This window comes from Sulfurospirillum diekertiae (assembly GCF_002309535.1).
In the GTDB taxonomy this organism is placed as follows: domain Bacteria; phylum Campylobacterota; class Campylobacteria; order Campylobacterales; family Sulfurospirillaceae; genus Sulfurospirillum; species Sulfurospirillum diekertiae.
Genome location: NZ_CP023275.1, coordinates 1,957,509 through 2,188,194 on the forward strand (window position 1 = coordinate 1,957,509; position 230,686 = coordinate 2,188,194).

Annotated in this window: 231 protein-coding genes, 5 tRNA genes, 3 rRNA genes and 1 pseudogene (2 of these 240 only partly in view); 85 read left to right on the top strand and 155 right to left on the bottom strand. The window is 38.9% G+C overall.

Annotated elements, in window-relative coordinates:
- Positions 1–623 carry the 5' portion of an ATP-dependent helicase gene (locus tag SJPD1_RS10040; RefSeq protein WP_096047049.1) on the bottom strand. 1,423 nt of this gene lie to the left of the window's left edge, so only the first 623 of its 2,046 coding nucleotides appear in the window; it begins with the start codon at positions 621–623; the stop codon falls past the left edge of the window.
- 212 nt (positions 624–835) lie between these two features.
- On the opposite strand from SJPD1_RS10040, the gene SJPD1_RS10045 reads away from it, so the two are divergent.
- Positions 836–1,741: a LysR family transcriptional regulator gene (locus SJPD1_RS10045; protein ID WP_096047050.1), complete on the top strand. Its 906-nt coding sequence runs from the start codon at positions 836–838 to the stop codon at positions 1,739–1,741.
- Positions 1,742–1,743: 2 nt separating this feature from the next.
- Here the strand turns inward: SJPD1_RS10045 and SJPD1_RS10050 are convergent, their stop codons facing one another.
- The 5 genes from SJPD1_RS10050 to SJPD1_RS10070 are packed head-to-tail and all read right to left on the bottom strand — an operon-like array spanning position 1,744 to position 6,296.
- Entirely contained in the window at positions 1,744–2,196 is a 453-nt protein-coding gene (locus tag SJPD1_RS10050) for a hypothetical protein (protein ID WP_096047051.1), read from the bottom strand.
- Positions 2,189–3,910: a M3 family oligoendopeptidase gene (locus SJPD1_RS10055; protein ID WP_096047052.1), complete on the bottom strand. Its 1,722-nt coding sequence runs from the start codon at positions 3,908–3,910 to the stop codon at positions 2,189–2,191. Before SJPD1_RS10055 ends, SJPD1_RS10050 begins: the two co-directional genes overlap by 8 nt.
- A 2-nt stretch (positions 3,911–3,912) precedes the next feature.
- Entirely contained in the window at positions 3,913–4,509 is a 597-nt protein-coding gene (locus SJPD1_RS10060) for an aminotransferase class IV (protein WP_096047053.1), read from the bottom strand.
- Positions 4,472–5,434: an aminodeoxychorismate synthase component I gene (locus SJPD1_RS10065; RefSeq protein ID WP_210394357.1), complete on the bottom strand. Its 963-nt coding sequence runs from the start codon at positions 5,432–5,434 to the stop codon at positions 4,472–4,474. The genes SJPD1_RS10060 and SJPD1_RS10065 overlap by 38 nt, the downstream gene beginning before the upstream one ends.
- Positions 5,424–6,296: an aspartate carbamoyltransferase catalytic subunit gene (locus SJPD1_RS10070; protein WP_210394358.1), complete on the bottom strand. Its 873-nt coding sequence runs from the start codon at positions 6,294–6,296 to the stop codon at positions 5,424–5,426. Before SJPD1_RS10070 ends, SJPD1_RS10065 begins: the two co-directional genes overlap by 11 nt.
- Before the next feature lie 108 nt (positions 6,297–6,404).
- Between SJPD1_RS10070 and SJPD1_RS10075 the strand changes: the two genes are divergently transcribed.
- The gene (locus SJPD1_RS10075) at positions 6,405–6,929 is read left to right on the top strand and encodes a glycine zipper 2TM domain-containing protein (RefSeq protein ID WP_210394359.1); all 525 of its coding nucleotides are present in this window, start codon (positions 6,405–6,407) and stop codon (positions 6,927–6,929) included.
- On the opposite strand, the gene bioD is transcribed toward SJPD1_RS10075, so the two are convergent.
- From bioD to SJPD1_RS10090, 3 genes are all read right to left on the bottom strand, one after another.
- The gene (gene bioD, locus SJPD1_RS10080; RefSeq protein WP_096047054.1) at positions 6,891–7,565 is read right to left on the bottom strand and encodes a dethiobiotin synthase; all 675 of its coding nucleotides are present in this window, start codon (positions 7,563–7,565) and stop codon (positions 6,891–6,893) included. The genes SJPD1_RS10075 and bioD overlap by 39 nt on opposite strands.
- Positions 7,566–7,637: 72 nt before the next feature.
- Entirely contained in the window at positions 7,638–8,060 is a 423-nt protein-coding gene (locus tag SJPD1_RS10085) for a hypothetical protein (RefSeq protein ID WP_096047055.1), read from the bottom strand.
- Between the two features lie 94 nt (positions 8,061–8,154).
- Positions 8,155–9,018: an AraC family transcriptional regulator gene (locus SJPD1_RS10090; protein ID WP_096047056.1), complete on the bottom strand. Its 864-nt coding sequence runs from the start codon at positions 9,016–9,018 to the stop codon at positions 8,155–8,157.
- A 104-nt stretch (positions 9,019–9,122) separates the two neighbouring features.
- Between SJPD1_RS10090 and SJPD1_RS10095 the strand changes: the two genes are divergently transcribed.
- Entirely contained in the window at positions 9,123–10,286 is a 1,164-nt protein-coding gene (locus SJPD1_RS10095) for an aminotransferase-like domain-containing protein (protein ID WP_096047057.1), read from the top strand.
- On the opposite strand, the gene SJPD1_RS10100 is transcribed toward SJPD1_RS10095, so the two are convergent.
- The 16 genes from SJPD1_RS10100 to SJPD1_RS10170 all read right to left on the bottom strand — a co-directional run bounded on the left by SJPD1_RS10100 (position 10,283) and on the right by SJPD1_RS10170 (position 22,121).
- Positions 10,283–11,143 carry a damage-control phosphatase ARMT1 family protein gene (locus SJPD1_RS10100; protein ID WP_096047058.1) on the bottom strand — a complete coding sequence of 287 codons (861 nt, stop codon included), beginning with the start codon at positions 11,141–11,143 and terminating at the stop codon, positions 10,283–10,285. The genes SJPD1_RS10095 and SJPD1_RS10100 overlap by 4 nt on opposite strands.
- Positions 11,144–11,224: 81 nt before the next feature.
- Positions 11,225–11,581 (bottom strand): 50S ribosomal protein L19, encoded by a 357-nt coding sequence (rplS, locus tag SJPD1_RS14580; RefSeq protein WP_191342044.1) that lies wholly within the window; start codon positions 11,579–11,581, stop codon positions 11,225–11,227.
- 21 nt (positions 11,582–11,602) lie between these two features.
- Complete coding sequence (trmD, locus tag SJPD1_RS14585) at positions 11,603–12,295, bottom strand: tRNA (guanosine(37)-N1)-methyltransferase TrmD (RefSeq protein WP_191342045.1); 693 nt, start codon at positions 12,293–12,295, stop codon at positions 11,603–11,605.
- On the bottom strand, positions 12,295–12,834 hold the full coding sequence (gene rimM / locus SJPD1_RS10110) for a ribosome maturation factor RimM (protein ID WP_096047059.1): 540 nt from the start codon (positions 12,832–12,834) through the stop codon (positions 12,295–12,297). Before rimM ends, trmD begins: the two co-directional genes overlap by 1 nt.
- A complete protein-coding gene (locus SJPD1_RS10115; protein WP_037959462.1) occupies positions 12,827–13,072 on the bottom strand; it encodes a KH domain-containing protein in 246 nt (81 codons plus the stop codon). The genes rimM and SJPD1_RS10115 overlap by 8 nt, the downstream gene beginning before the upstream one ends.
- A gap of 2 nt (positions 13,073–13,074) precedes the next feature.
- Positions 13,075–13,305 (bottom strand): 30S ribosomal protein S16, encoded by a 231-nt coding sequence (gene rpsP / locus SJPD1_RS10120; RefSeq protein WP_025345392.1) that lies wholly within the window; start codon positions 13,303–13,305, stop codon positions 13,075–13,077.
- A gap of 77 nt (positions 13,306–13,382) precedes the next feature.
- Positions 13,383–14,723 (bottom strand): signal recognition particle protein, encoded by a 1,341-nt coding sequence (ffh, locus tag SJPD1_RS10125; RefSeq protein ID WP_096047060.1) that lies wholly within the window; start codon positions 14,721–14,723, stop codon positions 13,383–13,385.
- A gap of 173 nt (positions 14,724–14,896) precedes the next feature.
- On the bottom strand, positions 14,897–15,625 hold the full coding sequence (locus SJPD1_RS10130) for an RluA family pseudouridine synthase (RefSeq protein WP_096047061.1): 729 nt from the start codon (positions 15,623–15,625) through the stop codon (positions 14,897–14,899).
- A gap of 1 nt (position 15,626) precedes the next feature.
- Complete coding sequence (waaA, locus tag SJPD1_RS10135; protein ID WP_096047062.1) at positions 15,627–16,778, bottom strand: lipid IV(A) 3-deoxy-D-manno-octulosonic acid transferase; 1,152 nt, start codon at positions 16,776–16,778, stop codon at positions 15,627–15,629.
- Between the two features lie 3 nt (positions 16,779–16,781).
- Positions 16,782–17,501 carry a zinc ribbon domain-containing protein gene (locus SJPD1_RS10140; protein WP_096047063.1) on the bottom strand — a complete coding sequence of 240 codons (720 nt, stop codon included), beginning with the start codon at positions 17,499–17,501 and terminating at the stop codon, positions 16,782–16,784.
- A gap of 14 nt (positions 17,502–17,515) precedes the next feature.
- Positions 17,516–18,235 carry a Nif3-like dinuclear metal center hexameric protein gene (locus tag SJPD1_RS10145; RefSeq protein WP_096047064.1) on the bottom strand — a complete coding sequence of 240 codons (720 nt, stop codon included), beginning with the start codon at positions 18,233–18,235 and terminating at the stop codon, positions 17,516–17,518.
- Positions 18,235–19,092: a glycine--tRNA ligase subunit alpha gene (gene glyQ, locus SJPD1_RS10150; RefSeq protein WP_096047065.1), complete on the bottom strand. Its 858-nt coding sequence runs from the start codon at positions 19,090–19,092 to the stop codon at positions 18,235–18,237. Before glyQ ends, SJPD1_RS10145 begins: the two co-directional genes overlap by 1 nt.
- Positions 19,093–19,128: 36 nt before the next feature.
- A complete protein-coding gene (locus SJPD1_RS10155; protein ID WP_096047066.1) occupies positions 19,129–19,617 on the bottom strand; it encodes a DUF3972 domain-containing protein in 489 nt (162 codons plus the stop codon).
- Positions 19,618–19,628: 11 nt separating this feature from the next.
- Positions 19,629–20,123, bottom strand: a complete 495-nt coding sequence (gene purE / locus SJPD1_RS10160) for a 5-(carboxyamino)imidazole ribonucleotide mutase (protein ID WP_096047067.1) — start codon at positions 20,121–20,123, stop codon at positions 19,629–19,631.
- A gap of 3 nt (positions 20,124–20,126) precedes the next feature.
- Positions 20,127–21,392 carry a peptidase U32 family protein gene (locus tag SJPD1_RS10165; RefSeq protein WP_096047068.1) on the bottom strand — a complete coding sequence of 422 codons (1,266 nt, stop codon included), beginning with the start codon at positions 21,390–21,392 and terminating at the stop codon, positions 20,127–20,129.
- A complete protein-coding gene (locus SJPD1_RS10170; protein WP_087439064.1) occupies positions 21,393–22,121 on the bottom strand; it encodes a chemotaxis protein in 729 nt (242 codons plus the stop codon).
- Between the two features lie 91 nt (positions 22,122–22,212).
- On the opposite strand from SJPD1_RS10170, the gene SJPD1_RS10175 reads away from it, so the two are divergent.
- Positions 22,213–22,992: a histidinol-phosphatase gene (locus SJPD1_RS10175; protein ID WP_096047069.1), complete on the top strand. Its 780-nt coding sequence runs from the start codon at positions 22,213–22,215 to the stop codon at positions 22,990–22,992.
- 72 nt (positions 22,993–23,064) lie between these two features.
- A complete protein-coding gene (gene glnA / locus SJPD1_RS10180) occupies positions 23,065–24,495 on the top strand; it encodes a type I glutamate--ammonia ligase (RefSeq protein WP_096047070.1) in 1,431 nt (476 codons plus the stop codon).
- A gap of 229 nt (positions 24,496–24,724) precedes the next feature.
- On the opposite strand, the pseudogene SJPD1_RS10185 reads toward glnA, so the two are convergent.
- From SJPD1_RS10185 to SJPD1_RS10215, 7 genes and pseudogenes are all read right to left on the bottom strand, one after another.
- Positions 24,725–26,625, bottom strand: a pseudogene (locus SJPD1_RS10185) (transglycosylase domain-containing protein).
- Positions 26,626–26,648: 23 nt separating this feature from the next.
- Positions 26,649–27,344, bottom strand: coding sequence for an ATP-binding cassette domain-containing protein (locus SJPD1_RS10190; protein WP_096047071.1), 696 nt, complete (start codon positions 27,342–27,344; stop codon positions 26,649–26,651).
- A complete protein-coding gene (locus SJPD1_RS10195) occupies positions 27,341–28,432 on the bottom strand; it encodes an aminotransferase class I/II-fold pyridoxal phosphate-dependent enzyme (RefSeq protein WP_338055369.1) in 1,092 nt (363 codons plus the stop codon). Before SJPD1_RS10195 ends, SJPD1_RS10190 begins: the two co-directional genes overlap by 4 nt.
- A 2-nt stretch (positions 28,433–28,434) precedes the next feature.
- Positions 28,435–28,989 carry a septum formation inhibitor Maf gene (gene maf / locus SJPD1_RS10200; protein WP_096047073.1) on the bottom strand — a complete coding sequence of 185 codons (555 nt, stop codon included), beginning with the start codon at positions 28,987–28,989 and terminating at the stop codon, positions 28,435–28,437.
- 1 nt (position 28,990) lies between these two features.
- Positions 28,991–29,488 (bottom strand): hypothetical protein, encoded by a 498-nt coding sequence (locus SJPD1_RS10205; RefSeq protein WP_096047074.1) that lies wholly within the window; start codon positions 29,486–29,488, stop codon positions 28,991–28,993.
- Between the two features lie 3 nt (positions 29,489–29,491).
- Positions 29,492–32,038 (bottom strand): alanine--tRNA ligase, encoded by a 2,547-nt coding sequence (gene alaS / locus SJPD1_RS10210; RefSeq protein ID WP_096047075.1) that lies wholly within the window; start codon positions 32,036–32,038, stop codon positions 29,492–29,494.
- Positions 32,039–32,133: 95 nt separating this feature from the next.
- Positions 32,134–34,086 (bottom strand): glycoside hydrolase family 17 protein, encoded by a 1,953-nt coding sequence (locus SJPD1_RS10215; RefSeq protein WP_096047076.1) that lies wholly within the window; start codon positions 34,084–34,086, stop codon positions 32,134–32,136.
- A 155-nt stretch (positions 34,087–34,241) separates the two neighbouring features.
- Between SJPD1_RS10215 and SJPD1_RS10220 the strand changes: the two genes are divergently transcribed.
- Both SJPD1_RS10220 and SJPD1_RS10225 read left to right on the top strand, forming a co-directional pair.
- On the top strand, positions 34,242–34,841 hold the full coding sequence (locus SJPD1_RS10220; RefSeq protein WP_096047077.1) for a hypothetical protein: 600 nt from the start codon (positions 34,242–34,244) through the stop codon (positions 34,839–34,841).
- A 135-nt stretch (positions 34,842–34,976) separates the two neighbouring features.
- On the top strand, positions 34,977–35,537 hold the full coding sequence (locus SJPD1_RS10225; protein ID WP_096047078.1) for a hypothetical protein: 561 nt from the start codon (positions 34,977–34,979) through the stop codon (positions 35,535–35,537).
- Between the two features lie 71 nt (positions 35,538–35,608).
- On the opposite strand, the gene SJPD1_RS10230 is transcribed toward SJPD1_RS10225, so the two are convergent.
- Together SJPD1_RS10230 and SJPD1_RS10235 are read right to left on the bottom strand one after the other, a co-directional pair.
- Entirely contained in the window at positions 35,609–36,091 is a 483-nt protein-coding gene (locus SJPD1_RS10230) for an Lcl C-terminal domain-containing protein (protein ID WP_096047079.1), read from the bottom strand.
- Complete coding sequence (locus SJPD1_RS10235) at positions 36,088–36,774, bottom strand: SDR family NAD(P)-dependent oxidoreductase (RefSeq protein WP_096047080.1); 687 nt, start codon at positions 36,772–36,774, stop codon at positions 36,088–36,090. The genes SJPD1_RS10230 and SJPD1_RS10235 overlap by 4 nt, the downstream gene beginning before the upstream one ends.
- A gap of 106 nt (positions 36,775–36,880) precedes the next feature.
- Here SJPD1_RS10235 and SJPD1_RS10240 point away from each other — a divergent pair, with 106 nt between their 5' ends.
- Genes SJPD1_RS10240 through hemH form a run of 3 tightly spaced genes read left to right on the top strand, consistent with a single transcriptional unit; the run spans position 36,881 to position 39,814 of the window.
- Positions 36,881–37,972 (top strand): DegT/DnrJ/EryC1/StrS family aminotransferase, encoded by a 1,092-nt coding sequence (locus tag SJPD1_RS10240; protein ID WP_096047081.1) that lies wholly within the window; start codon positions 36,881–36,883, stop codon positions 37,970–37,972.
- A 3-nt stretch (positions 37,973–37,975) separates the two neighbouring features.
- The gene (locus tag SJPD1_RS10245; protein WP_096047837.1) at positions 37,976–38,875 is read left to right on the top strand and encodes a Gfo/Idh/MocA family protein; all 900 of its coding nucleotides are present in this window, start codon (positions 37,976–37,978) and stop codon (positions 38,873–38,875) included.
- On the top strand, positions 38,876–39,814 hold the full coding sequence (hemH, locus tag SJPD1_RS10250) for a ferrochelatase (protein WP_096047082.1): 939 nt from the start codon (positions 38,876–38,878) through the stop codon (positions 39,812–39,814).
- Here the strand turns inward: hemH and SJPD1_RS10255 are convergent.
- The 4 genes from SJPD1_RS10255 to flgB are packed head-to-tail and all read right to left on the bottom strand — an operon-like array spanning position 39,804 to position 42,853.
- A complete protein-coding gene (locus SJPD1_RS10255; protein ID WP_096047083.1) occupies positions 39,804–41,600 on the bottom strand; it encodes a peptidoglycan D,D-transpeptidase FtsI family protein in 1,797 nt (598 codons plus the stop codon). The genes hemH and SJPD1_RS10255 overlap by 11 nt on opposite strands.
- Positions 41,601–41,612: 12 nt before the next feature.
- Positions 41,613–41,909 carry a flagellar hook-basal body complex protein FliE gene (gene fliE, locus SJPD1_RS10260; protein WP_096047084.1) on the bottom strand — a complete coding sequence of 99 codons (297 nt, stop codon included), beginning with the start codon at positions 41,907–41,909 and terminating at the stop codon, positions 41,613–41,615.
- Between the two features lie 5 nt (positions 41,910–41,914).
- Positions 41,915–42,409: a flagellar basal body rod protein FlgC gene (gene flgC, locus SJPD1_RS10265; RefSeq protein ID WP_096047085.1), complete on the bottom strand. Its 495-nt coding sequence runs from the start codon at positions 42,407–42,409 to the stop codon at positions 41,915–41,917.
- Between the two features lie 9 nt (positions 42,410–42,418).
- Entirely contained in the window at positions 42,419–42,853 is a 435-nt protein-coding gene (flgB, locus tag SJPD1_RS10270; protein ID WP_087439081.1) for a flagellar basal body rod protein FlgB, read from the bottom strand.
- 120 nt (positions 42,854–42,973) lie between these two features.
- Here flgB and SJPD1_RS10275 point away from each other — a divergent pair, with 120 nt between their 5' ends.
- Genes SJPD1_RS10275 through SJPD1_RS10285 form a run of 3 tightly spaced genes read left to right on the top strand, consistent with a single transcriptional unit; the run spans position 42,974 to position 45,618 of the window.
- Positions 42,974–44,134: an FtsW/RodA/SpoVE family cell cycle protein gene (locus SJPD1_RS10275; protein WP_087439082.1), complete on the top strand. Its 1,161-nt coding sequence runs from the start codon at positions 42,974–42,976 to the stop codon at positions 44,132–44,134.
- Positions 44,131–45,150: an undecaprenyldiphospho-muramoylpentapeptide beta-N-acetylglucosaminyltransferase gene (gene murG / locus SJPD1_RS10280; RefSeq protein ID WP_096047086.1), complete on the top strand. Its 1,020-nt coding sequence runs from the start codon at positions 44,131–44,133 to the stop codon at positions 45,148–45,150. Before SJPD1_RS10275 ends, murG begins: the two co-directional genes overlap by 4 nt.
- 9 nt (positions 45,151–45,159) lie before the next feature.
- A complete protein-coding gene (locus SJPD1_RS10285; protein ID WP_096047087.1) occupies positions 45,160–45,618 on the top strand; it encodes a GNAT family N-acetyltransferase in 459 nt (152 codons plus the stop codon).
- Positions 45,619–45,624: 6 nt separating this feature from the next.
- On the opposite strand, the gene SJPD1_RS10290 is transcribed toward SJPD1_RS10285, so the two are convergent.
- Positions 45,625–45,701: transfer RNA gene (locus tag SJPD1_RS10290), tRNA-Arg, on the bottom strand.
- A 67-nt stretch (positions 45,702–45,768) separates the two neighbouring features.
- On the opposite strand from SJPD1_RS10290, the gene SJPD1_RS10295 reads away from it, so the two are divergent.
- Positions 45,769–46,647 carry a nucleoside recognition domain-containing protein gene (locus tag SJPD1_RS10295; protein ID WP_096047088.1) on the top strand — a complete coding sequence of 293 codons (879 nt, stop codon included), beginning with the start codon at positions 45,769–45,771 and terminating at the stop codon, positions 46,645–46,647.
- On the opposite strand, the gene SJPD1_RS10300 is transcribed toward SJPD1_RS10295, so the two are convergent.
- From SJPD1_RS10300 to SJPD1_RS10350, 11 genes are all read right to left on the bottom strand, one after another.
- A complete protein-coding gene (locus tag SJPD1_RS10300) occupies positions 46,640–47,032 on the bottom strand; it encodes a thioredoxin fold domain-containing protein (RefSeq protein WP_096047089.1) in 393 nt (130 codons plus the stop codon). The genes SJPD1_RS10295 and SJPD1_RS10300 overlap by 8 nt on opposite strands.
- The gene (locus tag SJPD1_RS10305) at positions 47,029–47,919 is read right to left on the bottom strand and encodes a DMT family transporter (RefSeq protein ID WP_096047090.1); all 891 of its coding nucleotides are present in this window, start codon (positions 47,917–47,919) and stop codon (positions 47,029–47,031) included. The genes SJPD1_RS10300 and SJPD1_RS10305 overlap by 4 nt, the downstream gene beginning before the upstream one ends.
- Before the next feature lie 59 nt (positions 47,920–47,978).
- Positions 47,979–48,094: ribosomal RNA gene (gene rrf / locus SJPD1_RS10310) — 5S ribosomal RNA — on the bottom strand.
- Positions 48,095–48,229: 135 nt separating this feature from the next.
- Positions 48,230–51,142: ribosomal RNA gene (locus SJPD1_RS10315) — 23S ribosomal RNA — on the bottom strand.
- A gap of 318 nt (positions 51,143–51,460) precedes the next feature.
- Positions 51,461–51,536: transfer RNA gene (locus SJPD1_RS10320), tRNA-Ala, on the bottom strand.
- Between the two features lies 1 nt (position 51,537).
- A tRNA-Ile gene (locus tag SJPD1_RS10325) sits at positions 51,538–51,614 on the bottom strand.
- An 88-nt stretch (positions 51,615–51,702) separates the two neighbouring features.
- Positions 51,703–53,211: ribosomal RNA gene (locus SJPD1_RS10330) — 16S ribosomal RNA — on the bottom strand.
- Together the 16S, 23S and 5S rRNA genes with 2 tRNA genes alongside form the textbook arrangement of a ribosomal RNA operon.
- Before the next feature lie 262 nt (positions 53,212–53,473).
- Positions 53,474–54,127 carry a pilus assembly FimT family protein gene (locus SJPD1_RS10335; RefSeq protein ID WP_096047091.1) on the bottom strand — a complete coding sequence of 218 codons (654 nt, stop codon included), beginning with the start codon at positions 54,125–54,127 and terminating at the stop codon, positions 53,474–53,476.
- 12 nt (positions 54,128–54,139) lie between these two features.
- Complete coding sequence (locus tag SJPD1_RS10340; RefSeq protein WP_096047092.1) at positions 54,140–55,330, bottom strand: ArnT family glycosyltransferase; 1,191 nt, start codon at positions 55,328–55,330, stop codon at positions 54,140–54,142.
- The gene (locus SJPD1_RS10345; RefSeq protein WP_096047093.1) at positions 55,327–55,896 is read right to left on the bottom strand and encodes an aminodeoxychorismate/anthranilate synthase component II; all 570 of its coding nucleotides are present in this window, start codon (positions 55,894–55,896) and stop codon (positions 55,327–55,329) included. The genes SJPD1_RS10340 and SJPD1_RS10345 overlap by 4 nt, the downstream gene beginning before the upstream one ends.
- A gap of 197 nt (positions 55,897–56,093) precedes the next feature.
- Positions 56,094–56,318 carry a helix-turn-helix transcriptional regulator gene (locus tag SJPD1_RS10350; RefSeq protein WP_096047094.1) on the bottom strand — a complete coding sequence of 75 codons (225 nt, stop codon included), beginning with the start codon at positions 56,316–56,318 and terminating at the stop codon, positions 56,094–56,096.
- Positions 56,319–57,216: 898 nt separating this feature from the next.
- Between SJPD1_RS10350 and SJPD1_RS10355 the strand changes: the two genes are divergently transcribed.
- From SJPD1_RS10355 to SJPD1_RS10425, 15 genes are all read left to right on the top strand, one after another.
- Positions 57,217–58,221 carry an aldo/keto reductase gene (locus SJPD1_RS10355; protein WP_096047095.1) on the top strand — a complete coding sequence of 335 codons (1,005 nt, stop codon included), beginning with the start codon at positions 57,217–57,219 and terminating at the stop codon, positions 58,219–58,221.
- Between the two features lie 12 nt (positions 58,222–58,233).
- The gene (locus tag SJPD1_RS10360; protein ID WP_096047096.1) at positions 58,234–58,698 is read left to right on the top strand and encodes a (R)-mandelonitrile lyase; all 465 of its coding nucleotides are present in this window, start codon (positions 58,234–58,236) and stop codon (positions 58,696–58,698) included.
- Positions 58,699–58,708: 10 nt separating this feature from the next.
- Positions 58,709–59,764 carry an alpha/beta hydrolase gene (locus SJPD1_RS10365; protein WP_168171355.1) on the top strand — a complete coding sequence of 352 codons (1,056 nt, stop codon included), beginning with the start codon at positions 58,709–58,711 and terminating at the stop codon, positions 59,762–59,764.
- Positions 59,765–59,777: 13 nt separating this feature from the next.
- Positions 59,778–60,869, top strand: coding sequence for an alpha/beta hydrolase (locus SJPD1_RS10370; protein ID WP_096047098.1), 1,092 nt, complete (start codon positions 59,778–59,780; stop codon positions 60,867–60,869).
- Positions 60,870–60,889: 20 nt separating this feature from the next.
- Positions 60,890–61,735, top strand: coding sequence for an aldo/keto reductase (locus SJPD1_RS10375; protein ID WP_096047099.1), 846 nt, complete (start codon positions 60,890–60,892; stop codon positions 61,733–61,735).
- A gap of 22 nt (positions 61,736–61,757) precedes the next feature.
- A complete protein-coding gene (locus tag SJPD1_RS10380; RefSeq protein WP_096047100.1) occupies positions 61,758–62,402 on the top strand; it encodes an NAD-dependent epimerase/dehydratase family protein in 645 nt (214 codons plus the stop codon).
- 19 nt (positions 62,403–62,421) lie between these two features.
- Complete coding sequence (locus tag SJPD1_RS10385) at positions 62,422–63,144, top strand: carboxymuconolactone decarboxylase family protein (protein WP_096047101.1); 723 nt, start codon at positions 62,422–62,424, stop codon at positions 63,142–63,144.
- A gap of 12 nt (positions 63,145–63,156) precedes the next feature.
- On the top strand, positions 63,157–63,693 hold the full coding sequence (locus tag SJPD1_RS10390) for a flavodoxin family protein (protein WP_096047102.1): 537 nt from the start codon (positions 63,157–63,159) through the stop codon (positions 63,691–63,693).
- Between the two features lie 3 nt (positions 63,694–63,696).
- Complete coding sequence (locus tag SJPD1_RS10395) at positions 63,697–64,860, top strand: MFS transporter (protein ID WP_096047103.1); 1,164 nt, start codon at positions 63,697–63,699, stop codon at positions 64,858–64,860.
- Between the two features lie 22 nt (positions 64,861–64,882).
- A complete protein-coding gene (locus tag SJPD1_RS10400; protein ID WP_096047104.1) occupies positions 64,883–65,797 on the top strand; it encodes an AraC family transcriptional regulator in 915 nt (304 codons plus the stop codon).
- A 160-nt stretch (positions 65,798–65,957) separates the two neighbouring features.
- A complete protein-coding gene (locus SJPD1_RS10405; protein WP_096047105.1) occupies positions 65,958–66,557 on the top strand; it encodes a flavodoxin in 600 nt (199 codons plus the stop codon).
- A gap of 278 nt (positions 66,558–66,835) precedes the next feature.
- Positions 66,836–67,285 carry a DUF4405 domain-containing protein gene (locus SJPD1_RS14990; protein WP_245391470.1) on the top strand — a complete coding sequence of 150 codons (450 nt, stop codon included), beginning with the start codon at positions 66,836–66,838 and terminating at the stop codon, positions 67,283–67,285.
- Between the two features lie 108 nt (positions 67,286–67,393).
- Entirely contained in the window at positions 67,394–68,059 is a 666-nt protein-coding gene (locus tag SJPD1_RS10415) for a flavodoxin family protein (RefSeq protein WP_096047107.1), read from the top strand.
- A 35-nt stretch (positions 68,060–68,094) separates the two neighbouring features.
- Entirely contained in the window at positions 68,095–69,243 is a 1,149-nt protein-coding gene (locus SJPD1_RS10420) for an iron-containing alcohol dehydrogenase (RefSeq protein ID WP_096047108.1), read from the top strand.
- A gap of 64 nt (positions 69,244–69,307) precedes the next feature.
- Positions 69,308–70,267, top strand: coding sequence for an MBL fold metallo-hydrolase (locus SJPD1_RS10425; protein ID WP_096047109.1), 960 nt, complete (start codon positions 69,308–69,310; stop codon positions 70,265–70,267).
- Between the two features lie 37 nt (positions 70,268–70,304).
- Here SJPD1_RS10425 and SJPD1_RS10430 read toward each other — a convergent pair whose 3' ends face one another.
- The 10 genes from SJPD1_RS10430 to SJPD1_RS10475 all read right to left on the bottom strand — a co-directional run bounded on the left by SJPD1_RS10430 (position 70,305) and on the right by SJPD1_RS10475 (position 83,380).
- Positions 70,305–70,892, bottom strand: coding sequence for a YkgJ family cysteine cluster protein (locus SJPD1_RS10430; protein ID WP_096047110.1), 588 nt, complete (start codon positions 70,890–70,892; stop codon positions 70,305–70,307).
- Positions 70,893–71,353: 461 nt separating this feature from the next.
- Positions 71,354–72,835 carry a cation:proton antiporter gene (locus SJPD1_RS10435; RefSeq protein WP_210394361.1) on the bottom strand — a complete coding sequence of 494 codons (1,482 nt, stop codon included), beginning with the start codon at positions 72,833–72,835 and terminating at the stop codon, positions 71,354–71,356.
- Between the two features lie 82 nt (positions 72,836–72,917).
- Positions 72,918–73,325 (bottom strand): cupin domain-containing protein, encoded by a 408-nt coding sequence (locus SJPD1_RS10440; RefSeq protein WP_096047112.1) that lies wholly within the window; start codon positions 73,323–73,325, stop codon positions 72,918–72,920.
- An 18-nt stretch (positions 73,326–73,343) separates the two neighbouring features.
- Positions 73,344–74,186, bottom strand: a complete 843-nt coding sequence (locus tag SJPD1_RS10445; RefSeq protein WP_096047113.1) for an SDR family oxidoreductase — start codon at positions 74,184–74,186, stop codon at positions 73,344–73,346.
- A gap of 39 nt (positions 74,187–74,225) precedes the next feature.
- Positions 74,226–74,999, bottom strand: a complete 774-nt coding sequence (locus SJPD1_RS10450) for a carboxymuconolactone decarboxylase family protein (RefSeq protein WP_096047114.1) — start codon at positions 74,997–74,999, stop codon at positions 74,226–74,228.
- A gap of 178 nt (positions 75,000–75,177) precedes the next feature.
- Positions 75,178–76,413 carry an NAD(P)-dependent alcohol dehydrogenase gene (locus SJPD1_RS10455; protein WP_210394362.1) on the bottom strand — a complete coding sequence of 412 codons (1,236 nt, stop codon included), beginning with the start codon at positions 76,411–76,413 and terminating at the stop codon, positions 75,178–75,180.
- Positions 76,414–76,544: 131 nt separating this feature from the next.
- On the bottom strand, positions 76,545–77,528 hold the full coding sequence (locus tag SJPD1_RS10460) for an aldo/keto reductase (RefSeq protein ID WP_096047115.1): 984 nt from the start codon (positions 77,526–77,528) through the stop codon (positions 76,545–76,547).
- A 148-nt stretch (positions 77,529–77,676) separates the two neighbouring features.
- Positions 77,677–79,101: an efflux transporter outer membrane subunit gene (locus tag SJPD1_RS10465; RefSeq protein ID WP_096047116.1), complete on the bottom strand. Its 1,425-nt coding sequence runs from the start codon at positions 79,099–79,101 to the stop codon at positions 77,677–77,679.
- The gene (locus SJPD1_RS10470; protein ID WP_096047117.1) at positions 79,091–82,219 is read right to left on the bottom strand and encodes an efflux RND transporter permease subunit; all 3,129 of its coding nucleotides are present in this window, start codon (positions 82,217–82,219) and stop codon (positions 79,091–79,093) included. The genes SJPD1_RS10465 and SJPD1_RS10470 overlap by 11 nt, the downstream gene beginning before the upstream one ends.
- A gap of 3 nt (positions 82,220–82,222) precedes the next feature.
- Complete coding sequence (locus SJPD1_RS10475; protein WP_096047118.1) at positions 82,223–83,380, bottom strand: efflux RND transporter periplasmic adaptor subunit; 1,158 nt, start codon at positions 83,378–83,380, stop codon at positions 82,223–82,225.
- 575 nt (positions 83,381–83,955) lie between these two features.
- On the opposite strand from SJPD1_RS10475, the gene SJPD1_RS14995 reads away from it, so the two are divergent.
- Entirely contained in the window at positions 83,956–84,081 is a 126-nt protein-coding gene (locus tag SJPD1_RS14995) for a helix-turn-helix domain-containing protein (RefSeq protein ID WP_226372301.1), read from the top strand.
- Between the two features lie 7 nt (positions 84,082–84,088).
- Entirely contained in the window at positions 84,089–84,331 is a 243-nt protein-coding gene (locus SJPD1_RS10485) for a hypothetical protein (RefSeq protein WP_096047120.1), read from the top strand.
- 671 nt (positions 84,332–85,002) lie between these two features.
- Here the strand turns inward: SJPD1_RS10485 and SJPD1_RS10490 are convergent.
- From SJPD1_RS10490 to SJPD1_RS10575, 19 genes are all read right to left on the bottom strand, one after another.
- A complete protein-coding gene (locus SJPD1_RS10490; RefSeq protein WP_096047121.1) occupies positions 85,003–86,265 on the bottom strand; it encodes an MFS transporter in 1,263 nt (420 codons plus the stop codon).
- Positions 86,262–88,397 carry a bifunctional acyl-ACP--phospholipid O-acyltransferase/long-chain-fatty-acid--ACP ligase gene (gene aas, locus SJPD1_RS10495; RefSeq protein ID WP_096047122.1) on the bottom strand — a complete coding sequence of 712 codons (2,136 nt, stop codon included), beginning with the start codon at positions 88,395–88,397 and terminating at the stop codon, positions 86,262–86,264. The genes SJPD1_RS10490 and aas overlap by 4 nt, the downstream gene beginning before the upstream one ends.
- Position 88,398: 1 nt before the next feature.
- Entirely contained in the window at positions 88,399–88,707 is a 309-nt protein-coding gene (locus SJPD1_RS10500) for an ArsR/SmtB family transcription factor (RefSeq protein ID WP_096047123.1), read from the bottom strand.
- A gap of 60 nt (positions 88,708–88,767) precedes the next feature.
- The gene (locus SJPD1_RS10505; protein WP_096047124.1) at positions 88,768–89,793 is read right to left on the bottom strand and encodes an amidohydrolase family protein; all 1,026 of its coding nucleotides are present in this window, start codon (positions 89,791–89,793) and stop codon (positions 88,768–88,770) included.
- Between the two features lie 283 nt (positions 89,794–90,076).
- Complete coding sequence (locus SJPD1_RS14860; protein ID WP_256376028.1) at positions 90,077–90,211, bottom strand: hypothetical protein; 135 nt, start codon at positions 90,209–90,211, stop codon at positions 90,077–90,079.
- A gap of 1 nt (position 90,212) precedes the next feature.
- A complete protein-coding gene (locus SJPD1_RS10510) occupies positions 90,213–90,950 on the bottom strand; it encodes a hypothetical protein (RefSeq protein WP_096047125.1) in 738 nt (245 codons plus the stop codon).
- A gap of 156 nt (positions 90,951–91,106) precedes the next feature.
- A complete protein-coding gene (locus SJPD1_RS10515; RefSeq protein ID WP_096047126.1) occupies positions 91,107–91,682 on the bottom strand; it encodes a glycosyltransferase family 2 protein in 576 nt (191 codons plus the stop codon).
- A 495-nt stretch (positions 91,683–92,177) separates the two neighbouring features.
- Positions 92,178–93,524 carry a triphosphoribosyl-dephospho-CoA synthase CitG gene (gene citG, locus SJPD1_RS10520; protein WP_096047127.1) on the bottom strand — a complete coding sequence of 449 codons (1,347 nt, stop codon included), beginning with the start codon at positions 93,522–93,524 and terminating at the stop codon, positions 92,178–92,180.
- A complete protein-coding gene (gene citF / locus SJPD1_RS10525) occupies positions 93,525–95,024 on the bottom strand; it encodes a citrate lyase subunit alpha (RefSeq protein ID WP_096047128.1) in 1,500 nt (499 codons plus the stop codon). It abuts the gene before it with no gap.
- The gene (locus SJPD1_RS10530; RefSeq protein WP_226372186.1) at positions 95,021–95,908 is read right to left on the bottom strand and encodes an aldolase/citrate lyase family protein; all 888 of its coding nucleotides are present in this window, start codon (positions 95,906–95,908) and stop codon (positions 95,021–95,023) included. The genes citF and SJPD1_RS10530 overlap by 4 nt, the downstream gene beginning before the upstream one ends.
- The gene (citD, locus tag SJPD1_RS10535) at positions 95,905–96,204 is read right to left on the bottom strand and encodes a citrate lyase acyl carrier protein (RefSeq protein WP_087439097.1); all 300 of its coding nucleotides are present in this window, start codon (positions 96,202–96,204) and stop codon (positions 95,905–95,907) included. The genes SJPD1_RS10530 and citD overlap by 4 nt, the downstream gene beginning before the upstream one ends.
- Positions 96,201–97,220: a [citrate (pro-3S)-lyase] ligase gene (gene citC / locus SJPD1_RS10540; RefSeq protein WP_096047129.1), complete on the bottom strand. Its 1,020-nt coding sequence runs from the start codon at positions 97,218–97,220 to the stop codon at positions 96,201–96,203. The genes citD and citC overlap by 4 nt, the downstream gene beginning before the upstream one ends.
- Positions 97,217–98,272, bottom strand: coding sequence for an AbrB family transcriptional regulator (locus SJPD1_RS10545; RefSeq protein WP_168171356.1), 1,056 nt, complete (start codon positions 98,270–98,272; stop codon positions 97,217–97,219). The genes citC and SJPD1_RS10545 overlap by 4 nt, the downstream gene beginning before the upstream one ends.
- A gap of 181 nt (positions 98,273–98,453) precedes the next feature.
- Positions 98,454–99,647 (bottom strand): MFS transporter, encoded by a 1,194-nt coding sequence (locus SJPD1_RS10550; protein WP_226372187.1) that lies wholly within the window; start codon positions 99,645–99,647, stop codon positions 98,454–98,456.
- Complete coding sequence (locus tag SJPD1_RS10555) at positions 99,631–100,080, bottom strand: phosphoribosyltransferase (protein WP_096047131.1); 450 nt, start codon at positions 100,078–100,080, stop codon at positions 99,631–99,633. The genes SJPD1_RS10550 and SJPD1_RS10555 overlap by 17 nt, the downstream gene beginning before the upstream one ends.
- A 1-nt stretch (position 100,081) precedes the next feature.
- Positions 100,082–101,371 (bottom strand): NCS2 family permease, encoded by a 1,290-nt coding sequence (locus tag SJPD1_RS10560; RefSeq protein ID WP_096047841.1) that lies wholly within the window; start codon positions 101,369–101,371, stop codon positions 100,082–100,084.
- A 26-nt stretch (positions 101,372–101,397) separates the two neighbouring features.
- The gene (mqnE, locus tag SJPD1_RS10565) at positions 101,398–102,462 is read right to left on the bottom strand and encodes an aminofutalosine synthase MqnE (protein WP_096047132.1); all 1,065 of its coding nucleotides are present in this window, start codon (positions 102,460–102,462) and stop codon (positions 101,398–101,400) included.
- A gap of 130 nt (positions 102,463–102,592) precedes the next feature.
- Positions 102,593–103,801: a tryptophan synthase subunit beta gene (gene trpB, locus SJPD1_RS10570; protein WP_096047133.1), complete on the bottom strand. Its 1,209-nt coding sequence runs from the start codon at positions 103,799–103,801 to the stop codon at positions 102,593–102,595.
- Between the two features lie 90 nt (positions 103,802–103,891).
- Positions 103,892–103,967: transfer RNA gene (locus SJPD1_RS10575), tRNA-Lys, on the bottom strand.
- Positions 103,968–104,126: 159 nt separating this feature from the next.
- Between SJPD1_RS10575 and SJPD1_RS10580 the strand changes: the two genes are divergently transcribed.
- The 10 genes from SJPD1_RS10580 (at position 104,127) to SJPD1_RS10625 (ending at position 116,942) form a co-directional block, all read left to right on the top strand.
- On the top strand, positions 104,127–106,652 hold the full coding sequence (locus SJPD1_RS10580; RefSeq protein ID WP_096047134.1) for a [protein-PII] uridylyltransferase family protein: 2,526 nt from the start codon (positions 104,127–104,129) through the stop codon (positions 106,650–106,652).
- 13 nt (positions 106,653–106,665) lie between these two features.
- The gene (gene glmS, locus SJPD1_RS10585) at positions 106,666–108,477 is read left to right on the top strand and encodes a glutamine--fructose-6-phosphate transaminase (isomerizing) (protein WP_096047135.1); all 1,812 of its coding nucleotides are present in this window, start codon (positions 106,666–106,668) and stop codon (positions 108,475–108,477) included.
- Positions 108,478–108,500: 23 nt separating this feature from the next.
- Positions 108,501–110,330 carry a GGDEF domain-containing protein gene (locus SJPD1_RS10590; RefSeq protein ID WP_096047136.1) on the top strand — a complete coding sequence of 610 codons (1,830 nt, stop codon included), beginning with the start codon at positions 108,501–108,503 and terminating at the stop codon, positions 110,328–110,330.
- A gap of 8 nt (positions 110,331–110,338) precedes the next feature.
- Positions 110,339–111,211, top strand: coding sequence for a radical SAM/SPASM domain-containing protein (locus SJPD1_RS10595; RefSeq protein WP_096047137.1), 873 nt, complete (start codon positions 110,339–110,341; stop codon positions 111,209–111,211).
- Entirely contained in the window at positions 111,211–111,582 is a 372-nt protein-coding gene (locus SJPD1_RS10600) for an HIT family protein (protein ID WP_096047138.1), read from the top strand. The genes SJPD1_RS10595 and SJPD1_RS10600 overlap by 1 nt, the downstream gene beginning before the upstream one ends.
- Positions 111,583–111,661: 79 nt before the next feature.
- Positions 111,662–112,978 (top strand): M99 family carboxypeptidase catalytic domain-containing protein, encoded by a 1,317-nt coding sequence (locus tag SJPD1_RS10605; protein WP_096047139.1) that lies wholly within the window; start codon positions 111,662–111,664, stop codon positions 112,976–112,978.
- A 177-nt stretch (positions 112,979–113,155) separates the two neighbouring features.
- Positions 113,156–114,385 (top strand): EAL and HDOD domain-containing protein, encoded by a 1,230-nt coding sequence (locus SJPD1_RS10610; RefSeq protein WP_096047140.1) that lies wholly within the window; start codon positions 113,156–113,158, stop codon positions 114,383–114,385.
- A 55-nt stretch (positions 114,386–114,440) separates the two neighbouring features.
- Positions 114,441–114,647, top strand: a complete 207-nt coding sequence (locus tag SJPD1_RS10615) for an Rdx family protein (RefSeq protein ID WP_096047141.1) — start codon at positions 114,441–114,443, stop codon at positions 114,645–114,647.
- Between the two features lie 43 nt (positions 114,648–114,690).
- A complete protein-coding gene (locus SJPD1_RS10620) occupies positions 114,691–116,250 on the top strand; it encodes a potassium channel protein (RefSeq protein ID WP_096047142.1) in 1,560 nt (519 codons plus the stop codon).
- A complete protein-coding gene (locus SJPD1_RS10625; protein ID WP_096047143.1) occupies positions 116,247–116,942 on the top strand; it encodes a potassium channel family protein in 696 nt (231 codons plus the stop codon). The genes SJPD1_RS10620 and SJPD1_RS10625 overlap by 4 nt, the downstream gene beginning before the upstream one ends.
- On the opposite strand, the gene SJPD1_RS10630 is transcribed toward SJPD1_RS10625, so the two are convergent.
- The 3 genes from SJPD1_RS10630 to SJPD1_RS10640 are packed head-to-tail and all read right to left on the bottom strand — an operon-like array spanning position 116,937 to position 119,774.
- Positions 116,937–117,848, bottom strand: coding sequence for an AEC family transporter (locus SJPD1_RS10630; protein WP_096047144.1), 912 nt, complete (start codon positions 117,846–117,848; stop codon positions 116,937–116,939). The two genes, SJPD1_RS10625 and SJPD1_RS10630, sit on opposite strands and share 6 nt — an antisense overlap.
- Positions 117,849–117,850: 2 nt before the next feature.
- A complete protein-coding gene (locus SJPD1_RS10635) occupies positions 117,851–118,189 on the bottom strand; it encodes an SUI1 family translation initiation factor (protein WP_226372188.1) in 339 nt (112 codons plus the stop codon).
- A complete protein-coding gene (locus tag SJPD1_RS10640; RefSeq protein WP_096047146.1) occupies positions 118,179–119,774 on the bottom strand; it encodes an ABC-F family ATP-binding cassette domain-containing protein in 1,596 nt (531 codons plus the stop codon). The genes SJPD1_RS10635 and SJPD1_RS10640 overlap by 11 nt, the downstream gene beginning before the upstream one ends.
- Before the next feature lie 477 nt (positions 119,775–120,251).
- Between SJPD1_RS10640 and SJPD1_RS10645 the strand changes: the two genes are divergently transcribed.
- The 13 genes from SJPD1_RS10645 to SJPD1_RS10705 all read left to right on the top strand — a co-directional run bounded on the left by SJPD1_RS10645 (position 120,252) and on the right by SJPD1_RS10705 (position 134,699).
- A complete protein-coding gene (locus SJPD1_RS10645; RefSeq protein ID WP_096047147.1) occupies positions 120,252–120,902 on the top strand; it encodes a 4Fe-4S dicluster domain-containing protein in 651 nt (216 codons plus the stop codon).
- Positions 120,902–122,842: a proton-conducting transporter transmembrane domain-containing protein gene (locus SJPD1_RS10650; RefSeq protein WP_096047148.1), complete on the top strand. Its 1,941-nt coding sequence runs from the start codon at positions 120,902–120,904 to the stop codon at positions 122,840–122,842. The genes SJPD1_RS10645 and SJPD1_RS10650 overlap by 1 nt, the downstream gene beginning before the upstream one ends.
- A gap of 7 nt (positions 122,843–122,849) precedes the next feature.
- Complete coding sequence (locus SJPD1_RS10655; RefSeq protein ID WP_096047149.1) at positions 122,850–123,773, top strand: respiratory chain complex I subunit 1 family protein; 924 nt, start codon at positions 122,850–122,852, stop codon at positions 123,771–123,773.
- 1 nt (position 123,774) lies between these two features.
- Positions 123,775–124,422: a hydrogenase 4 membrane subunit gene (gene hyfE / locus SJPD1_RS10660; RefSeq protein ID WP_096047150.1), complete on the top strand. Its 648-nt coding sequence runs from the start codon at positions 123,775–123,777 to the stop codon at positions 124,420–124,422.
- A 1-nt stretch (position 124,423) separates the two neighbouring features.
- Positions 124,424–125,893, top strand: a complete 1,470-nt coding sequence (locus SJPD1_RS10665; RefSeq protein ID WP_096047151.1) for a proton-conducting transporter transmembrane domain-containing protein — start codon at positions 124,424–124,426, stop codon at positions 125,891–125,893.
- Between the two features lie 8 nt (positions 125,894–125,901).
- Positions 125,902–127,641 (top strand): hydrogenase large subunit, encoded by a 1,740-nt coding sequence (locus SJPD1_RS10670; protein WP_096047152.1) that lies wholly within the window; start codon positions 125,902–125,904, stop codon positions 127,639–127,641.
- Entirely contained in the window at positions 127,638–128,177 is a 540-nt protein-coding gene (locus SJPD1_RS10675) for a formate hydrogenlyase complex iron-sulfur subunit (protein ID WP_096047153.1), read from the top strand. Before SJPD1_RS10670 ends, SJPD1_RS10675 begins: the two co-directional genes overlap by 4 nt.
- Positions 128,174–128,995: an NADH-quinone oxidoreductase subunit B family protein gene (locus SJPD1_RS10680; protein WP_087439120.1), complete on the top strand. Its 822-nt coding sequence runs from the start codon at positions 128,174–128,176 to the stop codon at positions 128,993–128,995. Before SJPD1_RS10675 ends, SJPD1_RS10680 begins: the two co-directional genes overlap by 4 nt.
- Positions 128,995–129,348: a formate hydrogenlyase maturation HycH family protein gene (locus SJPD1_RS10685; protein ID WP_096047154.1), complete on the top strand. Its 354-nt coding sequence runs from the start codon at positions 128,995–128,997 to the stop codon at positions 129,346–129,348. Before SJPD1_RS10680 ends, SJPD1_RS10685 begins: the two co-directional genes overlap by 1 nt.
- Before the next feature lie 17 nt (positions 129,349–129,365).
- Positions 129,366–129,812 (top strand): hydrogenase 3 maturation endopeptidase HyCI, encoded by a 447-nt coding sequence (locus tag SJPD1_RS10690; protein ID WP_096047155.1) that lies wholly within the window; start codon positions 129,366–129,368, stop codon positions 129,810–129,812.
- Positions 129,813–130,045: 233 nt separating this feature from the next.
- Complete coding sequence (locus SJPD1_RS10695) at positions 130,046–132,589, top strand: glycosyltransferase family 2 protein (protein ID WP_096047156.1); 2,544 nt, start codon at positions 130,046–130,048, stop codon at positions 132,587–132,589.
- Between the two features lie 146 nt (positions 132,590–132,735).
- Positions 132,736–134,472 carry an aldehyde ferredoxin oxidoreductase C-terminal domain-containing protein gene (locus SJPD1_RS10700; RefSeq protein ID WP_096047157.1) on the top strand — a complete coding sequence of 579 codons (1,737 nt, stop codon included), beginning with the start codon at positions 132,736–132,738 and terminating at the stop codon, positions 134,470–134,472.
- Positions 134,472–134,699, top strand: a complete 228-nt coding sequence (locus tag SJPD1_RS10705) for a MoaD/ThiS family protein (protein ID WP_096047158.1) — start codon at positions 134,472–134,474, stop codon at positions 134,697–134,699. Before SJPD1_RS10700 ends, SJPD1_RS10705 begins: the two co-directional genes overlap by 1 nt.
- On the opposite strand, the gene SJPD1_RS10710 is transcribed toward SJPD1_RS10705, so the two are convergent.
- Entirely contained in the window at positions 134,696–134,971 is a 276-nt protein-coding gene (locus SJPD1_RS10710) for a MoaD/ThiS family protein (RefSeq protein ID WP_096047159.1), read from the bottom strand. The genes SJPD1_RS10705 and SJPD1_RS10710 overlap by 4 nt on opposite strands.
- 42 nt (positions 134,972–135,013) lie before the next feature.
- On the opposite strand from SJPD1_RS10710, the gene SJPD1_RS10715 reads away from it, so the two are divergent.
- The 3 genes from SJPD1_RS10715 (at position 135,014) to SJPD1_RS10725 (ending at position 137,325) form a co-directional block, all read left to right on the top strand.
- Positions 135,014–135,799, top strand: a complete 786-nt coding sequence (locus SJPD1_RS10715) for a HesA/MoeB/ThiF family protein (protein ID WP_096047160.1) — start codon at positions 135,014–135,016, stop codon at positions 135,797–135,799.
- Positions 135,800–135,822: 23 nt separating this feature from the next.
- The gene (locus SJPD1_RS10720) at positions 135,823–137,040 is read left to right on the top strand and encodes a GGDEF domain-containing protein (RefSeq protein WP_096047161.1); all 1,218 of its coding nucleotides are present in this window, start codon (positions 135,823–135,825) and stop codon (positions 137,038–137,040) included.
- Between the two features lie 66 nt (positions 137,041–137,106).
- Positions 137,107–137,325 carry a hypothetical protein gene (locus tag SJPD1_RS10725; protein WP_096047162.1) on the top strand — a complete coding sequence of 73 codons (219 nt, stop codon included), beginning with the start codon at positions 137,107–137,109 and terminating at the stop codon, positions 137,323–137,325.
- A 19-nt stretch (positions 137,326–137,344) separates the two neighbouring features.
- On the opposite strand, the gene SJPD1_RS10730 is transcribed toward SJPD1_RS10725, so the two are convergent.
- Together SJPD1_RS10730 and SJPD1_RS10735 are read right to left on the bottom strand one after the other, a co-directional pair.
- Positions 137,345–138,562: a tetrahydrodipicolinate N-succinyltransferase N-terminal domain-containing protein gene (locus SJPD1_RS10730; protein ID WP_096047163.1), complete on the bottom strand. Its 1,218-nt coding sequence runs from the start codon at positions 138,560–138,562 to the stop codon at positions 137,345–137,347.
- 17 nt (positions 138,563–138,579) lie between these two features.
- On the bottom strand, positions 138,580–139,710 hold the full coding sequence (locus tag SJPD1_RS10735; protein ID WP_096047164.1) for an Mrp/NBP35 family ATP-binding protein: 1,131 nt from the start codon (positions 139,708–139,710) through the stop codon (positions 138,580–138,582).
- A 106-nt stretch (positions 139,711–139,816) separates the two neighbouring features.
- On the opposite strand from SJPD1_RS10735, the gene SJPD1_RS10740 reads away from it, so the two are divergent.
- From SJPD1_RS10740 to SJPD1_RS10760, 5 genes are all read left to right on the top strand, one after another.
- Complete coding sequence (locus SJPD1_RS10740) at positions 139,817–140,941, top strand: bifunctional 2-C-methyl-D-erythritol 4-phosphate cytidylyltransferase/2-C-methyl-D-erythritol 2,4-cyclodiphosphate synthase (protein ID WP_096047842.1); 1,125 nt, start codon at positions 139,817–139,819, stop codon at positions 140,939–140,941.
- Entirely contained in the window at positions 140,938–141,825 is an 888-nt protein-coding gene (locus SJPD1_RS10745; protein WP_096047165.1) for a response regulator, read from the top strand. Before SJPD1_RS10740 ends, SJPD1_RS10745 begins: the two co-directional genes overlap by 4 nt.
- Positions 141,803–142,996 (top strand): sulfate adenylyltransferase, encoded by a 1,194-nt coding sequence (locus tag SJPD1_RS10750; protein ID WP_096047166.1) that lies wholly within the window; start codon positions 141,803–141,805, stop codon positions 142,994–142,996. The genes SJPD1_RS10745 and SJPD1_RS10750 overlap by 23 nt, the downstream gene beginning before the upstream one ends.
- Before the next feature lie 8 nt (positions 142,997–143,004).
- The gene (locus SJPD1_RS10755) at positions 143,005–143,475 is read left to right on the top strand and encodes a phosphatidylglycerophosphatase A family protein (protein WP_096047167.1); all 471 of its coding nucleotides are present in this window, start codon (positions 143,005–143,007) and stop codon (positions 143,473–143,475) included.
- Positions 143,476–143,553: 78 nt separating this feature from the next.
- Entirely contained in the window at positions 143,554–144,120 is a 567-nt protein-coding gene (locus SJPD1_RS10760; RefSeq protein WP_096047168.1) for a YceI family protein, read from the top strand.
- On the opposite strand, the gene SJPD1_RS10765 is transcribed toward SJPD1_RS10760, so the two are convergent.
- Genes SJPD1_RS10765 through SJPD1_RS10805 form a run of 9 tightly spaced genes read right to left on the bottom strand, consistent with a single transcriptional unit; the run spans position 144,115 to position 150,443 of the window.
- Positions 144,115–144,702 (bottom strand): IMPACT family protein, encoded by a 588-nt coding sequence (locus SJPD1_RS10765; RefSeq protein ID WP_096047169.1) that lies wholly within the window; start codon positions 144,700–144,702, stop codon positions 144,115–144,117. The genes SJPD1_RS10760 and SJPD1_RS10765 overlap by 6 nt on opposite strands.
- Positions 144,702–145,523: a ModD protein gene (gene modD, locus SJPD1_RS10770; RefSeq protein ID WP_096047170.1), complete on the bottom strand. Its 822-nt coding sequence runs from the start codon at positions 145,521–145,523 to the stop codon at positions 144,702–144,704. The genes SJPD1_RS10765 and modD overlap by 1 nt, the downstream gene beginning before the upstream one ends.
- 43 nt (positions 145,524–145,566) lie before the next feature.
- Positions 145,567–146,232, bottom strand: coding sequence for a molybdate ABC transporter permease subunit (gene modB / locus SJPD1_RS10775; protein WP_226372189.1), 666 nt, complete (start codon positions 146,230–146,232; stop codon positions 145,567–145,569).
- A 1-nt stretch (position 146,233) separates the two neighbouring features.
- Positions 146,234–146,944, bottom strand: coding sequence for a molybdate ABC transporter substrate-binding protein (gene modA / locus SJPD1_RS10780; RefSeq protein WP_096047171.1), 711 nt, complete (start codon positions 146,942–146,944; stop codon positions 146,234–146,236).
- 9 nt (positions 146,945–146,953) lie between these two features.
- Positions 146,954–147,811, bottom strand: coding sequence for an ABC transporter ATP-binding protein (locus tag SJPD1_RS10785; RefSeq protein ID WP_096047172.1), 858 nt, complete (start codon positions 147,809–147,811; stop codon positions 146,954–146,956).
- Positions 147,808–148,491 (bottom strand): molybdate ABC transporter permease subunit, encoded by a 684-nt coding sequence (gene modB / locus SJPD1_RS10790; RefSeq protein WP_210394437.1) that lies wholly within the window; start codon positions 148,489–148,491, stop codon positions 147,808–147,810. The genes SJPD1_RS10785 and modB (SJPD1_RS10790) overlap by 4 nt, the downstream gene beginning before the upstream one ends.
- A 7-nt stretch (positions 148,492–148,498) precedes the next feature.
- Entirely contained in the window at positions 148,499–148,900 is a 402-nt protein-coding gene (locus SJPD1_RS10795; RefSeq protein WP_096047174.1) for a TOBE domain-containing protein, read from the bottom strand.
- Positions 148,893–149,642 (bottom strand): molybdate ABC transporter substrate-binding protein, encoded by a 750-nt coding sequence (gene modA, locus SJPD1_RS10800; protein ID WP_096047175.1) that lies wholly within the window; start codon positions 149,640–149,642, stop codon positions 148,893–148,895. The genes SJPD1_RS10795 and modA (SJPD1_RS10800) overlap by 8 nt, the downstream gene beginning before the upstream one ends.
- 21 nt (positions 149,643–149,663) lie before the next feature.
- On the bottom strand, positions 149,664–150,443 hold the full coding sequence (locus tag SJPD1_RS10805) for a TOBE domain-containing protein (protein ID WP_087439141.1): 780 nt from the start codon (positions 150,441–150,443) through the stop codon (positions 149,664–149,666).
- 208 nt (positions 150,444–150,651) lie between these two features.
- Between SJPD1_RS10805 and SJPD1_RS10810 the strand changes: the two genes are divergently transcribed.
- Positions 150,652–151,575: a D-alanyl-D-alanine carboxypeptidase family protein gene (locus SJPD1_RS10810; RefSeq protein ID WP_096047176.1), complete on the top strand. Its 924-nt coding sequence runs from the start codon at positions 150,652–150,654 to the stop codon at positions 151,573–151,575.
- A gap of 33 nt (positions 151,576–151,608) precedes the next feature.
- Here SJPD1_RS10810 and proC read toward each other — a convergent pair whose 3' ends face one another.
- Genes proC through SJPD1_RS10835 form a run of 5 tightly spaced genes read right to left on the bottom strand, consistent with a single transcriptional unit; the run spans position 151,609 to position 156,860 of the window.
- Positions 151,609–152,355 (bottom strand): pyrroline-5-carboxylate reductase, encoded by a 747-nt coding sequence (proC, locus tag SJPD1_RS10815; protein ID WP_096047177.1) that lies wholly within the window; start codon positions 152,353–152,355, stop codon positions 151,609–151,611.
- Positions 152,356–152,393: 38 nt separating this feature from the next.
- Positions 152,394–153,614, bottom strand: coding sequence for an ABC transporter permease (locus SJPD1_RS10820; protein ID WP_096047178.1), 1,221 nt, complete (start codon positions 153,612–153,614; stop codon positions 152,394–152,396).
- Positions 153,611–154,321: an ABC transporter ATP-binding protein gene (locus SJPD1_RS10825; protein ID WP_096047179.1), complete on the bottom strand. Its 711-nt coding sequence runs from the start codon at positions 154,319–154,321 to the stop codon at positions 153,611–153,613. The genes SJPD1_RS10820 and SJPD1_RS10825 overlap by 4 nt, the downstream gene beginning before the upstream one ends.
- Entirely contained in the window at positions 154,321–155,505 is a 1,185-nt protein-coding gene (locus SJPD1_RS10830) for an efflux RND transporter periplasmic adaptor subunit (protein ID WP_096047180.1), read from the bottom strand. Before SJPD1_RS10830 ends, SJPD1_RS10825 begins: the two co-directional genes overlap by 1 nt.
- Positions 155,502–156,860 (bottom strand): TolC family protein, encoded by a 1,359-nt coding sequence (locus SJPD1_RS10835; RefSeq protein ID WP_096047181.1) that lies wholly within the window; start codon positions 156,858–156,860, stop codon positions 155,502–155,504. Before SJPD1_RS10835 ends, SJPD1_RS10830 begins: the two co-directional genes overlap by 4 nt.
- Positions 156,861–157,004: 144 nt before the next feature.
- Here SJPD1_RS10835 and SJPD1_RS10840 point away from each other — a divergent pair, with 144 nt between their 5' ends.
- Positions 157,005–157,796: an RMD1 family protein gene (locus SJPD1_RS10840; protein WP_096047182.1), complete on the top strand. Its 792-nt coding sequence runs from the start codon at positions 157,005–157,007 to the stop codon at positions 157,794–157,796.
- 75 nt (positions 157,797–157,871) lie between these two features.
- On the opposite strand, the gene SJPD1_RS10845 is transcribed toward SJPD1_RS10840, so the two are convergent.
- Complete coding sequence (locus SJPD1_RS10845) at positions 157,872–158,699, bottom strand: mechanosensitive ion channel family protein (protein WP_096047183.1); 828 nt, start codon at positions 158,697–158,699, stop codon at positions 157,872–157,874.
- A 137-nt stretch (positions 158,700–158,836) separates the two neighbouring features.
- Here SJPD1_RS10845 and SJPD1_RS10850 point away from each other — a divergent pair, with 137 nt between their 5' ends.
- Positions 158,837–161,608, top strand: a complete 2,772-nt coding sequence (locus SJPD1_RS10850; RefSeq protein ID WP_096047184.1) for a sensor domain-containing phosphodiesterase — start codon at positions 158,837–158,839, stop codon at positions 161,606–161,608.
- Between the two features lie 25 nt (positions 161,609–161,633).
- Here the strand turns inward: SJPD1_RS10850 and SJPD1_RS10855 are convergent, their stop codons facing one another.
- Positions 161,634–162,035 carry a cupin domain-containing protein gene (locus SJPD1_RS10855; RefSeq protein WP_096047185.1) on the bottom strand — a complete coding sequence of 134 codons (402 nt, stop codon included), beginning with the start codon at positions 162,033–162,035 and terminating at the stop codon, positions 161,634–161,636.
- 86 nt (positions 162,036–162,121) lie between these two features.
- Positions 162,122–163,234 carry a hypothetical protein gene (locus SJPD1_RS10860; RefSeq protein ID WP_096047186.1) on the bottom strand — a complete coding sequence of 371 codons (1,113 nt, stop codon included), beginning with the start codon at positions 163,232–163,234 and terminating at the stop codon, positions 162,122–162,124.
- A gap of 183 nt (positions 163,235–163,417) precedes the next feature.
- Between SJPD1_RS10860 and SJPD1_RS10865 the strand changes: the two genes are divergently transcribed.
- The gene (locus SJPD1_RS10865; protein WP_096047187.1) at positions 163,418–163,873 is read left to right on the top strand and encodes an SRPBCC family protein; all 456 of its coding nucleotides are present in this window, start codon (positions 163,418–163,420) and stop codon (positions 163,871–163,873) included.
- A 65-nt stretch (positions 163,874–163,938) separates the two neighbouring features.
- On the opposite strand, the gene SJPD1_RS10870 is transcribed toward SJPD1_RS10865, so the two are convergent.
- A complete protein-coding gene (locus tag SJPD1_RS10870; RefSeq protein WP_096047188.1) occupies positions 163,939–164,628 on the bottom strand; it encodes a tetratricopeptide repeat protein in 690 nt (229 codons plus the stop codon).
- A gap of 46 nt (positions 164,629–164,674) precedes the next feature.
- Here SJPD1_RS10870 and SJPD1_RS10875 point away from each other — a divergent pair, with 46 nt between their 5' ends.
- On the top strand, positions 164,675–165,484 hold the full coding sequence (locus SJPD1_RS10875) for an AraC family transcriptional regulator (protein WP_168171357.1): 810 nt from the start codon (positions 164,675–164,677) through the stop codon (positions 165,482–165,484).
- Between the two features lie 44 nt (positions 165,485–165,528).
- Complete coding sequence (locus tag SJPD1_RS10880; RefSeq protein ID WP_096047190.1) at positions 165,529–166,155, top strand: LysE family translocator; 627 nt, start codon at positions 165,529–165,531, stop codon at positions 166,153–166,155.
- Here the strand turns inward: SJPD1_RS10880 and SJPD1_RS10885 are convergent.
- The 4 genes from SJPD1_RS10885 to SJPD1_RS10900 form a co-directional block, all read right to left on the bottom strand.
- Positions 166,120–166,476 (bottom strand): bacteriohemerythrin, encoded by a 357-nt coding sequence (locus tag SJPD1_RS10885; protein WP_096047191.1) that lies wholly within the window; start codon positions 166,474–166,476, stop codon positions 166,120–166,122. The genes SJPD1_RS10880 and SJPD1_RS10885 overlap by 36 nt on opposite strands.
- 203 nt (positions 166,477–166,679) lie before the next feature.
- A complete protein-coding gene (locus SJPD1_RS10890) occupies positions 166,680–167,015 on the bottom strand; it encodes a hypothetical protein (RefSeq protein ID WP_096047192.1) in 336 nt (111 codons plus the stop codon).
- Entirely contained in the window at positions 167,012–167,494 is a 483-nt protein-coding gene (locus SJPD1_RS10895) for a hypothetical protein (protein WP_096047193.1), read from the bottom strand. Before SJPD1_RS10895 ends, SJPD1_RS10890 begins: the two co-directional genes overlap by 4 nt.
- A gap of 21 nt (positions 167,495–167,515) precedes the next feature.
- Positions 167,516–167,830, bottom strand: a complete 315-nt coding sequence (locus tag SJPD1_RS10900) for a hypothetical protein (RefSeq protein WP_096047194.1) — start codon at positions 167,828–167,830, stop codon at positions 167,516–167,518.
- 326 nt (positions 167,831–168,156) lie between these two features.
- Here SJPD1_RS10900 and SJPD1_RS10905 point away from each other — a divergent pair, with 326 nt between their 5' ends.
- Both SJPD1_RS10905 and SJPD1_RS10910 read left to right on the top strand, forming a co-directional pair.
- Positions 168,157–168,624, top strand: coding sequence for a hypothetical protein (locus SJPD1_RS10905; RefSeq protein WP_138070110.1), 468 nt, complete (start codon positions 168,157–168,159; stop codon positions 168,622–168,624).
- 67 nt (positions 168,625–168,691) lie between these two features.
- Entirely contained in the window at positions 168,692–169,555 is an 864-nt protein-coding gene (locus SJPD1_RS10910) for a tyrosine-type recombinase/integrase (protein ID WP_096047196.1), read from the top strand.
- A gap of 908 nt (positions 169,556–170,463) precedes the next feature.
- On the opposite strand, the gene SJPD1_RS10915 is transcribed toward SJPD1_RS10910, so the two are convergent.
- The 12 genes from SJPD1_RS10915 to SJPD1_RS10965 all read right to left on the bottom strand — a co-directional run bounded on the left by SJPD1_RS10915 (position 170,464) and on the right by SJPD1_RS10965 (position 180,050).
- Positions 170,464–170,736, bottom strand: coding sequence for a hypothetical protein (locus SJPD1_RS10915; protein ID WP_096047197.1), 273 nt, complete (start codon positions 170,734–170,736; stop codon positions 170,464–170,466).
- A gap of 180 nt (positions 170,737–170,916) precedes the next feature.
- Positions 170,917–172,023, bottom strand: a complete 1,107-nt coding sequence (locus SJPD1_RS10920; RefSeq protein ID WP_096047198.1) for a hypothetical protein — start codon at positions 172,021–172,023, stop codon at positions 170,917–170,919.
- A 162-nt stretch (positions 172,024–172,185) separates the two neighbouring features.
- On the bottom strand, positions 172,186–172,614 hold the full coding sequence (locus SJPD1_RS10925; protein WP_096047199.1) for a hypothetical protein: 429 nt from the start codon (positions 172,612–172,614) through the stop codon (positions 172,186–172,188).
- 212 nt (positions 172,615–172,826) lie between these two features.
- Positions 172,827–172,916: transfer RNA gene (locus SJPD1_RS10930), tRNA-Ser, on the bottom strand.
- Between the two features lie 77 nt (positions 172,917–172,993).
- Positions 172,994–173,137, bottom strand: coding sequence for a hypothetical protein (locus SJPD1_RS14550; protein ID WP_167749418.1), 144 nt, complete (start codon positions 173,135–173,137; stop codon positions 172,994–172,996).
- A gap of 45 nt (positions 173,138–173,182) precedes the next feature.
- The gene (locus tag SJPD1_RS10935) at positions 173,183–174,676 is read right to left on the bottom strand and encodes an AsmA family protein (RefSeq protein WP_096047200.1); all 1,494 of its coding nucleotides are present in this window, start codon (positions 174,674–174,676) and stop codon (positions 173,183–173,185) included.
- Positions 174,677–174,692: 16 nt separating this feature from the next.
- On the bottom strand, positions 174,693–175,376 hold the full coding sequence (gene pyrF, locus SJPD1_RS10940; RefSeq protein ID WP_096047201.1) for an orotidine-5'-phosphate decarboxylase: 684 nt from the start codon (positions 175,374–175,376) through the stop codon (positions 174,693–174,695).
- Complete coding sequence (gene nusB / locus SJPD1_RS10945) at positions 175,377–175,784, bottom strand: transcription antitermination factor NusB (protein WP_096047202.1); 408 nt, start codon at positions 175,782–175,784, stop codon at positions 175,377–175,379.
- A 9-nt stretch (positions 175,785–175,793) separates the two neighbouring features.
- Positions 175,794–176,258, bottom strand: coding sequence for a 6,7-dimethyl-8-ribityllumazine synthase (gene ribH, locus SJPD1_RS10950; RefSeq protein ID WP_087439182.1), 465 nt, complete (start codon positions 176,256–176,258; stop codon positions 175,794–175,796).
- Positions 176,259–176,309: 51 nt separating this feature from the next.
- Positions 176,310–178,400 (bottom strand): 5-histidylcysteine sulfoxide synthase, encoded by a 2,091-nt coding sequence (ovoA, locus tag SJPD1_RS10955; RefSeq protein WP_096047203.1) that lies wholly within the window; start codon positions 178,398–178,400, stop codon positions 176,310–176,312.
- A 1-nt stretch (position 178,401) separates the two neighbouring features.
- Positions 178,402–179,202: a 3-deoxy-8-phosphooctulonate synthase gene (gene kdsA, locus SJPD1_RS10960; RefSeq protein WP_096047204.1), complete on the bottom strand. Its 801-nt coding sequence runs from the start codon at positions 179,200–179,202 to the stop codon at positions 178,402–178,404.
- The gene (locus tag SJPD1_RS10965) at positions 179,199–180,050 is read right to left on the bottom strand and encodes a DMT family transporter (RefSeq protein WP_096047205.1); all 852 of its coding nucleotides are present in this window, start codon (positions 180,048–180,050) and stop codon (positions 179,199–179,201) included. The genes kdsA and SJPD1_RS10965 overlap by 4 nt, the downstream gene beginning before the upstream one ends.
- 132 nt (positions 180,051–180,182) lie before the next feature.
- Here SJPD1_RS10965 and SJPD1_RS10970 point away from each other — a divergent pair, with 132 nt between their 5' ends.
- From SJPD1_RS10970 to SJPD1_RS10995, 6 genes are read left to right on the top strand one after another with little or no spacing between them, the layout of a single operon-like run.
- Positions 180,183–181,253 (top strand): mechanosensitive ion channel family protein, encoded by a 1,071-nt coding sequence (locus SJPD1_RS10970; RefSeq protein WP_096047206.1) that lies wholly within the window; start codon positions 180,183–180,185, stop codon positions 181,251–181,253.
- A 47-nt stretch (positions 181,254–181,300) separates the two neighbouring features.
- Positions 181,301–182,758: a ribosome biogenesis GTPase Der gene (der, locus tag SJPD1_RS10975; RefSeq protein ID WP_096047207.1), complete on the top strand. Its 1,458-nt coding sequence runs from the start codon at positions 181,301–181,303 to the stop codon at positions 182,756–182,758.
- Positions 182,748–183,290, top strand: coding sequence for a shikimate kinase (locus tag SJPD1_RS10980; RefSeq protein ID WP_226372302.1), 543 nt, complete (start codon positions 182,748–182,750; stop codon positions 183,288–183,290). Before der ends, SJPD1_RS10980 begins: the two co-directional genes overlap by 11 nt.
- A gap of 9 nt (positions 183,291–183,299) precedes the next feature.
- On the top strand, positions 183,300–184,265 hold the full coding sequence (trpS, locus tag SJPD1_RS10985) for a tryptophan--tRNA ligase (protein WP_096047208.1): 966 nt from the start codon (positions 183,300–183,302) through the stop codon (positions 184,263–184,265).
- Between the two features lie 8 nt (positions 184,266–184,273).
- Positions 184,274–185,518: a serine--tRNA ligase gene (gene serS, locus SJPD1_RS10990; RefSeq protein ID WP_096047209.1), complete on the top strand. Its 1,245-nt coding sequence runs from the start codon at positions 184,274–184,276 to the stop codon at positions 185,516–185,518.
- 1 nt (position 185,519) lies between these two features.
- Positions 185,520–187,862 (top strand): tetratricopeptide repeat protein, encoded by a 2,343-nt coding sequence (locus SJPD1_RS10995; protein WP_096047210.1) that lies wholly within the window; start codon positions 185,520–185,522, stop codon positions 187,860–187,862.
- 47 nt (positions 187,863–187,909) lie between these two features.
- On the opposite strand, the gene SJPD1_RS11000 is transcribed toward SJPD1_RS10995, so the two are convergent.
- The 29 genes from SJPD1_RS11000 to SJPD1_RS11140 all read right to left on the bottom strand — a co-directional run bounded on the left by SJPD1_RS11000 (position 187,910) and on the right by SJPD1_RS11140 (position 217,100).
- A complete protein-coding gene (locus tag SJPD1_RS11000) occupies positions 187,910–189,469 on the bottom strand; it encodes a 2-isopropylmalate synthase (RefSeq protein ID WP_096047211.1) in 1,560 nt (519 codons plus the stop codon).
- A 207-nt stretch (positions 189,470–189,676) separates the two neighbouring features.
- Complete coding sequence (gene pssA, locus SJPD1_RS11005; protein WP_096047212.1) at positions 189,677–190,417, bottom strand: CDP-diacylglycerol--serine O-phosphatidyltransferase; 741 nt, start codon at positions 190,415–190,417, stop codon at positions 189,677–189,679.
- Positions 190,407–191,066, bottom strand: coding sequence for a phosphatidylserine decarboxylase (locus SJPD1_RS11010; protein ID WP_096047213.1), 660 nt, complete (start codon positions 191,064–191,066; stop codon positions 190,407–190,409). The genes pssA and SJPD1_RS11010 overlap by 11 nt, the downstream gene beginning before the upstream one ends.
- Complete coding sequence (gene ftsH, locus SJPD1_RS11015) at positions 191,059–193,023, bottom strand: ATP-dependent zinc metalloprotease FtsH (RefSeq protein ID WP_096047214.1); 1,965 nt, start codon at positions 193,021–193,023, stop codon at positions 191,059–191,061. The genes SJPD1_RS11010 and ftsH overlap by 8 nt, the downstream gene beginning before the upstream one ends.
- Positions 193,024–193,851, bottom strand: a complete 828-nt coding sequence (locus SJPD1_RS11020) for a 50S ribosomal protein L11 methyltransferase (RefSeq protein WP_096047215.1) — start codon at positions 193,849–193,851, stop codon at positions 193,024–193,026.
- Positions 193,852–193,856: 5 nt separating this feature from the next.
- A complete protein-coding gene (locus SJPD1_RS11025; protein ID WP_096047216.1) occupies positions 193,857–194,222 on the bottom strand; it encodes a chemotaxis response regulator CheY in 366 nt (121 codons plus the stop codon).
- 69 nt (positions 194,223–194,291) lie between these two features.
- The gene (hisA, locus tag SJPD1_RS11030) at positions 194,292–195,014 is read right to left on the bottom strand and encodes a 1-(5-phosphoribosyl)-5-[(5-phosphoribosylamino)methylideneamino]imidazole-4-carboxamide isomerase (protein ID WP_096047217.1); all 723 of its coding nucleotides are present in this window, start codon (positions 195,012–195,014) and stop codon (positions 194,292–194,294) included.
- Positions 195,014–195,625, bottom strand: coding sequence for an imidazole glycerol phosphate synthase subunit HisH (gene hisH / locus SJPD1_RS11035; RefSeq protein ID WP_096047218.1), 612 nt, complete (start codon positions 195,623–195,625; stop codon positions 195,014–195,016). Before hisH ends, hisA begins: the two co-directional genes overlap by 1 nt.
- Positions 195,622–196,527, bottom strand: coding sequence for a PDC sensor domain-containing protein (locus SJPD1_RS11040; RefSeq protein ID WP_087439197.1), 906 nt, complete (start codon positions 196,525–196,527; stop codon positions 195,622–195,624). Before SJPD1_RS11040 ends, hisH begins: the two co-directional genes overlap by 4 nt.
- A gap of 29 nt (positions 196,528–196,556) precedes the next feature.
- Positions 196,557–198,710 (bottom strand): STT3 domain-containing protein, encoded by a 2,154-nt coding sequence (locus SJPD1_RS11045; RefSeq protein ID WP_096047219.1) that lies wholly within the window; start codon positions 198,708–198,710, stop codon positions 196,557–196,559.
- Positions 198,707–198,892: a sugar transferase gene (locus tag SJPD1_RS15000; RefSeq protein WP_202819554.1), complete on the bottom strand. Its 186-nt coding sequence runs from the start codon at positions 198,890–198,892 to the stop codon at positions 198,707–198,709. The genes SJPD1_RS11045 and SJPD1_RS15000 overlap by 4 nt, the downstream gene beginning before the upstream one ends.
- A 57-nt stretch (positions 198,893–198,949) precedes the next feature.
- Entirely contained in the window at positions 198,950–199,954 is a 1,005-nt protein-coding gene (locus tag SJPD1_RS11055) for a glycosyltransferase family 4 protein (RefSeq protein ID WP_226372190.1), read from the bottom strand.
- Between the two features lie 123 nt (positions 199,955–200,077).
- Positions 200,078–201,016 carry a glycosyltransferase gene (locus tag SJPD1_RS11060; protein WP_087439199.1) on the bottom strand — a complete coding sequence of 313 codons (939 nt, stop codon included), beginning with the start codon at positions 201,014–201,016 and terminating at the stop codon, positions 200,078–200,080.
- A complete protein-coding gene (locus SJPD1_RS11065) occupies positions 201,013–201,768 on the bottom strand; it encodes a glycosyltransferase family 2 protein (protein ID WP_087439200.1) in 756 nt (251 codons plus the stop codon). Before SJPD1_RS11065 ends, SJPD1_RS11060 begins: the two co-directional genes overlap by 4 nt.
- Positions 201,746–202,606 carry a glycosyltransferase family 2 protein gene (locus tag SJPD1_RS11070; protein ID WP_087439201.1) on the bottom strand — a complete coding sequence of 287 codons (861 nt, stop codon included), beginning with the start codon at positions 202,604–202,606 and terminating at the stop codon, positions 201,746–201,748. The genes SJPD1_RS11065 and SJPD1_RS11070 overlap by 23 nt, the downstream gene beginning before the upstream one ends.
- Before the next feature lies 1 nt (position 202,607).
- Positions 202,608–203,570, bottom strand: a complete 963-nt coding sequence (locus tag SJPD1_RS11075; protein ID WP_088437449.1) for a glycosyltransferase family 2 protein — start codon at positions 203,568–203,570, stop codon at positions 202,608–202,610.
- On the bottom strand, positions 203,567–204,874 hold the full coding sequence (locus SJPD1_RS11080) for an MATE family efflux transporter (protein ID WP_087439203.1): 1,308 nt from the start codon (positions 204,872–204,874) through the stop codon (positions 203,567–203,569). The genes SJPD1_RS11075 and SJPD1_RS11080 overlap by 4 nt, the downstream gene beginning before the upstream one ends.
- Entirely contained in the window at positions 204,868–206,214 is a 1,347-nt protein-coding gene (rfbH, locus tag SJPD1_RS11085) for a lipopolysaccharide biosynthesis protein RfbH (protein WP_087439204.1), read from the bottom strand. Before rfbH ends, SJPD1_RS11080 begins: the two co-directional genes overlap by 7 nt.
- Positions 206,214–207,134, bottom strand: coding sequence for an NAD-dependent epimerase/dehydratase family protein (locus SJPD1_RS11090; RefSeq protein ID WP_096047220.1), 921 nt, complete (start codon positions 207,132–207,134; stop codon positions 206,214–206,216). Before SJPD1_RS11090 ends, rfbH begins: the two co-directional genes overlap by 1 nt.
- A 3-nt stretch (positions 207,135–207,137) precedes the next feature.
- On the bottom strand, positions 207,138–208,886 hold the full coding sequence (locus SJPD1_RS11095; RefSeq protein WP_096047221.1) for a thiamine pyrophosphate-binding protein: 1,749 nt from the start codon (positions 208,884–208,886) through the stop codon (positions 207,138–207,140).
- The gene (gene rfbG / locus SJPD1_RS11100) at positions 208,883–209,995 is read right to left on the bottom strand and encodes a CDP-glucose 4,6-dehydratase (RefSeq protein ID WP_226372191.1); all 1,113 of its coding nucleotides are present in this window, start codon (positions 209,993–209,995) and stop codon (positions 208,883–208,885) included. The genes SJPD1_RS11095 and rfbG overlap by 4 nt, the downstream gene beginning before the upstream one ends.
- Positions 209,980–210,753 (bottom strand): glucose-1-phosphate cytidylyltransferase, encoded by a 774-nt coding sequence (rfbF, locus tag SJPD1_RS11105; protein ID WP_096047222.1) that lies wholly within the window; start codon positions 210,751–210,753, stop codon positions 209,980–209,982. Before rfbF ends, rfbG begins: the two co-directional genes overlap by 16 nt.
- 18 nt (positions 210,754–210,771) lie before the next feature.
- On the bottom strand, positions 210,772–211,641 hold the full coding sequence (gene rfbD / locus SJPD1_RS11110; protein WP_096047223.1) for a dTDP-4-dehydrorhamnose reductase: 870 nt from the start codon (positions 211,639–211,641) through the stop codon (positions 210,772–210,774).
- A complete protein-coding gene (gene rfbC, locus SJPD1_RS11115; protein WP_096047224.1) occupies positions 211,634–212,209 on the bottom strand; it encodes a dTDP-4-dehydrorhamnose 3,5-epimerase in 576 nt (191 codons plus the stop codon). Before rfbC ends, rfbD begins: the two co-directional genes overlap by 8 nt.
- Before the next feature lie 32 nt (positions 212,210–212,241).
- Complete coding sequence (locus SJPD1_RS11120; RefSeq protein WP_245391471.1) at positions 212,242–212,994, bottom strand: DNA ligase; 753 nt, start codon at positions 212,992–212,994, stop codon at positions 212,242–212,244.
- 66 nt (positions 212,995–213,060) lie between these two features.
- Positions 213,061–214,083: a dTDP-glucose 4,6-dehydratase gene (gene rfbB / locus SJPD1_RS11125; RefSeq protein WP_096047226.1), complete on the bottom strand. Its 1,023-nt coding sequence runs from the start codon at positions 214,081–214,083 to the stop codon at positions 213,061–213,063.
- The gene (rfbA, locus tag SJPD1_RS11130) at positions 214,080–214,943 is read right to left on the bottom strand and encodes a glucose-1-phosphate thymidylyltransferase RfbA (protein WP_096047227.1); all 864 of its coding nucleotides are present in this window, start codon (positions 214,941–214,943) and stop codon (positions 214,080–214,082) included. The genes rfbB and rfbA overlap by 4 nt, the downstream gene beginning before the upstream one ends.
- Before the next feature lies 1 nt (position 214,944).
- Entirely contained in the window at positions 214,945–216,315 is a 1,371-nt protein-coding gene (locus tag SJPD1_RS11135) for a phosphomannomutase/phosphoglucomutase (protein ID WP_096047228.1), read from the bottom strand.
- Complete coding sequence (locus SJPD1_RS11140) at positions 216,312–217,100, bottom strand: 3'-5' exonuclease (protein ID WP_096047229.1); 789 nt, start codon at positions 217,098–217,100, stop codon at positions 216,312–216,314. The genes SJPD1_RS11135 and SJPD1_RS11140 overlap by 4 nt, the downstream gene beginning before the upstream one ends.
- Before the next feature lie 67 nt (positions 217,101–217,167).
- On the opposite strand from SJPD1_RS11140, the gene waaC reads away from it, so the two are divergent.
- From waaC to waaF, 8 genes are read left to right on the top strand one after another with little or no spacing between them, the layout of a single operon-like run.
- Entirely contained in the window at positions 217,168–218,130 is a 963-nt protein-coding gene (waaC, locus tag SJPD1_RS11145) for a lipopolysaccharide heptosyltransferase I (RefSeq protein WP_096047230.1), read from the top strand.
- Positions 218,124–219,014 (top strand): lipid A biosynthesis lauroyl acyltransferase, encoded by an 891-nt coding sequence (locus SJPD1_RS11150; RefSeq protein ID WP_168171358.1) that lies wholly within the window; start codon positions 218,124–218,126, stop codon positions 219,012–219,014. The genes waaC and SJPD1_RS11150 overlap by 7 nt, the downstream gene beginning before the upstream one ends.
- Positions 219,011–220,231 carry an O-antigen ligase family protein gene (locus SJPD1_RS11155; protein WP_210394365.1) on the top strand — a complete coding sequence of 407 codons (1,221 nt, stop codon included), beginning with the start codon at positions 219,011–219,013 and terminating at the stop codon, positions 220,229–220,231. Before SJPD1_RS11150 ends, SJPD1_RS11155 begins: the two co-directional genes overlap by 4 nt.
- The gene (locus SJPD1_RS11160) at positions 220,218–221,297 is read left to right on the top strand and encodes a glycosyltransferase family 9 protein (RefSeq protein ID WP_096047233.1); all 1,080 of its coding nucleotides are present in this window, start codon (positions 220,218–220,220) and stop codon (positions 221,295–221,297) included. Before SJPD1_RS11155 ends, SJPD1_RS11160 begins: the two co-directional genes overlap by 14 nt.
- Positions 221,285–222,028, top strand: a complete 744-nt coding sequence (locus tag SJPD1_RS14555; protein ID WP_168171359.1) for a glycosyltransferase family 2 protein — start codon at positions 221,285–221,287, stop codon at positions 222,026–222,028. The genes SJPD1_RS11160 and SJPD1_RS14555 overlap by 13 nt, the downstream gene beginning before the upstream one ends.
- Positions 222,025–222,834: a glycosyltransferase family 2 protein gene (locus SJPD1_RS14560; RefSeq protein ID WP_168171360.1), complete on the top strand. Its 810-nt coding sequence runs from the start codon at positions 222,025–222,027 to the stop codon at positions 222,832–222,834. Before SJPD1_RS14555 ends, SJPD1_RS14560 begins: the two co-directional genes overlap by 4 nt.
- Positions 222,824–223,684 (top strand): glycosyltransferase, encoded by an 861-nt coding sequence (locus tag SJPD1_RS11170; protein WP_096047234.1) that lies wholly within the window; start codon positions 222,824–222,826, stop codon positions 223,682–223,684. The genes SJPD1_RS14560 and SJPD1_RS11170 overlap by 11 nt, the downstream gene beginning before the upstream one ends.
- Complete coding sequence (waaF, locus tag SJPD1_RS11175) at positions 223,681–224,625, top strand: lipopolysaccharide heptosyltransferase II (RefSeq protein WP_096047235.1); 945 nt, start codon at positions 223,681–223,683, stop codon at positions 224,623–224,625. The genes SJPD1_RS11170 and waaF overlap by 4 nt, the downstream gene beginning before the upstream one ends.
- Here waaF and gmhA read toward each other — a convergent pair.
- From gmhA to SJPD1_RS11200, 5 genes are read right to left on the bottom strand one after another with little or no spacing between them, the layout of a single operon-like run.
- On the bottom strand, positions 224,585–225,157 hold the full coding sequence (gene gmhA / locus SJPD1_RS11180; protein ID WP_096047236.1) for a D-sedoheptulose 7-phosphate isomerase: 573 nt from the start codon (positions 225,155–225,157) through the stop codon (positions 224,585–224,587). The two genes, waaF and gmhA, sit on opposite strands and share 41 nt — an antisense overlap.
- Positions 225,154–226,572 (bottom strand): D-glycero-beta-D-manno-heptose-7-phosphate kinase, encoded by a 1,419-nt coding sequence (rfaE1, locus tag SJPD1_RS11185; protein WP_096047237.1) that lies wholly within the window; start codon positions 226,570–226,572, stop codon positions 225,154–225,156. Before rfaE1 ends, gmhA begins: the two co-directional genes overlap by 4 nt.
- On the bottom strand, positions 226,565–227,575 hold the full coding sequence (gene rfaD / locus SJPD1_RS11190; protein ID WP_096047238.1) for an ADP-glyceromanno-heptose 6-epimerase: 1,011 nt from the start codon (positions 227,573–227,575) through the stop codon (positions 226,565–226,567). Before rfaD ends, rfaE1 begins: the two co-directional genes overlap by 8 nt.
- An 8-nt stretch (positions 227,576–227,583) precedes the next feature.
- Positions 227,584–228,096 (bottom strand): D-glycero-beta-D-manno-heptose 1,7-bisphosphate 7-phosphatase, encoded by a 513-nt coding sequence (gene gmhB, locus SJPD1_RS11195; protein WP_096047239.1) that lies wholly within the window; start codon positions 228,094–228,096, stop codon positions 227,584–227,586.
- Positions 228,097–228,801, bottom strand: coding sequence for a tetratricopeptide repeat protein (locus SJPD1_RS11200; protein ID WP_096047240.1), 705 nt, complete (start codon positions 228,799–228,801; stop codon positions 228,097–228,099). It lies immediately after the preceding gene.
- Between the two features lie 151 nt (positions 228,802–228,952).
- Here SJPD1_RS11200 and SJPD1_RS11205 point away from each other — a divergent pair, with 151 nt between their 5' ends.
- Complete coding sequence (locus SJPD1_RS11205) at positions 228,953–229,252, top strand: c-type cytochrome (protein WP_096047241.1); 300 nt, start codon at positions 228,953–228,955, stop codon at positions 229,250–229,252.
- A 109-nt stretch (positions 229,253–229,361) separates the two neighbouring features.
- Here the strand turns inward: SJPD1_RS11205 and ccoS are convergent, their stop codons facing one another.
- Together ccoS and SJPD1_RS11215 are read right to left on the bottom strand one after the other, a co-directional pair.
- Positions 229,362–229,601, bottom strand: coding sequence for a cbb3-type cytochrome oxidase assembly protein CcoS (gene ccoS, locus SJPD1_RS11210; RefSeq protein ID WP_096047242.1), 240 nt, complete (start codon positions 229,599–229,601; stop codon positions 229,362–229,364).
- Positions 229,602–229,603: 2 nt separating this feature from the next.
- Positions 229,604–230,686 carry the final stretch of a heavy metal translocating P-type ATPase gene (locus SJPD1_RS11215; protein ID WP_096047243.1) on the bottom strand. The gene runs 1,338 nt beyond the window's last position, so only the last 1,083 of its 2,421 coding nucleotides appear in the window; its start codon lies beyond the right edge, outside the window; it ends in the stop codon at positions 229,604–229,606.

The following is a 230,686-nucleotide window of genomic DNA, read 5'->3' on the forward strand; positions in this document are numbered from 1 at the left end:
TACTGATAGCGATGACTCACCTCTTCACACAAAGCATCATCACTTTCTAAAATTTTATAAGGAAGCACTAAAAGATCATCGAAATCAACCAAGTTATTGGACTCCAAATAGTCTTCATACTGCTCATAAATTTTAGCGATGACTTGGTAGCTTTTTTGCTCTGCTTTCTCCCATGCCACTTTTGGATCAATCAAGGAAGTTTTATAGCGTGAAATCTCACTGGCAATCATTCCCGTTGGAAGTTCAGTACTGGTACTAAAGCTCTTTAAAATGCGCTTTTTATCATCGGTATCAATGACCACAAAGCTATTTTTACGCCCTATTTTTTCGATGTGAAACTTTAAAAAAAGCAGACCAAATTTATGAAACGTACATAAAAGCGGTGGATACGTATGCTCCTCTATCATCGCCATAGCACGCTCTCGCATCTCACAAGCAGCTTTGTTCGTAAAGGTGAGCGTCAAGGTATTGGCAGGTGGAATCCCTAAGGAGAGTAAATAAGCCAAGCGCGACGTGATCGTTTTGGTTTTTCCACTTCCCGCACCGGCTAAGATGAGTACAGGGCCATCTACACATTTTACCGCATCTTGTTGTGACTCGTTTAACATCGTTAAATCTTGCATACGTTCATCTACTTTTTTATGATATAAATTGTATTTATTATAGCAAAAAAACTTTAAGCAAAACTCTACAGATTTTTTTCATCATTGAAACGCTACGATAAACAAAAGTTTTGATCAAAAAAGTGTAGCATTATCCATTGTTTTTGTTATTATTTTTTGTTATAATATTTCAAGTGTTATCAAAAATATTTATAAAATAAAAGGATTATTTCATGCTGAAAGATTTCTCAAAAGTGGAAACCTTTTTGACCGTTGTACGAGAAAAAAGCTTTTCTAAAGCTTCTAAAAAACTTGGCATCAGCCAACCTGCTGTCACACAACAGATAAAACTTCTTGAAGAATACTTAGATATTCAAATTGTGGATCGTAAAAAGAATGGTATCAAACTCACCACCGCAGGTGAAGAACTTTTCAAGGTAGCTATCAAGCTTGAAAAACACCTTTTAGCGGCAGAGAGAGAGATGCTGCGTCTTGTGAATAAAGAGGTTATTTTTGTGCTTGGAGCTTCACCAATGATTGGTAACTATATTCTGCCAAATTTTTTGAATGACATACAAGAAGCCATTAAAAATAATGTCATGCTCAAAGTGGAAGATGCTGCAGAAATTACGGAAAAACTGCTTGATAAAAAAGTGGACTTAGCACTCATTGAAGCACCTATCTTTCAAGAGGGAATTATTTACCGCGAATGGTTAGAAGATGAACTCGTAATTACCAGTCGCTCACCTCTGCCTAAACTGGTTAAAAAAGAAGATTTACTCTCTTATAATTGGATCTGTCGCGAAGAAGAGTCCAATACACGCAAGATTATTCATGAAACATTTGAGAAGATGGATGTGGATTGTAAAAGTTTTAAAGTTAAAAGTATTGTCACGAGTTCGACCGCAGTCAAACATACCCTGATGAAAGCAAATATCGAAGATACACCAACTGTTTCCATTATCTCAAAACATATTATTGCTGATGAGTTAGAAAATGGGCTGCTGTATACCACAAAGATGAAAGGCTTGAAATTGACACGTATGCTCTATCTTTGCTACATCAAAGATCGTAAACATGATGCGCTGATTGACAATGTTATCAACTACATTATGAGCAAACAAGAGATTAAAGCTTAGTGCTACTTTTTAATAAGCTTTTGATTATTAGGATTGGACATAAGCGCTTCCATTGAGCGTTTTAGTCCAGTCTCTTTAGGCACTTTTACGTGAGATTTTGGAGGTGTACTTAAGTTAATAAATACAGGAATCTCTTCAATAATAATCTGTAAAATTGCTTCAATCGGTAAACTAACCAAAGAGCCAAAATTATCGCTACCAAACCCTGCTTCAAAGCTAATTCTTCCATTGTAAACTTGGGTACTCTCAAAGGTATACCCTGCTAAAAAGAACATCGTAATCGGCTTAAAGTTCTGTCTGATTTCAGAAGGCAACTCAGGATCAAAGGTAACATCAGAGATATTTGTTAAAATTGAAAAATTTACCCCACGCTTAAGCAACAACTCCAACACCTCTTTGGTGTGCCTTTTCATTAATCCATAAAACTCTTCACTCCCAAGTAACGCTTCAAGCATCGCACATTCCTTTAAATTCTGCTAAGAGGGATTCTATTTCGCTAATACCTAATTGCCAAAAATGCTCATCTTCAATGTCAAACCCAAATTTTTTAATCAACTCTTTTGGACTTTGACTTCCACCTGCACTCAAAAAGCTTGTGTAATTTTGAACAAAGACTGCTTTATCACTTTTTTTATACAGTCCGTAAAGTGCTAAAACCAGTAATTGCCCATAACTGTAGGCATAACAGTAAAAAGGTGAGTGAATAAAATGAGGAATATAGCTCCACCAAAGCGCGTAATCTTTTGTGAGTGTAATACTCTTGCCAAACATTTTTTGACTCTCTTGCATCCAATACTGGTTAAATGTCTCAAGATCCAACTCGCCTTCGTGCGCATGTACTTTACGCTCAAACGTTGTGAAATTGATTTGTCGGTAAAGGGTAGAAAAAATATCTTCAATTTTACTGGCATATAAAGAGCGTTTTTCACTCACGCTCAAATTATCTTTAATAGCATCAAAGGCAAGCATTTCCGCAAAGACAGACGCTGTTTCAGACGTCGTTAAAGGTGTATCACTGCCAAGATAGCCGACATCGCGTGAGAGATACTGATGAATTGCATGCCCTAGTTCATGCGCCAAAGTAAAGAGGTCACGTCTCGTATCGGTATGGTTTAAAAGCACATAGGGATGTGTACTCGGCGTTGCTGGATGAGAAAATGCTCCACCCCTTTTTTTATCTTTAGGGAATACGTCAATCCACCCTTTTTCAAAAGCCATAGAGGCAATTTCATAAAATTTAGGATTGAACTTTTTAAAGGCATCAAGCACTATTTTCTTCGATGTTTGAAAATCAAATTTTTCCGTGGATTCTTCCAATGGGGCATAACGATCGTACTCATAAAGCTCAGTGAGTCCTAAAAGTTTTGCTTTAGCAACGTAATAATCTTGTACCAAATGAAAACTACTTTCAGCACTTTTAATCAAAGCGTCGACACTTTTTTGTGTAATTTTATTATCCATATGGCGTGACTGTTCCGCATTTTTGTAACCACGAAGTTCACATTCGCTTGCGAGATCCGTTTTAATCATATTGAAGATGTATGCCAAAAGGGGTTGATGCGGTTTAAGTCCTTTTGTAAAAGCACTGGCTACTTTTTGACGCACTTCACGATTGGAGTCTTGAAGTTTGCTGAGTATCTCCTCTTCGGAGAGCTTTTCACCCTCATAAGAAAACTTCAAGCGGCTAAAATGCTCATCGAAAAGTCTGCTAAATGCCGAAGCTGAAGTCATCTCTTTTTTAAGAAGAATACGCTCTTCTTTTTGACTAAGCTGATAAGGCTTCTCTTCCATCAGTGATTCTAAATAATATTTATAGGTGGGAGCCGCTGCGATCAACTCTTCTTGTTTTGGTTTAGAAAGCTTGTTAAATTCAAGTTCAAAAAAGAGAAGATCTTCAGCGATAGTGCTATGGGCTTGCTGGTATTTGGCATAAAATCCGCCATTGTCGCTATTGGTTGCAAACTTTAAAAAAGCATACGTCATAATACGACCCAAGGTCTCATTGATCGATTCATACTCTCTAATTGATTCTAAAAACTCATTAACATGTAACTCTTTAAGTTTACCTTTGCAAACAGATGCAAAACTTTTTGCACGTGATGCGGCATCTTTTAAATCCGCTTCTAATACGGTTTCATTTTCATAGAGTGCTGAAAGATCCCAATTCAAATTTATTCCTTTATCCATAATACGTTATCAATGATTTTAAATCCTATAAGTGCATTCATTATAGCAAATTTCTGAGCTTTTTGAAGGCTTTTCATGTCCAAAACTTCAGCTTTGAGTGCACCACTTTTAAGCAATCGCTCTCGTGTCGTTCCCTTTAAAAGTGGATGAAGTGGCGTTTTCCATTCACCATCAATTAAAAGCGCAATATTTGCGATACTCGTATCTTGAAGCTTCCCTTTACATGTAAAGATAACATCATCACTATTTCCTTGTAAATGGGCATTTAAAGCCTCTCGATTACAATATTTATATGCGTAATCTATTTCAGTCTCGACGAATGCAAATGTTTGAAGTGTGCGTAGAGCGCAAGGAATATACTCAATTTTCTGAAGCACTTCAGCATATTCAACACGTACTCGATAAATACCCTCTTTAGGAGGAGACAAATGCTCTGAGAGAACGATTTTAGACATTGAGCCGTAAAGCGCTTGACGCGTTTGATCAAACCGTGCCTGATGAAAGGCAAGGTGGAAAATTTTGCCATCTACCGCTTTAAGCGTCTCAAAACAGGGAGATGTAGACTTTATCACACAACTCATCGTACTCCTTTTCTGCCTCACTCAAAAGCGTAATACCGCCACCACTTTTAAACACATAACCTTCTTTTGTCTTTTCCAAAAAGCGAATCATCACAGCGCTGTCTAAAGTTTTTCCATCATAGACACCAAAGATGCCCGTAAAAAAGCCCCTATCGTAACCTTCTAGACGTTTTATAACCTCCACGCTACTGCGTTTGGGTGTGCCACTGATAGAACCAGCAGGCAATAATGTTGCAAGGATCGTGCCAACAGTATTATGCCAATTTTCATCCAACATCCCTGTGATCTTAGAGCTAACCTGTAAAAGCTCTTTGTCGCCTGCTTGAATCTTTTCTACGTAGCGAAACTGCTCCACACACACGTCTTTTGACACCATAGAGAGGTCATTGCGTAAAAGATCAACCACCATCACGTGCTCCGCTTTTTCTTTCTCATCGTTTAAGATCATCTCCTTAGCATTAGGAATGCTCGCATCAATCGTACCTTTCATCGGATAGGTGCTGATGCGATTGTTCCTTATTTCTACAAAACGCTCGGGTGAAAAACAGACAAATGCTTCATGATAACAGAGTTTAAATGGAGCATTGGCGGTATAAAAAAGATTTTCGAGTGAACACGAGAGCTCAATTCGTGTAGGAGATGTCAGGTTAAGCAAATAGGTATTGCCTGCTTTTATCTCTTCAATAACCGCTTCCATCTGAGCACGATACTGCTCTTTTGAAGGAGGTGTTTTCGACCAAGAAAAATCTTTACATGTAAAAGTATTAGAGGCATTACTTTGGGTTTCTAATTGGTATAAAACACCATGAGGAATGGCATCAAGAACAAATGCCTCAAACTGTTTTTCCGCATAATCAATCATAAAGAAGAAAGGTGTTTTCTCCTTACCAAAGGCATTGAGTTTCGAGGCAAACTCAATGTTCAATCAGCTTCTCCAAAACCGCCATTCTCACGGCTACACCATTTTTCACTTGCTCTAAAATTTTAGAGCGTGGATCTTTCATCATGAAATCATCGACATCGACATTACGGTGTACAGGGCCTGGATGAAGAATGATGATGTCACGATCTCCCATGAGTTTTGACGTGATGCAAAAATCAGCACCATAATCTTTTAGTGAAGCATAAATTTGATTTGCGTGGCGCTCCGTTTGAGCACGTAAACTCATAATCACATCGACTTCATCAATCACTTCTTCAATAGTGTGGTATACGCGAAGGTCTGTTTGAGGCAAGAAATGTGGCGGTCCTACTAAAATGACTTCAACGCCTACTCGCGCTAGAAGCTCAATGTTGCTGTTCGCAACTCTGGAGTTTTTGATATCTCCCACAATGGCCACTTTTTTACCACGAACATCACCAAAATGGCGTTTCATGGTAAACAGATCGAGCAAGGCTTGCGTCGGGTGTGCGTGAGCGCCATCACCACCATTGACAATTGGGCAGTTAACATAGTTAGCTAAGATATGTGGTACTCCTGAGCTTTTATGACGTACCACGATAGCATCAGGTCCCATGGCATCAAGATTTGCCGCGGTATCAAAAAGTGTTTCACCTTTGCTAGAAGAGCTACGTGAGACATCAAGACTAACAACCATTGCACCAAGGCGTTTGGCTGCAATTTCAAAACTACTTCGTGTTCTAGTAGAGTTTTCAAAAAAGATGGTAATGACCGTTTTATTTTTTAAAATTTCTCGTGGTTTTTCATCCAAAAACTCTGTTGCCCTCTCAAGCAACTTCTCAATCTCTTCCAACGAAAAATCCCGTGTATTAATCAAATGGTTCACGCACCGCTCCTTCATGATTTTGCGAAAATAATAACAAAATTTGACTGTAAGTTTCGTTAACACTTCATTCAATTCTCTGTGGTACAATTCCGCGAAAAAGGAGGTAACATGAAAAAAATCTTTTACGCCCCGCTTCTGTTTGTGAGTTCTCTCCTTTATGCGGAGACCATGCATATGGCAGAAGAGGTACGCGTGATCACCAGTAAACCCGAGTACCGAATGGTCACATCGCGGGTACCGTACCAAGAGTGTTGGGATGAACAAGTCGCCGTACAATACGCTCCTCCACCGCCTAGCGAAGGAAGCGGCGTTGCAGGAGCACTCATCGGCGGTGTCGCAGGTGGCGTTTTAGGACACCAAATCGGTAGTGGCAAGGGTAATACAGCCGCAACTGTGGGTGGAGCCATCGTAGGAACCCTCGTGGGTAAAAATATCGGCGAACAAAGTGCTAGCAGTACACCACCACCTCCCGGTTATCGTATGGAGCGACGTTGTACCACACGCTATGAAGAAAAAAGTTCCGAGCAGTTTATGGGGTACCGCAATACCGCCAATTACAAAGGTCAAACGATCGTGAAGTATTCGGACAAACCCTTAGAGTTTATCCACCTCGACGTCATGGTAACTTACTAAACTTTTGATGATTTCATCGCAATCGTCTTGAAGCGAAAGCACTCTGCCAAACAGTTTTTTAAAAAATGGCAGAGTGATTTCATCGAAACGGGTACGATCACCTCTAAAATTGATGCACCATTCATAATCATCTACCCCTAGACCATCTAAAAGATGAAGATTAAGCAAAATGTCGTTAATACATCCTAGTTGGTCATGCCCAACCAAGAGTGTTTTGGCATGAAAGAGACGAATAAAATCGTACATGTAGAGATCTTCTTCAATCGGAACTAGAAGTCCGCCTGCTCCTTCAATGAGGACAATATCACACAATGCTTCGATCTTTGCGTAAGCACTTTCCAATAACTCTAAACTAATTTTCTTACGCCCTTTTGCAACATAAGGAGCAGCTGGAAGTTCAAATTGATATGGCGTAATATCCCTCATCTTTAGGACTTCAAGTGCAGGATTTAAACGTTTTGCATTTTCAAACAACACTGTAGCGTCTAAAGGATGCGTGATAACACCTGTCTCAATAGGTTTCATAACACCAACCTTGAGTCCTTTTGCGCTGAGTGCTTCAAGAAGCTTAAGAGTGGTATAGGTTTTCCCAATATCCGTATTGGTAGCAGTAATAAAAATTGGAGGGTATTTCATAGAGACTCTTTTTTGCATATTATAACAAAAAAGGCTTAGAAGAAACGGACGCCAAATAGCGTCCTTGTAATTTTAGCCGATGATATAGCGTGTTAAAAATGCAAGCGATGAGGCTACAATATGTGGTGCCCCATACAAAAATGTGGCAAATACTTGTATTAAAATGCTTTTTTTCAGTTTCATTCCAAAAATAATGATTGTCCCAATAAATGTTGTTGCAAAAATATAAGAGAGTGCATGGGTTAACCCATAGCTTGGATTATACGTGATGCTTGCTAGGGCTAATGAAATCACATAAGAAGCTATAAAAAAACCAATTACATTAAAGAGTGTTTCATAGCGCTGAAACTTCTCATAAAAATCTTCTACACTCGGAGCGGGTAAGCCTTTAGACTCTTTAAGTTTCTTAGCAGCAATGGCTCTTTTCTCAAAAAAGAAAAAGACAAACAGCGTTGAAGCAACCCCAATCGGAACAATTAAGAACAGTGCATCCATAACAAACTCCTTGTGTCATTTTTGTGATCTTTGAAGATTGTAACCTTGGTTTGTTTGGTGGTTGCTTAAAAGGATGAATTAATGATAATTTTATTTATTTAAATCGTACGGGAACACAAAAGTCCAGATCAAACGTCTCATTGGCATTGATAAAATGATTTTTTCGATATACCGCAAAAGAGGGAAGCGATGCCTTTTCGTAATTACTTTTGGGGAGCCATTCATGGTAAATGACATCCATAAATTTTTTAAGATCACCATACACACCTTGCAATGAAAAAACGGCACAAAAGGTTTGAGGGATCCGCATTACGCCAACTTCTGCACTTCGATAATATTTTTTACCCAAGGGAAGTTCTAAACATGCCACATAATGACACAAAGAGGACTCTACAAAGCGTGGATTACTATGATGTAACCCAATCATTGTTTGTTCAGAAAAGTCGATACCTTGACGTAATGCCCACTCTTGAAGCTTCAACCACGCCATCTTAATGCTGCGATCATACCCTTTATGCCTCACATAGGCCACATCAAAACTAGGCATCGTACCAATCTTTACATGTAAAGGTTTATCCACAAACGTATAGTCTCTATTTTCATTGGCTTTGTCCACTTCGCGCCATTTGGTTGGCGTTACACCAAAATTCTCTTTAAAGGCTTGCGAGAAGGAAGCATTGGAGATAAAACCCACTTCATGCATAATGTGCGTTATCGTAGCCTCTGGGTTAAAAAGTAAAAGATTAGCCGCATGTTCAAGCTTAACACGCTTAATGTAAGCGTGCAGACTTTCACTTGTCACTTCTTTAAAAATACGATTGAAATGAAACGGAGACATTGCCACCAAAGAGGAGAGCTCATCCACGCCAAAATTCTTTGCAATATCTCCATGGATATAAAAAAGCACTTCATTGACGCGCTCAATATGATCATTTTTTGTGATTTGTTTCTGTTTCATGAAACAATTATAGCACAAATGGACAAAACTAATCCCTCATTTCATGTGGCTAATCCAAAGAAGAAGCGCTATAATTTCGATACATTTTTAATAAAGGCTAGGCAATGCAAACCAAATTTGCAAAACGTGTTACCACCGCATCACGTTCATTTACGCGAACAATCTTAGACTTAACGGCACAAAGCTCCATTATCTCTTTTGCTGGCGGACTTCCTGATGCCGCTCTTTTCCCAAGAGACAGCATTGAAAAACATGCCAAAAAACTTTTTGAGACAGAAGATAATCGTCTGTTCCAATACAGCAATGCTTCCGGTGTTGAGGCGCTCAAAGTTGAGATTGCTAAAAAATATGTGGGCACGACATCAGCAGAAATTATGTTGACCAACGGTTCACAACAAGGGCTTGATTTAGTCTGTAAAACCTTTTTGGATGAAAAAGATTGTATTATCGTTGAAGATCCAAGCTACCTTGCAGCACTGGGACTTTTCCATATGTACAATGCAACGATCAAAGCAGCGCCACTCAACGCAAACGGTGTTGATACGGTTGCGCTTGAAGCGTTATTTCGCGATTATTCACCTAAATTTTTCTATACGATACCCATTTTTCAAAACCCAACAGGTTATTCGTATACCCTTGAAACCCGCAAAGAAGTGGTACGAATTGCTAAAAAATACAACGTTATTTTACTTGAAGATAGTCCTTACGAAGCTCTACGATATGACGGTGTTCAAACGACAGCCTTTGCTGATTTATTGCCTGAACTCACCATCGCGCTGGGAACATTTTCAAAAACTTTAGCACCCGATTTTCGCATCGGTTGGATGAGAGCACCTAAAGAGATTATCAGTGCATTAACACTCAGTAAAGAGAGTACGGATTTGCAAAATTCTAAGTTTTTCCAACACATTTGTGCAAAGATGATGCAAAGTGGTGAATTACAAGAGCATACCAAAACGTTGATCCAATATTACCGTCCCAAACGAGATGCCATGGTAAAAGCACTCCACACCTATTTTAAAGAGAGCATTGAGTTCGTCGTACCTGAGGGTGGTATGTTTATTTGGGTTAATTTTAAAAAATGTGATGATAGTATGAAACTGTTTGATGTCGCCATCAAAAAAGGGGTTGCCTTTGTGCCGGGAAGTGTTTTCTTTGCCGATAAACGTGTCAGCTCTTACGGACGCCTCAACTACACAAACTCAAGTCTAGAACAGATTGAAGATGGTGTGAAAAAACTCCATGATGCCTATATAGAGCTTAGTTAAATTCCTCGTTTACAGATAATATTACCAAGCTGTGCTCCCACAGCTTGGGCTACCACATTGCATTTCACTTTAAAGAGGAAAAAAATCGGTAACCCTTCGGTTTCGCCTAAACATTCATAGTTTCCCATCCCTTTGGAGATAATACAGTCTGCTTTTTCAAAAATAACACGTGCTTTTTCATTCATATGCTCTATGACAAGACCAGGAGTGGGAACACCACTATCAACAATTACGGCGACTTCATTCATCCCAGAAGCTAGTGCGTCTTTACATGTAAGATCATTGATGATAGGACGACCTCTTACAAAATAGTAAACTTCAATATCTGGATAGAGTTCTGTGATAGTTTGAATGTAGAGTTTATCAAAAATCTCTTCCCCTGCATTGTCTGCTAAGTAAACTAATATTTTTGTCTTTGCCAGTTGAGCCTCAAGGGCATTAAAATCATCAATGGCAAATGGGGTATGGTAAATCTTCTCTAGTTCTTCTTCCAGATCATATAACATCACAGCTGCAAGGTCAATCACATTGCCTGCAACAGCCGTTTTGGTTGCTTCAAAAAGTTTATTGGAACTTGCATTGATTTTTGCTTCGCACAATGGAAGAAAAGCTTTGGCTTTTTGGGAGGAGGCTTTTTTAAAATCAGCATAAAGATCGTCAAGCTTTAAAAGCTCTGCCATTGCTTCATACAAAGGAGCCGCATTCAGTGGAGGGTTTTGGTTTTTATCAAATAATAGAATCTGATTTTGGGCCAGAGTATCAATGGACTTTGCTTGCTCATCATTTACATGTAGGAGTTCACACACACGTTTTGTTTGGTCATAAATACAGGTTAAACAAGGTTCTTGTAAGTTCATGTAATTCTTTTAAACTGGGGTGAAAGGAGAGGAGAAAGAAGGGAAGGCAGTAACACTCTTTGTATTACTGCCAAAAAAGTATTATTTTCTAAGTTCTCTAATTTTTGCAGCTTTACCACGTCTATCTCTAAGATAAAAGAGTTTAGCACGTCTAACAACACCACGTCTAAGAACAACGATTTCTTCAATACTGTCAGAATAGATTGGGAAGATTCTCTCAACACCAACACTGTTTGCACCGATTTTTCTGACCATAAAAGTCTCACCTGTACCCGTACCGCGTCTTGCAATACAAACACCTTCAAAATTTTGAACACGTTGTTTATCGCCTTCAATAATTTTAACAGCAACTCTTAGGGTGTCACCTGCTCTGAATTGTGGAACATTTTTCTCAGAAATCTGTCCTGCTTCAAAAGCTTCAATATATTTATTTCTCATCTATTATCCTTTTTGTTCATTCTAATGCTTCGCGCTAAAGCGAGAAAACAGATCGGGTCTGAAGTATTTTGTTTTAGATTCAGACATTTTATTTTTTAAGCTTGAGATTTTAGCGTGGTTTCCCTTTAAAAACTCTGAGGGCACTGATTTATTTTCATAAATCGGCGGTTTTGAGAAACACGGTGCCTCTAATAATGGGCTCTCAAAACTTTCCATACTTAGAGAATCCTCATTGCCAAGAACTCCTTTAATATTACGACTGATCGCATCACTCATCACAAGACTTGGAAGTTCACCACCCGTTAAAACATAGTCACCTATGCAAAAAAGCTCATCGGCAAATGTCTCAATCACTCTCTCATCAATTCCCTCATAACGCCCACTCACAAAAACCAAATGTTTTTTATGTGCCAGTCGTTTGGCATCGTTTTGCGTAAACAGTTTTCCAGAAGGTGTCGGGAAAATAATATATGCTTCACGTGATGCTTGTTTGATAGAACGTAAAAGATCAAACAAAGGTTGAGGGAACAGTACAAGTCCTGCGCCACCGCTGGCTTGATAATCATCGACTTTGCCATGTTTATTGAGTGTATAGTCCCTTGGATTCAAAAACTCAACACTTAAAAGCTCTTTTGCAATGGCACGTTTTAAAATTGAGTCTTCAAAATAAGAAGCGATCAACCCCTCAAAAAGTGTCACATACGAAAATCGCATTAGGAGTTCTCCAGAATTCCTAAACCATCTTTGCTAAGCACCTCTTTTTTGGCTTTATCAAACATGATGATATAACGCTCAATGTAGGGTAAATAAAAGGTTTTAGCAAGCCCTTTTTTGACTAATGCTTCATCAGTTTTGATAACCAAATAGTCTGTTACAGCAATGCGTTCTATCTCATCTACACTACCCAACACTGTTCCATCTTCGTCGATAACGCGTGCATCAATCAAATCAAACCAAAAAAATTCACCCTCTTTAAGAGCACATTCATTGATCGAATTTTCTTGTGTTGTAAATAACAATGTATTAACAAGCTTTGCAGCTTCTTCTCTACTTTGATACCCAACAAAAGAGATTAACTCACGTGAAAGATTGAAAGAAAAGACTTCAAGTTCTTCACCTTTTTGGGTTTTAAACTTTTTACCTTTTTTAAACTGCTCAGGGAAATCACATTGAAGGTGAAGTTTAAGCTCACCTTTTAAGCCCACGAGTCGCCCAATTTGAGCGACTTCAATGAGTGAAGATTGATTATTCATCGTTAGCTTTGACAGTCACTCTGTAAGATATACCGTCTTTTGCTTTACAACCAGAGATAAGCGTCTTGAGTGAATTGATCATTTTGCCATCTTTACCAATCAACTTACCGGTATCAATTTTATCTGCATAGATGACAACTTCGCAAAATGTTCCATCAACATCGCTTCGCTCAACGCGTACACCTGCTGGATTGTCTACCAAAAGCTTGGCAAACTCTTCGAGAAATTTGTCAATCATGATTATTTACCCGTGATTTTAGCAACCCTGTCACTCATCTTCGCGCCAACGCTTTTCCAGTAAGCAAGTCTCTCAGCATCAAATTTGATAACTTGTGGTTCTGTTAATGGATTGTAATAACCGATTGTCTCGATTGATCCACCATCACGTTTTTTTCTACTGTCTGTTACGACGATTCTGTAAAATGGAGTTTTATTTCTACCCATTCGTGTTAATCTTACAACTGTTGCCATTTTTATGGTCTCCTTAAATTTTGTCTACGACTTAGATTTACATGTAAAGTTTACATGCAAGTATAAACCGTCACATCTTAACGAAGATGTGCGTGTTTACTCTGCGAAAGCATATTTTGAAGATCTTGCATTCCCTTTTTACCGGAGAACTTCTTCGCCATTTTTGCGGCATTTGCAAATTGCTTTAGAAAACGATTCACTTCTACTTGAGAAAGTCCTGAACCTTCAGCAATTCTTCTTTTTCGACTGTTATTCAGTAATTCTGGATCTTCACGCTCTTTTTTCGTCATTGAACCGATCATCGCACGGATTCGCTTCATCTCAACCGAATTTTCCATATCAACATCTTTGAGTTGTCCTGCCATCTGAGAAAGTCCTGGAATCATTCCGATTAAAGACTTCATGCTTCCCAACTTTTTCATCTGTTCCATCTGCTCTAAAAAGTCGTTGAAGTTAAATTCACCTTTTTTAATCTTCTTCGTCAGTGCTTTGGCTTGCTTCTCATCAATAATTGAACTGGTTTTTTCCGCTAAGGTTTCAAGATCGCCCTCACCCATCAAACGGCTCACAATACGTTCAGGTATAAAATGCTCTAAATCCGCAACTTTTTCACCCACACCGATAAAGCGAAGTGGCACATTCGTTTGCTCAGCAATTCCTAGAGCAACACCACCCTTACCATCACCATCAAACTTACTTAAAATGACACCACTGAGCGTAATTTTTTCATGAAACGTTACCGCACTTTTGACCGCATCTTGACCTGTCATAGAGTCAGCTACGTAAAAGATTTCATCCGGTGTGACTTCTTTTTTAATGGCTTCTAGCTGATCCATCAATTCGGCATCAATGGCTAGACGGCCTGCTGTATCGATTAAAATGACATCATACAAACCCTCTTTTGCTTTTTTCATTGCATTTTTTGCAATGGCAACAGGATTGGCATTTGCCTCTTCAGAGTAAAGATCAATCTCATTAGCAGAACAGAGTTGGCGTAACTGCTCAACTGCCGCTAAACGTTGTAAGTCACAGGCAACGACTAAAACTTTTTTTTGTTTTATTTTGAGATAATTGGCTAATTTGACTGTTGTTGTTGTTTTACCACTTCCTTGCAAACCCACCATCAATACAGTGGTTGGAGGCTTGGATGCAAAAACAAATCCTTGTCTACCAGGAACGGTTAAGATCGTCGTTAAATTTGTTTTTAAAGAGCGTAAAAAATTGACTTGGCCAATTCCTTTTGCTTTCGTTTCCAGTTCAACTTGGCGCACTAAATCACGTACAATTTTATGATGAACATCGGCTTTGAGAAGCGCTTTTTTAAGGTTCTCTAATGCACTTTTTAAAGACTTTTCATCATCACTGAAACGTATTTTATTTATCGCTGATCGAAACGAATCGGTTAAAACCTCTAGCACAAACTATCCTTTTAATCTATTCACACATACCTGCTTTTGGCAAAGGAATGCAATTTTACACAACAAATACTTTAAACTAAATTAAACCTTAAAACTCATTTGACAATTTAGAACTTTAGAATGCTTTCTAAAGTCTATTTTTAGGGCTTTTTATGGAATAAATTCTTTTTTTATCAAATGCTAAATTTAATAAAATCTTCAGGTTCTTTCGTTTGAAAAATATAGCCTAAGAGCATGATTTTAGAAGCGTGTAACATCAAACGTTTATACGGACGTCCACCGTATTCAGTATCTCCCAAGATAGAAGCGCCAATACTTTTAAGATGCACCCTAATTTGATGGGTTCGACCTGTTTCAATACGTACTTTAATTTTAGAGCGTTTTCCCTCAATCATCAAAGGCTCAACGTGACTGATTGCATCTCTACCTTCATCACTGATTTTACTGTAAGCCGTATTACCTTTTTTAATAGTCAAGATAGGAGCATTAATGTCTACGGCTTCAACAATCTTGGCTTCAACAATGGCTAAATACTCTTTTTGAACTTCACGCTTTTTAAACGCATTGACTGCTTTTATACGGAACTCATCATCTTTGGTTAATAGTAAAACGCCACTGGTCTCTCGATCCAATCGGTGCAATAATGGTAATTTTTTAATCTCCGCGACCTCTTCTGAGGTCATGAAGGCAGGTTTGTCTACCGCCATAATAAATTCATCTTCAAAAATAACTTTGATAGGTGCAATTTTTTCAACTTTAAATTTAGTGTTTTCAAGTAACTCTCCACGTGCAACACTCACTTTTTTGCCCGCGGAATATACAACACCACGATCGATGAGATCTTTGGCGGCACGGTTGGAGATGCCTTCTTGTAGAGCTAACAATTTATATGCTTTTTCCATTTTATTTTCCTAATATTTGTTCTAATAGTGGCTCTATATCGCCATGATGAACGATAGTACTTTTGGGATAAGTATCAATACTATCAAAAACGTTTTTTATCTCTTCAGCTTTACATGTAAAGGCATTTGTCACCGCATCAAAAAGCACTTTTTGGTTAAAAATAAACTCACCGCTGATAAGTTTTGTCCCAAAAAATGCAGGTTCTAGTGGATTGTGCCCACCGACACCATCCACAAAAGAACCGCCCAAGAACACAACATCAGCAATGGCGTACAGATTAATAAGTTCACCCATTTTATCGCATAAAATGATATCGGCATCCAACGTAGTGTGCCCAGATAAACACATGAAACTTTTACCTACTTTGTCAGCATATGCACTTAAAAGTTTACTTACTTTTGCAAATCGCTCAGGGTGCCTTGGCACGACAATGAGCTGATCATTGGGAAGCAATTTAAGATGCGATAAAATCAACTCTTCTTCACCCTCATGGGTACTGGCAAGAACAACCACTCTTTTATGAGGTTGCTTTGGATACACACGGCTTACTTCATACCGACTAAACGCCTTAATATTGCCACATACCTGCACGACTTTAGCACCAAGCGTTTTCAATCTCTGCTCATCCTCAGTACTTTGTGCAAAAATCAGATCTATTGAGTTAAAAATCCAACGATACAACCAAGCAAAACGAACATAGGAAGCATAAGAATTATCGGATATTCGGGCATTGAGTAAAACTGTTTTCATTCCCTTTGCTTTGGCGACAATAAAGAGAAGTGGCCAAAGTTCGGCTTCCATAACGATCAATACTTTTTGTTTTCGTATCCAAAACGGTAGGAATATTTCAAATGGCAAATAGCGTACTTGCGCTAATGGATATTTGGAAGCTTCTTTAAATCCCGTTTGAGTTATGACACTAATACGTACACTTGAAGGCTCAATTTTTTCAATAAAAGGACTTAGTGACCGAACTTCTCCAAATGAACATGCATGAAACCAAACACCTTCCTCTGCAAAGCGAGAATTGTTTTTCAAAAAAAAACGTGCGGGAATTGAATCGTAATATTTTGGCTTAAAACGAAGGTAAATAAGTATTGGCAACGCTAAAAGATAGAGTAGCGTTGCCAATACATAATAAAAAAAAATCAAAGCTTACGCCTTAATTTCCTCAATCTCTTTGTATAAAATACGACCACAATGTGGACAGGTAATAATATCATCTTGCTTTAATACGCTAGCATATGTTTTATCATTCATTCGCATAAAACAGCCATAACATGCTTGTTTTTTAACAGGTACAACCGTACTGTTTTGAGCCCATTTTCTAATTTTTTGATAAAAAGTCAAGATTTTTTGGCTCATTTGTAAAACCAATTCCTCTTTTGCTTGATAAACATTTTTACGTTCTTCTTCAATCGTTTTAATTTGTGAATCAATCGAAGTTTTAATCTCTTCTGCCTCTTTGACAGCCTCTGCAATTTTTTCTTGTAATGCCGCAATATTGGCTTGTTTTAAATCAACAATTTTATCTAGGCGATTAATTTCATCATTGGCAAAATCACACTGCTCTTTTGAAATTTCTTCTTCGAGTTGAAGTGCTTTCACTTCTTTGGCTGTTTTGACCAAAGCGCTTTTTTTCGTAATATCTTTAAGTTTAGCGGAAAGTTCTGCTAAATGTGATTCATTTTTTGCTTTTTTAAGTTTAGCGTCTGCAATGTCCGCTTGGAAAGACTCTGCTTGGAGTTTTAAATCTCTCTCTTTATCTAAAGAAAGTTTCAACATTTTCTCAACTTTGGCAATACGTGGACCAAAATCGTCGATCTCTTTGTCTAACCTGGAAAGCTCAATTAACTGTTCTAAATACTTATTCATATGTTATGTGTCCTCTATTTGTACTCAAACGGATTTTTAGAATTTGATATTATAGCCTTTAATGGCAAATTTTTCAAATAATTGCCCAAACACTCTGGGAAATAGCGCTCGGACTCAAAGTGACCTATGTCCATTAATGAGAGATTATTTTCTTTTGCTTCCATCGCTTGATGATACTTTAGATCACCACTTAAGAAGCAATCGGCTTCAATTTGAGTAATCAAATCGCCCCCAGATCCTGTCGTGATTGCGCAACGCCCAATCCACTCACGTGCTCGCACGATTCGTAAATGTTCAATACCCAAAACGTGTTTTACATGTAAAGCCAAATCATCCAAACTTTGGTTCACCTCGCAGTAGGCAACAAACTCTTTGGTTTCACTGACTTCAAAGCCTAGTTTTGAAGCAACATAAGCATTTAAATGGGAGAGATCAAAGTTGGTGTGCATGGCAATCAAACTGATCTTTTTTTGTACCATAATTTGAATTAAATTGGAAGGATATTTTGCGAAATCGAGCTGTTTTAAACCATTAAAAATAAGGGGATGATGCGTGATGATAAGCGAATTTGGCGTTACTTGTTCTAAGAGTGAACCATCGACATCAAGACTAAGGTAGATTTGCTCTACCTCATCATCCAAACTCCCAATCAATAAACCACTGTTGTCCCAACGTGCCTGCGTAGCAAAGGGACTCAGTGTATCTAAAAAATCATAAAGTGCGCCAAGCGTCATTAACCCACCACTTCTTTGTATTTGACAGCGCATCCTTTGGCAAGTTCTCGAATTTTAAGGATGTAGTTTTGGCGTTGTGTCACCGAAATTGCTTTACGTGCATCAAGGACGTTAAACGTATGCGAAGCCATCAAGCAGTAATCATACGCTGGTAATGGTAAATTCTCTTCAAGGCAGCGTTTACATTCCACTTGCGCATTTTCAAATTGATCAAAGAGCATAGAGACATTGGCAATTTCAAAGTTGTATTTGCTAAATTCGTACTCGCTCTGTTTATGCACATCACCGTAGGTTGTTACACCAAATTTATTTTCATTCCAAATCAAATCAAACACAGACTCTTTTTCTTGCAAATACATTGCCAAACGCTCAACACCGTAGGTAATCTCAACAGGCACAGGGCTGCATGGAATACCACCTACTTGTTGAAAATAAGTAAACTGTGTCACTTCCATACCATCCAACCACACTTCCCAACCAAGACCCCACGCACCCAGCGTTGGAGATTCCCAGTTGTCTTCAACAAAGCGAATATCGTGTTTTTTAATGTCAAGACCCAGCATTTCAAGACTTTTAAGGTAAAGCTCTTGAATGTTGTCAGGACTAGGCTTAATGAGCACTTGAAACTGATAGTAACTTCCCAAACGGTTTGGATTTTCACCATACCTTCCATCTGTTGGACGACGACTTGGCGCAACATACGCCGTTGCCCACGGTTTGCTACTTAAGCTTCGCAAAAAGGTTGCATTGTGAAATGTTCCAGCACCCGCAGGCATATCGTAAGGCTGGACAATGGTACAGCCTTGATCTTGCCAAAAAGTTTGGAGGTTTAAAAGCATTTGACTAAATGTAAGCACTATTTCTTTCCTTCTTCATTTGTTTACATGTAAAGATTATTTTGTTGGCGGGGTATAACTTTCCACCGCTTTGTTCCACATCATTTTATATTTTCGCTTGGTAAAGTCAAGCTCATCTTGTAACAGTTCAAGCTGTTTAGTAAGTGTCTCAATGACTTTACGATCTTCGTCACACAGCTCTTGCATCGAAAAAAGTGCCTCTTTTAAAAAGCGGTTTTCACCTTTGAGTGCATCAAGTGTCTCTTCTTTGGCATCCAACACTTTTTCATGCAGACTTAAAATGGCGCCAACCGTTTTTTCAACAAACTCAGAGCTCATTGAGATAGAGGAGCCTTCATAAGTGCTATCAAGAACAATCCCTTTGGTGGCAGGAATCAGTGCTTGTGCGCTACGACTTACCTCAACAAAGCATTTGCCCTCTTCATTCTTCGTGATGAGTTTCCCCTCATCAATCAATGACTGAATGGCAGAAATATCCAAATTCACTAATGTGCTAAACTCTTCAATTCCCATCCAACTGTTCATTGTTTCACCCTTTATAAGATAACTTCAATACCCATAGAATCTGTTTCAACTTTTTTTGCTTTTAAAATACGATCTTCTTTGAGTTTCGCCGCCAATTCTTCATCAGCAAGGGCTAGAATTTCCATCGCTAAATAGGCACTGTTAATAGCGCCTGCTGAGCCAATCGCTACTGTTCCTACAGGCATTCCACCTGGCATCTGAACGGTACTTAAAAGTGCGTCCATACCTTCCATAACGCCACCTTTCATTGGAACACCAATGACGGGTTTGGTCGTAAGAGAGGCTACCACACCTGCTAAATGTGCTGCCATACCTGCTGCGGCAATAAAGACTTTTGCCCCTTTAGCTTCCGCATTTTTGACATACTCATGGGTTCGCTCTGGACTTCGGTGTGCGGAAGAGACGATAATCTCATACAATACGCCAAATTTTTCCAGTGTTTTTGCACACTCTTCCATCACAGTAAAATCACTTTTGCTTCCCATTATAATAGAAACGAACTTCACGTTTTATCCTTTTATCTTTACTCTTAAAAATGTGAACCCTGGAAGGGTTGTGGGCAAGACAATCGCATTGACATTGCCGCTGTGTATCTCATCAAACAGTTTGCCACTAGGCGTTTGAAGTTTTTTAAAGCTTATTTTCCAAGAACCATCCTCTTCAAAAATAGTACCGATGTCATTCTCCATCGCTTCAATTTTGAGATGGGTTGGCATGACCAAATCATAGTTTACATGTAAAGATAAAACATCCTTACAAAGACACGTTGCACCATCTTCGTCCACTTGCGCAACCACTTGGTGCGTGCCTTCGCTGATCGAGTGCGCTAAATTTTGCGTGTCATTTTTTTCAAACGGACGGTTTACTAAATAACCATCGCTAAACCCTCTGTTTTTGGTGGTATCGAGCTCTGCCGTGTATTTGCTTGCATCAAATTGACCGGCATAATAATCCTCAATCGCTTGACGATACGTTTTAGTCGTAATTCCTACGTAATACGAACTCTTCGTTCGACCTTCGATTTTCAATGAATCAATGACACCTGAGTCTAAGATTTCTTTGACATGCGCGCTTAGATTGAGGTCTTTTGCATTCATAATGTGCGTGCCCTCAACGCTTTCTTCAATACGAAACAGCGTTCCACTCTCTTCGTTGTGTGCGTAAAGGGTGTACGGGAAACGACAGTCATTCGCACAGCTTCCACGGTTGGAGACACGTCCACTTTGCACCGAACTGATCAAACAGCGACCACTATAGGCAAAACACATTGAACCATGAACAAACACTTCCAGTTCCAAATGCGGCAGATGCTTTTTGATCTGTTCCAAATCTTTCAAACTCACTTCACGTGCCGCGATAATACGCTTCACTCCCATATCAGAATACACTTCAGCATCGAGGTAACTTAAAACATTCGCTTGGGTTGAAAGATGGATAGGAATCTGAGGCGCAATTTTACGTGCCAGTTTAATCACACCAGGAGCGGCCACAATAAACGCATCGGGTTTCATCGCTGCCACACGCTCAATGTGCTTTTCAAGAAGAGGAATTTGCGCGTTGAAAGGAAAGCCATTGATGGTAGCATGCAAATGTTTTCCTCGTGCATGCGTATAATTGATCGCCTCTTCAAAGCTCTCATAGGTAAACTCTTTGCCAGACCTTATGCGAAGGGAGAAGTGACTCACCCCTGCATACACGGCATCCGCGCCATACGCCAGCGCTATTTTTAACTTTTCAAAATTTCCAGCAGGAGAAAGCAGTTCGACGTTTGACACCTATTTTTTTCCTAAACTAGCGATCAACGCTTCAATATCTTCATTGCTCACAACATCTTCTGTTGTTGTGTCACCATGAATATGTACGGCGGAACTAACACGATTGGTATCATCTTTAGAGCCTTCAAACAATGCACTCATGTATTTTGAAAGCGCACGCATTACATTGATAACACGTTCAATTTTTTGGCGGTGAATATCTTGGTATTGCATAATGTCCATCGTCATCATAATCTCATCTTCAGCCATTTGGGCATTCATTAAAAGATCTTCAACACGTTCTTTCATCCCTTTGTTGTCATCCAATGCTTTTTGGAATTGATCAATTTTAGGAAATTTTGATACCAATGTTTCAAAAAGCGTGATATTAGACTCAATAAGTTTAATGACCTCTTTCGCATTATCTTCTGCACTCAGCATAAAATTATTGACGATTTCAAGTTTATCAAATACCTGAGTTGCTTTAATTTCAGAGTCTTTGGTCACATCATCCAGTTGATGTACCATTTTGTGATCATCTGTTGGTGGTGGTGGTGGCCAAGACATTGTGGATGATGTTCTATATTCATTCATCATTTGGGTCGTAGCTTTATCATGCTCTTCTTGTTCATTTAAAGCATTACTCCCCTCTGTCTCTTCTTCTTGGGCGATGCTCTCCTCTTGGGGTGCAGTTTCGTCCATTTCGTCTAAATCGCCCGCCATCAAAGCATCAAGTTCCTCTTGCGTCATAAGCTTTCTCCTCAAAGTGACAAATTATGGTCTATTATAGTGAACTTTTTATATAATTTAACTTTAAGACCCTGATTGAAGGATGCCTACAATGATGATTGATCTTCACAACCATACCCCTTTGTGTCACCATGCGGAAGGGAGTATAGAAGAGTTCGTGCAAGCGGCTCTGCTTCAAAAAATAGATGTTTTTGGCTTTTCAGATCATGCTCCCATGAACTTTGATGAAGACTACAGAATGAGCTTTTCACAAATGGCAGATTATGAGCGTGATGTTTTACATGTAAAAGAAAAGTACCAAGACCAAATCAAAATTCTACTGGCCTATGAAGTCGATTTTCTGCAAGGCTACATTGATGAGCGTGTGCTCAAGCGTAGCGTTGATTATTTTATAGGCTCTGTGCATTATCTAGGTTCATGGGGGTTTGACAATCCCGAATTTATTGGAGAGTACCGCACTAAAAATATTGATGAAGTGTGGGAGCGTTATTTTGAGGCGATTACGGCTATGGCAAAAAGTGGCTTATTTGATATCGTTGGCCATTTAGATCTCATAAAAGTCTTTAATTATTTACCCAAAAAAGATGTGAGGATGATTGCAAAAGAGGCCATTAAGGCTATCAAAGGCGCCAATATGGCAATCGAACTCAACGCTGCTGGCTTTCGTAAACCAGTGGGAGAGCAATACCCAAGTCATCCACTATTAGAGTTGATTGCCGAACACGATATTCCAATCACTTTTGGCTCAGATGCCCATGCAATCGATCATATTGGTTTTTTACAAGATGACCTTAGAGCGATTGCAAAAAATTATGGGTATAAAAAATGTGCAACTTTTGAAAGTAGAGATCGAATATTGGTTAATTTTTAAGCACTCTTTTCGACCTTATTTTCAGCTCAATCTGATAAAATTACTGAAATTTAAAATCTTAGGAGTTACAACATGGGTAAATTCGTTAACAGTGTTGAAGAGTTTTTCAAATACACTACTGACAATGAAGTTGAATTTGTCGATTTTCGTTTCACTGATATGAAAGGAACATGGCATCACCTTACATACACTATTGAATCCATTAGTGCTGAATCTTTCACAAATGGTATCCCTTTCGATGGCTCATCCATTGATGCTTGGCAACCAATTAATAAATCTGACATGCTCCTTAAACCTGAGGCTGAAACAGCATTTTTAGATCCATTTACAGCTGATTCTACCGTTGTTGTTTTCTGTGATGTTTTTGACATCTATAAAGGTGAACTCTACGAGAAATGTCCAAGAAGTATTTCTAAAAAAACATTAAAATACCTTGCTGAAACAGGTTTGGGTGATGTCGCTTACTTTGGTCCAGAAAATGAATTTTTCGTATTTGATGATGTTAAAATCAGAGACGACATTAACTGTTCATACTATGAAGTAGACTCTGAAGAAGGTACTTGGAATAGCGCAAAAAGTTTCACTGATGGCTATAACACAGGTCACCGCCCCGGTACAAAAGGTGGATATTTTCCTGTTCAACCCATCGACTCTATGGTAGATTTACGTGCTGAAATGGTACAAACCCTTAAACAAATTGGTCTTGAAGTCTTCGTTGTACATCATGAAGTTGCTCAAGCACAAGGAGAAATCGGCGTTAAATTTGGTTCTCTTGTTGAAGCAGCCGATAACGTTCAAAAATACAAATATGTTGTTAAAATGGTAGCTCACCTCAATGGCAAAACAGCAACCTTTATGCCTAAACCACTTTACGGTGACAATGGTAACGGTATGCACGTTCACCAATCTATCTGGAAAAATGGTAAAAACATGTTCTTTAAAGCGGGAGAATATGCCAACCTTAGCGATATGGCACGTTGGTACATCGGCGGTATCTTGAAACATGCACGAAGCGTTGCCGCTTTTACTAACCCATCAACCAACTCATACAAAAGACTTATCCCAGGATTTGAAGCACCTTCAATCCTTACGTACTCTATGCAAAACCGTTCAGCATCTTGCCGTATCCCTTACGGTGCAGGTGAAAAATCTGTTCGTGTTGAGATGCGTTTCCCAGATTCAACTTCATGCCCATACCTTGCATTTGCTTCTATGCTTCTTGCAGGCATTGACGGTATCAAAACCAAAGCTGAGCCTGTTGGTCCAATGGATGAAGACTTGTTTGAGCTTACACTCGATGAAATTAGAGAAAAAGGTATCAACCAAATGCCTCATACCTTAAGAGGTTCACTTGAAGCGTTAATTCGTGACAATGACTATCTTAAACCTGTTATGACTCCAGAATTTTTGGATACCTACCAACACTATAAATTTGAAACTCAAGTTTGGCCAGATGAGGCTAGACCTACAGCGTTCGAATTTAAAACAATGTACTCTTGCTAGTATTTTAATAGCTATCAGGGAGTGGGAAGCTTTTTTGGCTTCTTGCTCCCTTTTTTTATTCCTATACGCTTTCCAAGCTGAGCTTGAAAAACTACGTTACACTGGGTACTAAAGCTTACCTCTATGAGGCAGAGTTAAATCTTACGCTAAATTACTTCTTAGTTTGGCTTGAAAAGCTACGTTGAAGTAGCTTTCTAAAACTTCTTCTCTCTTGGCAATCCATCATCCACTAGAACATCAACCCACTATCTTCTTTGAGTTGTTTGACATTATTGGTTTTTGGGAAAGGTGAGACGTCGGTAAAGAACTCTGTTGTTCCATCAATTTTACGAGACTCAACGCCTTCTGGTATTTTAAATTCACGTGTTGTTTCTGGATGAAGTTCCACATATTTTGTCATAAAGTATTTAAAGGCTGGCGCAGCTGAGCGACCACCTGTTTCACCCTTTTTGAGTGGGGAGTTATTGTCATTTCCAAACCAAGTGATCACTTCAATATCAGGAGAAAAACCACAGAACCAGGCATCCACACTGCTGTTGGTTGTTCCTGTTTTACCTGCAATTTCAATACCAGGCACTTGTGCATTTCTACCCGTTCCTCGTTTGACAACCTCTTTCATCATATCAATCATCAAATAGCTCTGCTTTGGAGAAGTCATTGTTTGTGTTTTGGTTTCATAAACTTTTTCTACACCTTGACGATTAATGATTTTTTTAACCAACATTGGCTCTGTTCTTACACCATAATTTGCAAACATTGAATAAAAACCACTGTACTCTAGGGGAGAGATTCCAAAACTTCCTAGCGCTAAAGAGAGGTCCATGGAGAGATTTTTAAAACCATCTTTTTTGAGTTCTTTATACACACTATCCAATCCCAAAAGCGATAAAAGGTTGATGGTTGCAAGGTTGCGTGAATGAACCAATGCCTCTTTAAGGGTTATCAGTCCTTCAAAATCATTTTCATAGTTTTTAGGTTTCCACTCTTCATCGGTTTCGCTATTGACATAGGTTCGTGAAATATCTGGAATTTCAGACAGAGGAGAGTATCCCCAATCCAACGCTTTTTGGTACAAGAACGGTTTAAAACTTGAACCGGGTTGGCGTTTACTTTGGGTGGCACGGTTAAAACTGCTTTTCGCATAATCAATCCCCCCACAAGGGCTAGGATATTGCCCGTACCATTTTCCATAACCACCATCGCACCGTTAAGATCCGAAGCATTGGCATCTTTACCCATTCGTGAAACCATGCCATTGTAACCTACTTTGAGCGACTCATGCGCTAAATGCTGAAGTTTTAAGTCAATCGTCAAATAAATTTGATAACCACCTTTTTTAATATCATCATACTCTGTACTTAAGCTTTTAATAACTTCATCCACAACATAAGGCGCACGATTTCGTGTGAGTGTCTCATCATACACCATTGGATGCTCTAGTGTTGATTTCGTATACTCAGCCTCACTGATCCAACCTAAGGCATACATACGATTGACAACCTGATTGGCACGGCTCAACGAAAGATCCATATGTTTTGTCGGATCGTAAGAGCTAGGAGCTTTAGGAAGTCCTACAAGAATGGCGATTTCTTTAAGGGTAAGAGCATCAAGAGTTTTATTGAAATAACCATGTGCCGCTGTTTTAACACCATAGTAGCCATGCCCAAAATAAACATGATTAAAGTAACGCTCCAAAATCTGCTCTTTGGTTAAAGAAGATTCTACGGTATATGCCAAAATAGCTTCATTGACTTTTCGCGTTAACGTCTTTTGACGACTGAGAACCGTATTTTTAATCAACTGTTGTGTAATGGTACTTGCACCTTCGACCATTTTCATGGCATGAATATCTTTTACAAGTGCTCTAAAAATAGCCTCAAGATTAATACCACTGTGCTCAAAAAATGAGGTATCTTCGGTGGCAACTAATGCTTCGATCAAACGTGGAGGAATATTTTTATAGTCCACATATAACCTATTTTCATCATCAAAAAGATTGGCAATGAGTTCACCATTTCTATCATAAATCTGTGTGGTTAATTTTGGTGCATAATCAATAATTTTATAGGCATCAAACCTGATTTGTGCGTATAAAAAAATAAGTGCCATCAAAGCTGCAAATGCAATCATCGTCAAAATTGTTATAATATATTTCACGTTCTAAAACTCCTTTGTCTAAATCCAGACTCTAAAAGTTGCTTCGTATACGCCTCTTTTGGGTCCTGTAAAATATTTTTGGTCAAACCGCTCTCAACGATTTTCCCTTGCTGAATAATGCCAACATTATCGCATAAATGCTCAATGGTACTAATATCGTGCGTTACAAACAGTAGATCAAATTCACACTCTTTTTGAAGCCTTGAAATCAGCTCCAAAACCGTTGTTTTACTCTCTTCATCCAGCGCCGTTGTCGGCTCATCCAAGAGTAAAAGTCTAGGTTTTAGCGACAGCGCCATCGCAATAATAAGACGTTGTAACTGTCCACCGCTCAGTTCAGAGGGAAAACGATCTAAAAAGGCAATATCTAGTTCTACCATTTTCAGGTATTTCTCTGCAATTTCTTCGCTTACCATAAACTGTTGACTAATTTTTGTCAAAGGAGAGAGTGCCGTAAAAGGATTTTGCGGTACAAAAGCGATGCTTTCACCTCGATGCAGTTCATATGAAGCATTATACTCAAGCGATGCATCCAATTCTTGAGGTAACATCCCTAAGAGCGCTTTGAGTGTCAAACTTTTTCCACTGCCGCTCTCGCCAATCAATGCAAACGACTTTTCAAAAGAAAAGCTCACATCAAGCAGTGTTTTCACTTTACTTTTGATGAGAAGCTGTTTACATGTAAAGCTCAAAAGCTCCCCTTTTGGATCAGAGAGCACAACGTTTCTAACTTTTCTACACTCTCACCAAGGCGTGGGATCAGACGCAAAATAGGTTTTGGAACCGTAGGAGGTCGAATCGCTCCCACTAAAAAGCCCTCTTCTATCAATTTTTGTTGAATACTTAGGGCATCGGCACCTTCGCTCAATGGATATGAGCAGATCAACCCTTTAATATTCACGCCCAATACCGTTTTCACAACAGCTTGACGTTTGGCTATTTCAACTTTCAAGCTTGCTTGATTTTTGGAAATGTACACTAACCCTTGGTAGCCCAAGGAAATATCGAACAATGAAGGAGCGGTAGTATAAATAATTGCTTTAGCACGATTTTGTAAAAATTCGCTGATGTGTTCGGAGCATAAAATATACGCACCATAACTTCCCAAAGCTTTTCCCAGTGTGCCCATTTTGATATGGTTGGCTTTGGGTGCAATGTTGTAAAGATCAAACACACCTCGAAGATGCTCACCCACAACACCCACACTGTGCGCTTCATCCACAATCAAAAGCGCATTGTAACGATCCGCTATCTCAAAAATATCAGGATTGAGAAGATCGCCACTCATTGAGTAAATGCCTTCAACGGCAATAATAATACGGTTATGATTGTGTGTATTGATCAAACTCTCCAGATGATTCGCATCATTGTGTTTAAAAAGCAACACCTCAGCATCCACCGTTTTAGAGGCGACCATACCACTGGCGTGATACTCTTCATCCAAAATTAAAAGATCTCGTTTGCGCGGTAACGCCTCAATCAACGAAAAATTGGCTAAAAAACCACTCCCGCACACCAGGGCGGCTTCAAAACCGTTATGTTTAATTAAAAACGCTTCAAATTCTTCATGAATGGGATGATAGCCATTGACTAAAATGGAAGCTTTTGGAGCATGCGTTTTATACTGAGAAACTTGCGCTACGGCATGTTCAAAAAGGGTTTTATTTTCAGCAAAGCCGAGATAATCGTTCGAGCTAAAATCCGCCAAATCGTCATCATAAAGCTTACGGCTTCGGTAGCGATTGGCTTTGGTGATGGCTTGCAGTTCGTTGTGATACATGATTACTTGGTCAAAAAAGGCAGAAGCTTCTCAACGCTCAGCCCCATAGCGGTACTCTCTAATCCGACCACTTCTTTAATATATGATTTACAAAATCCTTCCACCATACATGCGCCCGCTTTTCCCTGCCATTCATCACTCTCTAAATAATCATGCAATGCTTTGGTATCAAAAGGTAAAAAAAGATAATCGGTGGTTGAGAGATCAATAAGTTCAATCGTTTTGGATTTATAGATCATACAACTGAGGATGCTCACCGTATTGCCACTTTGCGCTTCTAAAATACGTTTGGCATCGGCTCTGTCTTTGGCTTTACGAAGGATTTGCCCATTGGCAGTTACAACCGTATCGGCACACAAGACAGGCATTTCCAAGTCGTATTTTTCAAGGTAACTCTGCATTTTTCCCTTGGTCGCATGGTAGACAAAATGCGAAGGATCACTGATGCGAAGGCTCTCTTCATCAAAGCCAGCATCTCGTTGAATGAACGGAACTCCAAATTTGCTCAGCAGTTCTGCTCTCGTGATAGAAGTGGAGCCTAAAACGATCGTTTGCATCTTAATAGCCTCGTAAAATCACGCCAAAATAGACCGAGATAATGGCTAAAAGTAAATTAAGCGGAATAAGATATTTCACCATTAAGATCACATTTTCCTCGACCTCAATGTAATTCTCTTCGGCTAATCCTTTTTTAGCTCTGAGGTATTTAAAATACATGTAAATAAAATTAAAGGCAATAAATGTCCAAAGGGCTTCTTTAGTATGCACCATGACATACGTGGTAGGATTGCCTGATTTAAAGCCAAGCCCTATGTGCATAAACACCGATGTTATCACGATCACTAACATTACAGGGACTAAAAAAAGAATATAACGGCGCATCATTTGCATACAACTATTGAACTTGATCTTTTCATCAGGAACATATTCTTCCACAGGTTGAATGACAAATCGCATTATGAACATACTGCCAATTAATAATGCTGAACTAATGACATGTAAAAAAACGATGATTCTGCCAAAATCGCCAAATATTTCTATGAAAAAATCACGCATCATCTAGCCTTGAAGAACCGTTTTAGCATACTCAATGGCTGCTTTTTTAGCTTCCTCTATTTTTGAAGCATCGCGTCCACCTGCTTGTGCAAAGTCATCACGACCACCACCACCGCCACCAACAATAGGTGCAATCTCTTTAATCCAAGCACCTGCCTTAATGGCCGCATTTTTAACACCTGCTGCGATCATCACTTTGTCCTCTTTGACTTGCAACAAAAGTACCGCAACAGATTCTTTTTCATTTTTAAGATCATCAATACGCGCTTTAATATCTCCAGCGCCAAGAACGTCAACGATGAGTTCAACACCGTTTACATGTAAAGATTCTACGGCTTTTCCTGCGTGGGCATTAAGAGATTCAACTTCCGTTTTTAAGGTTTTAATCTCTTCTTTAAGACGGTTAATACCGATGAGTGGCTCTTTGTGTTTGAGACTCTCTTTAATCGCTTCGATTTCAGCTCTAAGGTTTTGGGCATACGCTAACGCCGCACCACCACAAATCGCTTCAATACGCCTCACTCCCGCACTCACACCGCTCTCTTTTAAGATGAAAAAACTTCCAATATTGGCGGTATTGCTGACATGCGTTCCACCGCACAGCTCAATGCTTGCATCGCCAAAACTAACCACACGAACTTCTGAGCCGTATTTCTCACCAAACAGTGCCATTGCGCCACTGTTTTTAGCTTCCGTTACATTCATGAGTTTGGTTTGCCCCGCAACACCACTGGCAATGAAGCTGTTCACTAAGGCTTCAATTTTCACAATCTCTTCATTACTCAACGCTTTAGGATGGGAAAAGTCAAAACGTAGACGATCTTTTTCAACCAAACTTCCCGCTTGGCTTACATGATCTCCTAAGACTTTGCGAAGAGCGCTGTGAAGGAGGTGCGTTGCACTGTGATGTTTTTCGATCTCTAAACGTGAGAGATCAACACTGACACTCACCTCATCGTTTACATGTAAAGGCATATCGAGCTCTACCAAAGAGAGATTTAGGTCAAAAAATTTCTTGGTATCAAGGACTTTTCCATATCCTTCGATGATACCTTCATCGCCACTTTGTCCACCGCTCATCGCATAAAATGGTGTTTGCTCAAACATGACCCATCCGTTTTCTTCCAAGCTTTGAACCTCTTTGAAGTTTTCATCTAAAAGCGCTAAGACTTTTGTTTTGGCTTCTTTTTGAGTGTAACCCACAAAGGTATTGAGGCCAAATTTTTCAAGAAGCGGTTTAAACTCACCTTGGGTTGCTTTGTCACCACTACCTTTCCATGAGGCTTTGGAGCGTGCTTTTTGCTCCGCCATCAAAGCTTCAAACTCGGCTTCGTTAACGCTTAACCCTTTTTCTCTGAGCATATCAGCTGTTAAATCAAGAGGAAAACCATACGTATCGTAGAGTTTAAACGCTACTTCACCACTAAACATTGTTTTGGTATTGGGGAGCTCTTTCTCAAAGAGTTCGAGTCCTGAAGCGATGGTCGCAAAGAAGCTCTCTTCTTCGTTTTTGATCTGTTCAGCAATGACCTCTTTTTTAGTCACAATGTACGGATACTGTTTACCCATCAGATCACACAAGGTATCTAAAAGTTTGTACATAAAGGGCTCTCTGAGTCCTAAAAGATAACCATGTCGAACGGCTCGACGAAGGATGCGTCTAAGCACATACCCGCGACCGACACGACCAAAAGTTGTGCCTTGTGCCACAAGAAAGGAAACGGCACGAATATGATCTGCAATAACACGGTAACTTGCACCCGTTTTGTACGCATAAGGTTTACCACACAGTTCTGCCACTTTGTTGGTGAGAGGAATAAAAAGTGTTGAGTCATAGTTGCTAAACACACCTTCTTTAACTGCCGTCACACGCTCTAATCCCATACCTGTGTCGATGGAAGGTTTTGGAAGCGGATGAAGGACACCTGCTTTGTCACGCTCATATTGCATAAACACCAGGTTCCAAATTTCTAAGAAGCGATCACCATCGCCTCCCATATAATCTTCAGGCGTGTTAAAGTTCTCTTCCCCTTGATCAATAAAAATTTCGCTGCACGGACCACACGGACCGGTGTCGCCCATTTGCCAGAAGTTGTCTTTATCACCAAAGCGTATAATACGGCTCGCATCAATATGTTTTTTCCAAATTGCCTCAGCTTCATCATCGCTCTCATGAACCGTTACCCACAATTTTTCTTTTGGAAGTTTAAGCACTTCGGTCACAAATTCCCACGCATGCGCAATCGCATCTTCTTTAAAGTAATCGCCAAAAGAGAAGTTTCCAAGCATTTCAAAAAAAGTATGATGGCGCGCTGTATACCCAACATTGTCAAGGTCATTGTGTTTACCTCCCGCTCTGATACATGTTTGGCAACTTGTCGCGCGTGGAGGGTTAGGACGAGGAACTTCACCTGTAAAAACACTCTTAAAAGGAACCATGCCTGCATTGGTAAACAGAAGCGTCGCATCATCAGGTACAAGTGGAGAACTCTCGACAATCTTGTGACCTTTTTGTTCAAAAAACTTTAAAAACTCTGCTCTTACGTCCATACTTTCTTTCCTACCGTTATTAAAAATTTATTTATTTTAACGAAAAAACCTAAAGGCTATTATTAAATCCCCTAAAAATAGTCACGATACGATCTCTACAATGCACACTGATCGTTTAAACGATACCCAACAATCCACCAACCTAAAACAACAATGATAGCGCCTAAAAAACCATTGAACGTTAAAAGACAAAAAAGTCCCATGATGATCGCGATCATTCCCAACACATAACTTCCGGAGAGCACACTAAAGATGGCAACCACAATACCCGAAAGCCCTACATAATTGAGATAAACCACTTTGCCAAGAAGTGTTCTAAATTGACAAAGAGGAAGCATTGGGTCAGCGGCACACACGTCTACCCACGACTCATTGACAAAGATACCTTCTTTCATCGCTACCAAAAGAAGCGCACTTACAATTAAGATCAGAAAAGACTTGGTAATGCCACACAGTTTAGAGGGAGAAAGCCATAAAGTCGAACCAAAAACCAGCACACATACAACCCAATTAAGGGCAAAATCATTCCGTGCACTTTCATGCAGCAAGACCGCCAAAGCACAGATAAAAAGTGCCAAACCACTGACCTTTTCCATCAAGCCATTTAGCTCTTTGCGCTCCGTTGCAAAATAGACCACCGCATAAACCGTAGCGATGATACCTAGCGTTCCAAGCTCAAAGTTGAGATACCTTCCATCAAACGCCAAAGCGAGTGCCATAACAAGCACCACGCTCACACTCAGTAGATGCAAGGCATCTTCCCAAAACGTTTCACCTTTAGGTTCACTCAGTGTTATAACACTCATAAATCGCGCCATAGAACCACGCATCTCTATCTCTTCATCAATGAGAAAACGCACCAGTTTTAACCATAATAAAAAAGCAATACTTAGGCACAAAATCGCCCATGCGTACTCTAAATTATTGCGCGAAACGATCCAGTAAGCATTGGCTTGCCACGTGAGCGCCACCGAACCGCCAAAAAGGGTCGCAAACCAATATGGTGCTTTTTTACATGAACATCGTGGCAATCCCCAAAGCCAAATCAACCCAACCAGACTGAGCGTACAACTGGCGATGAAAAGCCAAAGGGCATTAGGAAAATTGGAAACAAAACCATGTAAGATGTGCTTATCCGCCCTATTCGCATCAAACAGCCCCCAAAAACCGCCCACAGCACCTTCACTCATACGTTTCCACGGCTGATCGAACGCCTCGATAAAATTGTATTTCCAGCCATTCTCTTCCGCCATCTTGACAAAACTGCGCGTGAAGAGCGCTTGGTTCACAGCACTGGGATATGCACTTTCTCTCATACGCCCTTCACTCGGCCAACCCGTCTCCCCGATGACGATCTCTTTGTCAGGGATTTTTTGTTGCATCAACTCGCGAATATTCTTTACATGTAAAAGCGCTTTGTCCACACTGATGGGCTTGTCTTCCCAGTATGGCAAGATATGAATGGTCACACGATCCACCGCAGGAGCGATCTCAGGATGCTTGTTCCAAAACTCCCATACATCCGCATACGTGATGACCATATCAGGCAATGCCTGTTTGACTTCGCCTATGTAACCTACCAGTTGAGATGCACTCACATCGTTACGCAAAAGCGCTTCATTTCCGACCACAACTGTTTCGATGATGTCTTTGTTCTCTTTGGCTAAACGAATCGTCGTGTCGATCTCTTTGCGCGTCAAAGCGGCATCACTGCTCACCCATGCACCCAACCACAGTTTCAGCCCATGTTTACGCGCAATTTCAGGTAACTCTTCCAGTCCTACGCTTGAGTAAGAACGAATACAACTCGTAATCGTCGCCAAATGCGCCAAGTCCTTGTCCATCTGCTCCGTTGAAGGTCGAAACCCTTTAGCGATGTTCATCGGCGACTCATCTTTGCCAAAAGGAGCATACGAGAGGCATTGTAGTTTAACATTTGGGTCTAACGTGATAAGGCTAGAAGAAGGCAAAGCCATCCAAAACCAAAAAAGCCCTAGCGACACAAACATCGCAAGGTAAAAAAGGATCATTTTAAACGTGTGATTCATGCAATTATGCTCCATCATTATTAGTTGCGCGATTATACAGAAAATGGGTTTAAGGGTTTACATGTAAAGAAATTTAGAATGAAAATTGGCTATTTTGGTACAATTAGGCAGATAAATACCACTTAAAAAATTTTACATGTAAAAGAGATATGCAGATGCGATATTTATACAAATTCGTTTTACTTATTACCTTATTATCAACCATTATGAATGCTGAAACAGTTGAAGTACCATTTGAAAATAAACTACCATGTGATCAAGCTAAAGATGTACTTACGTTTATTGATAAACATGAAAAAGAAGCATTAAAACCTTACAACATTGAAATTGGATATTTTTGTTGGGATGAAAAAGATGTTCAGATATTAGGAAAAGAAGAGATAGTTGACAATATATTTCATTACACCTATCTTCATTTACCAACAAATCTTAAAATTGATTTTGACAGGGAAGATGGAAGTCAGCCTGTAGATGTTTATCTTTTTGAATATGACCTCAATGGAGATGGAGAAAAAGAACTTTTTGTTAAATTACACACTGCCATAGCTCATGATATTGAGTTTTTTCTTTTAGAAAAGCAAAAAGATCTACACTATCGAATTTTAAACCATTTTTATGGAAGCTCCACAAATGATTTCCTATTAATAATTCAAGATACTATTTCCAATGGGTATAAAGACATTGAGGCTTATGGTAAATCTGATAAAGGCGCTATATGGAAATATGATGGCACAAAGTACGATATAAAAAAATGAATCATGAAAGTTAAATACTATAGGACTAAATTTTTAATCTTCACAGCTAAGTCTTTAAACCACCCTACTTTTTCCTCTTAAAACCTCACGGAATAGTTCTTGTATAACCCTCTGTATCACACATAAAGGATACACATGTCGATTTTGCAGTTTATTAAAGAGAACAACCTCACGTGGCAGCCTTCTTTCAACGGCGAGATCGGAAATGGGCTCGTGGGCTACCGTGGCGCTTTGATCGTTGAAGAGGGAAAACAGCTCTCCCCAGATCGTATCTTGCCACCCAAAGTGCAAGCCAAACAAGTTTTGTTGGTTTCAAACGACGACACCGTCACTTTTTTTTCCGCTGAATTAGAGAGCATCTTGCATTTTGAAGCCTTTTTTGAGCGTTATAAAGCGTTTTTTACCCCTGCAACATTGGTTGTACTGTATGTCACCGATTTGGATAAAAATGGTACATTTAGCTATGAAGGTGTCACCATTCATGCGTACTCTTTAGCAGAAAGCTCTGTGTGGAATGAACTGCTTGATCTCTCAGGACTCGATAAAAGTGAACTCAAAAAACTTGACAATAAAAAGAAAATCGACGTACTGTATGAAGGACTTTTAAAGACCGATTGCGCGGCAAAAGCGATGAGTTATGAAGAGATACTCAGCCACAAAGGTACAAGTTCTAAAAAAATCATGGGCGCTGTTTAAGAACTATTTTGCATCCTCTTTTTGGTTTCATGCACTTTACATGTAAAGATGTAGCATGAAATCAAAAGGGCTTAACGCACCAACAATACCGCTCCCATATAGCCCTTTGTATGGGCATCCGCACTTCCATCGAGAAAATTAATCGTATAAAAAAGCGTTGGTATCACATCATCACCTTCAAGGTAAATGGAAGAACTGAGATAATTTGCTCCTTCACCAGTATCGTGAAGTTTTCCAAACAGTGTGCTGTTAATCATAGGTGTTTTACAGCGTTCATCCACCAAAGTTAAAAGCTCATCAATGCTCGGTATACGCCAACCTTTTCCTAACGCATTCGCCTTTTCTTCCGCCTCTTTACGTTTTAGAAGTTCTATTTCGCCTATACATCCTTTGCCTTTTTGCCACTCTTGTCCTAAAGCGCATCGACGCCAGATTAAACCACTTTTTTTATCGACTACTTCGCCCTCTTTGGCTATTAATGTGTCCGTTTTAAACGAACACTCTGCCAACAAACTCAAAGAAGTTAACACAAAAGCGACGAATAATCGTCTCATGGATACACCATTTTTTTAGAGACACCGCCATCGACCACAAAATCACTCCCCGTGATAAATCCATCTTCTCGCTCCAATAAAAAGCTCACCACCTCAGCAATGTCGCTTGGCTTGCCAATGCGTCCACTGGAATGCCATGCCTGTTCTTCTACAGTTGCCACATAGCTTTCATCGGTATTGATCCAACCTGGGCTGATGGAATTGACACTGACATAACCTGCAAGGGAGATTGAAAGGGCATGGGTTAAAGCGACAATGCCACCTTTGGATGCAGAATAAGGCTCCGTACCCGCTTCTGACATAAACGCTCGTGTCGATGCAATGTTAATGATATGCCCCTGTTTCAAAATGGGCGCAAAGGCTTGCGATAAAATGTATGGAGCGGTAAGATTGACCGCGATGATTGTCTCCCAATCCTGCAAACTCTGTTCATTTAAGGGCTTATGGATAAAAATACCCGCATTATTCACAAGCCCATACAACGCATCTATCTCTTTTGTAATCTGCTTTATTGTCTCTTGCAGCTCTTGGGTATGGCTAAGATCGCACGCATAAAATTGTTCAAAAAAATGATGGGTTGGGACCTCTTTATCAAGGGCTATGACACGGTAATGGCGGCAAAGTTTTTCAGCGATTGCTTTGCCAATTCCTCGCGATGCTCCTGTTACTAAAACTGTTTTCATATATAACCTCCATAACGCATACTAAACGATAGCACATCAACACTTTATCCTCGCAAAAGAATGTTTGGAGTAAAATATTAGCTATTTTTAACCTAAAGGTACAATGATGCAAATCCCTTTTATCGACCTCAAAACGCAATATGAAACCTACAAAGAAGAGATCAACAAAGAAGTTTTAAATGTTTTAAGTTCTACCCAATTTATTATGGGACCACAAGTGACAAAACTTGAGGAGAACCTTGCAAAATACACAGGTGCGAAGTATGCCTTTGCCTGTTCAAGTGGAACGGATTCCCTTTTATTAGCCTTAATGGCGATAGATGTCCAACCCGGTGATGAAATCATCACGACGCCATTTACGTTCATTGCAACGGCAGAAACTATCGCTCTTTTAAAAGCAAAACCTGTCTTTGTGGACATTGATGAAACAACGTATAACATCGATCCAAAGCTAATCGAAGCAAAAATCACACCTAAAACAAAAGCCATTATGCCTGTCTCTCTTTACGGACAAACAGCAGATATGGACGCCATTAATACTATTGCAAAAAAACACAATCTAGTCGTTATCGAAGATGCGTGCCAAAGTTTTGGAGCAGAGTACAAAGGCAAAAAATCATGCAATCTTTCAACCATCGGTTGTACCAGCTTTTTCCCATCCAAACCTCTTGGATGTTATGGTGATGGTGGTGCTGTTTTCTGCAACGATGATGAACTTGGTGCAAAACTTAAATCACTCCTGAACCACGGACAAGGCAAACGTTACGAGCACAAATACATTGGTATCAATGGTAGACTTGATGCACTTCAAGCCGCCATCCTCAATGTCAAAATGAACCATTTTGAAGCAGAATGCAAAAAACGTATCGAAGTCGGTAGCCGTTACAGTAAATTGCTTGAGGGTGCAAATGTCGTTACACCAAAAATCATGAACGATCGAAACTCTATGTACGCACAATATTCCATTCGTGTGAAAAATCGTGAGGCAATGATCCAGAAATTAAATGATGCGGGCGTTCCAACAGCGGTTCACTACCCTATTCCCCTTCACCTTCAAGAAGCATTGAGCTACTTAGGTTATAAAAAAGGTGACTTCCCAATCAGCGAGCAAGTCGGAACTGAAATCATGAGTCTTCCAATGAGTCCGTTCTTAACAGAAACGCAACAAGATTTCATTGTCAACGCAATTAAGGCATAAATGATGGTTAAAGTAGCACTAATCGGTCTTGGCTCTATGGGTCAAAACCACTACAGAGTTTTAAAGAGTTTACCAGAGTTCGAGCTCACAGCATTGTGTGATATTCAACAAACCAGAGAGTACGATGAACCGTTTTATACAGACATTGACGAGATGTTAGAAAAAGCGGACTTTCAAGCGGTGGTTATCGTTGTTCCAACCTTTTTACACAAAAGTGTTGCGCTCAAATGTTTAGCTAAGGGCAAAGATCTTTTTATCGAAAAGCCAGTCGCATCAAACTGTGAAGAGGCTTCTGAAATTCTCAAAGCTGCCCAAAAAGCGAATGCGAAAGTCTGTGTAGGCTACATCGAACGCTTCAACCCAGTCGTTTCAGCGCTCATCAACGAACTTGAAGGTAAAGAGATTTACAGTATTGGCATTACCCGCGTTGGACCGTTCCCTCCACGTATTGCCGATGTTGGCATCTTGACCGATCTTTCAGTGCATGACATTGATCTTATTCGTTTCATTACCAAACATGAAATTGAAAAAGTTTCGATCTACAAATCACAAAAAATTCACAACCACCATGAAGATAATGCTATTTTGTCATTTCAACTTAGTGGTGAAATTGTCGCAAGCATTACCACCAACTGGTTAACACCTTTTAGAAAGCGTACGATTGAAGTCGCAACCAAAGAGGGCTATTATGAGGCTGATTTGATGGCACAAGATTTGACAGAATATTCAGAATATCAAAAAAACAACTCATATGTCATCCGCAAAGTCATGCTTAAAAAAGAAGAGCCTCTGATTCGTGAACATAAAGCCTTTGCGCAGTACATCGAAACAGGTGATCGCCATGGTTTAAGTACCATTGAAGATAGTATGATTACCCTCGACATCTCTTCACGAAAGGCATAAATGGTTCAAAAAGCGCTTGTACTTCTCAATATGGGAGGGCCTAACAACCTAGATGAAGTCAAGCTCTTTTTGTCTAATATGTTCAATGACAGCAATATTATCACCGTTAAAAGCTCGCTTTTACGACGTTTAATTGCTTTCATCATTACCACATCGCGCACAAAACAAGCACAAGCAAACTATGCGAAACTGGGTGGAAAATCGCCCTTAGTGGGGTACACCCAGCAGCTTGTTGATAAACTCCAAAATGCTCTATCCTCTTTACATGTAAACTTTGCGATGCGCTATACACCGCCCTTTTGCAATGAAGTCATTGCTGAACTTCAAAAAAAAGGGATTAAAGAGGTCATTTTACTGCCACTATACCCACACTATTCAACGACGACCACCAAGTCTTCCGTTGAGGATTTTATGAAAATTGCCAAAACATTAGGCTTCACGGGTAAAATACGCGTTATTGACCATTTTTATGAAGATAAAATGTATAACCTACTTTTGGTCAAAAACATCAAAGAAGCGCTCGGGGAAAATAATCCTGCCCAAATGGAGCTTATTTTTTCTGCCCACTCGTTGCCTCAAAAAATTATCGCGAATGGGGATCCTTACCAAAAAGAGATCACATTACATGTAAAGCTTATTGCTGAACTTCTAAGAGAAGAAAATCTTCATTTTAAAGCGATTCATCTCGCCTACCAGTCCAAACTTGGTCCCGTAAAATGGCTTGAGCCTTCTATGGAAGAGAAGCTAACTTCGCTTGAGAATAAAAATGCGCTCATTGTACCGATTTCATTTACGATTGATAATTCGGAAACGGAGTTTGAACTCTGCATGGAGTATGCAGAACTCGCACATAAATTAGGCTTTGATCGTTATATCGTTGCGAAATGCCCCAATGATGATGAGGCTTTTGTGGAGTGTATTACACACCTTATTGCTTGATTTCTTGCGGGGTATTTTGAATATCGGAAGACGGTGTGAGATATCCATTGTCAACAAGCTTTTCAATGATCTCTTTAAAAACAGGAACGGCACTTTGTGCTGCAAAGTAAGCTTGCCTTTTTTTCGCTTCACGTACAAGTACACCTACGGTATATTTATTTTTCTTATCGTTAACAAAACCAAAGAATGAACCATTATAGATTCTAACATACTCACCATCTTCTGCAATGTGTGCGGTTCCTGTTTTGCCACCTATTTCTAAACCGCTCATTTTCGTTCCCGATCCCGTTCCTTGCTGAACAACTTTAATAAGAATTTTTTGGATACGTTTTGCCACTGCAACAGGAATAACCTGTACTTCTGGATTTTTTTCAGGAAAAAGTTCTTGCCCCGTTGAAGAGACCAATTTTTTAACGATGGAAGGAGTGAGCAATCGTCCGTTATTGTTAAAAGCGTTATAGGCTTTAATGATTTGCATAAACGTTGCATTCATACCATAGCCATAGCCTACCGTTGCTTTATAAATGGGTGAATTAAAACGGTTCAGCGCAGGAATAATACCTGGATTTTCAAATGGAAGATCCACGCCACTTCTGACAGAAAATCCAAAATCCTTCAACCCTTGATAAAACTCTATTGCATCAAGTTTTTGAGCAGCTTGAGCCGTTCCAATATTACTCGAATAAACAATAATATCTTCAACGCTTAATTTATCTCCTCTATGCTCATCCTTAATCACTTTCGTACCAAGTTTATAGCTTCCTCCATAAATATTGTACATATCATAAGGATTGATTTTATTGGCTTTAAATAAGAGCGAAAAGGTAATAGGTTTCATGACCGAACCTGGTTCATAAATATACTCTATCGCCGAAATATTAAGAGCTCCATAATCTTTTTTGTCAATCGTGTCAGGATTGAAACGATTACTTGAAGCTAATGTTATAAATTCGCCTGTTTCGCTATTCATCACGCCAGCTATAATCTCTTTAGCATCAAGATTTTTTTGATATTTATCTAAAACACTTTCAATCATTTTTTGCATTTTGAGGGACAGAGTTAAATGGACATCATAGCCATCAAAACGACGCGATGAGACGCTATTGCCATCTAAGATAATGGCATTGGAGATATCACGTGAACCGATAATTAGCGAGTCTTGTACGGATGAAAGTTTGTCTTCGTAAAAACGCTCAATTCCTTTAACACCTGTTGATTTGGTAATATTTTTTTGCTCAATTTTCTTTACATAGCCAACAATAGGCGTCACAGAGTCCCCAGAAGGGTAGAGCCTGTATTCGCCACTTTCAATGACACTCAGACCATGGAGAAAAGCAACACCCGTTTTAGGGTCTTCAAAACTTTTAAAAACACCTAATTTATACAGTTTTCGTGAAAGTTCTTGTAAATATTTAGCGCTTTTAGAATCGATTTTATACGATAAGACGGTTGTACCAGAATTTGCATTAAGTGTTGCAGCAACAGCCTTGGGATCATCCCCGCTGTATAAGGAGTAAAGTTTAACAAAGAGGTCAAATTTTTGAGGATCAACATTACGAGTATCAACAATCGCTTTGTAGAGTTTTTGACTCGTTGCAATCTTAAAACCATCCGAACTAATGATGTTACCACGAAGAGCATAATTAACTTCACTGTGCTCTAATTTGGGTAACCTTCTATCAATAGTTGCCCAGTAAAAAAGTGTTCCAAGGAAGATAATAAATCCAATAAGAACAACAACAAAGAGAAAAAGGATTTTGATTTTTTTGGTGTCAGCTTGTTCCATGTAGGCAGAAAATTAAATTTGTGTCCTAGCAATCTCTTTGTAAGCACTGAGTGCTTTATTGCGAATTTCTAACATCATTTTCATACTCATTTCTGCTTTATTGATGGAAAGAGCCGCTTGATGTAAATCTTTCACTTCCCCCGTGGCAATATCAGCCATTGCTTTATCACCTTTCACTTGGGAATCATTGATCTCTTCAATAGAATCTTGTAAAATTTTTGAAAAGTCACCATTTGATGAATCAGCTTTATTAACAGTGATATTGGATTTATTGGTTAATGATGAAAGTGTGTCAATTGTACTAGCCATTTACCTTATCCTTTTAAAATATCTATTGCACTTTGTGCAATGGATTTCGCACTTTGAAATGCTGCTACATTCGCTTGATATGCTCTTGTTGCTTCAACAAGATTGGACATTTCAATTACGGGATTGACATTAGGATATGCAACATATCCTTCAGCATTGGCATCAGGATGAGAGGGGTCATATTTATATTTAAATTCGCTCTCATCACGTACCACTTTATCCACTTTAACACTCATTATAGCAGGATTGGCATTTTCTTGCAAGAATGGGTCATCAAGTGGGTTTTCATAATCAAGCATATTATTTTGTTTAGCAATTTTGGCGTTTAATGTTTTGTTGAAATCAATCGCTTTAAAGACAACATCTTGGCGCTGATAAGGACCACCTTCACTGGTTCGCGTGGTATTTGCATTTGCGATATTGGAGCTAATGACTTCCATACGATAACGTTGGGCAGAGAGTCCGTAACTACTAATATCAAAACTGCTTAAATAGGCCATCTGTTTTCCTTATATTTTTGACGAATATTCAATAACGCTTTTAAAAATAAGACTATCTTTTTGTAAAGCTGAGCTTAACGCATTAAACATCATGGCATTTTTACCAAGCTCCGAAGACTCAACATCTAAATCAACCGTGTTACCATCATTTCGAGCCATTTGTCCATCTCGAAGATATACCGTTGCTTTAGAACTATCAAAATCAGTAATGCCGCTTAAGTGCGCACCATCGGTTTGAGCCATTTCAAGTTTAGTGGAAGCATTATTCGTACCATAAATTTCTTTTGTTTTTGCAATCAATGCACTTTCAAAGTCTACATCTCTTGCTTTGTAAAAAGGTGTATCGATGTTCGCTATATTACTAGAGACAAGATCTTGTCGCATTGATCTAGCATTTAAGCCTTCAACCATTAATTTATTTGATTTGCTAATCTCAAAACTCATCGTTTTCCTTTCCACATTTCTTGTTGTATACAAGCAAATTTTATTCCAAATTGCGATACTATAAGGTTTAATCTATTTTAGTGTAGAATAATATAAATCCCAACTATACAATAAGAAACCATGGAAACAGATAAAATACTTTTTTCACTCAGCACCTTTGCCATCTGTGTTGGCATTGTTTTTTCATTGTCCTTACCAGTGTTTACGACACTTTTCTTTGACTATTCAGAGTATCATTTCTTCATTCGACAATTTGCTGTAGGAATGGTGAGTATCACGATAATGTGGGCGCTTTCACAAGTAGATCCTGATAAATTTTTAATCCATATTGGCTTCACAATATTTCTCAGTTGCCTTCTACTGATGGGTGTGATGCACTACCTTCCAGAATCTTTAGTAACCTCTGCTGGTGGAGCAAAAAGGTGGATTAGACTTCCAGGATTTTCGCTAGCACCTGTTGAGTTTTTTAAAATTGGTTTTGTTTATTTTTTGGCATGGAGTTTTGCAAGGAAACTCAATAATGATAAAAAATCACTCAAAGAAGAGATGAAACTTATCCTCCCTTATTTGGCAGTTTTTGTCTTGGTTATCTACTTAATAGCCGTAATGCAAAATGACCTTGGACAAGTGATTGTTTTAGCATTGACCCTTGCCGTGATGGCATTTTTTGCAGGAACAAGTCTTCAACTTTTTATGCTTGCCATTTTAGGCTCCATTTTTGTTTTTCTTGTGGCAATTTTTAGCTCCAGTCACCGAATCTTGCGTATCAAAACATGGTGGGCAACCATTCAAAACATGGTACTTTCTCTCTTCCCTGAAAAAATAGCCGCTGTCTTACGAGTCGAAGATGCACCAGAGCCTTACCAAATTTCACACTCGCTCAATGCAATCAAACACGGTGGTATTTTTGGAGAAGGCATTGGCAATGGAATGTTTAAACTAGGCTATTTGAGTGAAGTTCATACGGACTTTGCCCTTGCTGGTATTGCTGAAGAGCTGGGAGCACTTGGTGTAACCATTTTGACCTTAGTTATTATCACGATTGTTTATCGTATTTTTAAAATTGCTAGCCGAAGTTCCAATAAAGTTTATTACCTCTTCTCGCTTGGCATTGGACTTCTCATCGTTTTTTCTTTCCTAATGAACGCCTATGGTATTACTTCGATTACCCCTATCAAAGGTATTTCCGTTCCATTTATTAGCTACGGTGGTAGTTCTATTTTAGCCCTTGCAGTGGGTATTGGAATGGTATTGATGATTAGTAAAAAGGCTAAACTATGATTGCTATTACGGGTGGAGGAACAGGCGGTCATTTGGTTATCGCCCGTGCTATTAAAGAAGAGTTAAACAAGCGCGGACTCAAACCTATTTACATTGGCTCTACTGCAGGGCAAGATCAAACGTGGTTTGAAAATGATACGGGATTTGAAAAAACCTATTTTTTAGAAAGCCGCGGAGTGGTCAACAAAAAAGGGATACATAAAGCCCTTGCTCTTTTTACGATCATTCGCTCAGCCTTTACATGTAAAGCTCTTTTCAAAAAACATCAGGTCAAGTATGTTTTTTCAGTAGGAGGGTATTCCGCTGCCCCTGCTTCATTTGGAGCACTCCTGTGTGGCATACCTCTTTATATTCATGAACAAAATGCAATCCAAGGTAAACTCAATTCCCTTTTAAGACCTTTTTCTAAAGCATTTTTTAGCTCTTATGACGCAAAAGCAACTATGACGAGTTATCCCGTGAGTGAAACTTTTTTTAAGAGTCGAAGAGAACGATCGGATCTTAAAACAATCATCTTTTTGGGAGGAAGCCAAGGAGCAACCTTTATTAACCACCTAGCGCTTAAAATGGCAAAGCTTTTGCAGCAAGAAGGCATTGCTATTATTCATCAAACAGGGAAAAAAGAGTTTGAGCAAATGAAAAAATTTTACGAAGACGAAGGTATTTTAGCGGACGTGTTTGATTTTTCTAACGCAATTCCTGAAAAACTTGCACGTGCTGACTTTGCCATTAGTCGTTCAGGTGCAAGCACATTATGGGAACTTTGTGCAGCAAATGTGCCCGCATTATTTATCCCTTATCCTCATGCAGCTGCAAACCACCAATACTTTAATGCAAAAGCACTCGCTGATCAAGAAGCAGCACTTATCCTTCCCCAACAAGATATTGATCCAGTAGCACTTTTAACCCATATTAAAAGTATCAATCTTTCAAATGTTTCCAAAAAATTATCTCAACTCATTCATGATGGTGGAGCTCAAGAAATCGTCGACTTTATGTTACAACCCAAAAAATAAGGAGAACCCATGTTAGAAAATCTTATTGTTCGTATTGCAACGCGTGATGATGCTAAAGAAATAGCCGAATTTAATGTACTATTTGCAAAAGAAACTGTAAATAAAAATGTTTCACTTGCCCTTACAACCGAAGGCGTCCACCAGGTCTTTTCAAAATTTCACAACGGCTTTTACCTTATAGCTACGATTGATCATGTCATCCTTGGATTAGCCATGATCACAAGAGAGTGGAGTGATTGGAGCAATGGTGCTTATTATTGTATTCAAAGTATTTTTGTCACCGATCATGAACATGAAAAAGAGATCCACGATGCGCTTTTAGATAAAGCAAAATCATTGGCAAAAGAGCACTATGATGTATGTGGCATCAGACTTTATGTTCACAAAGACGATAAAGCTACACAAAAATCGTATGAAGAATTGGGATTACAAAAAACAAAATATAGGGTATTTGAAGAGACATTTTAAACGAAGTGGTGCGCCCGAAGGAATTCGAATCCCTGACCTCCGGTACCGCAAACCGATGCTCTATCCAGCTGAGCTACGAGCGCACATATTTGTTTGAGGTCGGTATTATATCTTAGCTAAGATAAATTAAGTATTAAAAAAAGGGCCAAAATGTCATTTAGTCTACAAAGATCACTTCAAACATCGTTAAAAAGTTCTTGGACGATTTTGAAGCTCATTGTACCTATTTACATTTTGGCAGATATCCTCTTCTATTATAATCTTCTTTCGTATATTACCTTTATCTTTAAACCACTAGTCGCACTTTTAGGACTCCCTCAGGAAACCGCTCTTTCCATTGTGAGTGGACTTTTTCTCAATCTTTATGCAGCTATTGCCTTTGCAGCACCTCTAGGACTTAGCCCAAAAGAATGGACTGTACTAGCCGTCTTTTTAGGTATAGCACATGCCCTTATTGTCGAAACAGAGATTATGAAACGATTAGGTATTTCAAGAGTATATTCCATTCTTTTAAGACTTTGTGCAGGGTTACTTGTAGGAGGATTAACCTCAAAACTTCCTCAGAGTTGGTTTTCTAATGAACTAAGCCAAGAAGCTATGGTACCATCACACCCTTTGTATCATTCGCTCAGTGATCTGTTACAAAATTCTTTGTATGAATCACTTTCGCTATCACTAAAAATTATTCTACTGGTTACAACACTTATTTTCGTTCTTGACTTCATTAAATCACTTCAAATGATTGAAAAACACTCGCAAAAAGTGAATAGTGGTTTTTCAATTTTGGTCGGTGTAATTTTAGGAATCACTTATGGTGCTGGTATATTAATTGCAGAATATGAAAAAGGGCTTTTACAAAAACGAGAAATTTTATTTATTGGTACCTATTTAATGATCTGTCATGCGATTATTGAAGATACGCTCCTTTTTGTTATCTTTGGAGCCAATCTATGGATTATGGTAGGCTTACGCCTCACGTTTGCAACCCTTATCGCTTATCTCGTTTTAAAATATACAAAAATTACTTAAATTCTTGCTCATAGACTTCATCTAGAAGCTCAATAAAACTCACAGGTTCAATGTATCCAGCAAAATCATCTATAATTTTAAGATCTTTTGGCGATAAGATCAAATTGGTAGGATAATACTTTACATGTAAGGCTTGAGGTAACTCGGGATTTTCTCGATTGATAGTTACATGTAAATATTTTTTTTCAATCTGATTACGATATAGTGTATTTTCAAAGACATCTTTTTCCATTTTAATACAATAAGGGCAAAACTCTTTTGTCACACTTAGTAAAATTAATTTTTTTTCGTTAAATGCCTTTTTACGTTCAGCTTCCAAAAAATCAGCGTGCAATGAGAGTGTGCCTAATAGAAATATGATTAAAATACAAATCCATTTTTTCATCTGTCAACCTTCTTAACTCTTTGTTGTAATAATAAGCCTATTATAATAAAAATCAAACCTATATATGTTGAAAAAAGAATCACTTCTCCAACAAAAATAGAAATAAACACTAAAGACAAAAAAGGAGAAATAAAAATAAGATTTGCAATTTTTGCTGTATTGGTACTCAGCTTCATCGCTTGTAGCCATAAAATAAACGTAATACCCATCTCAAAAATACCGACATATGCCGAGCCTAAAAAACCATGGATATTAAACACCAAAGGATGAGACGTGATAAGAGCGTAAAATAAAATTGCAGGGACACCAAAAAGAAAATTGATAAAAAGACCTACCAGCGGATCTACATGTAACTTGGTATTATAAATCCAATACAATGACCATAAGACTGTTGAAAAAAGAGCTAGAAAAACACCTGTAAGACTGTAAAAAGAGAAACCCCAGAGATCACCATGTGTCGAAATAATGAGAACACCAAAATAGCAAATAAGCCCCGCTAGAAAGTCATAAACACTTATTTTTTGTTTTAAAATAAAAACAGAGAGATAGGTTAACGTTAATGCCCATGTATAATTGATAGGCTGAGCCTCTTGTGCAGGCAATAGCTCATACGCACGAAACAAGACTAAATAGTAGATAAACGGGTTTATAAGCCCCAACAAAGCAAGTTTAAAATAGGTTTTTTTTGAATATAAAAATAAAATATAAAATTTGTGTTGATATCCCATTGCACAGAAAAATACACATAAGGAAAAAGATGAAGCATAAAGAAGAAGATTTAAGGCATCAAAATAGGCTAATGAGAGTTTAAAAGCACTTGCAACCGTAGACCACAGTAAAACAGCAGAAATGGCAAAGAAATAAGCTTTTGATTGATTTTTTTCCAAGGAGGACCGCCTTTGAATAAGACGAGATAAAAGATGAGTTGTAAAAGAAAGAATCACGGAACTGGCAGCGACCTACGTTTCCATCCCAGTAAGGGAAAGTATTATCGGCGATGAAGAGCTTAGCTTCCTGGTTCGAAATGGGACAGGGCGTTTCCTCTTCTCTATAGCCACCAGAATCGTGAATTAAATCTATGTCGCATTATAGCGAAATAGGCTTAATTCACCATTCTTTTGGTGATTTTAATATTGTCTAGTCAACAAAGCGCTTTACACTTAATAAGGAAGTGAAATAGCATTATCATACGTAATAATATGTAAGCCAAACGACCTATTAGTACTGGTCAGCTAAAGGGCTCTCACCCATTACACACCCAGCCTATCAAACATGTAGTCTTCATGAGGTCTTCAGGGAAAGTTAATCTTGGAGTTGGCTTCCCGCTTAGATGCTTTCAGCGGTTATCACATCCGAACATAGCTACCGGGCGATGCTCTTGGCAGAACAACCCGTACACCAGTGGTTCGTTCAACCCGGTCCTCTCGTACTAGGGTTAACTCTCCTCAACTTTCCTACGCCCACGGCAGATAGGGACCGAACTGTCTCACGACGTTCTGAACCCAGCTCGCGTACCGCTTTAAATGGCGAACAGCCATACCCTTGGGACCTGCTCCAGCCCCAGGATGCGATGAGCCGACATCGAGGTGCCAAACCTCCCCGTCGATGTGAGCTCTTGGGGGAGATCAGCCTGTTATCCCCGGGGTACCTTTTATCCTTTGAGCGATGGCCCTTCCACACAGAACCACCGGATCACTATGACCGACTTTCGTCTCTGCTCGACGTGTATGTCTCACAGTCAAGCTGGCTTGTACCATTATACTCTGCGAACGATTTCCAACCGTTCTGAGCCAACCTTTGTAAGCCTCCGTTACTTTTTAGGAGGCGACCGCCCCAGTCAAACTACCCACCAGACATTGTCCTGAACATAGATAATATGTCCCAGTTAGCTATCAGAATAAAGAAGAGTGGTATCTCAACAATGGCTCAGATGCAACTGGCGTCACATCCTCAAAGCCTCCCACCTATCCTGCACATCTTTATCCCAACAGCAGTGTCAAGCTATAGTAAAGGTCCACGGGGTCTTTCCGTCTTGCCGCGGGTAGGAGGAATTTTCACCTCCACTACAATTTCACTGGATTCCTGGTCGAGACAGCTCCCATCTCGTTACGCCATTCATGCAGGTCGATATTTAATCGACAAGGAATTTCGCTACCTTAGGACCGTTATAGTTACGGCCGCCGTTTACTGGGGCTTCGATCAATGGCTTCGCTTGCGCTAACCACATCAATTAACCTTCCAGCACCGGGCAGGCGTCACACCCTATACATCCTCTTACGAGTTAGCAGAGTGCTGTGTTTTTGGTAAACAGTCGGGAGGGACTCTTTGTTGCAACCTTTTCCGCTTTTTGGAGCAAGTCCATATACAGAAGGAGGCACACCTTATACCGAAGATACGGTGCTATTTTGCAGAGTTCCTTAACCAGGTTTCTTCCACGCGCCTTAGAATACTCATCTCACCCACCTGTGTCGGTTTACGGTACGAGCAATTACAGATATACTTAGAAACTTTTCTTGGCTCGACGGCATCAACGATTCACCATCCACTCCGAAGAGCATCAAGTGCCTGTCAGGTCTCGAATAAAAGATTACGGATTTGCCTGTAATCTAATCTACACCCTTCGAACAACTATTCCATCAGTTGCCTCGTTTAGCCCTAAGCGTCCTTCCATCGCGCTCTATAATTGGTGTTGGAATATTAACCAACTTTCCATCGTCTACCCCTTTCGGACTCGACTTAGGTCCCGACTAACCCTACGATGACGAACATCGCGTAGGAAACCTTGGGTTTTCGGCGAACGGGATTCTCACCCGTTTTATCGCTACTCATGCCTGCATACTCACTTCTAGCCGCTCCAGCGCTCCTTACCGGTACACCTTCAATGCTGACTAGAACGCTCTCCTACCACTCTATTAAAAATAGAATCTACAGCTTCGGTGGATAACTTTAGCCCCGTTATATTTTCCGCGCAGAATCGCTAGACCAGTGAGCTGTTACGCTTTCTTTAAAGGATGGCTGCTTCTAAGCCAACCTCCTGGTTGTTTGAGCAACTCCACATCGTTTTCCACTGAGTTATCACTTTGGGACCTTAGCTGGTAGTCTGGGTTGTTCCCCTCTTGACGACGCATTTTATCACCCGCCGCCTGACTGCCATGATTACATATACGGTATTCGGAGTTTGACAGGGTTTGGTACCTTGGTATAGGCCCTAGCCCAATCAGTGCTCTACCCCCGTATACTACAACATGACGCTATACCTAAATATATTTCGGAGAGAACCAGCTATCACGAAGTTTGATTGGCCTTTCACCCCTATCCACAAGTCATCCCGAGACTTTTCAACGTCAATGAGTTCGGTCCTCCACTAGCTCTTACACCAGCTTCAACCTGCTCATGGATAGATCACTTCGCTTCGGGTCTGCAGCATCTGACTAATTCGCCCTATTAAGACTCGCTTTCGCTACGGCTCCGAGTTTTCTTAACCTCGCCAGATACCACAACTCGCAGGCTCATTATGCAAAAGGCAGTCCATCACCCTGATAAATCATAGGGCTCTGAATGATTGTAAGCAAATGGTTTCAGGTTCTATTTCACTCCCCTCACTGGGGTTCTTTTCACCTTTCCCTCACGGTACTGGTTCACTATCGGTCTGTAAGTAGTATTTAGGGTTGGGAGGTGGTCCTCCCGGCTTCAGACAGAATACCACGTGTTCCGCCCTACTCAGGATACTGCTAAGATGAATCTAGATTTCGTATATGGGACTATCACCCGCTATGGTTAACCTTTCCAGGTTACTCTACTACCTATCATCATTCTATAACGCAGTCCTACAACCCCAGATGCAAGCATCTGGTTTGCCCTCTTCCAAGTTCGCTCGCCGCTACTATCGGAATCTCTATTTGATTTCTCTTCCTCTGGCTACTGAGATGTTTCACTTCACCAGGTTCGCCCCCCGCAGGGTAACTGACATTCCTGTCAGTTGGGTTGCCCCATTCGGAAATTTGCGGATCAAAGCTTCTTGACAGCTCCCCGCAACTTATCGCAGTCTAGTACGTCCTTCATCGCCTCTTACAGCCTAGGCATCCACCATTCGCTCTTAATAGCTTACCTATTTGTATTCTAATGCACATTTCACTCCCTTATTAAATGTAAACCATCTAACAAGTTGTAAATTGTTTTTTTTGCGTTTTGTTGACTTTGACAATAATAAATTAAATAACATCTTTATGTTCTTTCATCAGATAGCAAAGCTATCTTAAATAACCAAACCTAAAGCACAACGCAAAGCGTCGTATTCTAAATTCTAGAACATAAACTTAGACTAAAAAGTCTAATATAAAAACAATCTCTCTTGTTCTTATATTAGACGTTGTGTCCTCATCTTCACTAACAATGTCGTGATACAATCTTTTACCACTTTTGATAAAATGGTGGAGAATAGCGGGATCGAACCGCTGACCTCCTGCGTGCAAAGCAGGCGCTCTCCCAGCTGAGCTAATTCCCCATGGTGGGCTTAAGAGGACTCGAACCTCTGACCTTACCCTTATCAGGGGTACGCTCTAACCACCTGAGCTATAAGCCCCTCTTTCATTCAATCTCTCAAAACTAAATAAGCTTCCTTAGCAGTTCTCGCCGGAGCACCATTGTGAGATAGTGCCCCTATACTCTAGAAAGGAGGTGATCCAACCGCAGGTTCTCCTACGGTTACCTTGTTACGACTTCACCCCAGTCGCTGAACCCACCGTGGTCGGTAACTAGTTTAGTATTCCGGCTTCGGGTGAATTCAACTCCCATGGTGTGACGGGCGGTGAGTACAAGACCCGGGAACGTATTCACCGTAGCATATCTGATCTACGATTACTAGCGATTCCAGCTTCATGGAGTCGAGTTGCAGACTCCAATCCGAACTGAGACTAGGTTTTAAGATTTGCTCCACTTCGCAGTATCGCGTCTCTTTGTCCTAGCCATTGTAGCACGTGTGTAGCCCTGGCCATAAGGGCCATGATGACTTGACGTCGTCCTCACCTTCCTCCTCCTTACGAAGGCAGTCTGATTAGAGTGCTCAGCCGAACTGTTAGCAACTAATCACGAGGGTTGCGCTCGTTGCGGGACTTAACCCAACATCTCACGACACGAGCTGACGACAGCCGTGCAGCACCTGTCTCTAAGTTCTAGTAAACTAGCACTCCCGTATCTCTACAGGATTCTTAGGATATCAAGGCCAGGTAAGGTTCTTCGTGTATCTTCGAATTAAACCACATGCTCCACCGCTTGTGCGGGTCCCCGTCTATTCCTTTGAGTTTTAATCTTGCGACCGTACTCCCCAGGCGGCACACTTAATCTGTTAAGTGCATTACTGCAATGACTAGCATCGCAACAACTAGTGTGCATCGTTTAGGGCGTGGACTACCAGGGTATCTAATCCTGTTTGCTCCCCACGCTTTCATGCCTCAGCGTCAATAATGTTCCAGTAGATCGCCTTCGCAATCGGTATTCCTGGTGATATCTACGGATTTTACCCCTACACCACCAATTCCATCTACCTCTCCCATATTCTAGGTAACCAGTTTCGAGAGCAGTTCAACGGTTAAGCCGTTGGATTTCACTCTCGACTTGATTTCCAGCCTACGCATCCTTTACGCCCAGTGATTCCGAGTAACGCTTGCACCCTCCGTATTACCGCGGCTGCTGGCACGGAGTTAGCCGGTGCTTATTCATAAGGTACCGTCATTATCTTCCCTTATAAAAGGAGTTTACACACCGAAATGCGTCATCCTCCACGCGGCGTTGCTGCATCAGAGTTTCCTCCATTGTGCAATATTCCCCACTGCTGCCTCCCGTAGGAGTCTGGACCGTGTCTCAGTTCCAGTGTGCCTGATCATCCTCTCAGACCAGGTAGGCGTCATAGTCTTGGTAGGCCATTACCCCACCAACTAACTGATACCATAAAGCCCCATCCTTTAGCAATAAATCTTTCCCAACTTACCTTATGATAAGAAGGAGTATGGGGTATTAGCAGCCGTTTCCAACTGTTGTCCCCCACTAAAGGGCAGGTTAGCTATACATTACTCACCCGTGCGCCACTAACGAAATAAGCAAGCTTATTTCATCCGTTCGACTTGCATGTGTTAAGCACGCCGCCAGCGTTCACTCTGAGCCAGGATCAAACTCTCCATAAAATTTTTATGAAGTGTTCTTCATTTGACTTAAAGTATCTCTTTTTTTAATAAAGAGTTGATAATCTCTTTTTTCGCGTCACTGACTAAGGTCGCTTATTTAGATTTCAAAGATTGAATTTGACATTGTTAAAATGGTAATGAACGTGAAGCTTATCCCCTACTTTGGGTACTTCTCTTTAACCCCGCTTTCTCAAACGAGGACGAAATTATATATCCTTACACCTTACAAAGACATTAAACATATCTCACCATTATAAAGAAATTAGTTCTGTGCTGATATATATGTATACCCTGTCTCTGGCTTCACTGTTATTACAATATTATTCACTCCATTTGTTAGTGTTATATTGCAATCTTGTGTCATTAATCTATTAGCCTGATAGATACCCCCAAAACCACTAGGAGCGCCTTTTAACGGGCGACCTAAATAATCGAAAGAGACTCGTTGACTACCTGCAAATTGACATGTAGCAGAAAAAGCAATAGCTGTTATGCCATATTTTCTTCCTAAATTCATCTCTTGTGTAGCACCAACACCATCTGAAAGAATAATCCCAGCATATCCTCCGGTTAAAAATTTTGCAGGATCTGTTGGGTTAATTGCTACTTCATTTAATGTTAAATTTGGATTACCATTTTTGTTGCCATCTGAGAAAATAGTATATGCCCAAAGATTATATGTATTAGCATCTGAATTGAAAACGACTTGCCATCTTTTTCTATACCATGTAGGGTCATTTGGATCAAATTTATCATCCATTATGGCAAGATGTTGTGTATAGCGGATATGACTCACCAGTTGGTCAGCAGCTTCGCGTAGAGGATTGCGTTGAAAACCTGTGGAAACAAAATAAGATAAAATGCCTACGACAACTTTCACAAACACCAATTCAAGCATCGTAAACGCTTTTTTCATCTCATCCTCTTTTTAATTTATACGATAAAGATAAAACGTTCTCACTGTTTTACCATAATAAGCAATATCGATCTGCTCAAACCCTTCTTCTATCTCTTTTTGATTCATAAGTTTATACGCTCCACCTCGTTCTATGTTGTAAAATTTAAGTCTGAGTGCCATTTTATCATCTTTTGTGATGACTTTATGGATGTCTCTTGCTTTCAACTCATTGGCTAGTTCTCTTGCAATATTATAGTTAATTGCAAAATGTTTAGAGGGCTCATTCATAAAAGCATACAATGGTTTATTGAAAAAACTAAGCATTGTGTTGATAAACAGTGTTATGAGCACTAAGATAAAGAAAAATGTATGCAATTTACGAAAAGCAGGAAGTCTTACGCGATAGCTATTGAAAAAGACTTTCACCATCAAAGGGACAGAGAGTACAACAAAAGGAGCAAAATCTTCAAGCAAAAGCTTCTGGCGCAACGAAAGAAGCAGTGAAACAACCAACGAAAAGAAAGAGATATACCATAGAAGATTTTTTTCTTCTTTAATTAAAATGCGGTACATTGCATAGACAAAATATAAGAAAAGTAATGGAGAAAATACAATTGCATACACACCTAATGTGTCTATAAAATAGCCCCTAGGTTTTCCACCTGTATCAAATCCATACAGATACATAGAAGCACTAAATAAAATCAGTGTCACAATAAGCAGATCTGTTTTGCGTTTCATCAGAGCATACACAAACAATGCAATATAAAAAATAGCAAAGGAATTATCAACAAAAAGACATATGATCAGCACAATATGAGAAGCTACTTTCCATTCTTTAAGATAGAGATACGTAAATAAAAGGCTGAAGAAGATGACGACAATACCACTGTTAACTAAAAGCGCTACGCCATTAACCCCGGGCAAAAAGGCATAAATGGCAACCGAAACGATACGATCAATTCGTTTTTTTAAAAAAAGTTTGCCAATCTTGTAGAGTAAAATAATGGAAGCTAAATGTAAAAGGATAAAAGGCAAACGAAGCGCAAAATCATTTTGTCCTAAAAGCTGTGTCGAATATACTGCAAGATAATGAACGAGGTCATTGCCATTGAAAAAAGTATACGCCTCATCGTAGCTAATGGAAATGCTCTGCGCACCATAGGTGAGTAATGCACTACTGATAACAAGGATAAGAAGTAAAAAAAGTCTTTCTCTCATAGTTTTAAGAAGTTGTTTAAAATGGCATGTCCGTGTTCACTTAAAATGGATTCTGGGTGAAACTGTACGCCATAGATTTGTTTGTCTTTTATTTGCAGTGCCATAATTTCATGGTCGTCCGTACTGTACGCCGTGGGAACAACTACATCGGGAAGCCCTTCTTGTTCAACCGTTAGAGAATGATAACGCGTTGTTGTAAAGGTTTCAGGCAGACCATCAAACAGACAGCTGTTGTGAAGTTGTTTTGTAATAGACGTTTTCCCGTGCATCATGCGCTTCGCACGCACCACTTTTCCACCAAAAGCTTGTCCAATCGCTTGATGTCCTAAGCAAATACCTAAAATGGGGGTTTTTCCACCAAAATATTTAATCACCTCAAGGCTGACACCCGCTTCATTAGGTGTTGCAGGACCTGGAGAAATAATAATTTTTTCGGGATGCAATGCTTCAATCTCTTCAACACTCAGCTCATCATTGCGAATCACTTTAAGATCAGCGCCTAGTTCTAAGCAATACTGAACGATGTTGTACGTAAAACTATCGTAATTGTCTATCATCAATACCATGTTTCTTTTTTTCCTCAAAAGCCCCTATTTTAGAGGTTTTTTTCTCTCTCACATTTTTGGATTTCTCAGATTTCTACCCTAAATGCTATATGCGATAAATATTGTATCAATTTTTGTGTTGTTTTTTAATTAATAGTTAGATTTTACAAAGATCAAAAAGAAGCGATAGGAAGATTTTCTTCTTATTTTCATAGAGGTTACTGTATTTGCACCAAATACTGAGCTACACCATGTACTGGGAACTTCACAGGTGCACGATCTCCAGTACCCATTTTTTTGAAAGGTGGAAACAGCTTTGGATACTGTTTACGCCTTCTATCAAGCGTTGATATGCTGATATTTAACACTTCTGCCACCTCTTCTCTTGTAAGCATATAGCTATACTTTTCTAACAATTTTTGAACCAAAAGTTCAACATCCATCGACAATCCTATTGTTGATGAACGCATTATGTTAAACATTATATTGCTTCATGTCGTAAAATATGCATGAAGACTTTTTTGACATGGTATATAGTTAAAACCTATACCAACTATGCTTCTGACAATTAAATTCTAAAGATCTAAAAGGAGCTTAGATCATTCTTTCATTTTCCTCCATTGTGTTTGTTTAACACAATACGTTACCTGCTAGTAAAAATTTAACAGATGGCATAATTAAAGCATAGTAATTATAAAAAAATTATTAATCAAAATGCTTCAAAACGCCCTTTAAATAGGCTTTTTGTAATTTTCTCAACAACAGTATTGACAAAATTAATTTGCGAAATATTTCTATCGTTCAAAAAAGTTAGTCTTCAAGTCAACTTTTTTTATAAAAATAATTGACTTATTAAACGAAGTGCAGTTTTAGTCACTCGCCAATTCAATTAAAGGCTAGAAGGCGATCTTCAACTTAAAAATCTCTGTAGAATTTTGTACTTTTGATGGCAGTCTAATTTCTATATGATATCCATAGAATTTAATTTTGGGAATAAAACTCCTATATCATGATCGACAGTGAATAGTGCTGTATAAAGACTTCAAAATAAACCCTTAAAAAATTGACTGCAATACTTGAAATTTTCTATGTATATTTTCTACAATTATAACTGTTTGAGAATGTGAATCATGCCCTAATGCGTTAAATATAAAATACTACATATAATTATTTTTATAATCTGTAAAAACTTTCTGTCTAATATGATAATACTACGCTCAATACAAATAAGTATATTTATATTTGCAGAATTAGGCAATCATGGTGCACTATCGTTCTATCGTAAAAGTGGACATAATTCTATAATTTCATACAACAACTAATTGTATGGAGATAACTTTAATGAACTATAAAACACTGGGAAGAACAGACACTAAAGTTTCAAGTATCGGACTTGGCTGTATGGGGATGAGCGCTGCTTATGGCGATAGAGACGATGCAGAGAGCCTTGCAACGCTACATCGTGCTTTAGAGCTTGGTATCAATTTTTGGGATACGGCTGATATTTATGCCAATGGTGTGAATGAAGAACTCATTTCAAAAGTGCTTGTAGAAAATCGCGACAAAATTTTTCTCGCTACTAAGTTTGGTTTTCGCATGCGTAGTAAGGAAGGTGATTCTTTTGTCGGTGGTGACATTTATATTGACGGCTCGCCCAAATATATTAAACAAGCTGTTGAGGCTAGTCTAAAACGACTCAAAACTGATGTCATTGACCTTTACTATGCGCATCGCATTGACCCAAACATTCCTGTTGAAGAGACCGTAGGTGCTGTGGCTGAGCTGGTCAAAGAGGGAAAAGTGAAATATTTGGGGCTTAGTGAATGTACCGCGGATGATCTTAAAAGAGCCTATGCGATTCACCCCATCACTGCACTTCAAAGTGAGTACTCTCTGCTCACTCGCGATGTCGAAAAAGAGATACTTCCTCTTACCAAAGAGCTAGGCGTAACGTTTGTACCCTTTGCACCGCTTAGTCGTGGCCTTATTACCAATAAGCTTGAAGTTAATACACTTGAGAATAATGATTTTCGTAAAAACTTACCCCGTTACAATGGTGAATATTTAGAAAATAATCAAAAATTATCTACAGCATTTAGCGACTTTGCTACAAGCAAAAATTGCACGCCTGCTCAGCTTGCTATTGCATGGGTTATGGTACAAAGTGATAACATCATTCCAATTCCAGGTACTAAAAAGCGTAAATATTTAGAAGAAAATGCAGGCGCTGTGGATGTGGTACTCAGCGCTTCTGATTTAGCCATCATTGAGGGGATTGTTAAACAATACCCCAATATTGGTCCGCGTTACAGTGATCGTGAAAATAAGTTTGTCAAGAAATCTTAACAAAGGATGATGATGAAAACCCTTTTACATGTAATTCTCCTCGTCTTGTGTGGTCTATCTTTGTATGCAGAACCAACGCAAACTATCACACATGCGGGGAGTGAGCCTACCATCAAAGGCTCAGCCGAGTATTTTGTAGGTGATGTTCATGTGGATTATCTATTTAAACCGAAAGAATCAGCTCCTTATTCAGGTGCTTATGTGACGTTTGAACCAGGAGCACGTTCGTTTTGGCATGTTCATCCCTCAGGACAGCATCTCGTTGTCACTTCAGGTACGGGTTGGACACAAGAGTGGGGAAAACCAAAAGTTGAAGTCAAAGCGGGCGATGTTATCTGGTGTCCACCGGGTGTTAAACATTGGCACGGAGCAACCGCCACAACCTCTATGACCCATATGGCCATTACGGGATTGCTTGATGGTAAAAGTGTTCAATGGCTTGAAAAAGTCACGGATGAGCAATACAATGCACAATAAAGGAGCAAACATGTATAGCATAAAAACAGCATTGTTGGCACTTATAACGATATTAAGTCTTTCAGGAGAAGCAATTATGGCATCAGACTACAAACAAAATCCTTTTACACTCACTTACAATGGAGCTATCACAGAAAATATCAAAGGTCAAATCAACATTCATCCACTGACATACAAACTGGGTGACATTGAAATTGCCGCCAATGTCTACACACCAGCAAACTATGATCCTTCCAAAAAGTATCCAGCTGTTGTTGTGGCACATCCTAACGGTGGCGTTAAAGAGCAAGTAGCCGGCTTGTATGCGCAGCGTTTAGCCGAGAAAGGGTATATTACGATTGCTGCTGACGCCGCGTATCAAGGTGCTAGCGGTGGAATGCCGCGCAACGTCGATAAGCCCGCTAATAGAATTGAAGACATTCATGGCATGGCTGATTTTATCACTCATTATGCAGGTGTGGATACAAATCGTCTAGGGTTACTGGGTATCTGTGGTGGCGGCGGTTATGCCCTTAAAGCAGCGCAAACCGATAAACGCTTTCATTCAGTTGCAACACTCAGTATGTTTAATTCTGGGTTAGTCAGACGCAATGGTTTTATGGACTCACAAATTGCAACCATTCAAGAACGACTCCAGCAAGCCTCTGATGCGAGAGCACAAGAAGTTACAGGCGGTAAAATTTTGTATGTGGCAGACACTATCCCAACGGATGAACAAATCGCCAAGTTACCTTATGATTTGTATCGCGAAGGGTTTGAGTATTACTTTAAAACACATGCTCATCCAAACTCAACGTTTAAATACACAATGAGCAGCTTACTGGATTTGATGAGTTTTGATGCGGCTACTAATATGGAGCTTATCAATCAACCACTCCTTATGATAGCAGGCGATAAAGCTGATTCTTTATACATGACATTAGAGGCATTTGAAAAAGCACATAATGTAAAAAATAAAGAGCTCTTTTTAATCAAGGGAGCAACCCATATACAAACCTATTGGAAACCAGAATATGTTAATCAAGCTATTACTAAATTAACAGAATTCTATGCAAAATCACTCTAATAAGAGGGATGTAATGACAACAATATTGAAAAAAACAATCGTTGCACTAACTTTGTTTTTTATTAGTATAAGCTTTTCTGCTTGCGCTGTTTCAGAGCATAATGACACGCTTTCACCAATGGTAATACATGAACAAGGAAGTTTCACCGTAGGTGGTTCTGTTATCAATAATGCAGGAGTATTTGACCCCATTAAAATGACGCCAGAAGGACAAACCATTCATGCAGACCACGCGTATGTTTTTTATCAAATTCCCGAAAACCACCGAAAATTGCCTCTTATCTTTTGGCATGGATATGGTCAATTTTCAAAGACATGGGAGAGCACACCCGATGGCCGAGAAGGATTTCAAAATCTTTTTTTAAGGCAAAACTACACTATATACTTACTCGACCAACCAAGGCGTGGCAATGCAGGACGAAGTACACAGCCGATAACCATCGCGCCAACACCTGATGAACAAAAATGGTTCGATATTTTTCGTGTCGGAATTTGGCCTCATTTTTTTGATGGCGTTCAGTTTTCTCGTGATCCAGAAGCGCTCAATCAATACTTTCGCCAAATGACCCCCGATACAGGTTCCATAGATATTGCTATAAATGTCAAAGCTGTATCTGCACTCTTTGATAAAGTTGGTAATGGTATTCTTGTAACCCATTCACACAGTGGTGGTATGGGATGGCAAGCCGTGATAAAAAATCCAAAAATTCGTGCAGTGGTTGCTTATGAACCAGGCAGTGGTTTCATCTTCCCAGAAGGTGAGGTTCCCGCTCCAAAGCCTAGTTCAGGTGGAACACTCACGGGAGAACGCATCCCATTAACTGACTTTATGAAATTAACGAAGATCCCAATTATTATCTATTATGGTGACAACATTCCCGACAAGCCCATAGATAACCCAGCGCAAGATCAATGGCGAGTACGCTTGGAAATGGCTCGGTTATGGGCGGATACGGTCAATCGTCATGGAGGCGATGTCACACTCGTACATTTGCCCGAAATTGGTATTTATGGAAATACTCATTTTCCATTTTCAGATTTAAACAACAAAGTAATTGCCCAACTTATGGCTAATTTTTTAGACCAGAAAGGGCTAAGTTACTAAATATTTTATAAGGAAAAGACATGAACTATGTAATATTAAAAAATGGCATTCAAATGCCTCAACTTGGATTTGGTGTTTTTCAAATCCCCGATTTAAAACAATGTGAAGCTTCTGTAAATGAAGCCTTGGAAGTGGGATACCGCTTATTTGATACAGCAACGGCGTATCAAAATGAAGAAGCTATAGGGAATGCTCTTAAAACAAGTCCTATTGCACGTGAAGAGCTTTTTATTACAACGAAACTCTGGATCAGTGATGCGGGTTATGAAAAAACCAAAAAAGCGTTTTTCACCTCTTTAAAAAAATTAGGATTGGATTATCTTGATTTGTATCTGATTCATCAACCTTTTAATGATGTTTACGGTTCGTGGAGAGCGATGGAAGAGCTCTATAAAGAGGGGCTTATCAAAGCCATCGGTGTTTGTAATTTTGCGCCAGATAGACTCGTCGACCTTGCTCTGTATAATGAAATAGCACCCATGCTCAATCAAATCGAAGCACACCCCTTTCATCAACAACAAGAAGCGCAAACGGTGATGCAAGCGTATGACATTCAAATGCAATCGTGGGGACCTTTTGCTGAGGGGAAAAACGACATCTTCCAAAATGAGCTTCTCGCCTCCATTGCAAAAAATCATGGTAAATCCATTGCGCAAATTGTTTTACGCTGGTTGATGCAACGCAATATTGTCGCCATTCCTAAATCAATTCGCAAAGAAAGAATGGCTGAAAACTTCGCCATTTTTGATTTTGAATTGACAGAGCAAGAGATGCAAGACATTGTCGCACTTGACCAAAAAAAGAGTAGCTTTTTTGACCATCGTGACCCAGCAATGGTTAAGTGGCTAAGCAACTATAAATCTTAAATCAATTGAGAGGACAACACTTATGAGAAGAACAGTCGCTATTGCAGGTGCTACGGGTTTGGTTGGTAGTCATTTACTCAATAGCTTATTAACCGATCCAGCGATTGAAAAAGTTTATGCGTTGGGCAGAAAACCCTTAACTATTTCGCATGAAAAGCTAACGTTCATTCACGTTAATTTTGATGCACTACCTACTTTGCCACCCCTTGATGAAGTCTATTTGGCACTGGGAACGACCATTAAGGTTGCGGGAAGTAAAGAGGCGTTTTCAAAGGTAGATTTTACGTATAATCTAGCCGTAGCAAAAGCAGCATTAGTAGCAGGAGCGAAGAAGATAGGTGTTGTCAGCTCCATCGGAGCAGATGCTCATTCCAACAGTTTTTATCCTCAGATAAAAGGGCAACTCGAAGATGCCCTGAAAGCGTTAAAGCCCGAAGGTTTGGTCATAGTCAGACCATCCATTTTGCTAGGAGATCGAAAATCCTTAGGTCAACCTACACGTAGGGGTGAAGAAATTTCCATTGCTCTTGCCAAGCTGTTCAACCCATTTCTGCCCAAAGCCTTCAGGGCGATAGAAGCAACGAAAGTAGCCAATGCTTTACGTGTGGAAGTGCCAAAGACTACGGGTGTTTTGATGATAGATTCGGCACACTTACATCAATACTAATTACGAAGAAGGAAAAATAATGAAGCAATCGCTATGGATTATTTTAGCTATCGTATTTAGTGGGTTCACACTATTTATGGAGGCAAAAGAGATGTCAGATATAACATTAACATCAAGACAAAAAAGCATTATTACCATTTCAGCATTGACAGCCAATGGAGACCTTGAAAAGCTCAAACCTGCTCTTGTTAAAGGCTTAGATGCAGGTCTTAGTGTCAATGAGATTAAAGAAATTTTAGTACATCTGTATGCCTATACAGGTTTCCCACGGAGCCTAAATGGTATCAATACATTTATGACGGTGATGAATGAACGCCAAGCAAAAGGTATAAAAGACATCATGGGGAAAGAGGCGACTCCATTACCCGCTCATTTGAACAAAGATGAATACGGTGCGCGCGTAAGAGCTGAATTGCTTGGTCAAAAAGAGATTCCAGCACCTTCAGGATACCAACTGTTCACGCCCGCCATCGATACGTTTTTAAAAGAGCACCTTTTTGCGGACATTTTTTCCCGTGATATTTTAACCCATCAAGAAAGAGAGTTGGTAACTATCTCAGCCCTTGCTTCCATGATGGGAACAGCGCCACAACTTCAAGCGCATCTTGGGATTGCACTCAATACGGGGCTTACAAAAGAGCAATTAGAAGAGTTTATTGCCGTGCTTCAAAAAGAAGTTGGTATCGCAGAAGCACAAAGTGCTCATGATGTTTTAATGCTTGTACTCAAAAATAGAAAATAAAAAGGATACGCTATGTCAAAAAAAGTTTTAATTCTCTCAGCAAGTCCACGCAAAGGAGGCAATTCGGATCTTTTATGTGATGAATTTTTAAAAGGCTCACGTGAAGCTGGGCATAAGGCTGAGAAGATATTTTTAAAAAATAAAACGATTGGTTACTGTACAGGCTGTGGTGTCTGTTTTGGAGGCAAGCCTTGTTCTCAAAAAGACGATATGAGCGAAATATTAGAAAAAATGGTTGAAGCGGATGTTATTGTAATGGCAACACCTGTCTATTTTTACACGATGAACGGACAGATGAAAACACTCATTGATCGTACGTGTGCGAGGTACCAAGAGATTAGCAATAAAGAGTTTTATTTTATCGTGGCCGCAGCCGATGGCAGTCATGCTTTGATGCAGAGAACCATTGAGGAGTTCCGTGGCTTTACCTACTGTTTGAGCACCCCTAAAGAAAAAGGAATTGTCTATGGAACGGGCGCTTGGCAAATGGGTGACATCAAAGGCAAACCTGCGATGAGTGAAGCCTATACTTTTGGTAAAAATGTTTAATACATGAATAATCGATATAAAATATATCTTCTAGCCTTTATTAGTTTTCTATTAGGAACATCCCAATTTATTATTGTGGGTGTTCTTGATCAAATCGCTACATCTTTAAGTATTACTGTTTCACAAGCAGGACAATTGGTTAGTATATATGCTTTAGCAAGTGCTATTGGAACACCTATTATCATGATGTTGACAGCCAAGATGGATCAAAGATCTCAACTTTTACTCTCATTAGTTGTGTTTATTATTGGGGTTTTTGCGATGCTGGTATGGAATAACTATCTTTTTATTGTTATCTCGCGCGCCATTGTTGGTATCGGAGCAGGCGTATTTGTCGCTACTGCCTATGCTATGAGTGCAAAACTTGCTCCTGCTGGTGGTAAAGGGAAGGCAATGTCCAATATTGCTATGGGGTTTAGCATTGCTTTAGTTTTTGGAGTGCCTCTTGGTCGTCTCATCACTGCAGCTTATAATTGGCAAGCTATTTTTTGGCTTATTGCTGGTCTTAGTATTGTTTGTCTATTCTTTGTCATACGCACGATGCCTAAAGCTATTACGGAAACACCTATACCACTCAAAGAGCAACTTGTTTTATTAAAGCAGACCAAAGTGATTAGTGCTCTTGGTATTTCATTCCTTGTTTTCGTAAGCTATTCAATGATCTACACGTATATTACACCATTTTTAGCTTCTATTCGAACCGTAAGCGAAACAGAGATGAGTAGCATTCTATTACTCTTTGGCATTGCCAGTTTAATAGGCTCAAAACTAGCAGGTGTTTTAGCAGATCGTATTGGCACGTTTAAAACACTTTTGGGAAGCATGACACTTCATCTTTTAACACTTCTGGGACTCTATTTTACCTCTCGTTCTCTACTCTTAACATCCATTTTGCTATTCATTTGGGTATGTGCTTCTTGGACATTCGGTCCAGCACAGAGTATTAATTTAGCGTCTATTGCACCTAAAGCTATGGGAATAATGATTAGTCTCAATAGTTCTTTCATTCAGCTTGGCTTTGCCTTAGGTGCTGGGTTAGGAGGTGTTACAATTAGCCACTTCCCCATCATCACGCTCAGTGGTGTTGGCAGTATTTTTGTTCTTTTTGCTATTGGGATATTGCTTTTTACAATCAAAAAATACTCTCATTCTCTGCAAATGCTATAATTAAAAAAATAAAGGAAAAAATATGGATGCACTTTTTGAAGCATACAGAGCTGAACTCATCAAGAGAATTGAAGCAAAACGCGAGGAAGATGGAGCCATCAAAACAGTCATCCCCTCACTCAGCTTTTATCGTTCATCTTCTACGACTGAGTTTGCAACCGTTATCTATGAGCCATCATTATGCCTCGTACTGCAAGGATCAAAAGCTTTGATTCTTGGTGATGAGAACTATAGTTATGATCCTTCTCGTTACCTTTTAGCTTCAGTACATATGCCTACACGTGTACGCATTATGGAAGCCTCTAACGAGAAACCTTACATCTCTTTAAAACTTACATTTACAATGGAAGATATTTTTGAGGTGATGAAAGAAGCTCTTAATAAATCACTTACCCCAAATCCAACGCCTGAACTTGGCCTTTGTTTTGGAGATATGAGTACACAAGTGATAGACCCAATCACACGCTTAGTGCGTTTACTGGATACTCCCAATAATATTAAATTTATGGCACCTATGATTATCAAAGAAATTTTATACCATGTTATTAATGACAAAGGAGGCAATTTTCTAAGAAAGTATTTAATGGATGGAAGTATTGTTCAACAAATCGTTAAAGTAATCTCAAAAATTAAACAAGACTTTGCAGAGAATATCAACATGAAAGAGCTTGCAAAAGCATATGGTATGAGCGAATCTTCGCTGTATCACAATTTCAAAAAAGTAACGATGTTAAGTCCTCTACAATTTCAAAAAACGCTCCGACTTGAAGAAGCAAGACGTATACTTTTAACCCAAGACCTTGAAGCTACTGAAGTTGCTTTCGCCGTTGGATATGAAAGTCCATCACAGTTTAGTAGAGAATACGCTCGTATGTTTGGGCTTCCACCTAAAACTTATGCCAAAACCATTCATGAAGATACAGAAGATATCGCTTAATTCCTCCACTGCAATGACTGCCTATTGTTTTTTACATGTAAAGCTTTACATGTAAAAAACTTTGCAGAATCTGGCAATCATCATACATAATCGTTCTACCACCCAAAGAGACAATGCCACTATAATTTCTATGTTTTCATACTTATAGTAGGAGTTAGAAATGGGTTCTTCATATACCAATAAACGTCGAAATTTTTTGATAGCAAGTGCAACATTAGCTGCAAGTTCATTATTACCAAATAAACTGTTTGCAAGTGAATCGATACCGAACACAAAAACTTTGATTGTCTATTTTTCACATTCAGGCAATACACGGGTTATTGCGAAAGAGATTCAAGCACAAACAGGTGGCGATTTATACGAAATTAAAACGGTTAATATATATCCAGAAGATTATGACAGTGTTGTCGATGTTGCTAAAAAAGAGCAAAAAACAAATTTCAGACCTCAATTAACTGCTACGCTCACCAATCTGAATGATTATGATCTTTTTTTCATAGGCTATCCTAATTGGTGGGGGACTCTTCCTATGGCTCTGTTTACTTTTTTCGAAGAAAACAATTTTGCAGGAAAAACGCTTATTCCTTTTTCGACACATGAAGGGAGTTATTTTGGCAATAGTTTATCAGATTTAAAAGCACTCAATCCAAAAGCAACATTTCTCAAAGGATTGGCAATTAGAGGAAGAAGTGTTCAGTCTGATAATACTAAAAAAGAGATCACATCATGGCTCAATGAACTCCATTTAGTCAAAAAGTAACGCTAGTTATGTTCTTACATCAACCACTTGTTCGATTATATACCAATCTCTTTTTGCTTGGACTCATCCCTTTCTCGCTTCTCAACAAAATAACGGGTAATATCATTCATGAAATAATAGGTTTGGCCATCATCCTCTTTCTAGGAAGCCATACCTTTTTAAACATACATTGGTATGGCTCTTTTTTTAAACAAAGAAACCGTGTTCAAAGAGTCTTTAATACCGTTATCATTCTACTACTTTTAGTTAGTTTTGGCTCATTGATCCTTAGTAGTTTTATGATTTCTAAATCACTTTTTTCTTTCTTAGGATTTAAAAGCACACTTATGTTGCGTCAAATTCATACAACTTCTGCTTATTGGTTTGTTATTTTCTGTTTCATTCATTTAGGGATTCATTGGCAACGATTTTGGGTGCTGTTTAGAAAAATTTTAGCCAGAGTTATTAACCTGAACTTCATACTACCACGTCAACTCTCTGCAATTTTTTCTCTACTGGTTATCTTTTATGCAGGATGGGTATTTATTCAAAGGGATATTCTCTCAAAGCTTTTTATGACATTTGCTTTTGAATTTTGGGATAACGAACAAGCGGGATGGAAAATATTGATGGATGATGTGATTCTGATGATCGCCTTAGTTATTCTGACACAATCTGTACAAAAATGGACAAAAGCTCTATTTCTTTTTATAGATACTTTAGTGTACGTCCAAAAGAAAAAACCATAATATGAACCTAAAAAATTTGCAGAATCAGACAACTTTTATGGATTATCTTTCTACCACCACGCCCTTCTTTCATTCTATAATACTGCATAAGTTAACCAAGGGCGATTAATGAAAGTTTTAATGATAAATGGTAGCTCTAACAGAAAAGGGTGTACCTACACTGCACTACAAGAAGTTGCAGGAATATTGGAAAAAGAAAATATCGAGACGGAAGTTGTCCAACTGGGCAATCTTTCTCTAAGAGATTGCAGTGGCTGTTTTGGGTGTAAGGATACGGGTAAATGTGTTTTTGATGATCTTGTTAATGAAGTGATTGAAAAAGCAAAAACCTGTGATGGTTTTATCTTTGGAACCCCTGTGTATTACGGACATCCAACAGGTAGAATTTTATCGTTTTTAGACAGAGCTTTTTTTGCTGGGCACCAGGCGTTTGAGTACAAACTAGGTGCTTCTGTAATTATCTCAAGACGCTCAGGCAACACTGCTAGTTTTGATGTAATGAATAAATACTTTACCATCAATAACATGCCCGTCGTTTCCAGTCAGTATTGGAACAATGTTCATGGTCTCGTGCCTGAAGATACTAGGCATGATTTAGAAGGAATGCAAACGATGCGAACGCTTGGAAAGAACATGTCGTGGCTTTTAAAATGCATCGATTTGGGAAAACAAAATGGACTTAGTGTACCTAAAAGTACCGAACACAGAGTGCATACAAATTTTATCGATAACCCTGAGAATTACTTAAACGGCAAGATGCAAGGCGCAGAATAAAAAATAGATACCCATCTTATTAAAAAGGAAAAATAATGGACAATTTTACATTTTGTAATCCAACTCAAATTGAGTTTGGCAAAGAAAAAGAGCAAGAGGTCGGCAAACATTTACATGTAATTGGTGCTAAAAAAGTTTTGCTAACCTACGGTAGCGAACGTATTAAAAAAGACGGTCTTTTTGATACTGTCGTGAAGAGTTTAAAAGAGTTTAATATCGTATTTATCGAATTTGGTGGCATTGTGAGCAATCCTCTGCTTTCAAAAGTGTACGAAGGTATTAACGTAGCAAAAGCAAATAAAGTGGACGCTATTCTTTCCGTTGGTGGTGGCTCTGTGCTTGATAGTTCCAAAGCGATTGCCGCAGGTGCTTTATACAATGGTGACGTGTGGGACTTCTTTTTAGGTAAAGCTGCTGTTGAAAAAGCATTGCCTATTGTTGACATTATGACACTTGCCGCAACGGGAAGTGAGATGAACTGTGGTGGTGTTGTTACCAACGATGCTACCAAACAAAAATATGCGATTCAATCACCGTTTTTATTTCCAAAAGTTTCGATTATCAATCCCTTGCTTCAAAACTCTGTTTCAAAAGAGTATCTTGTTTATTCCGCTTCTGATATTATTGCACACAGTATTGAAGGCTATTTTACAGCAACCATTCAACCAGACATTATCAATAGGCAAGTCGAAGCGATCATTACAACCGTTATGGAAACAACTGAAAAACTTCTCAAAGACCCAAAAGATTATGATGCAAGAGCTGAATTTGCATGGGCTGCTACGTGTGCACTCAATGGTTTAACCTATGTAGGTACTTCAGGATTTGGTTATCCAAATCACATGATTGAACACGCCCTTTCTGCCATCTGCAATGTTCCTCATGGTGCGGGCTTATCAACAGTTATGCCAGCATGGATGCGTTGGTATAAAGTGAAAAATGAAGCTCAATTTACTCGTTTTGCAAAAAAGATTTTTGGTCTTGATGATGCGAGCAAAGGCATTGATGCACTGGAAGCGTGGTTTAACAAAGTTGGAACACCAACCAAATTATCACAGATGAATATTTCACGCAATACATTAGATGCTGTGATTGATAACGCAACAGAAAATGCTACCTATTTTGGTATGCCAGAGTTATACACGAAAGAGGCTATTACCAAAATTCTAACAAGCGCTTTATAATCGGACATAACGAAAGGTGGTTTTGATATAAAAACCACCTTTATATTCACAACAAAGAAACACAATGCACACATCAAATTTTGATCTCAAAACACAGCGCTTTCACAATCTCTATCCAATTCAAATACCCAAAATGACATTGACACAAAGTCTTCGTGCTGTTTATGAAATTCTTTATAAAGCTTCTTATAAAACGCCTAAACGAAAGATGCCACAAATAAGACCTAATCTTGAACTATTTAATCAAAACAGTGATGCACTTAAATTTATCTGGTTTGGACACTCCACAGTTTTAATCAAAATGGATGGACTAAAAATTCTTATTGACCCCATGTTCTCAACCTATGCTTCACCTATTAAGGGAACTTTTAAACGATTTCAACCACCCGTAATAGAACTCAAAGAACTTCCATCTATTGATGTGATTGTCATTTCACATGATCACTATGATCACTTGGATAAAAAAAGTATTCAATTTTTCAAATCCCAAGAAACACATTTTTTGGTTCCACTTGGTATAAAACGTTATTTAATCAATTGGGGAATAGCCGAGGCCAAAATAACAGAGTTGGATTGGCATGAATCTTATAAGATTGATTCTATCAACTTTATCGCTACACCAGCACATCATTTTTCAGGAAGAAGCCTCTTTGGACACAATAAAACACTTTGGGCTTCATGGGTTATCAAAGGGAAAAATGAGAAATTATTTTTTAGTGGAGATTCCGCATACAGCCCACATTTTAAAGAGATTGGCTTGACATATGGACCATTTGATATCGCCTTTATGGAAAATGGACAGTATGACAAACGATGGCTTTATGCGCATATGATGCCTGAGCAAACCATTCAAGCTATAAAAGACATCAAAGCTAAATTCTTTGTCCCCATTCACTGGAGTATGTTTAGACTCTCCGCACACCACTGGTTAGATCCTTTTATACAATCGCTTAAAATTACAGAAGAGCAAAAAGTAGCTATGATCAGTCCTTTTTTAGGAGAGATTATGTCTGTCACCAGATAAAATTTAAAAAAAGCATCTCCCTTTTATGGAAGAAGGCTCATACCCAAAAATGTTTTAGTGATTCTAAATGCATTTGAATATAGGGGTTATTACTTGGTTTAATATACTTAAGCAATGGTAACCCTAAGAGTTCACCGACATATTCAAAATTTTCTACACGTTTAATACTCTCTAAAAAAACCTTTGTTGCTTCTCGTTTTTCTACAAAATTTTCAAGCCTCTTCGTATAAAAATCATTTTGTAACATACCATCTTTACAGAGTAATTTACCACTTTCAAAACTAATGGCAGGACATCCTGTATCCACAAGAATGTGCTCAAAATAAGGACTAATTGGATAAAGCTTACAAGCTGGTGTTCTTTGATCATAAATACTACACTTATGATCAATATAGTATTTACAATGCCCCTTTCCATCATTAAGCAGAACATAGACGACCAGCTCTTCACCGTTGACACTAAACATGATTGGGAAATTTTTATACACTGCTTCAAAATCTTCTAATATAAGCGGCGATGCAGCAGACCCCTTAGCACCATTGCAACAAATTCCTTCGCATAAAGAGCAACCATTAAAATAAAAATCATGACTTTTAATATTAATAAAACTTCCTATATTTTCCATATGAATTCCCCTGAATTAACGATGATTATATGAGTGTTTAAATGAAGAGATCAAGAAAGAAAACCAATCAAATATATTTCAAAAATAGATGTGAGAAATGGCTATTTTTAGGAGCTCTTGATTGATATTTCTCTTATATGATGTTATAAATTATAGAAAAAATGAAGGTATTTCCAGTAGAATAATTCTCCCTAAATATTGCCTATTTCTACGAATTTTTTGAAGAATAAAAGAGATATAAGTTGAAATAAAACCATCTGTTCGTTGTGCACACATAAACGTATGAACTTCACTTTTCCAAGTTTTAAAGAATTGATAATGGAACGGAGCTAATGAAGTTGTCTTGAATGAGAATTTTTAAGATATATATTTCTAAGAGCACGCCTAAAAAAGGATTCTTACATAAGCTATCTATTGCAATCACTGGTATTTTCACTAGAATCTATGTGCAAAAATTGAATTTATATATTTTGATTACTCCATGCTATTTCAAGGCCATCTAACTCTTCTTCAACATAATGAAAAGCATCATCTCCGATCTCTTCGTTATCTCGCATGGATAATATAGTCTTTCGAGCTGATTGGATGACATGTTGTAACTGCTCATTAGTTGTATTGTCAAAATCTGTATCGATTTTAAAAAATGTGACAAATTTTTGACGAACTTCTTCAGCCCTAGGCGAACGATCATTTTCAAGCTGTGTGGAGACTAAATGTAAAATAGCTTTACGCGCAATACCCACTTCATGGCAGACATGATTATCATCATGAAAATTGAAGACTTTCATCAACGGCTTCAGTGTCAGCCCTTGAATAACTAATGTACCAAATACAACGGCAAATGTCGTTATAAGAATTAAGTCACGATATGGAAACTCTGAAGGTAATGCCATAGCAGCAGATAATGAAACAATACCACGCATACCTGCCCATGAAATAACTATACCGCCTTGAATCGTAGATCGTAACATGGGACGAGGAGGATTAAAACCTATTTGACGTTCCCGCCATCTTGCAAATAGATTAAAAGGCATGTGTAAAAGAGGACGCACAATAATGACAGTTAAAAGTACAACAGTCGCTATAATCAAATAGTGTGTGCGCTCTGCATCTATTAAACTTCCTAAAATAGGTCTCATTTGTAAACCAATAAAAATAAATGCAAAAATATTCAGAGCAAAAACAACTGTTTGCCATACAACATTCGTAGAAATACGTGTTTCAGCCGAAATCCTATATGGAGCAGTCCGTGCCATAGCAATAGCATAAGATACGGTCGTGAGTACCGCAGACAGCCCAAGATCTTCAGCGAGAATCCATACCCCAATAGCACATACAAATTGAAGGATAATAGCAGTTGGAATATGTTCAATATGCTCCATGACACGCAATGTTAACCACCCCAATGCAAGACCTGCAATCAGACTACCTGCTACTGCTAATAAAAAAACTGGTGCTACTTCAGAAACTGTAAAGCTATTTGCTATGACTGCACCCACAGCTAAGCGGTAAATTAAAAGCGAGCTGGCATCGTTTAATAGACTTTCTCCTTCAAGGACTGTCAAGATACGATGCGGTGTATGTAACGGTCGAAGTACCGCTGTTGCGGCTACCGCATCGGGTGGAGATACAATTGCACCAAGTGCAATTGCTACAGCCCATGGCATCGATGGGATCATTAGATGAACAACAATCGCAACTGCCATTGTTGTAATTCCAACAGCAAATATGACCAAACACATTACAGGAAACCAATTATCTTTAAGATCACGGAGTGAAGCATCATAAGCTGCATCCAGTAAAACAGGTGCTACAAAAAGTGCCAAAATGAGTTCTGGAGGAATGGATAGCAGCGGTGCTCCAGGCAAAAATGCAAGTGCTGCACCGCCAAGTGCAAGAAAAACAGGATAAGGTGCTCCAAGACGTCGGGCAAGTGCCGCCAATATAACAGCCGCGATGAATAAACCAAGAAATTGTTCCAATGCTCCCATGCTTTTACCTACTACTCTCTTTCACTCATAATGATTATTTTAATTGATTGTACTCTTTATCCTCAACATGTTCCAGCCATCTGGCTGGTCCTTTTTCAGGATGAATCTCAATCGCAAGATGTGAAAACCAACTGTCTTTAGCCGCACCATGCCAATGTTTAACATCTGCAGGAATTTCAACAACATCACCTGAATGAAGTTCTTTAGCAGGTTTTCCCCACTCTTGATAATAGCCTCTTCCACCCGTTATAAGTAAAATTTGACCGCCTGCATGTTTGTGCCATCGGTTGCGACATCCTGGCTCAAACGTTACATTGCCAATAGGACACCCTGAACCTGCAATGGTGAGCATTTTAAGCCACACGGTTCCTTTAAAATTATCACTTTCAAATTTTTCGCCAATAGGAAAAATAATGCCAGTACTTAAATCATTTGTAGTCATTTTACGATCCTTAATGGATTACTTACCGGCTGGCAAATCAGTCGATGCTGCAAGCTCTTTTTGAGCTTCAAAGGCACTCAGCCGTTTTTTCAATGTTGCAATCGTACCCTCCAATGCTTGAGAACCTAACACCATACGCAAAGGAGCAGGCTCAACATCAACACTTTCAATAATCCGCGTTGCCATGCGTGCAGGGTCTCCTGGTGCCAAACCATTTGCAGGATCTAGCATCTTTAAAAATGCATGCGCCGGTGTTGCATCATACTCAGGCATCAAGGTAGCTACTTGTGCACTGCCATAACGAAACTCGGTGCGTGCACCTCCTGGTTCAATAATTGTCATACCGATTCCAAAAGAAGCTACCTCTTGCGCAACCGATTCAACAAAACCTTCAATACCCCATTTAGTCGCATGATAAAGCGAATTGCCTGCAAAAGCAACCTGTCCGCCATACGATGAAATCTGAATCACACGACCGCCACCTTGTGCTCGAAGATGAGGAAGAGCTGAGCGAATCAGCTGAATTGAGCCTGTTAAATTGGTCGCAATGATATGCGAAACTTGTATGTCAGTAAGCTCTTCCCCTGCTCCAAATAAACCATAACCTGCATTACTAATGATCACATCAATACGTCCAAACTGTGCAAATGATTGGTCAACAATTTCATGCACCGCCTTTGTATCGGTCACATCCAGTATTTCAACTTTAAAAGTCTCTGGATAACGCTTGATAAGATCATCAATCTTCTTTGTATCGCGTACCGTACCGATAACACGATCACCACGTTCAAGTAGTTGTTGGCTTAGCTCGCGACCAAAGCCACTGCTAACACCTGTAATAAGCCAAGTACGTTGCAACATAATGAATTCTCCTTTTAATCATTTAATTTTTATATATGATTACGCTTTTTGGGCATTTGCAGAAGCAGTCACTTCATTAATTGCTTGCAAACCGTTGAGCGTTCGTGGATAGCCGATAAAAGGCAATAGTTGTGTCACCACATTAATCATTAAAGCACGATCATTCCCCACATTAAGGTTAGCACCAACATGTCCTTTTACTTGTGCATCACACCCACCAAGAGAAATAAGCATGCTTAATGTAAGAAGCTCTCGTGTTGGAATATCAATGCCTGTGCGTGTAAGATAATCACCAAAGCAATTACCGGAGAGGTAATGCTGAATGTGCAACAAATCCTTAGGTGCTGTAGCATAGAGACTTTCGATAAATTGCGTTCCAATAATCTGCTCTTGAACTGCATAGCCTTTTTGTTCCCTATTTTCAGGAGTAGTTGTAGATTGTAGTGGGAGTGGTAAAGAAATTCCTTTTTCCGTCAAAACTTCATTGGTAATACGAAGGCTATCAAAAACCTTTGCCATACCCACATACGGCACAGCTTGATAAACAATCTCTTTAATCTCAACAGGCGTTATACCCACATTGAGAGCAGCCCCTAACATCACGCGGTATTCGCTTAGTGCTTGAGAAGCAATCATAGAGGCTAATTGGACCATCACTCTTAATTTTATATCTAAATCATCATGTGCGACAACTTCATCAAAAGCAAAATTATCGAATACTTCGATCAATTCTGGATCCGTTACAGCCAATGTTGAGACATGTCCAGGAAAGAGTAAATCATGTTGATCTTGAGCTTTTTTTGTTGGTTTCATTGATAGTTTTCCTTTTGAATGATTTATTTTATGAACGCCAAATACTATAATTTCAGCGAGCTAAGCTCTTCATTTCTACATAAAAAATTTTTACATGTAATGGAGTTATTATAGACAAATATCATTTTTTATTCTGTATTTTTTTTAAAGTAGAGGGCAGTTTTAAACCCTCTCTCTCTTATGCTTGCATATCAATCACGTAACGATAACGTGCTTTTTTAGCAACCACTTTTTCCCATGCATCCGTAATCTCACTCATTGCAATTTTAGTGATTTGAGGTTTAATGTTATGAAGTGCACAAAAATCTACTAGTTCTTGTGTTTCACGAATACCCCCGATTTGTGAACTTGCGTACGAAGTTCGCGTACGAAGCAATGAAAATGGTCCAATTTCATAAGGATCATTGACTTTTCCGACGCCAACCATGCAATACGTGGAGTCTTGTTTTAAGAGTGTAAAAAGCTTGTCAAGTTTATGTTTATAAGGAGCTGTGTCAATAATAAAGTCTAAGGAGCGATCAAATTTTGAAAGATCCGTACTATCAGGATTAACAATCACCTCTTTTGCACCAAAATTTTTGGCATCGGCTACTTTATCCGGAGATGTGGTAATTACAGTTACTTCAGCACCCATGGCTGTTGCAATTTTTACTGCCATATGACCTAACCCGCCAAGTCCTACAACACCAACTTTTTTGCCAGGTCCAACACTCCAATGACGAAAAGGTGAATACACGGTAATTCCCGCACACATCATTGGACCTGCATCTGCCAAATCAACAGCAGCTGGGACATGAATAATAAAATCTTCATTCACCACATTAAAAGTTGAGTATCCTCCTTGCGTCATCGTTCCATCACGATCAGTCGAACCATATGTAAACACTGCACCGTTTTCACAGTACTGCTCCATTCCCATATCGCACATTTCACAATGATGGCACGAGTTAACCATACAGCCAACGCCAACACGATCCCCTACTTTAAATTTACTTACACTTGAGCCAATAGCCGTTACAACACCGGCTAATTCATGCCCGGGAACGAGTGGAAATTTTTCTTTTCGCCAATCTTCGTGACCATGATGGATATCAGAATGACAAACACCGCAATAATGAAGCTTCATTGCAACATCTTTTGGACCTAACGCTCTTCTTTGAAAATGTAGAGGTTTAAGAGGCTCCGTTGCTGAATACACAGCCATTCCCATTGTTGGGTACGGCCCTTGATCTCCTACTTTGTTTGTTGGATTGGTTTCTGCAGCCTGAGCTGAAAGTGGATTTAAAAGCCCTGTAGCTCCCGTACCCAAAGCTATAGCACCTGTTAACATAAAGTTTCGTCGATTGCTATCGTGAGTTGTATTGGACTCTAGGGTATCTTGCACGTGATCTGTCTCATTTGATTGCTTTTTCATGTTGTGTCTCCTTATGAAATTTACATATCTAGAGCGTAGATGCTCACCTTAATGAACACAATTTCGTTCCTATTTATTTCTTTAAATTTAAGATTTGATGATTCTCAATAGATTGATACATTCTAAAAAACTTACTTGCCGACTCTTTTGGCAATTTCTTCTGGATAACGTTCCCCAAAAATGACGATTTTTGCTAAAGATTGATTGATCTCGTGTAATTCATGTACTGTAAATTCAACGTTAATGGCACCAATATTTTCTTCAAGTCGATTGAGTTTTGTTGTTCCAGGAATGGGAACAATCCAAGATTTTTGTGCTAAGACCCATGCCAATGCGATTTGAGAAGCTGTCACATTTTTACTCTTGGCTATCTCATTGATTAAATCAACTAAAATTTGATTTGCACTTAAGTTCTCTTTTGAAAACCTTGGAACAATACTTCTAAAATCATCCTTTCCAAATGTTTTTTCTTTGTCAATAGTTGATGTTAAAAAACCCTTTCCCAAAGGGCTAAAGGGCACAAAACCAATTCCAAGCTCTTCAAGAAGCGGCAATAATGCATTTTCAGGTTCTCTCCACATCATGGAGTATTCACTTTGTATCGCTGTTAAGGGAAGGGCTTTATGCGCTTTTTTAATGGTTTCAATTCCCGCTTCACTGAGTCCCCAGTGCTTTATTTTCCCTTCTTTAATCAGTTCAGCAATAACGCCGGCGACATCTTCGATGGGAACATTAGGATCAACCCTGTGTTGGTAAAGCAAATCAATGCTCTCTGTTCTCAATCTTTTAAGAGAACCTTCTACGCCACTTTTTATTTTGGAGATATCACTGCTAACAATCTGTTTTCCTTCCTCGATTTTAATACCAAATTTTGTCGCGAGAACAACTTTGTCCCTCAATGGCTCCAGTGCTTTTCCAACAAGTTCTTCATTGATATAAGGGCCATAAACTTCTGCGGTATCAAAAAACGTTATGCCACTCTCATAAGCTTTATGGATGAGCTTTATCATCTCTTTTTCATCCTGTGCTGGGCCGTAAGAAAAACTCATCCCCATGCAACCAAGGCCTAATGCAGAGACTTCTAAACCACTGTTACCTAGTTTTCTGTATTTCATGACTTTTCTCCTATGATGATTATTAAAAAATTATAAGCCATTTTTCAATTTATCGATAGAATGATTTTGTCTATTCATTGCCTTATTCTGCAAATATATTATTTTATAAAGATTCATAAAACACTTTTTACGTTTACATGTAAAGATATTAAAGGGTATCAGCGTGTCGTTCAAACACCTCTTTATCCCAACCACCCCCGAGTGATTTGTACAAAGAAACCCCTGAACTGAGCAAAGCTTGCTTCGTTTGTGATGTAGCCAGTTTTGCTGAGAGTAGATTACGCTTTGCATCTAAAAGCGTAAGGTAATCGCCATAGCCATTTTCATACTGTTTTTTAGCGAGTAAGTACACTTGCTCAATATTTTTCTCATAGGAGAGCTGATGCTCTAGTTTTTGTGTGAGAGTATGTCGTTTGTTAAGGGCATCATAGGCATCTTGAAACGCTTGTTGAACCGTCTTTGCATACGCAATCTCTGCTAACTCTTTGTTCGCTTTTGCACTCTCCACGTTGGAACTGGTTTTTCCCATATTAAACAATGGTGAGGCAAGGCTTCCACCAAAACTATTCATCCCTGATTGGGATTTCATCAGGTTAGAAAGCTGTGTGCTCTCAAAGCCAAGTGCCCCTGAGAGGCTAATACTTGGAAAATAAGCAGCTCGTGCCACACCGATGTTGGCATTGGCTGCTTTTAAATTCTCTTCGGCTTGGGTAATATCAGGGCGTTTGGTTAAAAGCTCGGAAGGCAAATTGGCAGGCACGTTGACATCGCTTGGTAAAACGCGTGGTAAGCCATCTTTACTAAACGCCGCTATGGCTTCGGGTGATTTGCCTACGAGTACAGCCAACGCACTTTGTTGGAGTAAAATCGCTTGCTCTAGCGCATCTTTCGTGATTTGAGCACTGTTCAGCTCTGCACGATCGGAGGCAAGAGTTCCTTTAGAAATAGCACCAAGCGTATACTTCGCCTCATTGCGCTTAAGCCCCTCTTCTCTTGCTTGTATTGTCTCATTGGTAATATCGAGTTGCTCATACAAACTAATCAATGTAAAGTAACTATCCGCCACATTGGAAGCTAAAGAGATTTTTACCGTGTCTTTTGCCGCATACGTAGCGATCAACGAAGCACGAGAGGAAGCTTCAGCTTCTTTGTATTTACCCCAAAGATCAAGCTCATAACTAAGAACGGCACTGAGTGAAAAATCATTGTACGTATTATGCGCTTTAGAATTAAAGGTATCGCCACTGCTTCGAATTCTCTGACCAGAGCCCTGAACATCAAGGCTTGGGTAACGATCCGATGTACTTCGTGAAAGCGTTGCACGCGCCAAAGAGATATTGGCCATCGCTGATTGAAGATCATAGTTATTCTTCAGTGCCTCTTCAATTAAAGCGGTCAATTTTGCATCATGGTAATTGTTCCACCATGCTGCATCGACATACGGTGTTTCACTCTTTACATCCGAGCGGTACGCTTCTGGAAACGGTGTTGTGGGGACATTCAGCTCTGGAGAGAGTGAACATCCACTAAGAATTAAGGCTAGTACAGCACTGTAATAAAGACTATTCTTCATCTTTTTTTCCTTTACGTGAAAACTTCGCATTTAATGACGCGAGCCAGTTGTAAAAGAGTGGAATAAAGAAGATCGCAATGGTTGTTGCGGCAATCATACCACCAATAACACCCGTCCCTATCGCATGACGGCTTCCCGCACCGGCACCTGAGCTAATCGCCAAAGGTAAAACACCAATGGTAAAGGCAAGTGATGTCATAACAATCGGACGGAAACGTAAACGTGCCGCTTCAAGGGTTGCATCAAAAATTGACTTACCTTTCTCTTGCGCTTGCATTGCAAACTCAACGATCAAAATCGCATTTTTAGCCGATAAAGCAATCAGTACCAAAAGACCGATTTGGAAATAGATGTCGTTGCTCAGTCCTCGTAAATAAACCGCCATAATCGCACCAAAGACAGCAAACGGAACCGCGGTAATAACCGCAAGTGGCATCAACCATCTCTCATACTGAGCTGACAAAATCAAGAAGATAAAGACTAGTCCGAAAATGAATGCTTGGCTTCCGCTTCCTGACATAGCTTTTTCTTGATAAGCAGTTCCAGACCATGCTATTGTATAACCGGAAGGTGCTACCTCTTTTACGACTTCTTCGATGGCTTTTAGCGCATCACCCGATGTATAGCCAGGAGCAGGTTCTCCCATGATTTTTGCAGCTGAAAAAAGATTGAAACGGTCAACAATGTCAGGCCCAACGATACGTTCATAACTGACCAGCGAACTTAGTGGAATCAGTTTTCCATTATCAGATTTAACGAAAACATTTCTTAAATCCTCAGGTTTTTCTCTAAAATTAGCTTCTGATTGAACATTGACTTGATAGGTACGTCCAAAAAGATTAAAATCATTGACATAGTAAGCACCAAACGTCGCTTGAAGTGTGCTAAAGAGATTTTGAATAGAAACACCCAGTGCCATCGCTTTTTCACGATCAACATTCATCCGGTATTGCGGTACAGCTGAATCAAAAGTACTCCTAACGACCATCAATTCTGGACGTTGGCGCGCTTTAGCGACCACATCATTCACAACATTTCCTAAATCGTGAAATGAACCACCCACTCTATCTTGTAAATACATCTCAAAACCACCGGTAAGACTAAGGCCTATAATTGGAGGTGGATTGACAGTAAAAATATTGGCATCTGCAATTTTTGCAAAAGCCTCATTATACTTTTTACTGAGTACCATCGAATGGTGTGATGGATCTTTACGCTCATCCCAATCTTTTAAGAGTAAAAAAGAGGTTCCAGCATTGGACTTATTCGCACCACTACTACGATCAAATCCTGTAATAACCATCGAATACACAACATCGTCCATCTTGAGTGTGATATCATCTAATTGGTCCATAACTTTTTGTGTACGATTTAAAGTTGCAGCAGGTGGAAGTGAAACCAATGTAGCCAAATACCCTTTGTCTTCATTAGGGACTAAGCTAGTAGGGATTTCTTGAAAGAGCTGATAGGTTGTTCCTATCATGACTGCAAAGATAATCAAACTAATCATTCCATGACGTACCAGCAAGCTAACCCCACTGGTAAACCAATTGGTTGAGGCATCAAAGAACTCATTAAATTTTTTGACAAACCAAAACGGTTGTGGCTCTTGTTTTTTAAGTAGAATTGCACATAAGGCAGGTGTTAAGGTAAGCGCTACAAAACCAGAGATAACCACAGAGATAACAATGGTAATTGCAAATTGCTGATACATTGCTCCAGTGAAACCACCCATAAATGTTACAGGGATAAATACGGCACATAAAACAAGCACAATGGCGACCACAGGACCTGTTACCTCTTGCATCGCTTTAATCGTTGCATCTTTGACGGTAATATCTTTTTCAGAATGCAAGATACGTTCAACGTTTTCAATAACGATAATAGCATCATCGACAACGATACCAATGGCAAGCACCAAACCAAATAAGGTTAAAAGGTTAATCGAAAATCCTAATGCATACATCCCCGCAAAGGTTCCGATGATGGATACAGGAATCGCAAGCACAGGAATAATCGTTGCGCGCATATTTTGTAAGAACATGTAAACAATAATAACAACGAGTAAAAGGGCCTCAATCAATGTTTTTACCACTTCTTGTGCGGAAACTTCAACAAACTTTGTTGTATCGTAAGGCACATGGTACTCGATATCTTCAGGAAATGATTTAGCAATTTCAGCCATAGCTGCTTCAACACGTTTGCCCGTAGCAAGGGCATTTGCACCTGATTGTAAATAGATACCAATAGGAATACCAGGCTGTCCATTGAGTTTTCCTAAAATGTCATATGACTTGGCACCAAGTTCTACACGTGCAACATCACGAAGTCGGAGCGTTGAACCATCTTTATTAGACTTTAGAATAATTTTTTCAAACTCATCGACTTTATCTAATCGCCCTTTCGTACTGATCGTAAAGGTATATGCTTGCGAACTTTCAGAAGGTGTTTGATTAAACCTTCCTGCGGCAAACTGTGCATTTTGCTGAGATACTGCATTAATGACATCGGCTGGGGTAAGATTATATTTGGCGAGTTGATCAGGCTTCATCCAAATACGCATTGAGTAATCAAGCGTTCCAAATAAAGAAGCATCACCCACACCTTCAATCCTTTTAAGTTCATCAATCACGTTAATCAGTGCATAGTTTGCTAGGTAAATTTGATCGTAACTCTGCTTTGGAGAAACGAGTGTAACCAATTTTATAATATTGGATGAGCGTTTACGCACCGTAACCCCTTGTGCTTGCACTTCACTTGGGAGTTTATTAAGAGCTGCTTGAACACGGTTATTGACGTTAATCGTCGCTTGATCAGCGTTTGTTCCAATTTTAAAATAAACATTGATCGATAAAGAGCCTGTTGATGAAGCCGTTGAAGACATGTACATCATATTTTCAACGCCATTAATTTGCTCTTCTATGGGTGCAGCTACGGTCTTTGAAATCGTCTCTGCGTTAGCACCATTATATGTTGTACTAACAACAACTTGCGGAGGCGTAACCTCTGGATACTCCTCAATAGGCAAGCCTTTTATACCCATCAAGCCCGCTATAATCACAACAATCGAAAGGACGGTTGCAAAAATAGGCCTGTTGATAAAAAATTTAGAAAACATACTTTATTCCTTCGCTTCTATAACATTAACCGCAGAACCTGGGCGCAGTTTCGTGAGGTTATCGGTAATGACAACATCTCCTGCACTCAAACCACTTTCAATGATATAGGTGTCATTATGAACGGTTCCTGCTTTGACAGGAACTTTAGTCGCTTTGCCCTCTTTGACAACATACACAAACGAACCAATGGCTTCTTGTAACAATGCCTTTTGAGGAATACTAATCGCATCTTTATAGACCAAGCCTTCTACATTCACACGTACAAACAGACCGGGTATTAAAATATTATTGGGATTAGCAAAGGTGGCTCTTGCTTTAATCGTAGAAGTTTCAGCATCCACATAACTATCGATAAAATCTAAAGTTCCCGTTTTGGCATATTTGGTGCCATCGGGGGTAGAGAGTTGAATAGGAAGTTTTGCTTGCGCTAAACTATTCCAGTTACCTGTTCCCATCACATAACGTTTTTTCAAAAGTTCAATATCAGGTAAGGAGAATTCAACATAGATAGGATCGGTTTGGGTAATCGTCGTTAGTGTCATCGTATCACTACTAGAACCGACATAACTTCCAACATCTTGAGCATTGAGGCTTGTCATACCACTAATGGTTGCTTTAACTTTGGTATAGTTAAAATCAATCGTTGCTTTTTTAAGCGCTGCTTGTGAAGATTTGAGCGAAGCTCCTGCTGACTCATAGGCAGAGAGTGCGGCATCACGCTCTTTTTGGCTCACAGCATCTTGATCAAACAAGGCTTTGGTACGTTCCCAATCACGTGTTGCTTGTTTAAGGGTCGCTTCTTTTACACCAACATCTGCCACCGCTTCTTGCATCAATGCTTCATAACGGTCTGAGTCAATTTGATAGAGTGTTTCGCCTGCTTTTACAAAGCTACCTTCAGTAAAGTATTTCTTTTCCAAAACACCACTGACACGTGCAACAATACTCACTTGTTGCATACTTTTTACTTTTGCTGGATATTCAAGTGAAACAGGAACATCACTGGTGATCACTTTATAGGTGGATACACTTAAAGGAGGCATCGCTGGCATCCCTGCTGTTTTTTTATCTTGACTTGAGCATCCTGTTACCAAAAAAGCTCCCAAAACACCTATTAATGCATATCTAGCATATGTTAAATACACTCTATTTGTTGTCATTTTTCGCTCCATTTATATATCTAATAAGAATAATTTGTGTTGAAGAATTATAGGTATTAATAAGATATCTCGATAGAATGATAATCCTCAATGGTTGCCTAATTATGCAAAGATAATAAAAGTATTTTTTTAAATAAACAATAATGTGAAGACTATACAACATTGGCTATAGCTATCATTTATAATAATGATGGAGGAGAATAAATATATAATTTATTATAAATTTTAAGAATAAAATAATTAAAATAGATTTTTAAATATATAATGTAATCTTAAATTTAAGAATTAATAGAAATAAAATTCTAGAAGAACCTTAAAAGAGTTGTGTTGTCACTTTAAAAAATATATTTGTAATCTTATGTTTACATTTTGTTTAACTAAATTTTTTGATAATGAATATATACAAATAGGGAAAAATATGACATTTGTCAGACGAAGTGCTAAACTCGTCAGTTGACAATGTGATTTGAGAGTTGCATTTTGATTTAAAACCTTAAGGAACCAAGTTAAATTGATTAAACTCCATTTTCAAATTTCTGGAAAGGAGTTGAGTGTTAAAAAAAGGTGAAATTAAAATGATAAAGAAGTTTTTAGCTGAGGGATTGAGCAAGAGTGTCATTGCACGAAAGTTGGGTGTTTCAAGAGATACCGTAAGACGTTATGCAATCTTCCTGATGAGATTATATTCCCCATATCAATAGACCTCCAGTGATCAATAGCGTTGATCCTTATTTACCTCATATTGCCAAGATGTTAGAGATGGCAGGGCAGACAAAGAGTGAAATACCATTAACCGTCATTTATGAAGAGATCAAGAAGCTTGGATACGATGGAAGTTTGCGGTGGTTACAGCAAGTCATTGGGCGTTATGAGCTAAGAGCTCGTGCCAAGAGTGAAGAGCCTATTATTCGCTTTGAAACCCAACCAGCCCAACAAATGCAAGTTGATTAGATAGAGTTTCCTAAAGATAATCTCTCCCATTTGTTTCAACAATGGATATTATTCTAGGGATTCATATGTGGAATATGTCAATAATGAGAAGATAGAAACGCTTATCGGATTTCATATGAATGCCTTTAGCTACTTCGGAGGCATTCCAAAGGAGTGTTTGTATGACAATTGACTTCGATTTTATACGAACCATTTCTACTCTAAAAAGAAGATTACTGAGGAATGTTGATAGAACCTGGTTATCTATCTGAGAAACAGTATAATGTGAATAAACGTCTATTTCAAGGGGTTAGTGGTTGTAAAGACTATTGAGGATTGCTGAGTTTTACTGATAAAAAGGCATGGAAGGAGCTTTTCTATGCACTACGCTTTGTTCAAGTCCTAGTTTTCTACCTTATTCCTACACAAAAGTGTCACTATTGACTATTGTATCAATTTTTGTGTTGTTTTAAAATTAAGATGCTAAAGAGTTAAAAGAAAAAATGTTAGAAGAAAAAAACGCTCGAACCGGGCAATTCGAGCGTTGATCTTAAAAATTGGTAGGTTCTACACAAAAAGGAGGTATGTGTCTTACAAGTGAAAGTATAGGCTTATACCTTAAACAAGATATGAACCATTCGTTAATAAAAACTAAACCTGTAAAAAGCGTTCATATTCTTTACATGTAAACCCTAATCAATCCGTTTGTAAACCACCCATGCGATCCATGTTGCGATAATGCCTGTGCCGATGGCTGCTGATAAAAAGACCTCAGGGATTCGCCATGAAGCGTCCAATAAAACCATCGTAAGCACCGCACCCAGTACCATAAACAGGGCATTTAAGATGTTGTTGGCAGCGATAATGCGTGAGCGAAAGGATGGGTCACTTTGGCTTTGCATGATGGCATAAAGGGGGACACTAAAGAGTCCGCCAAAAAGAGCGATCAGTGTCAAATCAACTAAAATGTGCCAAAAGGTGATGCTTGAAAAGAGTGCTGCTACAGGCACAAAGCTCGAAGAGGTCAACGCAAAGTCGATTCCAAAAAATGCCATGCCCAAAGCACCCAGTATGATCAAAGAAGGGCGAATCGTGTGGTGGCTTAGTTTTTCGCATAAGAACGAGCCCACGCCGATGCCAACGGTAAAGAGACTGAGCAGAAGCGTCACGGTGGTTTCATCGCCTTCTAAAACGATTTTGACGAATGCGGGAAATTGGGAAAGTAAGAGCGCGCCATAGAGCCAAAACCATGAAATGGCGATGATAGAGAGAAACACCGTTTTGTTCGTATAAGAGAGTTTGAGCGTTTGTGCCGTTTGCGAAAAAATATTGTACGAAAGACTCATTTGTGCATTGAGTGAAGGTGCGGTAGGAATGGAGCGACTGCATACGTAACCGATCAGTGCGATTGCTATGCCCATAACACCTGCAATGATACCTCCATACGCGGAAGCTGCGATCAGCCCTCCTCCAAGCGTGCCAAGCAAAATCGCTCCAAATGTTCCCGACTCGACCAAAGCGTTTGCCGTAATCAGTTCATTTTCGCCCATATGTTGGGGAATGATGGCGTATTTGATCGGACCAAAAAGCGTTGAGTGTAGCCCCATGCCAAAGACCACGACCAACAGCAGACTGAACCAATGCATGTAAAATCCAAGCGTGGCGATGCTCATCAAACCAAACTCCAAAAGCTTGACCAAGCGTGTTAATGCCGCCTTGTCGTATTTATCCGCCAGAGCTCCTGCAAGCCCCGAAAAGAGGAAAAAAGGTACAATAAAAATCGCCCCGATAAGCGGTGCTAAAACTTCCAAAGGTAAACTCGTCCAAGAACCTGCGTGAAACGTGACCAAAATAGCCAAGGTATTTTTGAAAATATTGTCGTTAAACGCACCTAAAAACTGTACCGTAAACAACGGCGCAAACCGTTTGGTTTTTAAAAGGTAAAAAGCACTCATGCGATCTCGCTTGCCATGGATTTTAACGTAACATAATCGGTTTTGCCCGTACCCAAAAGTGGAAGTATTTCTACATGTACGATCTTTCGTGGTACGGCAATTTCAGGGAAACCGTTGCTTTGCGCACTTTTTTGCAACATTTCACGGTTTAAGTTTTTATCGGTCGTAAAGAGCACGATCGCTTCGCCTCTGGCAACATCGGGAATAGAAGAGCTTGCATGCAAAAAGCCGCTTGAGGTCAACGTCGCTAGTTTTTCCACAGACTCTAAAGAGATCATCTCGCCTGCGATTTTGGCGAAACGTTTGACACGCCCTTTGATCTGCACGAAGCCCGCATCATCGATGCTCACGATGTCGCCCGTGTTGTACCACCCCTCGCCTGCTTCGGAAGTTGGCTTTTCCAAAACGCCTGGATTTTCGGCGCGTAAATAGCCACTCATGACATTTGCACCTTTTACATGTAAGATGCCACCCTCCTCGATACCAGCAACGGGAATGAGTTTGCTCTCAATGCCTGGCAATATCTGCCCCACCGTGCCTTTTTTATACGCCATCGGTGTGTTAACCGCGATGACAGGCGCAGTTTCAGTCGCACCATACCCCTCAAAAATGCGCAACCCAAACTTCTCAAACCAAAGCTCACGTACGTTTTCAGAGAGTTTTTCCGCCCCAGCAATGACGTAGCGCACACGGTAAAAGTCGTACGGATGCGCATGACGTGCGTAGTTGTGCAAAAACGTACTCGTTCCTAGCAAAATCGTGCAAGAGCGATCATACGCAATCTCTGGAATGACACGGTAATGAAGCGGTGATGGGTACATAAAAAGGTGCATGCCTCTAAAAATCGGAAGCAGAGAGCCTGCCGTCAGACCAAACGAGTGGAAAATCGGCAAGGCGTTAAGCATTTTATCTTCCGTGGAAAAATCGACGATAGAACTGATTTGAGCGATATTGGCTAGCAGTGCTTCGTGAGAGAGCACCACGCCTTTGGGTTTTCCCTCACTGCCTGAGGTAAATAAAATGACCGCACTCTCTTTTTCATCTTGAGACGTTGCAACAAGGCGCGGAAAGTGAATCGCATAGAGCATGAGCCAGAGTTTATCCACTAAGCGCATCAACGTTTTTAACTCTTCGAGGTAGACGATGCGCACACCCTGCAATGCTTCTAGTTTAGGAGCGAGTTTAGCTTGTTCCACAAAGGCTTTTGAAGTCACGATGGTCTTAATCACTGCCGCAGTACACGCACTTTGCAAGCCGTCCACACCTGCGGTGAAATTGAGCATAGCGGGGACGCGTTTCATACCTGAAAGCCCTAAAACAAGTGCGAGTGAAGCAACCGCCGTTGGCATCAACACACCCACCGCTTCGTTTTTTTGAGTGATAGGACTTAAGAGTCGCCCCAATCCTAGCGCCATTTTAAGAAGCTGCGCGTAGGTGTACTCGACTTGTTTGATGTCTTCCACGATGGCTTTGTTTTTGCCATACGTCTCAATTGCATCCAAAAAGGTACCAAAAAGATCGTTGGCAGGGCGTGCATCAAACGAACACTCTTGCATAAGATGTCGCATCGCTTCGCCTGAGAGTAGGCGTCTTTCATGCGATGTTCCCTCGTGTGAAACCGTAAGTTTGGTTGGCATGCAGTAATGAAGCGTGATCTGCGGAAACAGTCTGTGTGGGAACGTCTTAGGCATACGCGAGAGCCTACTAAATGTCGCACCTTGAATCATCACAGGCACCACTGTCGCATTGGTTTTTACCGCAACAAAGGCACTGCCTTCGTAAATTTTCATCAAACTGCCCGTTGTCGTGATGCGCCCTTCAGGGAAAATAACCACAGGACGTCCGCTCTCCACCAAACGAATCACCGCCTTAATCGCCATCGGATTGGACGGATCGACGGTGAGATGATCGGCAAGCATAAGGAATAATCGCACCAAAGGGTTTTTAGCGATTTGCGTGTTGATGATAAACACGGGCGAAACGGGTAACATTGCCCCTAAGATCAAGCCATCTAAAAACGATTGATGGTTGGCGATGATGAGCATTGGCTCATTTTTATTGGCTGTAAAATGCCCCTGAACACGTAGTTTAAATAAAAAACGTAGGATGATGCGAAGTGCTATTTTGATCATGTTAGTTTCCGTGTAAATAATTTAAGACATTGCTAAAAGTCGCTTCTAAAAGCGGTTTATTGACCCAAAACCAGACCTCTTTGCCGATCTTCTCGCTTAAAAGCACTTCGGCTTGATGGAGGATTTTGAGGTGATGCGAAACCGTGGTGCGCGCCAAAGGTGAGACCTCGGCGATTTGCCCTGCATTGAGACGCTCACCATCTTCAAAGAGTAAAAGAATTCTTTGACGGTGCGCGTCGCCTAAAGCCATGAAAATGGCTGACATCGGTTTCCATTCAAGTGGTAAATCTTTGGCGTATTGTGTTTGCATCTTATGTTCCTAAATGTTTAAGTTTATCGACATAATAATCTTTTTTGTCTTAAGTATTTCTTAGAAAATGGTGGGATTGGGCTTTACATGTAAAGTGTTTTCTTCCAAATACAAAACCTTTCGATAATTGTTATAAATAGGATGATTCGCAGGAAAATAGACCAACATCGCTTTGGCATAGCGGTCAAAGACATTTTTTTCAAGGGCTATGCAAATGCGTTTTAAAAGCGCTATGTCGTAACTGTTCCACACTGTGGTAAACGGCACAGGGTAATCGCTTCCAAAGAGCAGTTTGGCGTGAATATCGGTTTGTGCGGAGAGATGGCGCAACACTTTGGCACGCACGGGTGTCAGAAGCGCTGAAACATCGGCGTACAGGTTATCATGTATTTTGAGCATCTCTAGCAAGGTGAAATAGTCTTCGTTAAAGCGCTTTGGATTGGACGAGAGTGCTTTGAAGATGTGACGAGGCTCGTAAGAAAGTGCCATATGCGCGCAAATGACCTTTACGCCGACTTCCAAAGGTTGGCGTAACATCTCGATGCTTTCGCACGTTTTAACCGAATGCACACTGCTCTCGCTTCCCACATGAATGATCAATGGCAGATCAAGCGCCGCAAGCTTTTCAAAATAAGGTCGATACCGCTTTTCTCGCGTATCAACACCCCAATAGTTTTGCAAAAACTTTGCCCCTTTAAAACCTAAAGCATAGTACTTTTCGATGAGTTCCAACGCGTCGGGTCGTTTGGGATTGATAGAGAAAAAAGGAATGATGAGCTCTGGAAACAGCGCGTACAACGCCGCCACATCTTCATTGCTCGCGCAAACGGTTTTATCTTTATGAAGAACATTGCCCTCATCATCGACCTTTGCATCCACACCAAAGAGCACGATTTTTTCAATATGCTCTGAGGTTTTCACCGAGTTCATCAGCGCATCCGTGTAGGCTTTGTACGGCTCTTTTGCAAGGGCTTTAGCGTCGATGCCGAAGCGTTTGGCAAAAAAACGCACGGCAACTTTGTCGTAAATTCGGTTGAAAGAGACTTCACTGCTCAGCAAATGAACATGGGTGTCGATTGTTTTCATTTCTATATTCCTAATATCTTAAACATATTGTAATATTAATATAGCCGAGCTGAAAAAATTCTGAGAAAAACCCTTTTATCAATCTTTCACGCCTTCAAAAATAAAAGGAAGCTCAATGAAAATGCCAATTTTCTAAAAGCCACCACCTTTACATGTAAAAAGGTTAGATTCAAATTTATGCATACCCTCATAGCCACAAAAGCAACAAAACAATGCAATTTTATGCGTTATGGCTATATATTTTGCAATGCAAACAGCGTAAGTTTCGCCAAAAGTTAAAAGTTTAACCCTGACCCTTTAGTTCTTTTAGGGCACCCATATATAATACATCTGCACTCCCAGTCATGTCTTTTTGAAGATTGCTATAGCTCGCTTGAGCCAACTCTGCATAATCTAAATATTCTTTAATCGTTGCCATTTTACTTGTCTCCTTTTGGTTTTAATATTTTTTTTAGAACATCTTCATAACTAAACTTGCCATCCATATAGTTAAGACCTTTTGGCTCCATGCTTGAATTCCAACCTGTAAAAACATTCCCTGCTACATAACCTACATCCCACCATATGTCATCAACTTCACCAAGGATAATATTAGAATGCCGATCTTTTATATAAAATAATTTTTCTTGTTTTATATTCAAAATAGGAATTTCAAAAATTTTCATTCTGTATCCACGATTTTCCCACTGGCTTACTTTACTTTCAGCTATTTCCTCTTTTACAATACATTTGCCTTGTTCAAATGCTTTTGTATAATCAGGGTTCCAAGCACCTTTATAAGAAATGCAACGTTCTGAAGTATTATTATCTAGCCAAGAATTTCGATAATACTTTCCATCTTTTTCATCCTTATAATCAACAAAGTTGTATCCTTTATAGGGAAGAGTGATACTTTCCTTAGCCTTATCTTGCTCACCAACATAAAACCCCTCAACATTCTCCACTGTTTGATAGATTTTTACACCTGCATGGTACTTACACAGATACATGTAAATTGGAAGCCCTAAAATAGCGTCCCATGTAGGGATGAGTATCACAATGGCTAAGGCTATATATTTCTTTTTGAGACTTTGTGTTTTTTCATACACTTTCGTAACGATGAATTTTGCAAGGAATATATACCCTACAATGACTCCTACAACCATAAGTCCTATCATCTTTTACCCTCCTCTTTTATCTTTACATGTAAAGCTTCATTTGGCTCTATTTTCTGCCATTTTTTCATACCAATTCCTTATGTTCGTTCGCTTTTTCTAGCTTATGCCATCCTAGTTTTTTCATCATCTTGTGCCTTTTTGATGTTATTTATTTCTTTACATGTAAAGCCGTTTAACCCCAGTCAATTCACCGCATTGCGTGCAACACGAGGGAACACTCTTTTGGGCTAAATGGTGTTGTATGACTTTAGCGTGTAAGACTTTGGTGGAGTCGATCATAAAGCAACATGGTGCTTTGGTACCATCCACAAAGTAGTACCGCATCTTTTCATTCTCCAAGTAAGGACATTGGTAGGTTGTATAGGGTAATGGTTCTGTGGAGTAATGGGCTTGGTAACTTTTTTTAGGTTGAATTCTTTGAATCACAAGAGGAATGTTTTGCTCTTTAGCAAAGGATTTAAGAGGTTCTAGGTTTTGCCCATAATTTACGGCATAAAGTTTAATCTTTTTAGGGGTTAAGGTATGGCATGCTAAAAGATGTTTAAGGGTTTGAGAGGGAGAGGTTCTGCCACTTCGTTTGGCAAGAGTGATGACCTTTTCATCATTGGAACAATCATCTACTAAGATCATTTCTAAAGGATCAAGCTTATACACGCTTTGCAGGTATGCTTGAAACGCTTCATACGGTGGGTTGTAAAAAGGTATGACAATACTTAAATGTTTATGGATCATTTGTTTTCTTTTCATGTAACCTTGTATTTTTGAGAGATGCGATTGTTTATATCCTACGGACACTACTTTACATGTAAAGGCAAGAAAAATGCGTAAGGCTAAAGGCAACAGTTAAAACCAAGGGAAAAAGAAAATAAAGGAGTATCGTTTTGAGACGTAAAGATGGTTAGGTTAAGTGCATTTTCCCAATGCGTCTTTGACCCTTCAACGAATTATACAGCTCAATTATCCCCTTATTTGAGTGGCACATATACATCTGATTGTCTTATAAGATCACATTTTAGTCATTATGAGCTTAAAGGTTATCACGAGAAACGGTGCTTTTTAGAAGAAATTTGATTTGAGGAAGGAAAGATACAAAAAACGCTCGAACCGGGCAATTCGAGCGTTTGTCTTAAAAATTGGTCGGTTCTACACAAAAAGGAGGTATGTGTCTTACACTCGAAAGTATAGGCTCTTAGCTCAAACGAGAAATGAACCGTTTGTTAATAAAGCTTAAATCACCGCAATTTTTGACACCAACCATGTCATCGCCAACAAATCGGCACTGCCGCCTGGGGAGAGGTTTTTTGAGATCATATCTTCATCCAAAGCCTTCAAGTGAATGTCCAAATTTTGGGCATTAGGCTTTACATGTAAAAGCGCTTTCGCTTTTGTTTTCGCGTACTCAAGCCCTGCCATGCCACCTCGTGACCAGAGCGTGCTGTCCTCTAAAAGTGACATCAAGAACAGCAAGGTTCTTTTCAGCGCAACTGCTTCGCCCTCTTCTTCTTTGCACGCTTGAAAAAAGGGCAAAGCCATTTCAAAGATGATGGCAAACCCACTCTGCGCGATGCCCCGAATACCACTGCTTCCCGTTTCATAAAAGAAGCGTGCCCCTGCACTGTTAGGCTTTACATGTAAAAGATCGTCTTCAACCAAATTCGCGCATAAGGCTTGCATTTGGGCTTGTAAGTTTTTACATGTAAAGCGTTGATCGCATCCTTTGAGTCGCCCCATGGCTCCACAAAAAACAGCTAAGCAGAAGATCATTCCTTTGTGAGTATTGACATTTGACGTTGCTTCAAACATCGCTTTTTCACAGGCAATTCCAATCTCTCGAAGCCTTACAAAGCTCTGTTTGGCATCTTCATGAGCGTCAATTTGCGCGGTTTCAATCCACTGTACCACAAACGGTTTGATGGCACGAATACTGGCGTAAAAGGTATGAATGTCCATATCGTGATGTGCGCCACTGTTGGCTTGGTCGACCAAACCCGGTTTTGGAGTGAGCTCCACTTCAGTTTGCATCGCGCGTTCACACCACAAAGCAATCGAGTGAGCAAACGCATGTTTTTCAACTAAATGTTTGATATGTGCGTTCAATTCCACGTATGTGTGTTTTTGAGCGCGCGCACACAGTTTTGCCTCTTCTTCACAGATAAAACAGCGTCGTTTAGAAAGTCCAAGCGTGCTTCGTGAGAGAATGTTACCTGTTAAATCCAACACGTCAATATCCATCAAACGTCCCAGAGGATGGCTGTTTTCCAGTTTACATGTCAAGGCTTTGAGTGTCTTTGCATCTGCTTTACATGTAAAAAAAGATTCTGCTCCCGTAGAGGCTTGTTTACTCTCGCACGCCAGTAGTTCAATGCCTTCGTTTTCAATCATTTCAAGCAGTACTTGATGCGCAATTTCATGCACAACTACCGCTTCGTGTGAGAGTTTAATAAGGCTAGGAATGTTAATCGTAAGGGAGATAAGCGATGCCAAAGGGTGGCGGCTCAAAAGCTCTTTTTGCTTCCAAGCACGCTCCTCTTTGGCGCGTAAAATAGCGTCTAACGATGTAGGTTGGTCTATCATTTATGCCAATTGGCGCACGACGTCAATGATGGAACCATCACGGTATCGAATGACCGCAACGACTTTATCGGTGTATTGAATCTCAGCAGGGACACCACATAGTGCAATTGCTCGCTCATACAGCTCTTCGATCTCGACGATGTGAAGCCCTGCTTTTTTAAGGCGTGCTTTGAGTTCCACATTTTTCGGATTGACCGCAATACCTTGATCGGTGACGAGCACGTCAACGCTGCTACCAGGGGTTACGATGGTATTGACTCGTTTCGTCACGGTTGGAATACGTCCACGCGTAAGGGGCGCTACGATAATGGAAAGTTTCGCATCGGCCGCTGTGTCACTGTGTCCACCCGAAGCGCCACGTAACAAGCCTTTTGAGCCCGTGATGACATTGACGTTAAAGTCAACATCGACCTCAAGCGCACTGAGGACAACGATGTCAAGCTGTTTGGTTGCGGCACCTTTGGAGCTTGGATTGGCGTATTCATTCGCGCTGATTTCAATGTGGTTTTTATTTTCTCCCAATGATTTTGCGGCAAATTCATCAAAACTTTGGACGTCCAAAAGCGTTTTAATAAGACCGCGTTTGAGCATGTAAACCATCGTACCCGTGATGCCACCGAGCCCAAAACTGGCATGAATACCTTGTTCTTCCATCTTTTCACTCAAAAAAACCGTTGTTGCCAAAGAGGCGCCACCCGTTCCGGTTTGAATGCTAAATCCCTCTGTAAAAAGCCCCGAATGTTCGATCACTTTTGCCGTATGCCCTGCGAGTAAAAGCTCTTTAGGATTGGTCGTCATACGTGTTTCACCTGCACCAATTTTGGAAGGATCACCCACCTCATCAACCACGACCACCGCATCCACTTGATCTTGAGAAAGACTCGCGGGTACATTGGGATACTCTTCTAACGATTCGCTCAGAGCGATTACATAGTTTGCATACTGTGCATCAATCATGGCATAACCCAGTGAGCCACATTTGGAACGACCTGAGTAACCATTGGCATTACCAAAAACATCGCATACGGGAACACCTAAAAACGCTACATCAATTTTAAGTTCACCCGTTTGAAGCAGATGCACACGTCCACCGTGAGAGTGAATTTGCACCGGTTTTTCCATCAACCCTTTGGAGATAGCTTCACCGAGTTTGCTTCTAAGTCCTGAAGTATAAATCTCTGTCACCACACCATTTTTAATGTGCTCAATCACAGGATCATGCACGGAAGCGAGTGAACTTGAAGCTAAGGTCAGGTTTTTAAAGCCCATTTTAGCGATGACATTCATCACGTTGTTAAGCAAAAGATCGCCGCCACGAAATGCATGATGAAAAGAGATAGTCATACCGTCTTTTAACCCTGAGCGATGAATCGCCTCTTCAATACTCAAACAGAGCTTAGCACGCCTGTCTTCACCTTTCGTATGATCTTTACATGTAAAAAGGGGTGCACCTACTGTTGTGAGTTTGTCTACTTTAAATTGTTTTTCAAAATCTTTCATTGATCGTCTCCTAAAACACCTGACGCACGGGCTAAATCCATAATCCATTCGGCTCTTAAAATAACAGGAGCATCGACCATCTTACCATCGAGTGAAATAACACCAAGACCGCGTGCTTTCGCATCTTTTGCGGCTTCTAACACTTCAATTGCCCAGTTAATATTCTTTTTAGACGGCGCAAAAGCGCTATGAAGCCACGGAATTTGGTTTGGATTAATCAATGATTTGCCATCAAATCCAAGTCCTTTAATATAATCCACTTCGTGCATAAAGCCTTCTTTGTCTTTGACATCGGAAAAGACGGAGTCAAACGCACCGATTTTTGCGGCACGAGCTGCGAGTAAGATTTGGTTACGCGCTGCCATAAGCTCATGCCCCTCTTTGGTGCGTTGCGTATGAAGATCACGCACAAAATCTTCTGCCCCTAAAGCAATACCCATCAAACGTTTAGAACATCTGGCAATATCTACGGCATTGACCACACCCAGCGCACTTTCAATGGCGGCTAAAAGCATCGTCTTCTTCCCTTTGCCTATGCGATTTTCAATGTGTGAAATCTCTTGTTCCATCTCTAAAACATCATCTACCGTATCGGTTTTTGGAAGACGAATAATATCTACCCCTCCTCTAATCGCCGCTTCTAAGTCCAAAAGACCAAACGGGGAGTTGAGAGGATTGACACGAACGGCGGTTTCAATATCTTTATAAGTAAAATGTTGCAACGCATGGAAAACCATCATACGTGCAGAATCTTTTTCACTGAGTGCCACTGAGTCTTCAAGGTCAAACATCACCGTATCTGGCTTATAAATAAATGCGTTACAGACCATTCCGGTGTTAGAACCTGGCACAAACAACATACTTCTTCGTAATTTCTGTTTCATGATAACATACTCCAATCGGGCTCAGCTTGTGATAAAGCTCTTAAAATAGCAGTTTGAACACGCGCTTTAATCACATAATCAAGTGCACCTTTGTCTTGAACAATGAGTTTAATGCTATCCACTTTCATTGCCTTGACCGTCTCCAAGATAAGTGATCGTATAGCATCGCCATAGATCTCTTCGACACTACTTTCCAACTCGATTACGATTTCTTTCTCTTCGATGGGCATTACGCGAACAAAAGCATCGCTCGATTCCAGTGTTCCCGCATGCGCAGTCTCTAGTTTTTTGCTCATTTTACTTCCTCTTTAGACATCATTTTCGCAATCAACGCATACGTTGTCGGAGGAACCAAAGGGAGGATCTCTTCCAAACGATTTTCATGCATTAATTTTCTGACTCTCGAAGCCGAAATTGGCTCACCCCCGTACTCAATGCGTCCTAACTCTACCACCTCAATGGGTGGAAATTCACTTGGGCGGACGAGTAGCTTTTTCATCTGCTGATTGTACTCATTTGTCACGGCACATAAAGGTTCAACACCGACATATCGGTGCGTAATGCCCAATTGCGGGGCAAGATGATTTCTAAAGATATTGAGATCCAACTCCGTATAAAGCGAATCAATCTGACGTTTGTCCTTAATAAAATAAGTCGGAAACGTCGCTTTAGAAATAATATAGTCTGAACCCTCATGTATCGTGAGGTTTTCAAGATCTTCCAATCCATCACAAATTAAACGGTAACGATCTTTAAAGGTAAAAAAGGAAGCATCTTCCTTCACCACAAACAGATGTACCCACTCGGAACGTTCACACGCTTGTTCCACCAAATAACGATGCCCTAAGGTAAACGGGTTTGCATTCATCACAATGCTACCGACCACATCACCGGTATGTTTATACTTACGCAATCTTTTTTTATACAGATCGATATTATAGCTGTTCTCCATCAAAATAACGTGATGATTTGCTTGTTCGATATACTTAAATCCACACGACTCAAATACCTCCTGATAATCTGGCTTTGTAAATAAAAATAGATCATGCCTTCCTTCACGAAATGCCACCTTTAAAAGTTCACTCATGAGACTCAGCGCTAAACCCTCTCCACGCATACTTTCATCCAGTGCAATGTTTTTGAGCACTCGACCACTCAGTCCTCCGCACGCTACAATGCGGTCATCTTCTTTGGCAATGACAAAAATTTCAACATCTTCTGACATCTCTAAATCAACACTTTGCAAGAAGTCATTAATCTTTTGTCTTCTTACGGTGCTGGTTTGAGGAACTTCAGAAAAGATAAAACTCATCGACCCTCTTTCTTATGCAACACTTTAACAAACATAGGGGCAACACTCATGACCAACAACATCCTCACGATATGATGAAGGGCAACATACGGCAAATTAGCCCCTACAATGATGGCGATGACATTCATCTCTGACTGACCACCGGGAGAAAAGGCTAGCATAATCGAGAGCAGTGGAAATTCTGTCATCCATGAAACGATCGCAATAAAGAGAGATGAGACGAGGAGCAAAACAAAAAAATAGCCCAACGTTTGTGCTAAAACTTTGACAATCTCTTTAAGCGTAACCCCCACAAAAACAAAACCAACCGTAGTACCTAAAATGAGTTGAATGACTTTAATCACTTCATTAGGAGGACGTGAATAGACAAGCCCTGAGCCATAAATCAGAGCACCCAAAAACATCGGACCAATCATCGTACCACCTGGAATTTTAAGCTTCAAAGCGCCCCACCAACCCAAGAGGGCACAGAAGGTTAGAATGATCATATCGTGAGGATCACTGTTTAAAAAAGGTTGTGTGATGCTTGCTCTGCCATCTAACGAGACATGAGAAAGGGCTTGAATGATAAAGGGAAGTGTAAAAACGATAAATAGCAGTCGTGATGATTGGGTCAGTGTGACTTTATACACATTAGCACCCATTGATTCTGCTAACATCACCATTTCAAGAAGGCCTCCTGGCATGGCACTAAAATAGGCTGTCATCTTATCAAACTTCAGCCACTTCCAATAATAGAGCATGCCACAAAATGTGACGACAATGACAAAAGGAAGGATTAAAACGAGGCTGGAGATAAAATCACCCAAATACTTCAAAATATCAGGATGAAAAGCGCTCCCAATGGTAATGCCCAAAACGGCACGTGCAGGAGCGGAAAACATTTTAGGAGAACGAAGGGGAAGAGCCTCAAAACGACTGGCAATAGCAATAGCAACAATAGCACCTAAAAGCCATGGCAAAGGCGTTCTTAAATACGAAAAGATTATGGCGCCTATGAGCCCTATTAACAATGATGTTAGAACGGGAAGAAAGCGTTTAGGCCATAGCATTGAATCATCCAAAAATAGTTTAGGTAAACCCAAAAATAGTATCTTCTTTTTCATTAAGAAGAGATAATGGAAAAGAGTAGAAAAAGGGCTAAAAATGGTCTTTTTGATGCGTATAAACGCGATTGAAGAGAGCATAACACTACGCCAATACAACCCTTTTCATTCTTTACATGTAAAGAGATTAAGGGCAAAGTATTCGTTGTAATTTTAAGCCAAAATAAAACGTAGATACAACAATTAACGACAAAAGAATTAAGAAAGCATCCCAGCCTAAATATTGATAAAAAACACCCGGAGCAAATGTTCCTACGGTTCCACCTGCATAGTAAAAAGAGAGGTACAATCCATTGGAAATGGCACGGTTTTCCAGCGCTAGTTTACTAATAAGTCCTGAAGCTACAGAGTGAATAATAAAAAAACCCGCACAAAAGACAAACATACCACCAAACATCACCATGTAGTTATTCACATGAAATACTTGTAATCCAACAAGGTAGGTAAAAATACCGATGATAATTGTCTTGGTTTCATTTCCAAAAAGACGGATCATCCATAAAACACGAATGGAGATAATAAAACCGATGATGTAGCCCGCATACATCATGCCTACTTTTCCGTACCCCATCGTTGAACTGAGATTTTTAAGTTGAAAAGGCAAAAAGTTAAGCAGTGCTTGAAAAACAAAGAAGATAAAAAACATCAGAGCATAGATATTAAAAAATGTCTTGTTATGAAGGACATCCAACACCTGAGAACGTTTTGGCTTGACAAAATCCACTTTAAGCTCTTCGCTAAGAAAACTCAGCGCTCCAAACATCACAATTAACGCGACCCCTAAAAAAACAAAAAAGAGCCTCCAACCAAACAGATCACTGAGTATGCCTGAAAGCAATCGCCCCAAAAATCCACCCAAAATCGTCGCACCGATGTAGTAACCAATAGACTGTTGCACCTTCTCTTTGGGCGTAATAAAGCCAATATAACTCATTAAAGAGGTCAACACGGCAGGAATTAAAATACCCTGTAAAGCACGAATCGCCAGCAATATAGAATAGGTACTGCTCCACGAAAAGCAAAGCTCTAAAATCCCCAACATTAAAACAGCATTTCTTAAAAAGAGTTTGGATGAAAACGTCTCTAAAATATAACCATAAAAGATCGGTGCAAACCCAAGCGGTAGCATAATCACGGTGGTAAAGATGACCGCCTCAAAACGGCTTAAGTCAAACTCTTTTTCAAAAAGCGGTTGGATGGGTTGAACAGCATAAAGCGTACACAGGGTAAAGATCGTACAAAGATAAATGATGAGGAGTTGGTGGTGAATGAGAAAATAAGAAAGGGAGCCCTTGCCCCCTTCTCTATTTATAATTGTCAATTTGAAAATCCCAGAAAAACTCAATCCACTCGGTTGTTTCGCGAGCAGCAAAATCTGGGCGGAGCAGTGCTTTTTCTTTGTAAAATACCGAAGCAATTTTAAAATCAACCTCAGGGTATTTTGCTCTTAGAACACGCTCTATTTCGATCATTGTCTCGCCACTATCAATGATATCATCGACAATAACGACACGTTTGGCTCTGCTTAAATCAGGTACATTAAAGATGTTGATGGTATCAAGCTTATGTGTCTCTTCATAATGCACCGAATTGATCGAGTAAAGATCACGCATTTCTAATGCTTCCGCTAAAAAATGACCTAAGGTCATACCACCACGAGCCACCGCTAAAATAACATCAGGCTTATAGGGCTTGATCTCTTTGGCAAGGGTGTTCACATCTATTTTAAACTCTTCATAACTATAAAAACGCAAATTAATGTCCTTCCTGTACGATAAATACGGTTAAACTGACAAACGTCAGAAACAAAATACCAAAGTTAATATCTTTAAACTCTTTTTTGATCACTTTAATGAGTACATACGAAATCAAACCAAATGCCAAACCGTTGGTAATGGAGAAGGTTAAAGGCATCATTATGACAATCAAAAACGTTGAAACGGCAATAGCGGTATCTTTAAAGTTAATGTGGGAAAGTTCCCCAAACATCAAAACACCGACCATGACCAAAACAGGATAGATTGCATTTTCAGGAATCGCCTTAAACAGAGGCATCATAAACAGGGTTAAAATAAAACAAAGTCCCGTCACCACCGCCGTTAATCCCGTTCGTCCACCCTCTTCTACACCCGCAGCACTCTCGATAAATGCCGTGGTAGTAGAAACACCCACTACCGCACACACAGTACTGGCAAGTGCATCCACTTCTAATGTTTTTTGAAGCTCTTTACCATCATCTTTAAACAAACCTGCACGAAAACCAACGCCTGCAAGCGTTCCAAGTGAGTCAAACAAATCGGTAATCAAGAAGGTAATAATCACAGGAAAAAGTGAAAAGGTCAATGCACTTTTAATATCAAGCTCAAAAGCAATGGGACTGACTGAAGCAGGAAGCGAAAAAAATTCTGTTGGGTAAGGAGCGATGCCTACAACCCACGCTACAATCGCCGTTGTGACAACAGCTAAGATAAATGAGCCTTTGAGTTTCCATGAGTAAAACGCAAACACTAAAACAAGGCCTAAAACACCCAGCAAGACATTAGGATTTTTAAAATTACCCACGCCGACCAAAACAGCAGGATTGGCAATCACCATTCCCATACTTTTAAGTCCAATAAAGGCGATAAAAGAGCCAATACCCGCACTAATCGCACGTCTAAGATCGTGTGGCACACTCTTCATAATCCACACCCGAAGCGGTGTTAAAGAAAGAACGAGGAACAAAAGCCCTGAGAGGAACACAACCCCAAGAGCGGTTTGCCAAGGCACTTTCATACCCAAAACCAAACCAAACGTAAAGTAAGCATTAAGTCCCATACCCACGCTCATAGCAATCGGTGTGTTCGCCCAAAGTCCATTAAGAATGGACGAAAAAATTGTAATCAAAGCCGTCGCGGTGATCAATGCTTCCATTGGCATACCCGTTTTGCTCATGATAATAGCATTGACAGGCACGATGTACATCATGGTCAAAAACGTCGTAAACCCAGCCGTAAACTCGGTTTTGACCGTTGTACCATTTTTTTCCAGTTTGAAAAAGTCCACCAAAGTAGATCCTTTAAATTAAGATATTAATATGTCTTGAGTTCATTGTAGAGGCTATCACGCTCAACGGCAGTAAAACCACTCGTTTCAATCAGCTCTAAAATACTTTGCATTCCAAGCCCTTTAGCGCTGTTCGCACCTGCGGCAGATTGGATGGATTCCACTTCAATCGTACCATCTAGATCATCCGCACCGTACTCCATGGCAACAAGCGCTAAGTTAATCGTTGATGTTGCCCAGTAGGCTTTGATGTGATTGATATTGTCAAGCATCAGACGACTGATCGCAAAGGTTTTAAGAATCTCAGTTGAGCTTAAAAAATCGTCTACTTTTAAATAGTTATTGTCGCGTTGATAGACAAGGGGAATAAATGCATTAAAGCCATGAGTGCGATCTTGCAAGTCTCGAAGACGAAGCATATGATCAATGCGGTGTTCACGTTTTTCCACATGTCCAAAGAGCATCGTGGCATTGGACTCATGCCCTTTTTTATGCCAGAGTTCATGAATGTGCAACCACTCCGTTGAACTGACTTTACCTTTACAAATGTACTCACGCACACCCTCATCAAAAATTTCAGCGCCACCACCGGGCATTGAATTCACACCATGCGCAATCATCTTATCAATGACTTCTTCAAAACTGAGATGGTATTCTGTTGCCAAAAAGTTGATCTCAGCTGCGGTTAAAGCCTTTACATGTAAATGCGGAAAACGTGCTTTGATTTTAGAAAAAATCTCCAAATACCACTCAAGTCCCGTTGCAGGATTGTGAGCAGAGACCACATGCACTTCAGTAATATGGTTGTCATTTACCGAATGATCTAAAATCTTTAAGATCTCTTCGTGGGTCATCGTATAAGGATTTGGATTTTTACGGTTGGCAGAGAAAGCGCAAAACTTGCAGATGTCTTTGCAGATATTGGTGGGGTTAATATGTCGGTTGACATTGAAAAAAACTTTGTTACCATGAAGATTTTTACGTCTTTGGTTAGCATATTTACCTAACGTAAAGAGGTCAAGATCGTAGAGCGCTATGCCATCTTCAAGGCTTAAGCGTTCGTTATTTTCGAGTTTTTCGATAAGCGTCATAGGTTACTTTCATCATTTGAAATAAAGCTGGATTTTAGCAACTTTTTTTGTAAAGAGAGGTTAAAAATTTCAAAGTACAAAAGAAGAGAAGAAAAGTACCATAAGGACGCTCTCTTCTTCCCTCTTACGTTTATAAATAATCTTCAGGCTTGTAGTTTGCGACCACAAAATCAATATCTTTATCGCCTCGTCCACTCAAATTAACCAAGATAGACTCATACGGTTTTTCTTTCGCAAGTTTCATCGCAAAGGCGACTGCATGGGCACTCTCAAGCGCTGGAATAATGCCTTCATAATGGCTTAGATCGTAAAAGGCTTGAATGGTTTCCGCGTCATTGGCAATGCCAACTTTGGTGCGAGAAATAGAGTTAAGATACGCATGTTCAGGTCCAACGGAAGGGTAGTCTAAACCACTCGCCACCGAATGAACGGCAGCAGGTTCACCCTCTTCATTTTTCAGCATAATGGAGTTAAAACCATGCAGTATACCTTCGCTTCCATAGGTGAGACTCGCGGCATGTTCGCCAAGTTTTGTGCCTTTGCCTCCTGGTTCCACGCCATACATTTCACATGGATCTTCAATGAACGCGGAGAAAAGTCCCATCGCATTACTGCCACCACCGACGCACGCAACTAGGTTATCGGGAAGATTGCCTGTCATTTCTAAAAATTGCTCACGTGCTTCGATGCCGACCACACTTTGAAAGTCACGTACCATCATCGGAAACGGATGAGGGCCTACGACTGAGCCGATGCAGTAGATGCTGTTTTCTGGGTCTTGCAAGTAGGCCAAAAAAGCAGAGTCTACCGCCTCTTTCAGCGTTCTAGCGCCAAAACTTACCGGTACAACTTTTGCTCCAAGAACACGCATACGTACGACATTAGGATGTTCTTTAGCGATGTCCACTTCACCCATATGTATCTCACACTCAAGTCCAAAGTATGCTGCCGCCGTGGCAAGTGCGACACCGTGTTGCCCCGCTCCCGTTTCTGCGATCAGTTTTTTCTTGCCTAAGTATTTCGCCAAAAGTGCTTCCCCCATGCAGTGGTTGAGTTTGTGCGCACCCGTGTGGTTTAAATCTTCACGTTTGAGGTAAATACGTGCGCCTCCAACATATTCACTAAGACGTTTGGCATAATATACTGGTGTGGGACGACCTTGATAATGTTTGCGAATATCGCGAAGCTCGCGGATAAAATCATGCGAATTACCGATGGTTAAGTACGCCTCTTCAATCTTTTTAAATTGCGCTTCGAGTTCAGGTGGTAAATAAGCTCCACCAAATTTTCCAAAATAGCCTTTTGCATCAGGGAAAGCTCTTAAATACGGCTTTTGCATCAAATATATCCTTTACATGTAAAGTTTGAGAGTCTTTAATTTGGAAGTATTATAGCTTAGATTTCATAAGGTTAAATGGGGGAAATAAAATGGTGGTCCGTGTAGGCTTCGAACCTACGACCCCATCATTAAGAGTGATATGCTCTACCAACTGAGCTAACGGACCATGTTGCAAGATTGAAATCTTACTCCTCTCTTGATAAAACGAATGTTAATGTGTAAATTTTATTTTTTAGCACACTTTTGTCACGATTTTATAACATATTTTGCGAGAAGTAAGCTCTTTTTTTGTATGATATCCCATACGTTTTTTGAGGAATGTTGCATGGAAATCGAAGAGATTATTGAAGACCTAATTGACAAAAATGCCGATGATTTTGAAATATCAAAGCTCATTAAAGAACATATTAAAAACTATCTTGGTTCATTGAATGAAATTTTTGTCGAAAATCAAGGCAAAGATTTTTTAGTCAAACATGCTAAACAGATCGATCAATTTATCATTCTCATTTACAAATACACCTTGCGCAAATATTTTGGCAATTATATGCCTTTTGTCAACTCTATCCCTGTCGTGCTGGTTGGTATGGGAAGCTATGGAAGAGAAGAGCTCTGTGTCTACTCAGATACGGATCTGATGGTTGTGTATAAAGCACTTCCGGGCTATAACATCGAGCCTATGATCCAGTCAATGCTGTATCTTGCATGGGATGCAGGCATAAAACTCGGACATCGCACGCATAAACTTGAAGAGTTAGTGCCTGCTAGCAACCAAGACCTCACCATCAAAACAGCGATGCTAGAATCTCGCTTTTTATGTGGTTCAAAACTTTTGTGGATGGAAACGGAACGCGAGCTCTTAAAAATTCAACGTTGGCAGAAAAAAGAGGTGATTCAGCAGATCGTTGAAGCCAATGAAGAAAGACGTGCCAAACATCCGATGAGCATGGAACCTAACATCAAAGAAGGTGTTGGAGGGCTCAGAGATGCCAATACACTTTCATGGATTTGCAAAATTCTCTTTGGAAATATGCGCATACGTGACCGTGTGCCTGAGATTATTGATGAAGAGGAGTACAGAGAATTCCGAAGCTCATTGGAATTTTTATTTCGTGTACGTTCAGCCCTGCACCTCAGTGCTAAGAAAAAACAAGATGTACTCAACCTTGAATTTATCCCCGATGTGGCTGAAAAACTAGGTTTTGAAAATAAAATCTTAAAAAACGCCCAAATGCAACTTGCCTCCAAAACGATGTCGGCAATGCACACGATTGACGTTACATGTAAAATCTTTATGCGTAAGCTTACCTCCTCTATCCTCTCGCAACCAACACGTTTGAGTGCTCTCAAACGTGGTCGTGTCGAAAAAGGACTTTATGTGGTCGATCATTGTGTTTTTGCCTCTTTTAAAAAACCGAGTCCAAGCTTGAGTGTCGTTTTAGCACAACTGCAACAGTTTGACGACCCAAAACTTAGCTTCGACATTAGTTATGTGCATTACATCAAAAACGCTCATTTTGCACCTCATAACTCCAAAAAAATTTACAAACAGTTCAGGGCACTTTTATTTCAACAAAATCTTTACACTCTTTTTAGCCTCCTGTATGAAGCTTCGCTTTTGCAACAACTCATTAAACCTGTACGCCAAATTCTCAACCTTGCGCAGTTTGATGGCTACCATAAACTGCCTGTGGATATTCACTCTTTGCACACACTCTATCACTTAGAAAACATCAAAGAGCCTTTCATCAAATCACTCTTTGACGATCTCTGTCCCGAGGGGAAAGCGCTCATAAAACTGGTCGCATTTCTACATGACATAGGTAAAGGAAGAAAAGGCGATCACAGTGAACTGGGTGCAAAAATCTTCAGAGCTTATGCGATGAAATTAGAGTTTTCAGAACAAGCGATTGAGACGGGCATTACGCTTATTAAAAACCACACGCTCATGAGCAATACGGCAAACCGCGAAGATATTTACGATGAAAGAGTTGTCCTTGCCTTTATTTCAAAGCTTCAAAACCCCCAAATTTTAAAGCTACTGTATATTCTCACCTATGCGGACACCAACGCGGTCAATGACAATATTTACACCGGTTTTGTTGCCAAATTACTGCGTGAATTTTACAATTACAGCCTTGATATGTTCGATAAAGAAGAGCTCATCGATGAGACGACTAAACGTTTGCGCAAAGAAAATAGTCTTAAAAAAAGTCCTGAATTTTTAGCCCTTTCCAAAGCATTACAGAAAAAAACACTCTCGGTACAATCCAATTTCTTTTTCCTTAAGCTGAAACCAAATGCTATTGTCCAAATTGTCAAAGAAGCAGACGAGACACCTATTGACTCTTACTGTTATAAAATTAACAACGATTCGCACCTCAGCATCACGGTTATCCGAGGTAAAAGCTTTAACATCGGTTACCTCCTAGGAAAACTCTCCTATCTTGATCTGGTTCAGATGGATATTTACAAGCTCTTTGATGGCAAAAAATACTTCCAAATCGACTTTAACGAGAAAGTCACAGAGAATGATATTGAGCTGATTTGTGAGCTTATCGACAACTCATTTGATATGAGCAAAAAAGTTACATTGAAAAAACCAATTATTCTTAAAAATGAGATTAATATTGACTGTGAACACTCCAAATCGTATGCATTGATGCACGTCAATACCAAAAATCAACACGGTCTTATGGCGTATTTGATGAGTGTGTTTGATGAGCACGGAATTGATATTGCAATGGCAAAGATTCAGACTATTAAGAATAGGACACGGAACCTACTTTTAATCGAAAAGACAGCGCGCTTATGCAACAATGGACAAAATATACTAGATTATTTTTATTAAAAGGGTACCGTTTATGTGTGGAATTGTTGGCTATATTGGAACAAAAGAAAAACGCAATTTTTTGCTAGGTGGTCTCAAAGAACTTGAATACAGAGGGTATGATTCAGCAGGAATTGCCGTCCTTAAAGAGGGCGAAATTACCGCGTTTAAAGCCACAGGAAAACTCACGAATCTTGCTCGCAAAGTGGAAAACTTTCACTCAGAAGGATTTGGTGTCAGCATCGGACATACGAGGTGGGCAACACATGGTAAGCCAACCGAAGCCAATGCACACCCTCACTGGGGAGAATTTTCGTACATCATTCATAACGGTATCATCGAAAACTACAAAGAGATCAAAGACGAGCTTTTAAAAGATGGTGTAAAATTTTTAAGTCAAACCGATACCGAAGTGGCGGTTCACCTATTTGAAAAGAACGTCAGAGAACTAAAAGATTGTTTTAAAGCATTTGAAAAAACGGTTGCTTCATTGCAGGGCGCTTATGCTATCTTGCTAATCAGTAAAAAAGCGCCCGATGTTATCTTCTTCGCCAAAAATGCCGTTCCTTTATTGCTCGGTAAAAGTACGAGTGGTGAAGTTTATTTTAGCTCTTCAGATGCACCCCTTATCGGACTTGTTCAAGAAGTTGTTTACCTTGAAGATGGCGAATATGGTTGGGCAAAAAATCAAGAAATCACCCTTTTGAACAATCATGTACCACAACATCTTGACTTTAAAACACTAACGCACGATAAACTCTCAGCCCAAAAAGATGGTTACCGCTACTTTATGGAAAAAGAGATTTACGAACAATCTTTAGTGGTGGGTGAAACATTAATGGGTCGCATCAAAGACAATTCGATTATCTTGGATGAACTCTCTAGTCTTGATCTTACCCATATTGATGCCATTAAAATCTGCGCCTGTGGTACCAGTTATCACGCGGCTCTAAGTGCGTGTTATATGTTTGAACGCTTGGCAAAAATTCGCTGTAATGTGGAAATTGCCAGTGAATTTCGCTATAAAGAACCACTTTTAGATACACGAACGCTTTTTATTGTTATTTCACAAAGCGGTGAAACGGCAGACACACTAGAAGCACTCAAGATGGCAAAACAGAGTGGTATGCGAACCCTCGCCATCTGTAATGTCGATAACTCTTCAATTGTGAGAACCGCCGATATGACCATTCTCACTCGCGCCGGTATCGAAAAGGGTGTTGCAAGCACAAAAGCATTTGCAACGCAGGTCATTACACTTTGGCTTTTGACTCTTTATGTGGGTGAGCACAAAAAAAGTATGGATGCTCTAACGTTGCAAAGCGAAATTGCAGCCTTACTTCGTGTCCCGCTCATTCTCAAAGTCAGTGAAACAACCCATGAAAAAATTCGCCGCCTCTCCAAACGTTATTTACACGGGCATGGCTTTTTCTTCATTGGTCGCGATATTTTCTATCCACTTGCACTTGAGGGCGCACTGAAACTCAAAGAGATCAGTTACCTTCATGCAGAAGGTTACCCCGCAGGAGAGATGAAACACGGTCCTATCGCACTTGCCGATAGTGAGCTTTTCACCATTGCGCTAATGCCCAAAAATCTCTTATACGATAAAATGAAAAGTAACGTTGAAGAGTTGAGCGCACGTGATTCTACCCTGTTGGTGATCAGTCCAGAACCATTTGAATTAGCCGATGATTTTATTAAAACGAAACCTCATACACATATGATGGGAGAATTTTTTGAGATGATGCTCATTACCCAACTCCTTGCTTTAGAGATTTCGATTCGCCTTGGAAACGATGTGGATATGCCTCGTAATCTTGCAAAAAGTGTGACCGTAGAATAATGAATGACATATAAGGAAGGGTGATGCAAAAAAAGCTTTCTTTGATTATTGTTGGAACGATTTTTATCTCATTTATGCTATTGATGGTTATATCAGCACTTTCTATCCGTAATTTAGGAATCAAGAATGCTGAAGAAAAAGCACAAATTATTGCCAATTTAGTGCAAGATGGACTGAGTGCTCATATGCTTAGCGGCACAATGGCTCAAAGAGAATTTTTTCTCAAAAAAATCAGTACGGCAAAAGGTGTCGATGCTCTCTGGGTCGTACGCAGTAACTCGGTCATCAATCAATTTGGCAAAGGGTTTAGCAACGAAGTAGCACGCGACAGTATTGATGAAGAAGCTTTAAACAGTGCTACAGTCCATAAGCAAATCATAGAAGACTCCGGCAATGTCAAATTACGCGTCACAACGCCTTATATCGCAACCGAGCATGGTACGCCCAACTGTATGCAATGCCACCAAACCAAAGAAGGAGAAGTGCTAGGCTCTATTAGTATCGTCTTTGATATTACCGAAGCACGTACAAATGGCATTTTGAATGCCTTGATGATTTTAGGCTTTTCGATTGTGATCATGCTGTTGGTCTTTTTGATCATCAACAGGTCTATGCGCCCTTTAATGGAAATTTTCCATTCCATTACGTTTGTTATGAACAAAGCACAAGAGGGTGAATACGTCAGGCGTGTACGCTGTTCAAGTCAAGAAAAAGAGTACCAAAATGTAAAATTTGGTATCAACTCTTTATTGGATAAACTGGAAGGGACACTTACGGATATTGAGATGACCGTCAAGAAATTTTTGGCACTCTCACCTAATCACCAACCCGATCTTTTATTAGAAACTCAAAGCATTGTCCATGAACTCTCAGACATCTATCAATTTAAACGTACGATCGAATTTGACGAAGATAAAGAACAGGTCTATCATCGTATCGGTTCTATTTTGCAACACGATATAGGACTGAAAGATTTTGTACTCATCGAATCAGGGAAAAATGACATTCACCCCAATATTGTCTTTGATGCTTCCTCTCAAAAGCGTTCGATTAATTTAAATTGTCGCGCATTGCGCACCAAACAGACCGTTACATCCGATCAATTTCGTGATATCTGTGGATTGTGCAACACCTCTGCATCCCACTTGTGTATTCCTTATTTGATTAGCAGTGATTTAGAATTGCTTTTAAGTATCTGGGAGCGAACGCCTGAAGAGCTGACCCACACTAAAACATTGCTTCCAAAAATACAAAATTACATTGATGCCGCACGTCCAGAATTGGTCAGTAAAAACTTGACGGAAATTTTAAAAGTCTCTTCTACTACCGATGCTTTGACAGAGCTTTATAACCGCAAATACCTTGATGAATACATCGAAAAAGCGCTTTCCCAAGCAAAACGCAATGGCATTATCTATGGTATTCTCATGATTGACATTGACTGGTTTAAGATGGTCAATGATACTTATGGACATGATATTGGAGATCGCGCTATAAAAGCCCTTTCACAAGCACTCAAAGCCAATATTCGTGAATCCGACACAGCTTTTCGCTTTGGTGGTGAAGAATTTTTGGTTTTACTGTATGAATGTGAAGATGCCATGGTCATGCAAATTGCAGAAAAGATACGCCTTGCCTTTGAGAAAATGCCTATTCAGTCCAATACAAGTGCTACATTTTACAAAACACTGAGTGTGGGGGCATCTATCTTTCCTAAAGATTCTGATTCACTCTGGAAGTGTATTAAATTTGCAGATATTGCGCTTTACAATGCAAAAGATAGTGGCCGCAATTGTTGTAAACGTTTTGATCCAAGTATGATTGAAACCAAAGAACTTAGAAACGACTTTTAAAGGTACGTATGAAATTTTACCGCGTCTATGTCGAGCTCACCAATATCTGTGGGCTCGCATGCAGTTTTTGCCCTCCTAAAACGCTTCCAACACACAGCATGTCACTTCCTTTTTTTGAACACGTGCTGGATGAATTAAAGCCTTACACCAAAGAGATAGCCTACCATATGGGCGGTGATGCACTCACGCTTTCCAATTTAGAAGCCTATTTAGATATGACATGTAAAAAGAATTTTAAAGTCATGCTGACAACCAGCGGCTATTATTTGAGTAAGCATAATCTTCAAACCCTTTTACATCCTGCCATCAAACAGATCAATATCTCGCTCAATAGTTACAATAAAAACAGTATGCCACTCTCTTTTGAAGCCTATATGGAACCTATTATCAAACTCTGTGCGCTTAAATTAGAGCATAGCCCAAACCTTTTCATCAATCTGCGTTTATGGAATAGGAACGAAACTCATAGTGAAGAAACATTTAATGAAAAGATATTTACCTACCTCGAAAAAGTCTTTCACACACCTTTACATGTAAAGACACTTTATGAGCAAAAACCTCGCTCCATCCGCTTAAGTGAAAAAATACGCCTTCACTTTGACGACTATTTTGAATGGCCTAGCCTTCAGTCTAACCACCAGAGTGATGGAACCTGCCAAGGGCTTCGTTCCCATTTTGGCATTCTCAGCAATGGGAAAGTCGTGCCGTGCTGTCTTGATAAGGACGGCGTCATGGAACTGGGAGATTTACATGTAAACGCACTGAGTGAGATTCTCAATACTCCACGCACCAAAGCGATTATTGAAGGGTTTAAACACGACAAAGCCGTAGAAAGTTTATGCCAAAAATGCACCTATAAAAACCGTTTTAAGGAAAACTAATGTCACAAAAACTTTACGAAAATGACTATTTTTATATCGAAAAAGAGAATGCCCTTATCCCTTGGGTTAAAATCTTTACCCAAAAACCCTACAAAGAGCTAAGCGATTGTGATCCAATGACTCAAGAAGTTCTCTTAAAAGCAATGCTCGTTGTGGAAGAGACCATGCGCTTTTATTACAATCCCAAAAAAATAAATATTGCGATGTTTGGTAACTATATTCCCCATCTGCACATACACGTTATGGCACGTTTTGAGGAAGATTCACACTTTCCTGAATCCATGTGGGGCATCAAACAACGTGAATCCAATCTTCATCTACCAAGTTTTGATAATTTTGTTACTATTTTGCACGATAAATTACGTAGTTGACCCCATTTTTGGGCATAGTTTAATCTCTCTTTTGGTAATCTTTAGGATAAATTTAGAAAATAATCATTAAAGATAACGAATGAAAAAAGTGGTTCTTAGTCTCTGTTTTGTACTCTCAACGTATGCGCTTAGCGCTAATTTACACTACTCCCTCATCAAAAAAGAGAGTGGTAAAGAAGGAAGCACCCTTCTCATTGTAGGCGGAATTCATGGCGATGAACCTGGAGGCTACTTTGCACCGATGCTTCTGTCCAGATATTATAAAATAGAAAGCGGCACTCTTTGGATCGTTCCAAACCTTAACTTTGATAGTATTGTCAAAAACTCTCGTGGTATCAACGGCGATATGAACCGTAAATTTGCCAAAATTGAAACCAAAGACAAAGATTTTGACACAGTTACAGAGATCAAAAAGCTTATTTTAAACCCTAAAGTAGATTTGACCTTAAACCTACACGATGGACAAGGTTTTTACCGCGAACATCAAATTGATAAGAACTTCAACCCAAAAGCATGGGGACAAGCAACCATTATTGATCAACAACAAATCCCCAATGCAAAGTATGGCAATCTTGCAGATATCGCAACCAAAGTGAACCAAGAGACAAATGTTGGACTCATCGAAGATGTGCATGAATTTAATGTCAAAAACACCAATACCAAAACGCAAGACAAGGCGATGCAACAAAGCCTAACGTACTTTTCTATCACCAATAACAAGCCAGCTTTTGCGATTGAAACCAGTAAAAATATTACGAACCTTTCACAAAAAGTTTTTTATCAACTCAAAACGATTGAAAAATTTATGAATGTCATGAACATCAAATATTCACGCTCATTTGATCTGACAGAAGAAAACATCAAGAAACTTCTTCATGATGAGGGAATTATAGAGATTCCTCCAACCAAAATCATGTTAGATCTCTCCACACTTAAACCTTATATCAAATTTTTCCCTATGAATAAAGACAAACTTGTCTATACAAGCAATAACCCACTAATAGCGGTTATCAAAGAAAAAGATGAATACAAGATCATGAATGGCAATATGCTGGTTTCAACACTTAAACCTGATTTTATTGAATTTGAACACTCTTTAAATGACGTTAGTTTGATTATTGATGGCAAAAAAACAACAGCTAAAATTGGCTCTTTGATTAGCGCTAAAAACAGTTTCCAAGTCGACCCCATTAACGGATATCGTATTAACATCATCGGTTTTTCAAAACCGGGCGTTGTGAGCGAAGGCGGTATCAAGGTTGAACCAAAAGATTTTATCAAAACGTATGCGATTGATAAAGATGAAACCACTTACATGGTACACTATTACAAAGATAAAAAGTTTTGTGGTATGGTGAATATCAAATTCGAAGATGAGAAAAAAAGTAAGAAATAACGTTTCCTCTCAATGAGAAAAATCTCCCAGCTCGAATGAGCAAGCCTTGTGACACTCTCGTGGGAAAGTAAACCATCATTGTCCACAATGGTGGTAGATGCAAACACATTGACACTGTCATGTGTTATTCTAAAATGAGTTCATCAAAGAACTTTCTTAAAGATTAAGGAGCATTGTGTGAGCACTTACGTGGGTAGACAACCTATTTTTGATAAAGAAGGTGTGTGCTTTGGGTATGAGCTCTTGTACCGTTCATGTGATCAGAATAATATAGCGACGTTTCAAGATAGCGCTAAAGCAACAGCACGTGTAATGGTCAACATGGTTCACAATATTGGTCTTGCGCCTATTATTGGACAAAAAGTAGGTTATATCAATGTTGATGAGACGATGCTCTTTAGTGATGCTATTTTACTTCTCCCTAAAGAACATTTTGGCTTTGAGATTCTAGAACATACACAAGTCTCCCCAGCCTTATTTGAACGTGTGAAGCATTTGAATAGCCTTGGGTATCGTTTTTCGCTAGATGATTTTGATTGCAGCGATGCCATGATCAACGCTTATAAGCCACTTTTCCCTTATATTGAAATCATCAAAGTCGATATCCAAGCGATTGGTCTTCCCAATCTTAAAGCCTCTATTGATAAACTTAAAACACACATTCCTCTCCTTGCAGAAAAAATAGAAACGCATGAAGAGTATGAAGCCTGCCGAAAACTTAACTTTCATTTGTTTCAAGGGTATTTTTTTGAGAAACCTGTTATTTTAAGCGGCAAACAAATTGAGCCGCTAACCGCCAATGCCTTAAGATTGATGAACTGTATTCAAGGGAATAATGATGTTGCTTACATCACAGAAAAGTTTGAAACATGTCCTGATCTTGTGTATAACCTTTTACGTCATGTCAATTCGGGTGCTTATCATTTCAAAAATAAAATTACATCCATTAAACAGATGATCTTACTTTTAGGACCTCAAAAAATTCTTTCATGGTTAGGACTTTTTTTATACGGTGCACCCCAAAATCACCCCTTTGGAATAGAAATTTTCAACAATGCAAAATTTAGAGCTAAAGCGATGGAAGAACTTGCCATTACCTGTAAAAAAGCCGAACTTGCAAACAAAGCTTTTTTAACGGGGAGTCTTTCATTGATTGATACGTATTTGAATATTTCCATGCTAGAATTTCTCAACCATGTCAATCTTGATGATGAAATTAAAACAGCCCTTCTCTTTCATGAGGGATTTTTAGGTGAACTACTGTTTATCGCAACGGAAATGAACCATTCAAGTGATACGGATGCGACTATTTCTGCACTTAAACATTACCCTTGTTTTAAGACAGATCAATTGTATAATGCTTGCACCAATGCAACTCTTTTTGTCGAAAATACAGAACACGAATAAAACATAAGGAATGAATATGAATATTGTCATCTACTACTGTACACGCTGAGGATATATGCCAAGAGCTTTCCGTGTGAAAGATGAAATTTTAAGTGCCTATCCAAATGCCAAAACAACCCTTTCCCCAAAAACAGGCGGATTTTTCGATGTTGTCGTTGACGACATTGTTATTTTTTCCAAAACGGAAAAAATTGGTACACCCATAGAGCGCTTTCCTGAAGTGGGAGAGATAGTTTCACTGCTTCAAAAAGCAGGTTATTAGCCTTTACATGTAAAGGCATTGATACTTTTTTTAAAGGTTTTAAATGGGCTATATTACGACCCTTTTTGTTCGATTTGCCTATTTTTTAGATGCATCCATACGCTACCATCGTGCAAAAGAATTTTGCAGGACACTTTTGGAGTCACAACACTCTAAACTCAAATTTTACTTTGATATTTTCATGGTTTTACTGGTTGTTTTCAGTGTTCTTTTCCTTCTGTATGAGGTAAAACATCCTGATGGACTACCCTATTTAGATGCTTTTGTACAATTTTCTTTAATTGTTTTTGTCATCGAATATCTTCTACGCTTTTGGATCTATTCAGATAGTCATAAGCTCTTTTTAGAGGCATATGATCATGCAACCAACAATGACATCCCTTTCTCTCTAAGACGTGCACTTTTTATCATCATTAAGAAAAAACTAGACTATATTTTTTCACCTCTTGCGATTATTGATCTTTTAGCGATTTTACCAAGCTATCGCCCTCTTCGTTTTTTAAGAATTTTTCTTCTTTTTAGAATTTTTAAGCTCTTTCGTTATGCCAGAAGTATGAAAACATTTACGGAGATCATTACTGAAAAAAAGTTTGAACTCTTTACCTTAGCGATCTTTGCAAGCTTTGTTATCTTTACGGGAAGCTCTGCTATTTATATTTTTGAGACACATCAAAATCCAAAAATCAACACCCTTTTTGATGCTATTTATTGGGCAATCGTAACCATGGGTACGGTTGGATATGGTGATATTGTTCCTGTCACGACAGAAGGTATGGTTGTTTCCATGCTTCTTATTATCTTTGGTGTTGCGATTATTGCATTTTTGACGTCTATTATCGTTTCATCATTTCAAAGTAAGCTTATTGAGCTGAAAGAGAGCCGTACCTTTGCCGATGTCGATAAATTGGAAAACTACATTGTTATCTGCGGATACGGACGTGTGGGAGAAGTGGTCGCCAAAATGCTCCACGAAGATGGCTACAATCTAGTCATTATCGACAATGATCCATCCAAAATTAAATTGGCACAACAAAGAGGACTTATTGGCATTGTTGCAGATGCCTCTAAAAGTAAAATACTCGGTGCTCTAGGTGTTGGTAAGCGGGCAGCACAAATCATTTGCGCAACCAATAGCGATGAACTGAATGTCTTTATCACCCTCACCGCGCGAAGCCTCAGTAAACAGATTATTATCATCGCGCGAGTCATTAAAAATACCCATAAGAAGAAATACTTTTTAGCAGGTGCCAATTATGCTTTTGGTGCCGATGAAACCATAGGATTAATGGGAGCGCAATATATTGATCAGCCGATCTCTTATGCAGCCCTTGAAGAGATGCTCACAGAGAATACTGGCGTTATTTTTGATATCATCACCATTCATGAACATTCTTGCTTTACCAATAAAACGATTGAAGTACTCTCACTTCATGAAAAAAGGCTACTTCTTTTTGGTATTTTACGTAAAGATGAGAGCGTCCCTTTTCATTTTAATCCATCGAACGATTTTGTACTTAAAGATCATGACATGCTCATCATCATGGGAAGAAAACACCACATCAATATCCTACGCAAACTCAATGATAAAAGGAGCGTTCTATGAATGATAGTAAAATTCTCCTTTTTGGTTTTACACGTTCCGCTATCGAGATAGGAACAAGGCTTAAAGCACAAGGTTATACTTTTACCTATATTGACAACGATCCAACATTGTTGCCAAGGGCAAAAAAACTTGGATGCAATCTTTTAATACTCGACTACAGCGATGATGAAACACTTGTAACTCTGGGTATTGGAGAAGATGTCAAATTCGTCTTTACCCTTTTTGAAGAAGACGTTCAAAATGTTTTTTTAACACTTTCAATTCGCTCCCTTGATCCAAAAGTTGAAATTATTGCAACAACTCACACTAAAGATGCCATTCATAAACTTGAAATTGCAGGAGCAAGTACCGTTTTAGATCCCTATCAAATGTGCGGTAAAAGAATCTATAAACTGATTACCCAACCTGAAGTTATGCAGGTGCTTGATGAAACTATTTTTGGAACAGAAGACATTAATATGGAGCAGATTACTATTACGGCTCACTCTACTTTAAACGGTATCATGCTCAAAGAGTGCTATCCAACACAGAAGTACAACATGCTTTTAGTGGGAATTCATGATAAAGAGCTCAAAAAAGAGTTTATTTTTATCACGGAAGGACACGACCATAAACTTGATTCTGGTGATATTTTAGTTGTTATCGGACAGAGTGCTGAGATTGAGCGCTTTAAGATGGATTATCAGCTATAAGAGCGGAACGATTAAAAACAGTGTTCCAACACACGCTAGTGTTTCAAGTGTGGTGATAGACGCCATCAATGAAACATCTCCGCCAAGCTCTCGTGCTAATATATGTGCTGAAGTCGCTGTTGGCATCGAAGCAAAGATAACAGTGATACATAAACTCATTCCTACCAGTCCCATTAATTGGGCTAGCCCATAGGCGATCATGGGGAAAATGACCAATTTGGCAACACTTGAAACCACTAACTCTTTTTTAGCATGTTTCAAATATTTAAGTTCTAACCCTACACCAACGGACAACAATCCCATGGGCAAGGCTGCATGACTGACAATAGCAATACTTTTTAAAATAAAAACAGGGAGAGGAATACCAAAAGCATTGATGGCACCACCAATCACACAAGCACCAATTAAAGGATTTTTAACGATTGTTTTAAAAAATGAGCTTAGAGAAAATTTGCCATCGCGCGTATAAATTGCAAAAACAGAGATACATAAGATATTGAGAAATGGAATGGCAAAGGCAATTACAATTGCAGCTAAAACCAATCCTTCTCCACCATAAACAGCATTGACCAAAGCTAAAAAAACATAAGTATTAAAACGAATGCCCCCTTGAACAATGGACGTAAATGCCCTATTTTCAAAATGTAAAATCAAATTCAGCAAAACTAAAATGATTAAAATAATAAAAATCCCAAAGAGGGAAGCCAAGACAAGATTGACGGTATAGGTTAAATCAATTTTAGCAACGGCCAACTCGTATACCAACAAGCAAGGCATGAGAACATAATAAGTAAATTTATCCATCTTTGGCCAGAAATCCGTTGATGGAAATTTTGCATGCTTAAATGCATACCCAATAAAAATAATTAAACAAATAGGGAGAAGTGCATTCAGTACATAGTTCATTATTATCCCTTAAATCGAAATCCTTCATTCACTAAAAAGCCTTTGAGTTTTTCACGACATTCGCCTTGAAATTCCATCCATTCTTCTTTACATGTACCGCCACTGCCCAGCTTTTTTTTAAGCAAAGAGCAGAGTTTGGTCAAATCTTCTTTTTCAAGAAAAAAAGGACCAACCATCGAAACAGGCTTACCTTGACGCTTTTCCATCTTTAACACTAAAAAATGTTTCGAAGGAAGTTTGATTTCTGTTGACTTTAAGGAAGTTTTTTCTTCCTCAAAATGCCATCCATCCTCTTTATCGAGCGCAGAGCCAATACTAAAAAGTAACTTTTTATCTGCCATATGTCTCTCTAAAGGCTTCATAATCACCTTTAAAATCAATCACTGCTCCATCCGGATGCAGTTCAATAATACGTGTTGCAAACGCATCAATGAGCTCTCTATCGTGAGTAACACAGATAACATTTCCAGGGAATTTAAAGAGCCCTTCTCCTAACGCAATAATAGCCTCGAGATCAAGGTGATTATCGGGTTCATCAAGGACTAAGAAATTGCCCTTTTGAAGCATCATTTTAGAGAGCATCATGCGATGTTTTTCACCACCACTCAGCTGTGAAACACTTTTCTTTTGTTCTTCACCAGAGAAAAGCATACGTCCTAGGCATTTTCTAATCTCATCAAGATCTTTTTTCTCATCATACTGTTGTAGCCACTCAAAGAGTTGAAAATCACCCGTAATGATATCGGTTGTATTTTGAGGAAAGTAACTTGGAATAATCGTTGCGCCCCATTTGATTGTGCCAGCATCTGATTCTAATTGTTCCATAATGATGTTACAAAGTGTTGTTTTACCCACACCATTGTGTCCAATCAATGCTATTTTTTCGCCTTTCTCAACTTTGAAACTCATGCTATGAATGACTTTTTGATCGCCATAGCTTTTTTCAATCCCTTCAACTTCAAGGACTTCGTTACCGATGTCGCGTCCCATACGGAAAACAATACTTGGATCACGGCGTGAAGATGTTTGAATGTCAGCGATATCAAGTTTTTCAAGTCTTTTTTGACGGGAAGTAGCTTGTTTTGCTTTAGAAGCATTGGCCGAGAAACGTCTAACAAACGCCTCAAGTTCTTCTTTCTCTTTCAGTTTTTTATCTCTATCCACTTCTTGTTGCTTGGCAATTAAGTTTGCTGCCATGTACCATTCATCATAATTGCCCGTAAATTCGCGGATTTTTTTAAAATCCACATCTAAAATATTGGTAACAACAGAGTTAAGGAAGTGTCTATCATGGGAGATAACCACCATCGTACCCTCATGGCGTAGCAATTGCTCTTCTAACCATGAAATCGCTTCAAGATCCAGGTTATTGGTAGGCTCATCCAAGAAGAGAACGTCAGGTTTAGGATAAAGCACTTGGGCGAGCAAAATCTTAAATTTATCACCACCGGTAAGTTCACTCATTAATGTCTCTTGCGCATCAACAGGAAAGCCAAGAGAGCCTAGAATTTTCTCAATATTCACTTCTACTTCATAAGTTGGGTCTTCTTCTGCACAGATAATCTCAAGCTCGGCTAAACGGTCATTTACTTTATCGTCTGCAAAATCACCGGTAGCATACAAGTGCTCTTTTTCTTTAATCGCATCAAACAAACGCTTGTTGCCATACATAACCGCATCTTTAAGGGTAAACTCTTCGAAAGCATATTGATTTTGATTTAAAACACCGACTCTTAGGCCATTTTCAATTGAAATATTGCCACTGGTTGCTTCGATTTGTCTTGACAAAATTTTTAAAAAGGTTGTTTTCCCAGCGCCATTGGCACCGATAAGGCCGTAGCGTTTACCTTTGTCAAGTTTTAAATTGATATTTTCAAATAAAAGCTGATGCGCAAAACGCATCGTTAAATTGTTCACTTCTACCATAGATGACTCTTTCTTTTTTTCGCGGATTATAACACCCTATAGCTTGTTTCCACATTTATCTCTTACGATGATTCTATTGTATCAAGCTAATTTGAGTTCAAATTACGCAGAATACGAGACAATTGATTCATGATAAAGACACTTCTCGTTTTAAACTATTTGTTAAATTTTTTATATGAAAAGAGAAATGATGCTTTTAAGAATGCTGAATTTTCTATTACACTATTCAATTAAAAATCCTTAATATAGGTTCATTAAAATAAATAATACTTATATAATGAAATAAAACTTTTAGAAGGACAAGAGCATCATTAGTCGAGAGTGAAAGTTGAAATATAAAGCAAAATATAAATTTTTATATTAAGCTATATTCATGCTATAAAGTTAATATATAATTTTGGCATGAAAAGAGTCGATGTTGCAAATAAGTCTATACTAGTCTATTAATTCTACTAAACAAACCATAGAGGATAGTCTATGTCTAAAGTTCATAAATTCGTTATTACAAACTCTGACCTCTGCATTGCTTGTAACGCCTGCATGAAAACATGCGTTAAAAATGCCTATGCACGTGGGAAACTCTCCAAGAAAAGACTTGATGTTCTCTCGTTAGAGAGCGGTAAAATGCCCAACCAATGTCGCCAATGCGATGATGCCCCATGTGCTAATGTTTGTCCAACGGGTGCCCTTCGTATTGCTAATTCATGTGTTGAGCTTTGTGAGGAAATCTGTATCGGCTGTAAGCTCTGCACGATTGCCTGCCCTTATGGAGCAATCAACATTGACGCAGAATTTCCTCCTTCAATTATAGAGGAAGTAGAGCGACACTTGGAAGCTGGTTGTATCAGTGGGCTTAAAAGCATTGCTATCAAATGCGATATGTGTGATGGCATAGAAACGGGTCCTGCATGTGTCAGTGCCTGTCCAACAGGTGCATTAGTCATGGTAGATCCAGTTTTGGGTGAGTGTAAATTTGGCAAAAAAGTCAAAGGCGATATGACGCCTTTTCTAAAAGCTATCGTGCCTGATGTTACATTTACAAATATTCCGGCTCCGGAAATTAAAAAACCCAAAGAACCCAAACCCGCTCCCGCTGAAACTTTAGAAACCAACAAAGAGGAAGCATAATGCAAACCATATACACGCTCTTTTTTTTAACATCCCTTCTTTCCATTCTACTCTATAAAAAACCACTTCTTGCCCAAAAAATAGGCTTTGGTTTGGCGAGTGTCGTTTCGCTTTATGCAGCAATATTTTTCTTTTCCAGTCTCAATGAAACATTGATCTGGAAATTGCCGGGGAATTTTATTAGTATGCCTGTTTTTAGGCTTGACTCATTAGGCATGCTCTTTAGCTTTTTGATTAGTTTAATTGCATTTGCCGTTTCACTTTTTAGCTTTGACTATGTGAAATTCTATGAGAAAAAGGCGAATTTAGCCGTTTTTGCTTCACTCTTTAATGCTTTTATTCTCTCAATGCTTCTTGTTGTTGCCAGTGATGGCGTTTTCTCTTTTATGCTTTTATGGGAACTAATGACACTCATCTCTGCACTTTTAATTTTAGTTAACGATGGGAAGGGTGCCTCTAAAAACGTGATGATTTATTTGGGAATTGCTCAAATTGGAGCATTCTGTTTAATGGTTGCCCTTATCATCATGGCAAGTTTTGCAGGTAGTTTTGAATTTAGTAAATTTGATGAACTAAACATTGGTTTTGGTATGAGTCTTACCCTCTTTATCTTACTACTTATTGGTTTTGGCTCTAAAGCAGGTATGTTTCCTTTCCATGTCTGGTTACCGCTAGCATATTGCCAATCTCCCTCTAATGCCTCTGCATTGATGAGTGGCGTTATGATCAAAGTAGCACTTTTTGCCTTTATCAAATTTTCACTTCTTCTTCCACAGCTTGTTCAATTTGGCTATATTTTACTGCTTTTTGGTGCACTTAGTTGCGTCTTTGGTGTACTGTATGCTGCAATTTCCAATGACTATAAAGCATCTATTGCATATAGTTCTTGTGAAAATGTTGGCATCATCTTTTTAGGACTTGGAGGAGCCTTTTACGGCCTTGGAGCACATATACCTTCGATTGCCTTACTTGGTTTTGTTGCAGCGCTCTTTCATATCTTAAATCACGCAGTTTTTAAATCATTACTCTTTATGTTGAGTGGTAATATTTATACCGCAACTCTTACAAGAGATATGGACGAACTTGGTGGTCTTCACAAAAAGATGCCTATTACTTCGATTATCTTTTTCGTGGCAGCACTTGCCATTTGTGCACTTCCTCCACTTAATGGCTTTACCAGTGAATGGATTACCTACAAAACGATGCTTTTAGGTGGTATGGAACAAGGCGTTATGGCGCGATTTCTCTTTGTTATTGCCATAATCGCACTCGGTGTTGGCGGTGCACTTGCTGTCATGGCGTTTGCTAAAGTATATGGAGCTGTCTTTTTGGGACTCCCGCGCGATGCCAAAAGCTTTGAAGGCGCCAAAGAAGTTTCCGGTGTTATGCTACTACCCTTGTGCCTCTTAGCAAGTTTTTGTGTGGGACTTGGTGTCTTTATGAGTGACGTCATTAATGTTTTATCTAAAATTGTTCTAACTTTTATACCTGTCTCAAACGTCAATCAAAATGAATTTATCTCAATGCCTACCATTGTCCTTGTGATGTTACTCTGTGCTATTGTCCCATTTGTTTTACTCTATCTTTTAAAATCAAACAATACGACAACACGTATTACAGATCCTTGGGCATGTGGTTTTATCTACAACAAAAACATGCAAATTGGGGCAAACTCGTTTACAGGAGACATTCGTAAAGCGCTTAGTTTTATTTTGAGATACGAGAGTGAAATGAAGATGGATGGGTATTTTTCAAAAGTCGTCTATACAAAAAAAGTACACGATTTCTTTTGGGACAAACTCTATGAGCCAGTTATTCGATTGATTATGTTAATTGCCGAGAAAATAGGCATTTTTCAAAATGGTCGAACGAATTTTTATGCGGGATATATCTTGGTTTATCTCTGTTTAGTGTTGATTTTTGCATCTTACTATCTGTGAGGACACAATGAGCTTTTTTTACCTACTTTTACAACTTATAGCAGCTATACTGGTCGCTCCACTCTTTGATGGCATGGCTAGAAAGCTAAGGGCGAAATTTCAATCTAGGATAGGACCGAGCATTTTTCAAACCTATCGTGATCTTTTGAAACTTATCAAGCGTGGACGAACAAAGTCACACAGTGCAAGTTTTATCTATCAAATTGCACCTTATTTGATGTTTGCAACAACAGCAGCAATGTTCTGTGCCTTACCAATTACCTACGGAAGTGACGCTGTTTTTGCTCAGTTTTCGGATATTTTTGTTCTTATCTATCTTGGAGCACTGTATCGATTTATGTTTATTATTGCCGGCTTTGATACTGCAAACCCTTTTGCGGGTGTGGGTTCAAGCAGAGAGGCAACCATTGGATTTTACAGCGAAGCAGTATCGATTATCTGCCTTATTGTTGTTATGTTAGGGGCAGGTAGTTCGAATTTACCACATATCGCTTCTATCGTAAGTCTCAGTGAGGGTAACTACGGTTATCTAGTTCCTTCCTATGCCATCGCTTCAACCGCTTTCCTTTGGGTCATGTATGTTGAAACAGGCAGAAAACCTTATGACTTAGCTGAAGCCGAACAAGAGCTTCAAGAAGGTGTTTTGGGCGAATACTGTGGTAAAGATCTTGCTATTATCGATGTGGCTTTAATGTTGAAGCAATTTTCAATGTTAGGATTTTTCCTAATGCTCTTTGAGCCTTGGAGTTTTGAGAATCCTCTATTGTCTTTACTCCTTTTCCTCGCTGAGATTGGTGTGCTTTATGTTTTTGCTGTTTTTATCGACAACTTTGGACCACGATTTACAATGAACAAAGGAATGAAGCGAACCATGCTTTTTCCATTCAGTATTGCTTGTATAGCACTAATGCTTTATATTATTGGGGTATGAAATGATAAATTTTATTGATGTCATCACCGTTTTGATGATGGGAACAAGTTTAATGGTATTTGGTCTGCGAAAATACAAACTTAGTATTTATGCGTATGCACTGCAAACATTGCTTTTAGTGATTGTATTTTTGCTTTTACACTTCAAATATGGCGCTCATGAGTTACTCCTTTGGGCATTTACAGCCTTTTTGATGAAAGTCGTTTTTGTACCACTTTTTTTACTTAAGCTTGTGAATAAGCTTAGTATTATCAATGAAGATGAACCCGTAGGTGGCTTTTTTATATCGCCTGTTATAGCGCTTAGCTTTTCACTGGCTGTTTCAATGATGTTTTACAAGGTTTTTGTTCATTTCTCAATTTTCAAAGATGCGTTGCCACTCTTTGCCGCTTCATTTATCTTTATGATAGGTATTTTTGGCTTTATTTTGAGAAATTCATTTTTAAAACAGATTCTTGCCTATTGCCTTTTTGAAAATGGTATCCATCTAAGCCTAGCGCTTATGGCATATAACTCACATGAGCTTGTCGAGATTGGTATCTTAACCGATGCTATTTTTGCTGTTGTGATTATGAGTATTTTGGCGAAACGATTTTACGCCTCATATGATAGTCTCGACACATCTAAAGCTGTAAATTTAAGGGGATAAAATGGATATTCTTTTGTTGATACTAATCATACCTTTTGTGTGTGGTGTCGTAATGTTTGTTATGCCACTTCATTTCAAGCTCTTACAAAGCTTCCATATCCTTTTGAGCTTGATTGTCTCATCACTGTTACTCAGTGCTGTAAGCAAAGTCGTTCATGGAGCTGAACTTTCAGCCTTTGATAACTTTATTTTCTTGGACTCTCTTGGAGCCATCTTTTTATCATTGATTGCTATTACTGGCTTATTGGTCAATATCTATGCCACCACCTATATGAAGTGGGAATTAGAAGATGGGCACGTCAGTTTAAAAGAGGTCAAAAACTACTTTGCGCTTAGTTTCATTTTTACATGGACAATGAGTTTAAGCGTTGTGTGCAACAACATCGCCTTTATGTGGGCAGCCATTGAGGCAACCACCCTCGCTTCGGTTTTTCTTGTATCTGTTAAAAAAGATCAAAAATCTACCGAGAGTGGTTATAAATACATCGTTTTATGCAGCATCGGTCTAGCATTTGCCCTTTATGCAACCATTTTACTTTACTCTGCAGCAAACGGTAAAATTGATGGTGATGCAATGCTCTACACCAATCTTATAGCCAATGCAGGCAATTTAGACAGCATGGCTTTGAAACTTGTCTTTATCTTTGCATTGATTGGCTTTGGAACGAAAGCAGGGCTTGCACCTACGCATACATGGCTACCCGATGTCCACGCCGAAGGACCCGCACCTACATCTGCCCTCCTCTCAGGCGTACTGCTTAAATGTGCTATGCTAGGGCTTATTCGCTACTATGCCATTGTCGCCAATGGTGTGGGTTTTGATTTTGTACAGTCTGTCATGATCATCAGCGGAACATTGACTCTTTTTATATCATCTTTTTTCCTTATTCGACAACACAACGTCAAAAGAATGTTTGCCTATCACTCCATCGCTCACATGGGTGTCATTGCCTTCGGCCTTGGTGTTGGTGGTGCTATTGGGCTTTTTGCTGCACTATTTCACTGTGCCGCACACTCCTTTACAAAAGCATTAGCCTTTTGTTCAACAGGGAATATTGCTAAGATCTACGGTACCAAAGATATGACCAAAATGGGTGGAATGATCCATATTGCCCCTTTAACGGCTGTGTTATTCGGCATTGCTATTTGTTCGCTAGTTGGTGTGCCTGGATTTGCAATTTTTGTGAGTGAATTTTTAATCTTTAAAGCTGCAGCAATCAATGGTTCGTATCTCTTAATGGGTATTTTTGCTGTCGCTTTAGCTATCATCTTTATCGCTGACTTTTCACACTTTTTCCTTGCGTCATTTGGCAAGGTCGAAGGCAAAGTAGTCCATAACAGCGAGATGAAGTTCAGCGAAAACATTCCACTGATTGCCTTGGCTATTTTGATTGTAGCATTCGGCATATGGCAGTTTGATTCGTTCACGGTTCTCCTTGATGAGAGCGTTAAAACTATAATGAAAAAATAGGACTCACCATGAAATGCGATAAATTTATAGAAGCTCTGGCTACAAAAATTAAAATTTTAGAAGTTACAAGACAATGTGAAGATCAAGTCACCGCTTTGGTTGAGCTCAATGATCTTCCAGAGGCAGTTCGCTTTCTTTATTACGATATGGGTGGATACCTTTCAACGATGATTGCCAATGATGAGCGCAGTATCAATAAACATTATGCCCTCTACTATGCTCTCTCCATGGAGGGTGGCAAAATGTTTGAAGGTGATGAAATAGCACAAGATGAAAAATGTTTTGTCACCGTTAAAGTGCTTATCTCTCCAGATAATCTCACCTACCCATCGGTTACACCTTTTGTACCTGCCTGTGTTTGGTATGAAAGAGAAGCTTACGATATGTTTGGGCTTGTTGCAGAAGGGTTACCTGATAAAAGACGTTTAGTGCTCAGCGATGATTGGCCTGATGATCTCTTTCCCCTTCGTAAAGATGCGATGGACTATCGTTACCGTCCCGACATGAAAGAGCACTACAATGAACCTGAATATGAGTTCTTAAGACCTGAAGGTACAGGCATTATCGATGTGCCTCTTGGACCTTTACATGTAACGGCAGATGAGCCTGGACATTTTAGACTTTTTTGTGATGGTGATACCATTGTTGATGCCGATTATCGACTTTTTTACCAACACAGAGGTATGGAAAAGCTTGCAGAAAATCGTATGAACTACGATCAAATGGGCTATTTAGCAGAGAGGGTTTGTGGTATTTGTGGCTATGCTCATGCAATTGCATGTATCGAAGCGGCAGAAAAAGCGATTAATTTAGAAATTCCTGCACGTGCGCAAGCTATTCGTATCATCTGTTCTGAAATTGAGAGACTCCACAGTCATCTTTTAAATATCGGACTTGCGTGCGAAGTCACCGGTAACTACACCGCATTTATGCACATTTTTAGAATTCGTGAATACTCTATGAAACTTGCAGAACTTGTTACAGGTGGACGAAAAACCTATGGTAACGTTGTTATGGGAGGTCTCAGACGTGATATGACGGGTATTGAGATCAAAGAGAGTTTACGCATCTTACAAATCATCGATACGCAAGTGGATGAAGTATGGGATGCTGTGATGGAAGACAAACGCCAAATCAAACGATGGCAAGGAGTGGGCGTGCTTGATAAACAAGTTGCACGTGATTTCTCTGCTGTTGGTCCTAACATCAGAGGCAGTGGTATTAAACGCGATACGCGTTACGATCATCCTTACGACTTTTTCAAACAGATTGAATTTGATGTTGCCGTTGTTGAAGGTGGTGATGTTTTCGCAAGAGAAATGGTTCGTTATATGGAACTTAAAAGCTCTGTCTCTATCATCCGCCAATGTTTTGAGCTGATGCCTCAAACGGCAATTATCGTTGATCCAAAATTCCACGTTAAACCTGAAGACTTCGCTTTAGCCTATGTGGAAGCTCCAAGAGGTGAAAATGTCCACTGGATCATGCAAGGAAGTGCTCAAAAAGTCTTTAGATGGAGATGCCGTGCAGCTACTTACAACAACTGGCCAAGCCTTCGTTTTCAGTTCCGTGGAAACACAATTGCTGATGCTGCACTGATTGTTTGTAGCCTTGATCCTTGTTATTCATGTACAGAGCGTGTCACGGTTGTAGACATTAAGAGTAAAAAGAGCAAAATTTTAACAAACAAAGATTTAAAAGAATTTTCGAGGACACTTAAAAATAGTCCGATGAAGGATTTAAGATGATGAAACTTCTTGATATTACCGAAAAATACGGTAATACCACCCATAAATATCCATTTGAACCCTATAAAGTTGCGGCAAATTTTCGTGGAAAACCCGCTTATGTCTTTGATCTTTGCATTGGTTGTGCGGCATGCGGTATAGCGTGTCCCTCTAATGCCATTACAGTTCAGTTTAACAAAGATCAAACAAAATTAGTATGGGAGTTTGATTGCGGACGATGTATCTTTTGCGGTAGATGCGATGAAGTCTGCCCAACTGGCGCCATTAGACTCAGCGAAGAGTTTGAACTTGCCGTCAAATTTGACAAATCCGCTCTTATCCAAAGAGGGGAGCTTGATACGCAGTATTGCACCGAGTGTCATAAACCCTTTGCGGCAAAAAGGCTGATTAAATATGGTTACGAGTGTTTAAGCAAAGCCAATTTAGGCGAAAAGAGGCTTGAAGAGTCTAAAAATTATCTAAGTATTTGCCCTACATGTAAAAAAAACGCCACTGTATCAAACTTTACGAGTGGTAAAGAGATGGTGATAGAATGAAAACATATGTTGTACCACAAGAAATTACGGATGCCAACTCGTTGGAGCAAAAGCTCGAACTCCTCAAACATATTGGACGTAGTTTTAGCGTTTATCGCATAGACTGCGGAAGTTGTAATGGTTGTGAAATTGAAATTTTTGCGGCTATTACACCAATGTGGGATCCAGAACGATTTGGTTTCAAACTCGTTGCCAATCCTCGCCATGCTGATATTTTACTCTGTACAGGTCCCGTGACACGTCAGATGTACTATCCGTTACTACGCGCTTATGAAGCAGCCCCTGATCCTAAAATTGTTGTGGCTCTTGGTGCTTGTGGCGCAACGGGTGGTATCTTTTATGATGCTTACAGTGTACTCAGTGGCATCGATAAAATTATTCCTGTTGATGTTTATATTCCAGGATGTCCTCCTCATCCTGCAAGCATCATCTATGGACTTACAACCGCTCTTGGCGTGATGGAACAAAGACTCCAAAAAGTGAGTTTTGAGCACGATAGCGAAATGCCACCATTGGTGAAAGATTCCGTCATTGGCAATACGCTTTTTGAAAGAGATTTGCTCGTACATGCCAAAAGACTCATGAGCTATGTATTTGGACGAAAACTCTATGATAAATACCTTACAGCTCTTGTTAAAAGTGGTAATGTTAAAGACACAAAAGCCACTAAAATAGCTATTACTGAAGCTATGAGTACAGAAGCTGATCCACGCTATGCGGAGTGTCTAGGCATTTTACATAACGAGGTTTATACCCAATATATTCCCTGTGATGAGGAAGATAAAATCAGCCTCCACAGAGTCGAATGGGGGCAATAATGGTAGAAGTTTACAAACTCGTTCAAAAACATCTTGATGGGGCAAAGTCTGGTAATGTCACACTTGATCAGATCAAAATTTTCTCTACCTGTATAGGTCATGGTGTTGGCACAATTGACTTTAGTGAGAAAGTCTTAGAAATCAACGAATGCGAGTTTGAACAGATGCTCAGCACGGGAAATGAATATCTCAAACGCAAACTTGGGAACTTAAGTAAGTATTTTGAAATAGAAATCTTTCCAGAACATGCTGTACAGCTTTTACCTGAAATGATAGAATGCCCTTTTAAAAAGATACTCTCAGACTTAAAAGCAGGGTATTTGGTCCTTAGAAAAGATTTCCAAAACACTTAAGGGTAAGGAGAAAACGGTTGAAAAAAGCACTACTCTGTGTTGGAAATGAACTAAGAGGTGATGATGGCGTTGCTATCGCTGTTGGGCAATTGGTAGAAGAACAATTGCCCCAATGGAAAGTCTTTTTTGGTTACGATACACCTGAAGACCAGTTCGCAGCTTTGCGTGATTATACGCCCGATATTATTGTTGTCGTTGATGCTATGAGTGGTTTTAAAGAGGATAAAATAGAGTTTTTAGACCTCAGTGATGAACGCACTTACATCTACTCTACACATAACCTCCCTACGCCTATTCTTCTAAGTTATCTTCGAGATATTTGTACCAAAACCATCTTTTTAGGTATTTGTGTGTTGCTTGAAAATGTCTTACATTTTAGTGAAGGCTTGAGTGACAATGCGAAAGCTTCCTCCCTTAAAGCACTTGACAAAATCAAAGAGCTTGATACAATCATAGATAATTAAGTCAAAATATCTCTTTGCTCTCCTTTTAAATCATTCAGAAACCCTAACAAAGGGTGAATGAATGATTGTTTTAAGAGGACAATTCCGTAAAATATCTTCCAAAAAAAACGCTTCCAAACTTTTTTCAAGCGTCACTTTTTACATGTAAACAGGCTCACTTCATTTTTTTAAACAAAGTTGTTGTAAAATCGCCATACTTGTTATCGATATGAAATTTTTTTCGGAGCATACGGTTGAAATACTTCAAATACATCTTACTTTCCATTGTTGTCACATCCCTTATTCAGATTTTACTGTGGACGAGAACTGGTGACCAAATCGTTATATCACCCCAAATCGGTGAAAAATTAGAGTCTCTTTCCTATACGCCTTTCAAAGGATTTGAGAAAGCGCTCAAAAGCGATGCTGAAATTGCTGAAGACATGAAAACGATTGAGCATATTGCGCGAAAAGTGCGAACCTATGCTATTTCTGATGCAAAACATGTCTTAGAAAATGTCCAAGATACTAAACTCAAAGTTGATGTTGGATTATGGCTTTCAACCGACAAAAATGCCAATGAATCTGAAATTGAAACACTCTTTGAACTGATCAAAATGTACAGCCCTAGAATCTCTTCGATTATTGTAGGAAACGAGGTTCTTTTACGTGCTGATATGACACCTGAAGAGCTATATGCCTATATTGACCGTGTTTCAGTTCGCACCCGCATTCCTGTGACAACGGCAGAAGTTCAACACGTTTGGCTGAGTAACACTGAACTCGCACGCCATGTGGATTTTATCTGTGTGCATATCTTGCCTTACTGGGAAAAAGTGCCTATAGAGCGAACGCTTGCTTTTACAAAAGAGAAATACGATGCCATTGCTAAGATGTATCCTAAAAAACCCATAACCATCGGGGAGTTTGGTTGGCCAAGTAGTGGATATAACAATGAAAAAGCAGAAGCAACACTGACCAATCAAATTGCCGCAATTACAGGCTTTTTGGAAATGGCAAAAGCAGAGAAATGGACCTATAACATCGTTGAAGCGTTTGATCAACCATGGAAAGGGGTACATGAAGGAAGTGTAGGACCTTATTGGGGATTATTTGATACCAATAAACAACCTAAATTTCATTTTATTAAACAGACTATCATCAATCCATTGTGGCGTTATCAAATGGCAGGCTCTGTTTTCTTTGGAATTTTGCTGACGTTCTTTGGTCTTAGAAATCAACGCGTCAACTTTGCACATGCGATTACCTATTCGGCAGCAGCGCAAGCAATGGGCTTTGGTATTGCTATGGCAGCGACGTATCCATTTATCTATTATATGAACTTTGGTATGTGGATTATGTGGACAATGGGAATTTTCTTAATGATCCCGTTGGTCATTATCACCCTTGCTAAAATTAATGAGCTCTTTAAATGCACCCTTGGCATTGCCCCCAAACGTCTTGCTCCACTGCATCTCAAACTGGAGCATGCACCTTTTGTCTCCATTCATGTTCCTGCGTACAAAGAGCAGCCACATGTTTTAATTGAAACGCTTAATTCGTTAGCACATATGAAATACACCAATTACGAAGTCTTGGTGATTATTAACAACACACCTGAAGAGTTTTACTGGAAACCGATTGAAGAGCACTGTGCCAAATTGGGTGATAAATTTGTCTTTTTGAACATTACATGTAAAGGTTTTAAAGCAGGTGCACTTAATGAAGCACTCAAATATACCAACGAAAAAGCGGAGATTTTAGCCGTCATTGATGCCGATTATGTGGTCAGTGAAGATTGGTTGATCGATCTTGTTCCGCTCTTTGATGATCCAAAAGTGGGGCTTGTTCAAGCACCTCAAGATCATCGCGATAGCCAAGAATCTCTTATCAAACAAGCGATGAATGCTGAATATGCTGGCTTTTTTGACATCGGTATGGTGGAGCGAAACGAAGAAAATGCTATCGTTGCACACGGTACGATGCTCATGGCACGACTCTCTGCAGTACACGAAGTGGGAGACTGGACAACGTATACCATCGTGGAAGACTCTGAACTGGGACTGCGCCTTTTTGAAGCAGGCTATACAGCGCACTATACTAACCGACGTTATGGTTGGGGATTGCTTCCGGACACCGTAGAAGCGTTTCGTACACAACGCCACCGTTGGGCGTATGGTGCTATTCAGATCTTAAAACGCCATTGGCGCCATTTTATGCCTTCATCTAAAACCTTAACACCTTACCAAAAATACCACTTCGTTGCAGGTTGGTTTTTCTGGCTCTCCGATGCCTTTGGTGCGATGACCGCTTTTTTAAATATTTTCTGGGTGCCATTTATTATTTTTGTGGGCGTAACCATTCCAACACTGCCGTTGACACTGCCTATCTTAGTGGCGTTCTTGGTCAACATTTTGCATGCGTTTATCTTGTACCACACCAGAGTCAAAATGAGTGTGAGAGAGACAATGCTCAGTGCCATTGCTTCGATGAGTTTACAGCTGGTTATCTTTAAAGCCGTCTACGATGGTTTTGTCAAAGATGGACTTCCGTTTAAACGTACAGAAAAAGGTGGCAATACCAAAAAAGTCAATAAAAGTCCTATTCGCCATGAGATGATCTTAGCATCTTTGCTAACCATCTCTTTCTTTGCACTTTACTTTACCAACTATACACGTATTACGGAAATCTATGTTTTTTCATTTACGCTTTTAATTCAAAGTGTTCCGTATTACTCTGCTATTGTTCTGCGCATTATCGAACTTCAATCTCTCAAACCTAAGAAAGTAGTGGCTTAATGTCACTCCTTTCTTAAGGAAGTGTGTAAAAAAAGATATGCTAAAAAAGCATGTTTTTGTTTTAATATAGTTCCTTGAGTTTGCTATTTTCATGCTATAAACTTTGAATATTATGGTTGTAACAACCGTATTTAAAGGAGTTTATCATGGCTGATCTAATTTATCGTGTCAATATGACAAATCTAAGTTTTAAAATTGAAGAGGTTCCCGCTCGCTGGCTGGGATTAGGTGGACGTGGTCTTACATCTACCATTGTTGCTGAAGAGGTTGATCCAGAATGTCACCCTTTAGGACCAAATAACAAAATGGTTTTCGCACCAGGACTTCTCTCAGGAACTTCTGCTTCCAACTCGGGTCGTAACTCTTTAGGTGCGAAAAGCCCCTTGACAGGTGGTATCAAAGAGTCAAATGTTGGCGGTACAAGTGCCGGTATTTTCTCAAAACTTGGGGTTAAAGCACTCATTATCGAAGGGCTACCCAAAGATGAAAATACCTTCTATCAATTACATGTAACCAAAAATAATGTTGAGTTCATTCCTGTCCCTGAACTCGTCGGCAAAGATAATTACGCCGTACTCGATGCAATGATGGCAAAATATGACAAAAAAGTTGCGGTCATGAGTATTGGTCGTATCGGTGAAATGCGTATGAACCTAGCGAATGTCTCTGTAAAAGACCCCGGTGGAAAGCTCAGAAGTCACGGACGTGGAGGGCTCGGCGCTGTTATGGGTTCTAAAAAGATCAAATGTATCACTGTCGATGCCGCTGATTATAAAGAAGTCACGATTGCTGATCCTGATAAGTTTAAAGAAGCGAGCAAAATCTTTACCAAAGCACTTCAAGAAAACCCTATCAGTGGGCAAGGTCTACCAGCCTTTGGAACAAACGTTTTGGTTAACATCCTTAATGAAGCAGGCGGTCTTCCAACCCATAACTTTAGACAAGGTAACTGGGAACATGCTGAAGAAATTTGTGGTGAAACAATGGCTGAAAATATTAAAGCCAGAGGGGGAAAAACAACCCACGGTTGTCATGCAGGCTGTGTTATCCAATGTTCACAAGTCTATAATGACAAAGAAGGCAAGTTTCTAACCTCTGGATTTGAATACGAAACTATTTGGGCACTCGGAGCGCATTTAGGGATTCAGGACTTAGATTTGATCGCGAAAATGGATGGTCTGATGGATGATTTAGGTGTTGATTCTATTGAAACCTCTGTTGCCCTTGGACTTGCCGTTGATGCTGGTATTCTTGCATATGGCGATGGAGCCAAAGCGTACGAAATACTCTCTCATGATATACCAACAGGTACGCCACTGGGAAGAATTTTCGGTGCAGGAACACACATTTTAGGAAAAGCTTATGGATTAGTCAGAGTTCCTACAGTTAAGGGACAAGGTATTCCAGCCTATGAGCCAAGAGCGGTTAAAGGACAAGGTATTACCTATGCTACAACGCCTATGGGTGCTGATCATACAGCAGGCTATGCGGTTGCAACAAACATCCTTAACAGCGGAGGACATGTCGATCCACTTAAAAAAGAGGGGCAAGTTGAACTGGCACGTAACCTCCAAATTGCTTCTGCTGCAGTTGATAGTACCGGTATGTGTATCTTTGTTGCGTTTGCAGCACTTGATGATGCAAAATGTTTACCAGCTCTCATTGATATGATTAATGCGCGCTTTGGCTGTGCTCTCACCATTGATGATGTAATGAACCTTGGTAAAACTATTCTTAAAACAGAGCATGAATTTAACATCAAAGCAGGATTTGGCAAAGCAGATGATCGTTTACCAGAGTTTATGAAATACGAAATACTTCCTCCTCACAATGTCACTTGGGATTTCACAGGTGAAGAGATTGATGAGTTCTGGAATTTCTGATGCACGTTGTTGTTAAACTCTTTGCTCAATACCGAGAAGGTCGCTTTAAAGTTGAGGAAAGAAACTATGCCATCGGTACAACGGCTCAAATGGTGATAGACTTATTGGAGCTTGAGCGAGTATCGCCTTTGGGTGTTTTGATGGTGAATAGTAGGCATGTTGAACCATCCTATTGTTTGCAAGAGGGCGATGTAATCGCTCTCTTCCCAAAAGTGGGCGGTGGTTAATTCCCTTTGAGCCCGCAGAAAAGACGAAATGAGCCTGGTGTTCCAGGAGGAAGAAGTGCTACTCGATCATTTTCATGTAGCTCTGTCTCTTTGGGAACAACGGTATTATTGAGAAAAACGGCTTCCACCTCTTTTTGCTCAAAGCCTAAAGAATCGATCAAATCAACAATCCGTGTTTTATCCTCTACCACCCATGAAGCATTCAAATAAGGTATGCCTTTTTGTGTGAATTTTGCTCGCAAAAATGAAAAAGCATTGAGTATAATATGCATTGGATCTCCTTATAGGAAAATTATACACTAGGATACGAAAAAATGGAACTTCTAACCTTTTTAAAAGAACAAACCTGTGATGGATTTCTTCCCCTTCAAGCGAGTTATGTGGCAATGAAACGTTTTACATGTAACTTTAGAAATGTTGAAGAGGTCGCTCTCAAACATGACATTTTGCCCCTTCGTTACAAACGCAATCAAAAAACTATTTCCACGGGGGAGCAGTACACTCTGTTCCAATCTACAGTACTGATTATCGGATGCGGAGGACTCGGTGGCTTTGTAGCAGAAATGCTGACACGTATTGGTGTGGGAAATCTCATCGTATGCGATGGTGATGTTTTCGAAGAACATAATATGAATCGTCAAAATTTTTCCTCACCTAAAACGTTGGGACGATTTAAAGCAGAAGTATTAAAAGAGAAGCTTGAAGAGATCAACCCTGCTTTACATGTAAAGAGTATGACCACTTTTTTTGATCCTAAAACCGATTATGAACTTATCGCTAAAGTGGATGTTGTTGTGGATGCGCTCGACAATCCTGATCTCAAATGCCTGCTTGCCAATCTCTGTCTCAAAGAGCAAAAACCTTTTGTTCATGGCGCGATTGCTGGCTATTATAGTCAGTTTGCAACCTCAGCTTCGCTTGATCAACTCTACGTCCAAAAAGGAGACGGTGTTGAGAAAAGCTCAGGCAATCCTTCGTTTACCGTTTGCTTTGCTGCCTCAATTCAAAGCGTAGAGGTGGTAAAATTACTGTTAGGCAAACCTCATCTTCAAGCTCCTTTGATGGGCAATTTATGGGAGTATGAGCTAATTTTGCTATAATCGTAAAAAAATACAGGAACGAAATGCAACAATTCAAAGAGGCTCTTTCGACTTTTCATGCACTCTGTTTAGGAATGATTCTTCTTGCACTTTGTATTTTGAAATTTGGACTTATCCCTTCGTATGCCTATTATTTTGTTTGGCAAAGTACGTTTGTTTTTCTCGTGATTGCTCTTTTTTTAAGTATCTATTTCAACAAAAGTAAACTCTTTGTTCTATTACTTTTCCCACTTTTTTTTGATTTAGCCCTCGCCTTTCCGAGTACCCTCTTTACAAAGCTTAGTGTCACAGCATTTTGGCATATCACTCCGCTGATTACGGCACTGGGTTACCTCCTCCTTTATGCCTTGCAAGAACGTGGTCTTTTTAGTTCATTTGGGGCATTCAGAACAGCACTTGGACTCATTGTTTTAGGAATCGGATACCTTGGCTTAAAATATTTTTCACCCAGTATGCAACAAGCTCTGGATACGCCTATTTTACATGCAAGCTTACATGGTCTAAGTAAGGCAAATGATTTTATACTGATTATTTCACTCATATCGCTTCTCTTTATTTTTCTGATCTCTTTACTGTTTGAAGTCCAAAGTCAAAAAGCTCCTTTTTGGATGCTCTTAGCACAAATGATCCCTTTTTTATTTTTGCAAGAGAGTAACTCTTTTCTTCTCTTTTCGCTGGTTACCTCACTGATTGCTATCAGTGCTCTTGTTCATGATGCCTACCGCATGGCCTATGCCGATACACTGACAGGAATTCCCTCAAGAAGGGCATTGGAAGAACGCTTTTTACATCTGGGTTCACACTATATGATTGCAATGGCCGACATTGATTTTTTTAAAAAATTTAATGATAAATTTGGTCATGACATTGGTGATGACGTTTTAAAATTGGTCGCCAAAGAGTTAAGTCATATCAAAAATGGCGGCAAAGCGTATCGCTATGGTGGGGAAGAGTTTACCATTCTTTTTAATGGTAAAAAGAAAGAAGAGTGTATTATGGCGTTGGAAGAAGTGAGAGAGCGAATTTTTAGACGTGGTTTTGTGATACGCGATAAAAATCGTCCTGAGAAAGTACCGCAAGAGATACAAAAAGCAAATACTGTAAAAAAAGAGAGGCTCTCCATTAGTATCGGTTTAGCAACATCAAGCAAGGGAAAAGCACCCAATGAAATCATCAAAATAGCAGATGATGCCTTATACAAAGCGAAAGAGAGCGGGCGCAACTGTCTTATTTGCTTATAATTTATACATAATTACTTTTTTTAATATGTTACAATCATAAACCAATCCCCTTTAACGGAGTCCTTTATGAATAGTCACCTTAAATGCTCTATCGCAGAATGTAAAGCACGCCTAAAAGAGATAGATTCTATGGATTTGAAACAACTTGAAACATATGCAACCAAGTGCTCGACATGTGGTAATTGGATTTTAAAAGATGACCCTATTGCCAATGAAACTTATCGAAAAGTATCCTTAAAATGGGCAGAAGAATTTAATAATGATATTATGAAAAAGGGAGCTTAACGCCCCCTCTCTTTTGATATTAATGAAGTTCACTATTTAGTTTGATTTCTCGTTTACTGCGTGTTGCGATGATCATACCATTCATGCTATTTTGGCGGAAATGAATACCATGAAGTCCCGCTAACTCTAAGCCTTTTAAGAAAACCATCTCTTCTTTGCCTGCTTTTTTGAGTTTTGCTTTAGGATTTGCTTCAATAATCTTGGCAAGCTCTCCAGCATTCACACCCACTTTAGTACCCTCTAAAATAGCAATACCCGCATCCACAATACAACCATCCCCCAAAGGAATCCCTGTCACCGAGTTGGCACCAAGGAGTGTATTCTCTCCAATACTCACAGGATTACCATTGGTTCCGCTTAGCACACCTAAGATGCTTGCTCCTCCTCCCACATCACTCCCTTTACCCACGACAACAGAAGAGCTAATGCGACCTTCGACCATCACAGCACCGGTAGTACCTGCGTTAAAGTTAACGTAACTGGCTCCTGGCATAATCGTTGTACCGGCATGCAGTTGTGCACCCATTCTTACTTTACTAGCATCTAAGATGCGCGTATTATCGGACGGAATAATGTGTGATAAGAAACGAGGAAATTTATCAACCGATTCAATGAGTGGATACTCACCCAAAAGTTTCATCTCAATTTCATGCATTCTCAGCCATTCAAGCTCAATAGGCTGCCCCAATGACCATGCGACATTTTCGAGCACGCCAAATGCGCCTGAGAGATTGAGTGAACGAATCGGAGCTTTACCTGTTGAGAGCGCATAAAGTTTAAGATAGACCGCTTCAGGACTCAGAGGTGCATCGTCTTCAAAAATAAAGACAATACGATAATCTTTTTTAAGCTTTTCTGTTTGCGCAATCCAGTCCAGTGTTTTAATGACTTGAACATTTTTATGCGCCTCACCTAAGGCAAGGTTTAGATAAGGAGTAAACGCATTCATGGCATTTTTAACAAATTTTTTCTTGACATCATAGACAAATTCGCTGCTGGTAAAATCAACATCAACGCCACTCTCTTGCAATGCTGCGATTAAAATAGCGGCACTCCCAAAGTTTTCATTCCAGTTGACCACAGGAAAGCTTGCCTGTAAAATCTTCTCGGGACTCAGTTGTCCACGATCAACCCGCGCGATACCAAAACCAATCGGTTTACGGTAACCTTCTTGTGATTCAATTTCTTGAACCAATGCTTTAAAATCTGTCTCATCAATACTAATGCGTAACGCCATACCTTCTCCTTTAATCCTTACTTTTTCGCACTTGAACAAGCACTGGGTGCGCCATTAATACCCATAGTTGGTTGAATCGCTTCATTGTTCGCACCACCTTCTGCATTGACTTTTTCAATGCACTCCCAAAGCTTACGAGCTGAAGCTTGATAGCGTTTCGCTGTCTCACTCTCTGGATGGAAGAAGCTTACTGGTTTTCCAGCATCTCCGCCTTCACGAACGGCAGGTTCAATAGGAATCTCACCAATCACGATGGTTTCAAACTTGTCAGCCAACGGTTTGGTGGTTCCTTTTCCAAAGATATCATACTCTTTATTGGTCTCAGGGCAGATAAATCCACTCATGTTTTCCATGATTCCAGCGATCGGAATATGCAATTTTTGGAACATATCCAAACTTCGCTCGGTATCATCCAAAGCGACTTGTTGAGGGGTTGTGACACAAATACCCGCAGTTACGGGAACACTTTGAGCTAAAGTAAGTTGTGCATCACCTGTTCCTGGAGGCATGTCGATGAAAAGAACATCCAAATCGCTCCACAAGATGTCGCGTAAGAGTTGCTCAATGGCTTTCATGACCATCGCTCCTCTCCAAATGAGTGATTGACCATTTTCCATTAAAGAACCCATACTCATCATCTCAACACCATACACAACAATAGGTTTGACTTTTTGTCCCACAATTTCAGGATGCGTATCAACAGCGCCCATCATACGAGGCACATTGGGTCCATAAATATCAGCATCCAGCAAACCTACTTTTTTGCCTTGGCTTGCCAATGAAATCGCAAGGTTAACGGTTGTTGTTGTTTTACCCACACCCCCTTTTCCACTGCTTACCATCACAAAATTTTTGATGTGAGGTGCCATGTTTTTACCTGATTGGGAGTTGCTTTTCTCTACCGGAGGCTTTGGTTGCTTCACCACAACATCCACACGGGTTGCACCAATGGCTTGAATTGCCTTCTCAATAGCACCTTTTAATTCGTCACCAACCTCTTTACTAGAAGAGACGATCTCTGTTTCTACATAAACATTATTATCGGTTATATCAATATCTTTAACAAAACCAAATGTCACAATATCTTTTTCAAAACCTGGGTATTTAACGCCACCTAATGCGCTTAAAACGGCATCTTTATTTAACATTTTCTCGACCTTTATGCTTAAGTGATGGCAGAATTTAACACAAAAAAGATAAAAAAAAGCTTTCGAAATGTATAATATTGTAACACTTCAGAAAAAAGGACAAAGTTTGCCCGATTTAGCGCTTGTGATGTTAGGTGCAGGTAGCTCTTCACGGTTTAATCAACATGTTAAAAAACAGTGGTTACGCATTGAAGATGCCCCCTTATGGCTTTTTGCTACTCAAAATCTCCAACAGCTTTTTCCTTTTAAGCAAATCATTGTTACCACAACACCTGATGAATACTTTTATGCCAAAAAGTTTAGCGAGTCCATTACGTTCGTCGAAGGTGGGGCGACCAGACAAGAATCTCTTGCCAATGCTCTTTTACATGTAAAGACACCTTATGTACTGGTAAGTGACATTGCCCGCCCCTGTGTTGACCAAGAGATGCTTGTGCGTATCTTAGCGGAGATGGAAAACAGTGACATTGTGGTTCCGTATCTGCCAGTTGTCGATACGGTGGTTTATGAAGATGCTACAATTAATCGCGATCATGTTAAGCTCATTCAGACTCCCCAACTCTCACGCACAGAACTCTTACGAAAAGCCCTTCAAACACCAACGCTGTATACCGATGACAGCAGTGCCATCAAAGCAATGGGTGGGAAAGTCACTTATGTTTTGGGTAATCCTGAAGCTAAAAAGCTTACATGTAAAGAAGATAGCGCCACTATTTCATGCCTCAAAGCCCCTTCTTCTATCCCTTTTGTCGGAGAAGGTTTTGATGTGCACGCCTACGAAGAAGGTAAAGTCATGATGCTTGGTGGTGTGGAAGTACATCCAACCACTGGCTTTAAAGCGCATTCCGATGGCGATGTTGCGATTCATGCGCTCATCGATGCTCTTTTAGGAGCGGCGGGAGCAGGTGACATTGGCGAACTGTTCCCCGATAATGACCCACGTTATAAAAATATTGATTCAAAATTTTTACTAAAGGAAGTGTGCTCGTTTTTAGCAAAAGTGGGATTCGAGATCATTCATTGCGACATTACCGTTATGGCAGAGTTTCCACGTTTAAGTGCCTTTAAGGACAAAATTAGATTTACCCTTGCTAACATTATGGCAATTTCACCTATCCATGTGAATGTAAAGGCAACCACGACAGAGAAACTAGGATTCGTTGGAAGATGCGAAGGTGTTGCAGTCAGTGCAACGGCTACATTAAAATATTATGATTGGACGAATGTATGAAGATTTTAATCGTTGAAAACGAGATTTATCTCGCTCAAAGTATTGCCTCCAAGTTGATGGAAATAGGACATTTATGTGAAATTGCTACCAGTATTAAAGATGCGCTCAAAGATGAAAAATACGACGCAATATTACTTTCTACCAATATCTCTGGGCAAAATTTTTACCCTGTTATTGAAAAGCATCGTTCCTCTATCATTATTTTAATGATTTCCTATATTAGTAATGACACCGTCACCAACCCGATCAAAGCAGGGGCATGTGATTATATTCAAAAACCATTTATGATCGAAGAGTTGATCCGAAAATTGCAACATTTAAGCGACTTTAAAAATCTCAAAAAAGAGAATGAAACCTATAAAGAGTATGTTAAAAACCTCTTTAGTAGCGCAAATTTAGAACCTCTTGATAAAAAGACCAAATTTCCAATTCTCATCAAAACCAATTTTCAAAAACATGCCGATGCCCTTGTCTTTAACTATGCACAGACACAAAATGAAACATTTACGTTCATCTCTTTAACGCAAAGTACGGCGTATGAAAAGATCGCACGTGCAGGAAGTGAGGAGTTACTCTACATTATTGACCTTCAAAATCTTAAAAAAAGCGAGAAACTTAAAGTCTACAACATTTTGGAGGGTAAACGTGCTATTATTTGTAGCACTGACCCGAACGAAGAGAGTGACTTTACAAAACTAGAACTCACAACTGACAGCAAAATTTTAGATCAGGGTGATATTTTATGTATTGATGATTATGTCAAGTATGTCATTTTCAATTTTCAAAATAAATTTCCCGATACAGAACTATCAAAAAAACTAGGAATATCTCGCAAAAGCCTCTGGGAGAAAAGGAAAAAATATGGAATCAACAAGAAAAAATAACCGACAACTCTTTTTAGATAAAGAGTTTATAGCAACCCTTGCCCTTGCCAAAGAAGGTGTTTTACATCCTGTTGACAAACTGATGAACAGTGCAGAAGCAAGGGAAGTTGAACAAAGTGGCTATTACAAAGGTAAGCCCTTCCCTTTCCCTTTTATCATTGCTCCTGCTGGTGAAAAAAACAGGGAAGTCTTGACAACAGCGTATCAAGGTGAACCTCTTGATTTTATGGTTGATGGCAAGATCCGAGGAACAATCATCGTTGATGAAGTGTTTGAGGTTGACAAAAAAAAGCGCATTGAGCAAATTTTTGGAACGTATGACATTTCCAACCCTGAAACCCAAATGTTCCTCAAACGACTTGGAGACATCGCCGTATGTGGAGAGTATGAGCTCCAATTTGATGATGTTAAAAATGTTAAAAATAAAATTGCCGATGCCAAAGCTCAACTTGGCGCTAAAAATGTCTCTGCTATTATGATGAATGCCAATCCTTTTCATAGAGCCCATGAGCGAGTCATTCGGATTACCCTTGAAAAGTGCGATATGTTAGTTATCTTTTTGCTTAAACCTTACAAGCAAGATATCCTCTCTTATGAGTTACGTCTCAAAGCACTTCAATATTTTGTTGATAATTATTTACCCAAAAACAGAGTTGTGATTGTACCCTTTGAAAATACATACCTCTTCACTAGCTATAAAAATGCTGTTTTAGATGCCATTTGTGCGTCAAACTTAGGGTGTAATAAACTGGTTCTTGGTCAACACCATAGTGGTATTGGTGCCTACTATGATCAAAATGAGATGAAGTCTGTTTTAGATCATTATGAAGACCTCGCTATCGACATTGAAATCATCACTGAATTTGTCTATTGCAATGAATGTAAAACGTTGGTGAGTACCAACACCTGCCCTCATGGTGGACATCACCATATCAAGTACCACGCTAAATCACTTTTAGAGATTTTAAAAGCAGGAATGTTACCACCAGCCATATTTATGCGCAAAGACCTTTCAGCCTTACTGCTCAGTGAACTCTTTAAGCATCGCTTTTCCAATATTGGAAAAATTTATGATGCAATTTTCCCTAACAGCGGTCTTTTAGAATCCCATGATGAACGTGATTTTTATCTTGAACTGATGCGTTTACATCAAACCACCTCTTTAACTTAGGACTCATTATGCCAAATGCTTTTTTAACTTTTTTTTATACAGGGCATACCCCAAAAGCGCCAGGAACAGCAGGTTCTTTACTGGCTGTGATTTTGGGAGCATTGATTATCCGCTATATTTCGATGGAAACCATTGTCCTTTTAACCATTTTATTTACAATTTTAGGGGTCAAACAGATTAATGCCTATGAGTCTATGAGTGGTAAACATGACGACAGTCGCATTGTAATTGATGAAGTGATTGGTGTGTGGATTGCGCTTATTCTAAGCTCAGGTACTCTTCTTCAAATTGTACTCTGTTTTGTATTCTTTCGTATTTTTGATATTTGGAAACCTTCTTTAATTGGAAAAATTGACCGAAATGTTCAAGGTGGCTGGGGTGTCATCGGTGATGATATGCTCGCAGGCGTCTTAGCCGGTATTTGCAGTGCAGGCGTTTTTCAACTCTTTGAATACGCCAAAACGACTCTCTTAAACTAAAAGATTACTTTTGGGCAACACCGGTGCCATAAGCCATATCAAACTATACTTTTCTTAATTTATTAAGAAAGGAATACGATGAACTATCTTTTGAAACCCATTATGGCACTGGTCTTTCTCCTCTCGCTTTCAAATGCAAAAGAGTTTGTCATCGACAATGCTCATTCCAACATAGGCTTTTCGGTTAAACATATGATGATTTCCAATGTTAAAGGTAACTTCAATGCCTATACAGCGGATATTGACTTTGATGCGGACAAAAAAGTCTTCAACAAACTGAGTGCAAAAATCGACGCAGCGTCTATTGATACAGGTATTGCAAAACGCGATGACCACTTACGTAGCAGTGATTTTTTTGATGTTACAAAATTTAAGACCGTTGATTTTGTGATGACGTCTATGAAAGATGACAAAGTGTATGGCAAAATCACCATCCATGGTGTTACAAAAGATATCGTCTTAGTCAGTACCATTCATGGTGTGATCAAAGATTTTCAAGGTCACCAACGTGTAGGTTTTAGCTTGGAAGGAAAACTCAATCGTAAAGATTTTGGTTTAACATGGAATAAAATCTTAGAAGGTGGTGGACTTACTGTCGATGACACGATCAATCTCGCTATTGAAGTGGAAGCTATCGAATTATAAGCGTTTAAAACCATCTCTTTCAAACGTGTGAGCGAAGAGCAAAAACTGCTCTTTCTCTTCTTCGCTCACCTCTATCTCCCACACCACGCCATCACTTTCAAATTCTCTTTTTACTACAGTTATATTTTGTGTTGTAGTATAGTGTTCAAAGCGTGGTACGAGAGGATAGTCAGTTTTACATGTAAGGATTTCTTTAAAGAGAAAAGGGATAAGTTTAGCATGAGCAATCACCTCTTTAGCACTGCTTCCATAGGCTCTTACCAATCCACCCGTCCCCAGTTTTATACCTCCAAAATATCGCACAATCAATAGCCCAGCTTCAATGAGTTCAACACCTCGCATGACATTGAGTACAGGAGGACCCGAGGTGCCTTTGGGTTCACCATCATCAGAGTTGTTTTCAACGACTTGTCGAAATTCGTTGTAAAAACGCTTTGCCCAAACGATATGTGCTGCTTTAGGATGATCATTTTTGAGCTTTACATGTAAAGATTCAAACGTGCTCATTGGACAGAGATAAGCTAAAAATGTCGACTTCTTCTCTTCGACCTCCGCGGTATAAATCTGCTCAATAGTTTGCATCAATCCTCTCTTGAAATGATGACTTTAATGTCAACAGGTTTTGCATGATACGGTGAAGAGGTCACAATAAAATCAACCCCCGTTTGGGCATAGGCAACAATGTTTTGCTCACCAATACCTCCTGTCGCAGAAAGAAGCAGATTTGGGAACTCTTTTTTGAGTCTCACACAGCGCTTTAAAGTTGCAAAATCCATCTTTTCACATTGTAGTATCTCTGTTCCAAGGGTAGCAAAATAACGTGCTTCTTCATAGCTATCCACTTCCACGACAATCTTTTTTTCCAAATATTTTTGTTTCATTTTAGCGAATTGTGCTTCAAAAGCGGCATCACTCTCAAAAAAGACACGGTGTTGTTTAAAGACTAAAACAGAGTCATAAAGCCCTAAACGGTGATGTGCCCCACCACCTGCATAGACTGCTTTGAGTGCTAACTCTTTGGTACGAGGGAAAATCTTACGTGTGGTTAAAAGTTCGATTTTGGGATTGACTTCTCGTGCTAGCGCAATCATTGTGTGAGTTTTAGTCGCAATACCGCTTAAAAATTCGAGAATATTTTGACTTACTTTCCATGCCTTATGCGCAGCATCTGCTCTGCCATAAGCTTCTAAGATAAGCTCGCCTGCTTCGAGTCTATCGCCACACTCTTTGTAGGCATGTGTTTCAAGCCCGAGCTTATCACACATCTCTTTGACAAATTCTACACCACACAGCACAATAGGCTCTTTGGAAGCAAATGAAATCTTGGCTTTGTGCGACCCAATATCCAATCCTACCGTGGTCATGTCAATTAAGCCGACATCTTCACGTATCATATCCATCATAAGTAAACCTTTACTAAATTATAATATTGTAACACAAGATGATTTAAAGAAATGACTCCTCTTTTTGAAAAAAATGCAGTGCCGTAAAGACAGTTAAAGAGATCGCGATGAGAATAGCACATAAAAACAATGCTAAGCGGTATTCTCCATCAAAGACAGCATTGTAAATGGCTAAAGAGACCGTATCCGTTTTACCCACAAGGTTTCCACCAAGCATTAGCGTAATGCCTACTTCGCCCAAGGCACGTGCTAATGCAATTAAAAGAGCCGCAATCACACTTTTTTGAATACAGGGAAGAATGATGAAAGTAAATGTATGAAACCTACTCTTGCCACTCATATAGGCTGCCTCTTTAATCGCTTTAGGGAAAAGCTCAATGGCTGACTGAAGAGGTTTGACCATGAGTGGAAGGGCAGCTACAAAACCTGCTAACACCAACCCGTTAAAGTCAAAAATAAACCGTATACCCATTGCATTCAAGAAACTTCCTATCCAACCGTATTTACCTAAGAGGAGCAGCAGTAAAAATCCAATGGCAATGGGAGGAAAAATTAGAGGAAGCGTCACAAGTGTTTCAAGAAACCACTTGTATTTTAAGTTTTCTTTAGAGAGATAATAAGAAAGTGGAATACCCAAAAAGACCAAAAGGAGTGCTACCACACTGATGGTTTTAAGGCTTAGCACCAAAGGGTGCCAAACCTGTACCATATCAAAGCCCATATTTAACAAATATCTCTTTCGCTTTCGGTGTTTGCAAAAAAGCAACAAACTCTTGACATGCTTTATCTATTTCACAGGCTTTTAAACTCCCTGCAACGATCTCAATAGGTGTATAATACGTTTGCGGGATTTTGAGGTAACCACCAATTTTATCCATGCTATCCAGCGCTGCGGTTAGGTTCATAATGCCCACATCCACCTCATGGGTACTCACATAAGAACTTACCTGAGGAACCGTAGCAACGACCAAAAGTTTTTCTTTCACGCTTTCATACAATTTGGCATTATGTAAAAACTCTATGCCAGCATCACCGTAAATCGCTTTTTTAGCTTCAGGCATTGCAATGGTTTTAATGCTCTCATTTTTCAAATCTTCAATGCGTGTAAATGAAATCCCTTTAGCATAAGCGATGACAGCAACACCCTCTCCTATTTTCTGATAATGTTCAAAATGGAGCTCTTTCTGCTTCTCTAAAAATTTTTTATCGGCAATAACTAAAGCTATTTCCGTCTGTTTGGCTTGGGCAAAAATTTGTGCCATATTGCCATAAATGGCATCTACCTTGGTATGATTTTCGGCATATACTTTAAGGACCTCTTGCACAGGTTTTTTATACCCTGCTCCCACGGCAATTTTAAAATCATCTGCAATCAATTGGCTTAACAAAGCGATACAGACGCCTATCACCATCTTTTTCATTCTGTTCCCTTAGATCAATTTTTGCAAAATCGGTGTAAACGCTTTAGTTCCTATGCTTACGCTATCGCCTACCCGTAAATCTTTAGCTTCTCCACCATCAAGAACCACTTCAACAATCTGTTGTCCAATAGAGACAATGGCAACGTAAATCACATCAACTTTCACAATATCCAATAACTCGCCTTCAAACGAAAACTTCTGACTACCTTGTGTGCGAAGTAGCACACTTTTAGCATCTCCATCTTGCACGACGTGACCTTGAGAGAGGACAATCACACGAGAACTTAGTCGATACATTTCACTCGGATCATGACTTACCATAATCGTTGTGGTACCAAAGGCCTTATGAAGGGTTAAAATCTCATGTTGAAGTTTTGTACGCATGGAAGGATCCAGTGCAGAAAGAGGCTCATCCATTAAAAGTAATTTGGGTCTGTTCATCATCGCACGGCACAAACTCACACGCTGTTTTTGCCCGCCAGAAAGCGTTGCAGGTCTGCGATTGCCAAGCTCGCTAAGCTCTGTCATACTTAAAAGCTGATCGGCTAAAGCTTTATCTTTACGCACAAAGAGAAGATTCTCAAGGACGCTCATATTGGGGAAAAGGGCATAGTCTTGAAAGACGAAACCGATACCCCGTTTTTGGGGAGGCAGACAGTGTGCTTCATCAAGCCATACCTCATCATCTACTTTTATCTGACCTTTTGCACTCTCAAGACCCGCTAAAATACGAAGTAATGTTGTTTTACCACTGCCGCTTTGACCTGAAAGTGCCACGAAATTCTGTTTTTCAATCGAAAGCTTTACATGTAAATCCATCTTACCCATCGAGCCTAAAAGCTCTTTTTGGACATCAATCTCAATCATGCAATTCCTCCCAAACGATGACTCTGATTGTGATTAAAAACATAAACGCTTAAAAGCACGCAAAAGCTGATACTAACCATAATGGCACTGTAAATATGAGCACTGGTATAGTCCATAATCTCAACCATCTCATAAATAGCCACAGAGGCAACTTTCGTCTCACCGGGGATACTTCCACCCACCATCAAAACGACACCAAATTCACCCACAGTATGCGCAAATGTAATGACAATAGCCGTCATCAAAGAGGGCTTAATATTGGGCATTGCCACACAAAACAGTGTTTTGAGCTTACTTTTTCCTGCGATGTAGGAAGCTTCTAGCATATTTTTAGGCAACGTTTCAAAACCACTTTGAAGCGGTTGCACCATAAAAGGGAGGGAATAAAAGCAACTTGCCACCACTAACCCTGAGAAGTTAAACACCACCTTTATACCCAGTACATCTTGAAAGAATCGCCCGATAGGAGAATGAAACGAGAGCACATAAAGAATATAAAAACCTAAAACAGAAGGTGGCAAAACAATAGGAAGTGCCGTGATGGACTCAAAAATAGGCTTAAAGCGAGATTTACTCTGCGATAAATTCCATGCAATGAACAAAGAGACAATAAAGAGAATCGACGTAGTCATAGAAGCGAGTTTAAACGAGATCAAAAAGGGAGTAAACTCCAATGCCATCAGTTTATCAAACACCTTCTACCTCCATGACAAAAAGCTCACTTGCCTTCATCAACAAAGTGACATCATCCCCTACTTGGAGATTCATGCGCATTGAAGAGCCTAAAGTCAGAAAACTTTCTACCTCGCTTCCTTTTACATGTAAAAGAATATTGCTCAATAATTTTCCATTTTCGATACTCACAATCTTAGCGGGAAGCTGATTGGAATAACTAAGCTCTCCACTAAGATTTTTGGCAATTGCCACATGCGAAGGCTTTACGCCAAGGGTCACATGACTCATTACATGTAAACCCTTTGGCAAATCAAGCCCCATCATTTTAAGTATACTTCCCTCATAATCAAACGTGATGATATGAAGATTCTGCTCACCTTCAATCTGGGTAACAACAGCATGCAGTCTATTCATTGACGACATATCCATAATTTTTAAAGATTGCTTTCGCTTTAGCACTCAAAACAAAGTCATAAAACGCTTTAGCTTCCACATTTTTCTCTGCTTGTTTCAAAAGAACAATACCCTGAGCGATTGGTTTGTAAAGTTTTGGATCAACATCAACCCATTGAACGCCTTTTTTATACTCTTTCATTTTGTCGCTGTAAAAAGCAGAAGCATTAACAAAACCAACATCTGTCGCCGTCAATGAAAATTGTAACGCTTGTCCAATGCTATCGCCTTGAACGAGTTTTGGTTCAACTTTGTCTAAAATATTTGCATTTTTAAACGCCTCCATACTTGCTGTTCCATACGGCGCTGTTTTTGGATTTGCAATAGCAACTTTCTCCACTTTTGGATCTGCAATCACTGCAATACCTTTACTTAAATCAAGCCCTTTCGTGCTGACCATTGCTAAAGCGCCACTCGCATAAATAACAGGTTTCGTTACAGCAATACCATCTTCATACAAACTCTCAGGAAATTTCATATCGGCACTTAAGAAAATGTCAAATGGCGCACCACTTTTAATTTGCGTTGTAAATTTACCACTAGCACCTAGGATCGTATTGACTTTTGTATTTGGGTTTGTTTTAGCAAACTCCGTTTTAAGTGACTCTACCGCATCACTTAAATTGGCGGCAACCGCAACACTGATCTCTCCTGCAAGCAAACTCGCGCTTAACAAAACACTCGCTAATAACAGTTTTAACATAGAAACTCCTTGAATATTAGATTATTTTCCGATTAAGATACTACTCGATTTGATGATGGCACAGACACGCGACCCAACTGCAAGCCCTAAGGCTCTTACTGACTCAGCCGTAATGGTGGAAACAACCACATCGTTTTGACCAATATCTACACTCACTTGGGCATTAACCTCACCCAATTTAATGTCTGTGATCATCCCCACAAGTTTATTGCGAGCACTGGTCGCAATATCAAGAACATTGGAAATCAAAACCGATGAGGCTTTGATAATACCAACCACTTCATCCCCGATTTCTAACCCTAACTCTTCAACAGCACTATTGGTAATGGTCGATACAAGAATGACTCCACTTTTGAGTACAATACTCACCTCTGCATTGACTTTTGCCTGTTTAATCTCGCCGATTTTCCCCATCAGCTGATTACGTGCACTAATTTGCATAGCAATCCTTTGTATATGTTTTAAACTATTCATTTCAAAGTCGCCCATGGTTGAGAGCCGATTTAAAAACCTCTCATACTCTTTTTTTAAAACGGAATAATTGGCAACAACTTCTTCTCCTAAGGGTGTTAATGTCGTTCCACCACCACCACTTCCACCTGTGACACGCACCACTAAAGGATGATTGGAAAGGTTGTTCATCGTATCGACAGCTTCCCATGCAGCCTTATAACTGAGTCCTACTCGTTTAGCGGCACTGCTGATTGAACCTGTCTCGGCAATAGCTTCTAAGAGCTTCACTCTCTTTTCCAACAAAACTGGTTTGTCAAAGCTCATTACACCAGAGGCAATCCCATCCATTTTTCTTCCTTATGTATTTATTGTATATAACGATAAACCAGCGTTTAAATAATTTGGAACATTATAACGTTATTACCTTAATAGCTATAACGCTTTATGTTTATTTTTTGATCATTTAAAGCAAAGTGGCTATTTTAGCCATTTTAAAAGGTAATTTTTAAGAAACTTTATATAAAATGATTAAATAAATCCTTCAAAAAAGAGCAGCATGACACAAAAAATTTTATCGCTTATCTGCGGCGCATGTATTATTACCTCATCTCTGAGCGCAGCTTATCTTGACAAAGAGACTGCCGATCGTATTAAACGTAATACGGATTCTATTATTGCTAAAGACCTTAATAGTAAACAACTTATTTTTGCCAAAGATGAGCAAAAAATTAACCAACCTGCTAGTTTAACCAAGATTATGACGGCAATGCTTGCGATAGAAAGTGGCAGAATGAACGATGTCGTCACGATTACGCGTGAGATGATTCAAGTTGAACCTACCAAAGCAGGTCTTAGAGTGGGTGAGAGATTTTATCTTAGAGATCTTGTTAAAGCAGCAATGGTGATGTCAGCAAATGATGCGGCCATGAGCATTGGCGTTTACTTAGGCGATGGTGATGTCGATAAGTTTGTAGGTATGATGAACAGAAAAGCAAAAGCAATTGGCATGAGAAATACCAACTTCACAAATCCTTGTGGTTTTGATAGTAGTAATTTTGGGCACCACTACTCTACTGCACTGGATCTTTTAACCCTTAGTGAATATGCCATTAAAAACAACGCATTTAATGATATGGCAAAACTCAAACGTCATGATTTTCAAGCCGTCAATACGAAGCGTAAATATGCGGCTTACACGCATAATAAACTCCTTAACAATTATAAATATGCCGTAGGAATTAAAACAGGATATACCCAAAAAGCGGGGCCTTGTCTCATTGCACGCGCTAAAAAAGACAACAAAGATATTTTAGTCGTTATGCTTAACTCTGAACACCGCTGGAACGATATTAAAACAATTTTTGAAGATGTTTTACCTGATCTTACCGAAACAAAAAGTAGCTCTCACAAAGTCATTTCTCATTCTAAAAGCACGAAGAAAATAGTATCAACGAAAAGAAAAGCTCATAAAATATCTTAAGGCTTGTCACAAGACAAGCCCTTTAGGCTTCTTCTATTTTGAAAAACCCTTTGCTCTCTCATACGATGCTTCCATCGCTTTTATAAAACTATCTCTCACTTTTCCTTCTTCCAATTTTGCATACCCAGCAGCCGTTGTTCCTGATGGCGACATCACTTTATCTTTCAAGAGTGCTGGATGTTCTGTTTTAAGTACTTCACCAACCCCTTCAAAAAGTGTTGCAATGTATTGATACGTGATTTCACGCTTCATCCCTAGGTTGACCGCACCATCACTTAAGGCTTCAGCAACGAGTGCAATCCACGCTGGAGCTGAACCTGAAAGACCTGTTGCGATGTCTAGCTCTTTTTCACTCTCTAACCAAAAACAGCGACCAATGGAGCTAAGTACATCCATTGCCTCATCTTTTAAAGCAACATCACCGCACAATGACGTAGCAGATTTTCGTACTAGCGCTGCCATATTTGGCATAGAGCGAATGTAATGCTTTGCCATAATGCCCGATTTGAGTTTTTCCAAATTAATGCCAGCCATAATGGAAATAACACCCTCTGCAATCCCTTTCGTGTGCAGCGTTCCAAAGGATTGAGGTTTAATGGCAAGAATAACAAGATACCCTTCCAATGAGGGAATTTCATGCACGATTTTGATGGTGGGATAGAGTTCTTGTAACTCTTTAGCGCGTGGGGGATATGCCTCTACCACCGTAATATCTTTTACATGTAAACCTTGAAGCATCGCTCCACCCATATTGCCGGCACCAATTAAAAGTAATTTCATTGACATTCCTATGCTAATTTAGAAGAATTATAGCGCATTTATTGGTAACGAAGTGCCTCAATAGGCTCTAAATTTGCCGCTTTACGCGCTGGATAGAACCCGAAAAAGACACCAACACCTGTTGCCACTAAAAAAGAGATCACAATAGAATTTTGTGTAATCACCACGCTAATCGGAAAGAAATGTGCCACAGTATAAGCACCGCCCACGCCAACGCAGACTCCAATCAAACAGCCAATGATGGAAATCATCAAAGCCTCAAGTAAAAACTGCACTAAAATATGATTTTGCTTCGCACCAATGGCGATGCGAATACCAATTTCCCGTGTGCGCTCAGTGACAGAAACCAACATAATATTCATGATACCAATACCGCCCACTAACAACGAGATCGAAGCAATCGCGGCTAACATCAATGACATCGCTTTAGTCGTCTTTTCAGCTGTATTAGCAAGAGCGGTGAGGTTACGAATAGTAAAGTCATCTTCGGCACTCTCACGCAGTTTATGGCGTTGACGCAAAAGCTGTGCCATCGCTTCTTCTGCTTGATCCATTGTCTCTTCAGAGCGCCCTTGCACCATAATAAACCGCACCGTACCTTTGAACTGACTTCCAAATAACTTTGTTTGCGCCGTAGTGATTGGAACCATCGCCGTATCATCTTGATCGCGCCCATCTAAGCTCTGTCCTTTTTTAGCCAGAACTCCCACCACAATATAAGGACTGTTTTTAATCCGAATCGTCTTTCCCACAGAAGATTCATCACCAAAAAGATTTTCAGCAACGGTTTTGCCCAGAACAACAACACGTGTTGCGCCTCTGACATCCGAATCCATAAAAGAGTAACCACTTTCAATCGCCCAATCACGCACTTGAAAAAATGAGGGCGTTGTTCCTATGACTTGAGTGTTCCAGTTTGCAGACTGGTAAACCATTTGAGCAGAACCCGATGAGACAGGAGCCGTTGCAGCAATGTTATCAATCTCCTCCATTGCCGTTGCATCCGATATGGTCAGTGTTTGCACCGCACCACTTCCGATACGTACACCGCCTGACGTCATTGAACCTGCAAGTACAATAAAAAGGTTACTCCCCATCGAAGCAATAGACTCTTTCACTTTGGCTTGCGTTCCAGCCCCAATGGATGACATCAAAATAACAGCACCGACACCAATGACCATACCCAGCATCGTTAAAAAGGTACGAAGTCTATTGGCACCCATCGCACTCCATGCTTCAGCCAACATGATAAATGTCATTGTGCTTTCTCCATCATCCGTGCAGTTGGACCATCGTGTTGTATTTTGCCATCCACAAAATTAACCAGTCGTTTGGCATTCTCGGCAATATCGGGTTCATGTGTGACTAACACAACCGTAATGCCCTCTTTTTCATTGAGATCACTAAAAAGTTGCATAATCTCTTGACTCGTTTTAGTATCAAGATTTCCTGTAGGCTCATCCGCTAAAATGAGTTTTGGGTTATTGATAAGGGCACGAGCGATGGCAACACGTTGCTGCTGACCTCCTGAAATATGTGTAGGAAGGTAGGTTCCAAAGGCTTCCAATCCCACATTTTTAAGCATCATTTTTGCTCTTTCTCTGCGCTCATGTAGACTCACTCCAGCATACACCAAAGGCAATGCAACATTGTCAATCAGGCTTTTGCGTGGCAACAAATTGAAACCTTGAAAAACAAACCCAATAACCGTATTACGAAGTGTTGCGAGATCATTTTTACTTAAAGAAGTTGTATTGGTTTGATTGAGAAAATACTCTCCCGAAGTTGCTTTATCAAGGCAACCCAGAATGTTCATAAAGGTTGATTTACCTGAGCCTGATGGTCCCATAATTGCTACAAATTCACCACTTTGAATGGTCATATCAACCCCTTTTAACACACACACTTCTCCCGCATCGGTATAATAATTTTTCGTTAAATGCGTGATTTGGATGACTTCATTCATTAGAAGGGTCTTCCCATTGGACCACCTACTGCGGCTGCTTTTGCAAAAGCTTTTGACTCTTCAAGGATGATTTTATCACCTGCTTTAAGTTCATCGCTCACGATCTCAGTAAAACGATTATCGCTAATCCCTGTCGTCACTTTAATGGCTTTTGGCTCACCGTTTTCAAACACATACAATACGCCAGTATTTGGTTCTTTTCTTTCTTTTTTAGCTTTTTGAGTATCGCCTGTTCCTTTGGGCGACATTTCTGTGGGCTTATAACGCAGTGCCGCATTGGGAACAACCAAAACATTTTTGCGCTCCGCCAAAATGACATTCACATACGCCGTCATGCCAGGGGCTAAGATTTCATCTGGATTTTTGAGGGTTACAACCACATCATAGGTGACAACATTGGAAACGGTTGTGGCATTCAGCCTAACTTGTTTGACAACACCGGTGAAAGCGTTATTGGGAAACGCATCAACTGCAAAATTAACGTTCTGCCCCACTTTGATGCGACCAATGTCGGCTTCTGCAAAGTTGGAGTCAATCTGCATTTCACGAAGATCTTGCGCGATTTTAAACAGTACCGGCGCTTGCAAACTTGCTGCCACTGTCTGACCTACATCAATTTGTCGATCAACCACAACACCCGAAACGGGAGAGCGCACAATCGTATACCCTTGATTGGTACGGTCTTTTTGAGACTGTGCACGCGCTAAATCAAGTGCGGCACGAGCCGACTTTAAGGCTTGCACCGAAGAGTCCAACTCTTGTTTCGAGATATACTCTTTTGAAAAAAGTTCCCGCGATCTTTTTTCATTGGCAACAGCAAGCTCCAGTGAGGCTTCAGCACTTTTAACACTCGCCGCACTTTGTGCCGCTTGTGCATCTAAAAGAGCGGGGTCAAGCTCAGCCAAAATTTGTCCTTCCGTAACACGATCATTAAAATCAACGTAAAGTTTAATCACCTTTCCAGAGACTTGCGTACCTACCGTTACCAAAACCAAAGGGTTGAGTGTGCCATTGGCAGCAACACTTTGTGTGATGTCACCTAGTTCTAACGTGTGAAATTTATATTTTGCTTCAAGGGGTGGTTTCGTGTAGATTTCCCACGCTTTATAGCCACCCAAACCAACAGCGATTAGGACGATCAAAAGGGTCAATTTATGTAACAGTATCGTTTTTAAAAAGTTCATGGTTGTCCTTTTATCGTTGAAAAATCAAGTGAGCCCATCGCTTTAGCAAGGCTCGCTTTGGTAATGTACCAATTATAGAGTGACTGAATGTACTGCTGTTTGGCACTGGCAAGCGCACTTTGAGCACTGAGGAGATCAAGGATCGTGCCCACTCCTGCTTTATACCGACCCAGAGCAAGGTCATAGGAAGCTTGTGCACTCGCAACCAAGTCGCTACTCGTGCGTGTTGCTTGGGTTTCACTGATTAACGTTTGATACGTTTGATAAACCTCTAAATTGGCACTTTGAGAAAGTTTATCATACTCTGCTTCATTTATTTTGAGCTGTTGTTGCGCTGCTTGCACTTTATACTTGGTATTAAACCCTGTAAAGATGGGAATGCTCACATAAAGTCCGATGCTAGAGGTTCGCTGTGCGGTATCAAAAACGGTATTGGTGTGTCCTGACGTTGCAGAGAGTGAAAAAGTAGGCATGTTGTCTGCTTTGGCTGCTTTTATATTGGCTTCTGCTGCTTTAATCTTTGCACCTGCTGCCATAAGATCGGGTCGAAGTTTTTGTGCTTCTTCCATCAACGCCCTTATATTGCTTTCAAACACTTCACTGGGGATATCCAGCTTGGGTGTTTGAAGCTGTAAGGTTGTATCGGGAAGAAGTCCTAAAACACTGGCAAGCGTTCCTTGTGCACTTTTGACATTGCCCTCGGCTTGAATACGGTTTAGCATCGCTTGTGAATACGCCGTTTGAGCTTGCAAAGTGTCCGCGGGTGTGGCTGTTCCTACCGTGTAGCGTGTCTTGGCTGCATTGAGGCTCTCTAATGCGGAGCGTTCAGCCTCGCGGCTAGCTTCGAGGGAAGCATTCGAGCCAAACAAGGCATAGTACGCTTGGATGGCAGAGAGAAATACGGTTTGAATCGTATCGTTTTCCGAAAAGAGTGCTACATCGAGCAGTGATTTTGCATTGTCATAGGTTGCATCACGTTTGCCAAAATCATAGAGCAAATAGGAAAGCGTTACGCCAACGTTTTCTTGATTTCCTGTTTGGGTTTCACTGCTTTCAGCCCTGAGAATGGAACCCGTTGCGCTCAGTGTTGGCAAATACGCCGAGCGACTCACTCCCACTTGTGCGGCTTGGTAGAGCGATGTTTGCCAGGCTATTTTGGTCTGCGGATTGTTGCACAACGCACTCATAACCACATCCGATAAACCCAATGTTTTTCGTACATCGATGGTTGCACACGATGCTAATTTGGCTTGTTGATTTGGAACGAGTGCATGGGTATTCAATGGATCGAACTCCTCCGCACCAAGCATACTCATGATGCCAAAAACCATACACCCTAGTAACTTCAACTGCATTGGTATCCTTACGTAATGGACTCTTGATTTTATTATACTACGTTAATAGTAACATGAATTTGCTAACACTTCTTTACATGTAATACTTTAGTTTTAGTTTGGTTGTATACTTAGATCATAGAAATGATTTTGCAAGGAGTTCCTATGTCTTCGTCATTCTCTTTGGTATCCATATCCCTTCCAACCCCTTTTGCTAAACATGAAATAGAAACACTGCTGGATTGCTCTTTAAAAAAAGGAATCGAAAAAGCCTTTTACTGGCAATACCGTGAAACGTTCTTAGTCTATACCCAATTCAATGTCCTCACCTTTATCAACTGGGGAAAAGAGTCCATCTATAAAGCGCTTACCAAACTGGGTTTAAAGCATGCAGATACGTTTGAACAGCACACTATTTTTCAAGACTACCCAATTCTCATCGATCCCGATTTAGACGTTACATGTAAAGTCAGTAATGAAAGAATTATCCTAAAAGAACCTCTCTCGCTTTACCTGATCATCATTGCGCTTGTTGTCTCTCAAAGTGTTGGACTGGAAAAGTATGAGCAAGACCTCAACGTCCATTTTGATAAGAGCCAACAACTGCTCGATCTCACCCAAAGTTACGCACTGCTCAAACGTTCCAAACTCATCGAATTTGCGCGAACATTAATGAATATTCAGCATGGCATGGTCAGTGATCTTTTGTTGTTAGATAAACCCAATATTTTATGGGATAACGAAGAAGCGGAAAATCTTTACAACAGACTGTCATCAACACTTGAACTCAAAGATCGTTTTGAAATTGTTGAGCATAAACTGACCCACCTCAAAGAGGACATTAGTATGTCGCTCGATCTTTTTAACCAAAAACACAGTGAATTTTTAGAGTGGATTATTATAGGATTGATCGGTTTTGAAATCGTAATGGGGCTGATCGAATTTTTTAAACATTAAGACTCAGCCACCAATTTTTTGACGATCTTTCGCACGAGTGGAACAACGGTTAAAACCGCAGGAAAGGCGATGAAATCAAACTTTTTCTCCTAAAATACGCACTTCACGTTGTGGGTAAGGGATGGTGATATGGTTTACATGTAAAGTGTTATAGAGGGCAAGATTGACTTCAAATTGTGTCTTAAAATAGCTCTTGGTCGGAACCCAATAGCGAAGCCCCAATTCAATAGAACTATCGCCAAACTTAGCAATACCTACGACAGGTTTGTGCGTATTGCTGACCTCTTTAAAGCCCGATAATACCTCTTTGATCAAGGCAATCGCTTTAGTGGGGTCTTCCTCGTAGGCTACGCCAATACTTGACTCCACAATGCGAAATTCAAAAGAGTTGACCAACACATCACCGATCATCTTTTTATTGGGGATGGTGATGAGCTCTTCATCTTCATTGCGAAGCACGGTATAGGAGAGTTTGATCTCTTCTACCACGCCGTAAAAACTACCGATGGAAAGGGTGTCACCCACTTTAAACGGACGGCTGATGATAAGAAGCACCCCAGCTGCATAGTTCGAAACACTGCCTTGAAGTGCTAAGCCAGCAGTTAAGGAAACAGCGCCAATAGCCGCGACAAAAGGCGCAATAGAAATGCCTACTTTTCCAAGTGCTATGATGATCATTGCAGCAAAAATCAGCATTTTGACGACACTTGCCACAAATTTTGAAAGGGTCATGTCAAAATGATGGCTTTCAAAAAGGCGCATCAAAAGAGTATAGGTATACTTTGCCGCAAACCATCCGATAATGACGATAATCAGCGCCCCAATCAGTTGAAAACTATAGTTGGTTAAAAACTCAATAGCGATATTGTAAAACTTTTGAAGGGTTTGCAGTTCTTTGTCCATCTGTTTAACCTTTGCGATGAAGTAAAATATTATAGCATAGGATCATTTGAAGGAATAAAAAGTGTATAATTAGTCTTGCATTTAATAAAAAATGAACATAAAATAATCGTTTCTATTCACATAAAAGGGCAAATCTTATGAAAGTTTCAAATTTCACGTTTGAGGATTTTTCATCGCTGAAAAATCGTATTGAATCCGGGGCTTTTGAAAATGAACCATCCCTTTTAGTGCAATTTTTTGATGGTCGCAACGACGAACAGCTTTTTAGCGATCTTGCCTCCACACTTTCGACGTTGCTCCCTCAAGCAACGATCTTAGGTGTGACTACAGCAGGAGAAATCCTCGATGGGAAAATGCTTGAAAACACCGTCACACTCTCTTTTTGTGCCTTCACACATACAAAACTCATTCCCCTTTATACGCGCCGTTGTAATTTTAACGGTGGAATTTCTGTCGTTCAACATCTCAGTCATAATGTCACAGCGGCCATCTTTTTCAGTGAAGGCTTGCAAGGTGAACCTGAAGAATTTTTAAGTGGTGTTAATTTTATACGCAAAGATTTAACCATTGCAGGTGGTGCAGCAGCAGATTATGGGAGGTTTGCGAGAACGTTAATTGCTTTAAATGGTACCGTGTACACTCATGGCGTTGTGGGTGTGGCATTTGACAATCTCTCTTTAAAAATCCTCAATCATTGGAAACTTAACTGGAATCCTATTGGCAAACCGATGGTCATTACAAAAGTGGTCAACAATACGATTTTTGAGCTTGATCAAACACCTATATTTGAGGTTATTCGCCACTATTTTGGAGATGATGTTGTTGCTCATCTTCCTTCCAGTATCGTCAAATTTCCGCTCATTAAAACCGAAAAAGGTGTTTATATTGCCAGAGCGCCTGTCGCTGTAACGGAGAATGCCCTCGTTTTTGCAGGTAATTTTAAGGCAGGCGATCGTGTTCGTTTTGGTATCGCCAATGTTGATGAAATCGTAGAAAATAATGATGCAAGGCTTCTTCTTAAACCTGAAGTTGTCTGGATCTATTCGTGTATGGGGCGTAAAGCGTTTGCCGGTGAAATTCTTGAGAGTGAATTTCAGACCTACAATATCTTAGGCACAACCTGCGGCTTTTTTAGTTATGGTGAATTTTTCAAAACACCTCGTTCTTCGCAGATGATGAACCTCACCACGACTGTTTTGGCACTGAGTGAACAAGAAGAGCTCGAAACATTACCCCAACCGAGTAGAAAACAGTTGGATGAAAAACACGAGAACATTGCAGTCATGTCCAGACTGACCAATGCCGTCGTGGATGAATTGGAACATACGATTAAAACACTTGATGCCTATAAACTAGCCCTCGATGCGAACTCTATTGTCTCGAGAACCAACACAAAAGGCATTATCACCTATGTCAATGACCTTTTTGTCAAAATTTCAGGCTACTCAAGAGAAGAGCTTCTTGGTAAGTCGCATAACATCATTCGCCATCCTGATGTCCCTGATAGCACCTTTAAAGAGATGTGGACGACCATCAAAAATGGTCAAGTATGGAAAGGGCTTATCATCAATAAAGCCAAATCAGGAGAGCCTTACTATGTCGATACAACCATCATTCCGCTTTTTGATGAGAACAAACAAATCGTCGAGTACATCTCTACACGCAATGACCTAACCAAAATCATCAAACAGCAAAAACAAATTCGCGAACAGACAACCGATGCTTTAACCAACCTTCCCAACAGAGTGAAATTTTTTGAAGATATTGCGGTATCCAAAAATCCGATTATCGCTCTAATTAACATTGATAATTTTGGTGAAATAAACCGCTTCTACGGGTTTGAAAGTGGCAATACACTCCTTAGAGAATTTTCCGCTCTTTTTCTTGAGATGTTAAACTTCACGCCCTATTCGCTTTATAAACTTGAAGCAGACAACTTTGTTATTTTTGGGGATGGAGAAGATAATGAGATATTTTGCACGACCATGGAAAAATTTATTAACCAAATCCATACTCATCAATTTTTAGCAGATATGCAAGGCATTACCACACGTATTAGTGTGGGAATTGCGCTTGAGAAAGAACAAATTCTTTCACATGCAGAAGAAGCCCTTAAACAAGCACGAATGCGTAATCTAAACTGGATGCTCTCTAGCGAAAAAGAAGAAGCCATCCATCTGCAAAACTTTCAAATGCTCCATACACTTAAAAGTGCCATTGAACAGGGCAGAATTGTTCCCTACTACCAAGCGCTTGTTCATCTCAAAAGCAACAAAATAACCAAATATGAAAGCTTAATACGCTTGATTGATGAAAATGGCAAGGTCTATTCGCCCTACTTCTTCCTCGAAGTCGCTAAAAAATCAAAGTATTATTTAGCCCTCACGCGTATTATGATTGAAAAAACACTTTTGGATTTTGCCCATCGAGAAGAAAATGTTGCCATCAACCTTTCGGTGGAAGACATTGAAGATGCAGAGACTGTTTTATTCATCGAAAATGCGATTAAAAACTTTGTAGATCCTTCACGCATCACCTTTGAATTGACCGAAACGGAAGCCATCAAAGACTATATCACGATCATCTCTTTTATCGCATCGGTCAAAGCGTTAGGTGTTAAAATCGCCATTGATGATTTTGGAAGCGGCTACTCAAACTTTGCCTATCTCGCGCAATTTAATGCCAATATTTTAAAAATAGATGGTACCATCATCCAAAAAATAACAACCGATTCCAACGCATATCAAATTGCTGCTGCGATCAATGACTTTGCAAAACGACTCGGATTGCAAACCGTTGCAGAGTTTGTCTTTGATGAAGCGACCAACGATGTTGTTAAAGATCTCAACATTGACTTTGCACAAGGCTACTTTCACGCTGAGCCTCTGCCGATTGAAAAATTGCCGTAACATTTTACATGTAAAGCATTACCATCTATTTTTTGATGGAATACACGCTCTCTTTTGTGCCTGCATAAAAAACAACAATTTCCACCGCTTCATCGCCCTCATTCACCCCATAATGCCATTTGTCTACCACCTCAATCAGTGCATCACCTGCTTTAAGATACAATGTTTTGTTCTCATCGGTAACGACTTTGAGTGAGCCTTTTGCCATATACCCCGCATTGATAATAGGATGCTTGTGCAACGGAAGCGTCGTGTGAGCAGGAATGGTAATCTTCAAAACCGAAATCTCAGGCGCGTCCTTTGGATAAGCAGGCAAGCGTGATCCATCCCAACTTTGAGCAGACTTCGCAAGCGTGACTGATTCTACATTTTCAGCAGCAAAAATAGCGCTTGAAAGCAGTAGAAAAAAGCAGAATAATTTTTTCATAATCAACCTTTTGATGGGAGTTTTGAAGTCATTTTAGCTTTACATGTAAAGGGTTGTCAAGGTAGGGAAGAGTCCTCAATGTAGTTTTATCCCGATATTTTTTCTATATCTTGTTTATCAAAATAGGGACTCTTGGTGGTTTGTATTTGGAGCTGTTTTAAGGTATCAGAAATATTTTTCTCTTTTTGGTTAGTAAAATTTAATAGCTCAAAAGTGCTTATCTTTAAAGCATCTTGAAGCTTCTGCTGAAGGGTAGCTTCTTGCTCTTTTTTAGCTGCTGCAAACCCAAAGTCGTAGTTTTGTAGCTTAGAATCATCGTTTAAATTCGTGTGAATATCAAGAAAATCCGTGTGAAATTTTTCTATACTAGTTATGATTTTTTGACGGTAATCTGTCCCTTCAGCTTGATCCTTCAAGCTTTCCTCAAGTGTAACAGTTCCATCAAGATTGGTATCCATTTGCAATGTATGCTGAAGCTCTTTTTCAACACTGTTTTCAAAAGAAGGTTTGGGAGAGGGTTTGGATGAATGTTGACTTTGAAGCTCTTCTTTTTCATCGTTATTCTTCGAAGCAGACGGAGCAGAATCACCCAATATTTTATATTTTGCTACAACCCCCATATTTATTTTCACTACTTTCTTTCCAATATAATCGTAGTTAGTATAACCTTCCATACCAACAGTCAAGTTTTTTGCTTCGTCACCTTCTATCAATCCGTTTCCATCGGCATCAGACTTGGTGTAGTTACGATCAACTCTGATATTTTGCATCCATCCGGCAACAAAAGCTTCTGCATCGCCATTGAGGCGTAAAGTTCCATCACTGCGTTCAAAAAAGTTATTCGTTCCATCAAATTTTTGTTTGAGCTGATCAATACTCTTTTTTGAAAGTTGTATCGTCACAAATTTATTATTATTTTCAGGATCGTGCATGACAACAAGGCGATTTGGCTCATTTTTTGTACCATCAGAATAGCTAACGTAAGTAAATTTTGATTTATCAACGCTAATCTTTTCGTATTTGAGTTCTTCAAGCGAGAGTTCTTTAAAATGAATTGCTGTGGAGGTATAAATATTTCCTTCTGTCGTTACTTTTGTTGGCTCCTTTTTGAGTTCTGCCAACTCTTTAGCGGTAGGTTTAATTCTTGGTGTTATATATGTTCCCGCCTGAGCGGTAGAAGATGAAATAGAAATTCCCACAGATGAGCTCCTAAATAATACGACATACTCTAAAATCGACCAATGGGAAAATAAATCAATTAAATTGAGAGCCCTAAAGGGAAAACATATTTATTTGAATAATTTTTGATGCTTCTTTGCTATGATATGGATGTATGCTTAAAATTATGGCATTTTTCTACAAGTGAACATTAAAGGAAATCCATGAACCTCTACACCCTGCATTACACCTGCATTCTTGACGCAAGCGTTGAAGACGTGTGTGCTTTTCATACCGATACACACAACCTTCCACTGATTACGCCACCATCGATTAAGGTGAACATCGTGAAGATGGAGAACGACAGCGTCATTTTGGACATTAAAAAGTTTGGAATCACGACACGTTGGGAAATGGCGCTTGAGAAAAACTGCCCTCACAGCATTGTCGATGTGATGATCAAAGGGCCTTTTGCGGCGTTTAGACATGAAAGACAATTCATAGCAGAAGATGAAAATCACACACGCATGGAAGAGACCATCACACTAGCGCCACCAATTCCTTTTTTAGGAAGACTCTTCTTTTGGTTTGTAAAAAAAGATATGGATGCTATGTTTGCGTACCGCCACACGATGACACAAGCGCATTTTCGCTTTGAAAATCAAGCCAAACACCTCTAACGTCATTATCATGACACATGCAAATTAAACTTGAGTGATCTTTGTGAAAGAGTCTTCCTTAAAGATCACTCTTCCACAAATCCTGTGTTATTTTTAACAATCTGATAGTTTTTACAGCCTGTCTCATCGCCCAAATCACATGCCTTTTTGAACAGCTCTTGCGCCTTTTGCGCATCTTGGCTCACGCTGCCTCCCTCGTAGTACATACGAGCAATCGCCGAGCACTCTTGCGCATCGCCAGCATCACATCCATTTTGATGGTACATGGCAGCATAAACATAGTTTCCACCTTGCTCATACAGCAATGCAAGATGCGCACAACTGCTTGCCAAGCCCGCACTGCATGCACGATCATAATAGTTCACCGCTTGTTGCAAGTCTTCACTCACACCCGTACCATTTTCATACAAAACCGCGAGGCTCGCACAACTACTCGCATCACCTAGCACACACCCTTTTTCATACAGTTCAGCTGCTTTGGCATAATTTTGTCCTATTTGACCACTTTCATACATGTACCCCAAATTGGAACAACCACTTCCCATGCCCATTGAACAGGTTTGGTTATAAAGTTCTTTGGCCTTGCTAAAGCTCTGTTGGACACCATCACCGATGTGGTACATCGCGCCTAATTGTAAACATGCTGTAGGATTGTTATGATCGCACTCGTTTTGCAGCTCGCTTTCACGCGCAAAATCCAATGCAAACAGTGAAGATGAAACCAGTATTGCCATGATCAATAAGAATTTTTGCATGCTCTTCTCCTTGCTAACATTTGAATTATTATATTACAATACTTTTATGAACGAGACTAAAACAATTTTGATTTGCTACGAGCAAGCCCCTTTTTTACAGATTCGCCAAACACTGCAGAGTGAGCGCGCTTATGAGGCACATGCACACTCTGCACTCTCCATAGGATTTATGCTCGAAGGCAAAACGTGCTTTCAGACACCTGAGGGAGAGTTCTTGCTCGAACATGGCGCCCTTGCCATCATTCCGCCTCACACACAACATGCCTGCAATCCTATTGCACAAACAAGACGAAGTTACATTATGGTCTATTTGGATATGGACTTTTGTACGCGTCTTCAAGCCAAACTGTTTGAAGACACTACAACGCTGTTGCCACTGACCACACCACTCGTATTTCATAAGGCTTTATTTGAGGAGTTTGAGCGCATTATTACGGCGCTCATAGAGGGTTTTTTACCTTTACATGTAAAGGCATTGGAAGCATGGCTAGAGAGCTTTTTTTGGCTCTATACGAAACAAGGAGTGAGCCAAGACACAAACACTGCCCTTCAAGACATAGCACGCTTTTTGGAAAGTCGGCTGGATGAAACACCCAGTCTTGATGAGCTTTCCAAACGTTTTAGACTCAACCCCTATGTTCTCACACGCCACTTTAAACAAACCTATGGTTGCACACCCAAACACTATGCGCTGGATGTGCGTATCGAGCATGCGAAGCAGTTACTTCACGATGGCACTCCACTTGCCCTGTGCGCGCAATACTGTGGCTTCGTCGACCAAAGTCACTTCCACCGCTTTTTCAAGCGCCGTACCGCACTCACCCCCAAAGAGTACCAAGTCAATTTTATACAATAACTTTTTTCGCATTTCGTTTATGCTTACATGTAAAAAGGAGTTATATGTTTGGAGTAGAATTCATCACCCTCACCTCTATCTATTTTTTAGCACTTCTCAGTCCGGGACAAGACTTTTTTCTCATTATCAAGCACGCATTAACGCATGGATATAAAAAAGCATGGTGGAGTTGTCTAGGGATTGCCAGTGGGAATGCGCTTTACATCGCTTTAGCCTACATGGGGCATACGTATTTAAGCCAGTACCCCATGATTGTTTCATTTATCGAAATCGGTGGAGCACTTTTTTTACTTTATCTTGGATGTCTCCTACTTTTTGCGCCCAAACCAAACCTTGAAAACGCTTTACATGTAAAGAGCAAAATGGTATTTAAACTCTTTGTTCAAGGGCTGTTATCGGCTTTATTCAATCCTAAAAATATTCTCTTTTATTTCTCACTACTTTTTACCATTGTCAAACCCGAAACAGTTTTACATGTAAAGATAGTTTATGCGGTATGGATGGTCACAATGTTGCTGGTATGGGATATGTTTGTAGCGTTTCTATTTGGCAATCAAAGCGCTTTAAGACTTTTGCCTTACCTCAATTTTGTTCAAAAAATAGTGGGCATTGGGCTGATCGGCTTTAGTCTCAAGTTAGCTTTTACTTTTTATAAACAGTGCGAGTTGTGAGTCAATGTTACGAATATGAAGATCCAAACGATCCGCAACACCGTTTTTAATATAATTCTTTGCAAACAAGGTATTGCCCTGCATCGCCATTGCTAAGAATTGGCTCATCTCTCCAAGAATTTTTTGGTGCTCTTCAAAGTGTTCAAAATAGCCTTGAAAATTGAGCTCTTTCATGATGCGCTCTTCATTGGCAAAATGCTCTTTGGTATGGTGAATAAGTGCGCTAAATGATTCAGTAAAATGAGTGTAGTCAAAAGTGCTGAGCAATTCATCACACTCTGCATGGTAAACGTCAAGTTCGGGACAGTTAAGGCTGAGCATCTTTCACTCCTTTTTGAGACAGTATAGCCTTTTTAAGGGAGAAAGAGTCACATTTGGATGTTTACTTTTTATTCATTTAACTTTTACCAAAAGGTTTGAAAAATACAACCAAAGTAGGACACGTTGTGCTTGTGATAAAGAACTACTTTTGAGAGTAAATTGCTTAGCTTGGTAGTACGTTTTAGAGCTTGTTTTGGTCACAGCTAGTGCATCTCAATCTTGATGTTTGGATTCTTTGATATATTTTTGCTTTCTTCTTTTTCAACCACTGTAAACTTTTTTGGTTCGATTTGTTTCATCATAACTGTTGGTTTAACTTTTTCTTTTTTAACTTCGTTTGGTGTTTGATAGAGTAAAAAAACTATGATAAAAATTATTCCATAAATTGCTGTATTTATTGGTCTTATTTTGATTTTTGTTATGTAACTTAGTAGGCATAATGTGGTGATTGCTACTATAAATATAAGAATTAATTCTCCAATACTTTTTGAGTTCGTGATTGATTGAAACATGCTTTGTATCATTGTGTTTTCATTCATCTATAATATCCTACACTTGTTGATGTACTAGGATGTATTTCTTCTTCCTCTTGTACTTTTTGAATAGGTATTTGTTTATGAGGAGTTTGTTGAGGCATAAGATTAATGGTAGTTTCTTGTTTTGAGGGTTCTATTTTGGGTGGTGTAATGATAGGTTTATTTGAAATGATTTCCATATTTTTTGTCATTACTTGTTGAGAGGTTTCTTCTATTTTTTGTGTTTGGATTGTCTTTTGTAGGTCTGTAGTTGTTGTTTCTTCTTTTTTGAGTCTATCGTTAAATGCCTCATTGGGTTTTTTGTGAATACCGCTTAAATTCATTACAATAATATACACTATCAAAAGAATAATTGGAATCAATGAAAGACGAGGCAATTTTTTATTATTCTTGTTTGTTAAAAACTTTCCATTAGCTTTTTCTTGGTATTTTTGTTTTCGATACTTTTCTATTAAATCTAATGAATCATCATCATGAAACACTTTTTAGCACCTTGTTGTATTTTATTTGATAATTTTATATTCCATTGAGCCTATATAATAATAAGGTTTTTTGTCATGATCGTCATATCGTGCTTTTACGATAGAAAAATTCTGTCCAGCACTTAGTTGTAAATCGCTTACGCTTTTATTTTGTCCATCTAATGAGACACTAATATGTTTTATTAAAACTGTATCTGCTGACATGTTTGTAATAATGATTTCTCCGCTTAATGGTCCTTTATAAAAATACGCACATACTTTTTGATCTGGTAAATCACATGGTGGAATTGCATACATACTTGTGAGTAATCCAACAAGGATAAGTATTTTTTTCATTCTAGCCCCCTAGTTTGTTTATGTAATATTAATATTATTTAGCTTTGAGTCATTTATTTTTTCTATATATTTTGTTGTTGTGCCAATTGAATTATAGCTTTTATTTTTCTTTACATTGGTGTGTATGAACATGCTACTTCTTCAATAAGTGTTTCTATGTTGAATTAGCACAGTATTTAGAGCATTCAAACACTCAAATGATGCAAATTACCTGTAAGGTCAAATTAAAACCATCAATACGAATATTTTGGTTTATTTTTAGGGGTAGGTAGAGGGATTTTCAGTTTTTTAAAAAGTGCTTTGAAAGTGCCTAAAATAGGGGCTTTGTGGCGGACAGAGAGGGAAAGCCCTCTATGACTGCCACCAAACCCTTAAATTTAGGGATTTTAACCCATTATCATAATTCAAACTATGTCAATTTTACCAAAAAAGACATTAAACAAAGTGCTAATACTTCTTTAAGACTATACAGAGTTGAAAATATGTATTATTACAGAAGAACAATAAATAAGATAACTCATAGGATTAGTCTTAAAACAACAGATTTACAAAAAGCAAAACTTTTAAGAAATGAATTAAATCTATTAAAAAATGAGGAGTTTGTAAAAATGGCAAAAGGGAAAGATTACAAAAAAGTTATCAAGGCTGAACTAAATACAAACCTTGAATTTGATGGTGAGACCATGGAAAAAATCATGGAATTAGGCATTAGAGCTTTAGGCAAAAATAGTGCTTATGCAAATGTTTTAAAAGAAAAACAATTAACAGAACAAACAATCTATAAAAATTTCTGATAAAAATGACTTAGATGAAATATCAAAAAAGCTTGATAGTATCACCTCTTCTCAAATTAATCCTTCTGTGCAACAAACAAAAGAGCCATTAACATTTAAACAACTAGAAGACTTGTTTTTAAAACAGAAAGAAAAAGTTGGCAAAGTTGGACTTAGTAGCATTAAAATGTATAAAGCAGCTCTTAAAGACTTAATGGAGTATTTTCAAAATATAAATATTAATGAATTAAAATATCAAGACTTTGAAAATTTCCAAAATTTCCTTATTGCTAAAGGACTTAATAATAAAACAATTAATAACAAAATCACATATTTGAGGATGTTCCTTGATTATGCAGAAAAATTTGAACTTATTGAAAAAAACTTTGCAAATAAGCTAGAAATGCTCAAAGAAGAAGTAAAAGAAAAAGAAAATTTCACTGGTGAAGAAATTAATTCATTGTTGGAAAATGCTTCTCAAGAATTTAAAGACTTTCTAAAAGTTGCCATGTTTACAGGCATGAGATTACAAGAAATCTTAGCTATAAAAGAGATTCTTACAGATTCAAAAACAAAAATTAAATACATTCAAGTTGGAGACTCAAAAACTGCTAGTGGAATAAGAAAAGTGCCATTACATGGAGAACTTTTAAATATTAAATTTCCTCTTTTTGATATAAAAAATGATGATGTAAGAACTTTTAGTACAAACATAGGGAAAAGAATAAACAGGTATATAGAAACTATTGCAAAAGAAAAAACTATTCATACCTTTAGAGCTACATTTATAAATAAAATAGTTAATAACTTTCCAGATAGAATTGAAATTGCTCAAGAATTAGTTGGACATTCCAAAGGTAACAAAACTTTAATATTAAACACATACTCTAAAGAATTTGATATTAGTTTGAAAAAAGAGATTGTTGATAGTGTTAAATATGGTCAAAATTAAGCTAAAATCAGCCCTTAAATGGAATTATTTTGGAAAATTCAAGCAAATATAGGGATTTCAAAAAAAGCAGAGAATTAGGGCTATTTTTAGCCCTAGCCTTTTAACAGTAGATTCTCTATATAAAAAATAATAGTTATCTTTTAAAAGAGAATAATAGTTATTTTGAGTATATAAAAAATATTATTATTTTTATATTTCCACCTTAGTATTTATTATGAATATAGAGTTATTAGCATAATAAGAATTATTGAATAGTAGTTATTTTAAGTATATAAAAAAATATCACTATTTTTATATTTCCACCTTAGTATTTATTATGAATATAGAGTTATTAGCATAATAAGAATTATTGAATAGTAGTCATTAAAAGTATTTATTATTAATTATGTAAACTCAATGAAGCTCTACAAATTAGTTATTAACTTTATTACAAAAAAAATAGTTATTCTTTGTTATATAACATAGCTTTAGAAAATAATGCGACTTGTTTAGCATTATTTTCTAAAGCGTATAGTTTATTACAGTAGATTCTAAAATATATAATAAAAAGATTTATTGGATTACAAACAATTTTTAGAATAAAAATTGTTTGAGTTTAGAACATGTTTACAAAGTAATAAATGTTCTAAACAGACTGTTTAAAAAAAAATAACAATTTATCATAGTAGAATCTGCTATATATTAATCTATATCAGATGAGGGTCCGAGGAGGTGGTGGGGTGTCCCCTCCCAGCCCCCAAAAAACAACTTGTCAAAAAATGGCTTTTTTAGCATAATTTTTATGAATCTATACAAATATATGGATTTTTAAAAAAGGATGGCAAAGAGGTGCATTTTTATAGCTTAAATGACACCTTTTAAAAGATTAGTGAGACTTCAATTCATTGATAACATGACAAGAGAGCTTTTTATCTTGTTAAATCATAATTTTTGATTGATTCTCTTTCTATTGTTTCACTTAGAGCTTTGAATTCTTCAAAATCACTCAATTTTATATTTTCCATGATTTCATTGTATAAGATTATTTTTTGTTTTTCTTTATCCTGTTCTGTTTTAAGTTTTGACAATATTTTTTTGATTTTCAATAATTCTTGTTCATCCAATTTTTTTTGGTTTTCAAAGAATTTATAAAATTCCTCATCTTCAAACAATTCAAGTAACTTCAAAAGTATAAATATCATATTTTCTCCTTTTTTTAATTTGAAATCAATTATACATTAAATTTTATTTAAGTATTTTTTTTATGAAAAAAAGAACTGTTCCTCCTTTTAAGGTAGGGGGTGGAGGGGTCTCCCCCCTGGCTCTTTATGTGGTGGAATAACTAAAAATTTCTTGATATAATCATCATTTCTTTAGTTATTTTATCTCTCTCTATCTTTGTTTTTTTGGCTCATTTTTTGGGCTTGGATTTGATTGTTCAAATTGTAAATAGTTGTATTTTGTTCACTCATTTTTTTCTCTAATTTCTCAATTTGCTCATCTTTTTCCTCAAGTTTTTTGTGAAGAAAAGTATTAGCTTGTTCAGCCCTCTCAAGGTCTTTTTTGATGTCTTCAATATTTTCAAAATCTTGTATCATAGTTTGGGCTACTTTTTTAATTTCTTGTAAGTCATTGACTTCTTTTTTTAATGTCTCATTTTGCAGTTTTAGCTCATCAAATTTCTTGATTTTATCTTTTTCAGTTTGGGGCATAATGTCATATTTTAAGGCTTTCAAGACCTCTTTTTTGATGTTTTGTTTTAAAAGTTTATTATCTATCTTTTCAGAAAATAGCCCTTTTTCAATGCTGTTTTCAATAGCACAGGAAGAACTTTTTTCTAGATATTGATTAATGTCTTGAGAAACCAATTTTTTAGCACTAATATAGTATTTTCTCTCAAGATGCTCCTTACCCTTGATTTCTTTTTTTTCTCCTCTTTTGTAGTCCAATCCACAATCTTGAAAACATTTGGCAGCCAAATCCTGAAACTTTGAAAAGTCATTTTTTTTCAATGTTCTCAAGACACTTTTTTCCTTTTCAAAATTGTAATTGTAGAAACAAAGATGAGCATGAAAATTGTTTACATTGTCATCTCCATTTTTGTATCCCTCATCTCCATGAAAACTAAAAAAAATACTGGTAAAGCCATATCTTTCTGATATTTTTGTCATAGTCAATTTGAGGGCATTTTGTAGCTTTTCATAGCCATTTTTTTGAGCTAGAATCTTTTCTGTTTGTTCTCTTCCAAGAGCTGCCACAAATTCCACAATGGTATTCTCTTTCCCTTGCTCTCTTGTGTTCTTTCTTTTTAAAATTTGGGCTTTTCTGTTGCTTAAATTCTCAAATTTTTCAAATTCATAGTTAAAATTTTGATAGCTTGATGATTTTAATTTATATGTCACATTTGACAGTCTAAAGTCATGTTCAAATATTTTTTTAAAATCATCATTTTTGTAGTATTTTGCATGTAGTGAAATATAATTACTCATATTAATCCTTTTTGAATTTATATGAGTTAATTAGTAGTTTGATTTTTATTTTGTGAGTTTGTTAATTTTCTTGTCTAGCACACTCAGCACACCTAAAGGTGATGCAGTATGTTGGGGAGACCCCAAGCCCCCTCATTTTCACTATAGAGAACTATCTTTAAATTACTTATATTTTACTGCTGTCCCTGTATAAAAATATGCATTACGTGAGTCTATGTTTTTAGCATTTCCATAAACAGATGTAGTGGTAGCTAATTGAAAATTCACAATTGCATGTGCATCCATTTCTAGGGCTTGTTCTAAACACTTAACAACAGCATCATCTTGATAATGTGCTGCACCCTCAACCATTCCTAATGCAATATAACTTCTTCCAATATCAGATGTATTAAAGAGTGGAATTTTTTTAGTTAGTTCTTTTCTTCTTGCTTTTGTATTTGCTGCATCAATCTCATTTGATACAAAGAAGGTTATTGCTGTAAGTATAAGACCTATTAAAATTTGAAAAAATATCCCTATATGATCTAACAAACTAAAATAACCAAGAACAGCATATGCACCAACTAAAACTATCAGAGTGTTTATAATCATGTATCTTCCTCTTCTCTTATAAATTTTTATAAAATATTAACTTAAAATTATTATTATTTCAATACTATTGATTGTGGACAAAATAAACTATGTCAATTTTAAAAAAAATGAGGAATAAACTATGTCAGTTACAGTAGAGGACAGAGAATTAAAAAAGCTAGTAAACAGCCTAGTTCTTGGAGTTTTAAAAAAATTAGAAAAAAAAACCAAAGTGGCGGACAGAGAGGGATTTGAACCCTCGGTCAGGTTACCCCGACGCATCCTTAGCAGGGATGTGGTTTCAGCCACTCACCCATCTGTCCAAGTAAAAAGTAGAGTGCAAGTATATCAAAAGTATATAATAAACGGCTTAAGAGGCTTTTCTTAAGCCGTTTATCGATTAAATATAAGCGGCATCTTGCGATTTTAAAAGTTTTTCAAGCAGTTTTTGAAGTTTTGGCACAGAAGATTGATCTGTTTTTTTTGCCTCTTCAATTTTATCTTTTAGCATCACAACCAATTTAACACCTTCTATAAAATGCATCGGATACTCCTTTTAGATTATGGTTTAATCTAAAAAAAGCAAAATTTATTCCGAAACTGAAGGTAGAGACGTTGTGGGTGAAACCAATTCAGGTTGCTTAATCACTCCATCATAGAAAACGGTACAATTTTCATCATTTTGCTTGGGTTGCGTATGTGTTATTTTTGATTTTGTTGTAAAAGAAAGTACCACATCTTTGAGTGTCGCGACAGCTGTTGCATCAAGCTTTACAGAAGGTTTGGCATACGTTCCACTAAACTTTTGTTCAACAACAGCACACCCTTTTGTATCCAAAAGAGCTGCTTTAATATCAATCAATTTTTCATCAACAGTATTGATAGCACCCTTGATTGCGATTCTATTAGAAGCTGTGCTCAGTGCTACATCACTTAGTTTGATCTCAGAATACCCAAGATCAACTTTAGTATTGAGCTCCTTAATCACGCTATTACCGCCTTTAAAAGCTTCAATAGTACCCGATATAAGTGTGTTAAGATTTAACTTCTCTTTTTGAAAAGGATCAAGCACTAAAGCAATTTTGTCTATATCATAACCCTTCAAGGCTATCTCTTCACCTGAAAGCTGAACAAATCCGTTGAGAGTGCTTTTAAAGGTCGTACCATCACCCACAAAGAATGAGAGTTTAAAGTCACCATTGGCACTGCCATCCAACAGATCTTTGCCCCATAATTCTTTTGAGAGAGATGCCAATTTTAGACCTACAATCTTGCTCTTTAATGAAACTTTCGGTTGTTTACCACAAAAATCGAATTTGCCATTTCCTTGAATTTGCGTATCAAAAAGGGTGTATTTAAGAGCACTACTAACCGCAATACCATTTTTCAGCTCAAATGACATCGAAATATCCTGCACAGCATAAGCATTACCATATTGAATTTTGTCGATATGCGTATCGGCAGTAAAATAAAGCCCTTGAATACTATGCTTGGAAGCATCATAACTGATATCATTGATATCAAGATCAACGTGTTCGAAAACAATTTTATTCGTTGCATTCACATCTGCATAACTGACGGTACTGTTGCTAAAGATAATTTTTTTGGCATTCATGAAAGCGGATAGATCGCTCTCTTTTTCAACGGTGGCATTATTCTCTTTAGTTTTTTTATCAGCTGTTTTTTGTGTTGAAATAGGCAGTAAATCGTAATTAAACTTACCATCTTTGATTTTTTCTATATTTAAAGCAAGTCCATCGAGAGAAAGCTGTGTAACTTTAATCTCTTTTTTAAGCAATGCAGATACGTCAAGTGACACATCAAAACTACTCAACTTAGCAAAAGGAGTCTCAGGATGATACGTTGGGTTCGTGACCTCAATATCAGAGACACTAACACCTATAGGTGAAAGGGTAAGTGTGATATCACCACGAATAATTACTTCATATCCGGTACTCTCTTTAATCGCTTTGTGCAATCGCGGTTTATATTCATTAAAATCAATCACTTTAATAAGAAAGAAAAAAGCAGCAATGACAACAGCAACTAATACCACAATACCGAGTACAATCTTTTTAAACATTCCTACCTCTTAATGACTAAATATTTTCAATAATTTTCTTTACCACGCCTAGCGGATCATCACTATGATAAATCGGTCTTCCCACAACAATAAAATCTGAATGTTGTTGTTTTGCAGTCTCAAGATCAGCCACTCTTTCTTGGTCATGACTATTCTCACCAAAAGGACGAATACCTGGCGTAAGCGTTAAGAAAGAAGAAGCCGTATGTGCCTTAATGTCTAAACTCTCATAAACAGAAGAGACAACACCATTCAAGCCACTAGCATAAGCATCTTGGGCAAAATCAACCGCTTTTTGCGCAATAGGGGTATGATAAATTGCTTCAAAGGAAGCATTATCAAAACTTGTCAGTGCTGTCACGGCTAAAACAATCGGAGGATTTGGGAAGGTATTGACACGCTCCATCACCGTACGCATTGCTTTGCGTCCGCTGGAGGCATGCACGTTGAACATATCCACACCAAGAGCAACCATCGACTCAGCAGCATCAGCCATCGTATTGGGGATGTCATGGATTTTGAGGTCTAAAAAGATTTTAAAATGGGGGTTGATCGTTTTGATCTCATGTAAAAGGGCTTCACCATCTCGAATAAAAGAGCGAAGTCCCACTTTAAGCCAAACATCTTCACTTTTAAGCTTTTGAATCAGAGCAATATTTTCAGATTTAGTGGGGAGATCAAGCGCAACGCACAACTTCATTTATTTAGTTTCTCCATCTCTTGAAATTGCATCTAAAACACCGTTAATAAATTTAGGGCTTGTTTCATTGCATAGTTTTTTTGCAAGTTCAATCGCTTCGTTAATAATAACGGCATTATCGAGTTCAGAGTACAAAACTTCATACGCGCCCAGTCTTAAAATAGCACGTTCGATCGTTCCGATTTCACTGAGATTCCACTCTTTAAGATGATGGTTAATCGCTTCATCAATAATGATTAAATGCTCTTTCACACCGTGGTACAACCCAAGGGCAAACTCTTTTTGCTGATTTCGAATTTTTTTCTCTTCAAAAAGTTCGTCTATAAATTTTTCAATGCCAGAATTTCCAATATCTTCTGCATACAATAAACCAATAATACTCTCTCGTGCTTGATGTCGTGTTGCCAAAGCGTTTCCTTATAGGTGTTTGTAAAGGCTAATAAGTTCGATTAAACCTGTCATGGCTTCAAAGCCTTTATTTCCCGCTTTGCTTCCAGCTCTCTCAATCGCTTGTTCGATGTTATCGGTCGTTAAAACACCAAATGTGACGGGTTTTTGATATTTCAGAGCTGTATTGGCAACACCTTTGGTTGCTTCTGCCGCAACGTAGTCAAAATGCGGTGTGCTTCCGCGAATAATCGCACCCACACAACAGACCGCGTCATACTTACCACTGCTTAAAATTTTATCGAGTGCTAAAGGAATTTCATACGCCCCTGGCACTAAAATAAGGTCTAAATTTTTCTCATCGCCACCATGACGAATAAATGCATCACGTGCGCCTTCAACCAAACGATCAGTGATAATATGGTTAAATCGACTATTAATAATGGCTACTTTTTCTTTACCATTAAGGGAGAGTTTTCCTTCAATAATATTCATAATTATCCTTTTACTTTTTCTTATAATACACTATTTTTCGTTACAGTTTAATTATCGCTTTTTCCACACACTGACATGTAACGTTTTTATCACACTTTTACGTTCACTCTCTTTCACTTCTAAACGCATCGTCAGTGGCTTTACATGTAAAGTAAAAAAGACCGATAAATGCTCATTGAGGGCATCAAATGTATTGTATTTTTCACCATTTTTCTTAAAGCCTCCTAGCCATTTAGCACGAGGTGTTTTGGCTTCATCCCAATCATAGCTACTTGCAATGACTAAAAATCCCCCAGCATTGAGACGCTCTTTGATCTTTTCTAAAAAAAGCGCAGGATCGTACAAAGTATCCAATACATCATTGGCAAGAATAAGATCATATCCGTCAAAATAAGGCTTCATATTGTGCGGGTCTGCTTGCCAAAATTCTACTTTTTGGACACGCGGATCAATGCCAAAATCACTGAGATTTTTTTCAATAAACAGTGCTAATTCGCCCTCTTCTTTTAAGGCGTATTTGAGTTTGCCACTCTCTTTGAAATTGGTTGCAAGCCTCACAACACGTGCGGTAAATTCAATGCCATGTACCATTTCAAAATGGCGTGCAAGTGCAAATGTTCCCCTGCCGATTCCACACCCAATTTCCAATGCTTTTGCTTTTGAACCCCTTAAACCAATACAAAACTGTGCCATTTCTTCATAATAATTAGGCTCTTTTTGACCAAAATGGGCATCGCAAATTTTAGAAAGGGCAAAATCTGTCTCGTAAAATACGGAGTGTGTTTCGACTGGCTCATTGGACTCAATATAGCGAAAACCTGCATGTTGGTAAAAATGGCGGCGAAAGGCGTAGCGAGATGCACGAATAATCTCATTTCCCGTACTGATCCACGAGCCACCCTTGATGATGTTATGCCTATCATCAAACGTCGGAACGGAAAAATCATCGTACAGTGGATGAACCATGAACCCATCAAACCCATTCATCGGCGTTTCAGTCCACTGCCACACATTGCCGATAAGATCGTAAAAATCACCAAAAGCAAACGTGTCTACAGGCACAGAAGAGGCAAAATACTCGAGGTTAAGATTCGCAGGGGCCTTGTCCCAAAACGGTTCTTCTACCTTTACATGTAAATCATGCAGAACGTACCACTCCTCTTCACTCGGAAGGCGAATAGACTGCCCTGTCACTTGGCTTTTCCAGTTGCAAAAGGCTTTGGCTTCAAGGTAGTTGATCTCCACAGGCCAACTCCATGGCATTTCAATCTCTTCCGCCATAAGACGAAGTTTGTATCCTAAAGCATCAATACGCCAAAAAAGAGGCATGGTCGCATTTTTGTACGTACGCCATTTCCAGCCCTCTTCGCTCCAAAAACTTTGTGTTTCATACCCTTTATTGGCAACAAACGCTAAAAATTCGGCATTGGAGACGAGGTATTTGGAGGCTTTAAAGTCTTTGACCTCTTTTACATGTAAACCGTATTCATTATCCCAACCGTACAGTGCATCGTCTCGTTTCTTCTCTAAACGAAGCGTCGTGCCTTTTACATGTAACAATTCATTTTTCACAATCGGGGTATCCAATGGACAGACTTTCCAAAAATTGCTCGGAGTAACTCTTTCTAACGGTAATTGGCGAATAAGAACCGAGGAGGTTTCAAGATGAATTCGCTCATGCTCAATGCCCATCATTATTGCCCAAAAAGGACTTTCCCACGAAATGGGCATGGTAAGAGGTAACGTGTCAATAAGCTCTAAAATTTTAACTTTAACGGCATCACGATATGCCCTAATTTCGGGTATTCGTGGCCATTTATAATTAGATTGATTGAGATCGTCCCAACTCATTTCATCCACACCAATCGCAAAAATCGACTCGAATGTTGGATTGATGCGCTTATCAATCAGCTTGGCAAGAACCAGTTTATTGATAAAAAAGGTCGCCGTATGACCAAAATAAAAAACAAGAGGATGACGCAAAGGATCTGCTGTGAGGTAATAACTCTCCTCGTCCTTCATCAATTCAAAGAGCTTCTCATACACCGTATAGGTTTTGAGAAAATACTCTTTGATCTCCGCTCTTTTTTGCTCTACTGTTCCTTGATTAAGAAGAATATTACGCGTTGGGATAAGTTGCATGTTATGCCTTTAAGCTGTCTTGAATCGCTTTAATATCTTTAAGTGCCAAAGCTAAATCATCAAGATCAAGCATATTCGGTCCATCGCAGAGTGCCTCACACGGGTTAAAATGGGTTTCAAAGAAGAAACCATCCACGCCCACAGCCGCAGCTGCGCGTGAAAGAGGGCGGACGTATTCGCGTTTCCCACCGCTTTTGCCTCCCTCCGTTCCAGGCATTTGCACCGAATGGGTTGCATCAAAAACAACGGGAGCAAACTCTCTCATAATGACAAAACTACGTGCGTCCACAACCAAATTGCCGTATCCAAACGTACTGCCGCGCTCGGTGAGCCACACACCCGCTTTTTTAGCCGCATCGTAGCCCTCTTCTTTGACACCTCTGGTATCGAGCACTTTTTTCACCGAATAACGCATATCTGCAGGGTTTAAAAATTGCCCTTTTTTGATGTTCACCACGCATTTGGTCTGTGCGGCCGCGACTAAAAGATCGGTTTGACGGCATAAAAACGCGGGGATTTGAAGCACATCGACCACTTCGCCCACAGGTTTTGCTTGGGTGTAGTCGTGAATGTCTGTTAACAGTTTGTATCCAAACTGTGATCTCACCTCATCTAAAAGTTTTAAACCCTCATCCATTCCTGGACCTCGAAAACTGTCGATACTGGTGCGATTGGCTTTATCAAAACTGCTTTTAAAATAAAAATCTATGGTGTTATCTTCGTGATAGCTCATTAATTTTTCGGCAACCCTAAACAGGTTGTCTCTGCTTTCAATGACACACGGTCCTGCGATTAAAATCACTCTTTCTCCTTTGCTACAATAATTCCACTAAGAACAACTAAGAGTATACCAAATAGTCCAAGAATATCGGGTAAACCATCCCCTAAAATAATGCCGATAATCAGCGAGAAGAAGATAATCGAATACCCAGCCGCACCTACAATTCCCGCTTTGGTGGTTGCAAATGCCTTGGTCATATAGACTTGCCCAATAGCACCGGAAAAGCCCATTAACACGATATAAAGCCACTGAATTCCCTGAGGCAGCACAAAATGCCCCAGCATAAAATCAAACATCGGTGTATGGAAAAATTCACTCAAAACCATAAAAAGTGCGGGGAAAAATGTTCCGGTACAGACAAAGGCAAGCACAATAACACGTGTATCATACACACGGTTTAGCTCTCGAACACTCGTGTAGGCAAGTGCTGCACCAAGTCCACTAAAAAGCCCAAAAAGATCCGTTTTGGAAAGCATTAAACCATTGGGTTTCATGACAAAAACGATACCGATAAATCCAACAAAAACAGCGACCCACCCTTTCCAACCAATTTTTTCTTTCAAAAAGAAAAAGGCCAAAATAGCGGTAAAAATAGGCGCAGTGCGTGAAAATGTAATCGCATCGGCAAGGGGAATATGGGCAATGTTGTAGAAAAAAACCAACATCGAAGCAAAACCAATGAGGGCACGAAAAAGAAGCAACCAAGGCTTTCCGCCAATTTGTTTTATCGGCAGTTTAAAAATACTCAGTGCTACAAAAAGCATTGTCAAACCATTGCGAAAAAAGACCACTTCCACCGAATCCATGCTTTGAGAAAGAACCTTGGCAAAAGCGCCATCAAACGCAAAGCTAAACGAAGAGAGTAACATGAACAGAACACCTCTGTTTATGCCTCCAAAAAACTGTCTCAAGATGACTCCGATCAAGCTATAAGTATGAAATCTTAATCAATTCTGTGTTAAAATCCGTTGATATTTGCATCTTAACCCTTAGGAGAAAGTATGGATCTCCAACATATTTTAGAGTATAGCCTTTTTGGATTGCCTATTACCCATATTGCAATTGCCATCACTATTTTTTTACTCGGATTAGCCTTAAAAAATCTTATTGCAAGCATTATTCTCAAACCTCTTAGAACCATTGCTAAACGTACCAAAACGACCACCGATGACAAAATTATCGCTGTTCTTGAAGAGCCTTTGAAATTCTCTATCGTCTTGGTTACCACATACATTGCAACCCTTTGGCTTCCTTTTAGAAGCTTTGACCATGTTGTCGATCTTGCGATCAAATCGTTTGAAACGTTTATTATTTTTTGGATTTTGTATCGAATGGTGGATAAATTTTCCAATCTCTTTAGTTTTTTCTCTTCTAAATTTGGTAAAGAGTTGCATCAAGATATTCAACATTTCATTACAAAGGCCTTGCGCATCTTTCTTATTGCTCTAGGTATTATGGCAGTTTTGCAGGAATGGGGCATCAATGTCAGCGCTTTTGTCGCATCCTTAGGACTAGGAGGTTTAGCCTTTGCCCTTGCGGCTAAAGATACCGTTGCCAATCTTTTTGGTTCACTGGTTATTTTTACAGACCGTCCTTTTAAAGTGGGCGATTGGGTCGAAACACCTGCAGTTGAAGGAATGATCGAAGAGATTGGGATTCGCTCAACCAAAATTCGCACCTTCGCACAAGCCCTCGTGAGTATGCCAAACGCAACACTTGCCAATACTCCCATTACCAACTGGTCTCGCATGGGAAAACGTCGTGTTAAAACACGTTTGGGTCTTACCTACAACACCTCAGTGGAGCAGATGAAAGCCATTATCCAAGAGATAAAAACCATGCTCAAAAAACACCCCGATGTCCACCAAGAGACGATTTTGGTGAGTTTTGATGAGTTTGATAACAGCGCACTCAGTATTTTTCTTTACTTCTTTACCAAAACAACCGTTTGGTTAGAGTATTTACATGTAAGGGAAGATGTGAATTTTAAAATTATGGAGATCGTTGCACGCAACGGTGCGCAGTTCGCATTTCCTTCTCAAACGCTCTATGTCGAGAGTTTACCAAAATAACAGCAAACACAGAGTATAATCAACCTAATTATGCAATAAAGGTTACTATGAAGAAAATTGCCATTATCGGGCTACCCAATGTGGGGAAAAGCTCACTTTTTAATCGCATCGCTAAACAACGCATTGCGATTACTTCTGATTTCAGCGGAACAACCCGTGACATTAAAACGCATCAAGTCTATATCACCGAAAAACCATGTCTTCTTTTAGATACAGGCGGGCTTGATAAATCCACCGAACTGTTTGAAAATGTTCATAATATGTCGATGGAAGCCTCTAAAAAAGCCGATATTATCATCATGGTCGTTGATGGTAAAATGCTCCCCAGCGATGAAGAGAAAAAAATCTTTTACGCCCTTCAAGCACGTAAAAAACCGATCGCTTTGGTTATCAATAAAATTGACAACGACAAAGAGATGGAGCGTGCGTGGGAGTTTGATGAATTTGGAGCCGAATTTGTTTTCCCCATCTCCGTTTCACATAACCGTGGTGTCAGCGCCCTTTTAGAGTGGATTGGGGAGCTTCTGCCTGCGGCGGAAGGAACAACACCTCCTCTTGTCAATGAAGACGACGATACCTTGGAAGAAGAGGATGATACAGAAGAAGACGTCTGGGACGATGACGATGCGTTTGCGGAAGAGGATGAAGAGATCATTCCTGAAGAGATCGTTGAAGAGGTTGAGACCAATCAAATCAATGTTGCAATCATCGGACGTGTTAATGTCGGGAAAAGCTCTCTTTTAAACGCCCTTGTGGGCAAACAAAGAGCTGTCGTTAGTAGTGTTGCTGGAACAACGATTGATCCTGTGGATGAGAGCATCGAGTACGAAGATAAAGTCATCAACTTTGTTGATACTGCGGGACTTCGCAGACGTGGAAAGATCGAAGGCATTGAAAAATTTGCCCTAATGCGCACCAAAGAGATGTTGGAGCGCGCCAATATTGCCCTCCTCGTTTTAGATACCAGTGAACCATTTTTAGAGCTTGATGAGCGCATCGCAGGACTTGTGGAAGAAAACCATTTAGCCTGTATTATCGTGCTCAATAAATGGGACAACCCGCTGGCTGATTTTGAGCAGATCACGGCAGAAGTCAGAGACCGTTTTAAGTTTCTCTCTTACGCGCCACTCATTACCGTTTCGGCGAAGAGCAAACAAAGAGTCGCAAAGATCAAAGATATGATTTTATCGGTTTATGCCAACTATTCACAACATATTCCAACTCGTCAGCTCAATGAAGTCATCCGAAATGCGACCATTAAGCATCAGATCCCGAGTGATCATTCCAAAGTGGTTAAAATTTACTTTGCCACCCAATACCTTACCAAGCCGCCTCGTATTGCTTTGGTCATGAATAAACCACGCTCACTGCATTTTAGCTACAAACGCTACCTTGCCAATAAATTGCGTGAAAATTTCAACTTAGAAGGCTCTCCAATTCTGCTTTATCCACGAGCAAAAGGTGAGCGAGACAACGAACAGGAAGAAAACGGTGCTGAATCTTAAGAACAAAAATATCGTTTTTATTGGTTTTATGGGTGTCGGAAAAGGCACCATTTCCAGAGCGCTGATTCAAAAAACCAAACGCTTTGGTCTAGATACCGATGATTTGATCGAAAGTATGGAAAACCGCAAAATCAAAGCTATTTTTGAAACAGACGGAGAAGCCTACTTTCGCAAGCTTGAGAAAAAAACAGCCAAATGGCTGGAAAAAAATGTTAAAAATGCCGTTATTTCAACAGGTGGTGGCTTTTTCAAGGTCGATAATTTAGATGCGATTGGCACGATTATCTACCTTCGCTCCTCTTTTGATGGGATTTTAAAAAGACTCAAAGAGCATGAAAATGCCGATCTTAAACTTGCAAAACGCCCATTGCTGAGTGATGAAGCCAAAGCGAGAACATTATTTGAAGAGCGATCATCCCTCTATGAAGCCAAAGCGGACATCACCATCAATGTTGAAAATCGAAGCGTTGATGCCATCGTACAAGACTTAATTACGTTACTCCACTTAAAAGAAAAAAAAGAGAAAGAGTAGGACAGATTTATGAGAGTATTAACAGGAATTCAACCCTCTGGTGCGCTTCACATAGGAAACTATTTTGGCGCGATTAAACAAATGGTCGATTTGCAAAATAACAGCGACCTGTTTATTTTTATCCCCAACTACCATGCCCTAACCTCCCTAAAAGATGGTGTGGCACTTAAAAACAATACCCTTGATGCGGCGATTAATTTTATGAGCCTTGGCATTGATCCCAATAAAGCCACTTTATGGGCACAATCGGATGTTAAAGAGGTCTTAGAGCTTTACTGGGTTCTCTCTGGCTACACGCCGATGGGTCTGTTAGAGCGAGCACACGGTTACAAAGACAAAGTAGCCAAAGGCATTGCCGCCAACCACTCTTTATTCTCTTACCCTGTTTTAATGGCAGCCGATATTTTACTTTACGATGCGGAAGTGATTCCTGTTGGAAAAGACCAAATCCAACATGTTGAGATTACGCGTGATATTGCCATTAAATTCAACAATGAGTTTGGCGATGTCTTTAAAATCCCTGACTTTAAAGTCGATGACAACGTTGCAACCGTTCCAGGTTTAGATGGCGCTAAAATGAGTAAAAGCTATGGCAATACGATTGATATCTTTTGCACGGAAAAAGAGCTCAAAAAAGCAACTTCGCGTATCGTAACAGATTCAACACCGATGGAAGAGCCCAAAGATTATCTTACATGTAATGTGTATGCACTGGCTAAACTCTTTTTAGAAAAGGACGAAGTAGTTGCATTACAAGCACGCTATCTTAAAGGTGGCGAAGGATATGGTCACTTTAAAGCGTATCTTGGCACACTGATTTGGGACTATTTTGCTGAAGCTCGTGAGAAAAGAGCTTATTATGTTGAGCATAAAGATGAAGTCATTGCAATTTTAGATGAAGGTGCGAGTAAGGCTCGTAAAATCGCAACGGAGAAGATGCGCATTATTCGTGATCTTGTTGGAATTTATCGCTAAGGGAAAGAATGTTAGATATTAAATTAATACAAAATGATTTTGAAAATGTCGCACAAAATCTTAGAAAGAAAAAAGTCGATGAGAATCTCCTCGAAGAGTTACGTCGTATTTCTTTGGAGCTAAAAAATGCTCGTCTTGTACTTGAACCATTGCAAGCGGAGCAAAATACAAAAAGTAAACTTGTGGGTGTTTATGCCAAAGAAGGTAAAGACGTTCATGCGCTAAAAGCTGAACTCTCAGAAAATAAAGTAAAAATAGCCGATGCAACCGAAATTGTACGTGCATTAGAAGAAAAACTAGAAGCATTAGCAACCGTAATCCCCAATATGCCCTCCCCTTTAGTCCCTGAAGGTGAAGATGAAAATGACAATGTGGAGCTCAAACGTGTGTTAGAACCTCGTACGTTTTCCTTTACCCCTAAAGAGCACTGGGATATTGACGCCCAACAAAACTGGATTGACTTTGAACGTGGTGTAAAGCTTGCCAAAAGTCGTTTTAGCGTTTTAAAAAATGAAGCCGCAAGACTGGAACGCGCGTTGATTAACTACATGTTAGATTTTAACCGAACACGAGGGTTTCATGAAGTGGCTGTTCCTTATATTGTCAACCGTGAAACGCTTATGGGTACTGGGCAACTCCCTAAATTTGAAGATGACCTTTTTAAAATTGAGGGTGAAGATCTCTTTTTAATCCCCACCGCAGAAGTACCTGTCACAAACCTTTTCAGAGATGAAATCTTAACCAAAGAAGAATTACCCCTTAAAATGACAGCGTATTCTGCCTGCTTTCGCAAAGAGGCTGGCAGTGCGGGAAGAGATACGCGTGGTATGATTCGCCAACACCAATTCGACAAAGTAGAACTTGTTTGCATCACCACTCCTGAACAAAGTGAAGCCATTTTTGAAGAGATGCTTGCATGCGCTTCTGATCTTCTCACTTCATTGGGACTTCCACACCGTCATTTAATGCTTTGCGGAGGGGACCTTGGTTTTAGTGCGGCGAAAACCGTTGATCTTGAAGTCTGGCTTCCAGGACAAAATAGGTACCGTGAAATTAGTTCTGTCTCCAATACCTTTGACTTCCAAGCCAGACGAGCCAAAATTCGTTTTAAAGATGAAGGAAAAAACCGCTTGGTTCATACACTCAATGGCTCTTCTTTAGCAGTCGGTCGAACCCTGATCGCTATTATGGAAAACTACCAAAATGAAGATGGCAGTATCGCTATCCCTGAAGTTTTGAAAAAGTATATGTAAAATGGCTGAAGAAGCAGTAGTCATACTTGAAGCAGACCCTTTATCCACTACGGATGAAGGTTTTGCTCCTATTGAGGAGGAGAATGCAGCAGAAACAGCGGCTGCAGATTCTGCTGCCGAAGAAGAGGTAGAGGAGCAAAAGAACAAGTCTAAGAAAAAATTGTTAATGATGCTCATCCTTGGATCATTACTGCTTCTTGGTATGATCATTGCGCTTGTCGTTATCATCAAAAACAAACATAAAACTCCTGAGCCTATTGCCGTTGAAAAAGTTGTTGAAAAGCCTGTCATTAAGGAACAATTTTCCCCTTCTAAATTAGATGGGATGATTAAAAAAGCCCATCTGCTGTATGAACAAGGCAATAAAGATGATGCCCTAAAAATTTATGAAAAAATTGCGACTTTTAATGAAGCCATCTCCTACTACAACATCGGTGTCGCAAAGCTTAAAGAACAAAACTTCCCCGAAGCGTTAGAAGCATTTAAAAAAGCCATTCAAAATAAAGAACATCGCACTATTAGTGCCATTAATGCAGCCGTCTGTGCCCTAGAGATGAAGGACAATAAACTTTTCACCTATTACATTGACTTAGCTTTTGCCTATTTACCCGAAGAGAGCAATGCACCTCTTTACTCTTATTATGTTGGGTTAGTAAACTACTATAAAGATTTTTATTATGAGGCACTCAGTGCCATCTCGCATCCTATCAATGACTATTATAAAGAAGATCAGGACTATTTGGCATCTAAAATCTTAGCCTCTCTGGATAACAACTCCTATGCTCTCGCTACTCTGGAAAAAATTGAAAAAGAGAATGACCACTTTACCGTTGGACTTTTACATGCAAAACTAGGAGAATATCCTAAAGCAAAAGCTTCTTTGCTCAAAGCACTACAAAATGATCATGAAAACCCAAAAATAAAAATGGCACTTGCAATGGTCGAAAATAAACTGGGCAATCTTGGAAATACCGCTTCACTCATGGGAGAAGTTTATAAGGTACGAGATGCCGATGCAAAACCTATCTATAAAATGAAAGCTATCCTCAAACCTTCTTTATTTGATGTCGAAAGAGCACAAGTCGAATTTGAAAAAGAGCTTTTCTTTGATGATGAAAATACGTATAGTCTCATTTTTTACTATGCCCCTTATAAAGTCTTTGATGCAAAGCAAACCATTGACTATATTCGCAAAGGAAGCATGAATATCTTTATTGATGAAATCGGGCCTGCACTTTCATACCTTAAAGCCAGTTCAACCATTTCTAAAGTCAATATTGCGATCAGTAAAGGGATTAAAAAAGCGCTTGACTTTCATGTATATGAAGCCAATGATATTTTCTCAAAAATGGTTGAAGAGTACAAAAACCACTCCATTTTGCACTATAATCTGGGGCTTACTTATGCACAAATGGGTGATTATGCCGCTGCTTATAAAAACTTTTCAAAAAGCTATCATCTGGATAGCAACAACTATCTTGCGGGTGTCTTTGCCCTCATGAGCGGCAATTTGATTGGCAAGGACATTACCAAACTCTCTGAAGATGTCAAAGACAGTATTAACAAAAATCAAACACTTGAAAAAGACAATCTTTATGCCTCGCTCATTCATCTCACCGATGGCAATCATTTTTCGCTGACACGTTGGATAGAAAAAGAGAAAGAAGATAGTCCTCTCAACCTGATGCTCAATATTATTGCCGCTCAAAAATTGGGCAATGAACGTATGTATCGTCTTGGATCTCAAAAGCTTCAAGCATTACTGCCTAAAGATATTATTGCCAATATTATCGCATTTAACGTGAAGCATCAAAAGCAAAATATCAAAAATTATGCCAAAGCCGTTCAAATTGAATTTAACCATCTTCCACTGGATTATGATGCGTTCTACTATGGACCCAAAATTGTCAAAGAACAGTATATTAAACTCTTACAAGTCGGTGGACTTCTTCACCAAAAACGGGATAGTGTTCGTAAAAAAATGGAAGAAGAGCGTATTGATATTCCTTCCATCATGCAAACACTTGCCTACATGGAAATTTATACCAATAACTTTGAAGAGGCTTTTACGCTGTACAATAAACTCATTGATGATTTTCAGAAAAAAGATACCCATACCATCTTTTTAGCTTCAGTCTCAGCCATTGGCGCAGGACACAGTGACAATGCCATAGCCCTTTTGGAACTCTCAAAACTCACTGATCCAAGTAACGTGGAAAGTAAATACGCGCTTGGATTGTTATATCAAGAAATAGGGAATTTTGAAGCGGCAAATGCACAGTATCGCAGTATCGGGAATATTGGTTTTATCTCTCAATATTTTAGTTTTGCCATTCAAAGATAGTTTTACATGTAAAGATTTTAACCTTTACATGTAAAAGGGTTAAAGCGTTAAATACTCTCTTGTGTATTACTACGAACGGTTCTAAGATGTTCTTTCATTGACATGTAACTGTTAAGTGCTCCAATATACGCTTTAGCCGTTGCTAGCATGGTATCAACACTTAAACCATGTCCCATAATCGCAGGTTTACTTTCATCAAATACTACTTTAACGAGCACCCTTGCCATTGCGTCTTTACCCTGAGAAACCGCGTCCACTTTGTAGTCTTTTAGCTCGCCACTCACGCCACACACACGATCAATGACTTTGAAGATCGCATCCATCGTTCCATTCCCAATAGCAGCGTCAGTAATCTCTTTTCCATTATGTAAAATGGTCACAGCAGCACTCGGAACACCTCCTGGTGCGCAATCAGAAAGTTGCAAACGAAGTAAGTCAAAAATTTGAGGAATTTTGGTAATTTCCTCAGCAACAAGTGCACGTAAATCATCATCAAAAATCTCTTTTTTCTGATCTGCTAAGATTTTAAAACGATCAAATGCCTCATTGATCTCTTCGTCTTTAAGCTCATAGCCTAATGTTTGAAGTTTGTCTTTAAACGCATGCCTACCAGAATGTTTACCAAGAACAATCGAGTTTTTGTCAAGACCAATGTCTTTGGCACTCATAATCTCATAGGTTTGGGTGTGTTTCAACACGCCATCTTGGTGAATGCCACTCTCATGTGAAAAGGCATTCTTACCCACAATAGCTTTATTGGGTTGCGGCTCAATGCCTGTTACGGATGAAACCAATTTACTCGTAGGGTAAATCTCTTTAATATTAATGTTTGTATCATATCCATTGAAATGATCTTTACGTGTACGAAGTGCCATAACAATTTCTTCTAATGCCGCATTCCCTGCACGCTCACCTAAGCCGTTGATCGTACATTCTACTTGGCGTGCACCATTTTCAATACACGCCAATGAGTTCGCTACAGCAAGTCCTAGATCATTATGATTATGCACAGAGATGATAGCACGATCGCCTACAAAATCATGTAATGACTTAATAATAGCCCCCATCTCCGTTGGTAAACGATATCCTACGGTATCGGGGATATTTAAGGTACTGGCTCCTGCATTAATGACAGCGTCTAAAATCTCTTTCAGAAAGCTCACATCACTACGTCCGGCATCTTCACAGCTAAACTCCACATCATCACAAAATGTTTTAGCATACTGTACGGACTCAACTGCCTTTTTGATAACTTGATCCGGTGTCATTTTAAGTTTATATTCCATATGAATAGAGCTGGTTGCAATAAAGGTATGAATTCTGTTTAATTTTGCTTTTGCAACAGCCTCACCAGCAGCCTTAATATCACGATCTAATGCCCGCGCAAGAGAACAGATTCTACTTTTAGTGACAGCCTCACTAATACGAGCAATGGCATCAAAATCCCCAGGACTAGCCGCGGCAAAACCTGCTTCTATAACATCAACGCCCAATTTTTGTAACTGCAATGCAATCTGAATTTTCTCTTCAGTGTTCATTGAAGCACCCGGACTTTGTTCACCATCACGTAAGGTGGTATCAAAAATTATAATTTTAGTGTCATTCATAGGTTGTATTCCTTGTTACATTAATTTAAAAAGTTAAAAAAATAAAATGGGATTAGAAGAAGAGGAGTTTTTGCAGGAGAGCGTTTTTGATCTCAATTTTTGGTAAAACTTTGATCGATTTCATGATGCCAACATCAACGCTATTCATCGCTTCTCCTTGATTCAAGATACCTTGAGCTAAAATAGATATGCCCAAAAGTGGGCATATTATACTAAATTTTTATGCGATTTTGCAACGATGAAATTATAACATCCTCGAATAAGTCCATAGGCTAAATAAGCAGTCACTAAACTGGTCCCTGCTTCAATCGGATAGATATACAAAAAAGAAAAAACAATGACTAAATAAACAAGTATTTTAATGATATGACCTTTTTTCATATCGATCTTTTTAAAGCTTGGATAACGAATATTACTCACCATTAAAAAAGAAAGTACACCGATGCCAATGAGCATAATCCACTCAAATCCTTGAAAAAATGCATGCTCTCGGTAGAATAAAATCCACATGGAAACAACAACTGCCGCCGTAGGAATAGGAACGCCAATAAAAACAGAAGGTTCTGACACGCCAATCATCACATTAAAACGTGCTAACCTAATAGCACCAAAAACAACATACATCGCACATAACAAAGAGCCAAGCTTTCCATACATATGACCTACACTAAAGTAAAAGAGCATTGCAGGAGCGACACCAAAAGCCACAATGTCGGCTAAAGAATCAAACTCAGCACCAAATTTACTGGTCGCATTCGTCATACGTGCAACACGTCCATCAAGACCGTCAAAAATCAAAGAGAGTAAAATATAAACAGCTGCCTTTTCAAATTGCCCATTCGTTGAAGATATAATACTAATAACCCCTAAAAAAGCACTTGCTGCTGTAAAAAGATTGGGAAAAACATACATCAATTGGAGTTTATTATTACTGCTATTATTTGTCATCTTTATCCTTGTAGGCTAGATAGCCTAAAATAGTTGCACCTGCTTTGACTTCATCACTGAGTGAAACTTTCACGCGTGTGTCAAGAGGAAGTAAAAGTGCCATTTCACCATCTCGTAAAAAGCCTATTCGTTCACCCGCTTTAAAGGCTCCAGCTTTCTTAAAGAGTGTCATTTTCTGGCTCCATAAACCTGCGCTGATGACAAGTTTAATGGAAGCAAATTGACTTTTACATGTAATGCTTTTTCGTTCACTTAAATTTGAGAATAAAGCAGAAGAGGAGTCCATAAATAGCCCAAAACGATTTTTAACGTCACTAAGCGTCATAGCAAGAGGCGCTCTTAAAACACCTACACCCAAAAGAGATTTTCGAATCACGATACGAAGGGCTTCACTATTATCATTTAAACTAATTTTTGATATATCTGTCACCACTCCATCCATAGGTGCGATAAGACAACGTTCGTCATCTTCTTCAGCAATACGTTCAGGATTTCTGTAGCAAAAAACTGTGCCTAAAAAGAGTATAAAAAAGAACCAAGCAAAAAAAGAAAAAGCATAAGCAATTAGAAAAATCATGAGTGCTAAAATGCTATAGATCCATCCCTCTTTCGCCAGAATATGCGTTGAAGTATAAGAATGATTACGCATCAATAGTTGGGTGCTCTTCTGTTGTTTTTGGTATAGGACTGATAGAATGTTTGAGCTTTGAAGGTATATTGAACTCTATTTCATAGGCTTCAATAATCTCACGTAATTGCTCACCATCAATCGTCTCTTTCTCACTCAGCTTTGCCACAATGCGTTCAATACACTCACGATACTCTTCCAAACGTTCTTTAACGATCACATAGCGATCTTGAAGTGTATTTTTAATATGTTCATCTAGATTTTCAGCCATTTTATCACTATAGTCTTTGGTGGTTCCACCATTTAAAAAGACATTACGTTGCTTTTCAAGCACCATCAATCCTGCTACATCACTCATACCATAAATACTAACCATAGATTTAATAATGTCTGTTGCACGCTCTAAATCATTACCCGCACCGGTTGATATTTCGCCTAAGAAAACTTCTTCAGCAGCACGCCCACCAAGGAGTACATCTACTTCAGCAATCAATTCATGCTTTTGCATTAAAAATTTATTTTCTTCTGGCGTATTAAGGGTATAACCAAGGGCAGCCAGTCCTCTTGGAATAATCGAAACCTTAGAAACTCTCTTCGCTCCAGTGGTTGTTTCAGCAACAAGAGCATGACCACTTTCATGATAAGCTACAATACGTTTTTCTTCTGGATTGATACGACGGCTTTTTTTCTCAAGACCTGCAATGGCACGTTCAACAGCCTCAACAAGATCAATTTGTTCTACATAATCTTTATTTTTTCGTCCACCAAGGAGTGCTGCTTCATTAATAATATTGGCCAAATCTGCACCTGCTAAACCTGCTGTTAGCCTTGCAATCTCTTCAAGATTGATATCTTTTCCCAGTTTAATATCGGCACTGTGTACTTTTAAAATATCACGTCTTCCTTGAAAATCTGGTTTATCGACTAAAACCTGTCTATCAAAACGACCGGGTCTTAAAAGCGCTGCATCCAACACTTCTGGTCTATTGGTTGCAGCCAGAACAATGACAGGAGATTTATCAGAGCTAAAACCATCCATCTCCGCAAGCAATTGATTCAGTGTTTGCTCTCTTTCATCATTGCCACCCATCATACCGTTTGCAGCTCTACTTTTACCAATAGCATCAATCTCATCGATAAATACAATGGCAGGTGCCTCTTTTTTAGCATTTTCAAATAGGTCTCTAACGCGACTAGCACCCACACCGACAAACATTTCAATAAAGCTTGAACCTGAAACGGAGAAGAAAGGAACACTCGCCTCACCTGCTACGGCTTTTGCGAGTAGTGTTTTACCCGTACCTGGAGGGCCAACCAAGAGAACACCTTTAGGAATTTTTGCCCCTAAATTCATATAGCGCTCAGGAAATTTTAGAAAATCTACAATCTCTTTGACTTCCTCTTTGGCTTCTTCAACACCTGCGACATCATCAAACTTAACATTTGGTTTTTCTGAATTGACTAACTTTTTACTGCTACCCATTCCCAAAATTCCACCACCCATATTTTTTTGCATTTTGTTTGCCAAAAACATCCAAATACCAAAAAATACAAATACAGGGAGTACCCATGAAAAAAGAATTTCTGTCAAGATATTGGATTCGTTATAGCCACCATAGCCCACTTTTTTCTCATCCATTAAAGGGATAAACGTCGCATCCTCTCCAACTTTTTTTACAATATAAACAGTTTTCTGCGCACCTTCTGGGGAGAAAGCTTTGATCGTTGTTTGACCAATAGCGACATAACTGATTTGATTATTTTTAATCAACTCTTTGAGTTCATAATAGCTTATATTTTTGGTTGCACTGTTTTGAGCACTAAAACTTGATCCAATGCCTGCATCAGACACTGATGTAAAATTTTTAAATAAAACAATGACAATAATTGAAAAAAGAGCAAACATTAAAAGCGGATTTTGATTGAAAAAGTTTTTTTTATCGTTTTTATTGTTATCTTGATTGTTATTTTGACTCATCTAGTTCCTTTGTAACACGAGTGTAAACCACTCCTCTTTTTGATACTTTTCGACCAATTTCATCGAAGAAAATTTGTGTTCTACTTTATCTACATATTTATCTAAAATCCCAGAGAGAATCAGCAATCCTCCCTCTTTGACAGCTTTTTGCAAATCAGAAGAAAGCATAATCAAAACATCGGCAATAATATTGGCAACAACCACATCATACGCTTGCTCACGCTTCTGAACGGAACCTGTCCATATACGATGAAAACTTTCATGATTCAGTTCAAAATTTTGTGTTGCACTATCCGTTGCTTGTTCGTCCGTATCACAGAGATCTACAATAGCACCGCACTTTCGGGCAGCGATAGACAAGATACCACTTCCACAACCTACATCTAAAAGTGTCGTACCTTCTTTAACATATTTTTGCAACAAAAGTAAACAGCCATACGTTGTTTCATGATGTCCTGAACCAAAGGCAAGGGCTGGATCAATAATAATATTTTTTTTGCCTTCAAAATTTTCTACCCACGTAGGACGGATATAAAAATCGTTTACATGTAAAGGTTGTACAGAGTTTCGATACTGTGCAATCCAATCTTCATTTTCTTTGACTAAGAGCTTAGTCTCAAGGTGAATATCTTTACCAAGTACAGAAGAAAGCTCTTTTGCAAATGTTTCTGTACCAAAAAGAACCATTTCCAAATTATCTTCACTGCGTAAAATAATCGTGCTTTCTTTTTCCTCAATAGCCTCATCACTGAGGCTCATAATAAAATCAAGAAAAAGTGGGTATTCACTACTAGGGGTGATTTGAAGTTCGTTATAGGTTTTTTCCATTCAAATTAACCTAAAACATCCTCGAGTTTTTCTTTAAGCACTTGAGGGGTAAAAGGTTTAACGATATAGTTATTAACACCCGCTTTAAGTGCTGTAATAACTTCCGCCTTACCACCTTCCGTTGTTACCATAATAATTGGCATACTCTCATATTTTTTTTCTGCTCTGACTTTGCGAACCAATTCTAAACCGTTCATCTCAGGCATGTTCCAATCGGTAATCAATACATTAATATCAGGTGTTCTTTCCATAATTTGCCAAGCTTCAACACCATGTTCAGCTTCTAAAACATCATCAAACCCTAATCTCTGCAGTGTGTTTTTTATAATACGGCGCATTGTCGAGCTATCATCTACTACAAGCAGCTTCAATGTCACTCCTTTTTGTCGTTAAGTTATTGCTATTGGTTAAATTCTAACCTAGTTTAGTTTGAACTTAGTTTAAAGCGTTTCTTTAGCGATATACGCAAACGCTTCACGCAAATCTAAACTACCTTCATAAAACGCTTTTCCTACGATGACACCAGCAACCTTTTGGCTCTGTTTCAACGTTATAATATCGTCTAAATTCTTTAATCCTCCACTTGCAATCGTGGCAATGCCTGAAGCTTCTGCGATAGAGAGTGTAAACTCAAGATTTACGCCACTAAGCATTCCATCACGTCCTACATCAGTACAGATGATGGCTTCCACGCCAACATCGGCAAAAGCGCGTGCAAGGTCTGTTGCTTTCATGGTGGATTTTTCAGCCCAACCTTCTACCGCGACATAACCATCAATGGCATCAATACCCACTACGACACAATATTTTTGAGCCATCTCTTTCACAAAAGCAGGATTTTTCAAAGCAATGGAGCCTAAAATAACACGATCAATGCCTAAATCCACATAACGACGAATTGTCTCTTCGTCTCGAATACCGCCACCCAGTTCTAATTTCAAATGACAGTTTTGACGAATTTTTTCAATCTGCTCAAGGTTTTTTGGCTCGCCCGCAAACGCCCCATTTAAATCGACCAAGTGTACCCATTTTGAGCCCATTTTTTCAAAGACTTTGGCCACTTCCCAAGGCTCATTGGAATAAATTTTAGCACTTTCCATCAGCCCTTTGGTTAGGCGAACGGCTTTGCCGTCTTTCAGATCAATCGCTGGTAAAATATCCATTACAACTCCACAAAATTCTTTAAAATTGCCAATCCATTGGCATGGGATTTTTCAGGATGAGGCTGAAAACCAAACACATTCTTTTTTTGAACGGCACTGGGAAAATCATACCCATAGGTTGTTGTACCAATGGTGTATTGATCATCACAACGCGCATGAAAACTGTGCACAAAATAGAGGTAAAATGACTCTGGCATCCCTTTAAACAGAGGCGTTTCTTTTTTTACATGTAATTGATTCCAGCCCATATGAGGCACTTTAAGACGTTGATCAAAACGAGAGGTATCAAACTTCACAATCTCACCTTCGATCAAACCAAGCCCCTCACACTCGCCAAATTCAACACTGCTTTCAAACAGCAGTTGCATTCCAAGGCAAATCCCTAAAAGAGGCTTGCCAGAAGCGGCAAAGGATCTTACAGCTTCATCAAGGTTTCGCTCTTTAAGGCACATCATCGCATCTTTAAAAGCACCCACACCTGGCAAAATAATCTTATCAAATTTCGATACAGTCTCTGCATCTTTGACAATCTCAATGGCAACACCCAGCTTTTCAAACGCATTGGTGACACTCCTGAGGTTGCCCATATTGTAATCAATCAATCCTATCATGAATCTCTCTTTTGAGGTATGGATTTAAGGTAAAATGCGAGTCCAAAGAGGAGCATTGTCACACCTCCAATCAGATAGACCGCATACACAATGTGTGCCGCATCGATAATCGCAAATTTAAAGACGAGCATTAAAGCTTCGATGGCAAGAGCGATGATAATGGAACCTAAAAAGCGTACCATCGTTTTATGCATACCACCACTGTCATCTCGCTCGTTTCGCCCTAACACTTCCTCTTCAAAAATTGTTTTCACCAGATCAAAAATCGCTAAAGAAAGGGTAATTAAAATGGTTGATTCAAACATCGCTTTAATATCAAGAAGATTAAACTCAAGTCCGTGCATAAAAAGACTGCGCATTCCATTAAAGAGCAATAACAGAGCAATCGCTAGTAGCGAGAGTGAAAAAATAGTGTAAATCAGCTGGGATGTTTTTCCAAAAGCAGACTGCAACGATGAAGGGTGCGCAATTTTAAGAATATGCTCTAAAGAGACATCAATACAGGCAATGAATTTAAGGATACCTTGCTCATCGTAAATAGGATACGAAGCGGTGACCGTTAAATCGTTGGTCAAGGTTGAAGGATAAGGATCACTTAACACACAGCGTTTTTCACGCACTGCACGGTAATAATAGGATTTTCCACTACGATTTTGCCCTAAACCACCTTTACGATGTGGATCATCTGTAATATTATTGATGACTTGATTACCGGATTGGTCAAGTAAATAAAGGGCTTCAAACTCTTCGACTTCATGGACAATTTTATCAAGACTTGCCGTAATGACGTCTAGGTTTGGTTCAGGCATACGATTAGGAATATTGCGTGTAAAAAGATAGCATAAATATGCTCTTGCTCTTGTCCTAACCTCAGCAAACTGCTGAATTTCACGAATAATCATATCAGGCCTTTTCTTTTTTCTTATTTTAGCTAAATTTTGAGTTTATACACTTTAGCATATGCCTCTAGACTAATCGGCTCGAAAAATCGTTCATCATAATTTTCTAATACAAAAAGTTGAATATAGGTCGAATTGAACATTGCTTCATCAAGAATAAGAAATGTGTTATACGCTTGCATATAGATAATGGAGAAAACTCCATCCGCATGGATCATCGTTTGTTCTTTGACAAATTTAAATTCTGGTGTATAGGATGTTTGAATAAAATATTTAATAGGAATATCCTGCGCCCCAAGTTTTAGTACACCTTTTGCTTTATCCAGTACAAGACCACTGCTAAAATCTAGCGTTGTACCATTATCTTTAAAACGATTTGTCTGAAAGAAAAAAGGCTGGCGTACCATTTTCCCACTCATGACATCCAGATTACTAAACTGTGCAACCGTTGGGAAAATACTGAGCATTCGATAAGGCAGATAAAAATAGATTTCACGTGTTTTCGCAGGCATTGAGAGAGGTGTTTGCAAAGCGTCTAAAAAGTCGTTCGCATCATGAAAACCATAGTCCAAGGTCATTTGAGCCGTATTATTGATAATCTTTTTCTGCTCATTTTTAGTTTTTGTCTTATTTTGCTCTGCCACTAAAAATGCTTTTTCTGTATATTCAACTTCAAGTCGCGCCAGCCTTGCCGCACTTTCTTGAGGGTTGGTTAACATAAAGCTCACAGGGAAATTAACATCTCCATCATGTTTTGCTCCGTCTATCAGTGTTTTTGCATCGGTATAGTAACGAATAGGGTATCCATAATCCCACCAGCTCACAATATAATCTTCACGATCTGTTATTTTTCGAAGTGAATCCAGTTGTTCCACTTCTGTTTTATTAAAAACTGTTGGTACGCGATATTCAATGATATGCAAAAGATTGGGATATAAAATCCCTAGGCTTGATAGAATCACAAAGCTTGATTTAACGATGCCTCCAAGCTTTTGATTCACGAACAATTGAGTAATATAAGCACTCCATGTAAAAAGTAGATACGACACACCTAGAGCACAGACAGGAACTGCATAAATCGTAAAGCGAAGTCCTCCCCAAAGTGCCAAAAATCCAAGCCCTAAAAGAGGAAGGCCTAAAAGTATCACAGGGTATTTTTTTGCCATTAAAATATAGCCCACAATCGAAAGTAAAAAAGTAACCGTGTGCCCACTAATGCGTTCTGCAAAGGTTATAAAATCAATTTGGCCGGCTTCTCGAACTGTTTGCATCACCGAAAAAAAGTGTAAAGATAAAATATCTTGGCTTGTTTCTATCGCATCTTTAAAAACATAAAGTTTAAGTCTAAGCCAAATAGGATCTAGTCCTCCACTGAAGAGGAAAAGCGCTCCTGCCGCTGCTAAGAAATACCATACGTACTGTTTTAATCTTTCGTGTTTAAAACTGATATAAACGCCAATGACAATCAACAATCGTATGGTACTTGGTAAGCCCATCATTGCAAAAAGCATAATCGTTAAAAGCTTGAAATTAAACAGATTTTTGCGATCAAAGATTAAAGCATACGCCAAAATCAATCCAAAATAAGAAAATTCTAATGAGTAGCTTTGCGGATACCACCAGCGATAAGCAATAATTTCTAAAGCAGTGATTAAAAGGTATTTCTCTTCTTTCGTACGGAGTGCTAAAATCAATGACCACAAGAGGAATGTTGGCAATACAATAGTGAGCATATCCGTGTCATAGTACCCTACCATTGTTCGATTGTAATAACTTACCGCAATCGAGGCTAGAAGCGCTGCTAAAAAACCGACTTCTATCATTTTTAAATTAGAGGCAATCAAGATAATAGGAATAACGATTAACGATCCAAGTACGGCTGGCATATAAAATATAATTGTTTCAAAAGAAAAAGGCAATACCTTCGCTACGACGTAGGTAAGCCATGACGCTGCTTCGGTAATCGGAGAAAGATCATGTTGCTTAGTAAAACCACCTAATAAATCTCTAGCACCTTCAGCCCAGTAATACCCATCGTTGGTATTGATCATAAACTGCCCAGCAAACTTGAAACTCTCAAAATCATTAAATTGATAAACCCAAATCAAACGTATACTAAAGCTAAAAATAAAAGCAAAAATTATGAGCCCTACAAGGCGTAAATGATTTTGGTTGAGTGTGTTCAATAACTTCCCTTTCTACTAAGAACGACTAAAATGGTTTTAATTAAGATTTGTATATCAAGTTCTATCGACCAGTTGCGAACATACCAAACATCAAGCTGGATTCTCTCGTCATACTCAATGTCATTGTGCGCCCACTTGCTTGCTAGAGTCCTGTCATATCTAGTTTTACAGCCGTAAAACAATCACTATATTTGCTAATTTTATTTAACTGATATTATTGTTGTGCATTTGCACACATATTAATTTTTTCTTATTTTTTTTGGTGTTAGGCTAAAATAAAAAAAGACAAAACAAAGTATAAATAGAACAAGGATATAGGAATCATCTCTTACTTTAAATCCTAAGCCTATATAGGTAAATAGTATTTGCCATATACCTATTAACATCACTGTCTGAACCACATGCCTATTTTGCTGCTTAAGCACAATATGGTGCATATGTGTTTGATCCGCTTTGAAGGGATTTTGCTTATTGACAATTCTTCTAACCATTACAATAAGTGTATCTAAGATAGGTATTGCAGCCAGTAATAGCACAGACACTGCTGTAATGTAACTCTGTTTAATAGAATAAACGGAAAGAATAACAATGATAAATCCCAATGTTAAACTACCTGAATCACCCATAAAAATTTTAGCTGGATGCCAATTAAAAATGAGAAAACCTAATATGGCAGACATTAACACTAAGGCGACACCAAATAAAAAATCATCATGCCAACGAAACCCTAAATAAGCAAATGCACAAAGAATAACTAGTGATACCAAAGATGCCAAACCATCTAAACCATCGATCAAGTTGATAGAATTGATAAACCCAGCACATGCAATACCAAAAAATAGACACGAAATCCAAGTAGGCAAAATAATGTCATAGCCAACAAAACATCCATATTTGTCTATATCAAAACCTAAATAAAATAAAAGTATAGAAGACAAAAAAGTTATTAGAAGCTTTTTTTTAGAGGAAAGAGGATTGATATCATCATACAACCCTAGTGCAAATATAATAAATAATGGAAGAAAAAACCAATAATCATGGGCAATGTCTAATAAAAGCACTCCTAGTATAAACGCTATAAAAATACCCACACCCCCGCTGCGAGGAATAACTACAGTATGATAACTTCGTGCATTAGGTTCATCTAAAATACAAATAATATCTTTATATTTCACTAGCATAAATGAAAGGATTGTTGATACCAAAAAAACACTCACAAAGACACATACATTAAAAAAATTCAATTATACCCTCTCTTATATAGACAATAAAATACTTTATCATACCCATTTAATACTTTAGTTTTTTTAATAAAGGCTAAAAAATCTTTTGAGGATACTTATAGAAGGTTGGCTATGCCTTCTACCTCATTGTACTTGTAAAAAATCACAACGTTTAGATACTAATGTCGCTAAAATTAAACACGCAATAAAAAACAAAACTTTATCTTTAGTTTTTCGCCTACATTGAGGTGCATGAAAAACTAGTTTTATAAAGCTCCATCGAGTCAGTGCATGCCATTCTTTCACAAAAGAAGAATCTTTCATACCTATTAAAAAAGCTATATCTCTTGCTTGCTCAAGTGCTCCACCGTATAAAACTTTTTGAAAACGATGCAAAAATGCTTTCCATCCATAGTTTGCACCGACTTCATTATCGCTATGTTGGCGATACCGCATGCTCGGTTTTTCATCGATGACCCATGTATAGCCATTGGCACGAGCAAATGCATAACAAAACCAATCATGATACCATACATAATTCATGGCTTCTTTTTGATCTATTGCACATTGCTGAATCTTTTTTGCTAATGACTGCGTCATTACATAAGTACATCCAGGACCTGCTGCTTCAAACAAATAGTCATACTGACATTGTGGCTGCGACTTGACAATCAACTTTTCACGTCCATCTTCCCAAAAGGCTAAGACATTGCTAGAATATCCATCAGATTTTGTTTCATTTAATTTTTGGATTGCGTGACTTAACTTATCTTGGTACCAAATATCATCCTGATCTGCAAAAGCAATAAAATCATACGGCGTAAAATCAACATCACGAATAAGACGAAAGAAGTTTTTTGCGGCACCTCCAAATTTACCAACATCGTTTAAAATAGCAACATATGGATTGGTGCAATAAGTAGCTTCTAAAAGCTCTCTTGTTCCATCAGTCGAAGGATCAATGCTAATAAAAATCATTACCTCAACATTTTTTTGATTTAGAATGCTGCCGATTTGCTCTTGAATGTATTGTTTACCATTATAAGCAGCTAATAAAATGGCTATTTTATTTTGTTTTATCATCGTATTATAAACTGCCTAATACAACGTAAAATAATATAATACACTATAATTCCCCTAAAGCTAATTTTTTTGAAAATTGAGTACTTGGATTTTTCACTTGTCTGAGAAGCGTTTGTAGTATGACGTCTATAATACATCAATTTATCATTAGTGAAAACAACTGAACCAAAAATTTCTGAAATCAATCCAATCCACCAATCATGCATAGGTATATTCGTTGGTATAGGCATGGCTCTCTCATATATTTTGCGATTAAATGCCATAGCACATCCAATATAAGAATTATGCAGAAGATTGTTCAAAAATCCTCTTTTAGAATGATTGAGTTTATAAAAAGAGTCATTTAAAAGATGCTTAACTTCATCCACGATTATTACATCACTCATCACTAAGTCATATTTTTGGAGTAAAGGAATGATCGTTGCGAGCTTATAAGGGAACCATACATCATCTTGATCACACAATGTAATATATGGAGACGATGAAAACTGCATCAAATATGCAAAATTATTTTTTGCTTCACCCGTACAAATATCATCATCAATTAATATAATCTTTTCCGGATACTGTAACATATATTCTTTTATAATATATACAGTATTGTCGATTGAGCCATCATCATGAATAATTAATTTCCAATCTTTATAAGTCTGATTTACAATAGAATCAAATTGTTCAGAAAGGTATTTTTCTCCATTATATGTGGCCATTAATATATCGATTGTAGAACTACTTGGAGCAATATTTGCCATATTTCCCTCTAAAAAAATCTCTAATTCCTTCTAGTGTAGCTTTATTTTTAGCTATTTTATCTTTTTCAAGAACTATAATCTTAATCCATTCAAAGATAATCCATTTTATGATTTTAAATCCAAATAATGGAAACTCCCAAAAATATTTTTGAAAAAGGTAGAGCCGATTTCGTGTTATGTAGTATCTTCTTATGGGACTATGATTAGAATAGCGAATAGATTTAAACCCTAACTTAACCTCCCTAAGATCACCTAAGCAATGTTCTAATAGTGCAAATTCACACAACAATATTTTGTAACGATTATGTCGCAATCTTAAACAATATTCTTGATCTACGGCATCAATAAACAATTCATTAATAAACTCACCTATCTTTTGATAAATATGAAGATTAAGCAAATTCCCAGAAGTCATTACATCAAAGGTTTCAGATACCTTTTGAATTTGGACGGGTTTATTTATAGAATGTTCTAGTACATGTACGGGAGACATTATACCTATAGAAGTAATATCGCAGTGTAAAGCACATTGAATTAAATTTTCTAAATTATTACCTTCAAATCTACTGTCTTGATCCATAGTCAAAAGCCAAGAAGCACCGTCTTTAATGGCTAATTTAGCCCCAACGTTCAAAGCATGTGCTATACCTTGATTCCCACTGTTATTAATATAGATTAAATTTTTAAATTGTGCAAGACTATCAACAAATTGTCTATTAATAACATCTGAATTATCAACAACATAAAGTTTAGAAACGTTATTAATATAACTTTGAATATTGTTTATTATTGTTGAATTTGGATTATACAACACGATGATTGCAGAAATTGGATTCATATTACTTATTCCTTTTCAAAAATCGCCAAAAAAATCTTAAAAAATTATATGTTTTCCGTGGAAGTAAGCTGATAAATACGATAATGTATTTTGAATATGATATTGTAAAAGGGAAAATATAAGAGTATTGTTTATAAGTTTTATAGTTTAATATATTCATACTTCGAAGAAACAGCAAGTTATTAAAAGAAAAAATATTAGATTTTGTTCCATGATCTAAAATACACTTTAATTTTACATGTAAATCATATTTACATGGCAGAGAAAAAATAAAATTGGACCAAGCAACACAAGCAATATCAAAAACACACGCCTCTTGTGTCCATCCTCTTTTTTTTAAACGAGTATCGTTTATCCCCATCACAGAAATACTATCACTCCAATAAATTGTAAAATTCTTTTCTGCTATATACTCAAATATAATCCCTGTCTGAATAAAAGAAGTATTATAATAACGTTCAAAATCAGCTTGGGCAACAAGTCTAGAACTATAAATTAAGCTTGATAAGCAAGTTAGATGCCACCCTAAGTCATTAAGAAGTTTATTAGGATTTTTATATCGTTGAGATGGTATATTTAAAACACGATTTTCTACATTACAAATAATTACTTCGTATTTATTGTTTTCGGGAAAAAGTCTTAAAAAGTATTCAATACCATTACTTGGGATTTGATACGTATCTCCCAACAACCAAATATATTCAGTATCTGGCAATTTTAGTCCAATTTCAAAATTTCTATCAGGCCCTACATTAGATGCATTTTGGTGATACTTTAATAACGGATATTCCTTCATCCATTTTGAAACTATTTCTCTAGTATTGTCTGTCGATGCATTATCAGATATAAAGATTTGTATATTGTATTCTCTTGCTAATGGAATATGAAATTCAAGGCAATAATCAAGAAAATCAGCACGATTGTATGTTGGAACCACAATAGACAAGAGACTATTATATATCAATTTTTCCCACCTCTATATTTTCTAAAAATTATTAACACCCAAGGAATACCCCATATATAACTACTCAAGAATCCTAAGAAAAAATACTCAAACGGCAAATACATAGCAACAAATAAAGTGGTTATAACTATATATACGCCTGTCACAAATGATGAGAGCATCAATGGCTCTTCTTTGTGAGCTCGCATATACATAGCATACCCATTTATGATAATTTGAAATAACCATCCTAAAGTTATGATACTGAGAGAAAAAGGGCTTACCAGCCTATTTGCAAATGGTAAGATATCTTTCAGAAATAGCACTATGATAAATAGCGTACCCACACTCAAGAGATATGTAATAACTGCTAAAATTAAATGTCGGGTAAAGATAGAATTTAGTGTATCATAGTCTTTATGGGCTACATACATATTTGTCTTAGGCGTTATTACTGTCATCCATATATTTGCTATCCCGAAAATTGCCGTACACATTGCAATACTAAATCCAATTTGTCCTGCTTCAACCACCCCATAATAATGAAAGGCAATTGGTGTAAAAGAAAAAAAGATAAAATATCCACTTATCCAACTTACCGCATATCTTCCCACCAAAGGCAAAATATCTTTTTCCCAATCATGTACAATATCTTTACTTAAAACAAAACATTGCTTTAACATATATTTATATCTATAAAAAATAATTATCGTGCCACTGGATGCTCCAATAACCAAAGAAATTGCTAAAGCATATAGTTTTAAACCGAGAACAAGAAGTATCGCTGTAGAAAGAGATGTAATAAAAGAGATAAGAAAACGAATTTTTTGAACTTCTCCAACACTATTGCACCCTTCTATAAAAGAAAGTAGCATACTGTTTATAAATACAAAAATAGAAGCAATGCCATAAACTATCCATGGAATTACCCACATCACATCTGTTTTTTTTTCATTTAATATTATAAAACCGACTATTAAAATGATAGGAAAAGCTAAGCATCCCATGCGGATAGACCATTTCATAGAAAACCTAAATAAAGTAGCTATTCTTTCTAAATAATGTTGATTACCAGATAAAGTTTTATTTTCTTCAAACTTTAAATGCGCAAATTCATGAGCAGAAAATTGAAGCAATATCGTCGAAAACCCCATATCAGCAAAAATTGCTAATGCAGCCAAACTGACAAATGTATACCAATACCCTTGTGCCTCTGCACTCAAGTATAATGGTATTAGTATAAGCATTAAAGGACCAGAAAACAACCGCCATATCTGATTTATAGCAGTATGACGAAAATCATGGCTTAAAAGAGTTTTTAACAAAAATACCCTTTTTTTGTAATAAGAAAATTCTTGATAATCTCAATCATATAGTCGATTGCTTCATCGCCCATTCCAGGGTAAAGTCCAATCCAAAAACTATCGTTCATGATCTTATCGGTATTGGGAAGTAAACCTACAGATCTATAGTCTTTATCTTTTTCAAGTGACTCAAATAGGGGATGTCGTAGCATATTTCCCGCAAAAAGATTTCGTGTTTGAATGTTGTTGTTTTCCAAGTATTCAACAAGATCATTTCTTGTGAATTTTGCTTCTTTTGTCAGGGTCATCATAAATCCAAACCAACTGGGATCACTCTGTATTTGTGCTTCTACTAACATTAACTCTTGAATGTCTTTAAGTCCATTGTAAAGCTTTTTAAAATTCTCTTTTCGTTTTTCCACAAAACTTGGAAATTTCTCTAGTTGTGCACACCCAACGGCTGCTTGCATATCCGTTGCTTTAAGGTTAAAGCCAAAATGGCTATAAACGTATTTATGATCGTACCCTTTTGGCAAACTGCCAAATTGTTGGGTAAAACGACATCCACACGTATTATCCACGCCACTTTCACACCAACAATCTCTTCCCCAATCACGCATGGAGAGCATAATCTTTTTAAGCAGTGGATTGTCGGTATAGGTGGCTCCGCCCTCACCCATAGTCATGTGATGTGGTGGGTAAAAGCTACTGGTTCCAATGTCACCCCATGTACCGGTTGGTTTACCATCATACATAGAGCCAAGGGCATCACAGTTATCTTCAATAAGCCAAAGGTTGTGTTTATCACAAAAGGCTTTGACGGCTTTGATATCAAAAGGATTACCAAGGGTATGCGCTATCATCACCGCTTTTGTTTTGGGACTCAGTGCTTGTTCTAACTGTGTTACATCAATGTTAAAATGTTTAAGTTCCATATCGACAAAGACAGGTACGGCACCGTATTGAACAATAGGAGCTACAGTTGTTAGAAAACCTGCCGCTACCGTGATGACTTCATCGCCTCGTTTGACTTGTCGCTCTTTGAGCAGTGGTGAAGTGAGTGCATAAAAAGCCAACAAATTGGCAGAACTGCCACTATTAACTAAGAACGCCCATCTTACATGTAAAAACTTTGCTAACTCTTTTTCAAACTTTTTAGAGTAATCCCCATATGTCAACCAAAAATCAAGCGAGCTATCGACAAGGTTCATCATCTCTTTTTCATCAAAGACGCGCCCTGCATAATTAACGCGACTTTCTCCTGCTACAAACGGCTTAGTTTGATTTTTTTTATGCACAAGTTCATAATATTCTTTTGTTTTATCTAAAATCTCTTGTTTTAATTGTTCTTCTTGAGTCATCATTTCCCTTTCCACATTGTATCTATTGCGTTTAGATACGGATCTTCTTTGATTATTTTGGTATCTAATTTATCTAAATTCTCTTGAAAATAACATCTCATCTTTGCTATTGCATTTTTATGAGATGTAAACTGAAAATCTCCAAGCTCTTTTAAAAGACGCTCATTATTCGAAGTATATTCGTTATTGAGTCCTTCATTGACAACTCTTATATCGGAATGAAAATCACTGACTTCATTCACCAAATTTGCTAAGGTGAAAAGGTCTACTTTGGTTCCTGTCGTTACATTATAAATCTTCTCTCTAACATCATTATGGATAAAAAAGTCGATCATTTTAACTAAATCATCACTATAAATATAGTCAAAATAGACATTTTTATTGATCGTTATAGGCAAATGCAATAAGTTTTTAACAATGGCATTTGAAATAAACTTATAGCGATAGTTTTCATACTCACCGTATGCTCCAAAAATCCGTAACTGTACAATGTTCTCAGACTTCTCAATAAAATGCGATGTAATGGATTTATAAAATCCATATTCATCTAAGGGCAACGCTTGTAAATAATCATCTTCTTTTGCTTCGATAATGGGCTTTTGCTTACTATACTCGGCACCACTCCCAAAAGAGATGATTTTCTTTACATTTTTTTCGTGTTTAGCGATATTGAAAAAAATACGTAAATTGTACTCTGTCACATTTTTCATATCAGCAGTATCGCGGCCTCCACCACGATTGGCAGTATGGACAATCACATCAATTTTATTTTCTAAAATATATCTATCAACTGCTTTTTCATCACTTAAATCAAGCTCTTTACTAGATGGTATAAAAAGTGTGTCATGATGATGCCCGAGAAGATACTCTTTTAGATGAGAGCCAATAAAGCCGCTAGAACCTGTAATGAAAATATTCATAAATTAGTGTTCCAATGGTTTAATAATCATTTGGGCGTTGAACTCTTCTCTTTCTAAAAAAGGATACATATCTTCAATAGGTTTATTGACAATAAGCTTTGGCTCAACCGTTGTCATTTGCTCTTGTAGACAGATATTAATGATTTCTGCCTCGTCTGATAGGAGTGTTTCGTGAATCTTTTGAGAAATCTCCTCTATGGTCGAGATCGTACTGCTTTTAAGTCCATAGGCGTTTGCTATGCTTGCAAAATTTGGGACACTGTAATCTTTTTGTGTGCCAATGTATCTCTGTTCAAAATAAATTTCTTGAAATTGCCTCACCATACCAAGGTTTGCATTATTCATGATAAATACTTTAATGGGTAAATTTCTTCTTTTAATGACTTCTAATTCTTGAATATTCATCTGAAATCCACCATCACCCACAATCACAAGAGCTCTTTTTTTTGTGCCAATCGTTGCACCGATGGCTGTCGGTAAAGCAAAGCCCATGGCACCCATACCGCCAGAAAAAAGAACACGTTGATCTGCTTTGGTCTCAAAGGACTGGGCGACCCACATTTGATGTTGCCCCACATCAACACAAATCATGTCATGATCAGAGGAAGATTGAGCAATCCATTGAATGATTTGATTCGGTACTTTTGCTTTGCCATCAATGCCAGTTGTGGATGAATAGTTTTGCTTATACGTTACCAGTTTTTCAAGCCACTGACCTAAATTAAGTTTAAAATCATAGTGCGATAGTGTGTTGATAAAATCAGCAATATCACAATGCAAAGTGACATCTGCCTTGATTTTAGAGTCTAACTCATTGACATCTATATCAACGTGTATGATTTTTGCTGCTCTTGCAAACGTTTTCAAATCGGTACCCGTTTGTCGTGTATCAAGGCGAGAGCCTAAGACAATAATTAAATCAGCATTGGCTAAAGCTAAATTGCTGTATCGATTCCCGTAAGAGCCAATGAGTCCAAAATTATATTTATAATCGTCCTTAACAACATCTTTTCCCATTAGAGAGTACACAACAGGCAAATTGGATTTTTCTAATAAGCGATGAATGGCTTCTGGTGCCAAGGATGAAAGGCGGCTACCTCCACCGACAAGTATAATAGGACGCTGAGATACCCTCAACATTTCTACAATTTTTTCAAAATCAATCTTATCACCCTGAATACGCATCATTTTATATTCATCACTCTCAAAAAAAGATTTTTGTTCGGATGGATTGAAATCAGTCCGTTGAATATTCATTGGGATATCAATAAGTACAGGACCTTTTCTGCCATTTTGTGTTAAAAAATACGCTTTTTCAAGTTCATAACGAAGGTTTTGAATCATATCAATCATAACCGCATATTTTGTAATGGGCTTAACGATACTGACAATATCGGTTTCTTGAAACCCTATTTGCCTTACAGGCGTATCGTATTTGTATTCATACGTATTGACCTGTCCTGTAATAAAGAGAGTAGAAATTGAGTCAAAAAAGCAACTTCCAATAGGTGTTATAAGATTGGTTGCGCCTGGTCCACTTGTGGCTGTTGCCACACCTGTTTTCCCACTCACACGGGCATATCCCTCAGCGGCAAACCCTGCTCCTTGTTCATGAATGGTATTGACGATTTCAATACCTGTATTTTTATCAAAAGAATCATACAAATGAGCAACTGCACCGCCAATATACCCAAAAGCTTTATCAATGCCTTGATCAACTAAAAATTGCACAATATAATCAGATGCTTTCATTTGATAGTCCATGCTATATTTTTTTCTTTTGCATCAACAATGTAATTTTCCAAATCTTTTTGACTCAAAATTTCACCGTTTTCATAAAACGCTTTATACCATTTAACGGTCTTCTCAAATGTATCCTCGCTATCCCACACATCTTTCCAATGAAGCTTGATATGGGCTTTTGAGCAGTCTAATTTTAAAAGATTGGCTTCATGAAGCTGGTTTGGATCACGGTTTATTTCATACGCAATCGCATCCCAATGCTTCTTTACATGTAAAACCACTTCTTCGACGCAAATGCTTCCCTCATCACTGGGTCCAAAGTTCCATGCTTCTGCAAATTCAACTCGTTCTTCAAGCAGTTTTTGCCCGACCTGTAAATAGCCACTGAGTGGTTCAAGGACATGTTGCCACGGTCTGGTCGCTTTTGGGTTTCGGATACTTACTTTTTTACCTTGACTGACGGAGAGCATAATATCGCTCATCAATCTATCTTGCGCCCAGTCTCCACCACCAATGACATTTCCAGCTCGACAAGTTGCTAAAAGCGTTTGATGCGATTTTTTGTAGTCGTTTGTATTAAAATAAGAATTGCGATATGAAGTTGCGAGTAAATCTGCACATCCTTTTGAAGCGCTGTAAGGGTCATACCCGCCCATTGGGTCATTCTCTCGGTATCCCCAAATCCACTCTTTATTTTCATAGGCTTTATCACTGGTGATGTTGACAATGGCTTTCACCTGATGTTTGCGACATGCCTCAAAAACTTTAAGGGTACCCATGACATTGGTTTCATAGGTTTCGATAGGATTGGCATAAGAAGGTCTGACCAACGCTTGAGCAGCCAAATGAAAAACAATATCTGGCTTATAGGTTGCAAAAGTTTTATCTAACGTTTCTAAGTCTCGTATATCACCGATGATCGACGCGATATCAAGATCAAGCAATGCTAAATGATTGGGGTGGGTGGGAGCTTCCAAAGAATAGCCCACGACCTTAGCACCCATCTGCTTGAGCCAATACACAAGCCATGAGCCTTTAAAGCCTGTATGTCCTGTGACTAAGACAGTTTTATCTTTGTAGATACCACCAAAAAGATGTTGCATTACCAAACTTTCCATGGCGCTTTGTTCTCTTTCCAGAGTTTATTGAGTTTTTGGTTATCACGAAGTGTATCCATGGGTTGCCAAAAACCATCATGTTTATAAGCAAACATTTCACCATCTTTGGCTAAATTTTGTAAAGGAGCTTGTTCAAAAATACAATTTTCATCTTCAATAAGATAATCAAATACTTTAGGTTCACATACAAAAAAGCCACCATTAACCCAACCCGCTTCTGTCTTTGGTTTCTCTATAAAACTGTTAATATTCATCGTTTCATCAATATCAAGATTACCAAACCGCGCCTCTGGCTGAATTGCAGACATTGTAAGCGCTTTTCCATGCTTTTGATGAAAGGCTACCGTTTTTGCAATATCAATATCACTCACGCCATCTCCATAGGTCAATAAAAAAGACTCGTCTCCTATATACTTTTGAGCACGCTTAATACGACCTCCGGTCATCGTATCAAGGCCGGTATCCACAAGGGTGACTTTCCATGGCTCACTGGTATTATTATGCACTTCCATGCTATTAGTTTGAAGATCAATGGTTATATCACTTTGGTGCAAAAAATAATTTGCAAAATACTCTTTAATGTAATAGCCTTTATAACCAAGAAGCACGACAAATTCATTAAAACCATAATGGGAATAGATCTTCATAATATGCCATAAAATTGGCTTGCCACCAATTTCCACCATCGGTTTTGGTTTTATATCGGTCTCTTCTGCTATTCGTGTTCCATATCCACCTGCGAGTAATACGACTTTCATTGTATCTCCATAAATAACTTATTCATTATTAACGTTTATTTTATACAAACATTCTTCCAAACTATCTTTCCAGTAAGAAATTTCTATGCCAAACTCATTTTTGATTTTTGATTTGTTTAAAAGAGAGTAGTGAGGCCTTGTTGCAGGTGTTGGGTACTGCGATGTTTCAATAGGATTGATTTTACATGTAAGCTTTGCCATCTGCATAATCTCTCGTGCAAAATCATACCAACTGGCAACACCTTCATTAGAATAATTATAAATCTCCGTTTGGGTATTTTTGATTCTTGGCAGAATATCTAAAATCACTTTCGCTAAATCTTTTGCATAAGTAGGACTCCCTACTTGATCGTAAATAACACCCAAAGAGTCTTTTTCTTTACCTAAACGAAGCATCGTTTTGACGAAGTTAGCACCATGACTACTGTAAACCCACGATGTTCGAATAATGACGCTATTGGGGAGCTTACCATGTAAAAGCGCATTCTCTCCACCCAACTTCGTTTTACCATAAACCGATTGAGGATTGGTCTTATCTGTTTCGCCATAAGGTTTATGATTAGTTCCATCAAAAACATAATCCGTTGAGATATGAATCAGTTTGATATGCTTTTCTTTTGCAATGCTTGCTAAATGCTCTACTGCTTGATGATTGATTTTATCGGCTAAAGCTTCTTCACTTTCAGCTTTATCGACTGCGGTATAAGCCGCACAGTTAATAATGGCATGAATAGTATTTTTTTCAACAAATGATTCAATAATGTGTTTATCCGTAATATCAAGTTGATCTTTACATGTAAAGAAAAATGTATAGGGGAAATGGGGAGAAAGTGCTTGTATCTCGCTTCCTAATTGACCGTTTGCACCTGTCACTAAGATATTAAGCATAGTAATTTACGCCATATTCAAAAAGGTCATTGGTCTCTGCAAGTTTAGGTTGCTTGGTATCTTTTGCGGAGAGTTGAAACAAATCTGCACTCATTTGCCAATCAATACCCAGTTTTGGATCATTAAATGAAATTCCTCGGTCACACTCAGGGGCATAGTAGTTATCGACTTTATAGGTAAAGGTACAGGTTTCACTCAGCACTACAAAACCATGAGCAAAGCCTCTTGGAATAAACATCTGTTTTTTATTTTTTCCATTAAGTTCTACAGCTACATATTTTCCAAATGTGGGACTCCCTACACGAATATCTACAGCAACATCCAGAACTCGTCCATCAATGACACGAACTAATTTTGATTGGGCAAAAGGTGCAAGTTGATAATGAAGTCCCCGCAAAACACCATGATGACTTCGTGATTCATTATCTTGACAAAAATTCACTTTGAAACCTACAAATGCTTCAAACATGTCTTGTCTAAAGGTCTCTACAAAGTACCCTCGCTCATCACCATGTACTTTGGGCTCTATTATGATCACGTCTGGTATAGAGGTAGGCGTAAATATCATCTCTTACTTCTTTCTTGTGTCATTTTTTATTTTTATATCTCTTCTTTCATTCTCATATAAATAGGAAACCGTGGTTTACCGCCTTTAGTCATCTCTTGAAATTTATAAGTAATCTTAGCACCAATGGCAGGAGGATTTTTACGTTCCGCATCACTAAAGCCTGAACCGATGTCAAACATCACGCCATCATCCGTTTTACATGTAAGCGAACCAAAGCTATTTTTGTACTTGCCTTCGCCTTTGTGATGCTCCACCACTTCACACTCTGCATCTTGAAAACTTTTCACTTTCAGGCTATTAGGATCACGCTTAACGACATATTTGGTATCGGGATTGCGCACGACAACACCCTCTCCACCGCCTTTTTCAACTTCTGTAAGAAAACGTTTCAGATCATCATTGTCTTTACATGTAAACTGTTTTGCCACTTTGAGGTAGTCGGCTTGATTGAGTTTAAGATAATACTCCAACTTTACTAAACGCTGGATCAGCCCACCATTTTCATTCGGCACATCAAAGGCGTAAAAAGCGATGTTTTTCCATCCATCATGCGGCTCTTTTTTCTTCACAATAGAGATAATAGTTTCAAAATCACCCCGTTTACTCCAAAGCTCTCCATCCACGGCAAAGGGAGGAAATCCTTCGGTAAACCAAGCAGGAGCCGCGAGTTCAATGCCACCGCGTGAGATCAGCTTTTGCCCATCCCAGTACGCCCGCACTCCATCCATTTTTTCACTCATGAGCCACCCTGAAACGTCTTGTCCATCCCATTCTTGTAACAACATCAATTCAGGCTTAGCTCCGAACATTAAACTTGTTAATAGGAGCCAAGAGAGCATTAATCGCTTCATTTATGCCTCTGTTGTGTATTTTCTCAAATACCACTGAATCGTTTTAAGAATGCCGCTTTCAAAGTTTTCTTCTGCTTCCCAGCCTAGTTTTGTCTCAATTTTGGTGGCATCAATGGCGTAACGTCTATCATGCCCTGCTCTATCTTCCACAAAGGTAATCTGCTCTTTATACGAAGTGGCTTTTGGTTTTAGGGTATCGAGTATCTCACAAATCTTATGCGCGATATAAAGGTTATCTCGCTCATTGCGTCCACCAATATTATAGGTTTCTCCTGAGTTTCCTTCATGGAAGACCAAATCAATGCCTTTGCAGTGATCTAGCACATAGAGCCAATCACGGATATTTTTGCCATCACCGTAAATGGGGATTTTTTGATTGGACAATGCTTTGCGTATGATCGTAGGAATAAGCTTTTCATCGTGTTGTTTAGGACCATAGTTATTAGAACAATTGGTAATGACCGTATTCATCCCATACGTATGATGATAGGCGCGTACGATCATATCACTGCTTGCTTTGGAAGCTGAATAGGGAGAGTTTGGTGCATAGCTTGTGTTTTCTGTAAAAAGTCCCGTAGCGCCAAGCGTTCCATACACTTCATCGGTAGAGATATGGTGAAAACGACACGCTTCGTATCCTTCTTTCAGCACAAACGGTTTTTCCATCCAGGTTTTGTACGCTACATCAATAAGTGTAAAGGTTCCATTGACATTGGTTTCGATGAACACGCCTGGGTTTTTGATGGAGTTATCCACATGCGACTCTGCTGCAAAGTGAATCACGCCTTGGATATCATATTTTTCAAACAGAGACTCGACTAGAGCCCTATCACAAATATCCCCTTGAACAAAAGTATAACGAATACTTTTTTCTACCTCTTTGAGGTTATCTAAATTACCAGCATAGGTTAAAAGATCCAAATTGATCAGATGGTACTCTGGATACTTTTCTAGGAAATACGGTACAAAGTTTGAACCGATAAAGCCTGCACAACCGGTGACTAAAATACATTTTTGACTCATTTAACCAATTCCTTGAGGTATTCTCCATAACCATTTTTACTCAGAGGTTTTGCAATCTCCAAGACTTGCTCTTTGGTAATCCAGCCATAATTATAAGCAATCTCTTCCAAGCAAGCAATTTTGAAACTCTGTCGCTTTTCAATCGTTTGCACAAACATGCCAGCTTCCAGTAAACTGTCATGCGTTCCCGTATCAAGCCACGCAAAACCACGTCCCAAAACTTCAACTTGTAAATCGCCTCGTTTAAGATAGGCTTCATTTACAGAAGTAATTTCAAGCTCACCTCGATCACTTGGTTTAACCGCTTTGGCGATCTCAATCACACTGTTATCGTAAAAGTAAAGTCCCGTTACGGCAAAAGGTGATTTGGGATTTTTAGGTTTTTCTTCAATGCTAATCGCTTTTTGGTTCTCATCAAACTCGACGACACCAAAACGTTGTGGGTCTTTGACCTGATACCCAAAAACAATTGCTCCCGATTTTAATTGCGCGGAACTTTGAAGTAAGGGAGTAAAGCCTTGGCCATAAAAAATATTATCTCCCAAGATCAAACAAACGCTATCGTTCCCGATAAACTCTTCGCCTAAAAGAAATGCTTGTGCCAATCCATCGGGACTGGGTTGAATTTTATACGAAAGAGAGAGTCCCCAACGGCTACCGTTCCCAAACAGGTCTTCAAATTTACCAATATCTTGAGGTGTGGAGATAATCAAGATCTCACGAATCCCAGCTAGCATCAAAACAGAGAGCGGATAATAGATCATTGGTTTATCATAAATCGGCAACAACTGTTTGCTAATCGTTTGGGTAACAGGATAAAGTCTGGTTCCAGACCCTCCTGCTAGGATGATGCCTTTCATGTTAGTGAAGCTCCGCTTTAGCGTACGCGATCAATTCGTTCAGTTTTTTCTCATACAATTTCGCGTTATCCGCATTGGTCGATTCAAAACGTGTGACTAAAACGGGTGTTGTATTGCTCGCTCGAACCAAGCCCCAACCATCGTTAAAAATGACTCTTACGCCATCGACATCAACAATCTCTTTAATAGCAGGAAAATCTTTAGGAGGATTTTTCAAAAGCTCTTTGACTTTTTCAACCAAAGGAAATTTATCACTCTCATTGGTCTCAACTTTAAGTTCTTCAGTAGAATAAACGGTTGGTAATTTTGCAATTTCAGCATCGACATCCAAACCATTTTTAACCATTTCAATCATACGAAGCGTGGCGTAAATCGCATCATCGTAACCAAAATAACGGTCGTTAAAGAAAAGATGCCCGCTCACTTCGGCTGCAAAATCGGCGTTCGTTTTAGCGATCATCACTTTGAGGTTACTATGCCCTGTTTTGTACATAATCGCATGGCCTCGTTTGTTGATCTCATCGTACATGACTTGAGAACATTTCACTTCACCAATGACGGTTGGGTTTTTCATAGCACTGGAAAACAAAATCGCCATAATGTCGCCTTTGACATTGTTGTGCTTGGTCAAAAACGCCAATCTATCGGCATCCCCATCATACGCAAACCCAAGCGCATACTCGCCTTCAAGCTCTTTTTTAATGTCTTTGAGGTTTTTCTCAACGGTTGGGTCAGGATGGTGGTTTGGAAATGTACCATCGGGGTCTGTAAATAAACCTTTACATGTAAAACCTAAAGCTTTAAATACATCTTGCACCACAACGCCTGCAACGCCGTTTCCACAGTCATAAACAAACGGTTGCTTGAAGCCTTTAAGGTGGTCAAACTCTTTGATCAAAAAGGCGATATAACGCTCTTTCGCATTGATAAACGTTGAGCTTAAGTCATCTTCGATTTCCATCGCGTAATTTTGCATAATCTCGCGACCCAATGCGTAAATGTCTTCACCAAAGAAAGGCTTTTTATCGAGGGTTACTTTAAAACCATTGTATTCACTAGGGTTGTGAGAACCCGTGATCATAATGGAAGCATTTGGCGTTACGCCATCGAAATTTTGAAAATTACTAAAGTAATTCACCGGTGTCGCAACGAGTCCCATGTTAAGCACGTTACAGCCAGCTTTGTTGAGTCCGCTAGTAAGATACTCACACAAAATCGGTGAATGTGAACGCGCGTCATACCCTATCGCAACATTTTTACCCACTTTAGCAATCTGTTTTCCTAAAAAATACCCAATAAGTTTAACCGTTTGCTCGTTCAGCTCTTTTTCGTAAATACCTCTGATGTCATACTCTCTAAATATCGCTTTCAATGGTTCTCCTTGTACAGTTCTTCTTCAATTGCGATGCCAAAAACATCCGTATAGGACTTATGGGCCCGTAAATTTTCTTGCATTGTAACCAATGCACGCTGATAATCCTCTATAATGAGGTTCCCTTTTAAGAGTTCATACTTTAAAAATAACCAATAGGTATTGAGCACATCGCTTTCGCAATACTCCTTAATTTTATCCATTTCACCTGCATAGTAAAGCTCTAGCACTTGATCGCCATGCACATCGTATTTACCAGGAAGCCCTACCATTGAGCAGACATGGTCTAACTTCATGCCACGCACTGCGCCAAATTCGCACAAATGGTCTAAGAGATCGACATGAAAACGGTCACTGTAACGCGCGCGGTAATTTTCCCATTTGTTTTTATTCAACTCTTTGTTTTCGACTTCAAAATAAGCGTTACATGTAAGATTGTATTGCATCGCTCTTAGCATCAAAAGCGGCATATCAAAACTGCGCCCGTTAAAACTTACCAGCTTTGGATTGTGTTTATTGATAAATCCTAAAAAGCTTTTGATCATCTCATGCTCCGTGTTGCCCTCGATACTACTCACCTTGCGAAAAATGCCAAAATCATCCGCGATGACCGCCGAAATCGCCACAATTTTATGAAACGATAGGGGTAAAAAGCTGCTTCCACTCTTCTCTTCTTGCTCCTTTTGCGCTAAAAGTGAAACCTCAAGGTCTTCTCCTTCAAGGTTTAAGACACTTCGAATTAGCTTGGTATCAGGGATGGTCTCGATATCGAACACACAGATCATTGAACAGCCTTTAAGTGACTTTTAGTTACAATTATAACTTAACTCATTTAAAAAGGGATGATACGGAATGAAAATTGCGATTGTAAAACTATCGGCACTGGGTGATATTATTCACGCCATGATCGTTTTGCAATACATCAAAAAAAACATTCCTAATGCACAAATTGATTGGTTTGTGGAAGAAAAATTTGTTGGGATTTTAGAAAACAATCCGCATATCTACGCCCTTTATCCCCTACGTCTTAAAAACAATAAATGCCATGTTTTCAAAGAGTATCAAAAGCTCAAAACGATCTCAAAACAAAATCAGTATGATCTTGTTTTAGACCTGCAAGGACTCATCAAATCTGCCCTAGTTGCTAGAATTTTAAGTCCAAACTGTGTTGGTTTCGATAAACAAAGTCTTCGAGAACCGCTGGCTGCATTCTTCTATAAAACTTCTTTTCATGTTCCTTATGAAGAAAATGTCATTATGCGCAATCTCAAGCTTACATGTAAAGCTCTCAATATCGATATACCAGACATTCAAACCAAAGAACCTTTTTTATTTTCAACATATAAGAGTGACATAGCGCCAACACTGCTTGTCATTACTGGCTCATCGTGGCAAAGCAAAGTGTATCCCAAAGAGCATTTTGTGACCATTCTCAACGCTTTACATGTAAAGAGCTTTATCGCTTGGGGAAATGAAAAAGAAAAAACAGATGCACAGTTTATTTGCGATCATACCAATGCAACAATGCTTCCGAAAATGAGTTTGAATGAATTAAAAACTATTGTCAAAAATAGCCAGCTCATCATGGGTGCAGACAGTGGTCCAACCCATATGGCATGGGCACTAGGTCGTCCGAGTATTACCATTTTTGGGCCAACACCAAGCGAGCGAAACACCGTTACAACGGCTATTAATTTGACAATCGATTGTGAAAAAGCTATAAATGCACGAAATATCAACAAACATGATTTTTGCATTCAACAGATTGATCCCCTAAAAATTATTGCATTGGCAAAGGAACTACTCCCGTGTTAGATTATTTTTATTTATCCGCTTTTGGGTTGTTTAAACTCTTCGTGACCAAACTACCAAAATCGCTATTGATGCTTTTGATTAATTTTTTTGCAGTCATTGGCTATCTCGTTGATAAAAAACACACCAAAATCGCCAAGGTGAATTTAGATCTTGCGTTTGAAGATCGTATGAGTGAAGAGCGAAAAATAGAGATTATCAAACAGTGTTATAAAAATTTACTTTACTTGCTCAAAGATTTTATAGAAAATCAAACCATCTCAAAAGAGAAGTTACTTCAAAAAGTGACTTTTCATAATGAGCACATCTATGTTGAAGCTTTAAAACTTAAAAAAGGGGTCATTTTTCAAACGGCGCATTATGGTAACTGGGAGATTATGTCCTTAGCAGTAGGCGCAAAATTTGGACCAATCAGCATTATTGGAAGAGAACTAGACTCTAAAGTGATGAATGCCATTCTAGAAAAAAACAGGCAACGCTTCAATGTAACACTTTTAGATAAAAAAGGTGCTATGCGAGGCATCCTCAAAACTCTCAAAAATGGGGGGAGTGTAGGGTTACTTGTCGATCAAAATACTTCTGAAAATGAGGGAGTGCTTGTTCCTTTTTTTGGGAAACTGGTCAGACATACACCAGCAGCGGCTCAATTTGCAAAAAAAACCGACTGTATTATTATCCCTGCATTTATCACGACCCAAGATCATGAGCATTTCGATCTCACCTTTTACGAACCGATTCCTGCACCTCATGATGACAATGAACAATCTTTGCTTGATAGTATTCAAGCACAAGCGGAGATAACACAACGCATCATTGAGAACAAACCTGATGAATGGTTCTGGTTTCACCGCAGGTGGAAAAATCAATACGAGGAATGCTACAAGTGACGATTCATAATTTTTCATCATTTCAGACAAAAATCCCAACAATCAATAGCTATCTTTTGATCTTGTTAGGATTCACATTCCCTTTATCCGTTTCCATTGGAACGGCGGTTATAGGGTGCATCATGCTTCTATGGTTAGTAGAAGGAAAATTCAAAGAAAAATTTACCATTATCCAACACAATAAAATTTCATATGCTTTTTTAGCCTTTTTCATGATCCATCTCATCGGTCTACTGTGGAGTGAAGATTTAAAATGGGGTCTGCATATAGTGAGTAAAGAGTGGCGTATACTCCTTCCCATCATCTTCATCACGATTGTCAAAAAAGAACATATCACCTATTACATTCTTGCATTTTTATCAGCAATGAGTTTATCCGAGATATTGTCTTACCTAATATGGTTTGAAGTAATTCCGCCTTTTCAAAGTGCAACAACACTTAACCCTACCCCATTTATGGGACATATATCCTACAATCCTTTTTTAGCTTTTAGTATTTTTCTCTTAATCTATTTTATCTTTTTCATCAAAAATTATAAAAATAACTTCTCAAAAATCATTTCTTTATTTTTTTTAACCACCATGACGATCAATATTTTTATAACAGGAGGCAGAGCAGGTCAAGTTGGCTTTTTTGTTATGTTGTCCTTAGCCTTTATCTTATATTTTAAAAAAAATATTTTAAAATCTGCACTCTTGATCCTTGTTGTGTTACCCACCATTTTTTTTATAGCTTACTCTTCAAGCACGCTCTTTAACACACGAATTCATGAAGGGCTCAATGACGTTCATATGATTGATAAAAACCCCAATACCAGTGTTGGACTACGAATGACGTTTGCAATGAATACTTTACAAGTTATCAAAGAAAATCCTATTTTTGGTGTTGGCACAGGTGATTTCCCTAGAGAATATGAAAAAGTAAATATGCAAAGATCGCCAAATGCCCTTCCTACAGTCAATCCTCACAATATGTACTTGCTTGTCTTAGCGCAAACGGGTATTGTAGGTCTTGTGCTAATGCTTTCAGTTTTTTATATGCAGATACAATCATTTTTTAAAATCAATGATTCACTCGCACCATTGAGACTTGCGCTTCCTCTTTTATTTTTAACCATTATGCTCAGTGACAGCTACCTTTTGGGTCACCATACAGCCCTTTTATTTGTTTATTTTAGTGCCATTCTTTACAAGGACTTTTCCGGTGAAAAAGTCTAAGATCTTAATTGTTATTCAAAGATCAAATGGGGATGTTTTTTTAAGTACCCCTTTAATCAATGCTTTATATCACTATTATGACCAAGCTGAAATTGATTTATTGATCAATGATGATACGCTGGGCATTGCCAAGACGTTGGAGCATATCCATACGATTCATCTTTATAAATATTCTTGGCGAAAACTTTCAACCCTGCAAAGGCTTAAAGAAGAATTTTTCTTAATGAAATCCATCTTCAAAAAATATGATTTAGCCATTAGTTTAACGTCCAGTGATCGAAGTGTTTTATATGCTGCGTTTGGGGCAAAACATTCTATTGCCGCTGTTGAAAAAGATGTCAAAAAAGCATGGTGGAAAAAGCTTTTATTAACACAACACTATTTTTTTGATACCTCAAAACATATTGTTATGAACAACGTAACACCCCTTAATTTACTCAAAATCAACTGCTCCAAAGTGGAAATAACCGCCAACCCAAAGGCGGAAGATATAAAAAACATAGAAAATGTGTTGCAAAAAGAAGGCATTAAAAATTTTATTATTTTTCACCCATCTGCTCAATATAGCTATAAAATGCTCAACAATGAAACACGTAACACTCTTCTAAGACTTTTAAATAGTTTAAACATTCCCATCATCGTTACGGGAGGTAAAACAGCCATTGATGAAGAAATTTCTCAAAACCTGCCAGAGCTTGCTAATATCCATAACTTCATAGGCAAAACCTCTTTGGGTGAATATATAGCGCTCTCACACCTCTGCCAAGCCTATATTGGAATGGATACACTCAATATGCATATTGCTGCAGCCCAAAATAAGCGTATCTTTGCTATTTTTGGTCCAACACTCACCTCCATGTGGTCGCCATGGGATAATCTAAGTGGTACTTACAGGATGGGAACTCCACCTTTTTATACCTATGGAGCTATTACTATTTTTCAAGCCAATCTGCCCTGCGTACCTTGTGGAAAAGCAGGATGTGATGATAAGCATGGCAAAAGCGATTGTTTAGCACTCATCAATCCAAACACTATTTTTCAAGAAGTTCAAAAATGGTTAAAATAAGCGTTACGATACTCACAAAGAATTCTGAGGAACATATTAAGCAGTGTCTTGAGGCACTTCAATCGTTTGATGAAATCATTATCCTAGATAATGGCTCGATGGATGATACCTTGCAAATTGCACAACAATACCCTAATGTTAAAATAGTAAAACATGAATTCATTGGCTTTGGTCCCTTAAAAAATCTTGCCATTTCATATGCCAAGAATGATTGGATTTTTTCGATAGACAGCGATGAAATTGCAACTCCAAGCTTAGTTCAAGAAATACACGCTTTAAACTTCGATAAAAACACGCTTTATGCCATCAAAAGATCCAATTTTTACGGCATGAAAAAAATGCAATGTTGTGGCTGGGATAACGATTTTGTCAAACGTATTTTTCATAAACAAAGCACAAAATTTAGTGATGATTTAGTACATGAAAGCCTTTTGAACAATGGTTTAAAAATTAAAAAGCTCCATAATGAATTGGAACACTACTCTTTTAAAAGTGCTGATGAGCTTATTGATAAAATGCAAAAATACTCATCGCTTTGGGCACAAGATAAAAAAGGCAAGAAAAGTGCATCCCCTCTTCAAGCTGTTGTGAGAGCCTTCTTTACTTTTATAAAATTTTATTTTTTAAAAAAAGGATTTTTAAATGGCTATGAAGGACTTGTCATTTCTATCTCAAATGCCAATGGCACCTTCTACAAATATATCAAGCTCTACGAGAACAACAAACGATGACGTGTAGCCTGATCATTACAACCTACAACTGGGAAGAAGCACTCCAACAGGTTCTTTTTAGTTGCGCGACACAAACACTTTTGCCCGATGAAATTATTATCGCCGATGATGGAAGTTCTGAAAAAACAAAAAAAGTTATCGAAAAATTTTCACATGAAAATCCTACTTTGCATATTATCCATTCGTGGCAAGAAGATCTTGGTTTTCGCGCTTCCATGAGTAGAAACAGAGCTATTGCAAAAGCAAGTGGTGAGTATATTATTTTAATTGATGGTGACATCTGCTTGCATCAAAATTTTATTCAAGATCATCTCTCTTTTGCTAAAAAAGGCTTTTTCACGCAAGGCACACGCGTTTTAGTTGAAAAGAACTCGACACAAAAAATATTTCAAACAAAAAAATTTGCCTTAAATTTTTTCTCACAAGGCATTAAAAACCGCAAAAACACACTGCATTCGAAATTTTTAAGCGCTCTGTTTTCTACACATAAAAACCACCTCAGAGGTATTAAAACCTGCAATTTAGCCTTTTTTAAAAAAGATTGTCTTGCGATCAATGGCTTTAATGAGGACTTTATTGGATGGGGAAGAGAAGATAGCGAATTTGCAGTGAGACTTCTCAATTATGGTATCAAAAGACACGATATACGTTTTCATGCCATTGCTTACCATCTCTACCACCCGGAAAATACGAGAGCCAGCCTTCCACAAAATGATGCCATTTTAAAAAATACCATTGAGCAAAAACTCATTTGGTGCAACAATGGAATTAATAAATACCTCAAAGGGCTAGACAATGAAAGTTAGTGCATTTACGTTCATCAAAAATGGTGAAATACTAGGATACCCTTTTGTAGAATCTATCAAATCTATTTTACCAATTGTCGATGAGTTTGTTGTCAATGTTGGACAAAGTGAAGATGATACACTTAAAATCATCCAAGCAATTGATAGCCCCAAAATCAGAATTATAGAGTCCCACTGGAACAATAACATGAAAGATCGTGGCTATGTTTACGGTCAACAAAAGATGATAGCGCAATTTAATTGCACAGGTGATTGGGCTTTTTACCTTGAAGGTGATGAAGTGGTTCACGAAGAGGATTTAGATAAAATTTACGCATGTATGGAAAAGTATAAAGATGACACCGATGTTGAAGCGATCGTTTTTGATTACTACCATTTTTATGGCAATGCCAATAGCTATCTTTGGAGTCCTGCATGGTACCGAAAAGCACCTCGCATTATCAAAAATTCCATTCGCAGCTATGCTCCCGATGGACTTTTTTGGCTTGTTTTAGATCAAAATAAAATAGGCAGATACCCAAAAGCGGTAGAGTGTGGCGCAAAGATGTACCATTATGGATGGGTGCGAAGCGAAGCTCAGATGAATTTAAAAAGCGAAAAAGTACAACAATACTGGAACAAAGGGCATAAAACCATCAACTATGCAGACATCGATGGTAGCATTATCCAAGAATTCAAAGGCACGCATCCTAAGATTGTACAAGAGTGGTTACCTAAAGAAAAAGGTGTTTTCCAAGCAGATAAACATCATGTTTTGACAAAGAAAGAGAAAAAACACCGCATAATGCTCACATTAGAAAATCTATTTGGGCTAGAACTCAGTAAAAAACACTACAAACGCGTCAAATGAAACTTTTTATTGAACTGCCCACATGGCTAGGTGATGCTATCATGACAACACCAGCTATTGAAAACATTCTAGAATACTACCCAGATGCTGAGATTACACTGATTGGCTCTTTTGTCTCCACGGAGGCGCTCAAAATTCATCCAAATGTTTCGCGCTATATTGTTGATGAGAGTAAAAAAGCATTTTCTAGGTTTTATTGGCTTTACACCCTAGCGCATACGTTGGGTACTTTTGATATAGCAATTAGTTTTAGAAGTTCCTTGGTATCATCATTTTTATTGGCTTGTCTTGATGCAAAAAAGAAATTTCACTATCAAAAAAATCTCTTTATGGGTCATCAGGTTGAAAAGTACACCCAATTCATAGCCAAATCTTTACATGTAAAGACAAAATCTCTTCCTTTAAAACTTTATCAAACACCTTTTCACTTTGAAAAACCAACACTGGGAATTAATCCAGGAGCAACGTACGGAAGTGCCAAACGCTGGTATCCAGAAGAGTTTGCTAAAGTGGCGATTCATTTTGCAGACCGTTATGATATTGTCATTTTTGGCGGTCCCAATGAAATGGATATTGCTCAAGAAGTTGAAGAGCAGCTCACAAAAAATAAGATTACCAATGTCACCAATTTAGCAGGTAAAACGACGATTCAAGAACTCATTCAAAACATTGCAGGACTAAGTCTCTTTGTCACCAATGACAGTGGACCGATGCACGTAGCAGCAGCGTATCAAATCCCAACGGTGGCGCTGTTTGGACCAACACGCTATAACGAAACATCCCCATGGCAAAATCCTAATAGCTTTGTTCTTTCACACGATCTTACCTGTGCGCCTTGCATGAAACGAGAGTGCCCCATCAAAACACACGAGTGTATGCGGGGCATTAAAGCAGAAGAAGTTATTTTACGCTTAGAGCATCATCTATCGCTTGGCAGATGATGTGTCCAATCATAATGTGCATCTCTTGAATACGAGGGGTGTCATCACTTGGAACAACGATATTGACATCACAAAATTCATTCATCACGCCACCATCGCGTCCACTCAGTCCTATCGTTTTGCATCCCATATTACGAGCAAGGCTTAAGGCACGTACGACATTTTTACTGTGCCCACTGGTCGATATACCAATGAGAACATCTCCCTCACGTGCTAAAGCTTCCACTTGACGATCAAAGATACGATCAAATCCAAAATCATTGCCAACAGCGGTAAGAACCGATGTATCAGTAGTCAATGCAATGCCAGGAAGTCCTCGTCGTTCGCTTTTGTAACGACCACTAAGTTCCGCTGCAATATGTTGCGCATCCGCAGCACTGCCGCCATTGCCACACAGAAGTATCTTGTGACCGTTTTTAAGCGCTTCGGTTGCAATAATACATGCTGTGTAAATATGACTTTGTAGGCTCTCGATTGTTTTTGCGATAACGGCTTGATGTGCAAGCATCTCACGTTGTATCATTTCCATCATTTTTGTTGTACCTTTTCTATGATCTTTGTTGTACTTTTGCCTTCTACAAACTGAACGAGTCGTACCTCTTTGGCAATGTCACTTCCCACAACTACTTTACCTTCATAATCTGCCCCTTTAACCAAAATATCGGGTTGGATGGCAGAGATAAGCGCCAGTGGAGTATCCTCTTCAAAAGGAACGACATAACTCACCGATTCTAAACTCGCTAAGATATACGCTCGATCTTCTAGGGGATTAATCGGGCGACTTTCGCCTTTGAGACGTTTGATCGAATCATCGGCATTAAGACCAACGATGAGTATATCTCCAAAACTTTTCGCAATTTCAAGGTACTTCACATGCCCTACATGTAAAATGTCAAAACAACCATTGGTAAAGACAATTTTTTGGTTTTTGATTGCTTTTAAAAGAGCAACCATCTCTGTTTTGGTTTTAATTTTACTCTCAGCAGTAGCGCCTCTAAGGCTATGGGAATAGGCATCGATTTCATCCAATGTCACAGTTGCACTTCCGAGTTTTCCCACAACAACAGCTGCAGCTTTATTGGCAAAAGAGGCAGCTTCTTTCATACTGAGACCACAAGAGAGTGCGTAACCAAGACTGGCTAAAACGGTATCACCCGCACCCGTGACATCATAGACTTCGCGTGCAACCGTTGGCATTTTGATAAAATTCTCACCAAAAATAGCCATGCCATCTTCAGAGAGTGTGATGATCGCGTAGTCTAGTCCCAAACTCTCTTTGAGCAAGTTTCCTGCTTTTTGTAAACTTTCATCATCTTTGATAGCTATTTTTGTAGCAATACTCGCCTCTTTTTTATTCGGAGTCAATAATGTTGCGCCACTATATTTACGGTAATCATCCCCTTTTGGGTCTACTAAAATACGTTTTTGATGTGCTTTGGCGAGCGCTATGACGTTACATGTAAAACTCTGCGTTAAAACACCTTTACCATAATCGGAGAGCACAATAATATCTACCGTCTTAAGATAGTTTTCACATTGTGCTAAAAGAGCCTTAACAGAAGCTTCCGTAATGTCCTCTTTGGATTCACTATCGTAACGTACGACTTGTTGATGCGAAGCAATCACACGACTTTTTTTACTGGTTTTACGCCCCGTTTGTTTTACGATGCCTTGAACATCTGCACCCAAAGTTTCCAGCATGCAAAGAAGTTCTTTGCCGTTCTCATCATCCCCTACAACGCTTAAAACATTGACATTAGCGCCTAAGCTTAAAAGGTTGTTAACGACATTGCCTGCACCACCCAAAACCGTGCTTTCGTTTTGAATATCCACCACTTGAACAGGGGCTTCAGGAGAGATACGTTCACACTTTCCCCAGAGGTAGTGATCGAGCATTAAATCGCCGATCACCAAGATGGAAGGCTGATACGTTCTTAATCTATCCATGGTTCACTTCGCATTTAAAAATACGTTGAATCTCAGGTACATAGGCTTTAATACCCTCTTCTAAACTCACCCGTGGCGCATAGCCCAAATCTTTACATGTAAAGGATATATCCGCTTCCGTGTGCATCTGATACGCACTGTAGGGATTGGTAAAATACGCTGTGCCTAAGTTAGTTCCAAGCTCTTTTTGCAAGATGTCGGCAATGTCTTGAAAACTTCTAGGATTGCCCGTTCCTACATTATAAACACCACATTTACCTGAAGAGGCTGCTTTGATATTGGCTTGAACAACATCATCGATATAAATAAAATCGCGTACGATTTTATCAGACCCAGAAAAGAGACGAGGCGTTTTGCCACTTAAAATCTGAATTCCTAATTGCAAAACCATCGAAGCCGTTGTGTTTTTAAAGTATTCTCTTGGACCATAGACGTTGAAATAACGTAGCCCTATCACGCTCATACTCGGATTTTGCGCACAAAATTCGCGTGCTAAATGATCCATAGCAAGTTTGCTAAAACCATACACATTTTGGGGGTGTTCATGCCCAACGCGCTGAGGAGAAGCGGCATCACCATACGTCGCAGCACTGGAAGCATAGACCACAACAGAATGGTTCGCTTTGGCAAGTTCTAAAATAGCTTTAAATGCATTGACATTGGTCTTGACCATAATACCTTGATCTAAAACCGTTGTATCCGAAATGGCTGCTTCGTGAAAAATATAATCAAAGCGATACGAAGAGAGTTTTTTGAGTGCTTCGTCATCGTTGATGTCGCCACTAATGACTTCACCTTTGAATCCTAGGAGATTTTTAAAGTGCCCAAAACTCTTGAGGTTGCCATTGGAAAAGGTGGCTTCACTTCTAAAAAGATCAAAGACAACAACGTTACATGTAGGATAGTTTTCTTGAAAATAAAAAGCAAGATTGCTACCGATAAATCCCGCTCCACCTGTAATTAAAATGTTTTTATGATTGAAATCTGTTTCGCTGTAATGCATGCTTAACCCTATTGTTTAATAAGATTAATTGTATCCAAAAGAAAATTAACGCAATATTTAGCTTGAGTGCTAGAAAGAGTAGGATGAAGCAGAATTGTTTGGGTAATGCCAGCACCATGTGCGGCTTCGATGTCACTGGGTTTATCGCCGATCATCCATGAGTGTGCCACATCAATGTCAAACGCTGCAATCGCTGCTTTTAACATACCACTTCGAGGTTTGCGACACGCACAGTTCGCTTCTGGCGCATGCGGACAATGGTAAATAGCATCGATTTGAATGTTTACATGTAAAAACTCTTTTAGCATCCACGCGGTTAATGTTTGAAAATCTTCTTCGCTGTAATAGCCTCGCCCAATACCCGATTGATTGGTCACAATAATCAGCAAATACCCTAAAGATTGAAAATGACGCAAGGTTTCAAAAACGCCGTCACAAAACTCAAAATCTTCAATCTTTGAAACATAGGCTTTGTCAACATTAATGACGCCATCGCGATCTAAGAAAATTGCTTTTTGCACTTATTCTCCAAGCTCTTTGGTAATATCACTGAGTAAATTGGTGTATTCAAGGTAGCCAAACGTATCTTTTTGCGCTATCAAAGAAGCTTTTGCTCTTATAAAAAAGTCTCTTGCTTCTTCACGATTACGCAAATCATACGCTAAGAATTTTCCCATGTAGTAGTTGGCATAAAGGTGTGTTGGCTCTTTAATCAAGACAATCTGCACCTCTTCAATCGCAGTATAGATTTGTGCATTTTTTTGAAGAGCAAGGGCGCGTTTTAGGCGAATCATATGTTGCATATCATCCACAGCAAGACTTTTTTGGTACATCTTTGAAGCTTCATTGAAAATGCCCATTTCAAAATAACCATCACCCAATTTGTTCCAAATATCTTTGTCATTGGTCTTAGCTGCTTGTTGTTTTAGGTTGGAAACTTTAAGGGCAAAAGGGAGAACAGTAGCAATACGGCTCTTTTGAACATTGTGTGGATCAATCGAATACGCATCCACTAAGATTTCAAATCCTTGAGCAATTTTGCCCTGCTTGAGGTAGATATTAGCAAGTTGAAGCATACACTCTGTATTGTTTGGTTCTGTACTTAAAATGGATTCAATGGCTTCTTTAGCTCTTGCAGTATCGGATCTTTCGGTTACACAAACACTATGTGTTGCTCCAAAAAGAGCCACCGCTAAACATAATAAAGCTATAGCACTTCGAAACAAATGAACCCCTACTCAGATTAAGATGGACTAGATTATATCCAAGTTTTACCGAAATGAAAATAGAACACGAAAGGCGCTTAGAAAACCTAAGCAGGGTTAAAGTCTGGTTCGTTATAATTTTTCTTACACAACTCAAAAAGGGGTATTTCGTATGAAAAAAGTTTGTACAATTTTAGCAATTGCAGCAGTATCTAGTTTGATGGCGGCCGATGGCGCAGCAATCTACCAATCAAAATGTTTTTCCTGTCATGGAGACAAAGCTTCTAAAGCGGCATTGAATAAATCTCAAATCATTGCAGGTTGGGATGCTGCTAAAATTACAGCAGCCGTCACAGGGTATAAAGATGGCAGTTATGGTCAAGCAATGAAAGGCGTTATGAAACCTATCGCTTCTGGACTTAGCGATGAAGATCTTAAAGCAGTCGCTGCAACAATCGCTTCATATAAATAAGCCGAATCATTGATAACACGCTACAAGGGCAAAGCTCTTGTAGTTACGTTGTACTAGACACTGAAGCTTGCCTCTTTGAGGCAGAAAAGTTTTGCTTTTGATCTCTTCATTAATCAGGTGGGGCGTATCCCACCTCTCTTTCTTGCTTCTCTTTTAAAACTTTTGCTTTTTTACGTTCCATATTGACAGCATCATTCAGTGCTTCTTCACTATCAAACTGTGCGCCATCTAAAAACTTCTGATGATCATCGAACTGTCCACTGCGAATTCCCCACAACAGACCCCATAGACCAAATGCTCCCAGCAGTGTTGAAGCACCCAACATCATCGCAATAATCCACCCATCCATCTCTACGACCTTTTTAAAACATTTTTAATGCGCATCGAATTACCGACAACAACCAACGAACTAAGCGACATGGAAAGCGCTGCAAACAAAGGTATCACATGCCCACTCATGGCTAAAGGAATCGTAACAATATTGTACAGCAACGAAAAGAATAAATTCTCCTTAACCACACGCAAACTCGCTCTTGCGATCACAAATGCCTCATATAAACTTTGCATACTATCGTTAGTCAAAACAATATCACTGATATCCACCGCAACATCAGCCCCATTCCCCATCGCAATCGCAATTTCGCTTTGAGAAAGCGCTAGGGCATCATTAATACCATCACCTGCCATCACTACTTTTTGACCTTTTTGACGAAGTACCTCAATATACGCAGCTTTTTCATGAGGAAAGAGCCCTGCTTTGTACGTCTCAATGCCCACTTCTTCGGCAATTTCTTGGGTTACTTTAGCATGATCACCACTGAGCATGACGATCTCTAAACCCAGAGATTTCAGTGCCTTTATACTCTCTTTTGCGCCCTCTTTGAGCGCATCTTTAAGCCCAAATACCGCCATAAGTTTGCCATCAATCGCAAAGAAATAATGACTGAGTGATTCAAATCCTTGAGGCAAAAACACTTCGATGCCCGCTTCCTCCATCATTTTTGCATTGCCACCCAGAAGCTCATAGCCTTCCGCAACGGCTCTGACTCCTTTTGCTTCTACTGTTTTTATCTGCTCCAAACTCTTTACATGTAAAGTAGTTTCATCTTCGTTTAAAAAACGTGCAACCCCTTGGCTAATAGGATGATTGGATGAATTGACAAGTGCATATAACAAAGATCGATCAAACGTGTACGCATACTCATACATGACAACTTCAGGTTTACCTTTCGTAATGGTTCCTGTCTTATCCAAAACAAGCGTATTGCATTTTGCCATGCTCTCTAAAAACCCTGCCTCTTTAAACAAAATCCCCTTTTTCGCAGCAAGACCAATCCCCACAATCGTTGCTACAGGTGTGGCAAGGCTAAGCGCACAGGGGCAGGCAATCACAATCACAGAAATCGCAATAATCAAACCCTTTTCAAAAGAACC

Coding starts and splice junctions, on each gene's coding strand:
- SJPD1_RS14560 (WP_168171360.1), top strand. CDS start 222,025: ATGACGTGTAGCCTGATCATTACAACCTACAACTGGGAAGAAGCACTC.
- SJPD1_RS10630 (WP_096047144.1), bottom strand. CDS start 117,848: ATGAACTATGTACTGAATGCACTTCTCCCTATTTGTTTAATTATTTTT.
- glmS (WP_096047135.1), top strand. CDS start 106,666: ATGTGTGGAATTGTTGGCTATATTGGAACAAAAGAAAAACGCAATTTT.
- SJPD1_RS10880 (WP_096047190.1), top strand. CDS start 165,529: ATGTTTGGAGTAGAATTCATCACCCTCACCTCTATCTATTTTTTAGCA.
- trpS (WP_096047208.1), top strand. CDS start 183,300: ATGAGAGTATTAACAGGAATTCAACCCTCTGGTGCGCTTCACATAGGA.
- bioD (WP_096047054.1), bottom strand. CDS start 7,565: ATGAAATACCCTCCAATTTTTATTACTGCTACCAATACGGATATTGGG.
- SJPD1_RS10715 (WP_096047160.1), top strand. CDS start 135,014: ATGGAACTTCTAACCTTTTTAAAAGAACAAACCTGTGATGGATTTCTT.
- citG (WP_096047127.1), bottom strand. CDS start 93,524: ATGATAGACCAACCTACATCGTTAGACGCTATTTTACGCGCCAAAGAG.
- hyfE (WP_096047150.1), top strand. CDS start 123,775: ATGATAAATTTTATTGATGTCATCACCGTTTTGATGATGGGAACAAGT.
- SJPD1_RS11070 (WP_087439201.1), bottom strand. CDS start 202,606: ATGAATCCAATTTCTGCAATCATCGTGTTGTATAATCCAAATTCAACA.
- SJPD1_RS10295 (WP_096047088.1), top strand. CDS start 45,769: ATGTCATTTAGTCTACAAAGATCACTTCAAACATCGTTAAAAAGTTCT.
- SJPD1_RS10810 (WP_096047176.1), top strand. CDS start 150,652: ATGACACAAAAAATTTTATCGCTTATCTGCGGCGCATGTATTATTACC.
- SJPD1_RS10710 (WP_096047159.1), bottom strand. CDS start 134,971: ATGCATATTATACTCAATGCTTTTTCATTTTTGCGAGCAAAATTCACA.
- trmD (WP_191342045.1), bottom strand. CDS start 12,295: ATGCGATTTTCGTATGTGACACTTTTTGAGGGGTTGATCGCTTCTTAT.
- SJPD1_RS10075 (WP_210394359.1), top strand. CDS start 6,405: ATGAAAAAAATCTTTTACGCCCCGCTTCTGTTTGTGAGTTCTCTCCTT.
- modB (WP_210394437.1), bottom strand. CDS start 148,491: ATGGCATTGGAGTTTACTCCCTTTTTGATCTCGTTTAAACTCGCTTCT.
- SJPD1_RS10735 (WP_096047164.1), bottom strand. CDS start 139,710: ATGTTAAATAAAGATGCCGTTTTAAGCGCATTAGGTGGCGTTAAATAC.
- SJPD1_RS10195 (WP_338055369.1), bottom strand. CDS start 28,432: ATGTATCACAACGAACTGCAAGCCATCACCAAAGCCAATCGCTACCGA.
- SJPD1_RS10225 (WP_096047078.1), top strand. CDS start 34,977: ATGTCGATTTTGCAGTTTATTAAAGAGAACAACCTCACGTGGCAGCCT.
- SJPD1_RS10705 (WP_096047158.1), top strand. CDS start 134,472: ATGCACGTTGTTGTTAAACTCTTTGCTCAATACCGAGAAGGTCGCTTT.
- SJPD1_RS10625 (WP_096047143.1), top strand. CDS start 116,247: ATGAATGATAGTAAAATTCTCCTTTTTGGTTTTACACGTTCCGCTATC.
- trpB (WP_096047133.1), bottom strand. CDS start 103,801: ATGCAAAAGCCGTATTTAAGAGCTTTCCCTGATGCAAAAGGCTATTTT.
- SJPD1_RS10720 (WP_096047161.1), top strand. CDS start 135,823: ATGCAACAATTCAAAGAGGCTCTTTCGACTTTTCATGCACTCTGTTTA.
- gmhA (WP_096047236.1), bottom strand. CDS start 225,157: ATGATGGAAATGATACAACGTGAGATGCTTGCACATCAAGCCGTTATC.
- SJPD1_RS10840 (WP_096047182.1), top strand. CDS start 157,005: ATGTCTTCGTCATTCTCTTTGGTATCCATATCCCTTCCAACCCCTTTT.
- SJPD1_RS10685 (WP_096047154.1), top strand. CDS start 128,995: ATGGTAGAAGTTTACAAACTCGTTCAAAAACATCTTGATGGGGCAAAG.
- SJPD1_RS10635 (WP_226372188.1), bottom strand. CDS start 118,189: ATGGCAGATAAAAAGTTACTTTTTAGTATTGGCTCTGCGCTCGATAAA.
- serS (WP_096047209.1), top strand. CDS start 184,274: ATGTTAGATATTAAATTAATACAAAATGATTTTGAAAATGTCGCACAA.
- SJPD1_RS10600 (WP_096047138.1), top strand. CDS start 111,211: ATGTCACAAAAACTTTACGAAAATGACTATTTTTATATCGAAAAAGAG.
- SJPD1_RS10820 (WP_096047178.1), bottom strand. CDS start 153,614: ATGACATTTATCATGTTGGCTGAAGCATGGAGTGCGATGGGTGCCAAT.
- flgB (WP_087439081.1), bottom strand. CDS start 42,853: ATGAGTTTTGAGATTAGCAAATCAAATAAATTAATGGTTGAAGGCTTA.
- SJPD1_RS10420 (WP_096047108.1), top strand. CDS start 68,095: ATGGACAATTTTACATTTTGTAATCCAACTCAAATTGAGTTTGGCAAA.
- rfaE1 (WP_096047237.1), bottom strand. CDS start 226,572: ATGGATAGATTAAGAACGTATCAGCCTTCCATCTTGGTGATCGGCGAT.
- SJPD1_RS10450 (WP_096047114.1), bottom strand. CDS start 74,999: ATGAAACCAACAAAAAAAGCTCAAGATCAACATGATTTACTCTTTCCT.
- SJPD1_RS10140 (WP_096047063.1), bottom strand. CDS start 17,501: ATGAATAAGTATTTAGAACAGTTAATTGAGCTTTCCAGGTTAGACAAA.
- SJPD1_RS10580 (WP_096047134.1), top strand. CDS start 104,127: ATGGAAATCGAAGAGATTATTGAAGACCTAATTGACAAAAATGCCGAT.
- citC (WP_096047129.1), bottom strand. CDS start 97,220: ATGAGTTTTATCTTTTCTGAAGTTCCTCAAACCAGCACCGTAAGAAGA.
- alaS (WP_096047075.1), bottom strand. CDS start 32,038: ATGGACGTAAGAGCAGAGTTTTTAAAGTTTTTTGAACAAAAAGGTCAC.
- SJPD1_RS10425 (WP_096047109.1), top strand. CDS start 69,308: ATGCACACATCAAATTTTGATCTCAAAACACAGCGCTTTCACAATCTC.
- glnA (WP_096047070.1), top strand. CDS start 23,065: ATGGGTAAATTCGTTAACAGTGTTGAAGAGTTTTTCAAATACACTACT.
- SJPD1_RS10285 (WP_096047087.1), top strand. CDS start 45,160: ATGTTAGAAAATCTTATTGTTCGTATTGCAACGCGTGATGATGCTAAA.
- modD (WP_096047170.1), bottom strand. CDS start 145,523: ATGATGGATATGATACGTGAAGATGTCGGCTTAATTGACATGACCACG.
- rplS (WP_191342044.1), bottom strand. CDS start 11,581: ATGAGAAATAAATATATTGAAGCTTTTGAAGCAGGACAGATTTCTGAG.
- SJPD1_RS10350 (WP_096047094.1), bottom strand. CDS start 56,318: ATGGATGTTGAACTTTTGGTTCAAAAATTGTTAGAAAAGTATAGCTAT.
- SJPD1_RS10085 (WP_096047055.1), bottom strand. CDS start 8,060: ATGGATGCACTGTTCTTAATTGTTCCGATTGGGGTTGCTTCAACGCTG.
- rfbA (WP_096047227.1), bottom strand. CDS start 214,943: ATGAAAGGCATCATCCTAGCAGGAGGGTCTGGAACCAGACTTTATCCT.
- SJPD1_RS10400 (WP_096047104.1), top strand. CDS start 64,883: ATGGATGCACTTTTTGAAGCATACAGAGCTGAACTCATCAAGAGAATT.
- SJPD1_RS10605 (WP_096047139.1), top strand. CDS start 111,662: ATGAAAAAAGTGGTTCTTAGTCTCTGTTTTGTACTCTCAACGTATGCG.
- SJPD1_RS10475 (WP_096047118.1), bottom strand. CDS start 83,380: ATGACAACAAATAGAGTGTATTTAACATATGCTAGATATGCATTAATA.
- citD (WP_087439097.1), bottom strand. CDS start 96,204: ATGAGCAAAAAACTAGAGACTGCGCATGCGGGAACACTGGAATCGAGC.
- SJPD1_RS10175 (WP_096047069.1), top strand. CDS start 22,213: ATGATGATTGATCTTCACAACCATACCCCTTTGTGTCACCATGCGGAA.
- waaF (WP_096047235.1), top strand. CDS start 223,681: ATGAAACTTTTTATTGAACTGCCCACATGGCTAGGTGATGCTATCATG.
- SJPD1_RS10530 (WP_226372186.1), bottom strand. CDS start 95,908: ATGAAACAGAAATTACGAAGAAGTATGTTGTTTGTGCCAGGTTCTAAC.
- SJPD1_RS11205 (WP_096047241.1), top strand. CDS start 228,953: ATGAAAAAAGTTTGTACAATTTTAGCAATTGCAGCAGTATCTAGTTTG.
- murG (WP_096047086.1), top strand. CDS start 44,131: ATGATTGCTATTACGGGTGGAGGAACAGGCGGTCATTTGGTTATCGCC.
- rfaD (WP_096047238.1), bottom strand. CDS start 227,575: ATGCATTACAGCGAAACAGATTTCAATCATAAAAACATTTTAATTACA.
- SJPD1_RS11170 (WP_096047234.1), top strand. CDS start 222,824: ATGAAAGTTAGTGCATTTACGTTCATCAAAAATGGTGAAATACTAGGA.
- SJPD1_RS10750 (WP_096047166.1), top strand. CDS start 141,803: ATGGAATCAACAAGAAAAAATAACCGACAACTCTTTTTAGATAAAGAG.
- SJPD1_RS11095 (WP_096047221.1), bottom strand. CDS start 208,886: ATGAAAGCATCTGATTATATTGTGCAATTTTTAGTTGATCAAGGCATT.
- SJPD1_RS10090 (WP_096047056.1), bottom strand. CDS start 9,018: ATGAAACAGAAACAAATCACAAAAAATGATCATATTGAGCGCGTCAAT.
- citF (WP_096047128.1), bottom strand. CDS start 95,024: ATGAAAGATTTTGAAAAACAATTTAAAGTAGACAAACTCACAACAGTA.
- SJPD1_RS10725 (WP_096047162.1), top strand. CDS start 137,107: ATGAATAGTCACCTTAAATGCTCTATCGCAGAATGTAAAGCACGCCTA.
- SJPD1_RS10335 (WP_096047091.1), bottom strand. CDS start 54,127: ATGAAAAAAGCGTTTACGATGCTTGAATTGGTGTTTGTGAAAGTTGTC.
- SJPD1_RS14860 (WP_256376028.1), bottom strand. CDS start 90,211: ATGGCAACGATTAAAGAATATTTAGATTATGCAGAGTTGGCTCAAGCG.
- SJPD1_RS10465 (WP_096047116.1), bottom strand. CDS start 79,101: ATGAAGAATAGTCTTTATTACAGTGCTGTACTAGCCTTAATTCTTAGT.
- SJPD1_RS10875 (WP_168171357.1), top strand. CDS start 164,675: ATGAACGAGACTAAAACAATTTTGATTTGCTACGAGCAAGCCCCTTTT.
- SJPD1_RS11140 (WP_096047229.1), bottom strand. CDS start 217,100: ATGATCTGTGTGTTCGATATCGAGACCATCCCTGATACCAAGCTAATT.
- SJPD1_RS10155 (WP_096047066.1), bottom strand. CDS start 19,617: ATGAACAGTTGGATGGGAATTGAAGAGTTTAGCACATTAGTGAATTTG.
- SJPD1_RS10760 (WP_096047168.1), top strand. CDS start 143,554: ATGAACTATCTTTTGAAACCCATTATGGCACTGGTCTTTCTCCTCTCG.
- pyrF (WP_096047201.1), bottom strand. CDS start 175,376: ATGAAGTTGTGCGTTGCGCTTGATCTCCCCACTAAATCTGAAAATATT.
- fliE (WP_096047084.1), bottom strand. CDS start 41,909: ATGGCTAGTACAATTGACACACTTTCATCATTAACCAATAAATCCAAT.
- SJPD1_RS10170 (WP_087439064.1), bottom strand. CDS start 22,121: ATGACGCAAGAGGAACTTGATGCTTTGATGGCGGGCGATTTAGACGAA.
- SJPD1_RS10665 (WP_096047151.1), top strand. CDS start 124,424: ATGGATATTCTTTTGTTGATACTAATCATACCTTTTGTGTGTGGTGTC.
- SJPD1_RS10440 (WP_096047112.1), bottom strand. CDS start 73,325: ATGACTACAAATGATTTAAGTACTGGCATTATTTTTCCTATTGGCGAA.
- flgC (WP_096047085.1), bottom strand. CDS start 42,409: ATGGCCTATTTAAGCAGTTTTGATATTAGTAGTTACGGACTCTCTGCC.
- modA (WP_096047175.1), bottom strand. CDS start 149,642: ATGTTAAAACTGTTATTAGCGAGTGTTTTGTTAAGCGCGAGTTTGCTT.
- SJPD1_RS10060 (WP_096047053.1), bottom strand. CDS start 4,509: ATGAGTTGTGTGATAAAGTCTACATCTCCCTGTTTTGAGACGCTTAAA.
- SJPD1_RS11040 (WP_087439197.1), bottom strand. CDS start 196,527: ATGATTATTCGTGAAATTCAGCAGTTTGCTGAGGTTAGGACAAGAGCA.
- SJPD1_RS10275 (WP_087439082.1), top strand. CDS start 42,974: ATGGAAACAGATAAAATACTTTTTTCACTCAGCACCTTTGCCATCTGT.
- SJPD1_RS11020 (WP_096047215.1), bottom strand. CDS start 193,851: ATGGAAAAAACCTATAACGAACTTCAAATCACCCCTAGTAGTGAATAC.
- SJPD1_RS10965 (WP_096047205.1), bottom strand. CDS start 180,050: ATGTTACTCTCTTCGTTTAGCTTTGCGTTTGATGGCGCTTTTGCCAAG.
- SJPD1_RS10130 (WP_096047061.1), bottom strand. CDS start 15,625: ATGGAAAAAGCATATAAATTGTTAGCTCTACAAGAAGGCATCTCCAAC.
- SJPD1_RS10220 (WP_096047077.1), top strand. CDS start 34,242: ATGCGATATTTATACAAATTCGTTTTACTTATTACCTTATTATCAACC.
- rfbB (WP_096047226.1), bottom strand. CDS start 214,083: ATGAGTCAAAAATGTATTTTAGTCACCGGTTGTGCAGGCTTTATCGGT.
- SJPD1_RS10680 (WP_087439120.1), top strand. CDS start 128,174: ATGAAAACATATGTTGTACCACAAGAAATTACGGATGCCAACTCGTTG.
- SJPD1_RS10890 (WP_096047192.1), bottom strand. CDS start 167,015: ATGAATGAAAACACAATGATACAAAGCATGTTTCAATCAATCACGAAC.
- SJPD1_RS10375 (WP_096047099.1), top strand. CDS start 60,890: ATGAACTATGTAATATTAAAAAATGGCATTCAAATGCCTCAACTTGGA.
- SJPD1_RS10545 (WP_168171356.1), bottom strand. CDS start 98,272: ATGCTATGGCCTAAACGCTTTCTTCCCGTTCTAACATCATTGTTAATA.
- modA (WP_096047171.1), bottom strand. CDS start 146,944: ATGAAAAAGATGGTGATAGGCGTCTGTATCGCTTTGTTAAGCCAATTG.
- SJPD1_RS10205 (WP_096047074.1), bottom strand. CDS start 29,488: ATGCGTGATTTTTTCATAGAAATATTTGGCGATTTTGGCAGAATCATC.
- SJPD1_RS10100 (WP_096047058.1), bottom strand. CDS start 11,143: ATGAACTTACAAGAACCTTGTTTAACCTGTATTTATGACCAAACAAAA.
- SJPD1_RS10935 (WP_096047200.1), bottom strand. CDS start 174,676: ATGTTTAAAAAGATTGTACTCGGTATTGTGGTATTAGTTGCTGTTGTC.
- SJPD1_RS10995 (WP_096047210.1), top strand. CDS start 185,520: ATGGCTGAAGAAGCAGTAGTCATACTTGAAGCAGACCCTTTATCCACT.
- SJPD1_RS10615 (WP_096047141.1), top strand. CDS start 114,441: ATGCCAAGAGCTTTCCGTGTGAAAGATGAAATTTTAAGTGCCTATCCA.
- SJPD1_RS10640 (WP_096047146.1), bottom strand. CDS start 119,774: ATGGTAGAAGTGAACAATTTAACGATGCGTTTTGCGCATCAGCTTTTA.
- SJPD1_RS10385 (WP_096047101.1), top strand. CDS start 62,422: ATGAAGCAATCGCTATGGATTATTTTAGCTATCGTATTTAGTGGGTTC.
- SJPD1_RS10595 (WP_096047137.1), top strand. CDS start 110,339: ATGAAATTTTACCGCGTCTATGTCGAGCTCACCAATATCTGTGGGCTC.
- SJPD1_RS10885 (WP_096047191.1), bottom strand. CDS start 166,476: ATGCTCAGCCTTAACTGTCCCGAACTTGACGTTTACCATGCAGAGTGT.
- rfbC (WP_096047224.1), bottom strand. CDS start 212,209: ATGATATTTACGCCTACCTCTATACCAGACGTGATCATAATAGAGCCC.
- SJPD1_RS14990 (WP_245391470.1), top strand. CDS start 66,836: ATGATTTCTAAATCACTTTTTTCTTTCTTAGGATTTAAAAGCACACTT.
- SJPD1_RS10865 (WP_096047187.1), top strand. CDS start 163,418: ATGAACCTCTACACCCTGCATTACACCTGCATTCTTGACGCAAGCGTT.
- SJPD1_RS14550 (WP_167749418.1), bottom strand. CDS start 173,137: ATGCATTTTATAGAAGGTGTTAAATTGGTTGTGATGCTAAAAGATAAA.
- SJPD1_RS10655 (WP_096047149.1), top strand. CDS start 122,850: ATGAGCTTTTTTTACCTACTTTTACAACTTATAGCAGCTATACTGGTC.
- mqnE (WP_096047132.1), bottom strand. CDS start 102,462: ATGACGCTTATCGAAAAACTCGAAAATAACGAACGCTTAAGCCTTGAA.
- SJPD1_RS10730 (WP_096047163.1), bottom strand. CDS start 138,562: ATGGCGTTACGCATTAGTATTGATGAGACAGATTTTAAAGCATTGGTT.
- SJPD1_RS10670 (WP_096047152.1), top strand. CDS start 125,902: ATGAAATGCGATAAATTTATAGAAGCTCTGGCTACAAAAATTAAAATT.
- SJPD1_RS10915 (WP_096047197.1), bottom strand. CDS start 170,736: ATGATATTTATACTTTTGAAGTTACTTGAATTGTTTGAAGATGAGGAA.
- SJPD1_RS10700 (WP_096047157.1), top strand. CDS start 132,736: ATGGCTGATCTAATTTATCGTGTCAATATGACAAATCTAAGTTTTAAA.
- SJPD1_RS10510 (WP_096047125.1), bottom strand. CDS start 90,950: ATGATAGGACTTATGGTTGTAGGAGTCATTGTAGGGTATATATTCCTT.
- SJPD1_RS10920 (WP_096047198.1), bottom strand. CDS start 172,023: ATGAGTAATTATATTTCACTACATGCAAAATACTACAAAAATGATGAT.
- SJPD1_RS11065 (WP_087439200.1), bottom strand. CDS start 201,768: ATGGCAAATATTGCTCCAAGTAGTTCTACAATCGATATATTAATGGCC.
- SJPD1_RS10050 (WP_096047051.1), bottom strand. CDS start 2,196: ATGCTTGAAGCGTTACTTGGGAGTGAAGAGTTTTATGGATTAATGAAA.
- SJPD1_RS10675 (WP_096047153.1), top strand. CDS start 127,638: ATGATGAAACTTCTTGATATTACCGAAAAATACGGTAATACCACCCAT.
- SJPD1_RS10355 (WP_096047095.1), top strand. CDS start 57,217: ATGAACTATAAAACACTGGGAAGAACAGACACTAAAGTTTCAAGTATC.
- SJPD1_RS10235 (WP_096047080.1), bottom strand. CDS start 36,774: ATGAAAACAGTTTTAGTAACAGGAGCATCGCGAGGAATTGGCAAAGCA.
- aas (WP_096047122.1), bottom strand. CDS start 88,397: ATGATCAAAATAGCACTTCGCATCATCCTACGTTTTTTATTTAAACTA.
- SJPD1_RS10300 (WP_096047089.1), bottom strand. CDS start 47,032: ATGAAAAAATGGATTTGTATTTTAATCATATTTCTATTAGGCACACTC.
- SJPD1_RS10045 (WP_096047050.1), top strand. CDS start 836: ATGCTGAAAGATTTCTCAAAAGTGGAAACCTTTTTGACCGTTGTACGA.
- modB (WP_226372189.1), bottom strand. CDS start 146,232: ATGGTACAGGTTTGGCACCCTTTGGTGCTAAGCCTTAAAACCATCAGT.
- SJPD1_RS10345 (WP_096047093.1), bottom strand. CDS start 55,896: ATGGTATTGATGATAGACAATTACGATAGTTTTACGTACAACATCGTT.
- SJPD1_RS10805 (WP_087439141.1), bottom strand. CDS start 150,443: ATGGATGGGATTGCCTCTGGTGTAATGAGCTTTGACAAACCAGTTTTG.
- SJPD1_RS10115 (WP_037959462.1), bottom strand. CDS start 13,072: ATGATTGACAAATTTCTCGAAGAGTTTGCCAAGCTTTTGGTAGACAAT.
- ovoA (WP_096047203.1), bottom strand. CDS start 178,400: ATGCAACTTATCCCAACGCGTAATATTCTTCTTAATCAAGGAACAGTA.
- SJPD1_RS10245 (WP_096047837.1), top strand. CDS start 37,976: ATGGTTAAAGTAGCACTAATCGGTCTTGGCTCTATGGGTCAAAACCAC.
- SJPD1_RS10230 (WP_096047079.1), bottom strand. CDS start 36,091: ATGAGACGATTATTCGTCGCTTTTGTGTTAACTTCTTTGAGTTTGTTG.
- SJPD1_RS10500 (WP_096047123.1), bottom strand. CDS start 88,707: ATGCAAACACAATACGCCAAAGATTTACCACTTGAATGGAAACCGATG.
- SJPD1_RS10255 (WP_096047083.1), bottom strand. CDS start 41,600: ATGGAACAAGCTGACACCAAAAAAATCAAAATCCTTTTTCTCTTTGTT.
- SJPD1_RS10745 (WP_096047165.1), top strand. CDS start 140,938: ATGAAGATTTTAATCGTTGAAAACGAGATTTATCTCGCTCAAAGTATT.
- SJPD1_RS14555 (WP_168171359.1), top strand. CDS start 221,285: ATGGTTAAAATAAGCGTTACGATACTCACAAAGAATTCTGAGGAACAT.
- proC (WP_096047177.1), bottom strand. CDS start 152,355: ATGAAATTACTTTTAATTGGTGCCGGCAATATGGGTGGAGCGATGCTT.
- SJPD1_RS10340 (WP_096047092.1), bottom strand. CDS start 55,330: ATGAGAGAAAGACTTTTTTTACTTCTTATCCTTGTTATCAGTAGTGCA.
- SJPD1_RS10900 (WP_096047194.1), bottom strand. CDS start 167,830: ATGAAAAAAATACTTATCCTTGTTGGATTACTCACAAGTATGTATGCA.
- SJPD1_RS14995 (WP_226372301.1), top strand. CDS start 83,956: ATGATAAAGAAGTTTTTAGCTGAGGGATTGAGCAAGAGTGTCATTGCA.
- SJPD1_RS10370 (WP_096047098.1), top strand. CDS start 59,778: ATGACAACAATATTGAAAAAAACAATCGTTGCACTAACTTTGTTTTTT.
- SJPD1_RS10925 (WP_096047199.1), bottom strand. CDS start 172,614: ATGATTATAAACACTCTGATAGTTTTAGTTGGTGCATATGCTGTTCTT.
- SJPD1_RS10845 (WP_096047183.1), bottom strand. CDS start 158,699: ATGGACAAAGAACTGCAAACCCTTCAAAAGTTTTACAATATCGCTATT.
- ccoS (WP_096047242.1), bottom strand. CDS start 229,601: ATGGATGGGTGGATTATTGCGATGATGTTGGGTGCTTCAACACTGCTG.
- SJPD1_RS10835 (WP_096047181.1), bottom strand. CDS start 156,860: ATGCAGTTGAAGTTACTAGGGTGTATGGTTTTTGGCATCATGAGTATG.
- SJPD1_RS10430 (WP_096047110.1), bottom strand. CDS start 70,892: ATGGAAAATATAGGAAGTTTTATTAATATTAAAAGTCATGATTTTTAT.
- SJPD1_RS11090 (WP_096047220.1), bottom strand. CDS start 207,134: ATGAATATTTTCATTACAGGTTCTAGCGGCTTTATTGGCTCTCATCTA.
- SJPD1_RS11060 (WP_087439199.1), bottom strand. CDS start 201,016: ATGATAAAACAAAATAAAATAGCCATTTTATTAGCTGCTTATAATGGT.
- SJPD1_RS10825 (WP_096047179.1), bottom strand. CDS start 154,321: ATGAATGAAGTCATCCAAATCACGCATTTAACGAAAAATTATTATACC.
- hisH (WP_096047218.1), bottom strand. CDS start 195,625: ATGATAGGATTGATTGATTACAATATGGGCAACCTCAGGAGTGTCACC.
- SJPD1_RS10415 (WP_096047107.1), top strand. CDS start 67,394: ATGAAAGTTTTAATGATAAATGGTAGCTCTAACAGAAAAGGGTGTACC.
- SJPD1_RS10445 (WP_096047113.1), bottom strand. CDS start 74,186: ATGTTGCAACGTACTTGGCTTATTACAGGTGTTAGCAGTGGCTTTGGT.
- SJPD1_RS10460 (WP_096047115.1), bottom strand. CDS start 77,528: ATGAAATACAGAAAACTAGGTAACAGTGGTTTAGAAGTCTCTGCATTA.
- SJPD1_RS10505 (WP_096047124.1), bottom strand. CDS start 89,793: ATGAAAACAATCGACACCCATGTTCATTTGCTGAGCAGTGAAGTCTCT.
- SJPD1_RS10970 (WP_096047206.1), top strand. CDS start 180,183: ATGGATCTCCAACATATTTTAGAGTATAGCCTTTTTGGATTGCCTATT.
- SJPD1_RS10785 (WP_096047172.1), bottom strand. CDS start 147,811: ATGATTGAGATTGATGTCCAAAAAGAGCTTTTAGGCTCGATGGGTAAG.
- SJPD1_RS10765 (WP_096047169.1), bottom strand. CDS start 144,702: ATGCAAACTATTGAGCAGATTTATACCGCGGAGGTCGAAGAGAAGAAG.
- ribH (WP_087439182.1), bottom strand. CDS start 176,258: ATGAATATTATTGAAGGAAAACTCTCCCTTAATGGTAAAGAAAAAGTA.
- rfbF (WP_096047222.1), bottom strand. CDS start 210,753: ATGAAAGTCGTATTACTCGCAGGTGGATATGGAACACGAATAGCAGAA.
- SJPD1_RS10380 (WP_096047100.1), top strand. CDS start 61,758: ATGAGAAGAACAGTCGCTATTGCAGGTGCTACGGGTTTGGTTGGTAGT.
- SJPD1_RS11120 (WP_245391471.1), bottom strand. CDS start 212,994: ATGTTGTTACAAGAATGGGATGGACAAGACGTTTCAGGGTGGCTCATG.
- SJPD1_RS10620 (WP_096047142.1), top strand. CDS start 114,691: ATGGGCTATATTACGACCCTTTTTGTTCGATTTGCCTATTTTTTAGAT.
- maf (WP_096047073.1), bottom strand. CDS start 28,989: ATGCAAACGATCGTTTTAGGCTCCACTTCTATCACGAGAGCAGAACTG.
- SJPD1_RS10515 (WP_096047126.1), bottom strand. CDS start 91,682: ATGATCCATAAACATTTAAGTATTGTCATACCTTTTTACAACCCACCG.
- SJPD1_RS10830 (WP_096047180.1), bottom strand. CDS start 155,505: ATGAACTTTTTAAAAACGATACTGTTACATAAATTGACCCTTTTGATC.
- hisA (WP_096047217.1), bottom strand. CDS start 195,014: ATGGATATTTTACCAGCGATTGATCTGAAAGACGGCAAAGCCGTTCGC.
- SJPD1_RS10755 (WP_096047167.1), top strand. CDS start 143,005: ATGCCAAATGCTTTTTTAACTTTTTTTTATACAGGGCATACCCCAAAA.
- SJPD1_RS10795 (WP_096047174.1), bottom strand. CDS start 148,900: ATGAATAGACTGCATGCTGTTGTTACCCAGATTGAAGGTGAGCAGAAT.
- SJPD1_RS10490 (WP_096047121.1), bottom strand. CDS start 86,265: ATGAGTGCTTTTTACCTTTTAAAAACCAAACGGTTTGCGCCGTTGTTT.
- SJPD1_RS10360 (WP_096047096.1), top strand. CDS start 58,234: ATGAAAACCCTTTTACATGTAATTCTCCTCGTCTTGTGTGGTCTATCT.
- SJPD1_RS10645 (WP_096047147.1), top strand. CDS start 120,252: ATGTCTAAAGTTCATAAATTCGTTATTACAAACTCTGACCTCTGCATT.
- SJPD1_RS10390 (WP_096047102.1), top strand. CDS start 63,157: ATGTCAAAAAAAGTTTTAATTCTCTCAGCAAGTCCACGCAAAGGAGGC.
- SJPD1_RS10850 (WP_096047184.1), top strand. CDS start 158,837: ATGAAAGTTTCAAATTTCACGTTTGAGGATTTTTCATCGCTGAAAAAT.
- rpsP (WP_025345392.1), bottom strand. CDS start 13,305: ATGGCAACAGTTGTAAGATTAACACGAATGGGTAGAAATAAAACTCCA.
- SJPD1_RS10870 (WP_096047188.1), bottom strand. CDS start 164,628: ATGCAAAAATTCTTATTGATCATGGCAATACTGGTTTCATCTTCACTG.
- der (WP_096047207.1), top strand. CDS start 181,301: ATGAAGAAAATTGCCATTATCGGGCTACCCAATGTGGGGAAAAGCTCA.
- SJPD1_RS10650 (WP_096047148.1), top strand. CDS start 120,902: ATGCAAACCATATACACGCTCTTTTTTTTAACATCCCTTCTTTCCATT.
- SJPD1_RS10395 (WP_096047103.1), top strand. CDS start 63,697: ATGAATAATCGATATAAAATATATCTTCTAGCCTTTATTAGTTTTCTA.
- pssA (WP_096047212.1), bottom strand. CDS start 190,417: ATGACAAATAATAGCAGTAATAATAAACTCCAATTGATGTATGTTTTT.
- SJPD1_RS10145 (WP_096047064.1), bottom strand. CDS start 18,235: ATGACGCTTGGCGCACTTTATGATTTTTTAGATACACTGAGTCCCTTT.
- SJPD1_RS11010 (WP_096047213.1), bottom strand. CDS start 191,066: ATGCGTAATCATTCTTATACTTCAACGCATATTCTGGCGAAAGAGGGA.
- SJPD1_RS10215 (WP_096047076.1), bottom strand. CDS start 34,086: ATGAATCACACGTTTAAAATGATCCTTTTTTACCTTGCGATGTTTGTG.
- SJPD1_RS10855 (WP_096047185.1), bottom strand. CDS start 162,035: ATGAAAAAATTATTCTGCTTTTTTCTACTGCTTTCAAGCGCTATTTTT.
- waaC (WP_096047230.1), top strand. CDS start 217,168: ATGAAAATTGCGATTGTAAAACTATCGGCACTGGGTGATATTATTCAC.
- SJPD1_RS10455 (WP_210394362.1), bottom strand. CDS start 76,413: ATGAAAAAGCAATCAAATGAGACAGATCACGTGCAAGATACCCTAGAG.
- SJPD1_RS10365 (WP_168171355.1), top strand. CDS start 58,709: ATGTATAGCATAAAAACAGCATTGTTGGCACTTATAACGATATTAAGT.
- SJPD1_RS10240 (WP_096047081.1), top strand. CDS start 36,881: ATGCAAATCCCTTTTATCGACCTCAAAACGCAATATGAAACCTACAAA.
- rfbG (WP_226372191.1), bottom strand. CDS start 209,995: ATGGAAAGTTTGGTAATGCAACATCTTTTTGGTGGTATCTACAAAGAT.
- SJPD1_RS11000 (WP_096047211.1), bottom strand. CDS start 189,469: ATGAATGACACTAAAATTATAATTTTTGATACCACCTTACGTGATGGT.
- SJPD1_RS10470 (WP_096047117.1), bottom strand. CDS start 82,219: ATGTTTTCTAAATTTTTTATCAACAGGCCTATTTTTGCAACCGTCCTT.
- rimM (WP_096047059.1), bottom strand. CDS start 12,834: ATGAATAATCAATCTTCACTCATTGAAGTCGCTCAAATTGGGCGACTC.
- hemH (WP_096047082.1), top strand. CDS start 38,876: ATGGTTCAAAAAGCGCTTGTACTTCTCAATATGGGAGGGCCTAACAAC.
- SJPD1_RS10405 (WP_096047105.1), top strand. CDS start 65,958: ATGGGTTCTTCATATACCAATAAACGTCGAAATTTTTTGATAGCAAGT.
- SJPD1_RS10590 (WP_096047136.1), top strand. CDS start 108,501: ATGCAAAAAAAGCTTTCTTTGATTATTGTTGGAACGATTTTTATCTCA.
- rfbD (WP_096047223.1), bottom strand. CDS start 211,641: ATGCTTAATATCTTAGTGACAGGTGCAAACGGTCAATTAGGAAGCGAG.
- SJPD1_RS10095 (WP_096047057.1), top strand. CDS start 9,123: ATGCAAACCAAATTTGCAAAACGTGTTACCACCGCATCACGTTCATTT.
- ftsH (WP_096047214.1), bottom strand. CDS start 193,023: ATGAGTCAAAATAACAATCAAGATAACAATAAAAACGATAAAAAAAAC.
- rfbH (WP_087439204.1), bottom strand. CDS start 206,214: ATGACTCAAGAAGAACAATTAAAACAAGAGATTTTAGATAAAACAAAA.